The following is a 229,290-nucleotide window of genomic DNA, read 5'->3' on the forward strand; positions in this document are numbered from 1 at the left end:
TAGGCGGAAAAACCCGTAGGGTATCAAGCAATTTTTGTCGTGGGATTTTTCGGTTCGAAGCAACAGTTCCGTCTTCCATCCAGACACAAACTTGAAAGATATTTTTAGCGAGGTCAATACCCACTACTTTGATCGTACTCATGAGATGTTCTCCCGAAATTCAGTGCATCGGATAAAAGATGGCACTATTTTCCACTGAAAAAGGGGACGTCCATCACATCACCCCATTGAAGTTTTTCCGCGTTGAGCTACTCCCTGAAAGACCTTATGGCGGGGAATACGGATGTTATGGCAAACTTTCAAACTGGTGGAATCAATAAACGCAATGCCGGTGGGTTTTCCTTTTAATTGCGTCAGATAACGGCACAGTGGTACCAAAACGGAAGGTGCAACACTGACGAAACGGGTATAACTGAGCAAAGTGGGGAAATCACGATGGTGATATTTCCACAGGAATTCCAAGTAGAAGGCTTTAAAGTTACGGTAATGTGACATGTGAAAGAGGATCAAAATGGTCATGATTTCACTGGGATACATGTGCCCTTTTCTGCGACGTAGGCGATATCCTTTATTGAGACAAAATTGCTCCCATTGTGGAATGAAAAAACGGCAAAAGTCATCGACACCGCAGAAAATTTCAACTAAGTTGTCCATAGCCTGTTCCTCCCCAGAGCTGTTTCGGCGTGCACCAAAACATTGCTCCTGGAACAGGCCCCTCGTCAATTCCTTATCCAGAATTCGGGTTAATTAACAACGATAATTTAGACATGACTAAACTGAGTGTCGTTATTCGTGTGAGTTTTTCTGTGTTCATCATTTTTATCATCCATTGCCAGTATCGTTTGAATTATAGACGAAAATTAATGTAAAACGATAATTTTTTATCACAAAAGAAGAATGAAAAACAGACGTGTTATATTCACACACCAAAAAAAACATGGCTAATACCATGTTTTAAAAGATAATTCCGTATCTCATGGTTGACTTCCCATGACCAACGAATAAGTCACTTCAACACAAAATTGACAGAGCTGATTTGCCCACTCAAATCCAGCACACTAAGCTGATACTTTCCCGGTTGCGATAATGTCTTAACCCATGACTGATTATGTTCTGTCACAGCAACTTGTTCACCATCCAAAAACCACCATTGTTTACCACTGCCTCCTTGCGTTGTTATTCGTAAATCCAAATCCTTTTGACCCGGAATGCGTTTCAGTACATCTCCTTCACGCACCCCGATAATCAACAATGGCGATTCATCCACTTTCATGGGCGGGCATTGGTGATTAATGGGAGGAAGCCGATTTGCCCGCTGCTCTTTAACAGGCAGCCATGCTTCCAGTGTAATTGGCCATAAGACAACTGTCTCCGGCTTGGCATCAGGACAATCAGGGGCAACACGCAAGCCATTTTTATCCAGCCATACTCGTTCGTTGATCCCTGAAAGGCCTTCTTGTCCAACAGCAGGCAATGTGGGGGGAATGGTATTATCCAAAATCCAGCTCAGACGGCGCTGGCGACAATTGTTGTCTTCCCGGGAAACACTTTCCTGAGAAAAAGCCATGCCACTTGGCCAACAAATAGTCGCCTGACTGACACTGGCTGGTCTCGGATCAATAGGGGTACGCATTGAGCTATAGTGTAAATTTTCCATTAACAATCCGTTGATTTGATTCATGACAGGGATCGCAGTGGCATAACCAAATTGGCCAACAATAGGGGTTCCATCCGGCCTGCCAACCCAAACCCCTATGGTGTAACGGGCGTTCAGACCAATTGCCCAAGCATCACGATAACCGTAGCTTGTCCCTGTTTTCCATGCCAGTGGCACTTCGGCCGGTAAAACATTATCAGGTTGGGGACGTCCCTCTCCTGCCATAATCCTTCTGACTATCCAAGCCGCCCCGACAGAGAACAGTTGCCTATCCCGTATTTTCTGCTGTGGTGTAAAGCGCACTGGAGATGCTTTTCCCTGACGGGCAAAAGCACTGTAGGCTGCAACCAACTCATCCATACGAACAGAAGTTCCTCCCAGAATAAGAGCTAAGTTCGGTTCACTGCCCAATGGGAAACGCAACCTCATACCCACGTTACGTAAATTGGCGGTGAATCGTTTGGCACCATAAGCTTCAAGAAGCTGCACCGCAGGCAAATTCAATGATCTTATCAACGCTTCACTGGCACTCACTGGCCCATTAAAACCACTGTCAAAATTACCCGGACGATAATCATTAAAACGGCGAGGAACATCCTGTAATAAAGATTCACCATGAATCAGCCCATCATCCAACGCCATAGCATATAAGAATGGCTTGAGTGTGGAACCCGGTGAGCGCCATGAACTTATCATATCCACATGCCCAAAACGGCTGTCATCCTGAAAATCAACAGAGCCAATGTAAGCTTTGACAGACATGTCGGTGTGATCAACAACCAAGACACCCATTGATGTTTTTGCTGCCAATTGATATTTCCAGTGAAGTACTATATCTTCCAGTTGGCGTTGTAAACTGGTGTCAATCGTCGTTTGAATAACTTCCTGTTGGTTTTCATTAATCATTCGTCTTGCCAGTAATGGCGCAAGGTGAGGAACCTGACGCGGAGCCAGCCAGACATTTTCTTCCTTAATATCAGCCACTTTTTTCACTGACCAAACATTATATTGCGCCAATCGCTGTAATACTTTGTCACGAGCGGCTTGTGCCCGTTCCGGATAGCGATCTGGCCGTAATCGGCTGGGAGCTTGTGGCAATACAGCCAATAATGCCGCTTCACCGGATGAAAGCTCTGACGGCGATTTCCCCAAATAAGCCCAGCTAGCCGCCCCAACGCCCTGTAATGTGCCACCAAATGGCGCACGATTCAGATACATCTCCAAAATTTCATCTTTTGAATAATGCCATTCCAGTTGTAGCGTGCGCCAAATTTGCCTGAATTTTCCGGCAAAGGTACGTGGATGGGGATCAATCAGTCGGGCAACTTGCATTGAAATGGTACTTCCTCCCGACACAATTTTTCCTGCACGAATATCCTGCCATGCCGCTCTTAGTAAAGAGACAGGATTGATACCCGGATGTTTGTAAAACCAACGATCTTCATAGGTCAACAATGCCTGAAGATATTCAGGAGAAACTTGATCTAACTTGACGGGATAACGCCAAATCCCTTCGTTGTCAGCAAAGCGCCACAATGGTGAGCCGTCAGATCCCACCACTACTCGCGCCATTTTGACGTTATGTATTGGCAACGGCCAGGTTTTATCTGCTAACCACACTGCGGCAGAAAGTAGCAACAAGATAGACAGAATACCTACCAAAATAGGCAGATAAATGCGGGAAGACAATCTTCTCATTAAAACTGTATCCGAAAAACTGCACTCGAAAGAAAAGAGCCCCTATCCCAATAATAGGGGCTGATAATAATTAGCGGACAACTTCCAGTTTTGCGTTGGTTACACCCACTGCACGCCAATTAGGAACATACATGGATTCAACCTGCGGAGCAGGCACCTGATAAACTCCCGGTGCGACCGCACGAGCCAGATACAGTAATGTCACTGAGTTATAGGATGGCACAGCAACAGCGGCAACAAAGCGATCATCACGGTATTCAATGTGACGTATATCAGCTTCTTGCATTTCCTCAACAAGATCTTGCAAACCTGCCGCACTTTCACTCAGGCTGGCACTGCTGGTTGCCAGATTTTGGTTTTCAATTTCCAATCCTGCTGGCAGTAGATCAACCACCAAGGCGTCTGGCACTGATTGATTCGCACTCACTTCCAGCTTCACAATGACCATCTCTCCACTTTTCATGCGTTCGATGTAAACTGGATTTCCTGCCAAATCAAGGTAAGTACGCTTAATTTTCAGAACGTTTGAATAAGGGCTCGGAGTATTCAGTGGATAACCCACTACATTCAGGCGTGAATACAACGTGCTACCACCACGGTTACTGATATCTATACCTTTCGAGATCTGCTCCGCAGTTAACGACTCAGTCAATGCACTGTCACTGTTAAATGGTGGCATTTGCTGGTTAATCGCTGCCTTCCATGGTTGTTCAGTGGCGCCGATAAAGTAACGCCCTGCCAGATAAAGAGAATTACTTTCCTGTGTCGAGAAGTAGTGACGAGTTGTCAGTTCATTGGATAAATTGAGCAATTTATTATCCCGCTCTTTCTGCAACATGTTGTGCTCTGTCAGCAAGGCAACAATCAGTGCGTTATCACGGATAGTACTGCCGTAATCACCCAATCCATAGCCAGGTTCGCGTGATTTATCAACCCCTAACTGAACCGCTTCATTACCACGAGTATTATCCCCCATCATTTTCAGTGCAATACCCAACTGAACGAGAGACAAGCCACTTCCAGCCTGTGTCCGACGCTCATAAAGTTGTCTCAATCCACTCAGCGGTGCTTTTTGCTGATTTGCCAAAACTAACCCGGCATAAGCTTGTACAGAAAATTGTGTCGCAGACCGTAAGCTGCTGTAACGATCACTAATAATGGTTTTATCCTGTAGGTAGCGCAGTAAACGGTTATTGGCCGCTTTCAAGGCATCGACCGGCACGCTGTAGCCTTGCTGGCCTGCACGGAACAGAAAATCTGTCGCATAAGCAGTCAACCAGAACTCTTCATCGCCATTACGGTTCCACAATGAAAAGCCGCCATCATGGCGCTGCATACTTAGCAAATGTGTAATTCCTGCTTCAATTGCTGCCCGACGTTTTTCATCGCTTTGTGTCTTAATACCCAGTTTTTTCAATTCAGATTGATTGGAATAGAGTGATGGATAAAGCCCACTTACTGTTTGCTCCAGACAGCCATAAGGGTAAGCATACAATTCACGAATATAGCGTGCGATTTGCAATGGCGGTCTGCTGGTCAGCAATAACTGTCCTTCCAATGTATTGGGTTCCAAACCAGTAATAGCCGTCAGTGGTAACTGCCAATTCTGCCCTTGCTCGATCACATCAGCAAATTGAATAGTTTTAGCTGGATATGCAGGGCGAACGCCAATTTTCCAGCTATTTTTATACTGTTTCAGATTTTCGTCAGGTAAGTTCAGGCCATTCACCGTCAGGAACACTTCACCTTGCCCAAAACCGTAATCTGCTTTGACAGGAATTTGAATTGTTGTCCGCTTTCCTTTTTCCAGTAAAAGTTTTTTACTTGTCACGTCTTGTAATTTAACCAACCCCTCAGCCGCAAAGTTCAGCGTCAATACTTGTGGCTGTTCAGTCAAATTGGTGAGATCCAGCGACAATTGGGATTGATCGCCTCCCGCCATAAAGCGAGGCAATGACATCTGAGTAATGACTGGCGCGGCTACAACGATTTTACGTTCACTGTGACCAAATTCATCACCACTCCATGCCTGCGCCATCAGCCTGAGCTCCCCATTGAAATCAGGGATCGGCAGGGTAATTTCCCCCTCTCCATTAGCATTTAATGTAATTGGCTTGGCTTGTTCTGCGATGATTTTAACTTCTGTCAGTGGTTTTTTGCCGCCCCGATCAAGTGAGCTATCGCTACCGTCTCCCCCAAAGCGCAGGTTAGCCTGACGCCCTTCTGCTTCAATCAAATGACCATAAACATCATATTGGTCAACGCTGTAGCGCTTACGACCGAAGAAAGCATCATAAGGATCAGGGGTTTTAAAATCAGTAATGCTCAACACTCCTGTATCCACTGCTGAAAGCAAAACATAGACTTGTTTAGGAAGTTCTTGTCCCTGTTGAGGTGTGGCCTTGATTCTGACAGTAAGATCCTGATTTGGGCGCATCTTATCAGGTGCATTTAAGGTCAGATTTAACTTACGCCCTTCGTCCATCAGTGGCAGATGTAGTACGCCAATCGCTCGCTTAGGCGTTGCCTGACGAGATTTATCTCCCGGACGTACAATAACGGCTGTGATATATAAATCATGACGGGCCCACGCTTGATTAATCGGAACATCAATATCTAAACCTTTCTCCGGTACGTCTACTTCCTGCCACCACAATGGGCCATCGCTGGATTCTACCAACAAATAACCTTTACCTTCCTGCGGTGCAATCATATGCAGCTTCACTTTCTCACCCGGCTTATAAGCGGGTTTATCCAGTGACAATTTGACCTGATCCGGACGAACTGCGCCTGTACCCCCGGTATTATCCTGCCATGAATAACCGGCCCAGAAATTCAGGCTAGTGACAAGCTGATTCTGAGGGTTCACTACCTCAATGCGATAAGATCCCCAATCAACAGGAAAACTGACTTTAGCGATACCATTTTTCGCAATCTGGACAGGCTCATCAGCCATCACCAAATCTTTCTGGTCATAACCAAAGTCCCAACCTTTATCGTCTGACCAACGCCAATAATAATCACGCCGTTCATATATCAAACGTGCCCTTAATTCTGATATAGCATGTTTTTTGCCGTTTGCATCCGCATAAACGATTTCAAATTCCGCCAGCGAATTTTCATCCACGTTATAGCGGTTGTCATCACGACCAATGCGATAATTATAAATGGACTTCTTATTAAACAGTGGACGCACCCCAACTAGCTGTTCGGCCGGCCAAATAGCCTGCTCTGCGCGGCGTGTCACCGGACGCCCGCCTGATTCCAGCAAGCTGGCCTGTACTATGACTTTTACAGGTGATGTAACGGATTTCCAGTTACTATCACTGACAGAGAGATTTGCTTTTCCTTCACTATCTAAAGTGAAATCAAATTCATCCAATGTCCGTATCAAATCAGTTTCTTGTACAGAGCCGAATTCATACCCTGGTAATTGCGCCACTGCATTACGGGCTGGACGCAAGAACAATTGCCCTTGCAAACGATTAGCAGCAGCAGGTGCGCCGTACAGGTAACGGCCCGTTATAGCGAACTCAATATTTTGGTCTTTCAATATCGGCTGATTATTGACGTTTCCTTTAATTTCCAATGCCATACGTTCAGGCATGAAATCTTCAACATTAAATTTGTAATAACGTGGGATGTTATCACCTACATCAAATCGCAATGACCACATTCCCGTTTCAGCTTCGCGAGGTATCGGATAACGATATTGGTACAACCCGTTTTCAGCTTGCCAAACAAAACTACGAACAACCTGATTATCCGCTTTCAATACATCTACTTTAACTGGCTGTGATTTAAGTGGACGACCATCAGCGTCACGCAGTAAACCGTTAATGATCAGCGTTTCTCCCGGCCGATAAAGATCCCGTGGGCCAAAAACAAAAAACTGTTTGCTGTATCCCTGAGGGCCTCCGATATCAAATTCAGAAAGATCTAACGCCGGAGAATTCAAGTCGATAATGCTGGTATGCCCATCCTGAGTGGCCAGCAGCAACTTTGCTTTATCCGTTTTTTCGAGAGAGGCGTGACCATCACTGTCCGTTATTGCCTTTGTCAAAAGCTGCCCTTTTACATCCAACAGGCGAATCTCAACGTCTTTCAGGCTAGATCCTTGTGCCAGTGATTGGGTAAATACATCGATCCTGTTCAGGTAGCTGTGCATGGAAACGCCAATGTCACTTAATGTAAACAGAGTAATTGGATGGCTATAAGTGTATTTTCCCGCTTGTTGCATCACTGCCAGATAGACGCCATCTCTTTGTAATTCTTTGATGTTATTAATTGGCAGTAATAATTTTTCACGGGTATTGGCAGTAGGATTGAGATCAAAACGACCGGTGTAGACTAATTCCGTTTCTTGCAGTAATTCCTTGGATTCCCAGTAATTCATATTACTGCTGTATTGCCAGTTAACAATGAATGAGGGTAATGACGCATCTTTGATTCTAAAAAAATTGACATCTACGCTATTAACATTGAGCGCTAAAATCGGTAATCCTTCCGCAGCCTTACTGGGTAGCAACACCCCTTTGCTGGCAAAACCTACCGATGGCGTAATAGGTGCGGTATTAAATTTTTTTTCATAGGCAGTCACCAATCGACGCTCATTTATACCTTGGACACCTTCATCAACAGTCAACTGTAACTCACGTGCCGGTGGTAAATGACGTAACCTAAGCTCCATCTGGTTATTGGAAAGTTCCCATGCTCCATCCAATTTCCCCGATTTAATATCAACAAGATGCAATTTTTGTGAGAAATCTTGATTCGGATCTAAAGGAACGGAGAATGTCACGACCATCGCACTAGCACCGTCCAATTGCAGCTCAGAGGCATCTAAGATAGTGACATCTTTACCCGCATAACGTTGTTCTTTTTTAGTCACCTGCTTTTCAGGACTTTCTTTTTCAGTAACTGTTTTTTCTGTGGCTGATACGGTTAATTGAGCAGTCGAAGTTTCCGATTTTTCATTATCGGCCACCTGCTTATTCTGAGGTAATGAAATGTTCTGTTTTTCGATGTTTTCTGTTTTAGTTTTGTCTGTATTATCAGCCTGATCGCATCCTGACAGTACAAACAGTGCAAATAACGAAGCAATCATGACCGCAAGGTATCGTTTTCTCCTTGTAGTCTTTTGCCAAAATTGACTTTGATACATAACCATAACCCTTGTTGTTTACCGGATAATCCAGAATATTATTTTTTTGGATATTCATTATGGTACTTCCTATTTCACATAACTAATGCGCAGAAAAAATAGCGAATTCTCTGGCTGGAATAAAATTCTCCCTGCACTTTTACCCTATGTTTTTTCAGATTTTCGATGTCTCTCGCAATATTGGTTGAATAATTGCAATCAAATTACACTTAGTCATTATTGATTGATAACAGGGATAGTATCCCTCAACCAACTACCTAATTTCCGTTGGTAGAAGGGTTGAGTATGCTGAATCAGATAATGACTAATGCCCCTTTCTTTCTCATCAAGCAAGCAAAAATCGACCGATTCATCTTCATCAAGATATTCGCAAGCCAGTTCACCCGCTTCTTGAATCAACAAACTTATTTCATCGCCTGATAGTGTTCCGCTAAACTCTAAGCCAATTAATAGATTAGGTTTTTCATCTACATTTTTATCATGGGCCATAACCAGAAAAGCACGCCGAATGGGTTTATGTTGTTTGAATAAATTAATCAACGCCTCAATAAGCTGAGCCGGTTGTTCTTCTGGCTGACTCAGAGTGATACTGCTTCCGCTAGGAACTTTTATTTCGGTAGCGACAGGCCCATTTGATAAACTCATGAAAATCTCCGAACAATGCTGTTTGAATTACAGTTAAAGCTATTGAAAAGTTTAATCAAATAGCCCCCCATTAAGAGAGGCTATCAAGAAAGGTAATTTGAAAATGTGACTTTTTACTTCTTCGCTTTTTACTTCTTCGCTTTTATTTCGCTTTCGCTAACAGTAAATTAGCAATAGTACGCACGCCATATCCCGTTGCACCTGCTGCCCACTGCTCAACCGATGACTTACGGTAAGTTGCTGAGCAGTCGATATGTACCCAGCCTTTTTTGTAGTTTTCGACAAAGTGAGACAAGAACGCGGCTGCGGTGCTTGCTCCCGCGGAATGTGCAGGTGAGGCAATGTTGTTCAGATCGGCAAAATTGGATGGCAATTGGCTACGGTGGAATTCAGCCAGCGGTAAACGCCAGAACAGTTCATTTTCAGTATCAGCCGCTGATAACAAATCAGATGCCAATTGATCATCAAAGCTGAACACAGAGTGATAATCGCTTCCTACTGCCATTTTTGCGGCGCCCGTTAAAGTTGCAGCATCAACAATCAGTGGTGCTTTTTCTGCACTGGCATCAATCAAACCATCAGCCAGAACCAGACGCCCTTCCGCATCCGTGTTCATCACTTCAACCGTTTTGCCATTGCGATAACGAATAATATCGCCCAATTTGAAAGCATTGCTGCTCACCATATTGTCTGCAATGCACAGGAACAGTTTTACGCGATGCTTCAAGCCTCGACTAATGGCAAGAGCCAAGGCTCCCGCTAATGTTGCCGAACCGCCCATATCCGATTTCATGGAATCCATGGAGCTGGATGGTTTGATGCTATATCCGCCAGAGTCAAAGGTAATGCCTTTACCGACCAAGCAGGCAAAAACAGGGTTTTTTGCCTCTTTTGTCGGGTTGAAATCCAATGCCAGAAAAACAGGATCACGCGAAGATCCACGACCGACAGTATAGACTCCCATGTAACCCTGCTCACGCAGGTCATTTCCTTTGATAATCCGATAACTAACGGCATCACCTGCTACGCCAGTCAGCAAATCAATGGCTCTCTGAGCGAGCTGTTCTGGCCCTAATTCTTCTGCTGGAAGATTGATGGTATCGCGTACCCAATCAATGAATTTGATCCTTCTTTCCAGTTCTTGCTTTTCCGACACAGATAACTGCGGCCATTCAATCGTGCGCAGGCCCTTAGGTGAACGAAAGCCCAGCCAGAACGCCCAACTCCTTTCCAGATCCCAACCATCACCCACTAGAGCAATGTTGCGAATTCCCTGCCCGTCAACTTTACGCCCTGCGCGTTGAATTGCGCCTAATTTTCCATGACCTTCCAAGTGAATGGTGATCCCTTGCTCACTCGAACTAATTAGTGCTTTTTCACCCCAGCAAGCATTAGCTGGCTCATAAGACAGTGTTATCGGCATGATTTGTTTTGTCATTTTCTCTCACTTCTTATCTTATTATTCACTGTTTCACAGTAAGGGTTTATTAATGTAAAAAAACTGGCAATTGCCAGTTTTCCATTAAATGCAGACTATGCCAAGCTATTGAGCAAGAATCAGTGAGTTTGCGCTATTTTTGTCTTAAACAAATGTCGCGTTACTCATATTCATCCAGCCACACTAACAAGATAGCTTCCAATACTTTTTCATTGGATTTCTGTGGATCATCATCAAAACCATCCAGTTCACAAATCCATTCATGCATATCGGTGAAACGTACTGTTTTGGGATCGAGATCCGGAAATTTATCATACAGCGCTTCGCCAATATCACGACTGTCAGACCATTTCATTTTTCGTCCTCCTGTCAGTGCTCACGGGCATGGTTGATGGTGTATTTAGGGATTTCTACGACCAAATCCTCATCAGCGACTTTGGCCTGACAGCTCAACCGGCTTTCTGGCTCCAGCCCCCATGCTTTATCCAACATGTCATCTTCCAGTTCAGCACTTTCCTCCAGTGAGTCAAATCCTTCTCTGACGATGCAATGACAGGTGGTACATGCACAAGATTTTTCACAAGCGTGTTCAATTTCAATGCCATTACGCAGTGCAACATCCAGAATTGATTCGCCTTCCTTAGCGTCCAATACTGCACCTTCAGGGCAAAGTTCGTTATGAGGTAAAAATACAATTTTAGGCATAATTAAATCTCATCCACAGAATGACCCGCCAAAGCCCGGCGGATTGATGTGTCCATACGGCGCGCGGCAAATTCCTGCGTTTGTTTGTCCAATTCTTTAATTGCACTTTCAATCGCATCAGGGGAAGCTCCCTGAGCGCTTTCAATTAATACTTGTGCAGCTGCGTCAATGGCAGCATGTTCTTCCTGACTCAGTAAGTCAGCATCTTTTTCCAGTGCGCTGGTTAAACTTTCCAGAACCCGGGCGGCTTCTACTTTTTGTTCAGCCAATTTACGGGCCTGAATATCTTCCTGCGCATTAGTCATGGAGTCTTTCAGCATGCGTGCGATTTCTTCATCTGATAAACCATAGGAAGGTTTTACCTGAATAGAAGCTTCAACACCCGTAGATTTCTCCAATGCGCTGACGCTCAATAGACCATCAGCATCGACCTGAAAAGTCACGCGAATATGTGCACCACCAGCCGGTAATGGCGGAATGCCACGCAATGTGAACCGTGCCAGTGACCGGCAATCATTGACCAACTCCCTTTCACCTTGCACCACATGGATGCTCATCGCAGTTTGACCGTCTTTGAAAGTGGTAAACTCTTGCGCTCTTGCAACAGGAATAGTGGTATTACGTGGAATGACTTTTTCAATTAGCCCTCCCATCGTTTCTAAACCAAGTGACAGGGGGATGACATCCAACAATAGCATTTCGCTATCAGGCTTGTTACCCACCAAAATATCAGCCTGAATTGAAGCGCCGACAGCCACGACTTTATCTGGATCAATAGAGGTCAATGGCTCACGATCAAAGAATTCCCCTACCATACTGCGCACTAATGGCACTCGTGTTGAACCACCAACCATGACGACTTGCAATACTTCATCCGCGGTAACACCCGCATCTTTCAGTGCTCTGCGGCAGGAAAGTAATGTGCGTTTGACCAGAGAAGCAACCAATTCGTTAAATTCTGTTCGGCTAATTCTACCTTCCCAGTCAACAATCCGGATTTCCGCACTCTCCGCTTCACTCAAGGCAATTTTGGTTTGAGTGGCAATATCCAATAACTGACGCTGTAACCCATGATCGTGATTGCTAATTCCGGCCTGTTCACGGATCCAATTCGCTAATAATGCGTCAAAATCATCACCACCCAGTGCGGTATCGCCTCCCGTTGCCAAAACTTCAAATACGCCACGGCTAAGGCGGAGAATAGAAACATCGAATGTTCCGCCACCAAGATCGTAAATCGCGATCACACCTTCCTGACCTGAGTCAAGGCCATAAGCAATAGCAGCGGCTGTAGGCTCATTCAAAAGTCGGAGAACATGCAAACCGGCTAATCGCGCAGCATCTTTGGTGCCTTGACGTTGGGCATCATCAAAGTAGGCAGGAACCGTGATCACAACACCATCGAGTTTGCCATCCAAGGTTTCTTCTGCCCGTTGTGCCAACGATTTCAATATCTCAGAAGAAACCTGAATAGGATCTACCAAGCCCGCCACGGTGTTGATCAATGGCAGACCGTTTTCACTTGCCTGAAGTTGATATGGCAGGTTGGGATAACGTTGCTGAATGTCAGCCAAAGAGCGTCCCATCATACGTTTGACGGAACTCACGGTATTGGCGGGATCGGATGCTGCTTGCTGACGAGCCTGCCAACCAACTTGAATATCTTCTTTGCGATATTGTACAACGGAAGGCAGTAAGTGACGGTTTTCACTGTCTGCCAACGTTTCCGCCTGACCACTGCGGACAGTCGCAACCAGTGAGTGAGTCGTACCAAGATCAATCCCCACAGCCAGACGACGCTGGTGAGGTGCGGCAGATAGACCAGGTTCGCTGATTTGTAATAAAGCCATGTGTGCCCCTATAAATCTATTCAGCTAATTATCTCAGCTAAAAATCATCCAGCAACCGCTCTTCCAGTTGTTCAACCTGCTGTTGCAATTTATCCAAAAAGCGTAATTTACGAACCGTATCGGCTGCCGTTGACCATTCGCCAGCGTCTAACTGATGCTCCATCTGCTCACTACGAGTTTTAATCATTTTATTGAGGCGAGATGAAAAATGGGTCAGTGCTGTTTCTGGGTCCGTGCTATGTTCGATGTCATCAAGCTCTTCGCGTAACTCCAGCTGCTGCATCAGGAAAGCCGTATCCTGCATCGTGTGCTGTTCGTTGGATAGATCAAACCCTTGCTGAGAAAGCATATATTCTGCGCGTTTCAGGGGATGTTTTAGCGTCTGGTAACCTGCATTGATGGTAGCAGCTTGTTGGAGTGCCAGCGTTTTTTCACGTTCAGGTTGGTTGGCAAAACGATCTGGGTGAAACTGACGCTGCAATTCCTGATAACGGGTCGCCAACAACTCACGGTCAATCGCATAACGCGAAGGCAGCCCGAATAAAGTAAAGTAGTCCATAAGTTACTCTTAGTTTCGCAAAGTGCGGAGTCAAACAATGGGTTTAAACGTGGAAGCTTTCCCCACAACCGCATTCGCTGGAAACATTGGGGTTGTTGAATTTAAAGCCTTCATTCAGACCTTCTTTGACAAAATCCAACTCAGTGCCATCAAGGTAAAGGATGCTTTTACCGTCAATGATGACTTTCACGCCCTTATCTTCAAAAATCTGATCTTCTTCATTAACTGTATCAGCAAATTCAAGTACATATGCCATACCAGAGCAGCCGGAAGTTCTCACTCCCAAACGCAACCCGACACCTTTTCCTCGATTGTCAAGAAAGGCCAAAATACGCTGGGCTGCACTTTCTGTCAGGGAAATTGACATACAACACCTCACTTTTAAAACTAGTAAAGGTGGATATTGAACCAATATCCACCAGAATTATTTTCTATTTAAAAAATAGTTATTTTGCTTGGCGCTTACTCTTGTAATCAGCAATAGCAGCTTTGATTGCATCTTCTGCCAAAATAGAGCAGTGGATTTTCACTGGCGGTAGTTCCAGTTCGTCAGCAATCTGAGTATTTTTGATAGCCTCAGCCTGTTCCAGCGATTTTCCTTTCATCCACTCTGTTACCAGAGAGCTGGATGCAATCGCAGAGCCGCAGCCATAAGTTTTGAAACGTGCATCTTCGATGATGCCTTCATCGTTGACTTTAATTTGCAGCCGCATGACGTCACCACAAGCGGGTGCCCCTACCATACCACTACCCACTGAAGGATCTTCACTGTCGAATGAACCAACATTACGTGGGTTTTCATAGTGATCAATTACTTTGTCGCTGTAAGCCATGTCGTTACTCCTGAAACCGTCTGATTAATGATGAGACCATTCGATGGTGCTGAGATCCACACCCTGTTTGAACATTTCCCACAATGGAGAAAGATCGCGCAGGTGACCAATCGCGTTGAGAATCAACTTGATTGCATAGTCTATTTCTTCTTCTGTGGTAAAACGCCCCAAAGAGAAACGAATAGAACTGTGTGCCAGTTCATCATTCATACCCAGTGCCCGCAGGACATAGGAAGGTTCCAAACTCGCAGAAGTACATGCCGAGCCAGAAGAAACTGCCAGATCTTTCAATGACATCATCAACGACTCACCTTCAACATAGTTGAAGCTGACATTCAGAATGTGCGGCGCACCCAGTTCCAAATCACCGTTCAGGTAAACTTCTTCAATATCTTTAATACCGTTCCACAAACGCAGACGCAATCCACGCAGGCGTTCTGCTTCTGATTCCAGCTCTTCTTTTGCAATACGGTAAGCTTCACCCATACCAACAATCTGGTGAACAGGCAATGTACCTGAACGCATACCACGCTCATGACCACCACCGTGCTGCTGTGCCTCAATACGCACGCGAGGTTTACGGCGAACATACAGTGCACCGATACCCATAGGGCCATAAAGTTTATGAGCAGAGAAAGACATCAGATCAACTTTCAGTTTGCTGAGGTCGATAGGTAATTTGCCAACACTTTGAGTTGCATCAACATGGAAAATGATACCACGGCTACGACACATTTCACCGATGGTCATAATGTCTTGGACAATACCAATTTCATTATTGACGTGCATGATGGAAACCAGAATCGTATCTTCACGCATAGTGGCTTCCAGCTCTTTCAGATCAAGCATGCCATTGCTCATTGGTGCAAGGTAAGTGATCTCAAAACCTTCACGCTCCAGCTGGCGGCAAGTATCTAAAACCGCTTTGTGTTCCGTTTTGCTGGTAATAATGTGCTTGCCTTTTTTCTGATAAAATTTTGCAGCACCTTTAATCGCAAGGTTATCTGACTCTGTAGCGCCTGAAGTGAACACGATTTCACGCGGATCTGCGCCGATCAAATCAGCAATTTGATTACGCGCGATATCAACCGCTTCTTCAGCCTGCCAACCAAAACGGTGTGAACGGGAAGCTGGGTTACCAAAAATCCCGTCCATAGTTAGATAGTTCATCATCTTTTCAGCAACACGTGGATCGACTGGTGTTGTTGCTGAATAGTCCAAATAAATGGGTAATTTCATTGCTCACATGCTCCGTAAGACACTTTTAATACTTTTATTTGCCGCAAGGTTATGCGCGCAGGTTAACGTTAATCGTCTCTTGAGGCCTGCCGTTCGGTGTACGGCGCTTATCGCCGTCTTGACGATCAGCAACGTCTAACACTTCTTGGTTATTTACTAATTCTTCTAAACTGATGCTGCTCAGGAAACCTGTGATGCGATCACTCAGGTCACGCCACAATGTGTGCGTCAAACAACGATCACCGCCTTGACAGCCTTCTCTGCCCTGACAACGAGTTGCATCAACAGATTCATCAACAGCTGAAATCACTTCGGCAACGAAAATCTTACCGGCATCTCTGCCCAGTAAATAGCCGCCACCTGGACCACGGACGCTAGAAACCAGACCATTTTTACGCAGGCGGGAGAACAACTGCTCAAGATAGGAAAGGGAAATTCCCTGACGTTCAGAAATGTCGGCTAATGGCACCGGCCCTTCTTGTGAATGCAACGCCACATCTAGCATGGCAGTTACCGCATAACGTCCTTTTGATGTCAGTCTCATAACAAAAACTCCATGGTGAAATATAGATGAAATTGTGACATTCCTGAGTGTTTTAGTCAACTATTTAACCTACTAATTCACTCAACTATTATTTGACCGCCCTTTCACCTGTCTGCCTCAGATTTTTTGGTTGTTCCTGCTAGTTCTTCCCGCTGGATCTCGGTTATTTCCTGGCCCATTTTTCCATAGAAGTTAGTATACCTCGCAGAATATTCAGCTCCTGCGTTTCAGGCCGCGCACGAGTATAAAGCCGTCTTAACCTGTTCATTATTTGACCCGGATGCGCTTTGCGGATAAAGCCTGATTCGTTCAATACCTGTTCAAGATGTTGATAAAAACGCTCCATATCCTCAACAGCCGGATATTCTACCTCATGATCTGACGAAGAGGCTTTTTCTAGTTGCTCCTGAGCTGAAAGATGCGCCATGCGAATTTCATAGCTAACCAGTTGGACAGCCATCGCCAAATTCAATGAACCGTACTCCGGATTTGTCGGAATATAAAGATGGTAATTACATTTTTGCAGCTCTTCATTAGTCAACCCAACACGTTCACGACCAAATACAATCGCAACCGGAGAGTGGCTGGCCGTTTTGACACAACGTTCACCACATTCACGAGGTTCAACCATTGGCCAGGAAAGGGTACGGGAACGGGCACTGGTTCCGATGACCAATTCACACCCAGCTAATGCTTCATCCAACGTACTCACAATCGTCGCATTGCCGATAACGTCACTTGCACCGGCTGAAAGTGCGATAGCATGAGAATCAGGTTGAACTAACGGATTCACCAGATACAAATTGGTCAATCCCATTGTTTTCATGGCCCGAGCGGTTGATCCCATATTGCCCGTGTGGGAGGTTTCAACCAGAATAATGCGGATATTCTCTAACATGACGGCTTTTAAATTCAGTATAAGAGCCGAATATCTTAACACAGCATTAGTCATTTTGACGAACTACTGCTATACTGCGCGCCGATTTGTTTCCCGTTCTTTAAAATTCTGGTGGAAGATACCCCATGCATCCGATGCTAAACATCGCTATACGCGCTGCGCGTAAGGCCGGCAACTACATTGCCAAAAGCTACGAAACCCCTGATGCCATTGAAGCAAGCCAAAAAGGCAGTAATGATTTCGTCACCAATGTTGATCATGAAGCAGAACAGCTGATTATCGACATTATCCGTAAATCTTATCCTAAGCATACAATTATTACCGAAGAAAGCGGTGAGCACTTAGGTGAAGAAAACGATTTCCAATGGGTTATCGATCCACTGGATGGCACCACCAACTTTATTAAACGTCTCCCTCATTTTGCGGTTTCCATTGCAGTGCGTATTAAAGGCCGCACTGAAGTCTCCGTGGTTTACGATCCAATGCGCAATGAGCTGTTCAGCGCGACTCGTGGTCAAGGCGCACAATTAAACGGCTATCGTCTGCGTGGTACCAATGCCCGTGATCTGGATGGTACTATCCTTGCGACTGGTTTCCCATTCAAAGCCAAACAGCACTCTATCCCTTACATGAATGTACTGGGTAAATTATTTGATCGTTGCGCGGATTTCCGTCGCACGGGTTCCGCCGCACTGGATATGGCTTATGTCGCTGCCGGGCGCGTAGATGGTTTCTTCGAAATTGGCCTGAAACCCTGGGATTTCATGGGCGGTGAATTGCTGGTACGTGAATCCGGCTGCATCGTTACCGATTTCGTCGGTGGTCATAACTATATTAATTCCGGCAATATCGTTGCAGGTAGCCCACGTATCGTTAAAGACATTTTGTCTGAAATGCGTGAAGAATTAACGGAAGCACTGAAACGTTAATTCGTTAATAATTATATAAATATAATTTGAGCAATGTTATTTTCAGGGCACCTAATTGGTGCCCTTTTTTATCGCCAAACATTTTAATTAATGTGCTTGAGCTTCAACTTTTGGCCGCAGAAACAGCGCAGGTAATGCAACCAACGCCATCACCCAAAATATACCACTATCGATATGTTCATACATAAAACCAGCAATCACACTCATAACAGCAATCCCTCCACCCATTGCCAAAGCGGAGTAAGTCGCCTGCAATCGGATGATTTCATTTTCCTTTCTGGCTCCAATAAAACGCATCGCTGCTAAATGGCAAACGGTAAAAGTACCGCAATGCAGGATTTGAATAATAATCAGCACGGGTAATTCCGTTGACGTTCCCATTAATCCCCAACGAATCACACCACAGATGCTGGATAGCAATAACAGATTACGTGCACTCCAACGACGGAATAACTGTTTGCTGAAAGTAAAGACGAGGACTTCTGCCACAACGCCTAACGACCAGAGATAACCAATGGTTGATGGCGAGTAACCTGCATTCTCCCAATAAATAGTGCCAAAACTATAGTAACCCGCGTGTGCAGCCTGCAATAGCGTTACACACACTAAAAATTGCCACACAGATTTTTCAGACAAAAGTTCTTTAAAAGAGACGGCATTAGTATTCGTGGTCTTCTCTTGACCAACGGGCATAATGGCGGGTTTCAGCATCATTCCCAGCAGCATGACAGTAATACTGAAAATCAGGAAAGCGAGAATGATATGGTGTGTTCCAAACACATCTTTGCCAATCCAGCTATTCAGACTGTCAAATGACATACTCCAGCCAATGTCGAGGCTGCTGATTGAGAAATTTATTCCATTGGCAGACATTAATATACCAGTCAGCGCAGAGCTGATAATAAATGCAATCGAACCCCAGACTCTTACCTTGCCGTAATCAAAAGTAAATTGTTTTTGCCATGTTCCGGCCAAAGCATCCGATAAAGGCACGAGTGGCGAGAAAAATAAGTTAAAACCTATCATGACAAAGAAAAGCCATAGCCAATGGCTACCAAATACAAATCCAACCGCAAAAAGCAACGCCAGCAATGAAAGGAATCGCAACGCGTTAATTAATTTTGATGGATCTTTTACCGTGGGAGAAATAACCAGACTACCGATAAATCGGGCAACCAATCCAACACCCAGCAATATTCCTATCATTGAAGGCTCAATGCCTTCACCTTTTAACCAGGCAGCCCAAAAAGGTAGAAAGATACCGAAAGAGAAAAAATAAGTGAAATAACCTAATCCTAGCCAAAATGTTGATGGAATAACCATCCAAATACCCTCATTTTTCAAATACAAAAAAACCCGCTCAAAACTAACGTCATGAGTCGGGCTTATTACTAAACTACTCTTTATTTTTAATTATGCGTAAACCGGATATTTTGCGCAGATGTTCAAAACTTTCTGCTTAACGCTTTCAATGGTTGCTTCATCATTGATGTTATCCAGCACATCACACATCCAACCTGCCAGCTCACGGGTTTCTTCTTCTTTAAAGCCACGGCGGGTAATTGCAGGGGTCCCGATACGAATACCAGAAGTCACAAACGGGCTGCGCGGATCGTTAGGCACACTGTTTTTGTTAACAGTAATATTGGCACGCCCCAATGCAGCATCAGCATCTTTACCCGTAATATCTTTATCTACCAGATCCAACAAGAACAGGTGGTTTTCCGTTTCACCAGAAACAACTTTATAACCACGTTGCAGGAATACTTCGACCATGGTTTTCGCATTTTTAGCAACTTGCTGTTGATAGACCTTAAACTCAGGTTCCATTGCTTCTTTCAGTGCAACCGCTTTACCCGCGATGACGTGCATCAGTGGGCCACCCTGAGAACCTGGGAAAACAGAAGAATTCAGTTTCTTGTAAAATTCTTCATCGCCACCTTTCGCCAGAATCAGGCCACCACGCGGGCCAGCCAGAGTTTTGTGCGTTGTTGTTGTAACAACATGCGCATGAGGAACTGGGTTTGGATAAACACCAGCGGCAACCAAACCCGCTACGTGAGCCATATCAACGAACAGATAGGCACCGATTTCATCGGCGATTTCACGCATCTTCGCCCAATCAACAACACCGGAGTAAGCAGAGAAACCACCGATGATCATTTTTGGTTGGTGTTTTTGCGCTTGGGCACGGATATCGTCGTAATCTACTTTACCTTTTTCATCAATACCATAAGGTACGATGTTATAAAATTTGCCGGAGAAGTTAACTGGAGAACCATGGGTCAAATGACCGCCGTGTGCCAGATTCATCCCTAAAACCGTATCACCGGGTTTTAGCAGTGTCATATACACCGCGGCATTAGCCTGAGAACCTGAGTGTGGCTGGACGTTTGCATAATCTGCACCAAACAGCTCTTTTGCACGGTCAATCGCAAGTTGTTCAACCACATCAACATATTCACAGCCACCGTAATAACGTTTACCCGGATAACCTTCCGCATACTTGTTAGTGAGCTGAGATCCCTGAGCCTGCATAACTCTTGGGCTGGTATAGTTTTCAGAAGCAATCAATTCAATGTGTTCTTCCTGACGACAAACCTCCTGTTCCATCGCCTGCCACAGTTCGGGATCGTAATTCGCAATATTCATTTCACGCTTTAACATTTGGTTCTCCTGACTCAGCTACTTCTCTAAAAAATACCCCTGAGGGCCAGAATGCCACACAGTGTAAACTCTTTTTATCAAATGAGATAGTCTTGACAAGATAATTTACGCAAACGTTTGCATAATGGATTAACAGCGCATTGAAAGCTGAATAACTGACTATAGAATCAACAATTCTCATTTTATCAATGATATTTGTGATCTTAGTCAGGGTTTCTTGTAATACAAATTCTGAATTTTTGATTTAAATCAAGATGATCTTCTTTTCTCAATTGAATCTATTCCCAAACACTATAAGTTGCATTTAAAATGCAGCTTATAGACTTCAGCATCATTTGAGAAAAATTCAGGAGATCCCCATGCTAGATAGTCAGGTTATCGCAACCATAAAATCCACCATTCCATTAATCGTTTCTACAGGTCCCAAGCTGACTGCACATTTTTATGAACGTATGTTCAAGCATCACCCTGAATTAAAAGATATTTTTAACATGAGCCATCAGCTCAACGGTGATCAGCGGGAAGCGCTTTTCAATGCGCTTTGCGCTTACGCTGCTAATCTCGATAATCTGTCTGCTTTATTACCTGCGGTAGAAAAAATCGCTCATAAACACGCGAGCCTGAATATTAAGCCTGAACATTATCAGATTGTAGGTACGCACTTACTGGCAACAATTGATGAAATGTTCCATCCTGGTGATGAAGTTCTCAGTGCTTGGGGAAAAGCCTACAATGTGCTGGCCAATGTCTTTATCAATCGGGAAGAAGAAATTTACCAAAGTGGTGAATCTCTGGAAGGCGGTTGGCGTGAATTACGTCAATTCCGTGTCAGCCGGAAACAACCACAAAGTGACGTTATTACCAGCTTCGAGTTTGTTCCCGTTGATGGTGAAAAAGTCATGGATTACAAACCGGGGCAATATTTAGGGATTTATATAGAAGATCCTGCTTTTGAGAACCGTGAAATTCGCCAATATTCTCTGACCGCAGCACCAAACGGAAGTAATTACCAGATTGCGATTAAGCGTGAATCTCAGGGCAAGGTTTCAAACTTCATGCACGATAAAGTACAGGAAGGTGATCTCGTGATGCTGGCAGCGCCACGCGGTGATTTTTTCCTTGATGTCCAGCATGATACACCCGTTACGCTGATTTCAGCGGGTGTAGGTTTAACGCCAATGATGAGTATGCTACAACATCTGCATAATCAGCATCATACAGGAACAGTGAATTGGTTCCACGCCGCAGAGCATGGCGGCTATCATGCCTTCTCAAATAAGGTAAATGAAATTTCTCAATCCATGCCTAATTTGCATCCGCAGGTTTGGTATCGCGAACCACGAGATATAGATCAGAAAGGCATACATTATCAGCATACCGGGCTTATGGATCTTTCTCTCGTAAAAGAATTAATAGCAGCAGAAGGAATGCAATTCTATTTCTGTGGGCCCGTAGCGTTCATGCAATTTATTGCTAACCAACTTCTGGCAATGGGTGTTGATAAACAACATATCCACTATGAATGTTTTGGCCCACATAAAGTGATTTAATACAGCTAAATCAGGTCAAGTGATAACAATTACAAAATGGGAGATGTTACACATCATCTCCCATTTAGTTTTAAATTGCTTCTTCGTCCTGTTCACCAGTTCGGATACGTACCACACGGGCAACATCGAAAACAAAAATTTTGCCATCACCGATTTTACCGGTCTGTGCAATTTGCATGATTGTCTCGACACAGGTATCAACAATATCATCCGGTACGACAATTTCTATTTTGACTTTTGGCAGAAAATCCACCATATATTCTGCACCGCGATACAGTTCAGTGTGCCCTTTCTGGCGACCAAATCCTTTTACTTCCGTCACGGTCATACCAGTGATACCCACTTCAGCCAGAGCTTCACGCACATCATCCAGCTTGAAAGGTTTGATAATTGCATCAATCTTTTTCATGAAGTTTTCCTGTTATTACCAGTTCTTACGCCCGAAACCAGAAGTAATCGGGTAGCGCCGGTCTTTGCCAAAATCACGTTGTGTAATGCGTGGGCCGATAGGTGCCTGACGACGTTTATATTCATTGATATCCACCAGCCGGATCACCTTGCGGACAATGGCTTCGTTAAAACCTTCAGCAACCAAGTCAGCTACTGATTTGTCTTTTTCGACATACCCTTCAAGAATAGCATCCAGCATGTCATATGGAGGCAAGCTGTCCTGATCCAGTTGATCCGGTGCTAATTCCGCAGAAGGCGGGCGATCAATCACACGCTGAGGAATAGCCGGAGATACTGTATTACGGTATTTAGCCAATGCAAATACCATAGTCTTAGGGACATCTTTCAAAGCATTAAAGCCCCCTGCCATATCACCATACAGGGTTGAATAACCGACTGCTGATTCACTCTTGTTGCTGGTCGTCAGCACCAAGCGATGACGTTTGTTCGATATCGCCATCAAAATAACGGCACGGCAACGGGCCTGCAAATTTTCTTCTGTCGTATCTTTTTCAGTTCCGGCGAACATAGGTTCAAGCTGTGCCATGAAAGCATCAAACATGGGTTCTATGGATGCTATGTCGAATTCAACACCCAGTAATTCCGCCTGTTCTCTGGCATCATGAATGCTCATTTCTGAGGTATAACGGAATGGCATCATGACGGCCTGCACATGATCTTTACCCAAGGCATCCACAGCAATCGCCAAAGTCAGACCAGAATCAATCCCGCCAGATAAACCAAGCAACGCACCTTTGAAACCATTTTTCCGCACATAATCACGCACAGAGAGAACCAGTGCCTTATAGATTTGTGCAAGTGGCGGCAATTGAGGAATGGGGTTTGCCATGGGTTCAATTTTCATGTCATTGAAGCGGCACTGTTCGATCTGCTCTTCAAAGGCGGCCATACGATGCGTAATTTCACCATTTGCATCAAAGACCTTAGAACAACCATCAAAGATAAGCTGATCTTGCCCGCCTACCTGATTGAGATAAATGATAGGGAGTTGAATGCGCTGACAGTGGGTTCTAATTAATGTACTGCGAATATTGGGTTTTTCACGATTGTAAGGAGAGGCATTAATCGACAGGATCATTTCTGCACCGGCTTGTTTCAAAGCATTAATCGGCGCATCAAACCATAAGTCTTCACAAATCAATAAGCCCAGGTTATATCCCTTGAATGGTATAACACAGCTTTGGTCACCAGCCTTGAAATAACGCTCTTCATCAAAGACACCATAATTGGGCAGTAGCTGTTTGAAGTAACGAGCAATAATTTCCCCTTTCCAAAATAAGGAAAGCGCATTGTAGAGTTTTCCATCTTGTTGCCACGGATGCCCAACCAAAATACCAATCTGGGAACTCGCTTCCTGCAAACGTACCAACTGCTCACGACAACGCTGGTGTAAATCGGGACGGAACAGCAAATCTTCAGGAAAATAGCCAGACAACGCCAATTCAGAAAACATAACCAGATCAGCACCTTTTTCTTGCTGTTCTTGTACTGTCTGCAACATGCGCTCGCAGTTGCCTTCAATGTCTCCCACCAGCCAGTTTAACTGGGCAAGAGCAATATTAAGAGTACGACTCATAGAATGTGGCTCTCCTAGGCCATAATTCATCTTTCTGTCTTATTCATAATTAAAGACAGTCAATATAGATAATTTCTATTCAGTGTAAGAATTTCTGGAATAGCAGGAAAGTTATTCCTTAAAATCGTTAGCATCCAGCTCATGACGTGCCAGCAATTTATAAAATTCAGTCCGGTTACGCCCTGCCATGCGGGCAGCATGGGTCACATTGCCTTTGGTCATTTGCAACAATTTGCGCAGATAATTCAGTTCAAACTGCCCACGAGCTTCCACAAATGTCGGCAGCGCCGTATTTTCTCCTTCCAATGCCTGCATAACCAAAGCATCACTAATGACCGGAGCCATCGTCAACGCCACACATTGTTCTATGACGTTAACCAATTGACGAACATTGCCCGGCCAACTTGCTGCCACCAGACATTTCATGGCATTCGTGGAAAAACTACGCACAAAGGGTTTATGGCGCTTGGCTGATTCTCGTAACAGGTGATTGGCCAATAAAGGAATATCTTCCGCACGTTCATTCAATGCAGGAATTTTCAGGTTAACGACATTCAACCTGTAATAGAGATCTTCACGAAACTCATTACGCTGCATTGCTTTTGGTAAGTCACGGTGGGTGGCAGAAATAATTCTGACATCAATGTCTATATCCCGGTTGCTTCCTAATGGACGAACCTTCCGCTCCTGCAAGACTCTCAATAACTTAACTTGCAGCGCCATCGGCATATCACCGATCTCATCTAGGAATAAGGTTCCACCTTGAGCCGCTAAAAATAATCCTTCCCGGCTACTGACAGCACCAGTAAATGCCCCCTTGGCATGACCAAACAGTTCAGATTCAAGTAGCTGCTCAGGTAAGGCACCGCAGTTAATGGCAATAAAAGGTTTCTTCGCTCTGGGGCTTGCCCGATGGATGGCTTGAGCCAAGACTTCCTTACCGGTTCCGCTTTGCCCATTAATCAAAACGCTGACATCAGACAGAGCCACCATTTTTGCCTGTTCCAACAGACGCAACATTAATGGGCTGCGCGTGACAATCTGCTCACTCCATTGCCCATCTATAGCTGGCGTTGACAACTCCAGAGCGTCATCAATAGCTTTATAAAGTGCATCACGGTCAACGGGTTTGGTCAGGAAACTAAATACGCCTTGTTGGGTTGCTGCTACTGCATCAGGGATAGAACCGTGAGCGGTCAGAATAATGACAGGCATGCCAGGGTGCTGTTTCTGAATTTCGGCAAACAGTGCCATACCATCCATTTCATCCATTCGCAAGTCGCTGATAACAAGATCTATTTTATCTTTCACCAGAATACGCAACCCTTCATGGCCACTCTCTGCTGTCGTGACACGAAACCCTTCGCTAGTCAGACGCATTCCCAATAGTTTTAGTAAGCCGGGATCATCATCAACTAAAAGAAGATGGGCGGGATTGCGTACTGTCATTATTATTCGGCTCCTTTTTCTGCTGGGGGATTAGCTTCTGCTTTAGTTTCCGGTTTTTTCATTTCCTCGTCCGTTGCCGGTTTATCTTCCTGCTCTAATTTATTGGATGAAGTATCTGAGTCCTTCATTTGTCCTGTTCCACTTGGAGTGACAAGACTACTTTGGCCTTGTTTACGGGAGGAAAGCTGGCGTTCAATATCGGTCAGATTTTCTAGTTTGCGGGATATTGAGCGAAGTTCATATTCTAAACGTGCTCGTTCTTCTTTCAAGCGGTCAATTTTATTATCACTGTCAAACTGGAACCGCTGAAACTTAACCTTCTCTTCAGTGAGGTTGATTCTCAAATATTGCTGTTCACGCCATAATTGGAAGAGTGGCCGCAAGGCTACGGGAAACTGCGTACTATATCGATTAAGATTTTCTACAATTTTCCGGCGTTCAGCCACTGTAGAAACCGCTCTATTCATCAAGATACTCTGTTTGAATGTTTGATGCCAATCAGTTGTATTGAAGTTGTTCGCTATTTCACGCGCTTCAACTGAGGATAAGCGGTCCGCACAATCAATGACTCTAAGCCAATAAAGCCCGTTTTCCATTGCCGATGGTTTTGTTATATCCCAGATTGAATCACAATCCTTAAAACGGTAATCTGTGACATGTTGTTCAGGCAGGATAGACTGTGCAATTGATGCCAGATTGTCTGCTCCGGTGGTTTTCACGCATCCGGTCAGTAAATAGGGAATAAACAATAACAACATGGCACGGAAACGTAAGGTTGAAGTACGTGCCAGAATAGGCTGCATAACAGCAGTTTTTTTCATCGGCTGAGTCACAATATCTTGCTGTCCCGTCTTCGTCATAAGGCGGTAAGTAAACTGGTTATACATATTATTTAGCCGTTCTCTGCGGTTAATGGCAGTTCAATTCGAAAACATACGTCAGCAAATTCGGATTCTATCAGATGAAGCTCTCCCCTCATCTGTTTAATACAATCTTGCGCAATGCTCAAGCCAAGGCCGCTTCCTTTAACCGCCCCTTTTCTTTGCAGTTTCCCCTGATAAAATGGCTCAAAAATCATACTTTTTTCTAATTCAGGGATAGGCGTTCCTGTGTTGGCAATGTCAATTTGAAGATTTTCTCCCGTTTGCCGACTGGAAACCCAAATGTTACCGGATTCAGCACCATAGTGCACTGCATTGGAGTAGAGATTATCAATCACCTTTCTCAATAAATGAGGTTCCGCCCAACAATACTCCATATGCAATTGAATTTCTGTATTAATGTTTTTCGCACGGGCTGGCAGTTGATGTGACAACACAACACTATTCACAATCTCTTTTAAAGACACAACCTGATGCTCAGCAGGGCCATCTGCCAGTTTACGGTTATATTCGAGCAATTGCTCGATAAGCTGTTGCAAATGCCTGCTGCTGCTGTCCAGAATACTGACAACTTCTCTTTGATCTGCGGTCAGCGGCCCGGCAACTTCATCTGCCAATAACTCCGTCCCTTCACGCATACTGGCTAAAGGTGTTTTCAGTTCGTGGGAAATATGACGTAAAAATTCATGGCGCTGAGATTCAAGCCAGGATAACCGCTCACTTAACCAAATAATGCGCTGTGCCAGCGATCGCAATTCCCGTGGCCCTTTAAATGATTCAATCTCATTTTCTAATGATTGCCCTTTTCCTAACCGATTAATCATCCGCTCAATGCCTTTCACCGGCCCAATGATCATACGTGTAAATAGCGCGATCAAAAACGCACTTAACAGGAATAAGATAAGGCTCTGCCAACCAAAAAGTTGCCCTTTCTCTGCAATATCTTTTTGCAATTGCTCACCACGACTGAAAATGATATTTCGGGTTTCTTGTACCAAAAGATTATTAGCAGTAGAGAATTCTTCAAGTAATTTAGATACAGCAGGCTCCGGGACGCCGTTACTACAGGAAATTTTTGTCAGGCCTGATAATAGTTCATTAAACTTTTTCGTATATTCTGCATTAGCCAACATGGCTATCTGATCACCGAGCATATTTGTATATTGTCGGTATTGTCGTTGATAGAGCCTTTCCAGCCGCACATCCCCCAATACACAATATTGACGGTAACTACGCTCCATCTCAAGAGCAGAACCAATCATCGCTTCACTGCGACGCGCATCCGATAAAGTTGAACGACTAATTTCAGCAGCTTGAGTACTCAACTGGTCGAGGCTTTGGTAAGCCTGATAAGCCAGCACTAAGAGTGGTAATAACACCAGACAGAAAGCCATTACAACCAGTTGGCGTAATGAGCGTGGAAATAAACGCCATTTTTTCAAAGAAATCATCTCATAACCTGCAATTACATTGATGCTAACCGACATAAGGCGGAAGAGAAAGTCTGCCTGATGATAGATTATAAAGTTACTTTTTCTCTGCCTTTTTGAAACTAGTTGAAAATAATGGGTAACTGAGAACTATATGGCATATGGGTGCATACATGAACACGATGGACAGGATTCGCCTGTAATAATGACGGCGGGATAGTAACTTTAATTTACTATCCCGCCAGCGAGGAACCTTCATGCTACCTGATGAACATGATAGGTGGTGCCTCACTCCACGTGTCGCCCTGTGTTTGATAAAGCCCGAAAGCGAGTATCATGATGTTGGACGGTAGGCACCTTACTTCGGCATCATTCTGGGCTTATGTGGCATGTTTCCACCTATATTGCGGGCCGACATAAAAAGTTGAATGAGCAACTGCCAGTTATTATGCACATTGTGTGCCAACTTGCAAAATAATTTTTAATTTATTGATTTTATTAAAAATTTTAAAATAGATAAATTCTTTGGGTTTCTTTATCAATATCTTCTAGTGCTCGACATGTATTATTGTCGTCTATTTATGACACATAAGCACATGTAAATATTTTTGTTTTTATATCAACAAATTAAGTGTCACCTATTTGAGACACCGATAAAAGCCATTGTCGCCATTTAGAGACATTTCTCTTAAAACTCATTAATAACATCAAATCAGTGACAAAATACTTTTCATTTTTCAGGATGATTAAATAAAGGCTCTGATGAATTTTCAGAGCCTTTACAGAGAAAAATGAAATTGCCAGAGAAATTAGCCTAACTGTTTGCGTGCATTACGGAAAATACGCATCCATGGGCTATCTTCGCCCCATTCTTCAGGGTGCCAGGAATTACTGACCGTACGGAATACCCTTTCAGGATGAGGCATCATCACCGTGACTCGCCCATCAAGGTTAGTTACTGACGTGATCCCGTTCACAGAACCATTCGGGTTTGCAGGATAATTTTCTGTCACTGAACCGTAGTTATCAACAAAACGCAATGCCACTTGCTGCTGCTTTTCAAGTTCCACCAAACTCAGGCTGTTTCTGAACTCCACCTGACCTTCACCATGAGCAACCGCAATCGGCAAGCGAGAACCTGCCATATCTTTCAGGAACAACGAAGGGCTATCCATGACTTCCACTAAACTAAAACGCGCTTCATAGCGCTCTGAACGGTTACGAACAAAGCGCGGCCAGTGTTCTGTTCCCGGAATCAGTTCATGCAGATTAGACATCATCTGGCAACCGTTACACACGCCAAGTGCCAACGTATCCGGTCTTGCAAAGAAGTTCGCAAAATCATCACGCACTCGTGAATTAAACAGAATGGATTTTGCCCAACCTTCACCCGCACCAAGTACATCCCCATATGAGAAGCCACCACAAGCCACCAATGTCTGGAATTGATCCAACGTGATGCGTCCACTCAGCAAATCACTCATATGGACATCCACGGCCTCAAACCCTGCTCGATGGAATGCAGCCGCCATTTCGACCTGAGAGTTAACACCTTGTTCACGCAATATGGCAACACGCGGGCGTACTTTTTTCGAGATGTAACAAGCAGCAATATCTTCAGCAGGATCAAAAGACAATTTCACATTCAGACCAGGATCATTCTCATCCTGTTTTGCCCGATGTTCTTGATCAGCACATTCTGGGTTATCACGCAGGCGCTGCATTTGCCACGTCGTTTCCGCCCACCATAAGCGCAACGTACTGCGGTTTTGGCGATAAACCTCCATATTGTCACTGGAAATAATGAAATCATCGCCTGACTGAGCTTTACCCAAATAATGTACACAACCATTCAAGCCATAGTCAGCCAACAGATTCTCAACCTGCTCTCTGTCAGTTTCGCGAATTTGTATCACTGCACCCAATTCTTCGCTAAACAATGCCGCAAGGATATCTTCATCAAATGCACTGATATCGGCATGCAATCCACAATGGCCCGCAAAAGCCATTTCAGCCAATGTCACCAACAAGCCACCATCTGAACGATCATGATAGGCCAACAATTTTTGTTCTGAAATCAGTTGCTGAATTGCATTAAAGAAACCGCCCAGTTGTTCGACACTGCGAACATCCGCCGTTTTATCGCCAAGCTGACGATAAACCTGGGCCAGTGCGGTTCCTCCCAGCGCATTCTGTCCTTGTCCCAGATCGATTAACAAAAGTGCGTTGTCATCTTCAGTAGATAATTCTGGCGTTACTGTACGGCGAACATCTTCCACCCGGGCAAAGGCACTGATAACCAATGAAAGTGGTGAAGTTATTTCACGCTCTTCCCCGTTTTGATTCCAACGGGTTTTCATTGACATCGAATCCTTACCCACTGGAATGGTCAATCCCAGCGCCGGACACAACTCTTCCCCCACCGCTTTCACCGCAGCATATAAACCCGCATCTTCACCTGCATGGCCTGATGCCGACATCCAGTTAGCCGATAATTTCACTCGTTTCAGATCCTGCACATACGCAGAAGCGATATTGGTCAAGGCTTCCCCAACCGCCATACGTGCCGAAGCAGCAAAATCCAGTAATGCAATCGGTGCTCGCTCTCCCATTGACATAGCTTCACCGTAATAGCTGTCTAAACTGGCAGTGGTCACTGCGCAATCTGCCACAGGGATTTGCCATGGGCCAACCATTTGATCACGGGCAACCATACCTGTTATGGAGCGATCCCCAATCGTAATCAGGAATGTTTTCTCTGCAACGGCCGGTAAATGCAGAACACGTTTTACGGCTTCCGCAAGATCAATCCCTTTACGATCTAAATGTTGCCCTTGTGCTTTCAAGACCTGTACATTTTTTAGCATCTTGGGTGTCTTGCCGAGCAGCACATCCAAAGGCATATCGATTGGCTGATTATTGAAATGGTTGTCATTCAATACAAGGTGTCGTTCTTCTGTTGCTTCCCCAATCACAGCATAGGGAGCACGTTCACGGCGGCAAATTTCTTCAAACAGAGCAAGCTGCTCAGGGGCTACCGCCAGAACATAACGCTCTTGTGATTCATTGCACCATAACTGTAATGGACTCATTCCCGGTTCATCATTGAGAATGTTACGCAGTTCAAAGCGTCCGCCTCGGCCGCCATCACTGACTAATTCAGGCATAGCATTTGATAAGCCACCAGCCCCTACATCATGGATAAACAGAATGGGATTTTTCTCCCCCCGCTGCCAGCAATTATCAATCACTTCCTGACAACGGCGCTCCATCTCTGCATTATCACGCTGCACAGAGGCAAAATCTAAGTCCGCATCAGATTGACCCGATGTCATTGAGGACGCAGCACCGCCCCCCAAACCGATATTCATGCTTGGCCCACCTAGCACAATTAATTTTGCGCCAACTGGGATATCCCCTTTCTGGACGTGCTCTTCACAAATATTTCCAATTCCCCCTGCCAGCATGATGGGTTTGTGGTAACCACGTAGTTCTGTACCGTTATGGGAGTGCACTTTTTCTTCATAAGTTCTGAAATACCCCAACAATGCCGGACGACCAAACTCGTTGTTAAACGCAGCGCCGCCCAATGGCCCTTCCAGCATGATATCCAACGCACTGACTATACGTTCAGGCTTGCCGAAATCTTCTTCCCACGGCTGTTCAAAGCCAGGAATTTTCAAGTTTGAGACTGAGAACCCTACCAATCCAGCTTTAGGTTTGGCTCCTCGCCCTGTTGCGCCTTCATCACGAATTTCTCCACCAGAGCCGGTTGCAGCACCAGGCCAGGGCGAAATTGCCGTCGGATGGTTATGGGTTTCGACTTTCATCAAGATATGAGCGTGCTCTTGGTGGTAATCATAGATACCCGTTGCGGGATCAGGGAAAAAGCGACCAATATGGGAACCTTCCATCACAGCAGCGTTATCTTTATAAGCTGAGAGCACATGATCGGGTGTCTGTTCAAATGTATTTTTGATCATTTTGAACAGCGACTTGGGTTGAGCCTGACCATCAATAACCCAATCTGCATTGAAAATTTTGTGGCGGCAGTGTTCAGAATTCGCCTGAGCAAACATATAGAGTTCAACATCCGTCGGGTTACGTTCCAACATCTGGAACGCTCTCACCAGATAATCAATTTCATCCGCAGCCAGAGCCAATCCCAGTTCAATATTTGCTGATTCCAGTGCTGTCCGTCCCAATTGCAAGACATCAATCTGTTTCAATGGCGAAGGTTTTTGTTGGGAAAACAGAGCATCAGCCTGTTCAAACTCCGTGAACACACTTTCCATCATGCGATCATGCAATAATGCTGACAGCGCTTGCTCCTGCTCAGCATTCATACCAGCACCCTGAATATAATAGGCAATTCCCCTTTCTAAACGGACAATCTGGTTTAGACCACAATTGTGGACAATTTCTGTCGCTTTCGATGACCAAGGAGATATTGTTCCCGGCCTTGGTGTAACTAACAATAGTTGACCTTTCGGCTCATATTCAGCCAAAGAGGGACCATATTTTAATAGCCGATTTAATTTTTCCCGTTCATCTGCTGTGATTGGAGCGCTAACATCTGCAAAATGCACATATTCTGCATAAATGTCTGTAACAGGAAGCCGCTGATCTTGGCACTGGGAAAGGAGCTTAGTAATACGAAACGCTGATAAAGCGGGCGAGCCACGCAGAATTTCCATAATAATAGGTTCTCTCATCTTAGAAGCAAAGCCTGACTGATGCCTCAGGGGAAACGTGGGACATTATAGAGGAATGTTCGCTCTGACGAAACCGTTTGCGTGACCATTTATTAACCTAACAATACACTTAATAAAGCCTCTAAATTAATTTAATAAAGTTGCACATCCCAGTTTTGTTGCGCAAAATTCTCGATTACTGGGAATTTGACCATGCTATTATCTTACATTTCACACGGGGCCTAATCGCACTGGCGAGAGATAACTATTTGAGTAATATAAAGATTAATTATTTTGTTATCGTTATTATCGCGCTCCTCTCTGCTGCCATCATTGGCCTAAACATCAATTGGCCCAATAAACAGCAGGAGCAGATAAACAAAATTCTGGCACGGGGAGAGCTTCGGGTTAGTACCATCACCTCCCCTCTGATTTCTCTTAACAATAAAAATGAACCCACGGGATTCGACTATGAACTAGCCAAACGGTTTGCTGATTATCTGGGTGTTAAACTTGTCATTAAATTTCGTACCAACATTAACCAGCTTTTTGACGACTTAGAAAATGATAAAGCCGATTTTTTGGCTGCGGGTCTTATCTATAATAGAGATAGGCTGGATCAAACACGCACGGGCCCTGCCTACGCATCAGTCTTACAACAGCTGGTTTATCGTAAGGGAACAACGCGCCCACGCTCGTTTAATGATTTAAAAGGCACTCTCATCGTCACCGCTGGCTCAACCCATGTAAGCGAACTAAGAAAGTGGAAAGAGCAATCTTATCCTGATTTAACTTGGCAAGAGACGTCACACGAAAACACTCAGCAATTACTTGAACAAGTTTCCGAGGGGACAATCGACTATACCATCAGCGATTCAATCAGCTTAGCCCTGCAACAGCGTATTCATCCCAATTTAGCCGTTGCTTTTGATGTCAGTGAAGAACGTCCCCTGACTTGGTATTTAAAACGAAATGATGATTATAGTCTCTATTCAGCCATGCTTGATTTTTTCAGCATGTTGGCTGAAAACGGCATTATGTCGCGGCTGCAAGAAAAGTATTTCAGTCATGTCGGTTCGTTCGACTATTTCGATACCATTTCATTTATTCGCGCCATCAATACAACATTACCGACATATCAGCCGATTTTTGAAAGATATGCCGGTTCACTTGATTGGCAATTAGTGGCATCTATTGCATGGCAAGAATCGCATTGGGACCCTCAGGCAACATCGCCCACTGGCGTCCGTGGCCTGATGATGCTTACTCGCCCGACAGCGGAATGGGCTGGCGTTCACGATCGGCTAGATCCGGAAGATAGTGTGAAAGGTGGAATGTCTTATTTGCACTATTTGATGGATCGGTTGCCAACAACTATTGCGGAAGATGAACGTATCTGGTTCGCCCTCGCCGCTTATAATATGGGGTATGGGCATGTACTTGATGTCAGGAAATTAACTGCTGCACAAAAAGGTAATCCTGACAGTTGGTTGGATGTTAAAAAACGCCTGCCCCTGCTAAGCAAGAAAAAATACTATACCAATACAACGTATGGTTATGCTCGCGGCTATGAAGCTTATCGCTATGTGGAAAATATCCGGCGTTACTATTTGAGTCTGGAAGGGTATCTGCGGGCAAAAGCTAACCGTGAGAAAGCAGAGAGAGATGAAATTCCGGCGAATACAGCCACAATCAGCGAGCCTCAACCTGAAAATGGCAAAACCGACAGTAATGATGCAGAAATTATAAAAACAGATAATGATAAAGCGGAAAACACTAAAGCTGAATCTCATGAAAAAACGCCGGAGGAAAAAACTCCGGCGCAATCTGGGAAAGTAGTCCAGCCATAACAGCTCTTCAATCATCACTGACTATGGGATTTCTTGTTGTTGGGCTTTCAACTTCTTCAATGCCTTATGTTGTTCCCTACGTTGTTTGAAAAATGCACTCAACATCGTAGAGCACTCTTGCGCCAATACACCGCCAGTGATGTCAATCTGATGATTCATGCCCGGGTGACGCAATATATCAATCAATGATCCGGCAGCCCCCGTTTTCATATCGCTGGCACCATAAACCAACCGTTGTATCCGGCTGTGTACCATTGCACCCGCGCACATTACACAAGGTTCCAGAGTGACATACAGTGTCGTATTCAATAGACGATAGTTCTGCAATTGCATACCACCACGCCGCAGAGCTATGATTTCTGCATGTGCGGTAGGATCATGATCGGTAATCGGATGATTAAATCCTTCGGCAATAATTTCATTATCTGCTACCAATACAGCACCTACAGGAATCTCACCTTTTTCTTGTGCCTGCATTGCTAATTCTATTGCCCGACGCATCCAATATTCATCACTATAGTTTTCGGTTACCGTATATATTTCTGTCACTGCATGTTCTCTTACTTATGAAAATCCCGCTCATTATAGCGGGTCATCATCAATATTGTTTACTCATCTCAATTTGCTGATTCAATATGAATTTCATCCAGAAAAGCATCAAGAAATAGTTTCATGCGTGCTGTCCTTTCACTGCCCATTTTTCTGCCCGATGCAGTCTGAAATCCGGCCTCTATTTTAAGTAACTTGGTATAAAAATGATCGATAGTATAAGCCGTGTCATTATATTCCCGGTGCTTTGCCAAAGGATCATGGAAATCATACAGTGAAGATCCCATACGACCTGCAATATAAAAACAGCGCCCAATACCAACCATACCAACGGAATCCAGCCGATCCGCATCCTGCACAATTTTGGCTTCCAATGTTTTGGGCGTTAACCCTGCTGAATAACTATGTGCTTCAATAGCATGGCTGACGGCTGTAATATCCTCTTCATTCCACCCCAACTCTTTCAATATTAATGCTGCTTTTTCTGCTGCCATGCGTGAAGCAAGGTGTCGGTTTGGGGCATTTTTTTCAACATTCACACAATCGTGTAATAACACAGCAGCAAACACTAACCGCAAATCACCAGATTCCGCTTCACAAATTTGCTTCGCATTTCTCCATACCCGATAAAGATGGGCAACATCATGAGCACCATCATCACCTTCTATTGCTATAGGTAAAAGTTGCTGAGCTAAATTTTCAAATGGTGAAAAAAGTAACATGATCAAAACCTCTCAATGAATGGAAGTATCATTTAAGCAAAAGAAACAATAACATTTCATCTGTATTCAGTAGGCTCATCTATAAACAAAACTTGCTTATTAAACGAGCTTTTTTTAACATCCTGATATTGGTTATTAAGATCCATTATTTCCCCAAAGGATAAATATCCATGCTGACAGGATTTAATCACCTGACACTTGCCACATCAAACCTTGAACGCAGCCTGGATTTCTACATTAATCAGCTTGGTTTTACGCCACATGTACGTTGGCAAAATGGCGCTTACCTAATCCTTAAAGAACTGTGGCTCTGCCTTTCTTGTGATGAGGCCAAACCTGCAAGGGATTATACCCACATCGCCTTTAGCATTTCGGCTAGTGATTTTCCTGCTTTCAAAGAGAAAATACTGGCTGCGGGTATACAACAATGGAAAGAGAATCGCAGTGAAGGAGAATCCATTTATCTGCTTGATCCCGATGGGCATCAGCTTGAAATCCACGTTGGTTCACTTGCAAGCCGCCTTGATGCCTTAAGGAAAATGCCTTACAAGGGATTGGAGTGGTATTAATTAATACCCACTACTGGACTGTTGTCGCCATAAATGTGCACCTACCAGAGCCTTCCAAGGAGAAAAGCCTGCCAGCCATTCTTCTGCCTGAGCAGCGCCCACTTTATCTTCTTGCTTAAGCAAATATTGGAGATTACGCCTTACCGCAACATCACCATGCAGTGAACCATTCAGATAATTAAGTCCCCGCAGCAAAGCATAATTAACTGTCCACATGCCAATGCCTTTGATGGAAAGTAAATTATCCGTCAGACAGTTGATTGCATTTTCCCCCTCTGGAATATTCAACGCTAACGCGCCAGAATCGATAAGCCGACAAACATTCAGCAAGGCATTGGCTTTACCTACGGAAAAACCACATTGACGCAGATCCTGTTCAGAACACTGAATGACCTGTTTATGAGTCGGATGGCACAATAATCCTGAAGAATGCTGGATGCCGATTGCCTGAATAAAACGCCGCCGAATAGAAATTGCTGCACTTACGCTGATCTGTTGGCCAATGATTGCCCAACTTAGTGCTTCAAAAGGCGTGGCTGACTGATAAATGCGTAAACCTGTTTGTCTGGTAACCAAATCGCCAATAACAGGATGATCCTGATATAGGGATTCAAACAATTCGACCGGTTGCTTCAACCCTAACATGTGTGAAGCCAGCGCAGATAATGCTTCATCTGAACAAAGATCCTCACCACCATCAATATCAAGCTGTATACGTGCTTTATTCTTTTCAAGGGATATTGTCAGGAGAGCCGGGGTTTCCTGCCAGACCATTCCTTTTTTAATTTTATTCTGTTGCACGATTTCAGAAACTTCCATTTCATCTCTTTGATGAAAAGCCAAAAAATCCTTCGTGTGATAATTAGTTGGTAATACTATTTCTATAAAATCGTTTTCTATAAAACCGTTTTCTATAAAATCGCCTGCCTTCATTAAAAAAACTCCGGAACATACATGATTGAGATAATTATGTAACAGGCTTCAAGTTACAATGCAATGGCAAATTTACAAACCCAAACTACAAAATATCATCAATTTTATATTGAGTTAATTCATCATTAAGTTCTTTAATTTGATTTTTTGATGGACTTAATACCAACAGGTAAATACCAATACCCATAAATAAAATCATGCTTAAAATGACCAAGAGAAAATCGAAAACCCCTCCTATTGTATTAGTAAAAACATCAACCCTTAATAAAAACGCAATCAATACAACAAATGCCAATGTAAAAAAGTAAATAGAAAATATCTTTTCAAACCAATAAGTAACATAATAAAATGGCTTAACTTTCACTTGAACCACACCAGAATCTAACATAGCATATGCCTTCAGCTTTTTCAGGTTAGCTATACATTCAACACTTAACCCACCTTGTTTTAGCTTGATGAATATTTTTCTGAATCTGTCAGATTTAATTTTTGTAGTATCAAACATTATCTCAGATGCAATCGCATATTTAAGATAATTCTTGTCACCTTCATCCAAGTAATTATTATACTGATTCAAATATTTAATGTACTTTATCGCTTTCCGTTCTCTGAACACACATATGTCTGTATAAAGCTTCTTTAATACAGATAAAATAATACCAATAAAAGTACCAATAGATCCCAAGACCTTCACGATGTCATCACCGTGTTTTACGATGTATTCAATCATATTGTTACTCTAAATAATTTAAAACATACTTAAGTATATACCATGATAATTACACGGGATTGTTGGCAAAATTATCAATAAATATTTTCCATTACGCCGGCTGGAAGAACTTCGATGACTTTCCATTCCGCCATTATCTAAATGGAAGGTTTATTGAGTTAGAAATGTGTTTTATTTTCAATTCATCACACAGTTCATGAACCGCAACAAGAAGGGCACATTTCGCTTGTTAACATTTATTGGACAAAACACGTCTCAATAAATTTTGTGCTAACATAGTCTCCCTGAGCGTTTTTTGTAAAAATACACCGTATGGAATAACAAGGACGATCTAAAGTAACAAATCAGGAAAAAATTAAGTCTTTAATGAAAAGGCTTAATTTATGTAAGAGGTTGAAATGGCACTATTAATTACCAAACGCTGTATCAATTGTGATATGTGTGAACCTGAATGTCCTAATCAGGCTATCACAATGGGTGCGGAGATCTACGAAATTGAGCCTGAACGCTGTACTGAATGTGTCGGGCATTATGAAAAGCCAACTTGCCAGTCTGTCTGCCCGATCACTAATACTATTATTCTTGATCCTAACCATCAGGAAACCGAAGAGCAATTGTGGGATAAGTTTGTGCTCTTACATCATGCTGATAAGATCTGAATTTAACTTTCCAATATGACTGTCGCACAAGCATAACGACGTTCATCTGCTAGTGTGACATGAATAGATCTGACATTCAGTTTATTAGCCAGCACATTAGCCTCTCTATGAAGTTTTAATGTGGGTTTTCCCAGTGGATCATTGATAACTTCAAATTGATTAAAGGCCAAGCCATTGCGGATACCCGTTCCAAGTGCTTTGGCTGCCGCTTCCTTGACTGCAAACCGTTTTGCAAGGAAGCGGACAGGCTGATTATGCTGTTGATATTGTTGCCATTCCCCATCGCTCAGAATACGCCTTGCCAGACGTTCACCGGAACGCCCGATAATTTCCTCAATACGGGATATTTCAACAATATCTGTGCCTAATCCAATAATGCCCATTAACGACGTGCTTCTCTCAATAAAGTTTTCATATCCGCAACTGCAGCAGTCAGGCCACTAAATACAGCACGGCCAATAATGGCATGTCCGATATTCAGTTCATAAATTTCAGGCAGGGCAGCAATACGCTGTACATTATGATAGGTCAGACCGTGACCAGCATTGACTTTAATGCCTTTTCCAGCCGCGTAAGTTGCCGCTTCTTTGATACGCTGGAACTCTTTTTCCTGCTGTATCTCGTCTTCCGCATCTGCATACGCACCAGTGTGAATCTCAATAAATGGCGCTCCAACTTCAACAGCAGCATCAATTTGCTGGTGATCCGCATCGATAAACAGAGATACCAGAATACCCGCTTCCGATAGAGTCTTGACAGCCTCAGCAATATGTTCTTTTTGCCCACACACATCCAATCCCCCTTCTGTCGTGACTTCCTGACGCTTTTCAGGAACTAAACAACAGAAAGCAGGTTTGATGCGAGTGGCAATACCAACCATTTCATCCGTTACAGCCATCTCGAGATTCATGCGAGTTTGAATCGTGCTTTCTAATAGTTGAACATCTCTGTCAGTAATGTGGCGACGGTCTTCACGCAGATGAACCGTTATACCATCAGCTCCCGCCTGTTCCGCTACAAATGCAGCCTGAACGGGATCAGGATATTGTGTCCCACGGGCATTACGTAAGGTTGCAATATGATCAATGTTGATACCTAACAATACCTCAGCCATTTTTAGCTCCTGCAATAATATAAAATTCAGTAAAGTCTACACGTTTCATTATGAAGAAGTGACTTACCTCAATTTTCATTTTTCTTGTTGGGATTATCAGTTTTTTTACGTACAAATTGGCGAAACAATTCACGACTTTTTAGCGGTTTTCCACCCAAATAAGGCTTCAATGCAATGCGAGTGAAGCGCTTAGCAGCTTTCAACGTCGCACCATCAGGAAATTCACCCACTGCCAGTGCCTTTAGTTCATAACCAGTAAAACTGTAGTGATCAAGAACCAAACTGGCAATAAATCCTTTTTCTTCACGATAACGATAAGTCATTTCATCCGCGACAGGCTCACCACTGCCTGCACAGTGAAGATAATCTACGCCGTATCCCATATTGGTCAGTAACGCTAACTCAAAACGGCGCAAAGCATATTCCGGCGTGTATTCACTCGCCGCGAGCACTTGTAAGCATTGGAGATAATCGAAAAAAAGTGCGGGATATGCCATTCCTTGCTCAAGAACTCTGGATAAGAGTTCATTCACGTACAATCCACTGTAAAGTACGCTCCCCGTTAAGGGAAGAGCCAATGAGATAGGTTCGGCATCTCGTAATGTTTTGATTTCCCCCCGCCCGCTCCAGCGAATGAGCAGCGGGGTGAAAGGTTGCAAGCAACCTTTTAGATGAGAGCGACGGCTGCGGGCGCCTTTCGCTAAAACACGTACCCGCCCTTCATTTTCAGTAAAGAAATCCAGTAATAAACTGGTTTCACTGTAAGGGCGTCCATGAAGCACAAAAGCTCTCTGCCAGCCGTCCACAAATCAGCCTTATAAGTCGTCGATGTAACCGAGGCTACGCAGCGCTCGTTCATCATCAGCCCAACCCGCTTTTACTTTTACCCACAGTTCCAGATGGACTTTGACATCAAACAGCCTTTCCATATCTTGACGGGCTTCTGTACCAATCGTCTTGATTTTGCTGCCTTTATTACCAATCACCATTTTCTTCTGGCCGTCACGCTCTACCAGAATCAAACCGTGGATCGTATATCCTCCACGTTCATTGACAACAAATTGTTCAATTTCCACTGTCACGGAATACGGCAGCTCATCCCCCAAGAAACGCATCAGCTTTTCACGGATGATTTCTGAGGCCATAAAACGCTGTGAACGATCGGTAATATAATCTTCAGGAAAATGGTGCTCAGCCTGTGGTATATGATCGCGTACAATTTTGGCAATAGTATCAACATTCATGCCTTTTTCTGCGCTGATCGGCACAACATCAATGAAATTCATCTGTTGGCTAAGAAAACCGATATGTGGCAGGAGAATGGTTTTGTCTGTCACATTGTCCACTTTATTAATGGCAAGCAGGACAGGACAACGCAAGTGACGCAACTTATTCACCACCATTTCATCATCCGGTGTCCAGTGTGTACCTTCCACAACAAAGATAACCAGTTCTACATCACCAATAGAGCTGCTCGCCGCACGGTTCATCAAACGGTTGATCGCACGTTTTTCTTCAATATGAAGGCCCGGCGTATCAACATAGATGGTTTGGTAAGCCCCTTCCGTATGAATTCCCATGATGCGATGACGCGTCGTTTGGGGTTTACGAGAGGTAATGGATACTTTTTGACCCAATAACTGATTCAATAAAGTCGATTTACCGACGTTGGGTCGCCCGACTATTGCAACAAATCCGCAATAGTTTTTTTCTTCGCTCATTCAAGCTCCAGTTGTTTTAATGCTTGTTCCGCAGCCGCCTGTTCTGCCTTGCGACGACTGGAACCTACTCCTCTGACAGGTTGTTCAAATCCACTGACCTGACAGTGAATTGTAAATTCCTGATCGTGTGCTTCCCCACGAACTTGAACAACCAGATATGTAGGCAACGGCAAATGACGCCCTTGCAGATATTCCTGTAAACGTGTTTTAGGGTCTTTTTGCTTGTCGCCCGGGCTGATTTCATTCAAGCGAGCTTCATACCAACTCAAAATAATCTTTTCAATTGTCTGAATATCACTATCAAGAAAAATAGCCCCAATTAATGCTTCAATACTATCCGCTAAAATGGACTCGCGACGGTGTCCCCCGCTTTTTAACTCACCTGGCCCCAGACGTAGGCATTCACCTAATTCAAATTCTCTGGCCAGTTCTGCCAACGTATTGCCACGCACTAATGTTGCCCGCATACGACTCATGTCCCCTTCATCAACACGGGGAAAACGATGGTAAAGCGCATTAGCAATGACAAAACTCAGGATCGAGTCGCCAAGAAATTCCAGACGTTCATTATGCTTACTGCTGGCACTGCGGTGAGTCAAGGCTTGAAGCAACAAATCGTGCTGTGTAAAGTTATATCCTAGCTTACGTTGTAATCGGTTCGTTATTATGGAGTTCATGTGCTACCAATTCAGTTAGAATTCATCAAATAAAAGCACACGCAACAGACCTGTGCGGCCGATATCTCTAAAGATTAATATGGAGGCCTTACAAAACTGTTGCGTTTGCACTGGCTCCCTAAGATGTCCATCATCATAAGGAACCAGTCATCTCGTTTGAAAGAATATTCTACACTGTGAGATAAATTAATGCTGCGCTAATATATAAATATTAGTGAATTCCACCAATTCGGTTCAAACGTACACCCGTAGGCCACTCACCTTCCTGTTTTTCAAAACTCATCCAGATGGCGGTTGCACGGCCTACCAGATTTTTCTCCGGTACGAATCCCCACTCCCGGCTGTCTGCGCTATTGTCACGGTTATCACCCATCGCGAAATATTGGCCTTCAGGAACAATCCAAACACCAGGTGGCAAACCTGCCTGGCGATAATGAGGTATAGACTGCGCCGGAGGAATGGTCAAAATATGGTGTGACACATTACCTAAGCTTTCAATCCGTTCCCCTTGGCGGAGTGTATATGGCCCCAATACTTCATCAAGTGGTACTTGATAAACACCACTTACACGGACCCCTTCAGGGGTTACATCTTCTTTGATAGTCCATTCACTTGGAAACACGTCCCGGTAAGTGACAGGTAAAGTTCCCTTGCATACAGCATTCCAACCACAACCCGGATAAACCTGAAGCTCTTTTTTGACATAATCGTAAACAATCCGATCTCCGGGTAAGCCAACGATTCGTTTCACAAAATCAATGCTTGGATTAACTGGATATTTAAAAACAGCGATATCTCCACGCTTAGGCTCACCCGTTTTAATCAAGGTTGTTTGTGTAATCGGATCTTTCAGACCATAGGCAAATTTTTCAACCAGAATGAAATCCCCGATCAACAATGTTGGCATCATTGAACCAGAAGGGATTTGAAAAGGTTCATACACAAAAGAACGCAGCACCAAAACAATGGCTAACACCGGAAAGACAGATGCAAATGTATCAACCCATGAAGGTTTATTAATTTCCTTAGCCAAAGATTCCTGAGCTTCTGTACCTGCCGCCTGTTCCTGAATGAGAGCAAGTTTTTTCTTGCGTTCAGGAGCTAATTTAAACCGATCTATACACCAAAAAATACCGGTGATTAACGTTGCTAGCGTTAAGATCAAGGCAAAAGTGTTAGCCATTTAAACTCCTTACGACCTCGTTAATTATCTTTTCCAACATGCAGAATTGCTAAGAAGGCTTCCTGTGGCAGTTCAACATTTCCGACCTGCTTCATGCGTTTTTTACCTTCTTTTTGCTTCTGCAATAGTTTTTTCTTCCGGCTGACGTCACCGCCATAACATTTTGCCAGTACGTTTTTACGTAACTGTTTGACAGTAGAACGCGCAATAATGTGAGCGCCTATGGCAGCCTGAATTGCAATGTCAAATTGCTGACGTGGGATCAGTTCTTTCATTTTTTCCACTAACTCACGGCCACGATACTGCGAGTTGTCACGGTGAGTAATCAATGCCAGCGCATCAACACGTTCACCATTAATCAAAACATCCACACGCACCATGTCAGAATTCTGGAAACGGATAAAATTATAATCCAAAGATGCATAACCACGAGATGTTGATTTCAAACGGTCAAAGAAGTCCAGGACAACTTCAGCCATTGGGATTTCGTAAGTCAGTGCAACCTGGTTACCGTGATAAACCATATTAGTCTGTACACCACGTTTTTCTATACAGAGTGTAATGACGTTGCCAAGGTATTCTTTCGGCAACAACATGTGACATTCTGCGATCGGTTCACGCAGTTCATTAATATTATTTAAGGCTGGCAACTTAGATGGACTATCGACATAAATAATATCACCGCTATTTGTCTCAACTTCATAAACAACTGTTGGTGCAGTCGTAATTAAATCGAGATCATATTCACGTTCCAAACGTTCCTGAATGATTTCCATATGCAGCAAGCCAAGGAAACCACAACGGAAACCGAAGCCCAATGCAGTAGAGCTTTCTGGTTCATAGAATAATGAAGCGTCATTTAAGCTCAATTTACCCAACGCATCACGGAATGCTTCATAATCATCGGAACTTATAGGGAATAGTCCCGCATAGACTTGCGGTTTAACCTTTTTAAAACCTGGAAGTGCTTTTTCCGCAGGGTGACGTGCTGTCGTCAACGTATCACCAACCGGGGCTCCCAAAATATCTTTGATAGCGCAAACCAGCCAGCCCACTTCCCCACAATTCAGCACGTCACGATCGATACGCTTCGGCGTGAAAATACCCAGACGGTCGGCGTTATATACCTGACCTGTACTCATTACCTTAACTTTATCACCCTTACGCAATGTACCGTTTTTAATACGGACAAGTGAAACAACGCCAAGGTAATTGTCAAACCATGAGTCAATAATCAGAGCCTGCAATGGAGCATCAGGATCGCCTTCCGGTGCCGGAATTTCTTTCACCAGACGTTCAATAACATCCTGTACTCCGACCCCCGTTTTTGCAGAACAACGAACAGCGTCCGTTGCATCAATGCCAACGATGTCTTCAATTTCATCTGCAACACGCTCTGGCTCCGCGGCCGGGAGGTCAATTTTGTTCAGAACCGGAACCACTTCCAGATCCATTTCGATGGCGGTATAACAGTTAGCCAAGGTCTGAGCTTCAACACCCTGACCCGCATCAACCACCAGCAAAGCACCTTCACAAGCAGCCAGAGAACGGGAAACTTCATAAGAGAAGTCAACATGTCCGGGCGTATCGATAAAGTTTAATTGATAAACTTGCCCGTCATTTGCCTTGTAATCAAGCGTTACACTTTGCGCCTTGATAGTGATACCACGCTCACGTTCAAGATCCATTGAATCCAGTACTTGTGCTGCCATCTCACGATCTGACAGCCCCCCACAGATTTGAATAATCCGGTCAGATAGAGTGGACTTACCGTGGTCAATGTGGGCGATAATGGAGAAATTTCGTATTTGCTTCATTATTAAATCTTTTTTGCCTTAATATTTCTGAATCATTCGCCTATGGACACACTGATGGACATAAAGCGACAGTTTATTGGTTCGGCCACTGGCCTTGAGGAGCCGTATTCTACATGCCAAACCTGTGAAAACCTAGTCATGCCTGTGGTTTTCAGTATGACCTTGTGATTTCCGGTATGATAAAAAAGTTGAAGCTCACATGGTAAAACAGATTATTCTTGCTGTAGAACCTTAATCGTATCGGGAGGCAGACCAATTTGTAACACAACAGGCTGGTACGCTTGCAGATTATCCCAATACGCAGCAATCTTGCGGGCAATGAAGAAACCGGCAAATCCTCCCCCGATTCCCCCTAAACATATCCATAACTGGTCGTTCGTCCAAAACTGGAAAAGCGCCCCTCCCAAAAATAACCCCAGTAATGGCGTTAAATAAACTAACATTGCTGAACGCAACAAACTACTTTCAGGAATGCCCACTTCAACTTTCTGCCCCGGCTGAAGTGGCTGAGAGATTTCCAGCTCCAACTGATGAATATTTTCCGGCCCTATTTTTTCCAATAAATAAGAACCACAGCCCGTTCTGGACTGACAACTACCACAACCTGAAGATGAGCCATAGCGCAACAATGCGCGGCCTTTTTGCCAACGGACAACTGTCGCCCACTCTTTAATCATCAGTTTTCCTCTGTAAATGTCACGCTTGCCGCAATCCGCTCAGCGGTCGTGAAAGGCAGCTCCCCAATAACGGTAATGCTATTTTTACCGCGGGCCAAAGTATAAACCGTTCTCCTGCCTTGTCGAAATGGTTGTTCCCCAACGGCCTTTTTGTTTGCAGTCACAACATTTACGGAAAAATTAAACAATCCATCACCATACATGATGGATTCCAACCATTCTGTTTCTGACAGTTTACGGCTGGTACGGGAAATTTCATTGAAGCCTTCGGGTATTTTTCCAACTCGCCAATTGAACTTCAATTTTTCGGAAGGCGGAATGAGCAACATCGGCGGTAATTTCAGATCAGTAATCGCACTCAGCTCGTTTTTAATGTAGTCATTCACGGTTGATGACACAACCCGAAATTGTTCAATTACGGTTATATTATCCTTATCCAGCAAATCAATCAGCAAAGGAAGGTGATTTCTCTCATCAATCAGAAGGTTATAGCTATAACGGGATTCATCTTTCGATATGATGCGAACAAATCTCACTGGATTGTCACCAACATGCGTACTGCCGGAATCAATAAAACGATAGAACTTTTGTAATTGCGTAAAATCGGCAAAGATGATCGGTGGAAGATAATCAACAATATGGTTGCCATATAAGCTGAATGAATCCAGACCTGGCTCATAATAGCTGATTTGGTCACCACGCTGGATGATTTCCCGGCGGGAACCATCCATTTGTATGATTTGCGCAATGGGCTTACCGTCAATAATGGCATGACGATAACGCAACGGAATCAGGAATTGCTGGCCTATGTTGATAAAGCCAAGTTCATAATTCAGCGTTTGTACGGCATTATTCATATCCTGCAACAAAGCCTCGGTGCTGCTTTGCTGCGCCGAGGCTTTGAGAGGATTCAACAGGCTAACCGCCAATAAAAAAATGAAAACCCAAATACGTTTCATTACTGTTGCTGTGATTGTTGTTGTGCTCCAATAGGCTGATTAATCTGAGTAACACCGTAATTTTTTTCAGAATGGATGCGTCTGGTCAGTTCATATTGCTGCAACATCGCATCAATACGCTTATTACTTTCCCGAACTTGCATGCTCAGGTCACCACCGAAGGCTTCATCATCAACAGGAGTCGCCAAACCTACAGGGGAGGCTGACCCCATCACAGGCAATGTATTGAAAACTGGCGTATCAGATTGAATATCTGCGTCAACACTACTGCTGCTATTATATTGCTGAACGCCAATAATCACAGTCAAAGATACACATGCAGCAATACCAACTTGTGTAATCTGGCTCGCCCATGGACGAATTTTTCTCCAGAATGGCATTCTGCCCCATGTTTCAGGCTCTGGCTGAGATTCTAGAACAGCCGCTGGATTAATCTGGACGGGCTCTTTCTCAAGCGCCAGTGCCACTTGACTCGCGATATCCAAATGTAATACATCCCCCACGTCGCCACGCATGACATCACGGACAAGATGGTATCTTTCCCATTGCTTCTGCATGGCTGCATCTTCAGAAACCAAATGAACGACTTCACTATCAAGAGCTTCTCCATCCATTAAAGCGGAAAGTTTCTCTCTTTGCATGCCAAAGTACCTTTAAAATTGTTTTGTCCCACTACTGTTGGATTAGTGGTTGAACTTTATTATCAATGGCTTCCCTTGCCCGGAAAATTCGTGAACGTACAGTGCCTACGGGACATTCCATGATGTCGGCTATTTCTTCATAGCTCAACCCTTCCAACTCCCTCAACGTAATCGCTACCCGCAAATCTTCCGGAAGCGATTCAATAGTACGGAAAACCACTTCCTTTAACTCTTCAGACAACATTAAGTTCTCAGGGTTCGAAATTTCTTTCAATGAACTTGACGCATCATAATTTTCTGCATCGTTAGCATCCAAATCATTGGATGGAGGACGACGCCCCTGAGCAACCAAATAATTTTTAGCCGTGTTAACAGCTATACGGTACAGCCAAGTATAAAAAGCACTATCGCCCCGGAAAGAAGAAAGCGCCCGATAAGTCTTAATAAAAACCTCTTGAGCAACATCAGGAACGTCACTTTGAGGTACGTAACGAGCAATCAGGCTCGCTACTTTGTGCTGATATCTTATCACCAGCAAATTAAATGCTTTTTGATCACCTTTCTGGACCCGTTCAATCAGCATTTGATCCGTTAACTGCTCGCTCATCCGAGGTTCACTCTCCTGAGGTAAAACTCCACATGTTTGTACCAATTTAAACCAATATGATGTCCTGCTTTCCCGAACAAGCATGACTTTGAGTATCAATTTACTGTGAAGTTCAACTTTGGCCGTAATTTTATATTACAACCACCTGTCATTTCATATCTCACTTCTTTTATCTCGTTGATATTTTTATTTATAGTTTTATCTTATCACTACATAGCGACCAGAAATCTAGGCATATTAATTGCATCATACTTAAGTGCATATAGTACAAATCATAGTCTCTATTTCACAGGACACGTGATTTTAATGCGAGAAAAGGAAATATTGCTTTAATCGGTCTCATTACTCCAATATTGCTAACCTTATCAATAATAAATATAAAAATCTGTTACTAACTGACGAAATTCATCTGAATACGCGCCATCCAAGGCTCGGATCGTTAATTCACTTACCTGATTTTGCTGTTCATGCAGGGATAATCCCAGTAACAGGCGATGCAACGGCTTATCCCGTCTGTCACGAATGTTGACACGAAAATGAGTAAACCATCCTAACCCTACTGCCATCTTTTCAAATTGTTCACCAATATCATAAGGCAAAACCACGCAAAACAGCCCTGTAGGTGCTATCAATTCCCGTACACATGCCAATAACCCCGAATGTGTCAATGACTCCGTATAACGAGCCTGATTGCGAGCTTCATTTCGACATGCAATGGAAGGTTCAAAATAGGGAGGATTACTGACAATTAAATCATATTGGGTGCTGTCTTGCTGCAAACCGTGTTCTTGTGGCAATCCACGCTCCTGTAACCCATTTTGTTCCCTATGCTGCCGCACAAAGTCATGGATATCCTGCTGATGTACCGTAATACGGGAAAACCACGGCGATTGTTGTATATTGTCAATCGCCTGCATTGCAGCAGAAGTGTCCAGTTCTACCGCATCAATCACAGTCTGCTCTCCTGTGCGCTGAGCTAACATCAATGCAATCAGACCACTGCCACACCCAATATCCAGACACCTTTTCTTGTTATATACTGGTGCCCAGGCTCCCAACAGCACACCATCCGTTCCGACTTTCATCGCACACTTATCATGCCCAACAAAAAACTGTTTAAATGTAAAACCACCGCGGCGAAAAACGGGTTTATCTATCGATGCCATGAGTTATATCTGCTGAAATAAAAGTTTCTCATAGCATAAATCTTATGACTCGCGGATAAAAGCAACCTGCTTATGGATGTTTTTATAGGATGAAGAATGTGCCCAACCTGTTTATAATCGGCGGCCCAAACAGAGGTATATGATGACTGCGACAAACTTTTCTGAATTCCAACTTGATGAATCCCTGCTTGATGCACTGAATGATAAAGGCTACGAACGCCCGACAGCAATTCAAGCGGCAGCCATTCCTGCTGCCATGGATGGGCGGGATGTCCTTGGCTCAGCCCCAACCGGTACAGGTAAAACCGCCGCTTACCTGTTGCCAGCATTACAGCATTTACTCGATTTTCCCCGTAAAAAATCCGGGCCACCGCGTATCCTGATTTTGACTCCAACCCGTGAACTGGCAATGCAAGTTGCAGAACAAGCAAAAGAATTAGCGGCTCACACTCATTTAGATATCGCCACAATCACTGGTGGCGTTGCCTATATGAATCACGCAGAAGTATTCAGTGAGAATCAGGATATTGTTGTCGCAACGACAGGACGTCTGCTGCAATATATCAAAGAAGAAAACTTCGACTGCCGTGCTGTGGAAACGTTGATCCTTGATGAAGCTGATCGCATGCTGGATATGGGATTTGCCAATGATGTGGAAACCATTGCCGGTGAAACCCGCTGGCGTAAACAAACACTGTTATTTTCCGCCACACTGGAAGGCGAATCCATTCGTGATTTTGCCGAACGTCTGTTAACTGATCCTGTTGAGATTGACGCAGAACCTTCTCGCCGCGAGCGCAAGAAAATCCAGCAATTTTATTATCGTGCTGATACGTTAGAGCATAAGACAGCCCTGTTATGCAATCTTCTTCAACAGCCTGATGTTACAAAATCCATTGTTTTCGTACGCAAACGTGAACGTGTACGTGAACTGGTTGACTGGCTGAGTCAGGCGGGAATTCAAGCCTGTTTCCTTGAAGGTGAAATGGTACAGGCCAAGCGCACAGATGCCGTGAAACGACTGAATGATGGCAAAGTCAAGGTTCTGGTTGCAACAGACGTCGCTTCCCGTGGATTAGATATTGAAAACGTCAGCCACGTCTTTAACTTTGATTTACCTCGCACTGCGGATGTTTACCTGCATCGGATTGGCCGTACAGCCCGTGCCGGCCGCAAAGGGACTGCCATTGCTCTGGTTGAATCTCACGATCATCCTCTGCTGGGTAAAATTAGCCGTTATCTTCAAGAGCCTTTGAAAATACGGGTTGTCGATGAGCTTCGCCCGCAAACCAAAGCGCCAAGTGAGAAAAAGAGTTATAAACCTTCTAAAAAAGTGTTGGAAAAACGCAAAGAGAAGAAAAAGTCAGAAGACACGAAGAAAAAACGAGTCAAAGTTCGTCATCGTGACAGCAAAAACATCGGTAAACGCCGCGCCTCTTCTGGTAAACCCAGACCAGAAGTAATTGAGTCTGGCAACGATTAATTATCTCAATACAGGCGAAGTCATTGAATATGAATTGACTTCGCCTCTCTACTTACATCATTTGAGCATTATTCAAGCATTACATCACTTAATTTAAGCCACTTCTTTGTGATGTCATTTGCTGATAAGCTTCCTCAAATTGTTCTCGAATTGCAGGTTCATCCATGGTCATCGCCAATGCGTGCAAAGAAGGCATTTGTAAAGAAGGCATGTTCAATGCAAACATCCCTTCATCTGTCGCATCAGTTGACGCCAACATGGCATCGCCATTATTCAGCCAAGGCTTCTGTTCCGTCATTAATTCCAATACAGCCTCCAAAAAGTGTGCTTTAAATGAATGCAACCCATATCGATGAGGCAGAATGGAATCCCATATACTTCCTAATTCATATTTAAGTTCTATTGTATTACCCATAGGTTGAGGAACCGGCAATGCTTTTTGCAAATCCCCCAACCAATCGTATTGAACAGAGTAATGGCGTATCAAACCACTGTCGGCCAATTCACGAGCAACTTCAGGCGATACCCCCATACGTTTCAACGTGGGGTCTGAAACACCAGCAGCATTATAAATAACCGCGGGTTTTCCTGTTGCCAGTGCAGCCACTGTTGCCAATCCGCCCCCTAAAGAATGCCCCGTGAAAATGATATTTTCACCAAATACCTTTAATGACTTGTGCGCTAATTCCACCGCCTGATTATATTGTTTTTCATTGTAGCCAAGCCCCTGGCGAATACTTACCATGAAATCTTTCAACTCGTTCGAGCCCGTGAAAGAAACAATATATAGCCCCTGATGTTTGTATACCCCTGCTTGAAATCCTGTTGAATAATCATTCAACGTATCAGGATCAATGCCTGCTTGTGATAAATCATCATCAGACAAGCGTTCAAAACCAGGGATCCCTAAACTTTGCTCACGGTAAACATCACGGGTAACTAATGTCAGGTTATAGTCAATAAACTTAGACTGCTTTCCTGCAATATCATTGGCTGTCAATATGGGCGATCCCATCACACGAGCACTGATATCGTTGATCAATGATTGATAAAGTGCATTAGATTGCTTGGTATTTTCTGACAGCGAAATGGGTGATGCAGAAATGCGCTCAGCTTTATCTGGTAATGATTCAGCTGGAGAATTAGATTGAAGTTGCAGAGAATTTCCTTCTAATGAATAGCTCCCTAGTTCACTTAACAAACTGGTATTTACTGATAAAGTCATAAAATTCTCCTACAGATTGTTCAGATTAGAGGTAATCAAAACTCCAAACTCTCTATCGGCAGGATAATTAACGTCTTTATAACGAATTTAATCTTTGATTAACAATTTTGTTTGTAATGAATAAAAGAAATAAAATTACAAAGTCAGATAAAAAAAATGATTTTACGCGCAGAAATAACTCGCCGGATAGGTTTTGCATAATTGAAGAGCGGGTGGAAGTGGTCAATTATAAATAATCAGGCAGCCTTAGCTGCCTTGAATTTAGCAAAAAATCACAGACTTTCTGTAAAAGTACGGGCAATAACATCACGCTGCTGTTCTGGAGTCAGTGAATTAAAACGCACTGCATAACCAGAAACACGAATAGTGAGTTGAGGGTATTTTTCAGGATGCTTCACCGCATCTTCCAGTGTTTCACGACGAAGAACATTCACATTCAGATGCTGGCCCCCTTCTACACGCACAGTCGGTTTCACTTCCAGCGGAATTTCTCGATATTCAAATTGCCCCAATTCATCTTTGGCAACAATCTGGCCTTCATCGTAATCCGCTTTAGCGCAGATACAACGTGCTTCATTTTTTTCATCATCCAACAGCCAAAAAGAATTCATCAATGCAGCGTTGTCAGATTGGGTAATTTGAATCCCCGTAATCATTTATACCTCCAACATCATCTTGGTTATTTAGTCAAACCATTACTTAGAGCCTAATCGGATAGGCGCTTAATCAACCATCATTCTTGATTTCCTGTATACCAATACAAATGAGAAGATTCTTTGATTGAAATCAATTAATTTTATAAGGTTATTATCATAAAAGTCATAATCAATTGTTTTTAAATATCTTTTTTATATAAATTACATGAAATTATTTTTATAAATTTTCAAAATAATTTATAAAAACAGATTTTCATTCTATAAATTAAACTTGGATTAGAATCCTAGGGTTTCCCTATGCCAAGGGAATCGGTAAGCTTAAGTCCATCTGATAATCATATAAAGGGATTGGTTATGTCCGCACCTCTCACATGGCACGATGTCATCGGCAATGAAAAGAAACAGCCTTATTTCGTTGATACATTGGCTTATGTTGCCAACGAACGTCAGGCTGGAAAAACCATTTATCCACCGCAGCAGGATGTTTTCAACGCATTTCGCTATACCGAATTGGCTGATGTAAAAGTGGTAATTTTGGGACAAGATCCTTATCATGGCCCGAATCAAGCCCACGGACTGGCTTTCTCAGTACAACCCGGTATTCCGGCGCCACCTTCTCTTGTCAATATGTACAAAGAGCTCGAATCGGATATTGCGGGATTTACTCGCCCTAATCACGGTTGCTTGATCAGTTGGGCAAAACAAGGCGTGTTATTACTCAATACCGTGTTGACTGTTGAGCGCGGCAACGCACATTCCCATGCAAATTTGGGATGGGAAACTTTCACCGATAAAGTCATTGCGGCAATTAACGAACATCGTAGCGGGGTTGTTTTCCTGCTTTGGGGTTCTCATGCCCAGAAAAAAGGCCGTTTTATTAATACTCAACGCCATCATGTGCTGAAAGCACCCCATCCTTCACCCTTGTCAGCACATCGCGGTTTTTTAGGTTGCAGACATTTTTCACAAGCCAATAATTTGCTGGAAACACAAGGGTTGTCCCCAATCGATTGGACACCCCAATTACCTCAATAATCGCGCTCTGCCTACAAAAATGCCGCCTCTGGATGGCGGCATTACATCACGGAATACCGTAATTTATTTAGAAACTGCAACCATTGCAGGGCGCAGTAAACGACCATTCAAGGTATAACCTTTCTGCATCACCAACATAACGTGATTCGGTTCATGCTGTTCAGATTCCATCATGGTCATCGCCTGATGTACTTCAGGATTGAAAGGCACATTAGTGTCACCAACAACTTCAATACCAAATTTACCCACTGCATCAATAAAAGATTTCAGCGTCAGTTCAATACCTTCAATCATAGGTTGCAATGATTCATTGGCACGATCAGCAACATCTAACGCACGTTCCAGATTGTCGATTACAGGCAGGAGTTCATTAGCAAATTTTTCCAATGCGAACTTATGTGCTTTTTCTACATCCTGCTCGGTACGGCGGCGAATATTTTCCACTTCAGCACGAGCACGCAGCATAGCATCACGTTCGTTAACCTGAGCCTGTTTCAACTGTTCTTCCAGCTCGGCAACACGCGGGTCAACAACATTTTCAGTCTCTGGCGCGTCTGCCTGTGCTGTACTAATTTGTTCCTCTAATACATTTTCTGTATTTTCTGAGACTTGCTCGTCAGGTACTTTTTGGTCTTTACTACTCATGAATATCTCCGCGTATTTTGTATTATCTTCGCCATTCCAGCTTATTATGGGGATCAATACGCGGGATTCAAGGGAACACATCATATTGTGAGGGCAAAACCATATGCTGAAGGAAATAACAGCAATGAATAATGAATTCAAATGCATCGGTATTGTCGGTCGTCCACGTCATCCTGAAGCACTGGCCACCCATGAAATGCTTTACCATTGGCTAGTATCTAAAGGTTATTGCGTTATTGTGGACAGGCAGGTTGCAAAAGATATTGGCTTAAAGGGTGCTCAAACCGGAGGGTTGACAGAAATCGGCAAAATTGCCGATCTGGTGATTGTTGTCGGTGGAGATGGCAACATGCTTGGTGCTGCCAGAGTGCTATCACGCTATGATATCAAAGTCATTGGTATCAATCGGGGTAATTTAGGTTTTCTGACTGATTTAGATCCCGATAATGCTTTACAACAGCTTTCTGAAGTTTTGAACGGCGAGTATCGGGACGAAAAACGTTTTCTCCTTGAAGCCCAAGTCACGAAAAAAGGACAAAAGGCCCGGCGCAGCACAGCCCTGAACGAAGTGGTATTACATCCAGGTAAAGTTGCCCATATGATTGAGTTCGAAGTTTATATTGATGAGCGTTTTGCCTTCTCCCAACGTTCAGATGGCTTAATCATAGCAACCCCTACAGGTTCCACCGCCTACTCTTTATCTGCCGGTGGGCCAATATTAACATCAAACTTAAATGCCATCGTACTGGTGCCAATGTTTCCGCACACACTTTCAGCACGCCCTCTTGTGATCAGCAGCGAAAGTAGTATTCGATTGAAATTTTCTCAAAACAGTAATGATTACGAAGTAAGCTGTGACAGCCAAATCGTTCTGCCTATCCAAGACGGTGAAGAAGTCATTATCAAACGCAGCGAATATAATCTGCATTTAATTCACCCGAAAGATTACAACTACTTCAATACGCTGAGCACAAAACTGGGATGGTCAAAAAAAATGTTCTAAAAACATAGCTCCCTACTTTACTGTATAAAAGACCAGTTTATACTGTATGTAAGCACAGACATGTTTTTATGCACAGGAACGTGTTTTTATACACAGTAAGCACTAGGAGGAGCACAATGCTGACTCAGTTGACCATCAGTAATTTTGCCATCGTTCGCGAACTTGAAATTGATTTCCGCTCAGGAATGACGGCAATTACAGGAGAAACCGGCGCCGGTAAATCCATCGCGATCGATGCCTTGGGTTTATGTCTTGGCAATCGTGGCGAAGCCAATATGGTTCGCTCCGGTGCTCCCCGTACCGATCTTTGTGCCCGTTTTTCACTGACAGATGCCCCTTCTGCACGTAAGTGGCTCGAAGACCATCAGCTTGATGAAAGTTTTGATGACAATAATGAGTGCCTGCTGCGTCGCACGATTACTGCGGATGGGCGCTCTCGTGGTTTCATCAACGGTACTGCCGTGCCACTTTCCCAGTTACGTGAATTAGGTTCACATCTGATTCAAATTCACGGGCAACATGCTCATCAACTACTGTTAGAAAACCGTCATCAAAGACGTTTACTGGATATCTATACGGGCGACTTTGGTCTCCAGCATGAAATGAAACAGGCGTACCAACAATGGCGACAAAGTTGTCAGGCTCTCTCACAATTTCAACAACAAGCCCTTGAGCGCCGGTCACGCCAGCAATTGCTGGAGTACCATCTGAAAGAACTGAACGAACTGTCACCACAACAAGGGGATTATCAAGAACAAGACAGCGAATATAAACGGCTGGCAAACTGTGGGCAATTCCTGTCAGTCAGCCAGAACATTCTCCAGATCTTAAGCGATAATGATGAGCAAAACATTGTCAGCCTTCTCAGCTATGCACGAAGTGAACTTACAGAACTTGCGGGCATGGATCACAAGCTCAGTAATTTACTTAATATGCTGGAAGAAGCTGCTATCCAAATCAATGAAGTCAGTGATGAATTGCGTCATTACAGTGATCAATTGGAACTGGATCCTAACCGTTTATTCGAGCTGGAACAGAAAATTTCCCAGCAAATCAGCATGGCACGTAAACACCACGTTGCACCGGAAGAGCTGCCTGCCCTGCATCAGCAATTGCTGGAAGAACAGCATCAGTTATCCCAACAAGAAGATGATTGTGCTCATCTGAGCGAACTCGTCAGCCTGCACTACCAGCAGGCTCTGACCGTAGCAGAAAAACTGCACCAGGTTCGCCAGAAATACGCTGTAGAATTAAGCCATCTGATAACAAGTAGCATGCACCAACTTTCCATGCCTCATGGTCGTTTCACGATTGATATCACCTTTGAACCGGAGCATTTAAACATTGATGGTGCCAGCAAAGTTGAATTCAATGTCACAACCAACCCCGGCCAACCTCACCAATCACTGGCAAAAGTGGCATCGGGTGGTGAGCTATCCCGTATTGCATTGGCTATTCAGGTAATTACCGCGAAAAAAATGGAAACACCTGCACTTATCTTCGACGAAGTTGATGTTGGTATCAGTGGCCCAACGGCAACAATCGTCGGTCGTCTACTACGTGAATTGGGAGAATCAACCCAAGTTATGTGCGTTACCCATCTACCACAAGTGGCAGGATGTGGGCATCAACACTTTTACGTTAGCAAGCAGACTGATGGAGAAGAGACAGAAACCCAAATGCAACTATTGGATAAAAAAGCACGGCTCCAAGAACTGGCGCGGCTTTTGGCGGGGAGCGAAGTGACAAAAAATACACTGGCCAATGCAAAAGAGCTGTTAGCGGCATAAATTAATACAACTTTTTTGTATAATTGAAGTCATAGGTAAACGCGTAGAGGTTTTCAATCTCTTCAATGTTTATTATTATCGACGGCTTAACTCCTAAAGGAATGTAATCACTATGCGCTGTAAATTATTGACTGCCGCTACTGTATCACTTGTTATGCTGACTGCGGGTTGCTCTACGTTTGAGCGAATTGTTTATCATCCTGATATTAATCAAGGGAATTACCTGACGCCGGCTGCGGTATCAAAAATCCAGAAAGGGATGACTCAGCAGCAAGTCGCTTACACTTTGGGAACCCCAATGCTAACTGATCCGTTTGGAAGCCAGACTTGGTATTACATTTTCCGCCAGCAACCGGGCCATGAAAAAGCCACTCAGGAAACCTTAACACTGACCTTTGATAGCAAAGGTGTGCTGACCGATATCAAGAACGAAAAATCACTGCCCGAAAATAAATAAGATGTGGGCTTTATTTATTCGCCAGCACTATATTGGGCTGGCGAATAAATAGACTTTTGACGGGTATTATTGAGCATTATTTTTAGCGCGTTCTGCTCGTTTACGCCGCATTTCTTTGGGATCAGCAATGAGAGGGCGATAAATCTCTACACGGTCACCCTCTTCCAGCGTATCTGTCAGTTTGGCTGGTCGGCTATAGACGCCAACTTTATTCTTAGTCAAATCGATATCATTACGTAATGTCAAAAGACCAGATGCAACAATCGCTTGTTCAACCGTTGCTCCCTGCGGTACTTTCACATTACATAGATATTGCCGTTCAGGCAGAGCATAAACGACTTCGATATTGATCTCAGACACTATAAACCTCACGTGCGCGTTGGGTAAAAGCCTGAACCATATTACCAGCTAATTCCTTGAATACCTTACCAAAGGCTAATTCAATCAACTTATTGGTAAATTCAAAATCGAGGTGCAACTCAACCTTACAAGCATCCTCACTCAGCGGAGTAAAATGCCACCCTCCCATCAACTTACGGAAAGGTCCATCAACAAGCTGCATTTTAATACTTTCATTATCGAATAACGTATTACGCGTTACAAACGTCTTACTGATCCCTGCCTTAGAGACCTCAACCGAAGCCGTCATTTCATTATTACTGCTGCTTATTACACGGCTACCCACACACCCCGGTAAAAAATCCGGATAAGAAGTCACATCATTGACCAATTTATACATTTGTTCCACGCTGTAAGGCACTAGCGCAGAGCGACTAATCTGAGGCATATCATTTCCTGTAAAACGTAACAGCGCTGAATAATACCACTTAAATGTGATTAAATAAAAACCTGATGACATTTAGAACAATAAATATGCACTCATCGCTAAATATCATACAGAAGAGATTTCTTTCACTAACGCATACAGTATAATACAACGCATTATGACAAAGAAAAAAGCACACAAACCCGGTTCGGCAACAATTGCCATGAATAAGCGAGCCCGCCACGAATACTTCATCGAAGAAGAGTTCGAAGCAGGCTTATCCCTACAAGGTTGGGAAGTCAAATCACTGCGCGCTGGCAAGGCTAACATTAGTGAGAGTTACGTTTTGCTCAAAGATGGCGATGCTTATCTTTTTGGTGCCACAATAACACCACTGAATGTTGCTTCTTCCCATGTAGTTTGTGATCCGACACGGTCACGCAAACTACTACTTAACAAACGTGAACTTGATTCATTATATGGTCGAATCAATCGCGAAGGTTATACCATCGTCGCGCTTTCCATGTATTGGAAAAATGCTTGGTGCAAAATCAAAATTGGTGTTGCAAAAGGTAAAAAAGCGCACGATAAACGTTCAGACATTAAAGAGCGTGAGTGGAAATTAGACAAAGCGCGAATTATGAAGAATTCAGGGCGTTAATTACTGGCATTCTCGCTCAATATTCTGATATACTTGCGTTTAACACACTTTTGGGGCTGATTCTGGATTCGACGGGATTCGCGAAACCCAAGGTGCATGCCGAGGGGCGGTTGGCCTCGTAAAAAGCCGCAAAACAATAGTCGCAAACGACGAAAACTACGCACTGGCAGCTTAATAACCTGCGCAGAGCCCTCTCTCCCTAGCCTCCGCTCTTAGGACGGGGATCAAGAGAGGTCAAACCCAAAAGAGATCGCGTGGATGCCTTGCCTGGGGTTGAAGCGTTAAATCCAATCAGGCTAGTTTGTTAGTGGCGTGTCTGTCCGCAGCTGGCAAGCGAATGTAAAGACCAGACTAAGCATGTAGTACCGAGGATGTAGGAATTTCGGACGCGGGTTCAACTCCCGCCAGCTCCACCAAATTTGATAGGACAGTGTCAGGACAACAACTTGAAAAACAGTCAGTTAGAAAAGTTGATAGGTCACTGTCATGACAGTAAAAGGACTTAAAAAGATACGCAAAAGATACGCGGCTCTTTTTTTCTAAGCACCTCAGAATTCCCCCTCTGAGGTGTTTCTATTTGTAACAAAGTGTAATGAGGTGTAACAAAATACACACTTCTTTTGACCCCTTTCAGATCCGATTTACCCCTCGGTTCGTTCCCACCAATATGTATATCGAAGAACGGTCACCATAATTTTATTCGAAAAACTCACTGATAAAATTTTTTTCTGGATTAATGTATCTCTGTACACATAAACAGTATTTTTAATTATTCAAATTTTTTGATGATATTTGATGATCGGGTGGACTTTTGCCAAAATTGCATACGGGATAATCCCGCATATACAAAAGCAAAGGTGTGTGATTTCCTCCATACCCAAGATGGGATATCCCACCTTGCAGCAACTATAGTGATTTCCGCAACAGTTGGTTAACTCATTGATTCTTCTGAGGCCGTTACTTTGACCACGTAGAGGATTTTGCGCAGAAATAAGCAGCAAGTTAAAAGTGAGATATCTCACCTTTAGCTAACTGGTTGATTTTACGCAACTCTGCCAGAGAACCGGAGATTAGGAAAATCACAGGGCTGTGAAGATGGAAGATCCTAATTTTAATGCGAAAAACAATCCATCACCAGTCCTCACCATACAACCATTTAAAATCACGTCCATCTGTGGTTTGCTTTACAGCCTCTCCGTTTAAAAACACTATACAATGATAATGGTGTTTATCATTATTTTTAACTATTTTAAATTTCCTGCGTAAAAGATCTTCAACATAATCCTTTTCTTGTCTGTTACGAATAGCAAAAATAACTCTATTTCCACATGTTGAAGCAATACGTCCTGAATATGCCCTCACAAAAATACTGGGTAAAAAAGCTGATAACTGTGATGCAAAAGAAGTTGACCAAAGATGCTGTAGGGGATCACTGGGCTTTGTTCTTTCCCATTGTCTATATCCTTCAGAACTCGGATTTGCTGAATAGCAAGAAATAAGACGGACATTGTACAAATCTGGAATACTCGTCCACTGACCAATACATTCAGCGAGTTGGCTCGGATTATAGCGTTGATCATTTATACGGATAGTTCCGGGCATCCTCACGCTCCCTCCATGGCAGGCTATCGTCAATCGATTTTTTCCTTGTACCTTCCTGTGTGGCTCTTCAAATACATATGAGTCTGGATATACACTGATTAGTCTCATATTGATACCTCCTCCTCTCAGAACTCAGGAGTTTCTTTAAGTACTAATGTGAACCCTACTCCCCCTGCGCTGCTGTGTAAACCTTACCCTAACTTGAATCACCCACCCCCTGCCTCACATTCCACACCGAATCTTCCGGCATCTGGACACGGACAGAAACAGACCTGTCATGAGGGATATCAATCAAATCCCCGTCAGCGTAGCCCTCACGTACATTTCTGGCGAATACAGGAGCATTAGAGTGCTTGCGGTGGTAATTCATTAATTTAATGGAGCCATCAGGCAGCACTTTGTAATCCACCCAAATCAGCGGCAATTTATTTTTGCACAAGGGTATCTTAACCCCGCCATCAGTGCCGCCTCACGCTGAATCAGCATTGAATCCCAAAACATTTTTGATGAGGTAAACGCCCTCGGACACTGGCAGGCGACCCGCAAAGAGCAGGACGAAATCACGGGAAAGCGTAGAACGGGCGTAGTGCTCGTCGGGTACAATAGCTTCACGGCTGGGTGCTGCGTCTAAATCGGCACGTTTGATACTCAGTCAGAAACACGAATTTGAAGTAAGTTGGGGTAGGGATAGTCGCCATAGTTGCGATCTCCTTTAGTTTTTCAAAGGAAACACCACCTGAGTTCTCACGCTCGGAAAGGGTGGTGACACTAGCAGAGGTGAGAATACTGGTACTAAAGGAAACCAGCCTACCTTTCGGTAGCTCCGCTAGCATCACCATTGAATACATATAGGCGAATACCGCCTTAAATGAAAGGTGCTGCGATGCAGTGACACAAAAAAAGACGCTGGGCGCGTCATGTGTCGCCTTTAGTAAATTCAGGTTCTCACGCCTGACGCCAGATTTTGCTGGCGCAGGGTCAATATAGCCAAACTCCACCAGCAAAGGCAAACAAATTTTATTGAGTAGATAGATTAATGTGGCTGATTCTACAACTTCCTCGGTTATCAGCGGCTAGGCTAATTGTTCTGTTTCAGCACAATTAAGCCTAATCAAATGGTTATGAGGTTTTTTAATTTCCACCATTGGGGGAGTTGGACGGGTAAAAAGTATTGCCGAGGAGTATCTAACTCGTTGAATTTTTGTAATTCCGTTGGGTGGACGGAATCACTTTGCTGGTGGATTTACGGGCAAGGTGTAGATATGCAGTTTGGCGGCGATGTATGGTCATGGCTTGTAGGTTGCTACAATTGAATGCACAAAAATGTAATTACATGGCCTTGCAATCGCCCCTATTCCATCACGGTTAGGCCAATATCTTTCTTTAAACCATGCTCTAAGTTTATGGCATGTCGGGAAATGGACGCAACCAAAATTAGGATCAAAAAAGTCAACACCATAGAAAGTTACTGCTAGCCCAATAGCATGATCTCCATACGTCAAAGCTTCATAACCTTCATCTATAGTGGCTAAGTTTTCTACAATATCGTTGCCATCATAACAGCTTACATGCCTACGAGATAATCCGTTTTCATTAAGAAATTGCATGCCATCCATGCTTTTCGCTTTAAGATTTTCAACTATTTTTATATAACTAGGAAGTTTTATATTTCCTGGGAATAGGTGAGACTTTCCTGATTTGTGCATCTTCACCCAAGCCATTACTAAACTACTACAGGCTCCATTTTGCATAGTCGAAGAGAAATTAAGGGGGAAATTCAGAGTTTGATTGAAGCGAAATACCCAATTTCCTTCAAATTCATCAGCATCTAATAACGACATTTTTAAATATCCCCCATTCACTATGAGTTTGGTTTACGTCAAAAAGGTTAAGGGTAAAAATATATTAAAAACAGGATATATGGGTTTTGCCTAATGTAAAGGGTTTTAAAAAGAGTTTTAGTAAAGATTCTGAACAGGCTCTATATTCCAGTGAATTAGGTCGATTCCGGTAAGACTCCGGAATTAAACCTAACCATTTGATATCCTTAGAATCCTCAAATTGAGGAAGCCGGACGATGTGCTTTTCTGCATATCGGTTCAAACTCTGCGTTTCACCGTATTTGAGTTTTATCAACGGGTTATTAGGTCAGTGATGTGGCACCCTAATTTACGTAACCTTTTGATTTTTCTTATTTCCGGCACGGAGCGGGAATTCAATTAAATCAATAAGTTAAAATGGGATAATTCTCCCATTTAGCTAACCTGTTGATTTTACGCAATTCTGTCACAGAGACAAAAATTAAGGAAATCAGGGGGGTATAAGACGGAAAATCCCGCTTTTTGGTCTACTAAGTCTTATCAGTCGTCTGACAAATTCTATTAATTTCCTGCCTGTCATTTTATGTCATCCTGCCATCAAAACATGCTACCTATCAAATATTAGTCAAGCCATACTCTCCAGTATTGATGAACCGATTTTATTGATGTTCACCGGCGGAGAAGTCTCCCACCGCCTTCATGTTATTTAGCAATGTGCATTGTTGATGAAATGAGGGAATGAATATGCAAGATAAAAAATCTGATACACCTGTTCCAGAAGATGGCAATCTCGTGATCGTTACAACACCGGAATATGTCAAAGAAGCTATTGAAGAACACACCTTGAGTCGCAACCATCCAGACGCAACACTGCAAGATAAGGGATTTGTTGTCCTGAGCAATGATGTTGGTAGTGATAGTGAAACGATGGCTGCAACCCCCAAAGCAGTGAAAGCAGCATATGACCTAGCCGATGCCGCCAATCAAAACGCTCTCAACAATAATTCCAATCTCTATTTGGAGAAAAAGCAGAACGGGGCAGATATACCTGATAAACAAGTATTCGTGAACAACCTTGGTTTAGCAGAAACAGTGGCATTAGCAAAAAATTCAATACAAGGCAAACAATATCTTCACGATCTGACATATGGTACAAGTGCTTGGGTAAAAATTGCGGAAGTAACTATGGGCGTCGTAAGCACCATTAATATCAATCTAATCGGAGGTTCTGGATACAACGTTGGTGATTTTTGGCAATGCTCTATTGCTAATATAGTTTTAAGAACAGGAAATGATGATCCTCACGGTATCAATGCTGTGATGTACACAACCAATAGCGGTGCACCTACTGATTTAGCTACCGTCAATACATCTGGTTATGACTATGATATTTACATATCAATGGGAGCTTTTGGTCAAGGTATCATTCTAAATGGTTTTGCGTCAGGTAATGCAACGATTCGTCAATTATCTAATATGGCAAACTTACCAGCCGTTCCTGAAGGAGCAGTGAAAGGGGAAGTTTACGCTTATGCGCTAAATAGGCTAACCCCTAAACCCTAAATGATGAAATCAGGGGCACTTAGCCCCTGTTCTTACTCCACTCACTCAGCCAACTCACTCACCTCTCCCTGCCTCAAATTCCACATCGAATCCTCCGGCATCTGGACACGGACGGAAATCGACCTGCCTGTAGGAATATCAATCGGGTCACCATCCGAGTAGCCCTCTCATACATTTCTGACGAATACGGGCGCATCTGCGTGCTCGCGGTGATACGCCATGATTTTGATTGAATCATCGGGTAACACGCGATAATCGACTCAAATCAACGGCAATTTATTTTTGCACAGGGGTATTTCAACCCCGCCATCAGTGCCGCCCCATGCCGTATCGATATTGAATCCCAAAACATTTTTGATGAGATAAACGCCCTCAGATAGGCGTTCAACAGTAGCGCCCTTGGATTCGTCATTCTTCTCGAATTTCCCATCACTTCAGATTTGGATGATGGGGCTGGCTTTTTTCAGGAATCTATCAATAACAGTAGTATTTACTGTACCCCAAACAATATTCCATTGACTCCACCAATTACTCATTCGGTAACGACTCGCGATCCCTGCACCATCTACCTGAATTTGTGCGACCATTCCTGTGTTATCGGTACCGCCATTACGTGTCATCACCATGATGGGGGCGTAGGCGTTATAGTAATTTTTAGCGCCAGTGCCACCTCCGCCATACCAACCAGTAGCTGTCAACGAGTTTGCCTCGCTGATTGTTAAACCGATGAGGGGGCTCACCGGTATCCGAGACAGAATCAGGGATAGTAATCTGAATTTGGTAGGTGACGTTATTCAGGGTGGTTTTAACGGCATTGGCCAGTACCAGTTCTGTGTCTGAATTTACCGCCTGAATCATGTGCAGTAAATTACTGTTGCCGGGCTGGATGATGATGGCCTGCCCCGGTGCAACGCCGTTGAGATTCGATTTAAATTTCGTGCCCGTTCCGCGGACAATAGCGGGGGCCATCTTCACGGTATTACGTCATATCAAGTCGCGACTAATACATGTAATGATAAAGTTACAATGACCCAACAAGATTGTTTCAAACTAAAAAAACAATCCTAGGGACGACCTGTAGGGTGAGGTAGTTTACTTGATATAAATGTATATTTTCTTATATTAATTAATACAATGGGATTTATTGCAGGGAGTATAACAAGTAATGAAAAAATATAAATGTAAAAGCAAAAACTACCTGTTGTTATTACTCTATTGGTAACCATGTAATATAATGGTATTCCCCAAACGGCATAATTGATGCAACTGTATGCTACCGCATCGATCACCAGTTTTGATGATTTTTTTCTCACTGATGGCAGTAATACTTCATAAACTTTTAGACTTATGAATCCTAGTATCATGAATAGTATAAAAATTGTTATTTTATTGTGGTCTAATAGCTCTATGCTGTTGGCCTTGAGTTCATTTGCGTAACTTTCTGAATGTTAACACAAACACATTGCTTAGCATCCAAGCTGCATCACAAAACTCATTTGAATCAATAAGTAGTATCTCAGTCAACAATTTTCCTCACCATACATACTTATACTTCAAATAATTTCATATTGATATTATCTCCATGAATCTCCCCGCATCCCAGCAGGATTGAGGGGATTTTTAACATACGGGATAATCCCATATCTAAACCTGCACCATACAGGAGTTAAAGGTGAGATATCCCGCCTTTAGCTAGCTTGTTGATTTTACTAGTTTCCGGCATAGAGAGAAAATTAAATTAAACCAAGTGGTTACAAGGGAAGGATTGTCCCATTTAGATAACCAATTGATTTTATTTGATTGTGTCACAGGGACAGGGATTAAGGAAATTGAGGGTTATAACGCACCTATCTATTTATCCATTATATAAATAACGCATATAAACTATATTTAGAATGGTGTTATTATGAACTGCCATATAAAGCATGAATATTTTTGTGCGCCTGTTGTTACGTTTTTCTGTTACTGATAGGAGATCTTTGTCTCTGACCCAGTGCAACTCCTGCAAGACAAAAGCATACCAAAACTGTAAACTCACTTCAGGGAGTCCTTTATGAACGGTAGCGATGAAAATGATGAAATGACATTTGAAGAACTCATTGAGATTTTTCTATCAAATAAACATAGTATGACAAAGCCAGAAAAATTACTTCCAGTACAAAAAAATAAAGACTTACAACGTCCGGCTAAACCTGAAGCACTTTATTCTCTAGAAAAAACTGAACAATATTTTTTAAGAAATTATATAACTAAAAATGTAAAACTCGCCGATGGTAGATACATATTTATTATTTCTGCTAATGATCCATACACCATATGCTGTGCAAAAAGCGCGCGAGACACTAATTATCATTGGCATGATGCAGTTGATGGACATACCTCAATAGGTTACAGGAAGCCTGTTCGTTATGCAGGGACCTTACTGTTTCGTCAAGGCGAGCTATTAGTATGGTCAAATGCCAGTGGGCACTACAAGCCCCCAGGGGAATTACGGTACTTGATGCTTCCATACGTTAGACTCTTGCTACCTGATAGCAAATTTAGGCACATTAGTTTTAATAAATAGCAATTAACCTCATGGCTGTTCAAACCCGCAACTTCCTGCGGGTTGTTGTGCTTTAATAAATTCGGACACTTTGGTAAAAGAATAGAATGGCCTTCGTAAAAGTGGCGTACTCCACAAAACAGCTCCCTCAGATGGTGAATTAATCCTTTTATTTTTAGATAACTATTATAAAGATAACTACGGTGATTTTTATGTCAACGTCAAAATAGAATCATGTTATTCTCTTCTTGAGGAAATATAATAAAACCACTTAATTAGAATAGTTAACTTATTATTAAGGCAATACTCCATTATTATCTTATCCACCTCAAACTTATATTATTACACTCAGAATCCCCTGATAATTTCCCATAAAAAATGGAAGGATTATCTTGAGCAAAATAAAGGGAGGAACCCCTCCCTTTTGTATATAACAAAAAGAAATAGCTGAATTTAACTTGCCGAAATCTCTAACTTTATCTCAATCTTTGAGTCTCCTCCATAAACCTTCTTCTGATTGCAATCCTCTCCTTTGCAAATAGCCTTATCAATGATATTTTCACACCCTTTAATCTCTGTATACCAACCCTGATCATACCCATGTTCAAATATCAAATTACAACTTATAGGGCCACTGGAAATTTGCCATTCGACACTTTTTGTTTTAAATGCGCAGCCACTAAATAAATTATTATTATCTTCTAAATAGATGCTATGTTGCTTACCAATCGGAAGATTAAACTGATCATCACCACTCTCGTACATACACTGAGAGTCTGTTTTATCTACTACAAGATTCAATTGAGAGGAGGGAAGATGGATAAATTCCATATTATATTCAGCAGATAATTCTGAGTGTTCTTCGGCATTAACACTTTTTTCTTCCGCCAAAGCAGTAGAAATCCATAAACAAGATAAAACCGCTAAGATTGTGCCAGTTATCATATTCATCATTTTCATACTGTTCTCCTTATGATGAAATTATTAAAAATATCACTTAATAAATATTTTTGATAGGTTATTAATTCACCTTTAATGGAGCACTGAAATGATAGTTGCTAATAACAACAAGATATTGCACCGCTATCAATCTTAGATTATAAATAACCTCATTTTTTTATCCTCAACAAAAATAGTAAAGAATGAGAGGCATTTTAATATAAAAATAAAATTATAATACCAATAAGAAATAAGCAATTTACAATAAAGTTGCCAACCATCACAATTACGGAAAACAACTCTTTCAGATATATTTAAATCGTACTACTCTAAATAAGCCATTACTTTAATATCATTGATAATAAAATAATTTAATTGGAGAAGATATGGATGTATTTGTAGAAAATGGAATCTTGGCTTTAGCTAATGTGGTTGAAGTAGACCCAAGTGATTGGGGAGCAATCAGCTAGCGCATCATTACCCATTTATCCCCATCGGTTTTCAACTTGCAGCTTGGTTGATAGTATTTTGAAATCCATTTATTGGATATAGGTCTCCAATTATCAAAATAGTTCAGGAGTGAAAATGCTAAGAAAAGGTACTGTCATCCGTGATTATGTTAGTGCTTACCCGAATCCGATTAAATTACAGGTTGGGGATGTCGTTTCAGTTAGTTATAGTGACCTTGAATATCCTTACTGGGTTTGGACAATTAATGCTTCAAATATCAGTGGTTGGGTTCCGCAACAAATTTTACATTTTATTCCTCCTAATAAAGCAATATGTCGCGAGAATTATACGGCTCATGAGCTAACAGTTAAAATAGGAGAATGTCTCTATCTGGAAAGTACCTTAAACGGCTGGTATTGGGCGCATAAAGAATCAGGAGAAACTGGCTGGATACCACAAGAATATATTAATTATTAGGAAACATGACGAGTACAAATAAAAATGTATCACTGAGCGCAGGAGGCTCACATAATGAAGTTCATTCCTGATTACAATGCTATTTCTGAAGCCCATTCCAGGGTTAAGCAATATATCAACAAGACTCCCGTTTTCACTTCAACGACAGTCAACGAAATTTTTAACGCCCAGGTCTATTTCAAATGTGAAAATTACCAAAAAATGGGCGCATTCAAATTTCGTGGGGCCATGAATGCTCTATGCCAATTCAGTGGTGAGCAGAAAAAAGCGGGAGTGATTGCTTTTTCATCCGGCAATCATGCACAAGCAATCGCGTTAGCGGCCAAGTTACTGAATATTTCCGCTACTATTGTCATGCCTCAGGATGCACCACAAGCCAAAGTGACAGCGACCAGAGGTTATGGTGGTAAGGTTATTTTCTACGACAGATATACAGAAAATTGCGAAGAAATAGGCCGTCATTTGGCAGAAAAGCATGGCATGACTCTTATTCCCCCTTTCGATCACCCACATATCATTGCTGGTCAAGGGACTGTCGCTAAGGAATTGTTTGAAGAAGTCGGCGAGTTAGATGCCCTGTTTATTCCCCTCGGCGGCGGTGGTTTATTGTCTGGTTCGGCACTTTCTGCTGCTCATTTATCGCCAACATGTCGAATTTTCGGTGTCGAACCAGCAGCCGGCAATGATGGGCAGCAATCCTTTAAAAAAGGGGAAATTGTTCATATTGAAACCCCAAAGACGATTGCAGATGGCGCACAAACCCAACATTTAGGGCAACATACTTTTAATATCATCCGACATTTGGTTGAAGACATTCTGACAGCATCAGATGAAGAACTGATCGACACCATGTATTTTTTAGCAGAGCGAATGAAAATTGTTGTCGAACCTACCGGCTGTTTAGGTTTTGCTGCTGCAAAATCGATGCGTGAACAGTTAAAAGGGCAGCGGATTGGGATTATTTTGAGTGGCGGAAATATTGATATGAAACGATATGCAAGTTTACTGGCGAATAAGAACTAATTAACGGCGATTATTCATCTATTAGCATACCTAATTAGCATTAATAAAACAGGGAGTTTGTCATTATGATAATTGAGTTAACAAACTTAATGATAGCTCCTCATTGAATTATTAATAACGGTAATGGAAAGAAAGGATCTTAAAATACGTTGTTATCTACATGACTCTAAGGCATATATTCAGCTAACAAAACTACCGCTCGAAAATTTATAATTCATAAAGTTTATCGCATCTTTTTAATTATTTTCTCTCTCCTGCTTCAATCTCCGCCATAACGTCGTGCGGCTAATTCCCAAATATTCCGCAGCCGCCCGTCGATTACCTGAAAATCTTGCGATAATATCATGCACTGAAGAAACGCTTTCAATCAGAGGAAATGGCTCTGTCTGAACAAATTTCAGATTGCTGTTGGCAGAACGCATATCAATCTGGCGCTCTGGTGAAAGTGATAATATCAATGTTGGTGTCAAAGCTTGTTCAGGATGAGCGCTCAAATACAGTGCTATCCGTTCCATCAAATTACGCAGTTCGCGCACATTTCCCGGCCAGTCATAAGACTGCAATACTTCGTCACACGCAGCAAGTTCCCGGACTCTCGAAGATGAAACAGGTAAGTTAAGTGCAGCAAATGCCCGTTGTAAGTATTCCAGCGCCAACAAACTAATGTCTCTTCCCCTTTCCCGTAGAGCCGGTACGTTAATCCGCAATACACTCAAACGGTAGAACAAATCTGCCCGAAAACGCTCTTCTTTTACCCATGTATCCAAATCGCAATGCGTAGCACAAATGATGCGAACATCAACAGCAATTGGGCGATATCCCCCTACCCTGACAACAGATTTTTCTTCTAATACCCGCAATAGCCGGGTTTGCAACGGTAACGGCATTTCGCCAATTTCATCCAGAAATAACGTCCCCCTGTGCGCAACTTCAAACAATCCGGCCCGTCCGCCACGTCGGGAACCCGTAAAAGCACCTTCTTCATAGCCAAACAATTCAGCTTCCAACAAAGATTCTGTAATCGCCCCACAGTTAACAGCCACAAATGGCCGGGGATGTTTGCCAGCCAACTGACCATAACGCAAGGTATATTCATGGTGAATAGCCTGTGCCACCAGCTCTTTTCCTGTCCCGCTTTCTCCCTGAATCAAAACCGTAGCCGCCGAACGGGAATACAGCATGATGGTATTGCGCACATGTTCTACCGCAGCAGAATTTCCCCTGATATCACTGATTGTATGACGAGTACGTAGTTTATCCTCCGTAGGATAAGGTGAAATCACAGCCTGATTCAGCTTGGCCATTTTGGCCATTTCCAACGCGTCTTGAAATGCCAGCCGGATAGAATCGGCAGAATAGACAAAAATCCCCACCAGCTCCGCTTCATAAGCAAGATCAGTAATTAATCCTGCACCAACGATGACTTTGATACCCATCGCTTTCAAAGCATTTACCTGTGCTCTGGCGTCTTCTTCCGTCACATAACTGCGTTGTTCGATATTCAGGTTGAAACTCTGCTGAAATTCTTCCAACACAGGCTGGGGATTTTGGTAAGTAATGACGCCAATCCGGGAGCTAATTTGCCGGGCGCGAGCCAATGCCTGCATAAAATCAAACCCACTGGCTTTCGCGATAATCACAGGCACAGATAAACGGCTTTTCAAATATGCGCCATTAGAACCCGCACAAATAACAGCATCACAATGTTCTGTTTCCAAGCGCTTGCGAATATGTTGCACTGCTCGTTCAAAACCCAATTGAATCGGGGTGATATCAGCCTGATGATCAAATTCCGGCGTAATATCGCGAAAAAGATCAAAAAGTCTGGAAACGGAGACGGTCCAGATCACGGGTTTACTGTTATCACGTTCACCTGCATGCACTGACGCCATATTCCCCCCATTTCTCTTTCAATGAGTGCAATCCAATCATTAATTTCACCAAATGTTTCATCTATCAAGAATGAAACATATATGAAACATAAGAGATTCAAAATGAAACAAGTATATATTATAACCAATGGAAAACCAGTCACCATACCATTAAACAGGAACCATATACTCATTTGATTAAGAACAAGAAATAATACATCAATCATATTGCCTACTGATTTTTTCTCTTAATTTCTAATTGTTGGCATCAACCTTGCTTTAATAACAAAACAACACAAATTGGTTTCATTTTAGTAACAGTGGAGTTATGTATGGCATTTTCCTCTGCCGGTTTGGCTTTTCGTCAAGCAATAGAAGCCGAATCTCCGTTACAAGTGGTCGGAACCATCAATGCAAACCACGCATTACTTGCGAAAAGAGCAGGTTACAAGGCCATTTATCTTTCAGGTGGTGGTGTTTCAGCAGGCTCATTGGGGCTGCCGGATTTGGGCATTTCCACGCTGGATGATGTATTAACTGATATCCGCCGCATTACCGATGTCTGTGATTTACCGCTGCTCGTGGATGCAGATATCGGATTCGGTTCTTCTGCATTTAATGTCGCCCGCTCTGTTCGTTCTATTATTAAAGCAGGTGCTGCGGGAATTCATATTGAAGATCAGGTTGGTGCTAAACGTTGTGGTCATCGCCCAAATAAGGAAATTGTTTCTAAAGAGGAGATGGTAGACCGCATCAAGGCTGCCGTTGATGCCCGTACCGATGCGGATTTCGTCATTATGGCCCGCACCGATGCACTCGCAGTGGAAGGGCTGGATGCCGCCCTCGAAAGAGCGGCGGCTTATATTGAAGCAGGCGCGGATATGCTGTTCCCTGAAGCTATCACAGAACTGCCTATGTATAAGGAATTTTCATCCAGAACTCAGGTTCCCATTTTGGCGAATATTACCGAGTTCGGTGCAACGCCACTCTTTACCGTCGAAGAATTGAGAAGTGTCGGTGTCGCCATTGCCCTCTACCCACTCTCTGCATTCCGGGCGATGAATAAGGCGGCTGAGCAGGTCTATACCTCTTTGCGTCGCGATGGCACACAAAAGAACGTCATCGATATGATGCAAACCCGTAATGAACTTTATGAAAGCATCAACTACTACGCTTTTGAACGAAAACTGGACGCCCTGTTTTCTCAGAAAAAATAGCAAAGGTGATACTCATGAATCAACAGAATACAACAGCGGGATCTCCTGAAACAACGCCATTAAAACCGAAAAAATCCGTTGCCCTCTCCGGCATTACAGCAGGCAATACAGCGCTTTGCACAGTAGGGAAAAACGGTAGCGATTTACATTACCGTGGTTATGATATTCTCGATTTGGCTGCCCATTGTGAGTTTGAAGAAATAGCCTATCTGCTCATCCACGATAAACTCCCTTCCCGCGCAGAATTAGCCTCCTATAAAGCCAAATTAAAAGCACTGCGTGGCCTGCCCAGTAGCGTTAAAGCTGCATTGGAAGCCTTGCCGGCGGTAGCGCACCCGATGGATGTGATGCGTACGGGGGTCTCTGTTCTGGGTTGTACCCTGCCGGAAAAAGAAGATCATAACGTTACAGGCGCCCGTGATATCGCGGATCGCTTGCTGGCATCGCTCAGTTCGATACTACTTTATTGGTATCACTACAGCCACAATGGACGCCGCATTGAAGTTGAAACCAATGATGATTCGATTGGCGGGCATTTTCTCCATCTCCTGCATGGTCAAAAACCGCGTGCGTCATGGGAAAAGGCAATGCACACCTCTTTAATCTTGTATGCCGAGCATGAATTTAATGCTTCCACCTTTACCAGCCGTGTGATTGCCGGGACAGGATCAGATACTTACTCTGCCATTATCGGGGGCATTGGTGCCCTGCGCGGGCCAAAGCATGGTGGAGCCAATGAGGTTTCATTTGATATCCAGCAACGTTATGACACGCCAGATCAGGCTGAGGCCGATATTCTTACCCGTCTGGAGAGAAAAGAGGTCATCATCGGTTTTGGTCATCCGGTTTACACCGTTTCCGATCCTCGCCATAAGGTGATTAAAGAGATTTCCCTGAAGCTTTCTCAAGAAGCAGGTACAACTCAGATGTATGACATTGCAGACCGAATCGAGTCTGTCATGTGGGATAACAAAAAAATGTTCCCGAATCTCGATTGGTTTTCTGCGGTGTCCTATCACATGATGGGGGTTCCTACAGCCATGTTTACCCCACTGTTTGTCATTGCCCGTACTTCCGGTTGGGCCGCACACATTATTGAACAACGCATTGATAACAAAATTATTCGTCCTTCGGCTAACTATACCGGCCCTGAAAATTTGACATTTATACCGATTGATCAACGTAAATAGCTTAATTTACAAATAATGACTTAAGGATTAATTATGTCTACCTCTGTTGTTAACAACCGCCCTGATTACGATCAGGTGATTGTGGATATTGTGGATTATGTCATGGATTACGTCATCACATCCCAGATGGCTTACGCCACAGCCCATCATTGCCTTATAGATACCTTGGGCTGCGGATTGGAAGCGCTGGAATATCCCGCCTGTACAAAACTATTGGGGCCTATTGTGCCGGGAACGATTGTGCCGGATGGTGCCCGCGTACCGGGAACTCAATTTCAGCTCGATCCTGTTCAGGCTGCATTCAACATTGGTGCAATGATTCGCTGGCTGGATTTTAATGACACCTGGCTGGCGGCTGAGTGGGGACATCCTTCTGATAATCTTGGCGGCATCCTTGCCACTGCCGACTGGTTATCCAGAAATGCGGTTGCCCGAGGGGAAAAGCCACTCACTATGTGGGATGTGCTGACAGCCATGATTAAGGCACATGAAATTCAAGGCTGTCTGGCATTGGAAAATGCTTTCAATAAAGTCGGGCTGGATCACGTGGTTCTGGTAAAAATCGCCTCCACGGCAGTAGTCGCCCAAATGCTGGGTTTGACACGTGAGGAAATCTTAAATGCAGTTTCATTGGCTTGGGTTGACGGACAATCCCTGAGAACCTACCGCCATGCCCCCAATACCGGCTCCCGTAAATCCTGGGCGGCGGGAGATGCCACTTCCCGCGCGGTGCGTCTGGCGCTGATGGCGCAAAAGGGCGAAATGGGATACCCCTCTGTATTAACGGCAAAAACATGGGGATTTTATGATGTGTTGTTTAATGGTCAGCCATTCAAATTCCAGCGCCCCTATGGCTCTTATGTGATGGAAAATGTGCTGTTTAAAATCTCTTTCCCCGCAGAATTCCATTCACAAACCGCCGTAGAAGCAGCAATGAGTCTGCATCAACAACTGAAAGAACAGGGTAAATGTGTCGAAGACATCGCCAAAATCACTATCCGCACTCATGAAGCCTGTATTAGAATCATCGATAAACAAGGCCCATTGAACAATCCGGCAGACAGAGACCACTGCATTCAATATATGGTTGCCATCCCACTGATTTTTGGCCGCCTGACAGCAGCGGATTATGAGGATGATGTCGCCGTTGATCCTCGCATTGATGCCTTACGGGATAAAATAGTCTGCGTCGAAGATCCTGATTTTACCCGTGATTATCATGATCCAGAAAAACGCTCTATTGCCAATGCGTTGACTCTGGTATTTAACGATGGTATTCAGCTTGAGGAAGTGAAGGTCGAATTCCCGATTGGGCATGCTCGCCGGCGAAAAGATGGCATCCCGCTGTTAGAAGAAAAATTTAAAACCAATCTGGCGCGTCAATTCCCGAAAGAGCAACAACAAAAAATTCTGGCGGTATCTCTTGATGTCATGTCATTAAAAGATATCCCTGTGAACGAATACCTCGATTTGTACGTTATATAATCTATATATTACCCAATAGATTTCAAGATGCGTAACAACTAAAAACAGCAGCTTGAAAGATGAAGGATATGGTCATTGGCGGTTCTGGCTCCAGGAACCGCCTCTCATCTGCATAACGCGAGGAGAGATTATGTCATTCCAAGACTTCTATCAACATTCGATTGATGATCCCAATGCCTTTTGGGCTGAACAAGCCAAACGAATACATTGGCAACAGCCTTTTGAGCAAGCCCTCGATCACAGTCATCCTCCCTTTGCCCGTTGGTTCTGCGGGGGTAAAACTAATCTTTGCTATAACGCATTGGATCGCTGGCTGGAAAGCCAACCCGATGCTAAGGCGCTGATTGCCATTTCAACCGAGACTGGCAGTGAGCGCGTTTTCACCTATCAAGAGTTACATCAGGAAGTGAACCGAGCTGCCGCCATCATGCTGTCACTCGGTGTAAAAAAAGGCGATCGCGTCGTTGTTTATATGCCAATGGTGGCCGAAGCCCTATTTATTTTGCTGGCCTGCGCGCGCATTGGGGCGATTCATTCAGTGGTATTTGGCGGCTTTGCTTCCCATAGTCTCGCCACCCGGTTGGATAACGCTGAGCCCATTCTGGTTGTCTCTGCGGATGCCGGTTCACGCGGAGGTAAAATTATCCCTTACAAACCGTTACTGGACGAAGCGATTGAACTGGCTAATCACACACCACGTCACGTTCTGATGATAAATCGTGGTCTGGCTGATATAAATTGGGTGGAAGATAGAGATGTCGATTTCGCCACATTGCGGCAAGAACATCTGACGGCAAACATTCCCGTTACATGGCTTGAATCCAATGAAACATCTTGTGTGCTCTATACCTCAGGCACAACCGGTACTCCCAAAGGTGTACAGAGAGATGTTGGCGGTTATGCCGTGGCACTGGCGACATCAATGGATGTTATTTTTGGCGGTAAGGCCGGGGGCGTTTTCTTTTGTACATCTGATATCGGCTGGGTTGTCGGGCATTCCTATATTATCTACGCGCCTCTGATCGCGGGCATGGCAACTATCATGTATGAAGGGCTACCAATACGCCCGGATGCCAGTATTTGGTGGCAAATTGTCGAAAAATACCAAGTTACCAGAATGTTTTCTGCCCCAACTGCAATTCGCGTCCTTAAAAAATATCCTACGGATTACATTGCTAAATATGATATTTCATCACTGAAAACACTCTATTTGGCAGGGGAACCTCTGGATGAACATACTGCCCGCTGGATTACCGAAACCATTAATGTACCTGTGATCGATAATTACTGGCAAACCGAAACTGGCTGGCCGATTATGGCAATCGCACGAAGTTTGGACGACCGACCAAGCCGTTTTGGCAGTACAGGGTTCCCTATGTATGGTTTCAACGTCAAGCTGATCAACGAACTGACCGGTCAGGAGTGTGGCGCTAACGAAAAGGGAATGCTGGTTATCAAAGGCCCTCTTCCCCCCGGTTGTATCCAGACCATCTATAGAGATGATGCCCGTTTTATCAATACCTACTGGAAACATTTTGACCAACAAGTCTACTCAACATTTGACTGGGGGATTCGTGACAGCGACGGTTACTATTTTATTCTGGGGCGTTCTGATGATGTCATTAATGTTTCAGGTCATCGTCTGGGAACACGAGAAATTGAAGAGTGCGTCGCCAGCCATGAAGACGTGGCAGAAGTTGCGGTGATTGGCATCAAAGATGAAGTAAAAGGACAAACAGCGGTTGCTTTTGCTGTTCTCAAGGAAGGACGGGAAATTCAGAATGCAGACCATTTTGCTGTGTTGGAAAAAGCACTTATGGCATTGGTGGATAAAAAAATCGGCAGTGTCGGCCGCCCGGCACGTGTCTATTTTGTGACTCAATTACCAAAAACTCGTTCAGGGAAAATGCTTCGCCGAACGATGCAGGCTATTTGTGAAGGACGTGAACCAAGTGATATTGCCTTGGTTGAGAACCCTGCTTCGCTGGATGTCATTCGAGACGCGGTTTTCCATTAAAAAACCAGATGGAGGATATGCTCAATGACAACGACTAATATTTGGTATGGCCTGGGCTGATGGACAGATCATCCATGCGACATCGGCCATACCAAGTATTCTGACCGCTAATAATTTCCTTACCCGATAAAACCATTCCCCTCATATTTGTAAATATGATGCAGCGCTATACCCAGTGGATTTCAAGATGTCGCGCGATGGCAAAATGTCCCTTTTGTTTAGCTCATATTTAATGATGCAGGGTTAAGATACATCTGTACTACATTATTTCCCAGCTACTTTTACCCATTCCCGCTCCGTCCCTATACGGAGCTTTTTTTTATTCATTCATTGGGTACAGGCCCGAAAAATACCCTATGGGATTATTTTCGGATTTATAAGACAATGTGAGTTAATGCGTTATTTCAGGTTCTTTTATAGCAGCCTCTACCCACTCTACCATCACAGGATGTTTCAGTATGCGATCAATCCACTGCTGACTAATAACGGAAAATTTCAACCCATAAGTTCGGGCGCGTAAAGCCACTGGCGCATAAAACGCATCAACAGCAGTAAATTTATCCCCCGCCAGCCATTCACCGCCAAATTTAGCCACCCCTTCTGACCAGAGAGCATCAATTCGATCAATATCACATTGCAATTCAGGCGTGATTTCAGGCAACTCAGTTCGAACGGAACAATTCATTGAGCAAATTTGGCGTAATGTAGCAAATCCAGAGTGCATTTCTGCCGCAGCACTTCTCGCCCATGCCCTGGCTATTTTATCTGATGGCCAGACCCGAACGTGCTCCTCTGCAATATATTCCGCAATTGCTAACGAATCCCAAACCGTAATATTTTCATCAATCAGGCAAGGAACCAACCCTGTTGGTGAGAATGCCTTGAATTTTTCATGGCTGCTTTTACCATCTTCAAAATAACTAATCCGCTCATTAAAAGGAATATCCAACGCTTTGAGCAAAATCCACGGACGCAGTGACCAAGAAGAATAATTTTTATTGGCTATCCACAATGTATACATCGTCTCTCTCGCTTTGGTAGTAAAATGATGTGACTGTACAAAAAACATCACCATGCTGGGTCGTGACTCCAAAGCGTTATAGTGATGTTTTTCAATATATGTTCCAATGAGTTTTTCGTGAAACCATTGTTCATCCAGCTCACAAATGAGGGTGACATCATCATAAACAGCCTGCCTTGATGTTACCTGTTTTGGCGACAGTTTTTTAAAGTACGCATGACCGTATTGATACCGATACTTAAAACACGTCCCGTGTCTCTCACACCGGAGCCATTCATCGCCATATCGACAATTTTTTCTTTCATACCCGGCTTATGACCATTGTAACGATAGTTGAGTTGGAAGGTTTTTTGGCAATCCTTGCAATAATAACGAGGAAATCCGGCTTTACCTGCTCCGTGTTTGCGTACCGGTTCGGTTTGGTTACAATACCGGCAAACCACTTCTATCATCACCGTCATTTTGAGATCCCTTTAAAAAATCATAAGAACACCATGTTAACGCTTTGGAGTCATAACCTAATCATTTAATGGTCTTGAAGTGACTACACTTCACTTTATAGTATACAGATAAATTTCACTCCAAAAAAACGGGCGATTTATTTCTCAACCACTATTTATGGAAGGGACCAATGAATACCATGTCTGTTAATACCATGTCTGTTAATACCATGTCTGTTAATACTATGTCTGTTAAGAGTCTTCCACAGTGTCTTTCGTTTACGAAAGTCGATGTCAAGACTGCTCCTGCCAACATTCATTCGAGCCAACTTGACAGCGGCGACGTTAACTACGGTACCGGTTTAGTCAAAAATGGTTACGGGCAACTTCAGGAGCAAACCCATTGGTGTTGGGTTGCCTGCGCGGCAAGTGTTGGAAGCTATTATATGGGAGAAGCATTTGCACTTCGCCAAGAAGCGATTTACGAAATGGCAAAGGATCTTCCCTTGAACACTTGCAATGATCCCCCTCGTTCTTATCCAGAATCAGACGAGCGTTGCAACGGTACCGGGTGGCCCTCCAAGGCACTGAGTGTTATCAATATTTTTTCCAAAGAAATTTCAGGACAAGCGTCTAACATCGATATGTCAGTAGAGTTGATTGACGGTAGACCAATAGTGTTTGGCGTTAGATTCTCATATGGTCACCAGGTAGACGGAGCGTATGGTCATGCTATCGTGCTCTCTGATGGATTCAACACTGGAGAAAAACATTATTGGCAGCTTTTCGACCCTATGTATGGCGTCCAGGTTGTGAACCTCAGTGATTTTCCAGCAGGTTACCGAGGAGATCCCTTGGCATACTGGTGGTTCACTGACTACACCAAGAAACCACTCTAAAAAGGGCGTATACATTCTGATTTGGAGTACAAAGCGGACTTCAACTACATATTCTAGCAGCAATCAGGGTCTGACCTTGACAAGGATGGACTTGTCGTCAGCGATGAATGTGGCTGTAGTCTCTAATACGTGAACTATTCCAAAATAATCGAGGAGTAATATGTCTATTTTATTCTCAAACCATCCAGATGGCGTGACCGAAATAATCGCATCCACCCTGAAAAATATTTCAGCGGCAGGGTGGACGGATACAAGCCCTGGCCTGGATTTAAGCGATGTTTCAACATCTATGCCCATCGACGCATTCCACGTTGACGGTGATGTTTTTGCGAAAACGAAGTCGTTGACCGAAGCTGCGCAAAAGGTGGGATGGCGATACCTTCTTCTGTCCGGTGGTGCAGTTGTTGCCGACATTCATCTGAACCTAAAAGATGACAAGCTCAATTTCGTGTCGATGACCCTTGATGGCCCGACGCTGGCATCTACAATACAGGCACTCCATGCCGCAGAATCGGATGCCCGGGTGCAGCAACAGGAATTTCAACTACGAGAATTGAATTTGGCGTGGTGCGATTTTAAGGCTTTGTGGTTGCACAATCAAAGTCAGGATTTCATTATTCCGATTGACCCCACCTTCGGGCATGGGCTCACCAACCATCAGCTCTATGACTTGAACGAAGTTACGCAATCACTTTTAAGACATGCCGATTTCACCTAATTTGTACTGACTCAGACCTAACCTGATGAGATGGACGTCCCACATGGCGTCAATTGTACCAAAATGAAATAGCATACTCATTTTACGGGAACGTCCATCATGCGTAATAAAATTCTTGGTATTGATTTAGCAAAACCGGTCTTTCAGCTCTGTTTGCTCGACGGTAATCGCCTCTGCATTTGATGCAATGGGATGCCAGACCCAGATAGCCCGAGACATTGTTGAAGCCGGCGCTGATTATTTGCTCAGTGTGAAAGACAATCAACCGACACTCCATCGTGCCGTCAAGGACGCCTTGGCAAAACAACTTCCAGCGCCCTCCACAAGAGAAAAAATTCATATAAAGCAAGGGCATGGATGTATAGAAATCAAAGAAAGTCATCTCTTGAGTGCCCGATTATTGGCGGCCCATTTTCCCGAATGGCCGGAGTTAAAAACGCTTGGTGTTGTAGTGGGTTATCGACAAGAAAAAGGAAAATCCGCCCGTTTGGAGTATTGCTATTACATCAGTTCAGCGGAATTAACAGAAGGCACCTTTGCTCAAGCGGTACGCGGTCACTGGCAGATTGAAAACAATCTACACGGGGTACTTGATGTCTCCTTTCGGGAAGATAATTGCCAAATCTATCGTGAAAATGCGGCAGAAAATATCGCAATACTATGCAATACTATGGCGAATAGCTTTAAATATGCTAAAAAAAGAAGAAACTAAGAAAGGTGTAAGAAGCTAAATCTCAGAAAAAAACGTCAACGTGCTTGGATGAAATTTAAACATTCATGCGGTTGCCCTGGCTCCGATTATGTGTTATGATAGACCCCTTCTCTTCCTCAACATAAGAAGAGGTGTCAAATGCAACTATCGGTTCACACCTGGATGCAGGAATTACAGGTTTGTTCGACACCTTTGTCTCACCTTGGCAGTTCACACTAACATAGCCCGAATTATCTTCGGTGCTTACTTACTCAATTATATTGAACGTACAAAAGACGATAACGCCCGTATTTCACTTGCCACTTGTTACTTGCTCCGTTCCAGTTTTTACAAAGACCATGAGGTGAAGCCAACAACACAAATTTTTAATAAAATTAAAACGGAGACTTATTTATGAATATCATGTTTATGAATATCATGAAAAAAATACTGTCAGGAGTTTTTATTTTATTCACCCTAAGTTTTTTTTCAGCAGCATATACCCAAGTTTATAAAATAAAACCTAACGCCAACGAAAAATCGCCTCAACTTGTTGAACAAGGAAAAAAATGTACCGCTAAGTCTTCCTACCGCGGTTATGTTGTCTCTGTTGCTATTGGGTATGGAGGTTATAACAAAGGCCCGAAGATAAAAAATTATATCGCTATTACCGTGGTTGATAAAAATAGAGAAAACCCCGAATGGTACTGGTCACAGTATGATGCTAATACAGATGAAGGTAAATCCATACAAGCATTGGCGTTATATGCTGCCGCTAGTGGGCAAAAAACTCTTGCTGAGTGCGAGACGGTCGGAGATCACCGAAATATTAACTCTTTATGGGTTGGGCCAGATGCTTGGTAAAAGGATAATGGGAGCATATTATGAATTTAATAAAGAAAATATTTATTGCCATAATTGCAATGTTATCATTTTTACCATCTATTTTCATGGCATTTGGCCAGCCATTACCCGAAGATGATCCAAGACGTTCGGTTATCGGTTTCTTTTTTGATACAGAAGGTAATGTTTATAATCCCATAAGGGCTTACGGAGATACAATAAGATATAGACTGCCCGACCCAAATTTATCGATACAATATACATATGAAGATTTCCAAGCTGATATTCGGATCGCACCACTTATGCGCCGTGCTGCAGCATATTGGAATCATGTGCTGAATCCTTATTTTACTATCAGGGAATTTCAAGCGGGGGAACAACCTAATTTTATTCTACAAACTATGTTGCCTACTATGCTAGATAGAACCAGTTCTGATTACTATCTTGGACATATAGACGCAATAACTGCTATGCTTATGTACTATGAATATAAAGAAATGGAATTTAATTATGGCATTACGTCACCAGGAATATATTTTGTGCCTACCATTGCTGTATCTGACAGGCTTTACGAAGCTTGGGAAACCATAATGGGGAATTATCTTGATTTAAGTGGGTATGCAGAAATTTATACATATGCGCTTGTACTTCATGAGATGGGTCATGCTTTAGGGTTGGGTCATCCTGATGATGTACTCCAGGGGGTAAACCTTGAGAGTACAGATGTTCACCCGATGTTTATTAGTAGGTTAAATGATTTTGCTGTATACAGCGGTTTAGAGAGTAGCGTTCCACAAGCACCAGTAATGCTAAGATATCAAATTCATTTTTTACTAACTTTGCATCAACAGCTTAATAGGCCATTAAATATTAATAATATTAATATATCAGAGCATGAAAGAAGGTTGTTATTCAATCAGGTTTCTGGATTTTGTGAGCGTTCATATAATGCAGACTATGATTATAATAATAATGCAGACTGTGATTATAATATTGTTCACCCATTAGCAAAAACAATGGTGCCTATTATCAGTATATTGCTGAATAATTCCACGCCTAAGCCAAAACCAAAAGTTAAGATTTGTACAGTTGAACTTAAACCACAGATGAGATAGAGCTTATCTTTTATAGTCAGTGGCATACCACCTTTACCCGAAAGGGTGGATGTCAGGTTAATCTGAGTTTAAAATGCAATGGAAGTGAAAGCGCCTGTTCCAGCGGAGACTATTCATCACATAATAAATTCCAATTAATCATACATGATGACCAATCAATGACGAGAAGCTCACCATAAGTGCTTTAACTAAAACTGGCAAGAACATAATAATTATAGCTAGAAATTTTTATCGAAGTAAAAAATTTATGAATAAAGTTTTCAGGTTCCGAGAATACGTTGTATTAAGAGTTGGTTAGACGAAGCGACTGTTCTAAACAGCTTGTCATAATAGTGAGACTCTTATACTTCTTTCTCTGTATGTTAATACACATTAATTAAAAAGGAATGAATTGCTATGAAATCAATTTATTTGTTCATATTATTTTGTTTTCTTGCTTGCAGTGTGTCAGCGGAGGGGAATGGAGACAAGATAACTGGCAGCCAATTAAAGCCAAATATCTCCGTTTCTACAGGTAAGAATGATGCAATAAACTGCAAGGGATCCATTACAGGCTATATTATTTCCGTTTCCACAGGATATAAGGGATATAAAAATTGGTTGGCCTTTACAATTAAAAATGAAAGTGGTCATAACTGGTTCTGGGCAGCTCATCTAAACAATACTGATGCAGGAAAATCCCTGCTTTCAACGGCAATTTTTGCTGCTTCTAGTGGCCAAAAAATTTATGCCGAATGCGATAGTAATCAATATATTACATCTCTGTGGGTTGGGCCGCATCCGGTCCCATAGAAATCATGTGTACCAATGTGATTACCAACTAAGACTCGATCTGACACTATTGATGATCTGAGCGAAACCTAATCTGATGAGATGGACGTCCCACATAGCGTCAATTGTACCAAAATGAAATAGCATACTCATTTTACGGGAACGTCCATCATGGAGATTACAACGATTGGCATCGACCTGGCAAAAAATGTTTTTCAGGTTCACGGCATCGATGCACAGGGTAAAACTGTGCTTAAAAACGGTTGCAAAGGGCGTCCATGTATGCCTGACAAGATCATCGGTACGTTTATTGAACGTGAATATTATCTATATTGATAGGTCATCAACGCATTGAATACATGACCCTATGCTGAATAAAAGACTATACCAAATAAAAGACTATACCAAATAAAGGGCTATACCGGATAAAAGACTAAGCTGGATAAAATCCTATGCCGGCTAATCTAATAATAGAAAACAGACAAACAATAAAAATTATATTTCCCCAATAAAATAATAAGCCACCTTTCTATTTTCAATGATTATTAAATAGTTACAAATATAAAAACCTCAAAAAAACATAATTAACAATAATTAATTCTTAAATTAGATTAAACTCACCAAAAGCAAAAACAATCAGATATAAGAAATAACCAAAACAAATAGACAAAACAAAGAACTCATTCTAATCTCATCTAAAATAGTATAACTTCATTTTATCATTGATAAATTTTGACATTCTTAAACAAATTATTTGCTTAAAATTCACTAAAATAAAGTTTCATTTTTATCTACTATAATATAAAAACTTTTTAACTAAAAACCTGCTCCAGTAGGCATTTATTATGCTATTAAAAAATACTTTCACACGCTTTGGTCATATTTCTGTTTTAATCCATTGGCTAGCCGCCCTTGCTGTTTACGGGATGTTTGGCCTTGGATTATGGATGGTGACATTAAGTTATTACGACACTTGGTATCATCGCGCACCGGAACTTCATAAGAGTATCGGTATATTTCTTTTCATTGTCATGGTCATCCGGGTCATATGGCGATTTATCTCTCCCCCACCAAAACCACTGGCAAGTTATAGCCTCTTTACACGCATCAGCTCAATACTTGTTCATTTAACGCTCTATATTGTTCTGTTTGGCATTTTAATCAGCGGTTACCTGATTTCTACCGCAGATGGTGAAGCTATTAATGTTTTTGGGTGGTTTGAAGTCCCCGCCACTCTTACAGAGCAAGGAATACAAGCTGATACTGCCGGTGTTATCCATCTCTACTTTGCCTGGATTGTTGTAGTAATTTCGCTACTGCATGGGCTGGCGGCATTAAAACATCACTTTATTGACCGCGATATCACCTTAAAAAGAATGTTTGGTTGCAATCCCGATAAGAAATAATTTTTGGAGAATGATTATATGGTGAATAAGACTGTACTGAAAAAATCGCTAATCGGCCTGACAGCAGGCGTTTTATTGATGGGCACCAGCTCAGCAATGGCTGCTAACTATAAAATCGATATTGCCGGTCAACATGCCTTTATTGAATTTCGCATTCAACATTTGGGTATAAGCTGGCTTCACGGTGGCTTCAGGAAATTTGACGGCAAATTTACCTTTGATGCCCAAAATCCTGCCGCAGATAAAGTTAATGTCACTATTAAAACAAACAGCGTTGATACGAATCATGCTGAGCGTGATAAGCACTTACGCAGCCCTGATTTCCTGAACACGGCAAAATATCCAGAGGCTAAGTTCACGTCAACCGAAGTGAAAAAAACAGGGGAAAACTACACCATCATCGGTGATCTGACATTAAATGGCATCACCAAGCCAGTGACACTGAACGCCAAATTAACCGGGGAAGGCAATGACCCTTGGGGCGGATACCGTGCAGGCTTTGAAGCTAATGGAAAAATCAAATTGAAAGATTTTAATATTAAAGGCGATTTGGGGCCAAAAAGTCAGGAAGTCGAGTTAGTCATTTCTGTTGAAGGTGTGAGAGAAAAAGCTTAATCGTGAAAGAACGCGGTATGTTTAGGTTACCGCGTTCTTTTTTATGTTTTATGGCTTCATAACCGATGGAGATCGATTATCTACGTCATACTTTAGTGGCACGCCATGCTGATTGAGCAATCAATTCATCAACATGGCGTGTGATCGATTCCAAAGCATTATGAGCTGCATAATCTGCCTTAATAATCTGTGCCTGCTGATGCCATATAGGAGAGGATAATATCCTTGTCACTGCCTGATATAGCTGTTGCTCACTTGGTGTGTCAGTATGCAGGCTGATGCCACAACGTGACCAGATTACGCGAGCAACCGCTTCCAATTTACCATCTCCTGTTCCTGCAACCACCAGCGGAACACCATGACGAATAGCAGAATTCAGTGAACCATAACCCCCATTAGTAATGAAAACTGATGCACGGGGAAGCCAGTGTTCAAAATTGAGATATTCCACCACCCTGGCATTTTCTGGAATGTCTTCTCCCAGTTTGTCAAAAGAACGACCGCCTGTAATCGCCAAGACCCGAACTGGCAGGTTTGCCAGTGCCCGCAATGTGGGCAACAATAATTGGTTAAAATCAATATTTGCCAGTGTTCCCTGAGTCACCAGGATCAACGGCAGGCTTTCATCCGGCCAATTTATCTGAGTGTTATCATCCTCCACTTTCACACCCAATGATCCGATAAACTCCACCGTTTCAGGTAAATCATCACGGGAAAATTCAAATGACTCAGTTGCCAGTTGCAAGAAACGATCCACACTGCTCATCAGAACATCGTTGTGATCTCTGGTCAGAGGCGGACAATCTACAGCAGCCAGTGTCTGATTAAAGGCTTCCCGGACTTGTTTGATCAACTGTTGTGTTTCCTCATCCACCAATTGTTCACGAGTTAAATCGGCGGGTAACAATTCAGGCGGGATACGAGGCCCCCAGAATATCGTATCTCTTGATGACCACGGCAGTGGCGTAACACCAATGGCAATCACAGGAATACGTTCACCAGCCGATTTCTGCAATAATGGCAGTGCTGAATAAAATGTATTGTCGATAATCAAAAGGTCAGCTTGTTCTTCTTCAAGTACCTGCATTAATTGGCTGGACAACACAGGGATAGGAGCTGCAAAAAACTGCCTCACTGCCAGCGCCATTTGAGCATTTCCGGGAGCCAGCTCACCTCGTTCAGGGAAGTGTTTTTCCAGGCAACGATAGTCAACATCCACTTGTTTATCGAAAGAAACAAAACTGGCTCCCAACGCTTCGGCCTGCTCTTGAAAAAGAGAACCGCTGAATATCGTTACATCATGTCCTTGTGCTATTAAATGCGCCGAAATCGTAAATACAGGAAAAACATGACCCGGGGTTGCAACAGCAGCTAAAACAATACGAGACATCAATCAAAACTCCCTTAAAACAGTCGTTGCTTAATCCGGATTTGAAACTGAAATAGTGCGAAAACTGTGATTTTCACAAACAGGTTCGCCATGGATATGTACCCGCTGGATATGACGAGGAGAGCGGGAAATAAAAGCTTCACGTCCATGTAATAAAGTAAAATTATCGCTGATGGCAATATCGCCGGACTGCCATTGGTGAGAATATAAATAACGCGGATCATATAACCGCTCGTATAGCGCTTTCTCCAGTGTTTCCTGCTCTTCCTGTGATAATCCGTGCATAACTAAAGAGTGATGATCGGCATATTTCCCATCTTCTTTATTCATCGGCTCATTGTAACGAAGTACCCATCGCTTACCGTCAGGATGGGGACAAATCAGCGGTGAAACCACTTCTCCGCCATAATGTGTCACCTTACTTGTGCGATACGTAATCGTTATATCTTTCCATTTATTGCGCTCGTCATCGCTGGCATCAGCAATTAATTTCTCAGTATTGACGAACGTGGTTCGCCCTCCCTGAGCAGCCTCTGGTGCAGCCACGCAGTGAAATATCTGAAATTCAGGGATTGTCTCCCTGTACATTCCATCCCAATGTAACGGTAAATTACCGCTGTCCAAAACATGATCAGAAGGTTCAGGATGTTCCATCACATCCAATACCGCACCAAATGACCACATCATGATTTCACCCCAGCGGCTGGAATATTCTGTCAACTTCTCTTTATCCGTAAAACCAGACTGGAATCCGCGCAATACCACCAACAGATGAGTGCGGGCCAATTCACGCAAGGCATCAACCGGCAACGTAGTGATATCTTGATCAGGATAATTAGGTGTAATCAGCAGCCCAAACGGTTTTACCACTTCAATATTGCAATCAAGTTCATATGTATTCATGATTTTTTCTCTCAAAATTGGGTATATCACAGGGTTATTCTTCTGCCTGTGCTGCCTTTAGGGATTTTGTTTGTTGATTTTCTTCAGATACCCTATCAATCAAGTAATGGCTTGGCACACCACGAATTTCGATCAGTTGTCCCTGCATCTGTTTCACTTCATCACTTTTCATCAGAACGAACTGACCATTGATGTTGGCGGCCACACCGTGCCACGGTGTTAACCAATCATCCCGGGTCGGCATCATATGAATACCAATTTTGATGCTGTCTACAGGCTGTGGATGAATGGAGAGACGAATTGCCAATGGGAATTGTTCTGCAAGCAAGTTACCCCAAGCCCAACTACGCTGAATAACCCCAACAGATCGCTGACGTGCATCTTTCTGCAACGCATTTTTCGATCCTGTATATTCTGGCAATAAACTATCCTCATAAAGAAAACGCGTAATAGCCCGATATAATTGAATACCTTCTTCGTTTTCTTTGAGAGTTTCCTTAATTTCTTCTATTGAAGACGCATAACGACTCACCAATAATTCACGTAGTTGATCATAATCATTGGTATATTGCGTGAGTGATTCAACATTGCCGAGATTGAAAACTGAAAGATGAGTTGCACCTAATTCTTGCAGTAGCTTTTCAATTTCCAATTGGTAATGAGTAATGGTGTTATCATCAACCCGAATAAGATCACTGAATACATGTCCATCAGAACAAATAACAATATTTGCTCCAGGCGGATAATAAAGCTGAATGCGCTGGCAAAGAGAATTTAAAAAAATCAATGATAATTTTTCCGCCATATCAGGCAGCTTACCTAATACTTTGCGGGGGTTTGGTGATTTTGTCGGGAATGCTGGCAAAATGCACTCAATGGGCTTACCTTGCTCCACAAATGCACGAATACGTGGTAGCTGAACTTCTGAAACTCTCTTTTCTTCATATTGAAGCGAATGTTCAGACTCCGGGAAACGCCGCCTATACTGTAATAATTCATGCAGAATCTTATTCGACACTTTCTCTATGTCAAAATGTTCCATAACTCTTTCCTAATTGATTACATCTACACTATAGCCAACGAAAGTTACGTTGACAGAACGTAAATAATTATATTTATAAAATACCAACTCACTTGCTTCTTTATATAGACAAACAAAAAAATAAAAACATATAGAATAAAAATTCATAAGATATAACCAAAGCACAAATAAAAAACATTAGGGCTTTTATCTTATTTAATGGTGTTTATAGCATTCCCATAAAAATCACGGAGCTAAATATATATCATTATAATTTCACAAAACAATTAAATTTTTTAAAAAAATAATTCAATTTTTTTGACATTGGAACTTAATCTAAATAATTAGGATGTTTTCTGCAAAAATGATGTCCTTAAGCTATATTAATTAAACATCTAATATTATTTATTATAGGTACGAAAAAACGTAATTAGTGAATTTACCGGTCAATTTGAGTGAAGGATGAACACAATGCCATATGTTCATAATCAACTCATTAAATCTCGATCCGTTATCATTTCTGGAGAAATTACAATGAGAGCTGTTTTTCTGTCAGGCAACACAGGCGGTATTATCCAAAATCAATAATAACCGCCTGATTTCTTTATCATCTACCTAAGTTATTGGGCATTTTCGTTTTATCCAGCATCCATAAAAAATCCTTCTCTGTAACAGGCTCAAAACCAAATTTTCTATAAAGCCCTCCCGCATTAGAAGTGACCAATGCCACATTTTGTACTTGAGGAATGACCGGATGTTGCAAAATACATTCCACCAGCCAACGTCCTAATCCTTTTTTCTGGTATTCATCAATAATAAATACATCTGAGATATAAGATAATATGGCAAAGTCAGTTATTAATCTGGCGAATCCAATTTCTTTATCGCGATGAAACAGTCCAAAGCATAAACTATTCTCTATCGCAGTTTTGACTCTTTCAAACTCAATGCCGCGCGCCCAAAATAATTGCGATAATTCACTATGTACGAAATGAATATTAATTTTTCTCTTATCTGTTGTTATCCAATATTCACCTCGTTCCCATGTTATATTTTGCTCCATCATTTTTCCTTTTAAGAAAAGATTGAACGGTGAAGAAAATTTATCATAAAAATGAGAAAAAAAGCCACGCTATAGCATGGCTTTTCAAAATGAGAGGAATATTAATTAATAAATCAAGCTTCTTTCTGTAATAGTATCCGATATATCAATCCACCAATAGCACCACCAATTAATGGAATCAACCAAAATACCCAAAGTTGCTCCAAAGCCCAGGTTCCTTGAAAAAGAGCAACTGCTGTACTTCTTGCCGGGTTAACAGACGTATTGGTCACAGGAATACTGATTAAATGAATAAGGGTTAAAGACAGACCAATAGCTAATGGTGCGAAGCCTGCCGGCGCATTTTTATCTGTTGCCCCAAGAATGATCATTAAGAAAAATGCGGTTAATACTAATTCAATAATAATTGCAGCCTGTAATGAAAAACCACCTGGAGAATGTTCGCCGTAACCATTAGAGGCGAAACCACTTGCCGTTGCATCAAAACCACTTTTACCACTGGCGATAAGATAAAGCACTGCCGCCGCCGCAATCCCGCCAATCACTTGGGCAATGATATAAGGAATGACATCTTTTGCAGAAATACGCCCCCCTGCAAATAATCCCAATGTTACCGCAGGATTAAAATGCCCTCCTGAAATATGCCCCACGGCATAGGCCATTGTCACCACAGTTAAACCAAAAGCCAGAGATACCCCCACAAAACCAATCCCCAGCTGCGGAAATGCTGCCGCTAAAACAGCACTGCCACATCCACCAAACACCAACCAAAAAGTACCAAAGAATTCTGCTGATAATTTTTTAAACATTCTACGATTCCTCAATGATATTTGCATGAATGCAAAAGAATCCAAAAACAGTTTAGTTAGTATTTTTAAATATGGGCAAGGAATCACAGGCAGAAAAAAGGAGAAAAAAATATCATCAATGTAATCTTAAGATTCAGTTTATTACAGGATGCTCTACTGTTAACTTGGTGACAAATAATGTTGTAGAAACATCTTGTTTATTGAAAGTATTAATCATTTAAAAACAGAAAATAATGTTATAAATCGAACAACCTGAGTTTAATATAACGAAAACTCAGGTTGTTGATTTACCAAGTCAATAGATTATTTATGCACTGCTGTCTTGACTTCATCCGATGCCTGCCAAATACGATATTTGACTGCCATCGATTTTGGTGTATATACCACGATAGGTAATTTGCTGTTATAACGTATAGCCGCATCCTTACCTAAATTAACCTGAACAAAGCGTACAGTTTTTTCCTTGGTTGGACATGCCATTTTTGTTGAAGCGGGGCCAGAGACTTTATTTAGCTCATAATAATTGTATCCCCATCCTTCCAATACTTTTGTCTCCAACTTGCCACCAAACCAATGATGGTTACAATCTACTTTCATGTCCTTGCCAATCATCAACTCAACCATGTAGTTGTTTTCATGCTCTTGCTGAGGAAGTTCAATCACACTGCGTACCATTCCCTCAGGAGCAGCAGGATAAGGTGCTACATCTTCCAGTTTTTTGTCAGCGAAAACAGAAGTCGATACCATCAAAGCAGCTAAAGGAAATAGATATTTTTTCATATATCACCTCTGAATATATTTAAAAAGGAGATTGAATCATAACAACAAAAACACTGATGTGAATTATGTTTTTTTGGCAATGCACTGATTTTCAGGCTTATTCCATAAACTTGAAGTATATTCAATAAATTTTAATATTAATTTTTATTAACAATAAGTTAGACACACAAAGAGTACCCGATCTTTTTATGTGATATCTCTCAAATCTGAGATTACAATGGGCTGCTACACTCATATAGTGTGGTAGTAAATTTCGTATAGGAGGTCTCATGTTTCCAGAATATCGTGATTTAGTATCCAACCTGAAAGAATCTCATCCCCGCTTCCAATCCCTGTTTGAAAAACATAACCGACTTGACCACGAGATAACCCAGCTTGAAGGCCCAAATGGAACTGGCTACAGCGATAAAGTTATACGTCTGAAAAAAGAAAAATTACACATCAAAGATGAGATGCAAAGGATTTTGCAGGCAGAATCTCAGAAATAGTCCTGCCAATAATTTTAACGCCTGCTTTGTTAATAAGTAGGCGTCATATGATGTTCTCGATTAGAGAACCTCGCCAATTCCACATCCATAAAAAAGCCACCATAACGGTGGCAAAAACTGGAGCAATGATTTCTTCGTTATTTATTGTGCGGCAGCCGCTTTCTGGCGAGATTGTCTCTTAGCTTTTGCCTTTGGATGCGGCGTTACATTCTGGACTTCACCCGGCTTAGAAATGAAACGGACAAAGGTTTCATGGCTGACGAACGTTGCTCCACAATTGATGTTCTGACATTGGTTATAGCGCTCCTTTGTTTGGCTTGAATGCTCGAAGCTGCTACGAGTATGCGCTGACTGACCACACAGAGGACACTTAATCATATTGTTCACCTTTCTTGAAATAATATCTTCTCGTCTGGTGAACAATATACCAAAGATCTCATATTGAGATCAAGTATTTATTTCGGTACCCTCCGTTTTGATCTCAACATCATCAATTTTAATTTCGAGATCTAATGATGTCGTAAAACCACTGTCATTAAGGTTGTGAGTTACTTTCACCAACGTCCAATGAGTTCCATCAATTTCCTTCTTAAATCCTTTGAGCTGGATAGGCGTTTCAGGGTAGATATCTGCACGCCCTTTCGCCAATGTGATAGAGAATTGCGCTGCGCCTCGCTGCATTTTTTCCCAAGCAGCTTTGGCAGCTCGCTCCGCACTTTCCTTGTTAGAATAAACACGCGAAAGCGTCAGAACATTCTCCTGTGTTCCCACCAAATAATTTGCAGACTCTTGCTGTACCGTGGTTGTTTTATGATGCTCAATCGTTGATTCATGCTGCTCCTCATAGGATACACTTCCCTCAATCTTGATATTCCTTTCTCTATTGATACCTCCGCTATCCCTGTTTTTCCTTTTACGTCCGTCTTGTCCCTTTTGAATATAAGCAGGCTTATCCTTTCCTTTTGTTTTGTTGTTTTTCTTCGTTAAATTGACGCCACCTTTCTTATTCAGACTTACTCCGCCAGACTTAGCAGGCTCCACTCCACGAGAAGGTTCACTTTTACGACCTTTTTCTTTTTTAGAGATTGGAGATTCTTTTTTCTTGGCAGAATCTTTCTCTTTTTGGGAAGTCTTTTTGTCTTTTTGAGAAGAACTTTTGTCTGATGATTTGCTCTCGCTGCTTCCATATTCAAGGGTAATTTCAACTTTCCCGCTCTTTGATTCCGCCCGTCTCAGTTTAACTGTCTGCTTAGTGGCTACGCGTGTATCCTGCCATTGGGCAACGACACCGGTATAGGCTTCACGATCAGACAGAGAAAACCGGTGGCTATCCCCTGATTCACGAGTAATCATCACAAGTGGAATATCCTCACCACTCGCCGTTTTATTCTGCCCTTGTCGAACAAACAACAACTCACCATTTTTGACGGAAGCAATTGCCCCTTCTTGTTTTGCTATACGAGTCAAAAAGCTCACGTCAGACTCAGTAGTCTGATCGATATGCATGGAGATACCTTTCAACTCCTCACTGATTTTGAATGTCAGTTGGTTTCTCGTGGCAATCGCACTCACAATGTTTTCTAACGTATGCTTATGGTAAGACTTTTCGCGTTTGACATTCAGATCACCACGAAAATCCGCACTGCGAGCACGAATTGTCAGTCGATCAGGAGCACCAGAATGTTCGATTTCATCAACAACAAATTTTCCCTTTGGGGTTAAGGGGTGGCCATGCCACCCTAATTCCAGTATCAGAACATCACCCCGGGAAGGAAATATAAGTTTCCCATCCGCATCATCCAACTCAATATCTAGCTGATCTGATTCCAAGCCGCGGTTATCCGTCAATGTTAGCGACATTAAGCGTGATTGAATTTTGCCAGTGATATCCTTGTTATTGGTTTCCAATCGAAAAGCCGGTGCACCATCTTTGCCAGTAATCAAATCAAATTGTGGAACCCAATCTGTACTTGGTATCCACTGTTGAAAATCTATCATGAGAATGTTCCCTTAACTTTATCAATGGCTTGATCCTTTAGTTTATAAAGCTCATCCAATGAGTTAGGCAGTTTGTCCCGTATTTCAGATAGCTGATCTTGCAAATCTCCCAACATTTCAAGCAGATTGTTATCAACCCGCCGTAAGGTCAGTGTAAAACTGATTTTTCTGGCCGCACCGCCCGACATAAATTCCGTTTTTGTCTCATCAATGCTTTCGATAACGAACATGCCATAAATCACACCACTACCATCAATGAAAGACCATGCTTTGCCGCTGTCCGCCATTAATTTCAATGCGGTCAGAGAAAGAGAACCACCTGTCAGCTCAGGATAAAGTTCCCCTGATAGCGTGACCGTGTCATTATCCGGACCGATAAACTGCCAGGCAGGCCGTGCTCCCACACGGCTATTGAAGGCATGTCTCCAGCTTTGTTTATGTTGAAAACTCTGGTATGGCGTTGTTTTCAACATAAAAACAAATAAACCAAGTGCAGCCATCATGAGAATAATTCCTCCCTATCAGAATATGAGCTACGCATACGGGCTTGCTGTATACGTTCCCGTTGTTCCAGTTCCTGTCTGACCATGCGGGCAATATCCTGAGCGGATTGTCCCTGTGAGCCATAGACATAAATGTTATATTGTGGTGCTGCGCCACTATATTGCTGTGGCTGGCTCCGCTCTCTCTTCGCCTGAACTTCCTCATAAGCATGAGCTGGCAAACTTTGCACATGTAACGGTGCATCTTGTGCCGCTACAGGCAATGACATTGAGCTAACAGCAAGCCCCAAAGCAGCAAACTTCGCCGTATTTACCCGGCTGGTCACATTTGCTGAGCCGCTGACTAATTCAGGGCCACGTTCGCCGACAATGGCAATATCCCCAGCAGAGACATATCCACCTTTATCTCTTAACTTTGGCGTAATATTCTGCGCTTGTTGGACTGTTTCACTCTTGGTAATTTGCTCTGATTTCTTTAATTCAACTTCCTTTTTATCATCACCACCACCAAAGAATGATTTAACTGCATCACCAAAACTTTTGAATTTATCTTTCAGAGTGTTCCACTTTTCTTGAATACCTCCTAATAGGGCATCGATCATTTCCGAACCGGCAGCTTTTAATTTTTCTGGAATCGCCTGAACATCAGTAACAATTTCATTCCATTTATCTGAAATTGATTTTTTAACACTCTCCCAAATTTCTGATGTATTCTGTTTAACCGATTCCCAAACTCCACTTATTGTCGCTTTAACCGATTCCCAGGCTTCTGAAGCGCTTTGTTTAATGGTATCCCAGTTTTGGTAAATAATGCCGATGAGCCCCCCACTCATGAAATAGCTCTTAATACCTTCCCATGCAGTATTAACAAGGTTTTTAATTCCTTCCCAAGCACCGCTAAAGATATTTTTAACGCTTTCCCATAAAGCGGTAAATTTTGGCCCCAATGATTCCCAATTCTGCCAAATATAAATAGCAGCCATTGCAATAACACCAATAATGGCAAGAATTGGGTTTGCCATCATAGCCCGACCAATAAACAGTATTGCTTTACCTAATACACTGAAAGCATTACTTAAAAAAGATAAGCCTTTTACACCAACACTTGCCAGAATATTTATTCCGTTACCCAAAACACCAAAAACTTTTTGACCAATATTTCCTAATACACCCAATCCTCTACTTTGTTTGCCAAAAGTATCTTTATTTCCTTTATTAGATAGCAGATCAGCACCATCATTAAGTGAGCCAAAAACCTTATTCCCGGTTTTACCAAAAAAATCCATGGCGGCTCTTAGTGCTTCCAAAGCCTCAGTTCCGAATTGTGCAAATGCCTTCAAGCCATCTCTTAAATTCTCCATCGCCTGAATACCGACCTGCGCAAATCTATTCAAATTGGCTCTTAATTCTTCCAGTCCCTGAACCCCAATCTGAGTAAATATATCCAGACTGGATTTCAACTTATCCAGTGCCTGAACACCCAATTGGGCAAAGAAATTGAGGCTGGCTTTTAATTCTTCAAACGCTTTCAGCCCCAGCTGGGTAAAGACATCCAGCGGTGCCAGCAATCTGTCCAGCGCCTGCACGCCCAACTGGACAAACGAATCCAGTGTGGCTTTCAGCTTGTCCAGTGCCTGAACACCCAAGTCGGCAAAGAAGGCGAGGCTGGCTTTTAATTCTTCAAACGCTTTCAGCCCCAGCTGGGTAAAGACATCCAGCGGTGCCAGCAATCTGTCCAGCGCCTGCACGCCCAGCTGGACAAACGAATCCAGCGTGGCTTTCAGCTTGTCCAGTGCCTGAACGCCCAAATCAGCAAAGAAGGCCAGGCTGGCTTTTAATTCTTCAAACGCTTTCAACCCCAGCTGGGTAAAGACATCCAGCGGTGCCAACAATCTGTCCAGCGCCTGCACGCCCAGCTGGACAAACGAATCCAGCGTGGCTTTCAGCTTGTCCAGTGCCTGAACGCCCAAATCAGCAAAGAAGGCGAGGCTGGCTTTTAATTCTTCAAACGCTTTCAGCCCCAGCTGGGTAAAGACATCCAGCGGTGCCAGCAATCTGTCCAGCGCCTGCACGCCCAGCTGGACAAAAGAATCCAGCGTGGCTTTCAGTTTACCAAATGCCAGAATACCCAACTGCGCAAAGAAATTAAGACTGGCCTTTAATTCAATAAAAGCCTGAATCCCTATCTGGGCAAAGAGATCCAAACTGGTACTTAATTTATTCAACGCCTGAATACCAATTTGAACAAATACATTTAGGCTGGCTCTTAATTGCACAAAAATATTAAGCCCCAATTGGGCAAAAAAATTCAGTTTCGCACTGAAAGTTGCAAATGCCTGAATACCTAGTTGAGCAAATATTGCCAAACTGATTTTTAATGAACCAAATGCTTTTATGCCAATATTGCCGAATATTTGTATATGACTAATTAATGTTTGGAATGTTACCTTTACAAAACCAGTCGTTAAATTCAGAACCCCATTAATTTTATTCAGCATGCCAAATAAAATTGTTATCTTAGGATTAATATTAATGACCAGCTTATCTAACAATGAAAAATTGTTAGTCATATTCCCAGTCACACCAACATTAAGTTCACTTTTCTTACTGGACGAATTATTTTGTCTGACACTTTGGGTTATTTGGGTAACATTGACTGATTGACTGGCGGCACTCACCTGCATCATTTTTGAGGAATTCTGCCGCACAGATAAAGATTGTTTAACTGTTTGATTATAGGCTTTAAGATCGGCACGCATACGCGCAGTTTCCTGCGCATATCCGACTATAGGTTTTAAACTCTCAATGCTCTTATTGAGCTTTTTAAACTGGTTATGGATTTTATCTACTGTATCCGCCAGCTTTTTCTGATACCGTTGAAAAGGTTTAAAGGAACTGGTCAGCTTTCCAACGGCACTCAATACCTTGTCTAGCTGCGACTGTATATTACTCATGTTCTGCACCACTTCTTAAAATGGCCCGATGTCGCCAGTCCAACAGTTCCGGCAGTGACATTTCATCTGTCACTGCCGGTGTCCAGTGAAAAACGGTGGCAATATCTGCCACCAATTCATCAACCGTTAATCGTTCTGGGAATCGGACTTGACCGACTTCGGCAACAAAAAATTGACCACCTCCACACTGAGATTAATCAGATCACCAGGTGACATCATCATCAGGTCATTTTTGGTCAATGCAGGGGTGGTAACACGCGGCAGGACAAGCAGCATAGAATCCACATCCATTTCCAGCAGTGCCTGCAAACGTGCACCGCGCAACGCACCGCTGTTAGGTTTGCGTACCATCACTTCCGTGATTTCGCCGTTGCCTCGTGCCAGTGGTGCTTCCAATTCGATGGTGCGCAGATCGTCATTTTGAGTATTCAGTGTTTCTGTCATGGTTCAACCTTGTTTATCCGATTAAAAGCCTGTCTCAACAAGCACGATTAATGCAAAGAAGAGACAGGAAATAAGTTTTAAAAAAGCTAATTGCTAAAAGAAGCGATTAAAAAAGACCGATAGCGCGGCGATGCTGCTCCAGACGATCTTCCCCACCTACTTTTTCAACCATGTTGATGGTGTCGATTTCAATCAGTTCTTCACCATTCCATGTCAGTTTGAAATAAGTGTTTTTGGCGGTGATTTTGGTCTGAGTGTTATCACCTTGTTTATAAGTACCGTGATCGAACTCTTGGAAGCGACCACGCATCACAACTTCGACTGCAACTACTTCACCGTTATCTTCACGCTCAAAAGAGCCAGCAAAGCGCAGCATGACACCGTCGGCTTTCGCGATGCCCCACTGTTTGTACAGTTGAGCTTCAACTCCACCCAGAGTGAATTCAGCATCCAGTGCGCCTTCATCCAGACCCAGATCCACCATTGCGCTGCCGTTCATGCCAGCACCGCGATAAGCTTCCAGCTTGCGGCTTAACTTAGGAAGAGTCAGTTCTTCCACAATCCCCTGATAGTTGTTGCCATCATTGAACAAGTTCAGGTATTTAAGTTTGCGAGGTAATGCCATCAGTTAGCCCCTTATTTATTGATACTTTTCGCGAAATCCATCAGGTAACTATCTGTAATGCGCTGGCGCAACATCATGTTTTCCAGTGGCGGCACAGGGGTATAGTCATAATCGATGGTCAGTTTGCCGGTTTTCAGGGTGTCTTTATCGTTGATTTTGTCGTCATACCAGCAACGACCATCAATGATGTAACCACCTGCTTTCAGCTCGCGGAACTTGGCATTGATACCTTCGATAATGTCGCGAACTAGCGATGGAGTCAGCGGCTTGTCGATTGCCCACATATGCGCGTCAGCCATGGTGTCAGCCAGAACCTGAGCGGTACGGGTGTAGCTTTCGAATGGGAACAGTGAGTCCTCAGAATCAGAGCCAGCACAAGTGCGTGAACCCCAGAAACGAAAACCGTTTTTGCGGATCAGTGTTGTGATGTGATTCTGGTTCAGCAGATCAGCCTCAGTTCCAGTCGCTTGCAGATCCCAGAAGACATCGGCAGACAGACCCGTTACACCGTTAACACCTACGTTGGACAATGTTTTGTGCCAGCCGGTCTCTTCGTCGATTTTAGCGCGCAAGCCCAGTGCATAAGCCGTTGCAGGTGCGATAACTTCACCTTTATCCCATCTCAGGAAATCAGGCCAAATCAGCATTACCTCACGCTGACCGAAGTTTTCACGATATTTGATCGCTTCAATGTAGGTCTTGCAGCCATAAGCGCTGACATACGCCATTGCTTTCAGTTGCTTGGCAATAACGGCCAGTTCAGCGGCCACAGCTTTTGAATCCAGACCCGGAACACCCAGAATGCGAGGTTTAACACCGAGCTGGCTTTGCGCAGCGAGCAGTGCCTGCATACCCGTTTTCTTGCCTTCTGGAGTAACCCCACCGATGATATTGTTACTGGTTTTTTCTTCAGTTTCGCCCTCAGCCACACGAACCACGACAGTGACAGGTTGTGCCTGTGCTGCGATTGCTTTCAGTGATGCGGCCAAAGTGCCTTTTTCACCAGCTTTACCAATGGCGCTCATAACGTCAGTCAGTAATACCGGTGTGTCTAATGGAAATGTTTTTTCGTCTGCGTCAGGTGCAGTACAAACCATACCTACGATAGCGGTGCTAACGGTAGTGATGGTGCGCGTACCTTCTTTGATTTCCTGTACACGGACGCCGTGATGATAGTCTTGTGCCATGATTAGCGGTTCTCCTGTTAAGGTGTGCTGATATATTGGCGGATTAGGCGAGGGAAATCATTCGATTGGGGATGTGTGGTTGGAGGTACAAATGTGGCTTTATATTTTTATTAATAATCAATTAGTTAAATTAGTATTTAATTGATTTTTGGTTGTAGTTGGGGAAATTGATGGTTTGGTTGGGGTGAATTCTTTATTGGTTAAATAACCACCTTATATTGATTATTTATTGAGCGATAATTAGTTCAAAATTTATCCTTTTCGGTATTGTTCGGTGTAATTTTAACTTTTGGTTATTTTTTGACAGGCTAAAGTGACTTATTTTTGTCATTGAGTTTTGGTTTTCAGGGTATAAGAAGTGGGATCTTTGCTTGGATCGTAGGGATCCAGAGATTTTGAATAACCTCGGTTTAACGGAAACCCGAAACCAGGCCCAGAATGCGGTGCCGAGTTCACGGAAGGTGAATGGGAAAGCGTTAGCGGAGGATGTGACCCTGAATGCGGGAGATGTCCAGGGAGAACCCCGTTTTAACCAGACGATAGACTTAACCGGATTAAGCAGTGATCGCTATTACCCCGTATGGTGGCGGTTTCCATCCAATGACATTGGGGCTAATCCATGGTTAACCATACATCGTAATTATGCGGAAGATCGAGGAGATAAAAACCCGTTTGGGAAAGAAACACACCTTGCAGGTTTGTTATTACAAATAGAAGGTGGAGATAATCCATGGGGTGGTGATGCTCACTATCTGAATATAAAGAGAATTAGTCAAACTTATCGTAACACGGTCAAAAATATTCGTTATAAAATGATGAGTATTGCAAGACCTCTCGATGGTAAATTTCCTCTTTTACATAATCTGAAATCTGGTGATATCACTTATTGTGACGTATTGAGTGGTTGTTATTTACGTGGCGGTTTAACCTACCATGTGACAAGTAATTTTTCCGGTATCTATTCTTCCAATAAAGAAGGAGAGGTTGAAATAAGTAGTTGGTCAAATAATCAGGATAAGGAAATCAAATGGATGGTAAAATCCTATGCTATTGGTGATCTCCTGTTAGGAAAAGAATACGACGATACTGTTTTGCCTTATGCCCATGATTATGCAGAAACCATCAATTTGGCTAAGAATGCCTATCCAATCACAGGTGGAAAGCTAAATGGAGAATTAGCAGCTTCAAATGTAGTTATATCTCAAGGTGATGGAAGGCAACATTTTGCTCTTAGAGATAATGATGGAAAAACACGTGCTTATATATATAAGGATAAAGGTGGTGACGGAATACATGTTAATAATGGTTACGATGGTGGAGGAGAGTGGGTTTTTTCTAAAAGTGGGGAATTAATTTGCCCCGGTACAATAAATTCTTATTTAGCGCATACTATTAGACATACTGGTTATGGTAGAGTTAATTTTGTCCATCAAAACACCGGAGACTATATATACTTAGAAACTACTCAGGATGGAAAAGGTATATATTTTGTTCAGAGAAATCAAGGTAACCAAAATCAATGGGTATTGAATTTTCCTCAAAAGAATGGTGTTGTTGCTACAACTGATGATGTTGCTAATATTAGTAATATTCCTGTTGGTACTCCTTTACCATGGACACAAGCTAATCCGCCGTCTGGCTATTTGGTTTGTAATGGTCAGTCTTTTAATAAATCAACTTACCCTAAATTAGGCTTAGCCTATCCATCAGGAAAATTACCAGATTTGCGGGGGGAATTTATCCGTGGCTTGGACGCAGGGCGAAATATAGATTCAGGACGTAATATTTTGTCATGGCAAAATCAAATGGTACAAAAACATAGGCATGTTAATGGATATGGGGGGAGAGCTCATGCCTTTGGGTGGACAGATAATGCTGGTAAGGCAGGTTCTTATCATTCTGATTCTAAACAACGATTGGTATTTACCAATGATGGCTCAGATTTTGATGGTTTCAGTAATAATGGAATAGTTGGTAATGAAACTCGTCCTCGTAATATTGCATTTTTATATATAGTGAGAGCAGCATAATGAAATATACAACAGATATTAAAACACCAAAATTTGATGAAAATGGTTTTGCAACTTCTAATGGCTGGGTAATGGTTTATCGGGCTAATACTGAAACAAGAGAATATATTTTTGCTGATATGGAACGTATTGTCATTGGTGTCGGTTTATCTGCTGGCGCTTATTTAGACGCACCTGAAATACCAGATTCCACTGATATTGCTGTTTGTCGCAGTGAAGATGAAAAGTCATGGATTAATGAACCAGATTATCGTGGAAAAACTGCTTATCATATTAAAACCCAGCAATCCCATAAAATACAATCAATTGGAGAATTATCTTCTGAATTAACTCTATTAGAGCCTAAGACTTTATTTGATAAATGGGATGGAAAACAATGGATAACGGATTCTGATGAAAAACAAAAGCATGATTTACAGCAAATAGAAAATCAAAAACAATCACTGCTGCATGAAGCTGAACAAAGAATTATTCAGTTGGAGCGTAAAGTTCGACTTGATATGGCTTCAAAAGAGGAAATTTCACTATTACACAAGTGGGAAGTTTATAGTGTTAAATTGATTGATCTTGATATCTCTGATATCAAAGAACTTAACTGGCCTAAAAAACCAGAATAATAATCAGGGGCGTAATGCCCCTTTCTGCTCATTATTAACAAAAATTCATTGGATGTGTTTTTTATAAAAATAAAATTTAATCAGCTTTGACATCCCAGTGATTTTATTTGTCTTTCTTTCTTGATGAATTTTTTTTATTAAATTAATCCATTTATTTACCGTAGCTTGACGGTTATACTCTTCGAATCTATTTTTACCATTTAACACCATAGATAAATATAAATCAGGTTGATTGATTAAACTGTCTACTGCTTCTATAAACTGCTCTGGTGTTTTTGCGATTAAATAATCTAATTCATTTAATCTTATCGCTCGCATGGATGGTTCATCGTCACAAATTAAAGGGCAACCCGCGTTCCAAGCATTAATGAGCTTGCTTGCAGGTTTTCTTAAAAGATCTAAGCTACCATCATTTTTTCTAAAACTTATAACAATATCCATATCTGCATAATTACACCAATCTTTGTATGGGGTTATAAAATTAACTCCTCTTTTTTTTAATTCTATTTTCATATTCTCATCTGAAAAAAAATCAGGCAATGCATTTTTATGCCCGAAAAAACCTATATTTTTTATTTCATGCTTATTTTTAGCTCTAGGCTTTAATCCTGGTTGCGGCCAGTGAGGTATGAAAATTTTCCCATTTTGGGCTTGTAATGGGTTTTGGACAATAATGTAATTAGAACCAGAAACAGAAGGTCTATCCGCTTGACATATTATAGTCTTACCTCTCCATGGTTTTGTTTTAAAACTAAAATCGTCATAGTGTAATAGATTTATAGCATCTTCACGAACTTCATTGGTTAGTGTAATATACAAGCAATCAGCATAATAATATTTTAGGTTAATTAAAGTTTGAAGAACCCAGCACGCCTTTCCTTTGCGATAATACCTATCTTCAATTAAATCTGGATTTGTTTTTTTATTTATTATCTCTTCAAAATCATAAGCACACTCTGATATGAACTTATGATTCAAAACTCCATTAACAATAATTTTATCCATTGAAAAACCATTTTGTTAATTTAAATTTAAAATATATTATCATGTTATAAGCAAATAATCCATTCATATATTTTATGTAACCTAAAGACCTATAAATCAGCAATGACTTAAATGTTATACTAACCATCTATGTTCATAATCCTGGATAATTTACTTACCCAAGACTATCTTATAAAACATCAAGCAGCTTTAACGATATATAAAAATGCAATATTACGAGGACGGGTTTCATTTCCGCCAGTCGCTGCAGTATTTCCATTAGTATTTGTAGCACCCCAGCCACCTCGACCACCGGATTCTCTTTCAAATGCTCTAGTAAACACTCCAGAATGAGTATGGCTTTGTATACTACCCTCTTGATAAGACAGAACCTTTCTTCCCGGATCAACATTACGTCCCGTGTAGCGGTATAGTAGTTACGGACACACTCCGGTTGAATATGAACAGCGGTGGGAAGAGGCTAAAATAGTGTCCGGTATTTCTTGACCTCTACAGACTGTTTAACAGCACCAAAAATCAACTGGCCTGAAAAACCAGAGTAACAATCAAGGGGCGCGTAGCCCCTATTTCTATTTCGGCTGCTCCGGCCATTCAATATCGGGTGCAGTAGCGCAATCCACCCGATTGAGCAGTACTCGGTATTTACGCCATGCGATTAATGCGGATTTTTCTGTGTCGGTGGCGATATCCAGATCGACGGCGTCCTGACAGATATCAATGTGTTCGGCTGCCGTTCTCAGTAATTGCCGTTTCTCAGATTCTGCCTGTTGTCTCTCATGAGCCTGTTTTTTATCCGCATCGGTCACCCATCGTTTACCATCCCATTTATCAAATGCTGTAGTAGGTGCGGCTGGCGTTGTGTCCGACGGATAGTCACCGAGCACTGTAATCACCAGTGCGGCGCCCATTTTAGTGTTGTAGACCGTTTCCCCTCGATGATCAGCAACGTATTCCCACGCTGATAAATTCTGCGAGCGGCAAATAGCATAACCCTCTTTACTTTCACCCGGTGCATCAACACACGAGTGAGCAGGGATGCCGACACCTACGGGCAAGAACTCCACAGATGTAGAACTATATTCCCGTGTTTCGCTGTGATAGTTATAAACAGTAATATCACCCGCTACAGTGGCGATCATATTTTTGTTTAATTTTGCAGTCATTATGCGGCCCTTACAATATAGTTAAATGCGATGTTTCGCGGGCGTGTTTCGGCCGCAACAGAAAATCCACCATAAACGCTGGAGCTATATGTTCTGAAATAATTACCACTCCACAATCCAGCGTTATTTCCGACTGGACGTTGTGTATTTGTTAGATTCAACGCAAAATTTGACGATTTATTATCGTCAAAAACAGTTGTGATCCCGGTTTCCGCTATGCTGTTATCACCGTTACTGGTTGGTAATGCATGAGAATGGTTCTGAAATGCGTGATTTTGGAGGCTAAGGAGCACACGTCCAACATCAACCTTTCTGCCATCATCCCACCCACGAATAAATTCCCCTCTCAAATCCGGTAATCTTAATGAGGGATACACTCGCGCCAGTTCAGGATATTGTGTCGCGGTAAATGTAGCGCCGTTACATTTTATCCACCCAGCAGGAGGGGTTGCCAATGGCCACGGAATAGGCACACCAACAGGTAATGCTGAGCCTGCCGTTAAACCGAGGTTTTTCACAAACTCATTTTTGTTTGGAATATCTGCACCGTTCTTGTTTTTCTCCAAACGTGTATTGGCATTATTATTTGCATTAACCGCATTCTGATTTGCTGTGTTAGCTAAAGATTTAATGTCATTTACTTTAGTGTTAGTTTCGTCTTTGTTATAGGCACCAACATCTGCTGCGTTTAATGAAATATCAGCATTCAGCGCCTTACCGTTCACTTTACGTCCCAAAGGAACTCGACCATTGGCATTATCGTTTGCGGCTTTTGCCTGTGCCTTGGCTTCATTCACTCGCGCATCAGTTTCGGCTTTGTTATACGCCCCAACATCCGCAGAATTCAGCGAAATATCTGCCGACAGCGCCTTACCATTCACCTTACGACCAGCCGGAACTCGGCCATTAGCATTATCGTTTGCAGCCTTAGCCTGTGCCTTGGCTTCATTCACTCGCGTATCAGTTTCACCTTTGTTATACGCACCAACATCACCCGAATTCAGTGCAATATCCGCCGATAGCGCCTTACCATTCACCTTACGCCCAGCCGGAACGCGGCCATTAGCATTATTATTCGCCGCATTAGCAAAATCATACGCCGCCTTCACCGCTTTTGGCGTTGCTGCATGGGTTTCGCTATTACTATCCACCGCGCTGCTCAGGATGACAAATCCCTTCTCTTTCAGCGTTGCGTCAGGATGGTTACGGCTGTTCGCGTGTTTCTGAATGGAATCATCCACATATTCACGCGTAGCCAAAATCACAGCCGGGTCAACTTTCAATGTCACCGCATTAGCGCTGCTGACAATCAGAATCATGCGAATGGTCTGGGTACGACCAGAACCTTCCTGCAATTGGGGTTTGTAGGTTTCCGCGCAGTTACCCACCGCAATCAGAATGCCATCTTTGTCAAACAAGCCGATTTCACGGATCCACCAGCCACCTTCGTTTTCAGGAATAACCTGTTCTGCAATGATTTGGTTGGTGTTTTTCGGATCGATGCTCAACGTGTTAATTGCCGCACGACGTTTTTCATTAATCAGTTTAGTCTGTTTAGTGTCTGGTGTAGGCAAGCTGCCACCACCATCACCGACGGCCATATGGGTAATTTCAATTTTAGTACCCAATGCCGCAGCATTTGCCAACTTATCTGCGCCTAACTGTGTCAGCAACGCAAAATATTTGGTACTCATGGTCTAATCCTCATGTCATCAATAATATGTATGCCCGCGCCCACAAATTCTGAGCCGGATACGGTCACTTGTTCCGGGAAATAAGGGTAAACTGTCAGTTCGTCACCGCTGTATGTCGCCGCCGAGTAGTGATATTCACCGCGTGTATCCAGATTGATATCCAACCCAATCAAATGTCGGCTGACTGGCTTGGCATCAAAAATCAGGTTTTCCAGTTCCTCGAACATTTCATGGGTGATACCGCTATCCAGTACACCAATATCCAGTCGGAAGGTGCCCGGCGCATCGTTGGTCTGCCACCACTCTTTGACGCGGATAAGATAACCCAAAGGCTCAACAACCCGCCGGATCGCTCCGATCGTTCCTTTGTGTTTGTGCAGGAACAACGAGCTTTTGATCACCTCCCTCTTGGTGCTCTCAGACCAGCGTTCGTCCCAGCGATCAACTGACCATGCCCAGGCCAGATAAGGCAGAAGCGATGCCGGACAAGTGTCTGGGTTCCACAGCTCACGGAGCGGAACTTTAACTTTCTGCAACTCAGCGCAGGCTTTAGCCGCCGCAAGCTCTAGCTGAGTTGAACCCACCGGCAGAAGGCGATCACTCATCCGAGCCTCCCATCGTCAATGTGGTCTTGGTGCAGTAAGAAGCCTGAGTTTTATCCAACACCACGTCTTTCAAGGGGGCTTTCAGTTCCACTCGCTGGACGCCTTCCACATGCAGTGCGGCATAAATCGCCGACAAACGAATGTCACGTCCCAGACGATGCTGTGCTTCAACATAGCGTTTTAGTTTTTGTTCAGCCGCCTTGCGTATAGGTTCTGATTCCGGTGTCGGGAAAATGTACAGCACCGCATCAATTTCATATTCCACAATGTTGGCAGACTGAACTTTCAATCGATCCGCTACTGGACGCACGTTTTCGTCGTTCAGTGCTTTTTCGACTTTTTCCAGTAGCTCTTTGGAAGCGACGCCTTTGTCTTCACGGGACATAATGGTCACTGTGACGTTAGCCGGTGATGGGCTGATTGCTGAAGCATCCGCAACACGGCCATCCGCACTGCGGGCATGGTACTCATAAGCACCGACCGGACCGGCTACGCTCAAGCCTTCAAAGGCCTGCGGAATGCGTACGCGGTAATCATTGTCAGACTCCATTAACGCAGGTGTCGGTGGTACGGTGGAGTTATCCGCAGGACGCAGAATCATGCGGGATACATTGTTGTTTGCACCCAATTGATCCAAATCGCTGCCTGTTGAATAGGCTACCATCACTGCCCGAGCGGCTTCGTTAACTCTTTGACGCAAGAGCAATTCACGATAAACGTTCTCTTCCAGCAACTTGACCAAAGGTTCGGACTCCAGTTGCAAGGTACGAGCAATAGCCTCTTGCTGATCTTCCGGATAGAGCGAGATCAATCCTTTTTTGCGCTCTTCCAGCAGTTGTTCATAATCCAGTGGCTCAACCACATCCGGTGGTGGCAACTGGCTTAAATCGATTGTTGGCATTGCTTACCTCACCGGAATCGAAAGTGAAAATTCTTTGGCGGATTGGTGATAAGTACCTGTAATATCCACCACCATTCTGCCGTCCTGTAGGGTTTCCATCGTGATGGACGTCAGCGTCACACGTGGCTCCCAACGGCTGATTGCGGTATAGCTGGCCGCCATCACCTGAAGCCGGAGCGCCGGGTTCTGTGGCCAATCGATCAGTTCCGGCAGTAAAGAGCCGTAGGTGCGACGTGCAATACGACTGCCCACCGGGGTTAATAAAATATCGCTGACGGATTGCCGGACATGAGCCAGATCTGTCAACTCCCGGCCCGTCTGCCGGTTCATTCCCAGATACATCATACGGGGCCTCCTGATGTGTCACCGCCTGACCTGATGCCAGTGTGTTTATGGGAATCCACGACCACACCATTGGAACTGAATGTGCCTCCGGTGTGTTCAATATTGCCCGTCATTTTGCCGCCGTTGCGCACAATCAAGTTGCCTGTGCTCATTAGCTGCGTACAGATGACTTCCGGTGTATCCAGCGTAATTCGGGTGCTGGCGACACAAGTGATTTCCGGCGCGGTAATATGGACGGAATCCGATGCAGTCACTGTCGCGGTTTTAATGCCAGTCACAGTCAATGCGCCGGATTGCGGTTCATACTCCATCACGGCACCGTCCGGAAACTTGATATGCGTCGCTTCGGGTGATGTGGATGGAGCCGGAAACTCATCTGAAAAAATCGCTGGCAATACAAAGGCGGTGGTCAGTTCTCCGCCTATGGACAGTAATAAAACCTGTTCACCGACACTGGGCGCCCACCATGTGCGGGAGTTTCCCGCTCTGGATGTCAACCAGTGCAGCCAGTTGGTTTCAAGATTGCCTGTCGCGACACGGCACATTCCCTTTGTGGTGTCCACTTGGGTAATGACGCCGGTTCGGATCAGGTTGCGCAATAAGCGCATCAGTTCAGTGAGTTGTGTGTTCATGACGTAAGAATGCCATGAAAAAGCAGGCCAGACATTAAACCAGGCTTGTAAGAAACAACATACAAATCCAGAGATAAAATCGTTTTAAATCAATGAAATAAAAGCCTTGCTTCAGAATGAAAAAAGGCTTTTCGCTATCTTTTGAGTGGAACTGAAAGGCATTAAGACAACATGCGATCATTCTGGCTTGCACTGCCGGACAACATCACGCACATACTGTTGCAAATAGTCTAATTTGGCCTGGTCGCTGATGATTCCGGCTCGGACATCGTAAATAGTGCGTCCAGCTTTTGCAGTGAATTCGACTTGGGTTCCATCGCCCACGCTGCGGGCGCTGGTATCTCGGTTTTGGGTGAGCTGACAGGTAGCAAGGTTGGTGGCGGCGATTTGCACCCGCCGATGACCAGCAGCAATGTCAGCACGTAAAGCCGAATTTTCTTCGGTGACATGAGCTAATTTCCCTGAATAATATTCATCCAATTCTGCAACCCGATTTTGTGCAGTTTTCATTTGTTGGATGGCAGCCAGTGTTTCTGAACTCACTTTTTGGTTAATGGCAACAAGTTGTGCAGCATTTTTTTGTTTCAAAATGGTTATTTCATCCAGAAACAAGGAGCGATGCCCCCACCAACCAAGATTAATGCCAATTATCAAGCTCACAATTAAAGGCATTTTTTTCATCGCACCTATTCCCAACGTACCTATTCCCAACTTAATTCCCAACAAATTTGTTCAGCCTCCCGGTTACAAATCTTTCGGTGCTTGATTTATCAGCTCACTGACAATCTTGGCTGATTTTGACGCAGGTTCTAATTCCAGATTTTCCAGGATGTTTTTCAAGATCAGAGTTCGTTTCATCTGCTCCCGACGATTGAGACGATAGGTTAAGATGCCGAGGGAAATGCTGGCAAACGCGCCAAGCACAAAACTCCACTCATATAAAGAAAGGCCGGAAAAAATGGCAGTGGTACTGGCACAGGCATAGGTGGCGTGGCTGTATTTATCCATACATTCCCCTTAATCCCAAAGCTGGATCATGGGCTTGCTGGCAGCAGGCATAAATTCCGGCATTTCAACTTTCGTTCCATGAGGCAATACCGCGCCAAAATCAGCCAGCCCGGGATTTGCCTGTAATACACGTTCAGTCATTCCCAACGTGCGACCATAATGGCGCCAACAAATGGCATCAATCGTTTCATTTTGTTGTGCGATAACTTGCATACACTCTCCTTTTTCTTTGCAGAAAATAGTCAGTAAATCGGAGAGTTATGATCGAATAATCGGAAAAATGCCTCAATGAGATGAGATTGTTAGGGGAATAATACAAATGAATAGCAATTTTGTTGATTTCAGTAAGCACAAAAGGCAGGAAATAGCGCCTGCCTTTTGTGCTGTTTTTTTATCTTATCAAAATCTATTCGGAGGATATCTATGAACCGCCATATTTAATCCGGCAGCCAGCTATCATCCTCCCAGACGTTTTGAATAAGTTCCATGATGTGTTCTTGTTCGCTGCTTTTTTTTGTCCCTGTCACTCTTACGGAGGTACTACTACTGACTGCAATTCTAAAATGTGTATCAGGATAGTGTGGTAATACTCTTTTTCTTAATTCATTTTCAAGTGCAGACATAACTGCTTCAGAAACGTTAGCTCGTCTATCGAAAAGTATTTCTACGCGCATCCTTTTCTCCTGCTAAATCTATTCTTCTATCGAACCTGAATTCCTTAACATTTTGTTACTGGCCACCTCATTATCTAACAAGTCACCACTCAATTTACTTTGGTAACTATTAAACCTTTTTTCATAAGGTGCAGATAGCTCCGCTATCCAAACCAGTGCCAGCTCTTTGTCTTCCGCATGATTGCATTCGCAACTTGTTGCCATTCGAGCAATGAAATTGATACGTTGCGCTACCAATGATTCCATAAGAGATTCCACTGATCTATCTGCCTCCATATAAGAAACTGTATGTATATACAGTACACGTAATAAGATTAAATTTAAAGTAGTTTTTACCTTTTCTGGTGATTAAATTTGATAGTTAATAACTATTATCTGCTGTTTTAGCAGAAAAATTTGCCAATTTGGTGGATTTTTCCACTATATGAATTCTATGATCCCGATAACACTTTAACTGTTCATCCGTACAGTTATTGACAGAACTCCAAGATGAGAACTTTTTGCTTCTTTTATAAACAATCCGTTCTGGTGTAGAAGCTGTATTCGTTTTAGGAACGATGTTCCATTGATGAATACGTGTGCAAATAAATTCCATACCGGATAGAAATGGTGATGTCACACCTTGTATGGAATGAACATCTTCACCATAGGGACTGCCAAACGGGATATATTTGTAAGATAAGCGAATAACCAAATCGCGACGAGCAACCCACGGCCCACCCTGTGCTTGAGTATAAGCTGCCCAATTACCTTCATCGGCTGCCTGTAAAACCGCATTAATTTTGGTATCAGACAAATGTATTTCTCTGAGGCGACGTAATTCGCGCCAAACTGAAACCGGAGCACCGCCAATTTGTTGGAATTGCCGAATACGCCAACGACTCGCCCAGGCTGTCACTGATTTTGCCATATCGCGCAAGGATTCGCCGGTTTCATGGTCTTTTTCCTCTTCCAAAGCATAGCCATCAATATTTTTGGAAATGTACTTCGCTATGTAGCCTGTTGCACTGCCTTTATTAGGATCGATCGTCCGATAATCAAAACGTGCCTTTTTAGCTTGCTCATTCTGCAATTCCCCCTGCTCTTCTTGACAGGCGTAACGCTCAAGAATCTCTCTGGCTTGCTGCAAATACTCTGGCAACATGAACAGCACCATATGCCAATGAGGGGTGCCATCATGGTGTGGTTCTACCACACGGAAGCCAAATAGATTAATCCCTGCTCGTGCGAACGCAGCACGAGCTTTTGCCCAGACACTACATAAATAACGTTGAGTATCACGTGGAGTTGTGCCATCCCAAGATTTGACAAATCCTCCCTGACGCTGGACAGCGTGATATTTCGCAGGAGCTGTGATGGTATAAAATTCCCCAACGCAGTTCATTTTATCAGCGATATTTTCGAAACCGCGCATTCTGACCATCAACTCACAACGCCGAATCGCGGGATTGGCATTACTATGAATAACCGAATCTGCCAGAGAAATTCGTTCTCCTTCTTCATTTTCTAAATCAAAATGTTTGAAAAATTCACGATTACGCCGTTTTTGTTCCAGCCATTCCCGCAGTGCTTGCCGTGAAACATAAGGAGAAGCCGCTTGCTGTACCTGCCCGACTGCAATCGCCATATGCTCAGATTGAACATCACGCAGGCGCTTTAAGCGGAAATACCACCAGCGGGCTGACATCATGCGTAACATCCCCGAACAGAGCTGATCTATCGATGGTGCTTTACGCCCACGCTTGAAACGATACCAATAAGGTGGGTTCGTATTACATTGCAAAGTCAGCTTTGCCAACAATTCGTAGAATTTAGCGACACGGGAAAATATCTCATTATTCCCCTCAGAGGAGGTTGATGGATGCTTTTGGGAGTACGCTAAAGAATAATGCTCATAATTGCCGGAAATAAAAACGGCAACTTCATGAGCTAGTTTCAAAAGTTGTTTACGATCATATGTCGCCACCTTTTCCAGTTGCTCAATAAAAGGAAAAGGCGCTATACCAGAAACATAGTGGTTGAATTGGTATCTTTTCTTTACTAATTGTAATCGTGGCAAAACATTTTGCCCGACCGTTTTTCGCAGGAAGGAATTCGCATCACGGCGGCCTGAACGGTGAAAGATATCAACATAACGGCGGCTGAAATATTTCGCCAGAAAGTCCGGCATCTGCCCGATATACTGGTGACGCCATTGGTGATCATCTGCGTTGACTTCCCATAATAAACGTTCTGCCATTGAAACACCCTGCGGTATGCTCGGCTGGAACATAGCTGTTTGTTTGTGATTAGCAATAAAATAATCACCATTATGTTTATTAGCAGTAAGGTCACTATTCATCCATTTCACCCTATTGAAGGTATACGTGTGCCTGGCGTACTCATGCCATATGTCAGCAATGTGTCAAAAAAATGCGTTTAGAAAACCGTATTAATTAGAGCGTATCGGGAGATAGTGTCAGGTACTTTGGGAACTGACTAACAACAACCTTAATATGGTTCATCGCCTTGATCAGCGCTTTTTTTTCCTCTTGGGTAAAGTGGTTGAATTCACTGTCGTGGCGGGAGCGCGGGATATTCGCTAAATAGAGAATGGCGGATAACGCCCGCTTGTTCTCTTCGTAGTGGCTGTCCCTTTTATCACGCATATCAGCAAAAAAACGATTTAACTCCTTTTCATCGTCCCCCCAGTACGTCGCCCGAATTCTCGACAAATGATTCAATCCTTCCAGCCGCTGGCCGAGGTTTATTTGGGCAAACTTTTCTTTTTCAGTATTCGCCATGTTTTCCCTCAACATTTTCCTACAGAACCATTTCTGACCACTCTCAACGCCATTTCTGAAATATTTTTATATGGGGCATAAAGATTGAAATCTGGGCGTTCATGATGCAATATCTCTCATTGGTTTTCAGCTTAACCAATCTGGGCCCATCAAAGGTCTCAATTCAAGAACTTTAATGGGATACTAATAGCTCTTATCTGTACTGTCAATGAAAAATACCAATATTGAGATCAAAATGGGGGCCGATAGTGGAGGAAGACCTGCTATTGAACGTCTTGTCCGCGCATATGGATTTAAGTCACGCCAGGCCCTAAGTGACCATTTGGGAGTTTCCAAAAGCACGATGGCAAACCGCTACCTTCGTGATAGTTTTCCAGCGGATTGGATCATCCAGTGCAATCTCGAAACTGGAGCCTCACTGCTTTGGCTGAGCACGGGTCAGGGAGAAATATTTCCAGATGGAGAAAGTGAAAAGAAAACAGAGCGACTGGAAGATATCATTGCTCCGTCGATTTCTCGTGTAAAGCTGTCAGGAGGCAGGCTAAACGAAGCTCCCCCTGTGATTTTGGATAGCGAATTAATTTCCAAGGAACTCAAAAATCCACTGGTTGTTGATGATGGTTCTGCCTGGTATCTGCTGGATACTCAGGAAGATAATATCCAAGATGGCCTATGGCTGGTGGATATTGAGGGCATGCACAGCATCAAGAAGATTGCCAAAATCCCGATCAGTAAGATTCGTGTCAGTGACAATGATGTCACTTTTGATTGTGCAATCAGTGACATTCAATTTATCGGCCGCGTTGCTCTGGTCATTTCCAGACAATAACAATCCGGCATAAAACGGTTTCCATCAAGGTTATCTCTGTCCATCAGGATAACCTTGATGGCGTTTAATGGTGCTTAGCGCGTTTCACACGTCATGTGAACGCTGAATCCGATACAAGATATGCTCCTTTAATGGGTGATCTTCTGTTAATGCAGGATGGAAAAACGTTTTTTCATCCCTGATCATACCCAACTTTTTCATGACACTCTCAGAGCGATAATTAGAGATAGTCGTGAAAGCAACCACTTCTTCTAACCCAACTTCTGTAAAGGCGAAATCAAGAATTCTACGAGCCGCTTCACAGGCATAACCTTTTCCCCAGAATGGCTTATCCAACCGCCAGCCGATTTCAACAAATCTTCTTCCTTCCAAGCCCGGAGCCACAATCTTTCTGTATCCAATTCAACAATCATGATGCCTCTTGAAATTTAGGGAAAAATTAATCGGTAATAAAAATAAAACTGCCGGGAAATCATACATATTTCCCGGCAGTAAGGCATAACGTTTTATTTTACGAGCAATTATCAAGCGTTATTTTTAGCTTTTGGTTTATCTCCCTGACTATCCCTAATCGCAATAACGCGTTCAATTTCTGGTTTTTTCTTATTTTCAACCTGTTCAGACTGACCAACAAATAACCCACCACGGCGAATTGACATACTTCCGCAGCGGCTGATGCCTCTCAACTCGCCATGTTCCAGAATCTCCAACGTTTCCGCACAACACGTACCTTCAACATGACCATCAATGATGATTTCAGGGGCATTGAGCTCACCTTCAATTTTACCGGCATGCATAATACGAATGGCACCACCTTTCACGCGAATATTACCAATGACTTTACCCCAGATTTGGATATCCCCGTCCATTTCAATATCACCCTTGAATACTGAGTTTTTGGCAACAATGGTGTTGGGACGAATCTCAGCTTCAGGGAGCTTTTTCTCTTCAAACTGTATGCTCTTAACTGGTGTAGTAGAGCTGGCAACAGGTGTCTCAGTTTTTTTTCCAAACATAGCGTTTATTCTCAATTTCATATTTACAAAGTAAAACACTAAGGCTAAAAAAGATAAAATTGCTGTTATGGTACAACTAATATAAGCACCATACAGATAGAGTCCTAATGCGCTCCCCCAAAGGAGCCATAGACTGTATAAAAAAGCGTTATCTGAAAAACGATACTTTTCCATATGTTTCTCGTTTTTTTAGTTTTTTCTTATATTTCATCAGCAAATATATCTACGGATATGCCTTAGCAGGTATAGAAAAAGGGCTGTGAAAACACATCCTAGCATTGTACAAGTATAAAAAACAATCTACGAAGCTATAACAGAGGTATTTATAGCGTTATTACACGGATAAAGTTGCTATTTGAGTTTAACCCTCTGAATTGGAATTCATTTATTCTATATTTATAAAATAAAAAAAACCTAACACGATAAACTTGATCGATAACAACCACATTGGCCAATAAACACATAACAATAAAAAAACAAAATATTAATATATTCGTATCATGTTGAGCATATAGAAAAAACGCGTACTCAATGATTCATACTCATTCATACTTTCATCGTTACCAGTGATTGTTCTGCATCCGTTTCTTACCGCCTTTTTACGGTTAAATAATGGCCTAATTTTGTTAACTATCGTTTCTTCTTATCAAGATATGACTGAATTAACGAACCTGACATTCACATCCACAGAGAGCGAAATGAAATGCCTTAGTAGAAGTAGTAAATTTATGCTTTTGATATGAATGCCATTTTTTTCTTTGACAAGAAAATACAATTGATTTTTGAAATTTAGAAATGATGTCTTAATGTTAACTTGCAAAATGAAATTTACGTAATAATCAGGCCAAAATCCACTTTGTAATTAAAATTCCAGATAATCCATTTTGTTAACTTTCACCACTATAACTATTATAATTAATGCTCGAAAATGATATTAGGTTACGTTGAAAAATCATCTATAATCCATTGGATTTCAACAATTATTCATCTTATTAGCCATTAACCCATCATAGTGGTCATATACACATAAATAATATAATTATCAACGAATTAAAAAGCCAAAACCAAATAATTAATGATATTCATGGTGATAAAAGCCCGTTAAAATAATTAACTCAATAGAATACACTCATTAACATCTGTCACTGTTAACCATATCCTTTTCCCCTAAAAACAATTATATAAAAATCAAACAACACAAGATAAAAAATAAACATAATATGAAAAAGTTATTTTTAATCACAAAAAAAGTAGGCCAGATAAATTTATATCAAAAAAATGTCACTTAAACCTAACACAAATATTTATTTAGATATATAATACCCTAAGTAATTTAATTGATGTTACGCATGAACTTTTAAGATCTTTCAATCCAGATTAAACCTGCAATCTCTTTATCAATAAAGATAATCTGAATGCCATAGGGAAGTTTTTTCTACCATCCATTAATTAATATAATAAATACACCATGCACTCATCAAAAAAAATGATTACTCATGATAAGGAAAATTAGGAGTATTAAATGAAAAGGACGACGGGCTTAAATCAAAAAAGTATTTGTACTATCGAATTAACCATGCCGGATTTCAATATTCTGGAACATAAACAAAGAGGGCTGTACATTTTACTTGATGGAGAAATGGTATGGAAAGATTGCATCAATACTTATCACATCACATCGAATGAGATCCTTTTTACTCATCCGGGTAGCTATGCTGCCAGAACCAATACAGAAAGCTGTCAGGTATTATGGTTACCATTACATATGGAGTTCCTGCGCAGTTTTTTAAAACGTTTTGGTTCATTACTAAGCAAAATAGAGCGGCAAGATTCTCCTGCTTACAGGCTGATTCCTTTTAATCAGTTTCCCCTACTAACGGAAAGCATCCGCGGGCTCGCCAATTTACTGGCTCATGATTACCCGCCAGCCTTGATTCAATTAAGAGTTGAAGAACTGCTGCTGCTGCTTTCCTTGAGTGAACAGGGAGCATTGCTAATGTCTGTACTACGGAAGTTAAGCAATCGTCAGGTAGAACGTTTACAAACATTTATGGAGAACCATTATCTAAAAGAGTGGAGATTGAATGACTTTGCACGCGAGTTCGGCATGGGGCTGACTTCCTTTAAAGAACTTTTTAACAGTGTCTATGGAACTTCCCCCAGAGCTTGGATCAGCGAACAACGGATTCTGTATGCCCACCAATTATTGCTAAACAGTGAAATGAGTATTGCCGACATTTCATTAGAATCGGGCTTCTCCAGCCAGTCCTATTTTACCCAAAGTTATCGACGGCGTTTTGGTTGTACACCCAATCGCGCCAGATATGGCAAGGATTAGTGATCATTTTCTCTGTTTAATAGATCAATGAACGATCGTTTTTATCGATCAATCTTCCTTGATTGATCTGTGCAATCCATTGGACGGCAGTATCCCATCTCACATATAGTCATGGTGACTCATCACTATTCAGAGCCTAACTAGGTTCGCTCCAAGTCACCACCAGGGTTTTTATATTTGCCGTATCTTTGGCCTGCACTTGCCCGTGCAGGCTTTTTTTTAATTACCTCAAGAAAATCGATGCAATTAGCTATCTTTTTTCCCGCTATCTGCACTATAAAAGACCGTACCCAATTTTATCCTTTCACGCCCCGTTGCCAGACGATGCCGGTTAGTATCTCTGAGAGAATAAATACAGCCACAATATTCCTGCTGATAGAATTCTTCACGTTTGCTGATCTCTATCATGCGGGAAGAACCACCGCCTTTTCGCCAGTTATATTCCCAATACATGAGATCAGGATAATGAGAAGCGGCCCGAACACCACATTCATTAATTTGCTGCATATTCTTCCAACGAGAAATACCCAGCGAACTGGTAATCACAGAGAAACCATTTTCATGGGCATATAACGCGGTTCGCTCAAAACGCATATCAAAACACATTGTGCAACGAATACCACGTTCAGGTTCATTTTCCATTCCTTTTGCGCGTTCAAACCAATTATCACGGTCATAATCAGCGTCAATAAAGGGAATACCCATTTGCTCCGCAAAACGAATATTTTCATCTTTGCGCAGTTCATATTCTTTTAGAGGATGAATATTGGGATTATAGAAAAATATTGTGAAATCAATCCCTGAAGCCAGCATTGCTTCCATGACCTCCCCAGAACATGGCGCACAACATGAGTGAAGCAACACTTTATTGTGCCCATTTGGCAGTGGGAGCGGGTTACGTTCATAGTTCAATGACATAATATCCTTTACCTGATTCAGACAATAAAAATCAGGAAGAGAATACCATCCCCTTCCTGTGTTTATTGGGTAGCCATTTTACCCTTTTCTTCTGTATTACGACAATCATGTTACTACAATCCTTGTAAAGGCACTTTATAAAGGCAATCAGATTTCCTGTACTTCTGGCAGAACCTGTCCTCCATCAACAACAATTGTTTGCCCGGTAATATATTTCGCCTCATCAGATGCCAGAAAACAGGCCGCATAACCGATATCTTCCGGTATCCCCAATTCCCGCATTGGTGTGATATTTTTCGCATGATCGAGGAAATCATCACCAAATGACTGTAAACCTTCAGTCATGATCATGCCCGGCATAACAGCATTAATGGTAATACCCTGGCCTGCATACTCCAATGCAGCACTACGCATAAACCCTAACTGCCCCGCTTTACTTGCACCATAGTGGCTGTAGCCTGAAAGACCCGTGATTTCTCCGGTTATTGAAGAAGTGATCACAACACGTCCATAACGTTGCTTTTCCATAACATTCAATGCCGCTTGAACTAAGAAAAATGTCCCTTTGAGATTGACAGTATGAACTAAATCCCAATCTTCAGCGGTCATGTCTTTAAGATAATGTTGTGGAAAAATACCCGCATTAGAGCAAAGAATATCGAGCCTGCCATATTTTTTAACAATCTTATCAATTACACTTTTACATGCAGCCTGATCCGTGACATCAAGAGAAATAAAATCAACCCCTAGCTCTTTAGCGACTGATTCCCCTTTCACGCTATCAGTACCGGCAATAATGGTAATCGCACCAGCTTGCTTCAACACTTTTGCTATGCCCTTGCCAATACCTTTGGTTCCACCTGAGATAAAAGCAATTTTTCCTGCTAAATTAAACATAATTGTTTCCTTTTATATTAATAGATGGAGTTTTTTTATTAGTTTGAATGTAATTTTTTAATATATTTTTTAGTGATTAATTCATCAATATTAATAAATAAAAACAGTATAACAAAAAATATAATGTTTAAAAAAAGAGAGAATAACTCACATAAGATTTTAAATAAAAACAGCATCTATCCAATTTAGTCATGTATTACTGTAAAAATACCTTTATTATATTAACATAATGTTAATTATTTGAAGTCGGTCTGTTAATTTTAAAGGGTGTAACAAAATGAGGTAAAAATATGACTCTCGATAATTCATTCCTAGATAAATATGATGGCACAGCATTATCACCGATTTTATTTCTTAAAAGAGCCGTATTAAGTGGTGGTGGTGATATTGCCGTTATCGATGGAAAACATCGTTGGACATGGCGCCAATATGCCAATCGCTGCGAAAGAATGGCTATTTCACTTCAACAAATGGGAGTGAGTAAAGAGAGCGTAGTATCCGCTCTTTTACCCAATACCCACGAATTACTCGAATTACATTTTGCTGTTCCTCTGGCTGGTGGCATTCTTAATGCCCTGAGTACACGGACAGATGCCGCGACATTAAATTTTGTTTTTGAAAAACTCAGCCCCAAAATATTATTTATCGACAAGAGTTATATTTCGTTATTAGATAGTGTCACTTTCAATAGTAAAATCAGGTTAATTATTGTTGATACGAATAATTCAACCACCCCAATATCTACAACTGAATATGAATTTATTCCTTATGAATCATTGATAACCGAAAACATATCAAAAACTCTATCATTTACCCAGTTTGATGAACAAGAAGCCATCAGTATTAATTCGACTTCAGGAACCAGCGGGCAACCTAAGCTAGTCGTTTATTCTCATCGTGGTGCCTACCTTAATGCCATTTCCAATATCTTGGATTGGGATATGCCCAAGCGCCCTGCCTTTTTATGGACACTTCCTATGTTTCACTGTAATGGCTGGTGTTTTCCATGGGCAATTGCTGCACGGGCCGGCACTCATATCTGTATGAAAAAATTTGATGCAGAAGAAGCAGTAACGCTTATGCAGGAAAATAATGTCACACACTATTGTGGCGCCCCGATTGTTCACTACTCTTTGGGCAAAGCGGCACAAAAATTTGGGAAACATTTTGGTGGGCGCGTTTATGCACTTATTGCAGGAGCACCGCCAACAGAAATGGTATTTTCTCTATTAGATTCCATTGGCATTACGGCAACACATGTCTATGGTTTAACCGAGACTTACGGGCCTGTCGTTATCTGTGAAAATAAACCTGAGTGGGAAGATTTGCCAAGATCAGAAATGATCTTAAAGAAGATGCGCCAAGGGATCGTTTCCAACTTACAGGGGCAGGTTAGTGTTATTGACGAAAATAACGGGCTGGAAGTTCCTTTTGATGGCAAAAGCATTGGGGAAATTGCCATCCGTGGGAATATTGTCGCTTCTTACGACCCGGCACGTCATGTCACGCCAGCGATGAGCAGCCAATGGTTTTATACCGGTGATTTAGCCGTTGTTGACCCTGATGGCTATATCAAAATCATCGATAGAAAAAAAGATATCATTATTTCCGGTGGTGAAAACATTTCCAGCCTTGAATTAGAGAATGCCCTGTCCAGTTATCCCGGTGTTTCAGCCGCCGCCGTCGTCGCGAAACCTGATCCCTATTGGGGAGAAGTTCCTCATGCCTTCATTGAATTAGATGAAAATAGTTCAGTGATGGAACAAGCATTAAATGATTATATTTGTACAGTAGTCGCACGGTATAAACGGCCTAAAGGGTATACTTTTTTAACACTACCCCGAAATGCGAATGGTAAGATTATGAAAAATCTATTGAGGGAACGTGTTAAAAATTAAGCGATATAAGATAATGGTATAATTTTTGATATAACTTTAACCTGAGTTATATTTCCAGAGGTCGCGTTATGCGCGGCCTTTCTGGTATCGTATCGGCAAATTGGATCCCGCTACTTGCCAAATTCCCCATATGACAATACATCGCGCAAGCAGCATCAATCAAGGACATGGCAATAGCCGCCCCGCTGCCCTCTCCAAGACGCAAATCTAAATGCAGATAAGGTTGCAGATTCAAATGATATAATGCCAGCGCCGAGCCTTTTTCTGCCGACATATGGGAAGGGATGCAATAATCCCGCGCAATGGGTGAGATCTGACACGCTGCCAGCGCTGACGCATAAGATAAAAAACCATCAAGTACAACAGGCACTCCGAAAGCCGCGGCTCCCAGAATCACGCCCGTCATGCCAACAAGATCAAATCCCCCGACTTTTGCCAACACATCAAGGGCATTTTTGCTATCCGGCCGATTAACAGCAATGGCTTGCCGTACAATGGATTGCTTGTGCACCAACTGTTCAGGGGGAAAATTCGCCCCCAACCCGACCACATCACAGGGATCACTCTCTGTCAGGACACAGGTAACCGCTGCCGCCGAAGTCGTATTGGCAATGCCCAACTCCCCTACGCCAAACACCGTTATCCCTGCTGCAATACGCTGCTGCACCAGTTGTGCACTTGCCAGCAATAGCATTTCAGCCTGCTCATAATCCATCGCCGATCCTTGCGCGATATTACCGCTTCCCCGCGCAACTTTCAGAGACAACAAATGTTCAATCGGCTCACAATCAATGCCAATATCCACGGGCAAAACATGCGTTCCGCTGTTTTTCGCCAACACACAAACACCTGTTAATCCCTTCAACATATTGCATGCTTGTATAGCCGTGACATTTTTAGGCGAAATAGCCACGCCTTCATCATATACGCCGTGATCAGCGCACATCACAATGATCTCTTTTTGTAGATCTCTCAGATCACGAATGCCTGACATACCGGACAATTGTATCGCCAGCGTTTCCAGTCGTCCTAAGCTACCCAACGGCTTGACCAAACTGTCAATATGCTGTGCCGCTTTTTCCATATTCACCCGATTTAAGGGGCGAATTGCACTAATTAAAGATTCAAGAGTCATCTTTATCCTTCCGGCCAATATTCGGTCTGAACATTAAATGCACGCAAAATAATAAATCCCGCGTGATTATCGACAATACTGTAGGTGCCCTGTTGAAAGGGAAAAGACCACATGGCAGTTATCGGCAGTTTGAGTAATCCGGCAAGCAATAATCCCAAAACCCCCTGATGCGCAACAATCAGGCGATTTTCTGAAACCGTATCAGAACGTAATTCTTCGGTGTACTCTTTCACCCGCTCCGCAAAATGCCTGAATGATTCCCCCTCAGGTGGGCAGCCATGTTGCCAGTCCGCCAACCAGCGTGACCAAGCCTGTGGATCTTCTTTAGCGATATTTTCGTGATGGCGCAATTCCCATGCCCCAAAATCCAATTCATTGAGACGGCTGTCGTTCTGTATGCCTGATGGAGAAATGATTTGTGCTGTCCGGTGTGCCCGCTGCTTTTTACTACAGTGGACGGATTGAAAGGTAATATTTTTCAATGCAATGGCAAGTTGTTGCGCCTGCCTGACTCCCACTTCCGTCAAGGGTAAGTCAGTTTTGCCGCAAAAGACACTATCAATGTTGGCTTGTGTCTGCCCATGCCGCACGAGAAAAATCCGCATCTGATTATTCTCTCCCTATGTATTTTATTTATTGCCAAATCATCGCCACCAAGAAAATAACTTCCCCTGCTTCAATTGCAGCGCCCAACGTATCACCCGTTTGCCCGCCAAGGCGATAATTGAAATACAAAGCAAGCCCATAAATCACGAACAGTGTTATCATCATGGCCGTTAAGCCTTGCCAGTTCCCCAGCGCCATGACCAATACTGCTCCTCCTAACAAAGTCAACGCAGCAGAGTAAGAGGTAACCCGGCCAATATAACTACTTCCCATCCCCTCACCTTCACGGGCATAACGTTGCCCATACATTAAAAGCACTACGGCTGTACGCCCGACAATCGGCGCACATGTCAATACAGCAAGCAAGTCAAAAAAGGAGTAGTAATAGAGTTCGACGACAGCCAATGTCTTAATCAAGATACAAAAAATCAGCGCGATGCCGCCATAAGTCCCAAGCCGGCTATCACGCATGATATCCAGCATTTTTTCCCGCTGGCGGGCAGAAAAAATCCCATCACAGGTATCCGCCAATCCATCTAAATGTAGCCCGCCCGTCAGCAGGGCCAGTACCAGTACATAACTAATCGCACCAATATACATTCCTCCACCAGACTGGCTGATAGAGAGCGATACCAAACCAGCCAAGCCACCGACAATCAGGCCGACTAATGGAAAATAGGGAACACCACGCCAATATTGCTGGAAATGCCCCCCCGCTCCCCATCTTTCAGGAACAGGAAGCCGTGTCAAAAACTGTAAGGTGGCCCAAAAAAGGCTCAGTTTCATTTAATCTTTACCTCAATGCCTGAAACCAAAAACCAGACTTCTTTAGCCGCCCGTGCTAGCTTTTGGTTGACACGTCCAGCGATATCGACAAAATGGCGCGCCAATCTGTTTTCAGGTGTGATTCCCATTCCTAATTCATTGGTCACCAAACAGACTGGCATAGGACACATCACACTGGCATCAACCAGATCATCAATCTGATGATGGATAGACACCTCCAAGGATGCAAAATCCAGTTCATCAGGTGATCTTCCACCCGATAAATCAAATAATAAGTTAGCAATCAATGTGGTGACACATTCAAGTATAACGCCCTCTTGAGGTTGGCGGTGCTGGCGGATAACGGAACCTAAGTTTTGATGGCCTTCCCAAGTCCGCCAATGTACCGGGCGTTCCTGTTTATGTCGCTCAATGCGGGCCGCCATTTCGGCATCTGTCACCTGAGCTGTGGCAATATACAATACTTGTTCGCATTGTTCAGCAATCAGGCGTTCAGCATGGCTGCTTTTTCCACTGCGCGCCCCTCCTGTCACCAAAATCATGGCGTGACTCCATCACAGACTCCACTTCTTTCTCTCAACAATTTGTGCTCACGCATTAACTGGTAAATCCGCCGGATATCCAGATGTTCACGCATGCTGGCAGCCAATATGTTGAATTGTTTTTCTTTATGTTGGAAGTAATTGAAAACCATATTTTCCAATGGCGCGTAACCCTTACGTATACGAAGCTGATTTAATAGCGATCGGGTAAAAGCATTCTGGTCAAACAAACCATGCAGATAACTTCCCATCACTAAACCATCCTGAGCAACAGCGCCATCAAACCAAGTTTTTTCCTTACCATTGTGTAAATACATTTTGGCGAAAGGCGTTGCCTGCTGACCAAGCCGGGTTATTCCCATATGAATTTCATAACCCGTAATCGGCTGTTCACTGCATAAATTCAGCATCCCCGATAATGCCGGCATCACAACGCCCGTCACTTGTGCCGTCTGCTTTTCGTGAGAGAATTGTGTTTCAGTATCCAATAATCCCAAGCCTGCCATTTGGGTTAAGCCGGATTCCACTTCATCCACAATCTGCTTCCCTAACATTTGGTAGCCGCCACAGATCCCAATAATCGGCACTTGTTTCTGGTGAGCGTTTTTTTGGTGAACGTTTTTTTGGTGAATATCGATAATGGCCTGATCAAACCCTTGGATTTTTAGCCATGCCAAATCACCTAAAGTATTTTTACTGCCGGGAAGAATAATAAGATCAGCGCCCTGAAGCGCAGAAGGCTCAGAGACATAACGCAGATGCACATCCGGTTGAGCCGCCAGCGCGTTGAAATCCGTAAAATTGGCAATATGAGGGTATTGAATCACCGCTATATCGAGGTAATCTTCTGCTTCTTTCTCCGACTGCCCATATTTCCCCAACTGATCATATTTCCTCAACTGCAAAGCAACACTGTCTTCATCTTCCAGATCAAGATCCAGCCACGGCAAAACCCCCAAGATCGGGACTTGCGTCAAGGCTTCGATCTGATCAATACCCGATTTTAATAACGCCAGATCACCACGAAATTTGTTGATAATCACGCCCTTGACCCGTTCTTTTTCCTCTGGTTTGAGTAAGGCCAGCGTGCCGTAAATTGATGCAAACACCCCACCCCGATCGATATCCGCCACCAGGATCACAGGTGCATCCACTAATTCAGCCATGCCCATATTGACGATATCGCGATCACGCAGATTGATTTCTGCCGGGCTGCCCGCACCTTCTAACACCATGATATCCGTTTCTGCTGCCAGACCGTTATATGCCTCCAGAATTTGCTGGAGCAGTTGGGGCTTATATTCGTGATATTCCACCGCATTCATGCTGCACATGACTTTTCCCATGAAAACCACTTGCGCTTTGCGATCGCTGGTGGGTTTCAGCAACACAGGGTTCATGCGGACATCCGGTGCAATACCGGCTGCTTCTGCCTGAAATATCTGTGCTCGTCCCATCTCTTTGCCATCGGCAGTAATGCCAGAATTCAGTGCCATATTCTGTGACTTGAAAGGAGTACAGCAATAGCCATCCTGCGAGAATATTCGACAAAACCCCGCCACCAGCACACTTTTTCCTACATCAGACGCCGTTCCCTGAATCATCAGCGATAATGTCATTGTCTGTTCTCCCTTATTTAATTGGCTTCACGCAAAACCGCAAAAAGTTCCTGCTCACTCTTACACAAAGGTAAGCCGGCTTCGCAGTGGAGTTTCACTAACCACGGCTGTGTTAAGCCTGCCTGTTCAAGTTGTGTTTTTTGCCGCAGTACAATCTCCGGTTTACCGGCACTGATCATTTCACCATCCGCCAGTACATACAAACCATCACAGATCTGATAGATCAAATCGATATCATGGCTGGAAATGATGATCCGCTTCCCTTTGTCGGCAATCATGCCGATGATTTCCAACATTTGCCGGCGACCGGCGGGATCCAGCCCTGCGGTGGGTTCATCCAATAGCAAATAATCAAACTCCATCACCAATGCCCCCGCAATGGCGACACGTTTTTTCTGTCCGAAACTCAAATATTGAATGGGTTGGTTACGGAAAGTATGGGCATCCACCAAAGTCAGCGCCTGTTCGATCCTGCGCTGGATTTCTGTTTCATCAACCCCCAGATTACGTAAACTGAAAGCCAGATCATTTTCAATATCAGTATAAAAAATCTGCTGATCGGGATCTTGAAATACGGTAACAACATGCTGTCGCAACGTCATCAAGCCTTTTTTGCTGTAATCCAATGGCGCATTATTCCACCAGACCGCCCCTTGCTGTGGACGCAGAATTCCGGAAAGATTCATCAGTAACGTCGATTTACCACAACCATTCGCGCCGATAATCCCGGTAACTTGATGACGGCTGAAATCAAGGGTCAAATCTTTCAAGACAGGTTCATCCTGATAACCGAAATACAGTGCCCGTGTTTCTAACATAGTGTCCGCCTCCTCTGTTTTTACTATCTATTTCTTCCCCTATCCACATTCAACCGGCATCTCATAAATGAAAATCGCCCTGATACAACTTGAGTTCCAATGCGATACTCATTTGCTGGTAACGGCTCATCACCCGTGAAAACAACATACTGATCAGCATTGCCAGCGAACGGTATCCGGTTTTTAAGGATGAATAACCAAACCGTAATGACTGCGCATGATGGATTGCCACCGCTTCTTCCAAAAAGATAAAGATAAAACTCCACGTCAGCAGGATTTGTTCAATCAACAAGTGAGGAACACGACAAAACTTGAGCAGTTTAATCATCTGTTCGAATGGCATGTTCATCATGAACCAGAACGTTGCCGATAGCGCCGCCAGACTGCGCCAGAGAGCTTGATTAGCCATCACTACTCCCTGTGGGTCAAGGCCGAACCAATACCGTCCGATTTGAAATCCCCACAGCAGGCTGTCCGGCTGTGGGCTTGCTGACAATACGATGGCAATCAGGCCAAGCCCCAAAAAACCCACAGGGAGCAACAACCATTTCAGGTAACGCAGTAAGCTAATACGTAACAGATAGCAGCTAAACATGGCAAGTCCGACAACCAACACAGCTTGCCATACCGGAGAAAGCACCATTGCCGCCGCCATAAATAAGAGGTACAGGGCGAATTTCGCCCTGGGATCTTTGTCACGCCAACGGCTCTGATAACTGAGTTTATCGATTCCGATCATGATCTTTTCGACTCATGATCTTTTCGGGTACGGCGATAATAACCAAGAATGTAGAAAATCACGGCAGTACCCAGACATCCCTGCAAGGTGAACAGCAGGCTTTCTATTTCTCCACTGGCTGGTTTATACAAGGATTCAAACCACGGAGTATAATCCGGTGCAATTTCCATGATTTGTGCTTCTGCCTGACCATCTGCCCCACCAAATTCCCCACCGTGGTCAATGAAAAATGGAATGATGCACAATGCCGCAACGAGGGACAGTAATATCAATGTCTTTTTCATCTTCAACACTCCTTAAGCACTACGGGCCTGAATTAATTGTCTTTTAACGAGCTGGTCGTAAATCAATACCGTCAGTAATCCTTCAGCCACCGCAATAGGTAGTTGGGTCATGCAGAAAATACCCATAAACTTGAGAGTGGCGGCAGCCATACCCAGTTGCGGATCGGGGAAAGCAACACCTAACTGAACGGAAGTCACGGTGTAAGTGACAATATCGGCCACAAAGGCACACAAGAAGACGCTGACATCTTTGCGTATTCCCATTTTGCAGGAAAACCGCCATACCAGATAACCTACCAATGGGCCGATTACGGCCATCGACATTCCATTGGCTCCTAAAGTCGTGATACCGCCATGTGCGAGCAATAATGCCTGAAACAGCAGGACAATTGCGCCAAGTACCGCCACAACGGAGGGACCAAACAAAATCACGGCTAAGGCAACACCTGTCGGATGGGAACAACTGCCGGTGACAGAAGGAATTTTTAATGCCGAAAGGACGAAAATAAATGCCCCACACAGTGCCAACAACACCTTCTGATTACTGTCTTCCTGCACAATTTGGCGTAACCTGACTAATCCTGCCGCCAAACAAGGCAAAAAAGCCAGCCACCATGCCAATGCCCACATCGGTGGCAAAAATCCCTCCATCACATGCATAGCAAAGGCTTCTTGTGGTGCAAACGTCAAAGACAATGCTAAAAACAGTGCGATAGCCGCACCAGATAACGAAAACTTCGTTAGTTGCTGTTGCATAATTCACCTCGATAATTGCCAGTTTTTATTAATCAAAATCGTTGAGAAATATGATAAAGCCTGTTCGCGGTCTGCTGCGTTGGGAGAGACATCAGGAGACAGTGCCGCAAGATCACGCCAGCACTGTTCCGTCGGTAAAGTGGCATCTGCCATCATCAACGCATGTTCCAGTAAATTGTGCCGACGCAATAGTTCATGTATCAGCGCGAAACGCGAATAGACTTTCATCAGGACAATACAATCATGGTTAAGTAACGCCTGTTCCAGAACGGTTTCAGGCGCCATGCAGGAGATAACGGCCAGTGTTTGGTTTTCCATCGCCAATGGCATGACACCCGCCGCAGCAATGGCCGAAAATGAAGTAATCCCCGGTACAATTTCCAGCCAAGGCGGATTTTTCATCTGTTCCGCAGCGACTTGTCCTAAAGACGTTATTTGTCCTAAAGAAGTCATCCGTTCTAAAAGAAATACCCACGTACTGAACAGCATGGGATCACCCAAGGTGATAAAACCGACTTTCCTGCCGCTGGCAACCTCCTCTTTTAAGGCTTGCGCCACTTCATTCCATACCGCTTCTTTTGCTGTCCTCTCACCTTTCATTAAAAAATGGTAAGTACATACTTGAGTCATGGGTGAGAGGTATTCTTCAACAATAGAGTGGGCGAGGCTTTGAATGCCTTTTTTGCCCGTCGGGGTATAAATCACATCAAGTTCAGAGAGAATACGCGCCGCCCGCACGGTAATCAGATCACTGGCTCCCGGCCCAACGCCCATGACATACAGTTTTCCAGCCTTGATTTTTCCACTCATCAGACTTTCTCCTCATCATTAAGCGCGCAGGTAAGGTGATCCACAAACATCTGCCGAATCATTGGGTTTTCACCCAATCCCTGCAACCAAGGGACGGCGATAATCCCCGCTTTTTCCAACTGAGATTTCCAGGAATCTTCTTCATTTGAAGCCATATCATTGATGGCATGATCCCCTGCCACCAGCATCAGTGGCATCAGATAAGCTTTGCAGATCCCTTGTTCTTTTAATCCTTTTATGATCAGGGGAAGTTCGGGATAGCTTTCTATTGCGCCGACACGTGCCGGAAAGTGGTAATGGTTCATCAGATGATCCAGACAGGCATAAGCAGAGAAGGCATGATGCGTTGCGCCGTGCCCCATAAAAACGACACATTCGTTACCCGCCAATCGCGGAAGCTGGTGGCTCAATGCCCGCATCAATTGCACATAATCGTCAAAACGGGTGAGCAGCGGAGTACCCAGCACTAGCCGTTTAAAACGGGGGCGAAATTTCTCTACCTCATGAAGGACCTTTTCATACTCATCACCATTAATGATATGCAGGCACTGAACAGCGATATCGTTATAGCCGGCATGGTGTAATCTGGTCAGTGCATCATGGGGCGTATCAATATGAACGCCGTCACGCTGACGCAATTTGCGGATGATCATGCCGGAAGTAAACGCCCGAAATAATTCCCTGTCCGGGAAAACTGACGCCAGTTGCTGCTCACAGGCTTCGATATTGTTTTTTAGCGTTTCTGGATAACTGGTTCCAAAACTTATCACCAATAATGCTTTCTTCATTTTGCTCTCCCTTATTGGTTACCTATCTTGCTGGTTACCTATCTTGCTGGTTACCTACCTTGAAAAATCCGCCAAAAACTGCGCCATCTCTTCCATCCCATGGGCTTGCTTTATACTTTCTCCTGCCATGCCGTCTCCTGAAAACGGGTGACCCGGACGGCAAATCACGATGCAGGGCAAACCAAGGGAAAGGCACGGTTCAACTTTTTCTTTGAAACCGCCCTGTTCACCTGATTCTTTGGTGATCACAACTTCCGCCTGACAAAATTGGTAAAATGCCCGGTTAAAATCAGCACTGAACGGGCCTTTCAGGGCAAAAACCTGATCCACTGATAAACCACAGGATTCGCACATTGCCAAAACGTCCACTGTCGGCAACACACGGGCCAACACCGTTTTTCCTTTCAAGCGGGACACATAATCGGCTAATTGCTTGCTGCCAGTGGTCAGTAAAATCCGTGAACCCAGGCTGGCCGCCACTTCACACGCCTGTTCAACGTTGGCCACTTTATAAATGAGAGGATGTTTGATGGCGTCAATATCGCTGGGGCGAATATAACGAATGAGGGGAAGCCCCAATGTTTGACAGGCATTCACAATGTTGTGGCTCAACTGTTCGGCATAAGGATGAGAAGCATCAATCACCATTCTCGTCCCCCGCTTTCGCAGATATTCGACCATGCCTTCGGATTCCATCCGGCCAACGACAATTTCACCCCGGACCCCCATTGCCTGTTGTGCTCCCGTTGGCGTAGCCACTGACAGGCCATAATCTATGCCGGCAGTATCCATCATCACGCAAATCTGGCGGGCATCACTCGTGCCGCCAAAAATGTGAATCAGCGGCTGTTTCATAGTTTGTACCCTCTGGGAGTGATCATCAGCCCATCGCGTAAGTAAGTTGACTGGTTACCCACAATCACCAGACTGCGCATGTCCACGCGGGAAAAATCCATAGCACCAAACGTCGTCAGCCATTTTTCCTCATGTTTGCGTCCTGCCGCTTTCACCACACCGACGGGTGTTTCAGCCGATTTCCACGGGGCCATCAAATCAAATGCCCGTGCCAAATGTGCTTCCCGTCCCCGGCTGCGTGGGTTGTAGAAACAGACGACAAAATCCGCTTCTGCCGCAGCCTGTACCCGTTTTTCAATCACCTCCCACGGTGTGAGCAGATCACTCAGGCTGATATGACAAAAATCATTCATCAATGGCGCGCCAAGCAAGGCCGCACAGGCTGTACTCGCGGTAACGCCCGTAACCAGCCGAACCTCTACGTTGCGTTTTTGCTGGCTGACCAATTCCAGAATCAATCCCGCCATGCCATAAATACCCGCATCACCGCTACAAACCACCGCCACATTTTTGCCCTGTTCTGCCAGTTCGATTGCCGTCTGGCAACGTTCAATCTCTTTGCACATGCCGGTTTTGATGATCTCTTTATCGCCCACCAGCGGTTTCACCAAATGGGTATAGGTTTTGTAACCCACCACGATGTCAGCGGCTTTCAATGCAGCAACCGCTTCCTGCGTCATCATGGCTTCACTGCCCGGGCCAATGCCAATAACGGTTAACATGGATGCCGTACTCCTAATGTGATGGTAACGCCCTGCTCACGCAAGGTATGACCAACCAGATGCCCCTGGCTCATCAGCCAAGCCACTGGTTGGGAGACACAGCCTGTGCCCACGGTTTTGCGAACAAATTCAGAGGCCGGAAATGCCTGTTCTTGTTCACATTGGGCGAGCTGATTAACAGAGAAGATCTGAAACGGAATCTGGCGCTCTTCTGCCAATTGGATTAATGCGGGTTCTGCTTGTTTTAATTCCACACTGCCGATGGCTTTTAATGCCAGTGGATCAAGATCATGTCCTGCCAGATGATATTCCAGCAACTGTGTTATCCGGCGGGCTTCGACACCACGCCGGCAGCCTATTCCCGCAACAATACGGCGAGGAACCAATTTAAATGTCGGGATTGGCAACTCCAGCTTTGCGCTGCCATAACTGACATAAACCAACGCATCTAACTTAGGTAGCCGATTTAAATCGGTAACAGGAATAAATCCGCGCGTATCGTAGCAGCCTTGTTCGCCGTTCAAAGCAGGATGCCACCAAATCCCCACACGCTTACCATTGACCAGCATTTGATTGATGGTTTTAACGTTGGCACGAAAATTTTCCATCTTCCCGTCAATCTGTTGAGCCAATACATCCAGCGCAGCGATTTGGTTAACATCCGTCGCCGTGGTGATCACTGCCTGACCATCAAGAATATCCGCCACCTGCCGGGCCAGATCATTTGCACCGCCCATATGCCCTGACAGTAAGCTGATGGCGAATTGCCCTTTTTCATCCAACACCACAACGGCCGGATCAGTCATTTTATCCTTGAGCAGGGGGGCGATAACCCGAATGGCAATTCCCGTTGCCCCAATCATGATCAAAGCGCCATATTGAATGAACGCCTTGCGTACCGTATTGGCAAAAGTATCGTCAAACGCTGTGAACCCTGTTTCCACCCATTCAGGAGAAGTAAAACAGTCCATTGCCAAATGGGATTGCAAACGACGAGCCAGCGCCATACCGCCTGCGGTCAAACAAAACAGGGCAATGGCATTTTGAGATATAACGTTTTCAGGAATCGCTTGATCAAGCGCGACGGTATTCATGGCTGAACCCCGCGTCATATAATTTCGAGTAATGGTACTCTTCCCCAAGAAAAGCACCGACTAAGATCAACGCCGTTTTACGAATGCCAGCGCTGCGTACCTGCTCAGCAATGGTGAGCAAAGTACCACGCACAATCTGACAATCCGGCCATGTTGCTTTATAAACCACGGCAACCGGCGTCTCTTGCGCATAACCGCCCTGAATCAATCGGGCAACCACTCCCGCAATGTCCTGCACTGAAAGGAAAATCGCCATTGAAGTTTGGTGAGCGGCAAAAGCTTCCAGCGTTTCCCGTGGCGGCATGGGAGTCCGGCCTTCTATGCGGGTGATAATCAAACTTTGCGCGACTTCGGGAACGGTATACTCCACACCCAGTTGTGCAGCGGCGCCGAGAAATGAACTCACTCCCGGTACAGAGACAAATCCAATTCCCTGCTTTGCCAGCTCTTCGGCCTGTTCCCGGATAGAACCAAACAGCGATAAGTCTCCGGTTTGCAGACGAACCACCAATTTGCCCGCTTGTACGCCATTCACCATCAAGACAGTGATTTCCGGTAATGTCAGCACCGCACTGTCATGGCATTCAGCATCTTCACGGCAATATTCCAGCAGTTCCCGGTTAATCAGCGAACCGGCGTAAATGACGACCTCAGCCTGTTGCAACAATTGATAGCCTTTCAGGGTTATCAAGCTCTTGTCCCCTGGCCCGGCTCCGACAAACCAGACTTTTTCAGTATCAAAATCAGTTTTATCAATAGGTTCAGACATGATCCGGCTCCTTTTGCCAAGTTATCTCTTGGGCGGCCTCTTTCTGGCAAGAGATCAAATAGGTAGGGTTATTAGGCTTAAAATAGTGCCCCTGCCCCAATGCTGTCAGTTCTCCCACCTGAATTTCACGGCCATCAAGTGATGTCACCTGACAGGCTTGCAGGTGCAACAATGCCTGCGTGAAATTTTCCAGCAGAATAAAAGTCATCACCAAACGTCCACCTTGATTCAGGTGTGCCAACGCCCAATCGATCATCTCAATCAAATGCCCACCCGTTCCGCCAATAAAAATGGCATCTGCGCTATCTTCCAATGGCACAGGGGCAACACCTGACTGAATGCGAACCGTGTGACAGCCAAAATGCCGGATATTCTCAGCAATCAACACCAACGCTTCTTCCTTGCGTTCAATCGCGAGGATATCCAGCGTGGGATAACGCAACGCCGCTTCAATGCTGACACTGCCTGTACCGGCACCGACATCGATAAAACGCCTGGCTTTTTTCAGTTCCAACCGTTCTAATGCCAACGCCCTAATCGCTTCTTTGGTCATGGGGATGCGATGACCGCGCAAAAAAAGTTCATCTTTCATTCAGGATCACCACCACATTCAAGCCATAATTAATGTCGCCACGTTGTGCGACCTGCTCCGCGTTTAAACAAACAATCCGCTCATTTTCTTGTGACAGATTTTCACCAATCACCATGCAACGCTGCTGCCCGCGTGCCAGAATTTCTTGCGCGATTTGGTAAGGCCCTGTCACCTCATCCGTCACCATCGCAATTTTTTCGTGCCGGAGCAGCCAGTCAAAATCCGGTTTTCTTCCGTGGCTGCTGGTGAGATAAATGTCATTCATGTCCAGCAACGTACGGGCGCACAAATATTGAACCGAGCTGATACCAGAAATGATGCGGACGTTTTGTTCATCTATTTGTCCATCTATTTGTCCATCCGCATGTAACCCAACAAAATGTTCGGTGATCCGCTTGCCAATGCCATAAAAGAGGGGATCGCCCGAAGCCAATACCACAATGTGCCGATGTTGGTTCTGTTCAAGCCAGCGCATCAATCCATCCATATCGGCATTCAAGCGACGGGTTTCACCGCTGAAAGAGGGGAATTCGGCAAGGTGACGCTTGCCGCCGACCAGCACTTCCGCCTGTTTAATTGCCGCCAAGGCAGCCAAAGTTTGGTTTGCCGCCGCGCCGGGGCCAATGCCGACAACCGTGATCATCGTAAGCCCTCCACAAAATCTTCGGCGATTTCACTCACAGGCCGATTGCAGCCCAATACTTGGTTATCAAAAGAGAAAAGAATGGCATCACACTGTGGTTTGTTGCTGGCGAAACGCAGCATCTGCTCAATACGCCCGCAGATTTTCCGGGCAATTTGTGAAAAGACATCCTGCCAACCCTGTTCGGCGATCAACTCAATGGCAGCTTCAGTGGTATCACATTGATCCACCGCCTGAATCAGTTCGAAAGGTGCTCCCATCAAGGCCAGATTGGCAATCAGCGTCTCCATACGACCATCAGCAATGTGGCTATGGGTGTGGAAAATACCGGCGGCGATTTTCACCAACTTGCCAACATGCCCCACCAGCACCACATGACGAAATTCCAAACGTACTGCTTCTTGCAGCATATAGCCGACAAAATTACTCATTGTGACAACATAATTAGCATCAATGCCCAATTGCTGGCTGACAAAACGCTCACCGTGATTTCCCGGCACAAAAATAATGCGATCCAGCCCATTGGCACGTTTGGCTTCCAATTCAAGCGCCAATGAACGCTTCCAACTCTCTTCGGACATCGGTGTCACAATGCCCGTCGTGCCGATAATCGAAATTCCGCCCTTGATCCCCAATCTATCGTTATACGTTTTCTTCGCCCGCTCTTCGCCTTCTGGGGCGAAAATCACAATATCCGCCCCACGATGCGGGCCAATCACCTCCCGAACCGCCTCTTCAATGGTATGCCGTGGCGTTTTGTTGATAGCGGCCCAACCAACAGGCAAACCAACCCCTACGCGCGTTACCCGCCCAATACCTTCACCGCCATCCAGCGTAATCACGCCACTGTCATTCAGTGCAACACGGGCAAAAATCAACATGCCATGAGTCGCATCCACATCATCACCACCATCTTTACGGATAGCGGCAATCGCCTGCTGACCTTCAACCAAAGGTTGCTCGACATTCAAAGCCAAAGTGACACCAGAAGGTGTGACAATCGAAACCTGATGAATAACCTGCTGACGCAGGATCATCAACGCCGCCACCCGGGCAGCGGCCGTTGCACAAGATCCGGTGGTGTAACCTTTGCGGTACTGTTTCCCCCTATGCCAAACTGTTCCGGGGCTATTTATTGCAAATCCATGCACGCCAAAACCTTCTGCCCGGCTATCACGGATTTCATCCATGTGTCACCTCCGGCATCCGATAAAGGATGGCATTAACAATGGCCGCGGCGATATTGCTCCCCCCTTTACGCCCTTTTGCCGCTATGCAGCTCAGTCCACTGTTAATCAGGGCATTTTTGGATTCTTCCGCACCAACAAAACCAACAGGTACACCGACCACGGCAATCGGTGCTGACTGATGTTCCATCAGGCGAAATAGCGCAGTCGGTGCATTGCCAAAGACAAAAATCTTCTCCCCTGACTCTTGCAGGGCAAGATCAACGGCCGCCATTGAACGCGTGATTTGCCGGTCTTTTGCTATTTGAATGACTCTGGGATCGCTGACATAACAACGGCATTCACAGCCATACTGAGCCAGACGCGTTTTGTTGATCCCTGACAGGGCCATTGTGGTATCGGTATATAGCGTACAGCCGCGTGAAATACCGCCACGAATCAGGGACAAAACACCCGGGGAAAAATGGAGAATATCGAGCCAATCAAAATCGGCGGTAGTGTGAATAACCCGTTTGATCACCGCTTCCTGATCCGCATCCACAAAGTGATAATCAGGACGTAATTCATCGATAAGGCGAGTAATTATTTCGAAGCTATTCTGTTCAATCTGTTGGGGCTGTTGAATATAATCGTTCATGCTACTCCCTCCTTATATCATCACACTGAACAGGCTACGCAGCAGCGCAAATAACAGGAGTGCCATCACTGATGCGACTATCATCATCTGTACAGACTGCGGGATATCGTCAGGTGTGACTTCGCGCTTTGCATCACCAATCCACGGTTTTTCTACGCGCTGGTTAAAATAAACATTCGGCCCGCCAAGACAGATACCCAATGCCCCTGCGACAGTGGCTTCCGGCCAGCCGCTATTGGGGCTACTGTGTTGATAACGATCGCGCCAACCGATACGCAATGCCTGCCGGAAATCCAGCCCTTGCCATTTCGCAGCCAATGCCAGTAAAAGCCAGCCCAAACGGGCGGGCAGCCAATTCGCCACATCGTCCATACGTGCCGAAAACATTCCCAGCGCACGATAACGAGGCGTTTTATAACCCACCATTGAATCAAGGGTGTTCATCGCCTTATAAGCCATAGCAAGCGGAGCGCCGCCGAGCATTAAAAAGAACAACGGCGCAATTACGCCATCCACGCTGTTTTCTGCTACGGTTTCAATGGTTGCACGGCTGATTTGTGGCGCTTGCAGTTGAGATGTTTCCCGCCCGACGATGTTGGCGAGCTGTTCACGACTGGCATCCAAATCTCCCCGTTGCAACGCCTGATAAACCGCCTTCGCCGCATCGCTCAGACCACGCCCCGCCAACACGGTATAAATCATCCAAATCTCAACCAGACACCCCAGCCAAAACCCCACACCATAAGCCAGTTGCAATGCCCCATAACTCACCAGCCAGACACTCCCCACAACCACCAGCCATAACAGCACACCGCCCCATTTCAGATCGGTTTCAGTTCGGCTTACCCGGCGAATAAATCGCTCAGTCTGATTGATAAGTTGCCCCATCCAACGCACGGGATGGGGCCAGTGAGGAGGATCGCCCAATTTCATATCCAGGGTAAAAGCGGCAAACCACAATAAGAGTGTCATAACCGCCTCCGTGCCAACATCAGCCAGCGATGAAGCAAACCGGGGCACTGGGCGAAATGGATATGCAGATACCCCGCCAACGTATTGCCACTCTGGTATCCCCCCAACCAACTTTTTTGTATTCCTTCCTGTCGTAAACCATCACGCCATTTAACGCACTGAAAAACAGCAGGTTGAGTAGTGACAAAATCCGAGTAATGAAACTCATGCCCGCGCAGCGTTTCCCCTTTTGCGATTAGGGGTGTATCGTACATTGCAGTCGCTTCACAGTAGCCAAAACGTTGCAAGCTCTCTCTCATCCGGCTTTCACCTGCAATCAGCCCCACCATGTTATGCCGTACACCGTCCACATCAGTCAGGGCTTCGCCGAGATACATCAAGCCACCGCATTCCGCATAAATGGGAATACCCTTTTGATGCGCCTGCCGTAATGCGGCATACATGGTATGGTTGGCAGCCAGTGCCTGTGCGTAAATTTCAGGGTATCCCCCACCCAGATAAACCATCTGGCACTCAGGTAATTGATGATCATGCAAAGGACTAAAACGCGTGATGGTTACACCTGCTTTTTCCAGTAACCACAAGTTATCGGGGTAATAGAAATGAAATGCTTCATCTTCTGCCAGAGCCAGCGTCAGACCTTGCCCCATCGCCGGATCAACAAGGGAATCGGTATTTCCTTCCGGTAAGGTGGATAATTGAGTTAACGCCAGCAACTGCGCCAAATCCACTGAGGCTTCGATTTGCCCGGCCAGATGTGACCAGCATTCATCATATTGGCTGTCTCGCCCTTGTGCAGAGATCAACCCAAGATGACGGGAAGGAAGTGTAATATCCGGCATAACAGGGATGCGTCCCAAAACGGGAATACCGCAATAATGCTCAATCGCCTGTTTTAACAACTGAAAATGGCTCTCGCGATTTACGCGATTTATCAGCACACCCGCAATATTGACAGCAGGATCAAATTGCTGAAATCCCATGACGGTGGCAGCAATAGAGGTGGAAACCGCTTTACCATCCACTAATAAAATCACCGGACACCCAAGCTGTTTTGCCATCGCAGAGCTACTGCAATAGTCAGGATCAGTGCCATAGCCATCATATAGCCCCATCACCCCTTCAATAACTGCAACATCCTTATCGAGCATCGCTTGGTTAAACAGGCTATTAAGTATGGGAACAGGCAGCATAAACGCATCAAGGTTACGGGAAACAATACCCGTTACAGCATGATGCCAACCGCCATCCAGATAATCAGGCCCGATTTTGAACGGTTGTATCCGCAGTTGACGGTTCATTAATGCCCGCATGATGCCCAGCGCGACTGTCGTTTTGCCACATCCGCTGCCAGTACCGGCAATGACAAAAGCATATTTTTGTTGCATCTGCTTTCCTCAAAACAGTTATCCCAAAACAGCTATCCCAAAACTTTTGCCCCTAAACATTTACCTATAACCATTTACCTATAGCTATTTACCTATAACCACTTACCCAAAAATATTTTCCTGAAAACATCAAAACTATATATTTATGTTTAAATTCATGTTCATTCTGAATAAGTTATTCTCATTCATTGATATATATCAAACAAAAGACATTTTATTCTCAATAGGGGTAATTAATTCCCTCCAATCAGGCGATATCAGTCCAATGCCTTTATACCAATAGAGAAAAAGCCAGAGTTAACATTATTATTACAATTTTATTCTTGGTTAAAATAAATAATGGCGATAGATCAATTTTCAAAATACACAGTTTTTATTTTTAAAAAAACATCCTTTATTACTTTTGTGATCTTGTTCATAATCATTGCGACATGAAAAGCATTTTTATTCAGAAAGAAATAAAAATTAATACAAAAAACAATTTAACATCACATATCAATCAAGCCAACATATTGAATTATCTTGATTTATTAAATATAAGTCTGAAACAACAAAAATGGAGTTCATTAATATAATAATCTTACATTAAGATAGAAAAACATTTTCACCCGATAACAAAATTTATCCTGAAAATAATTCACATTTAAAATGACGAATATTGACATAAATCAATTTCATCTTATTCACATTAACGTAATAATTATCGACAAATTAGATTGGATATGAGCAGGCCTATAACAACAGAATACATCATTATAAACGAAGTGAAATAAAACCAAGAACAATAAACCCATTTTTATGAAAAACAACCTCTCATATAATATTCGATACAATGATATATATTGGTGACTTTTTGGTTATTTATATTTTAACTTCCCGGAGATAATTCAATGAATAAAGGCAATGTGTGGTTAGTTGGTGCAGGTCCCGGTAATGCTGGCTTAATTACGGTCAAAGGACTGCATTGTATTCAATCTGCTGATGTTATTGTTCATGATCGTCTCGTCAATCCTGAACTGATTGCACAAGTGCCAGAACATTGCGAAATCATCAACGTAGGGAAAGAGCATAATTACCATCCCATCCCGCAAGAAGCAATTAATCAGATTCTGGTGAAACATGCTCTGGCAGGAAAGCAGGTTGTTCGCCTGAAAGGTGGTGATCCCTATGTCTTTGGTCGTGGAGGGGAAGAAGCCGAAGTATTGGCTCAACATGGCATCCAATTTGAAATCGTTCCGGGTATCAGTTCCTCAATTGGCGGGCTTGCCTATGCAGGCATTCCCGTTACTCACCGCGATTACGCATCCGGTTTCCATGTCGTGACCGGCCACACGGCTCAGGGCAATGAACAACAAAACTGGAAAGTACTCGCGCAATTGGAAGGGACGCTGATTATTCTGATGGGAATGACGCGTCTGGCGGAAATCTGCCAACAATTAATACTGCATGGCAAATCGCCTGCAACGCCGGCGGCAGTGATTATGTATGCCAGTCACCCCAAACAAGATAGAGCCATAGGTACACTGAAAACTTTGGCGGCAAAAGTGGAAGAAAAAAATTTACATGCACCAGCGCTGATTGTGATCGGTGAAGTGGTTAATTTAAGTGCAATGCTCTCGTTTACCCCGGCTTCGCTCACATTCAGTGAAATCTCTTCCAAGCTGAAAAACGTCACTGATGGAGCAATGCCATGAGTGAACATGGCGGCAATGTGATAGAAGTGGCTGAGCTATTTGGTCTACCGGCCAATGAATTGATTGATTTTAGCGCTAATATCAATCCGCTGGGCGCCCCCGAACGGGTTAAGGAGCTGATTAAAAATCACCTTGCTTGTATTGAAAAATACCCTGATGTGGAATATCGCCATTTGCATCAGGCTATCGCAAAAGCCCATCAATGTGCTTATGCTTCGGTGATAGCGGGTAATGGTGCAACAGAGCTGATCTACGCCATTGTTCGTTACCTCAATCCTAAACGCGCCCTGCTTCTTATTCCTGGGTTCGCGGAATATCGGCGCGCTTTGCAGCAAACCGGGGCAGAGATCATCGACTATCCATTAACAGAAAACACCGGGTTTCAACCTGATCTACGCCTATTAGATACGCTATCCAATACCCATCCTGATTGTGTTTTTATCACCACCCCCAATAATCCTACCGGATTAATGCCTGACAGCCAGTTTATGCAATCGCTGGTGGAATATTGTGAAAAACATAAGATTGCCCTGATTGTTGATGAAGCTTTTATCGATTTTTTGCCTGATAACCGGGGACTCATCCCCCAGGTTGCAGCAGCTCAACATCTTTATATATTGCGTTCACTGACAAAATTTTTCGCTATTCCCGGGTTACGGTTAGGATATTTGATTAGTGGGGATATAACGGGGATCGCAGAAATGAAAAAGCGACGTGAACCGTGGTCGATCAACGCTCTTGCCGCTCTGGTGGGTGAGATTCTGCTTAATGAGCATGCTTATATGACAGCCACACATCAATGGCTGGAATCACAACAACATTATTTATGGACACACCTTTCAGCCTTCCCTGAACTGACCGTCTGGCCGCCATCCGCTAATTTCCTGTTCTTCCGCTGTAATAAACCCAACCTTCATTTATGGCATACCTTGCTTAAACAAAGGATACTCATCCGCCATTGCCAAAATTATGTGGGGTTAGACGATCGTTATTATCGCGTAGCCATACGCAGCGAATGGGAAAATCAACGTCTGATCGCCGCCATACAGCAGGTTTTACGTGGCTGAGGCTTACTGCCCCGCATCCTGTGGAGAACTTCTACAAGGATGGTTATTGGGAGGGGAAAAGCTAATTTCCTGCCCAATCAATTGGTTCAGTTATGTTTCCGTCAGTGAAGGCATTCCCATCGCGCATGAACGGCCACGTATGCGACAAATGGTCAATTTACTGCTGAATTACTGGCAAGAATCCCCCGAACTGACTTCCAACCTGCGCATTGAATATCAATCGACAATCCCGATTGCCAAAGGCATGGCCAGCAGCACAGCAGACATCGCCGCAACAGCACAAGCCACCGCCCGATTATTGGGGAAGTCACTTAACGACACGGAACTCGCGCAATTGTGCGTCAAACTGGAACCTACCGATAGCACAATATTCAAGCAATTAACGCTGTTCGATCATATTACTGCCCAGACTCAACTTCCCTTCAACTGGCAACCCGATGTCGATATTTTGCTGTTGGAAAACCAACAAACCATTTTGACGGGAGAGTACCATCAACAAGATCATCGCCGACAGTTGCAGGATACTGCTTCATTACTCCAACAGGCATGGCAACAATTCCGCATTGCAAATCAGCAACATGATCATTACCGTCTTGGGGAAGCCTGTACATTAAGCGCTCTCGCCAGACAATCAATACTACCTAAACCCTATTTTGAACAATTACGGCATTTAGTCGAGCATACAGGTATTTACGGGCTGAACGTCGCCCACAGCGGCAGTGTAATTGGTCTATTATTCAATTCACACCATCATGATGCTGATTACCTATGCTGGTGGCTGCATCAAAAAAAGGTGACTGATCATTACCCTGAAATCCATCTTGTTAAAATTATTGCGGGTGGTGTGCGATAGCAATGACTTTATCCTAGTTATCCTTTCACATTTCCATTATGCTAAATAATATAATTTAAACAATGAATTAAACCCTATGAAGCATGTAAATTCCGAACCTGCTACGATTGATGCTAAGAACAATTAGACTCTCAAGGAGCCGTCCTGATCCAACCAGAAAGAGATGTGAACTTAGGCACACGGATGCTGTAATTTTTATCAGTAACTATAGGAAGACTATGAGAACACAAAAAAGATGTATGGGTTACGTTGCCATTGTTGTCGATGATTACGATAGAGCTATTGACTATTACACCAATAAATTGGGATTTACGTTGGTGGAAGATACCCTACAACCGGGTAAAAGATGGGTGGTTGTTACACCAAATCCTGAAAGCGATTGTAATTTATTGCTGGCAAGAGCCTCTAACGAAAGACAAGAAACGTTTATTGGTAATCAATGCGGTGGCAGGGTATTCCTATTTCTGCAAACTGACAACTTTTGGCGCGATTATCATAAAATGAAAGAAAATGGCGTCCATTTTTGTGAAGAACCTCGTCAAGAAGAGTATGGTACGGTGGTTGTTTTTGAGGATATTTATGGTAATCGCTGGGATTTGTATCAAAATGCGGTTAAATAAAAAATAACTACGTTATACCAATATATTCTAAAGTAGCTAAATTTATTTTTGGCTACTTATATTTTATATTAATAACTTATTCTAACAGACAACTATAATTATAGGTAAATATTAAAATTCATATTTCCTAATAACGATCAAACAAATCCAATCACCAAAATTATTATTCCAATAAGTGATCTCATTTTTGAGCCTAACTATCATTTTATATATTTCATATTATCTTGCCAAAATGCTTAAAATACCCACTAAAATAAACCAAAACCCAATTTACCTAGCAATTAAATAGCTCTTTAACTGTAAGAATATATCTTTTATCAAGATATATTCTTAGGTAACAACTAATAGCCAAAAGCATAAAACAGAAAATATAAATCATTCAAATATTAATAACCAGAATGAAACTTATATTTAAAAACCTTTAAATTTAAACAGGATATTATATTATGATCACAATCAACATAAGTGGCAGTAGTAGCATTACAATTATAAATAACACTCAAACTGCGCCAATATCAAAAATTGATAATCAAAATACACCCGAATCAGAAACTCATATCATCAGTAATTATAGCGATATGACAATCGAGCCACATTCTTCTGTTCAGGCAACAAGAATAGACACACCTATTATTCCTGAAACACGCCCTAATTACTATGTGGCTAATTCCGGCCCTGCTCCAGAAGTTAGAGCTGTTTTTTATTGGTCTCATTCCTTCACATCACAATGGTTCGAACATTCATCTATCACGGTAAAAGCCGGTGAAGACGGAATATTAAAATCACCTGGCAATTCTTTATATTACAGTAAGGTTGTAATTTATAACGATACAGATAAACGAGCCTTTGTTACCGGGTATAATAAATAACGATATAAAAAAATTATTTATCACCAATAAAACTTAAATGACAGTACTAAGGTAAAGACAAAATTATGAACACCACTCCTATTATTGTATCTGAAAATAGAACACTGCCTTTATCAAATGAGATAATAATGTTAGATACTTATACAGTTTCCACACCTGATTATGAATGGGATATGTCATCAATAATAAAAGATGCTATTATTGGTGGCATAGGATTTATTCCCGGTGCGGGTCCTGCAATGTCTTTTCTCTTGGGGTTATTTTGGCCTCAACAAAAAGACAATACCTGGGAACAAATTCTCCAGAAAGTCGAACAGATGATAGAGGATGCTGCCCTAAAAACCATTCAGGGTATACTTAATGGAGATATACAAGAAATCAAAGGAAAAATGGAACATGTGGAATACATGTTAGAAACTTCGCCCGGTAGTCAGGAAAGCCATGACGCATATATGTTCCTGGCCAGATATCTGGTTAGTGTAGAGGAAAAGTTTAAGTCTTTTGATAATAAAATAAACTATCAAATTCTTCCAATGTATTCCAACACTCTTATGTTACAGGCTCCTTATTGGAAAATGGGAATAGAGAAGAAAGGCGAAATTGGTTTAACAGATATAGAAGTCAATGAATTAAATCAACTCATCAACAAATTAGTTATCAATGCGAATAACTATATTCATACAATGTATACTAACCAATACGATGATGCTATAAACAACTCAACAGCAGGAACTGTGACTAATAATTTATTCTCTGTAAGAGGATATTGTTTATTACACGGTTTAGAATGCCTTGAACTCATTGAGCATATACAAAACGATAGCCTTGAAAGTGGTTTTTATCCCAAGACTATCAGTTATTCAACTGTGTTTGATCGTCCTACAAACAAAACAAGAATTCAGGCTCTTACAGAAGACGATAAAACGCAGGAACCACTCAAGCCCTCTTTAGTCAATGGAAAGTATAATAAAATAAAATCACTAATTGGGTATGTACAAAGGATCGGCAATGCACCTAGAGTAGGGGGTATTAAGGTCATATTTGACAACAACTCATCTCATACACTCGGTACAGTGACCTCAGAAACAAGATCAATTGATCTCAATGGTAGTGTTATAAGCAGCCTGGAAGTATGGGGAAATGGTGCGGTTGATGAGGCACTATTTAGGCTAAGTGATGGGCGTCAATTTAGTTTCGGCCAGCGCTATGCCAGTAAATATAGAAAATTCGCGGTTGATGGTCACTATATTGCCGGGCTTTATCTGGCCAGTGATGAACCTTCACTGGCTGGTCAAACCGCAGGAATTGTCGTTTCATACCATATGTTAACCGATAAAAAATAATATGATATATATCCAATAAATTTCAAATTACAGAACAATTGTAAAAAAGTAAATCTCCAGTCACATAGCTTATTATGTGACTGGAATATGTAATCCCGACCAAGATCCCCCACTCCGATCTGCTTAGCAGACTATTTTATGGATAATTAAATTATTAAAAATCCATTAATAAATTAGATTAAGAAATTTTATTCTAAATACCACTAAAAACCATCTTGTAATAAAAAATGACTCATAAAAAAACAAACATTTGTTTGCAACTCTCCATCAATAACACAACAGGTTGTTTTAAAAGAAATTATTACAGACGAAAATATAGTTTACTGACTTGATGTATTTATCTATCTAATTTTTCATGATTTTACAGCATAATATTCAAGATACAGATCACGTTTTCCTGCAAAATACATGCCTTATAAAACTTACGATCACATTCTCATAATTGGAACTAAACATAAGAATAGCCTTTACTATCAGTCACACATGAAATAAAACATCAATACAAAAAAACAACTAGGGAAATAATATGTCAAAAAGGGAAAACCAGATATTGCAACTTCTAAAACGTGATCCTTTCATTCAACAGCAAGAACTTGCTGATATCCTTGGAATTAGTCGATCATGTGTTGCAGGACATATTATGAATCTCAGTAAAAAAGGTTATATCAAAGGCAAAGGTTATATTTTATCCAATGACGTTTATACTGTCACAATTGGCGCAGCCAATATGGATCTAACAAGTTATGCCTATGCCAAATTGATTTATGAAGATTCCAACCCAGGGAAAATTATTTCGACACCAGGCGGTGTTGGGAGAAACATTGCACAAAATATTGCATTATTAAAAAATGAAAGTTACCTAATATCTGTTGTTGGTAATGATTCACATGGGAACATACTGTTTGAGCAAACAAAATCAGCAGGTGTTAATGTTAAATACCTCTATAAATTAGATGGAGAAAAAACATCAATCTGTAATTCACTTATCGACGCAACTGGTAAATGTGTTGTGGCTGTTAATGACATGAGCATTTTGGAAAAACTAACTCCTACGTTATTATCCCAATCTAAATCTTTAATCCAACATGCCAGTGTCTTAGTCATTGACTGCAACTTAACAGAGGATGCCTTGAAATGGTTATTTAACCATGTCGGTAACGTTCCTATTTTTGTTGATACCGTTTCAGGATCTAAAGCGCCCAAAATTCGTCATTGGTTATCCCATATTCACACTTTAAAACCCAATCGTACTGAAGCTGAAATTCTGAGTGGCATCAAAATCGACACTCAAAAAAATGCCGCCAATGCAGCACTCTGGTTTCACCAGCGTGGTGTCCAACGCCTAATTTTAAGTATGGATGCAGAAGGAGTCTATTACAGTGAATTGGACAACACATCAGGATGGTCACATGCTATCAATACTAATGTTATTAATACCAATGGAGCTGGTGATGCAATGATGGCCGGTCTTGTGCATTGTTGGTTAGAAGGTATGGAACTGAAAGAAAGTATTCGCTTTGCACAACAGTGTTCAGCACTGACGCTATCCTCAGAGAATATTGAGATATTTCCTAAAAGTCGTCCATATATTTAAAGACACACAAACCTAATGAATTATTCAAGGGAATACGCACTTGTTTACTTCGTTGATTACGGTGTTGCGCTTAATATGTGAATCCAAGTTAATTTTACATTATTTATCTTTAGTAAAGTTTATTATTTTATCTATTTATCCTTATTATGTGGATGCAAGGACTCTGATTTACTAATAGCGGTGAATATTCAAATAATATCCGATGAATTTTTCATGTATTTCAATGAGTTCCAACATGATATAGCATATATCCTATTAGGTAACCGTTAACGGGAATATAGCCTATTCTATTAGTATCCTTATGTTAAGCTCGCATTCAAACCTAATTTAGGATAGCATCTGCGCCTTTTTAAAATTGTCAACGATTGAGAATAAGGAAAGCTATGTTCATCGGTTTTGACTATGGCACATCAAATTGCGCGGTAGCAGAGATGATCGGGGATACACCACGGCTGATTGCTATCGAAAATGATAACTTTTACATGCCTTCTGCTTTGGCGGCACCGACCCGGGAATCTGTTTCTGAGCACTTATTTCGTCACTGGAATATCAGCCCAAGCAATCAAGCGGGTGAACAGCTTCTTCGTAGTGCGATTGCGACAAACCATGAGGAAGGTATTGAGCTTTTGCCAGATGATATCGTATTTGGGCAAGCAGCACTGGCCCGATATTTGGAAGATCCACAGGATGTTTACTATGTAAAATCACCAAAATCCTTCTTGGGTGCAATGGGATTAAGGGATATCCAAATCAGCTTCTTTGAAGATCTGGTTTGCGCCATGATGGCGAATATCAAACAACAAGTAGAAATCAATAAACAACGAGCTATTGAAGAGGTTGTGATCGGCCGTCCGATTAATTTTCACGGACGGGGTGGCGATAAGTCTAACCAACAAGCTGAGAAGATTTTACTTGATGCAGCAAAACGAGCAGGGTTTCGCAATATTGAGTTCCAATTTGAGCCAGTTGCAGCAGGTTTGGAATATGAAGCCACTCTGACAGAAGATAAAACCGTATTAGTCGTTGATATTGGCGGTGGAACGACAGACTGTTCTCTTATCCGAATGGGGCCAAGCTGGCGAGGAAAATCTGAACGAAAGGATAGCTTACTGGCACACACTGGGCAGCGTATCGGTGGAAACGATTTGGATATTAATCTGACCTTTAAACAGCTGATGCACCCTTTTGGGTTAGGAAGCAAAGTTATCTCAGGCATTGATATGCCACTGACTCAGTTTTGGAATCCGATTGCCATTAATGATGTGCAGGCCCAGAAAGATTTCTATTCTCGCCAGAATTTGGCGGTATTAAAATCCTTACACAGAGATGCCCAAGAACCAGAAAAATTAGCTCGATTATTGAAAGTATATCAAGACACATTGGGATATAGCTTGGTTCGCAGTGCAGAGGAAACCAAAATTGCCCTTTCAGAGCAATCTGAACATCGAGTTAAGCTAAATTTATTATCAGAGATTATTGAGGTTAGCATCCAGCGCGATCAGATGATTGACGCAATCGAATCCACTAAAGCGAAAATGGCAAAATTGGTTAGCGAAGCGGTGGTACAAGGAGGTACCCAGCCTGATGTGATCTTTATGACGGGAGGTTCAGCAAGTTCACCGATCCTGCGTCAGGCAGTTGAACAAGAGTTGCCGGGTATTCCATTAGTTGGCGGTAATTACTTTGGTTCCGTGACTACAGGTCTGGCACGCTGGGCAAAAATTTGTTTCGCTTGATAGGCCACAAGCAGGCTCAATAACACTGAGTCTGCTTTTTATTGTTAATAATATTACTCATAGTGAGTACACACAACTTAACCACTTCTCCACTAGAGATATCACCTGATCACTCTCTTCACCATATTGCGCCATGACAATGGCTCCATCGATCAGCAATGTGATTTGCTTAGATAGCACGAGCTTTTCCGGTATATCAGGCAAGAATTCTGCGAGTGTTTCTGTCATTTCCTGTTTATGAGACAGCACGACAGGTTGTATTTCAGGTAATGCCTGAGAAAATTCAATCGAAGAATTTATAAAAGCACAACCGCGAAATTCGCTGCTCATAAACCATTTTTTCAGTACGGCAGGCATTGCTTTTATGAATGTTCCATAGACAGACATTTCAGCGGTTAGTGTCGTACGGAACCAATCTATCCAGCGCTGATGTCTGTATTCAAGAAATGCCATGATCAAATCATTCTTAGAGGGAAAGTGCCGATAAAAGGTGACTTTTGTGACACCGGCTTCTTTGATGATACGGTCTATTCCTGTCGCTCTGATCCCTTCTTGATAAAAGAGATTGTGGGCAACCTGAAGAATACGCTCACGTGCAATTGAGATGTTTTTTGACATAGTGACTCCTTTAATAGAATTATCGATTAAGTAGACAGAGTTGTCTACTTGTATTACGATGAAAAAAGTAGACAGAGTTGTCTACATAATTAACAAAGGAGTAATTTTATGCAAACCCGCCCCCCATTGCCTCCCTTTAACAAAAAGACAGCGATTGAAAAAGTACGTTTGGCTGAAGATGCCTGGAACAGTCGTGACCCTGAGAGGGTTTCAGGTGTGTATGCGCCGAATACTCACTGGCGCAATCGTGCAGAGTTTGTTGATGGGCGTGAGGCTGTCGTGGAATTTTTATGCCGAAAATGGTCAAAAGAACGAGAATATCGATTAATTAAAGAGTTATGGGCCTGTGATGAAAACCGCATTGCTGTCAGATTCGCCTATGAATGGCAAGATGATTCAGGAAACTGGTACCGCAGCTATGGTAATGAAAACTGGGAGTTTAACGAGCTAGGGCTTATGACCAACCGCTATGCCTGTATTAATGACGTACCGATCAAGGAAGAAGAACGCCTCTTTTTATGGCCGTTGGGGCGTCGGCCTGATGATCACCCTGAACTTTCAGAATATGGGCTTTAATAACCCGCTGACAGGTAAGCGTTAAGTCAGCAATTATCATCATGTCCTGCCACGGAAGGCTATATATCATGCGTTTTACCAGATAAGGCGGACATTATGACTATGATTAAACAGCGATTACATGCACTTCTTCGTTACATCGATGAACATATTGATACACAGATGGATGGAGAAAGTTTGAGCCATGTTGCAGCTTGTTCTAAGTATCACTTTCACAGACTGTTTTCAGCAAATTACGGCATCGGCGTTGCTGCCTATATCAGGCAACTGCGATTGAAAAAAGCCGTTTATGATCTCGCCTATAGCAATAACCCAGTTATAGACATTGCTTTTGCATGTGGATATGAAAGTCCCGAAGCATTCTCAAGAGCATTCAAAAGCGCTATTGGTCAAAGTCCCACTGAATTCAGGCAAAAGCCTGATTGGTCTGTCTGGTATAGCCAACACCAAATCATAAATGACATTAGGACTAAAGTGATGAATGAGAAATTACCTCATCTTGAAGTGAAAGTCATTGATTTTCCAGAAACTTTAATCGCAGTTATGGAACACAAAGGCTCTCCATCGAATATCGGCCATACAATCAGAGCATTCAAGGAGTGGAGAATAAACAATAAATTACCACTCGGGCGGTACAAAACGTTCAATCTTGCTTATGCAGATCCAACAAAAGTTGAGCCGGATGAATATAAATTTGATTTGTGCGTCGAAGTCTCCTCCATGTTTGAGATTAGCAACCCAATAATTATCAAAAAAACCATTCCATCAGGAAAATGTGCTTATATAAGACATATTGGTCCAGATGAAGAAATAACCACCTTAGTCAATTACTTGTATACACGCTGGCTGTCGGAAAACAACCAAGAAGTCCGGGATTTCCCACTATTTTTTGAACGAGTAAAGTTATTCCCTAACGTCCCAGAAACTGAGACTGTGACAGATATCTACCTGCCTCTGGTGTAAACAGTCACACATCTCTCTTTCAAGTTGCGGTTGTGTCGGTTATACCGCAATTTGAAACCCATTTAGTATATGATTGCCAGGTCTCTTAATCAGGAATGTCAACTAAGAGACCGGGCTTTCATAAGTACAAAAAACAAACTAATATTACCCTGGTGCCGGGCGAGTAAAAATTTTTATTCAAAATAATGAAGATATTTTACCGATACAGAAGGAAAGAAATGCCTCTTTCCTAACCTTTCAGATAAATATCAATTTTAACTTATGTTTTTATAGTAAAATAAATACACCAGACAAATACTAAAATCAACACATAAATCATCAAATGGTGATTTTAATGATGAATTTATACGTTATTTTTTGGTGCCACATGAACAAAATACCATCCAAAAACAACATATCCAATTGATAAATAACAATAAAATTTAAATCCCCCTAAAATTTTCTACGCCCCGATAAAAACGAAGTAAAACAGTAAATCCCCACATTGATAGTATGAATATAAACAGGGTTACTGCATAAATATGTGCAATATAATTACATGTAGTTATAAATGAATAAGTTTATTGGTTATGGAAAAATAAGGGCACTGGTTTTAAATAGGCATTGGTTCTAAATAGGTAATAGCATCATGGGGGGAATCCCCCATGTGGCTTACTAGTTTGCTGTTTTGACAACCCACCGATTAAATAAATAACGTGAGCCGTAAGCAGGAAATACATTAAACAATGCAAAGAAAATCTTAATTAGGATTTGCACGATCATCATTGCAACAATTTGATTTATAGGTAATTTTCCATAAAATGCCACAAAACAGAAAATAAAACTATCAATCACTGATGCAATGAATGTACTGAAAAATACTCTTAACGCCAAAAAACGGGAATTTGTCATATCTTTCAGCTTGCACAAAATATAAGAATTGACAAGCTCTGAAACTAAAAATGACAAAGAGGATGCAAAGATTGCCGACAATATATGACTCATCAGAGCATTATACTGATCATTTAAATCCCAATTTGCAATTGCCGGTAGACTTGTTGAAATGCTCAACAAGGATACGATAATCAGATTAGAAATTAATGACATGTATATTGCTTTTCTTGCTAATCTGAATCCATAAAATTCACTCAGCAAATCAATAACTAAAAATGAAAAAGGGTAAATAAACGTACCAGGAGTAACAATAATATCAAGGTATTCGATATAAACGGGTTTTGCTGCTGCTATGTTGCTGAATGTATAGAAAATTGTCAGTAATAATGCGAGAAATGAATAAATAACCCAGGATTTTTCATTACGCTCTTCAATTTCATAAACTGAGGGAGTATTTGGAAAACTAGAATACAACTTTCTATAAAGTGATTTTATCTCGTGATTGTCCAGGTCATCCGCTATTTCGCTCTTTTCAAGCTCCTTTGTGTTTATTTTCAACACCTTTCCGGTTGATAAAATTAATACATTCGCTGTATTATCCTGACTATTGAATCCCAGTAATTTATATTTTTTTCCCATATCCGAACCGTTCTTCCATTATATCCCCAATCACCATAAAACCATCCGAATTCTCTTGAGTAAACTCTTTTATATGAAACCTTCGCTTTTTTGGATCGAAACATAATTTTGGGTTATTGTTCTGATAGTTACCCCTCTTAATTATTAATAAATCACCTGCATTATATTTACCTAAAAAATCATTCTCAAGTAAAACGGCAACGATATTAGGCCCGGAACCAAAATAATAAGTCAGTGGCCTATCCACAATCAGAGACCCTATCTTACTGTCAGAAAAATCAGAAGTAACGCATTCAGACTGCATAAATAACGGAACAGCACTGGGGTTCATGTTTCCTTCATAAGAGACAACCGCGTCCAGACGTTCTTTTTCTGCAATATCCGTTGCCTCTATTTCACTATATGATACGCCAAAGAAATTGGAGACTTTTTGTATTGTAGAAGAGTGAACGTTTTGCACTCTGCCATCTAAAATATTGTAGATAGTTGTACGGTTAAGCCCTGTTCGATCACAGAGAGATACTCTTGTTTCCCCTCTGGAATCAAGTAGGTATTGTAAGTTTTTTTTCAGGTGTTCCATTTTTTGTTTCTTATACATACTAACGCCCAGAAAAATATATAACCAGCTAATTTATATGACCTTTTAGACTAACCATTTTTTCTTAGAGCAAGGAAAGGTAAAAAAACACTCTTGTCATTAAATAGCAAAAATGATAGCAATTTATTTTTAAATAAATTCATTTAATAATATACCAAAATCATCTTACATGAAAAATATTTAATTAAAAAATTATATTTTAATATAAATCAGAAAAATAGATAATAAAACACATAAGAACAGCTCAAAATATAGGAGATATGACTTATGTTGATTTTTTTAGTTTCAACTCTCCAATTTATACGGAAAATTATCGTTTATGGGAATGGTGTTAATGAAGACAGATATATAAATACACGTGTTATTATTTATTAGTTAAAATTTAACAAATATGAATTAAATGAGGTAGCGATAAGTTTATCCTATAAAAATAATGCACTCTATTTAAAGGGATTAATCGCCATGATGGAACATCTCAGCGATCCTTGGGGGCATTAAGGATTTAGCAAAATCCGCCGTAAACCCTCGCCCAATGCGGGCAGGGATATAAAGCGAAAAGCCCGCAGAGCTTTAAAACACGTTACTCCGGGGTATTTTGACTGGCAACGTACGCTTTAAGCGTTTCTACCGTTGCGCCCCCGGCACTACAGGCAAAGTACGATCTTGATTACAAATTGGTCTGAGAACAGATTGGGGTGTACCGGCAATTAATTCGTTATTGCTGGCAAGTGTTGCCTATGGAGTATTTAAGTTAATCTGTAAGCGCTTTTGACACGAAACATCCTTGATATTGCTCCCCTTCCGGGGGAGCAGTTTTTCATTTAACGGCTGGCATGTTTCGCTGCATATTCTTCGCTATTAACCCATTGATGATCTTTTTCCCACGTGAATAACCACTTACGGATCGGGCCAGCCATCACATTCAAGTAATAGCTATCATAGCCTGCAATGGTAGCCACGGGATGATACCCTTTTGGCACCATCACCACATCCTTGTTGTAAACTGCCATGGTTTCATCCAACGAGCGATCATCGGTATAGACCCGCTGCACACAAAAACCCTGCGATGGATTTAAGCGGTGATAATAGGTCTCTTCCAGATAAGTTTCTTGTGGTTCATTGTCGGTATCATGCTTGTGGCTAGGATAGGAGCTGGTGCATCCTTCATCAGTATAAACTTCAACAACCAGCAGGCTATCCGCAGGTTGATCGTCGGGCAAAATGTTGTGAACATAACGCCGATTATTGCCATTGCCGCGGTGTTCCGCACTCATATCCTGCGGTGCAATCAAGCGGGTAGGATACTCTCCTTTCCCCTTTGCCTGACATACCGCCAATTCGAGTTGAGTTTCAGCAATGATTACCATTAGTTCATTGGGTGCAACATAAACAGCATAAGGCTTTTTACGTTCAAATGGGCTGATGCGTTCCCCTATTTTCTCAAATCGTTGCTGAAGTGTAATCACCGAAGCTATTCCCGCAACCAACACCAGACAAGTTTCATTTTCCGATGCAGGTAAGGTAATGGATTCTCCCACATTCAGTTCATAAACAGAAAAGTGGACATGTTCCCAGTTTGCTGTTTCCGGCGTGATATGTTGTGTCCGATTATCCTGATCGGGTGCGTGGTATTTTGATAGTAATTTAGGCATTTGGCCCCCACTTTTCGTATTTAAATCAGTCGTATTTAAATCAGTCGCATTAAATCAATTCCGCTTCTTTGGCAAATCGATACAAATTGTTATATCCCATCGTGGCATAAGTCAGCGGATGGACAACTGCGGGATCTTGTTCTGCCTCAACGACCAACCAACCGTTATAGTGATTCGCTTTCAATACATCAAAAATGGCCGGATAATCGACGCAACCATCGCCGGGTACGGTAAAAACACCACTCAATACGGCATCAAGGAAACTGGTCTTCCGATTTTTGACATCCTTTAACACGTCAGGACGAATATCTTTGCAATGCACATGGTTAATGCGTTTGCACCAGCGTCTTGCCACTGCCAATGGATCATCGCCGGCAAAGGTCAGATGCCCGGTGTCCAATAACAAACCCACTTCTTCTCCTGTATTTTCCATCAGGTTATTGATGTCTTCTGCACTTTCAATCACCGTCCCCATATGGTGATGATAAGCAATCTGCACACCTTGTGATTGGGTATAACGGGCGAATTCTGTCAGTTTTTCGCCATATTCTTGCCAGCAACTTGCCGGAAACAGAGGTCGCAGATGCACTGGTTTACTCTGATTACCATGAATACAGTGTGTCACTTCAGCAAACACCATCACGGTAGCGCCTAATTCACGCAATAGAGTCAAATGCGGCTGAACCGCTGCGATTTCTTCCTCAACACTGCGCTTGAGTAGTTCTCCAGAATACCAACCGGACACCAGTTTCAAATCATGGGCAGCCAGAATAGACCCCAAAACCTGCGCCTGACGAGGAAATTTATTACCAAGTTCAAAACCTGAAAATCCCGCCTGCCGCCCTTCTGTCAGGCAAGTTTCCAGAGGTGTTTCTGCACCCAAAGAAGGCAAATCGTCATTAGTCCATGTCAGGGGATTGATGCCAAGTCGAACTGCCATAAGGGTTCTCCTGTTTTACGTAGTTATTCCGGCTTCGCTATCCGCGCTGGTGCCAATAGCTAATCAGATTGTGATAGTTGGTTTTTATTTGCAGAATAAGAGCCTCATCATCAATTTCTCCCGCCAGCCATTGTAATGAGGGTTGACCAAACAGCGTTCGTCCGACAGCGAAACCTTTAACTATCGATTTTCCGGCTGCCGCTTTGAAGCTGGCTTTCAGGATGGTTTCAGGGGCATCAAGGCCAAGGATCACAACGCCCCGGCAATAAGGATCACGCTGTTCAATCAATGCCGAAATTTGATCCCAGGTAGTGGATTGCATCGGTGGTAATTTCCACCAGTCAGGTTTAATGCCGAGATTGTAGAAACGCTGGAGTGCTCGCAGGTATAACTCATCAGAATGGGGCATCTCTACTGGCAAGATCACTTCCAACAATAATTCATGACCAGACTGACAACAGGCAGCATAGACTTCCTGCACAGTTTTTTCCTGTTCCAGACGTAATGGAGGGTTATCTTCTGGATGGAAGAACACCAAACATTTCACGATATGTTCGTGTGGCCAGCTAATAAGCTGAGAACCAATATCGCCATGTTCGAGGCAAAGTGGTCGGGAACCGGGCAGTTCTATTGGGCGACCAATCCATAACCCCTTTCCTGTTGCGGCATTCAGTACATCTTGACCGAAACGACTGTCACACAATATTCCCGCTTTTCCTTCCAAATGGGCTTCTGTGCAAACTTCTTGGCTGGCTCGGAACAGTAATTTTTTCAATTGTGGAATTCGATCGAGGCTGACATTCACCTTACGTGCCATTTCAACAAACTGGATACGATGGTCAAATGCCATCACATACAGTTCATCCCACTGTTTACGCCGGCTACCAATACGATGCAAGTGGTTGAGATGTGCATCTAAATCAGGACACGGCACTTCCGTTGCCCGCATCAGATAATTATCCAACTCAGTTTTATCCGGCATAGCTGGCGCACAGCCATGACGGGAAACGACCAAAGCTCCGCAAGCATTGGCATAAATGCAAGCCTGTTCCCAGCTTTCATTGTTGAGGTAACCACGTAATAATCCTGACATAAAAGCATCTCCTGCCCCCAGGACATTTAATACTTCCACTTTTACGCCTTGTATGGTGATCCCTTCATCTAAGGTGTCTGGAATACTGGCAGTAAATACAGAACATCCCAACGCCCCCCGCTTGCAAACCAATGTTGCAGTAGTCAGTGCTCGTACATTTCGCAAGGCTTCCAGCGTGTCCGTAGCACCACCAGCAATATGAAATTCTTCTTCGGTTCCTACAATCAGATCAAATTGGGAAAGCACTTCCTGTAATTGTGATGTCACCTGCTCTGAAGCGATATAACGAGTTTCACCATCACCCAGTGAGGTCAACCCCCACAATACCGGGCGATAATCAATATCAATGGCCGTCTTGACACTATTACGGCGGGCATATTGCAGTGCGGTCAGCACAGCATCACGAGTTTGTGGATGGGAAAGATGAGTTCCGGTGATCGCCAGACAATGGGCAGATGCAATATAGTCCTCACTGAAATCATCGCGGGTAATGGCCATATCAGCACAATTATCACGGTAAAAAATCAGCGGGAATGTTTCGTTATCTTTAATACCGAGCAAAACCAATGCTGTCAGCCGTTCTTTGTCAGTAATCAAATGACTGGTATCACAGCCAACCCGCATCAACTCCTCACGCAGAAAGCGCCCCATGTGTTCATCGCCAACTCTTGCCAGCATTGAGGATTTTAATCCCTGACGAGCTGTACCGTAGGCCACATTCCCCGAAGATCCACCCAGATATTTTGAAAAACTCCCCATGTCTTCCAGACGGGAGCCAATTTGCTGACCATACAGATCAACCGCGATACGTCCCATGCAGATAACATCAAATTTTCTATGCTGTCTATGCTGCTCCATTGATTCACCTCTTACCGAATCGCTTGATTTGGTTAAACCTCAAATGGTTTTGAACATCAACATTTAATTAATTTCAGCGACGTTAACCCAACGTTTCTCTTGGTATGCCCTTTATATTTCATTCCCTTATTTTTCAGCTAAATGGCGTAGGTTTTCTTTGCCAAAAAGATAATGCCTTGCCTATTTGATAGAAAACATAACTCAGAATGCTGGCCGCGAATATATAGTAGATTGCCATGACATAAGCCGACACATTATGAGCAAGGAAAACGTACATGGAGATAGCAGCCAGTGTAATTAACCACCCCATTGGTTTCACCATTGACCACGGTGTAATATCCACCTGCTCTGTATACACTTCCTGATAAGATTCAGCCGGGAAGAAATAACCAATCGTCAGCATGAAAACGATATTCAGAACAAACAGAATGCCTACCAGATGGAAAAAATGAATATTGATGTTCAGGACAAAATTACAAACGATGTAAGCTGACATACCAAACAGCAACCCCAATTTTGCTGCAATCGGGGGAACGCGTTTTGTCATTAACCCGACTAATACCACACTGAGGATGGGGGCATTAAAAATACCCTGTAATTGTTGGATCAGATAGAACAAACCATCAGGTGCATTAGCAACAAGTGGGGCAATGATCATTGTTGCCAGTGCAAGTACGATCCCCAAATATTTGCCTACCGCCACAGTTTGTGCTTCCGTAGCGTTCGGGTTAATCCTCGATTTATAGATATTGACGGTAAATAACGTCACGGAAGAATTCAGGCCACCACTGAATGTTGAGAATACAGCTCCCACGACAACGGCGGCAAAAAAGCCAACCAGAATTTTAGGTAATACCAACTGCACTAATGCAGGATAGGCATTATCTGGATTATCCATCTGACCACTGAAAATATGGAATGCAATTATCCCCGGCAAAATAATAATCGAAGGAATAATGAGCTTAAATAAAGCACATAGCATTACACCTTTTTGCCCTTCCGCGAGGTTCTTGGCACCTAATGATTTCTGCACAATAGATTGATTGGTACACCAGAAAAACATGTTAGAGACAATCAAGCCAGTAAATAGCGTCGAGAATGGAACAAGTGAATCTTCGCTACCTATGGAATTGAATTTATCAGGATGAGCCTGATAAACATCGGTCAGACCTTTCCAGGCGTTACCATCCCCGGCATATAACAAGGCAAAAATGGTTACCATCAATCCGCCGACAATCAGGCCGACACCATTCACGGTATCAGCCACTGCAATGGCTTTGATCCCGCCGAAAATAGCGTAAATCGCACCGAGTCCCCCGACACCCCAGACCATGATCCAAAGCGCCGTAGTTTTATCGACGTGAAAAACCTGCGAAACCTGAAAAAGACTTTCCAGCGCAATGGCTCCGGTATATAGCACAATGGGTAATAATGAAATGACATACATCGCCAGAAATAGAATTGATGTAATGAGTAAGGTATTTCTATCAAACCGACGCTCAAGATATTCGGGGATCGTTGAAATGCCTAATTTCAGATATTTTGGCAAGAAGTAAATAGCAAACAACACAATAGTTAATGCCGCAATCACTTCCCAAGCCATAACAATGAATCCAGTTCTGAAAGCTAATCCATTTAAGCCAACCAAATGTTCTGTAGACAGATTCATTAATAACATGGAACTGCCGATATATATTCCGGTCAGGGAACGTCCGCCAAGAAAATAACCTTCGGTTGAATCACTTAAATGTTTGTTTCGTGTTTTGTAATAAGCAATTCCTGCGACCAGTAACGTAAAACCGATAAAGGAAAGAAAAGCTGACATATGACCCTCCACCCTGATTAACCGTTTTCAGGCATTAAAAACCATCGTTCTGTTCTTAATTTGTTGAAATGACGATTTGTTGAAATAGCGAGACATTTATAAGAGCTGTCTGCCACAGTGATGGTTGCTGGAACAGGCATGGTTTTTTATGAAATAAATGTTCCAGCTATACGTTTTATAAGGCCCGGTTATAACTTGATTTCTTTACCAGATTGCAGGGATTCGAGTGCCTTATCTGCAAGGTACAGTGCCTGTTCACCATCAATACCGCTGGTTTCAGGAATTACTCTACCTGCCATAACATCAACAAAATGGCTCCATTCTGCGATATAGGCTGCACGGTAGCGTTGCAAGAAGAAATGCTCTGGTTTGGCTGCAATACAACCTTCTTCTCCCCAGAACTCGACACTGTTTTCCCTGATATTTCCTGCTGCCAACAAGCCTTTCTCACCGTGCAACTCAAGACGCTGATCATAGCCATAGCCTGAACGGCGGCTGTTAGTTATGGTCGCCATTACTCCCGATGGGAATTTCATAACAATAAATGCAGTGTCAATGTCTCCTGCTGCGCCAATGGCCGGATCAACAAGATTGCTGCCCTGAGCATAAATAGCACACGGTTCTTCACCGATGATAAAACGAGCCATGTCAAAGTCATGGATGGTCATGTCCCGGAACATGCCGCCAGATACGCGGACATATTCAGCGGGTGGTGGAGAGGGATCACGAGAGGTAATCAGCAAGGATTCCGCTTTGCCGACCTTACCGGCATCAAACAAGTTTTTTAGCCGACGGAACTGAGGATCGTAACGGCGATTAAACCCGATAACCAAAGGAACCTGACACGCTTTTACCGTAGCAAGACACTGACGAACCCGTTCTAGATCAAGATGAACCGGTTTTTCACAGAAAATCATTTTATTGTGTCGGGCTGCCAGTTCTATCAAATCGGCGTGGGTATCCGTTGCTGATGCGATAAGCACACCATGAACATCAGGATCGGCCATCGCTTCTTCTGTGGTCTGAATTTTGGTTTGATATTTTTGTACCAAGATTTCAGCACTTGCCAGGTGTGGATCTACCACAGAATAAAGGCAAGTTTCTTTATGATTAGCAATGTTAGCAGCGTGAACCTGCCCAATTCGCCCAGCGCCAAATAATGCAATATTGAACATGAATGCTCCTTGATATCTGCTTTTGGTGTGGATGAAAATATATCAAACAAAATATTTATTTCAATTTCGTTTTATTTGAATAAATTTATTTTTTAGAGCCAGCTCATAACTTTCACTTGGGGTGCATCTTGCTAACAATTTCCTCCATAGCCACTATGCCACTATGAGGAAAAGATGCTTCTTCAGCATATTTGCATTTTGAGATAAGGAAAAATGGACATTCTGTTGATCCGCACAATTTATTACCACCGGAACAGCAACAAGAGTGTGTCTAGATACTCAGTATCGGTTAATATTGGCGCACTTTATTTTTCACATATTCTCTGATTTTTTCCGCCGATGCGGTGATCGCTGGTTCCTCAGCAATCTGCGCGGTTCCTGTTCTCCACCAAGATTCATAATCATGCGTCATGGTTTTAGGCAGGACTTTAATATCAATCAAAGTCGCACGTGGCTGTTTTTGCGCATCCAGCAAAGCGGCAATTAATTGTTGCTCGTTATGCACCCGATAACTTTTGCAACCATAACTTTCCGCATTTTTGGCAAAATCCACGGGTATCAAAGCGCCGTCCAACTTGCCGTTTTGCTGATTGCGATAACGATTTTCCGTAGCAAAACTTCCCATGCCTTGACTCATCTGCAAATTATTGATGCAGCCAAACCCGGCATTATCAAACAACAGAACGGTGATCTTGATGTTTTCCTGAATGGCAGTTTGTAATTCGCTGTTCAGCATCAGATACGAACCATCACCGACCATGGCATAAACTGGCTGTTCCGGGCAGGCAAGTTTTGCCCCCAACGATGCCGCAATTTCATACCCCATACAGGAGTAGCCATATTCCAGATGATAAGTATCTGGTACTTTTGGCCGCCAAACCCGCTGCAAATCGCCCGGCAGTGAACCCGCAGCCCCAACAATGATGGCGTTTGGCTCCAAATACTGATCCATCAGGCCAAGAACACGAGTTTGAGTCAGGTTGGTTTGCAATGTTTCACTGTACTCACTTAATTTATTATCCAAATGCCCCGCGATTTCTGGCTTAAATCCGTCCTGATACTGAATAGAGAACAGCCGCTCTAATTCTTTCTGCCAAGCTGATTTGGCCTGTGCTATTTCCTGCTGCCACGCTGAACGCCATGTTGTTTCTGTCAGTTCCTGCGCAATTGCATTCAACCCTTCACGGGCATCCGCCAATACACCTACCGCATCCAGTTTGCACACATCAAACTCCGCCACGTTGATAGTGAGAAATTCCACATCTGGATGCTGGAATAATGACTTCGAGGCGGTCGTAAAATCAGTAAAACGTGTCCCAACACCAATAATCAAATCAGCTTCTTTGGCAAGCAGGTTTGCAGCCAAACAACCCGTCGTACCCACCCCGCCACAATTCAGGGGGTGATCTGCCACAACTGCACTTTTTCCTGCCTGTGTTTCAGCAAATGGAATATTGAATGTTTCAGCGAAATGGCGAAAAACATCATGGGCTGCGGAATAACGCACACCTCCCCCACAAATCAGCAGCGGCTTTTTCTTGCGCTGAATCAGTGCAGCAGCCTCTTGAATACGCACCTGAGAAGCAGGACGGCGTTCAATTTGGTGAACCCGTTTCTGGAAGAAGTCATTAGGGTAATCCCATACTTCTCCCTGAACATCTTGCGGAAGACAAATCGTGACAGCGCCGGTATCAGCCGGATCGGTCAATACCCGCATGGCGTGGATCATAGCTGTCATTAGTTGTTCTGGTCTGGAAATACGATCCCAATAGCGGGATACCGGACGGAAGCAATCATTGGTACTGGTGGTGCCATCACCATATTGTTCTATTTGTTGCAAAACCGGATCTGGCTGACGGCAGGCAAAGGTATCTCCCGGCAATAACAAGAGCGGGATGCGGTTTGCGGTTGCGGTTGCCGCAGCCGTGACCATATTGGCAGCGCCCGGCCCGATAGAAGAAGTTACGGCAAAAATCTGCCGACGCTTTTTTTGCTTGGCAAAACCCGTAGCAATATGTGCCATTCCCTGTTCATTACAACCTTGGTAAACGCGAAGATGTCCCGGCTCCTGCTCCAGTGCCTGACCTAATCCCACCACATTACCGTGCCCAAATATTGTGAATACACCTTGGATAAAAGGGTATTCTTCTCCATCAATACAGATATATTGCTGGTTGAGAAATTTGACCAAGGCTTGAGCCATCGTCATTTTCTTCGTATTCATCACTCTGTTTTTCATGAAATAGCTACTCCATTGTTGGCATCACAAAGCTGCTATCGTGATGATTAACCAAACTCAATGCCGTGTCATAATCCAGCTACCGGATTAAAAATAGATGTAATGCGACCACTTTGGCTATCAGTGAGTTGCCCGCCAATAAAATTTTTAACCTGTTCCATTCTGAGCCTCTCTAAAAATACAATGACGATTGAATCAATAGAAGTTAATCAATAGACGTTGAATCAAGATGCCACAGATATATGAAATAAACATTTCACTTTTAATGAGAATTGAAATGCGTTTTAATTAATGTGATCAACACGTTATTTTTATGCAATTATATTCATCATACAGTGGCAACTTGCGAATATCTTCGCCTGCATCAAGCATAATTGCCTGATGAATGAATTACCTATTTCATTAAAATTTCTTTATGGAGGCATTATGTCTGCTGCATCTAACCTGAATGAACTTCAAGAACAAGTACGCTCACGCTATGGTGAATTAAGTAAAAGATTACAGCAGGTTGCAAGATATGTATTGGATAATACGAACAGTGTTGCATTTGATACTGTTGCCGTTATCGCAAAAGAAGCTGACGTTCCGCCTTCCACTTTGATCCGCTTTGCCAATGCCTTTAATTTCAGTGGATTCAATGAAATGAAACAATTGTTTCGCATGAATCTGGTGGAAGAAACAGCCAGTTATACCGATCGGGCACGCCTGTTCAAAGAATTAGACGGTGCTCATCAAATACCGGAAGAACCCCAACATATTTTGCAGGAATTTGCCCATTCCAATGCTCAGGCCATGCAGCAACTCGCTGCCCGTACACCGGCAGAGGATTTAAATAAGGCAGTGAATTTGCTGGCAAATGCGCACAATATTTACATTATTGGGCTGCGCCGCTCTTTCAGTGTTGCATCATACCTTGCTTACGCCCTCAGTCATCTCGAATGCCACCCTATGTTGATCGATGGTTTAGGTGGTATGTTCCGCGAACAAATGAATATGATTGGCCCCAAAGACGTCGTGATATCCATCAGTTTTACACCGTATGCAGAAGAAACCGTAATGGTAAGCGAAAGAGCGGCAAAGGCAGGGGCAAAGCAAATTGTGATCACTGATAGCCAAATTAGCCCGCTGGCCAGTTTCAGTGATGTTTGCTTTGTGGTGAAGGAGGCACAGGTTGATGCGTTCCGCTCTCAGTCTGCAACCTTGTGTTTAGTGCAATCATTGGCAGTAGCGCTGGCGTACCGGCAGGGTAATGCAAGTTAACATGCTTGATCGTGCCTTTTAGTCGCCACTGGATCTTTTCCATTCGGGAGAAAATTCAGTGGCGGGTTCTTTATCTTAGTTCTATTTGGGAAGAGATGTCCGGCCATTATAAACATCTTTAACCGGACAATATCGTCGTCAATAATCGCTTGCTATTCCTGCAATATCACTGACATTACACCGCCTCCGCTTCACAATTCGTTGCCAACGCCATACTTAAGGTTTTAGCCAAAATGGTTTTATTTTCACTATCCTCCATCAGGCTAAAGTGGTCACCCGGTACAGATGTTAGCTGGAGCAAAGAGTCAGGCACGACCTGCTCCCAGCCTAACGACGGTTCCATACTCAAAGAGGGTAATGCGGATTCCGTCACGAAAGGGAGCTGCGGATAAGATTCTGTCGCATAGAACTGGTGGAGCGTTATCGTCAATGCTTGTGGTTCATATTCTTTGACCATTTGCACATAATTTTCCATCTGTTCCCAACGTCGCGCGATCAGATCAGGACGCAGGTTTGCCGGATAGAGTTCCAGTTCCTGCGCCGCAGCAATAAATTGCACCAAATTCAGTTTATCGATTCTCTGATGCAATACCGCAATCTCCCCTGCATGTTCCTCACCCGACTGTTTTGCCAGTTCAACAAGAAACTGGAGTTTTGGTTGAATGACCTGCTGCCTGAAACAGTGAGGGGCAGGCGTATCAATCAAACCCACAAAATCGACAGTCTCACCCGCGTTCAATAGTTGCTGGGCAATGGCATAAGCCAGTACACCACCAGAAGAGTAACCATAGATCCGGTATCGGCCTTCCGGTTGAACCGCCTTCATAAAGGTGATCATTTTGGCGGCCAACGCTTCAAGAGTCGATACCCGCTCTTCATTGACAGACGGCCAGGGCAGGGCATAAACCGGATAGTCTGACTGAATATGTTTAGCCAATCCAAAGACATAGGAGTAATCATACATGCCGCTGGGCACAAAGAATAACGGCGGTTCCGTTCCGAATGGCCGCACAGGTATCGCACTGCTTTGCGGCTGAGACAGTGGATCTAATGTGATTTTTGATACCAATTCGGCCAGCACAGGGAATTGGAATAGGTTATTCAATGTACACATCAAACCACGACCGGCGGCAAGGTTTATCATCCGTACAGCAAGCAAAGAATGTCCACCTAACGCAAAGAAATTGTCATAGCGGCCTATTTGCTCAACCCCCAGCAATTCACACCAAATGGCTGCCAATGCGATCTCAACCTCCCCCTGCGGAGCTTCATAGGATTGGTGAGCAAAGGCATTCTGATCAGGCTCCGGCAGTGCCCTGCGATCCAGCTTACCGTTAGGGGTCAGCGGAAATGCGTTCAGACAGACAAAAGCCACCGGTACCATATAATCAGGCAAAATAGCACTCAGATGTTCACGCAAACGGGCAGCCAATCCGTTATCTTCTTCCGCCACGACATAAGCGATCAGACGTTTATCCTGCCCATCCCCCAGAGCCAGTACGATAGCTTCACGCACCGCCGGATACTCCGTCAGCCGGGCTTCGATCTCACCCGGTTCAATACGGAATCCCCGGATTTTAACTTGCTGGTCGTTACGGCCAATAAATAACAGGTTACCATCCGGCAAATAGCGGACTAAATCTCCGGTTCGGTACATCCGTGCATCTGGTGTCTGACTAAACGGATCAGCCAGGAAACGTTCAGCAGTCAGATCAGGATGGTTGAGATAACCACGCGCGACACCATCACCACCAATATACAATTCCCCAACTGCTCCCAATGGAACCGGTTGGCCATAGGCATCCAGCAGATAAACACAGGTATTGGCTATTGGACGTCCGATGGGGATTAATGCATCTGTATAATCTGCCGGACAACGCCAGGTGGCGGCACATACCGTGATTTCTGTCGGGCCATAAGCATTAAACAGTGTGGCTCGGCCACGCAGTGCCTGAAATAACGCCGGATTGGACGCTTCTCCTGCAAATATTAATGCCGGTTTTATCGCTATCGCCGGTAAATCAGCCCCATCCCGCAACAAAGCCGGTGTCAGGCAAATATGCGTCACTGCATGTTGTTCCAGATAATACCAGAGGTGACGCGGGTCCTGACGGACTGCTTCAGTCGGAATAATCAGCGTGGCTCCACTGTTCAGCGCCATCATAATTTCCCAGACACTGGCATCAAAACCAAATGAGGCAAACTGCAACATCCGACTGGTTGCACAAACATCAAATTGGGTAATTTGTGCCAAAGTCAGGTTAACCACGCCACGATGTTCAACCATCACCCCTTTAGGCGCGCCCGTCGATCCAGAAGTGTAAATCACATACGCCAGATGCCGGGAGGTTAACGTAAATATTTGTGGGTTACTGTCCGGCTGATAAGGTAAAACATTCGGATCAAGCACAGTGAATTCTGCCAGTGCTTCTTCACCCAACGCAGTACGTCCTGTATTATCCGCCAGTACCACTGACGGGGCAGCATCATGCAACATATAAGCTAAACGATCACTTGGATAGCTTGGATCTAGCGGCACATAGGCTCCTCCCGCTTTCAGCACCGCCAGCAGAGCCACCACCATCACTGGCGAACGTGTCACACAAATCGCCACCCGCTGATCCGGTACTACACCCAGAGAGATAAGCTGATGAGCCAGCCGGTTAGCCTGAACATTCAGTTCTGCATAGCTGAAGAGCTGCTCCTGATATGTCACCGCTGTAGCATCTGGGGTTTTCTCCACTTGTTGTTCAAACAATTGATGAATACACACTTGTTCAGGATACGCTATTTCAGTTGTATTCCGTGTTTCCAACAACAGTCTGCGTTCCGCCGGTGACAAAATATCAATTTCCCTGACAGGTTGTTGTGGGTTAGCCACCATCATTTGCAATACAGTGTGCAGGTAACCCACATACCGCTCGATTGTCTGTTGATCAAACAAGGCCGTTGAATAATTCAGAGAACCGACAATTCTGCCTTCTTCCTCAAACAGGTTCAGTTCAAGATCAAACTTGACCACATCAAGACCCTGATCAACCGGTAAGATTTCCAGCGATGGCAATTTCCACTCTACTTTCTCATTGTTCTGCCAGGCAAACATTACCTGGAACAGCGGGGTATACGCCAAGCTGCGCGGGGGTTGCACAATTTCCAGCACCTGTTCAAACGGCAGATCTTGATTATCCTGTGCCGTCAACGTAGTTTGCCGCACGCGCGCGAGTAATTCCGCCACATCAGGGGGGCCCGACAAGTCAATGCGTAAAGCCAATACATTGACAAAGAAACCCATCAGGGATTCAATTTCCTGACGACCACGGCCGGCACAAGGTGTGCCGATAACCAGATCACTCTGACCTGACAGGCGTGACAGAACCATCGCCCAAGCTGACAGAATGGTTATGAATAACGTCGTACCCTGCTGTTCACTCAGGCGCTTGAGGGATTTAGTTAACACCTCATCCAGATTGATAGGCAATGAACTTCCTATAAACGACTGCTGAGGAGGACGTGGCCGATCGGTTGGTAAATCAAGCAGTACCGGTGTACCAGCCAACATAGTACGCCAACAGTCAGCTTGGGACTGTAAACGTTCAACCGAAAGCCACTGACGCTGCCATGCAGCATAATCAGGATACTGAATCAGCAACGGTGGTAGTGGATCAGGTTGACCTGTCACAAAAGCCATATAGAGGGCACTTAGCTCTGATTTCAGTATCCCTAAAGACCAGCCATCAAAAATAATATGATGCAAGGTCAGCATAAATACATAATCATCGTCTGCCAGCTGTATCAGGCTGGAGCGGATTAATGGCCCCTGTGCAAGATCAAACGATCGCCCAAACTCCTCCATACACAAACGCTTAAGTTGTCCATCCGCGTCAGGTATGCCTCGCAGATCATATCTCTTCATGGGTAAACCGGGTTCAGCCGGCAATAGCCTGACTTGGGGTTGACCGTCAACCGTCACAAAGACAGAACGCAAGGCTTCGTGGCGGGCAAACAGAGCATTAAGCGCCCGCTGCCAGGCACTGATATCAAACTGACCACGCAAATGCTGTATTACAGGAATATGGTAAGTATCACTTACTCCTTCAAAGTGCGCGAGGAACCACAGATGATGCTGGCTAAACGACAATGGCAGAGCACTATCGCGGGATACCGGAGTAATCTCAGGCAGCCTGTCACTATCCTCATGACATTCCTCATGACATTCCTCATGACATTGTGCGTAGATCTTCTCTGCAAAAGCAGCCAGGGATGGTGACATAAACAAGGTGACAAGCGGTAGCTCAACACCGAAAGCTGCCACACGGTTCATCACCCGCGCAGCCAGCAACGAATGGCCCCCCAACGCGAAGAAATTATCATGTCGACTAATCTGTTCAACCCCTAACACCTCACGCCAGATAGCCGCTAACGCCGTTTCTATCTCCCCTTGCGGCGCTTCATAAACCTGACGGGCAAAGTCTTCCTCTCCCGGCGCTGGCAATGCCCGGCGATCCAACTTGCCGTTAGCGGTTAGCGGGAATGCGGTCAAACAGACGAAGGCCGCAGGCACCATATAATCAGGTAACAGAGCACTCAAATGCTCACGCAGGCTCGCTGCCAATCCGTCATCTGATTCTGCTAACACATAAGCGACCAAACGTTTGTCCTGCCCATCACCCAGAGCTAATACCTGCGCTTCACGTACCGCGGAATGTTCTGTCAGACGAGCTTCAATTTCCCCCGGTTCAATCCGGAAACCACGGATTTTAATCTGCTGGTCATTACGGCCAACAAATACCAGATTGCCGTCCGGCAGATAGCGAACCAAATCCCCGGTGCGATACATCCGGGCATCAGTGCCATCACTAAACGGATCAGCCAAGAAACGTTCGCTGGTCAGTTCAGGACGATTGAGATAACCACGGGCAACACCGGCTCCCCCAATATACAGCTCACCCACCGCCCCTAAAGGCACTGGCTGGCTGAGGGCATCCAGCAGATAAATCCGGGTGTTGGCCGTCGGACGTCCAATCGGAATGAATCCCCCCTGATAGTCTGATGGACAACGCCAGGCGCTGGCGCAAACGGTGATTTCCGTCGGGCCATAAGCATTGAATACCGTTGCCCGATCACTCAGTGCCTGAAGCAAGGCTACACTAGGAGCCTCACCGCCCAGTATTAAAGTTGGTTTGATGGTTATCGCCGGTAAATCCGCACCATCCCGCAGCAGCGCAGGTGTCAAACAAGCGTGCGTCACCGACTGTTCTTCCAGATAATGCCAGAGACATCCCGGCTCCTGACGAATGGCATTGTCAGGAATAACCAGACTGGCGCCACTGCCTAATGCCATCATGATTTCCCAGACACTGGCATCGAAACCAAATGAAGCGAATTGCAACATCCGGCTATGGGAATGAACGGCGAACTGGGCGATTTTATCCTGGATGAGGTTGACCAACCCGCCATGTTCAACCATCACGCCTTTCGGCGTCCCCGTCGAGCCGGAGGTATAAATCACATAAGCCAGATGACCGGAAGTCAACGCCGCAACATGTGGGTTATTATCTGGTTGATCAGGCGATGAATTCGGATCAAGAACAACATGTTGCGAAAGCATTTGCTCATTTAATGCTGAACGTCCGGTATTATCTGCCAACAAAATAGTCGGTGCAGCATCGGTCAAAATATGAATCAGACGTTCACCCGGATAAGCAGGATCTAGTGGCACGTAGGCACCACCCGCTTTCAATATTGCCAACAGCCCCACTATCCGCGCCGGTGAACTTGCCACGCAAATCGCCACCCGCTGATCCGGCTCAATACCCAGTGCGATAAGCTGATGCGCCAGCCGGTTAGCACGGATATTCAATTCCGCATAGCTAATGGATTGGTTTTCATAGACCAACGCTGTGGCATCCGGGGCATTCTCCACCTGTTGTTCAAACAATTGATGAATGCACAGTTGGTCAGGATAGGTTGTTTCGGTCGTATTCCAGGTTTCCAACAACAATGTGCGCTCAGTTTCCGGCAGGATTTCCAACATCTGTACCGGCGTTTTCGACGCCTGTTCAAGCGCCTCTGCCAGACTCTCCAGAGCCTGTTGCATATAACCACATATCCTTTCCGGATCAAAAGGTTGTACTACCTGAGCAGTCAGCCCCAAATCGGAACCACCATCCTCTACCGACAACACAAACGGGTAGTTGGTCCGCTCCTGTGCCCCAAGGAATTCAATTCCGCTGATGATTTCATCCGATGTGACCGGCGGGGTATTATGTCGATAATTCAACAACGCATTGAACAGCGGTGTCCCACTGGCTACCCCACTGCAACGTTGAGCCAGCGCCAGTGAGGCATGTTCATGCGCTAATAACCCCGCCAATCGGCTATGGGCAACCTGTACACTCTCCTGCACCGGGGTTTCATCTATATCCAATCGTAACGGCAGGGTATTAATAAACAGCCCCATGCCATTGTCGGCGCCTTCGCCAGCCTGCATACGCCCAAACAGCACCGTGCCAAACACCACTTGCTTCTGACCACTGGTACGCGACAATACCTGCGCCCAAGCCAAATGGCACAGCGCCGCCACACTGACACCCAAATGCCGGGCCTGATTACGCAGGCGGTTATTCAGTGCAGGCGGCAGCATTCTGTGCGATTCCGTCACCTGCGAGCCGTCATGGTGTACTTCCGTCAATCCGAATGGCAGTGTCGGCTCATCCACCGCCGCCAGCATATCGGTAAAGAAACGGGTATGTTCTTCCTGACTGATCCCCAAGTGAGCCTGAGCGACCAAAGTACGAAAAGGTACTGGCGCAGGCAAGCGGTCTCCCCGTCCGGTAAGATACGCCTGCACTTCGCTGTTCATTACCTCCAGCGTGGTATGGTCACCAATCAGGTGATGTAACAGTTGCAGCAAGATCCAGCGGCCATCAGTATTCTGAGCAATAACAAAGCGCAACAACGGTGCCTGACTCAGATCAATACGATGCTGGCACGGATCAAAGCGTTGGGACAGTTGGTCACTGATCGACCCGTCAGCCGGATTGAGTGTCAATTCTGTGATGAATAAGGGAACTTGACGACAAACCACCTGAGCCGGAGCTGATAATCCCTCCCAGATAAAAGCGGTTCGCAGGATATCATGGCGATCAACCACCTGTTGAACCGCGGCCAGATAACGATCCAGCAAAGTCCGATCCGCAAAAGCCTGTTGGGTTAACAGAAGATAAGGATCACCTTCATTCGCCAGCAAATGGTGGAATAAAATGCCATCCTGTAACGGTGACAAAGCATAGATATCCTGAATGTTAGCTATCCCACCCGGGATTTGATCAACAATACAGTCAATTTCAAGCTGAGTGAGGTCAATCAGCGGCAACATCTCCGGTGTTAGCACAGACGTATCCGGTGTAATACCGTTATCAGGCACCTTGATCGCACAATGCTGAGATAAAGACTGAGCCAGCACGTTCAATGTCGGATGCTGGAATAGCGATTGTACCGAAATGCCCAATCCCATACACCGCAATCGCTCAATCATCTGTACCGCCAACAACGAGTGGCCCCCCAGAGCAAAGAAGCTGTCGTGCCGACTGATCTTCTCAACTCCCAGCAATTCACGCCAAATGGTCGCTAACGCCATTTCTATCTCCCCTTGCGGGGCTTCATAAATCTGGCGGGCAAAGGCGTCTTCTCCCGGTGCTGGCAGTGCCTGACGATCCAGTTTGCCGTTTGGCGTCAGCGGAAACGCATCCAGACGTACAAAAGCCGTCGGCACCATATAATCCGGCAGCCGCGCACTCAGGTGTTCACGCAGGTGGGCGGCCAATCCATCATCTGTTTGCGCCACCACATAGGCCACCAGACGTTTATTCTGTCCATCACCCAACGCCACTACCAATGCCTCACTCACCACCGGGTGTTCAATCAACCGAGTTTCAATCTCTCCCAGTTCAATTCGGAAACCACGGATTTTAACCTGTTGGTCATTACGCCCAACAAATACCAAATTGCCATCCGGCAGGTAACGGGCCAAATCCCCGGTTCGATACATCCGCGTATCCGGCTGATCACTAAACGGATCAGTCAGGAAACGTTCGGCAGTGAGTTCAGGGCGATTAAGATAGCCACGGGCCACACCCACACCGCCAATATATAACTCACCGACTACGCCCAACGGCACTGGCTGACCGTGTTTGTCCAACAAATAGACACGCTTGTTAACTGCCGCTCTACCGATGGGAATTAATTCCCCTGTATAATCTGACGGGCAATACCAAGTGGTAGCGCAAACGGTGATTTCTGTCGGGCCATAGGCATTGAACAGCGTGGCCTGACGGTTTAATGTCTGGATTAGCGCCGGACTGGGTGCTTCACCGCCCAGTATCACGGTCGGCTTTATCGCCAGCGCTGGTAAATCGGCACCATCCCGCAACAGGGCGGGTGTCAAACAAGCGTGCGTCACCGATTGCTCTTCCAGATAATGCCAGAGACGGTGCGGGTCTTGCCGGATTGTTTCAGTCGGAATAACCAGCATAGCCCCACTGCTCAACGCCATCATGATTTCCCAGACACTGGCATCGAAACCAAATGAGGCAAACTGCAACATCCGGCTGGTGACACCAACCTCAAACTGGGCAATGTGTTCCAGCGTCAGGTTAACCAGACTCTGATGTTCAATCATCACCCCTTTCGGTCTGCCAGTGGAGCCGGAAGTGTAGATCACATACGCCAGATGCCGTGAGGTGAGATCAGGAATCTGCGGATTATTATCTGGTTGATCGGTTTCCGGCTGATCCGACAGGGTATTTGGATCGAGTACAGTTACCGTCTTCAGTGCTTCTTCACCCAGTGCCGCCCGGCCAATATTATCCGCCAGCAAAATAGTTGGCGCAGCATCAGTGAGTAGATAAGCCAGACGTTCACCCGGATAAGCCGGATCCAATGGCACATAAGCCCCGCCTGCTTTCAATACCGCCAGCAATCCCACTATTCTCTCCAGTGATCGTGTCACACAAATGGCTACCGGTTGGTCTGGCATTACCCCTAATGCAATCAGTTGATGCGCTAATCGGTTGGCGCGGACATTCAATTCAGCATAGCTGAGCGTCTGGTTTTCATACCTTACCGCTATGGCGTCCGGGGTTCTCTCTACCTGTTGTTCAATCAATTGATGAATACACAACTGCTCAGGATATGGCGCTATGGTCGCGTTCCAGGTTTCCAGCAACAACTGGCGCTCTACTGGTGCCAGAATATTAATTTCCCCGATCGGCTGCTGAATGTCAGCGACCATCGCTTGCAGTATTGTGTGCAAATATCCAACGTGTCGTTCAATTGTCGATTGATCAAACAGGGCGGTTGAATAACCGAGATAACCGACAACCCTGCCCTCCTCCTCAAACAGGTTAAGTTCGAGATCAAACTTAACGACATCAAAGGGTTGATCGATCGGTGAAATTGTCAGCCCCGGTAATCTCCATTCCACAATTTCATTGCTCTGCCAGGCAAACATCACCTGAAACAACGGGGTGTGCGCCAGCCTACGCGGTGGTTGTACAATTTCTACCACTTGTTCAAACGGTAAATCTTGATGCTCCTGCGCCGCCAGAGCGGTTTGCCGCACACGCGCCAGCAACTCCGTCACCTTAGGCTCACCCGATAAGTCGATACGCAAGGCCAACGTATTAACAAAGAAACCAATCAGGGATTCCACTTCCTGACGACTGCGACCAGCACTTGGTGTACCGATAACCAAATCATCCTGACCTGACAGACGAGACAGGACTATTGACCATGCTGATAGCAAGGTCATAAATAACGTGACCCCCTGTTGTTCACTCAGACGCTTAAGGGATGCCGTTAACTCTGCGTCCAAATTGATAGTCCACAGGTTCCCTGTAAACAACTGTTCAGGCGGACGTGGTCGATCAGTTGGCAAATCCAGCAAGACTGGCGCGTCAGCCAACATCATTCGCCAATAATCGGATTGAACCTGAACCCTCTCAGCAGAAAGCCACTGACGCTGCCATGCAGCATAATCAGGGTATTGGATCACCAACGGTGGCAACGGATCAGGCTGTTGGTTCAGACAGGCCGAATAAAGTGCATTCAGTTCTGATGTCAATATCCCTAAAGACCAGCCATCGGACACAATATGGTGTTGTGTCAGCAGGAAGACATACTCATCGTCAGCCAGTTGTATCAGAACAGAACGAATTAAGGGATCGCAGGCAAGATTAAACGGCATCTTAGCTTCCTGCTCGCACAAACGCTCAAGCTGTTCATCCACCTCAGGAGCGTTACGCAGATCGTATTGTTTCACCGGCAGACCAAATTCCGGCGGCAGGAGTTCAACCTGAGGCTGCTCATTTACTGTGATAAAAACGGAACGTAATGCTTCATGGCGGGCAAACAGGTGATTCAGCGCCTGCTGCCAGGCATGAATATCAAGCTGACCCCGTAAACGCAGTGCCAACGGAATATGGTAGGTATCACTAACTCCCTCAAACTGCGCCAGGAACCACAGACGCTGTTGCGCAAATGACAGGGGTAGCGCTCCGTCATGGGGTGTCGGTGTGATGATGGGCAATGCCCCACCCTGTTCATTAAGACGCTCATCAACCGCCTTAGCAAAGGCCAGCAAAACAGGCGCTTTAAACAATGCGGTCAGCGGCAGTTCGGCACCGAAAGCCGCGACACGGTTCATTACCCTCATCGCTAACAACGAATGACCACCCAGAGCAAAGAAATTGTCATGCCGGCTGACTTGCTCAACATCCAACAACTCGCACCAGATAGCCGCCAAGGCCATTTCAGTGTCCCCTTGTGGCGCTTCATAGACCTGACGGGCAAAGTCTTCCTCTCCCGGCACCGGCAATGCCCGGCGATCCAGCTTGCCATTCGGCGTCAACGGGAATTCATCCAGACGCACAAAAGCCGCCGGCACCATATAATCAGGCAAGATTGCGCTTAAGTGGGCACGCAGGCTGTTGATTAATCCGTCATCTGCCTGCGCTACTATATAGGCGACCAGCCGTTTGTCCTGCCCGTCACCCAGCACCAGCACCACAGCTTCACGCACCGCAGAGTGCTCCTTCAACCGGGTTTCAATTTCCCCCGGTTCAATCCGGAAACCACGGATTTTGACCTGCTGATCATTACGGCCAAGGAATTCCAGATTGCCATCCGGCAGATAGCGGGCCAAATCCCCGGTTCGGTACATGCGCGCATCCGGTTGATCACTAAAGGGATCAACAAGGAAACGTTCAGCGGTCAGTTCAGGGCGATTAAGATAACCACAGGCAACACCATCGCCACCAATATAAATCTCACCGGTCGCCCCCAGTGGCACTGGTTGACCATAAGCGTTCAACAAATAGAGGCGTGTGTTAGAGATTGGCCGACCAATGGGAAGCGTTGTCGTCCCTGCCGGCAATTCAGTGATGCGGTATGTCGTGGTAAACGTCGTTCCCTCACTCGGCCCATAGCCATTCAATAGCTGCTGAGGCGGGTTATTACGCAGGACCTGAGCGATCACATTCGGATTAAGGACATCCCCTCCGACAATCAAGATATGGATCTGTGGAAGAACCGGAGACAACTCCGCTGCCAGCCGGTTAAACAATCCAACCGTCAGCCACAGGACAGTAACCCGATGAGTCTGCAAAACCTGTACAAACGCCTGTGGTGTCAACAAGGTAGCATGGTCGATGACCACCAGCGCGCCACCGTTGAGCAAAGGCGTCCAGACTTCGAAGGTACTGGCATCGAAAGCCGGGTTAGCGGTAAAGGCAACCCGATCATCCTGTCCGGTTTCAGCATAACCATTATTGATAACCAACCGAACCACCGCACGATGAGGCACTACCACACCTTTTGGGGTGCCGGTAGAGCCAGAGGTATACATGATATACGCTGATCCGGTACTGGAAGCGGGTAAGTCAAGATTAAGGCGATCTTCTTCCCTGATGGTGCTTATCTCACCAGAGAGACGAAATAACGGAACAGCCAGAAGGTCAGCCGGAATATCGGTCCACATATCGGTAAGCAGCAATTTGGCTGAACAATCTTTTATCAACCCGTTCTTCCGTTCGTCCGGTACTCTGGGATCAATCGGGACATAAGCAGCACCCACCTTGAGAATAGCCAACTGAGCCACCACCAGCTCAATGGATCGCTCCAGCAAGATCGCAACATGCTCACCCGGAGAAATCCCTTGCTCAATTAACTGACGGGCCAGCCAGTTAGCACGGATATTCAGCTCCATATAACTGAGGGTTTGCTCTCCCGCTATCAATGCTGTGGCGTCAGGCGTTTTCTCTGCTTGTTGTTCAAACAACTGATGAATACATAACTGCTCAGGATACGGTGTTTCGGTCGCGTTCCAGGTTTCCAGCAATAATGTACGTTCCGTTTCAGGCAAAATATTCAGTGCCCGTACCGGTGTTTCCGGGGCCTGCTCCAGCGCGTCTGCCAGACTTGTCAGTGCCTGCTGCATGTAATCACATACCCGATCCGGTTCAAACGGTTGCACTACCTGCGCAGTCAGTCCCAGAGTAGAGCCCCCATCCTCTACCGACAGCACAAACGGATAGTTAGTCCGCTCCTGTTCCCCCAGAAATTCGATACCCGGTACAGCCTCATGTGGGATCAGCGGCTGCTCATTATGCCGGTAGTTCAGCAAGGCACTAAACAGTGGCGTGCCGCCCGCTACCCCACTGCAACGCTGTGCCAGTGCCAGTGAAGCATGTTCATAATCCAGCAATCCGGCCAGCCGGGACTGTGCCAGCCGTACACTGTCATGTACCGGCGTGTCATCCATATCCAGCCGCAGCGGCAAGGTATTGATAAACAGCCCCATGCCGCTATCAGCCCCTTCCCCTGCCGCCATGCGCCCGAACAGCACCGTACCAAACACCACTTTATTCTGCCCGCTGGTTTGTGACAGCACCTGCGCCCAGGCCAGATGACACAATGTTGCTACACTGACGCCCAGACGCTTTGCTTGCTGACGAAGGCGGTCGTTTAACTCCGGCGATAACATCCGGTGCGATTGTGTGACCTGCGAACCATCACGATGTACCTCGGTTAGTCCAAATGGCAGCGTCGGCTCATCCACGTCAGCCAACATGTCGGTAAAGAAGCGGGTATGTTCTGCCTGATTGACATTCAACCGGGCCTGCGCCACCAGATTGCGGAAAAGCACTGGTACTGGCAAGTTGTCGTCCTGTCCGGCAAGACAGACCTGCACTTCGCGCTGCATCACTTCCATTGTTGTATGGTCGCCAATCAGGTGATGCTGCAATTGCAACACATGCCAGCGGCCATCAGTTTCCTGCGCCACTGTTTCTTGTGCTACTGTTTCTTGTGCTACTGTTTCTTGTGCTACTACAAAGCGCAACAACGGGGCCTGACTCAGATCAAAACGATATTGACGTGGGTCAAAACGGTGAGCCAATTGTTCACCCACTGGCCCGTCAGCCGGGTTCAAGGTCAGTTCAGTGACCGATAAAGGTGCTCGACGCCAGACTACCTGCGCCGGTACAGATAATCCCTGCCAGATAAATGCGGTTCGCAGGATATCATGGCGATCAACCACCTGTTGCACTGCTGCCAGATAGCGATCCAGCAGCGCCCGGTCAGCAAAAATCATCGGATAGGCCAGCAGATAGGGGTCAGCTTCCTTCGCCAGCAGATGATGGAATAAAATACCGTCCTGCAACGGCGACAGTTCATAGATATCCTGAACATTAGCGATCCCGCCCGGCACTTGTTCAACGATATGGTCAATCTCAGACTGGGTCAGATCAATCAGCGGTAACATTGCGGGTGTCAGCACGGTGGTCGTTGAGGTAATGACATTCGGCGGCACGACGACAGCCTGATGTTGATCCAATGTCTGAGCCAGTTCTGACAGCACCGGGGACTGGAACAGGTTACTGGCGGCCAGTGTCAATCCCTGATTGCGCAGACGTTCAATCATCCGTACACCAAGCAGAGAATGACCACCCAGCGCAAAGAAACTGTCATGTCGGCTAATTCGCTCAATACCCAATAATTCGCGCCAAAGAGTCGCCAGAATAATCTCCATCTCTCCTAGCGGTGCCTCATAAACCTGACGGGCGAAAGCGTCCTCCCCCGGAGCTGGCAACGCCCGGCGATCCAATTTACCATTCGGCGTCAATGGGAATTCATCCAGACGCACAAAGGCCACCGGCACCATATAATCCGGCAACCGCGCACTCAGGTATTCGCGCAAGCGGGCAGCCAATCCGTCATTCTCTTGGGTCAACACATAGGCAACCAGTTGTTTGTCCTGCCCCTCCCCTAACGCCAGCACCACAGCTTCACGTATCGCCGGATATTCCACCAGTCGAGCTTCAATTTCCCCCGGTTCAATCCGGAAACCACGGATTTTAACCTGCTGGTCGTTACGCCCTAAGAATTCCAGATTACCGTCCGGCAGATAGCGGGCCAAATCTCCGGTTCGGTACATATGCGCATTCGGTTTATCGCTAAATGGATCTGTGAGAAAGCGTTCAGCGGTCAGTTCAGGGCGATTGAGATAACCGCAGGCCACGCCGTCACCCCCGATATAAATCTCACCGGTCATGCCCAATGGCACTGGCTGACCATCAGTATCCAGCAAATAAATCCGGGTGTTGGCAATGGGTCGGCCAATAGGAATCGAAGCCGTCCCCGATGTTAACGCGTCAATACGGTAGGTCGTGGTAAACGTGGTTCCCTCACTCGGACCGTAGGCATTCAATAACTTTTGTGGTGGGTTCTTACACAGCACTTGAGCAATGACATGCGGATCGAGGACATCTCCCCCGACCAGCAGTATTTTAAGTTGGGGCAGCACCGGGGACAGCTCTGTTGCCAGCCGGTTAAACAACCCGACGCTCATCCACAAGACTGTAATGCGATGCACCTGTAACGCCTGGACAAAATCCCGCGGTGTCAGCAACGTGGTATGATCAATAACCACCAGCGCAGCACCGTTAAGCAAAGGCGCCCAAACTTCAAAGGTGCTGGCATCAAAAGCCGGATTAGCGGCGAAAGCAATCCGGTCATTGGGTTCGATGTCAGCATAGCCATTATTAATAACCAACCGAACGACAGCCCGGTGAGGCACAATGACCCCTTTTGGTATACCTGTCGAACCGGAGGTGTACATGATATACGCTGGCTCGGCACTGGCACCCAATAAATCAAGATTGTGATGCTCTTCTTCCCGGATCGATTCTGTCTCGTGGGTAAAACGGAGCCGCGGGACAACCAATTCAGCCGGGATTTCCGTCTGCATATCAGTCAGCAGTAATTTTGCAGCACAATCGTTTATCAGCCAGTTTTTCCGTTCATCCGGTACGTTGGGATCAACAGGAACATAAACCGCACCAGCCTTAAGGATAGCTAACTGAGCCACCACCAGTTCAATTGAGCGTTCTAACAGGATTGCGACATGGTCACCCAGACAAATCCCCTGTTCAATCAGTTGACAAGCCAGCCAGTTGGCCCGGGTGTTCAGTTCTGCATAGCTCAGTGCCTGATCCCCGGCGATTAACGCTACAGCATCCGGGGTTTTCTCTACCTGTTGTTCAAACAACTGATGAATACATACATGGTCAGGATATGGGGTTTCCGTGGCGTTCCAGGATTCCAGCAACAGAGTACGTTCAGCCTCAGATAATCCATTAAACTTTCCCGCAAATATGTCGTCACTCACCTTTTCTGACGACACATTCACTAACTCTGCTTCAAGGGTATTTTCCTTGCTGGTAATACTGTCTTTCATCTGCTTACTACCTCAACGAATCTATTGGATATTTGAAAATTGTTATTCCCAGAAACCATCACAAATGTTTTTCTTTTATTTTTAGGAGAAATAACAGCGGGCACGCCAAGCATCGAAAGATACTCAGTCAATACTTTCTCTCAGGCGCTGGATGTCATAGTCTGGTCAATAACCGCACAACCAAAAATTATGTGGCAATAATTTTCCAGACAGCGGAATAAAGGGTTCATTTGATGAACCGGAAGAAGTTATTCCATTTTTTTCCTGTTTTTTAGATAAGCGTCTTTGATTTACCGCAATTTTTTATTAATCGATGCTGAATCCCATAACAAAATAAAAATGGATCTATTGAATGTATCTATTGGCATGAGCGCTAAGTCCTTGCTGTATTTTGTCCATTCAGTATTAATATCTAATTGAAATTATTTCATATGAAATAAGGTGTTTATGAAAATATATAATCCCTAACAACCAAGGAACAAGGAAAACCAAATTAAGATATTATTTATCATCACCTTATAGTAAACACATGTATATTTACCCATATAAAAAATAAACTAACTTTACTACATATTATTTTATAATAATCAAATTGCATAACTAATGTAAATGTAAACGATAATTATATTTAATAACTAAATGAAACAATTTAGAATGAATACTAATTTTTGTACACATTCCTTTGCAATAATAGAAAAACATTATGAATATGAAAATTCATTGAATTTAATACCCTTGATAAATAATATCAAAATAAAAAAATAATATGGCTAATTATTTATTTAAATATATATTTCATTTCCATTGATAGCGAAACGAGTGACATGGAATCCCAACCTAAAGCCAATATTTATAAATAATCAGAATTTTAAACTGATGGGATTAATTTAATAAACAAAATGACCATAATATTAGAAATATACATTCATTAATTCTATTAATTCGATATAATTTCTGGGAGTGGATCGCTTTGAGACGTGGCAATAACTGGAATCCGAGCAATCCGCAGAAAGCAAAAGCTATTGTGCTCTGACCGAGTGGATCAACGTACTGTCGATCAATCTCCATCTCCGTGCAATGGTGGATCACACCCTCGATCATTGATGCTACTTCCGACGATGGGGGACTTGGTGAGCTTTCCCAACGCTTGCAATATAGCCAGGTCATCATGTTCAAAGCCACCCGACTGCCGAAATTCCATGCCCAATTCACTCAGCAGGAAATGATGGAAGAGGCTATGTATGCCAGTGATAACCATATAGGGCAAACCTGCCAACATTTGTCCATTATTCCTCTGCCTTGTGATCACTACGATATTATCGAACAGGAATCACAGATTAATGAAAGAATGCTCGAAATGGTTGATTAAACCGATTGTTGTCAAACAGGCGCAATTTTTAGATAGATTTTCCTTTGGTTTTTAAATTCTCGCTACCCCCGACAATAGGAACTCCCCCTCGCATTTGGGGCATTCGACTAAATCCGCCTCTCCAGTAACGGGAATACCTTTATAAGTATAACCACCCACAGCAGTAATCACTTTTCCACAGTGATCCATTGATTTTTTTTCAGGTGGTAAAAATGATTCAGACTTATCTTTATAAGTTTTCCAGTAACTTGAAATAGTATTGGATATGAATTCACATCCTGTTAAACATAGGGTAAGTGGTAATATTGTTAATAATCTGAATATTACTTTCATTATTAGCCTCTTATTATCGTTTCTCAGAGTAACGTTGTAAGACTATTTTTAGTTTCTTTTCTGGTTTTTTCATTTAATTTCGGAAGTAAATAAAGTTTTGACTCCGAATCAGGGAGAGCATAAAAGTAAACTAATTTACCGTGGTGTAAAAATGGGTCGTTATCACGGCTGAGTGACTTAACTCTTTTTGCAGTGAGAGCACCAGCTATACTTAATGATGTGCCCACAGCAATATCAAATAATTCGATTACGTAAGTGTTAAACGATAGTTATGAGCTAATTGTCTGGGTGTAGAAAATCTATCCACTGAATATTTAAAACAGAGGTAGTCAGAAGTATAAACGGGATGCTCGAAAGCCACCCTGTGCATATGACGTGAAATGAGATCAGGGCGTAGCTCAATCCAATTAGGAAAAAGACAAATGAAAATAGGGTTTGATGCTGATATGAAAAATAAGTGTGTGATTCAACGTTCATACACTCAAGTGACAATACAAAAACACCTTTCTGAGGTATTTCTTAGTTTAAGAGACCTTCATCGCCGAACAAACTAGGATTATTCATACTGGCGATACCTGCTTCCAAAGGTGCGCAAATGTACCACAATTCTTGCTCTCCCTTTCAGGCTGTGGGAGTTTTGTTTAGCCACCTGAAAGCGCTCTTTGCAAGTGGTAAGATCATTAAGGTATAAGAAAGATGTTAACGATTGAGTCGGATAAGGTCAAATGGTTGCTGAGCCTGTATTTTTAAATGTTGCTTAAATTGAGACAAAAAACCAAATTTATTAATTAAATTAACGTATAATTCCGCGCCATAAACAAAGAAACGATATTTTCTTTATTATTCATAAATATTTTCAATTAAATACCGATAAGTTAATAATTTAAATGCCTCTGTATGGAAGAGAAACATGAAAAATCGGAAGGAATCGCTATACCTACAAGAGCTGGCCTATCTGCGCGAAAAGATGAAGTTAGCCGCAGCCGAAAATCCGCATTTAGCCGAGTTTCTGGATCATCCCAATGACCCGGATATTCAGCGTTTACTGGAAGGTTTTTCGCTTCTGTCTTCAAACCTACTCAGCAAAATTGATGATACTTGTCCCGAAGTTTCCCATGAAATGCTCGGACGCATCTGGCCTCACACCTTACGCCCCGTACCACCGACAACGATCATTCAATTCACACCCCATCAGGGCATTCATCAAGGGGTGATAAATATTCCTCAGGGCACACCGATAACCGCAGCACAAGAGGAACAGAGTTTACCGTTTCACACTTGCCGCCCCTTGCATATCGAGCCGTTTGTATTGCTGGATAAACAGATCCAAAAAACACGCGAATACAGCGATATTGTGCTGACGCTGCACCGGACAGGAAATACACCGGCAGTCTGGTCAGGCGGAAAGCTGCACTTCTTTTTGGGTACCGATCCACACCGGGCAGCACAATTAAGTTTGTGGTTGGATATGCACATTGAGTACTGCTACTGGCACACAACAGAGGACGAAAAAAGACTCAAAGGCAGTGATTTTCTGGGCTGGAGTGAGAATCTTCAGCAAACCCTATTGCCTACTGAAGTATTACCTTTCGATCGCCTACAACAGATGACCGAATATTACTGCCTGCCTCATGTATTCAATTTCATGACATTAGATATTAATGAACAACGGGATTTAGCGTTAAACCCGGATGGCACCTGTGAGCTGGTTATCCGTCTGCGTGGGGAGCTGCCGATAGATAATTTGGGCGATGCCTTCCAGTTGGGTTGTGTCCCGGCGGTGCACCTGATGCCGATGATTAGCCAACCTATTTCACTCACTCCCGATAATTCGTGTTATCCGCTACCGCTGGCAGACACAGAGCGACTTTTCCGTATGCAAAGCATCCAAACCGCGAAGCAGCCCGGCGAGAAAGCCGCGAAGGGAAACGCCCCGCGGGGCAAACCGTGTCATTACCTACCAATTGATCGGTTTCACGCCAAAAGTGACTGGCTACTGGATGTCGGTGACCCCGATAACGTCTATTTTCAAGCGCTGATAACCGACGATTTACTGGGGCGTCTCCATAATCAGATACACTTTTTCGGGATGGATGGAAAAGCCGCGAATACCCTGCCACCTCAGGCGGTGCGTGCTCACTTTACTGGCTACCATGTGCAGGCCATGAAGCTGGCTATCGGTGACATTACGCTCACACAAGAATCGGTGCCCGCCCATTTATACGCAAGCAATATTACATCGGTTTCCCCCGATTTTCCGCCAATGGTAATGGGAAAATCGGATTGGTCGCTGATCAACCTCTTAAACTGTCCGCCATTTTTGCTTTTTCATGCCGAATCACTGAAAGATTTTCTGCGTTTGTATGATTGTTATGCCGGGCATGATCGCGCCCTCAGCCGCCGGATGCAGCAGCATATCAATGGAATTGTCCGTGTTGACGCTCAGCCGAAAAGCCGCCTTGACAACACCCCATCGGGTCAGGGACGAGTGATTAATGGCTACATCTTGCACATCTACCTTGATCCGGCGTGTTATGAAAATGACGGTATCATGTATCAATTCTGCCGGATGATTGACCAATTGCTGGCGTGCTTTGTCGTTCGGGATAATTACATCATGTTAGAAATTTATCGGCGGGATGAGAAGGCGATGTTATGGCCGTTTCGCCAAAGGCTTGGACTACGCAGTGAAATGTAATGCTATTAACGGAAACAGAAAAATCAGGAGAAATAATGCTAAAAAGTGGATTACGTTTTCTTTGCCGTATAGGGAGCTTACCCGAAAATACCTTTGCTGTGGCTGATTTTACCCTGCGGGAAGGGCTTTCTGACCTTTTTACCCTGAACCTGACGCTGGTTCAGTCCCTGCCTGACAACCCCTTCAAACCGAAGCCAGATATTGATTTAACCGCACTGTTGATGCAGGACGCCGTATTACAGGTCTTCCACGGTGAAACGGAGCAACGCAGAATCACCGGCATCATTTCCCATGCCGACTGGTGCGGCACCGATGGCAATAAAACTCGGTATACCTTCACCGTGCGCCCGCACCTCTGGCGGCTGACGCTCAATCAGGACAGTCATATTTATCACCGCCAGAGTGTGCCGGATATCATGAACTTGTTGCTGAAAAAACATAAAGTTCGCGCAGATTCCCAACTGGAAGATCCGCATCAGAACCGGGAATACACTACCCAGAAGCGAGAATCGGATTACGCTTTTTTCTGCCGTCTGGCAGCGGAAGAAGGCATCAGTTTCTGGTTTGAGGATGAGCAATTGTTTTTCAGTGACAGCCATCTCGGGATGACGGCCAACCTGCCTTTGCAATACCAGCCACAACCGGACACCGCCCACGGACAGGATGTGATTTATCAGGTACGCCTTGGCGTGGGGATGGCCCCAAAGCGCAGCATCCACCGGGATTACAACCCGGACAGGCCGCTTTCTCAGGTATATCAACTGGAGAGCAGCCCTGAATATCAGGCAATGGGCACGCTGACGCCATATACCATTTACGAGAGTTATGGCCGTTTTCAGCGGGAGGCCGAAGGCAAACCCTTCGTCAAATATCGGCACGAAGTGTTGAAAAACCAGACTCAAAGTGGAAGCGGAAACAGTAACTGCATCAAACTGATGCCGGGTAAAATCTTCGAAATCGAAAATCATCCCCATGCTCCGCTCAATACCCGTTGGCAGATTGTCGGGATCAGTCATCATGGCCGCTGCCCACAGGCACTGGGAGACAATGGCGGCGAAGGCACAACACTGAGTAACGATTTCAGCTTTATTGATGGTTATGCTGACTGGCGGCCTCCTTTTCATTACAAACCACAGGCAGACGGTGATGAAAGTGCGACCGTTGTCGGGCCGGAAGGGGAAGAAATTTTCGTCAACAAAGACGGCGCGATTAAAGTGCACTTTCATTGGAATCGCTATGATAAAGCCGATGACAGCGCCTCCTGTTGGGTTCGTGTTGCTCAGGGCTGGAACGGTAACGGTTTTGGTTTTATGGCGATACCGCGTATCGGGCAGGAAGTGATTGTTTCTTATCTCAACGGCGATATTGACCGCCCGATAGTCACCGGCTGCGTTTATAACGGCCTGAACCGTCCCCCACTGGATTTACCGGCCGCCAAGACCCGCACCACATTTAAGACCAAAACCCATAAAGGGGAAGGCTTTAATGAATTGCGCTTTGAGGATGCCAAAGGCAGTGAGGAAGTGTTTATTCATGCGCAAAAAGATATGAAAAGCCAAGTACTCAATGACGAAACCAGCAATATTGGCCATAACCGCACACATCATATTAAAAATGATGCGCATTTACGCGTTGATAATGAATACCGTGTACAGGCAAACAATGACATTTCTCTGTCAACCGGGCAAAAACTCCATATCAAGGCAGACGATGCTCTGCTTACACAAAGTGGCAATGAAATTCATCTGAGTTCCGGCGCTAAAGTTGTGATTGATGCGGGGTCTGAACTGACCATTCAGGCAGCAGGACATTTTCTGAAAATTGATGCTGGCGGGATCACTAGCAGCGCGGCTATTAACTTTGGCAGTGGCGCACCGGGCAATGGCTCAGGCTGGGGCGGCAAGTTGCCGGATATACTGGATAAACTGTCACCCATTAATGTGGCTCAGGCAGAAAAAATGGTTACCCCACCACCGGAAAAAATTTGCCTGTCCTGCTTAATGGAAGCGGCATCAACGGGGTCAGTGATGGTCATGAGGGGAGAATAATGATGACCACCTTAAAGGAAAAATGGGCAAAATACCGGGAAACCTACCCGGAAATGAAGTTATATGCGTTGGTAGACGGTTTACAGTACGAGCGGTGCTTTGATGACGAATTGACTTATCTTGAGGGGACGAATAATCCGCTGTTCCGGCAATTCCCGGATGCGGAAATCGCCTTTGCTGGGCCGTGGTTGTTTGATATGTGCCACGCCCCAGAATGGGAAGAAAAATTCTTACGGCTGGAAAGCGCAGCTCCTGCTGTTTCATGGTTGTATTCAACACTGTCATTGGACAAACTGACCCGCCATCTTGAAGCATATTTAAATATCCGATTAAAGACAGGTAAAACGGCGTTATTACGTTTTTACGATCCCCGCGTTCTGCATCAAATTCCAGATATTTTTACGCCAGAACAGTTGACTGAATTCACAAAAGATATCGAAGAGTGGGGATATCAACTTGATAACAATCATCACGTTGTGAAAGGAAAATAATAGCTATGGACAAAAACAGTATCGCTTCAGTCTTCTCAGATTTGAAAAACAAAGCCTCCAAAAGTATTGAGAAGGAAAAAAGTAAAGTTACCCATCCCACTAGCGTTCCTAACTGTTCGGGAAAAGTCGGTGATCCGGGCGTGAAATGTAATCAAAAATTCAGCCATCAGCTAAAATTACTGCCAATTGATAATCAGGTTAACGTGAGTAATGTGCCTTATGCCTATATCTCCATCCCCGCCAGAGGGTTCGGAAAGACAAATGGAGCAGGAGAAACCGACCGTATCATGACCCGGCAGCCCGAAGAAATCACCGTACTGGTCGGCAAGCTGGCTAAAAGTTATGAAAGAAGGAAGGGGAACTTTGGCTCACTGAAAGAACTTGAAGAAAGAAAAATTAGCCTGATTACGAATACCAATGACCCAACCACCGAGAAACCGTATATCAGCGGTTATGATTATATTACCGTGGCGGGCGCTAGAACAGCGCCTTGGGAAGCAAGTCTGGGATCAGTTAAGAGAACAGCTCAGCTAGAGTCATTTTTCAAAGAGTCACTGGGAAATCAATACCGTTTTATTAATTGTGGGTTACATCAGTTGCAGCTTTTTCCTAAAGCAAGTCAAGGCGACCTTTCTGTGCAACGTATTATGGTGGTCTTTCAGCAGGGATATACGCAAAAGGATATTGATATAATTAATCAATATACTAAAGCGTTAGGAAGTCGCATTGTCTATGTGAAAAATAAACAAGGGCTTATCGATTTTTTGAATCAAAGGAAGGAAAAGAAAAGACTTATTAAAGAGATGGTGTTTTTTTGTCATGGCATTATTAATTATGCCACTTTTCATTATCAGGGAGAGGATGTCGAGGAAGGGCTTTTTGGACCAGAGGAGATTAAAAAGGTCTATGAATCAATATTTGATTTTGACGCTAAAATAACAACCTACGCTTGCCGTGCGGGAATTTCAGAGTCTGGAGGGGATTTTACAGGAAAGGATGCGGGGCAGGATAAAAGCCCGGCACAACAAATGGCGAATACCTGGGATGTTGAAGTCAAAGCATTTGAGAAGCGATCTATTTATACCATAGCCTATGGGACGGGAAAGGAAATTAAAGATGCGGAAAATTATGGGAAAGTGATAAGTAAATATTTAGCTGATATTGAAGTTTATAAAAAAGAGAAAGCAAAAGGCAATAAAAATTCAAAACCGCCAGAGAAACCTAAAGATTATGACATAATGCAAAACCGTAATCGAGATTTGAAAGAAAGAGGGGATAATGAAAATAATGGTGGCGGACCTATTGCTCCAAATGGTTCTTGGCACTTACCTGGCACAGCAAAAACTCCAGAAGGATTGAAAGTTGGTCTGCAAAATTATAAACCTATGGAGTGGAACACATGAGGTTATGTAAACGAAAATTACTCATAGTAATATTTATTTTAATAGTTTTAATTTCAGTTTTATCTGGAGCTTATTATATGAATACGCAAAAATATCAGATGGCAGTTAATGTTTCAGTGTATGATGAAAACTCTATAGACTTTCCGTCTAAAAAAACATGGTTTGATGCTAGTATGTGGTTGACAACATCTCAATATATTAAAGTCAATGATTTCTTCCTGATTAATAAAAAATTCCCTCCTATTGAAAATTTAAATACTGTATATGTAACGACAGAATTACAGTTTGCAATTGACAAGTCATCAAATAGCTTCCCTGAATTACAGGAGTTAAAAAATATGGATGTTTTGAAATTTTCTGATTTAATGGAAAATAAAACGAGCTATGAATACATATATAGTCAGTTTAATCAGAAATCATTGAAACCAGAACAGGATATATTCCTTATTTCATTTTTGTATAATAGCAATAAATATGAAGTTAAAATGATAAGAGAAATATGTAATGGAAGTTATTTGTATAGTTCACTTGGTGGGATTTACAAAGAAGGTGGATGGCATAAAGCTAATAGGGATTTTTTGACATACAGAGATTACCTCGCAGGAAAGATTGATTCATATAAATAATAAATTTTAAAAACTATAGTTGCTGGATTTTCAATACAATGAAAAATATATTTCACCAGCAGCTATAGTGCTAACTATTATGATCGGAGATATCATAAATATGACGATAGAACTTAATGAAGATCAATGGAATATACTAAAAAAACATTCATTCAATGCTTATATTGATGAATTAGCAGCACATTGCAATGAATCTTATCACTATCTTGAAATAAAATTAGGTAAAGATGGCTTAAGAACCGCGCTGGAAAACGCAGTAGAAAAAGCAAAAAGCGACGGATTTGATCAACGCGGTGCTGTTCAGCTTTATATTGATATGTTTATTTTATTTGGTACGGAATTTCAGACTGACCCGCAATACACATGGATAAAAACAATCCTTGATAATCATTCCCATCTTGGGCAATTAGAAAAAACAAGTCTGCTTTATCATAAAGTAACTCGATATTTGAATGAAGTACATGGCGAACAAGATGAGCACCTTAAAACCAGCATGCGTAAATTTCAAAATATCAATATTGAACGCTTAAATGTTCAATGGAATACCTATGAAAGCAATATGGATGAATTATTGAATTCCCTGTATCCACAAAAATATAAATATATAAAACAGGATGACATCAAGAAATCCATCCAGTTTGGTGTTGAAAAATCGAATCAGTATGGCATAGAAAATGCCAATAATTCGGCATTTTTAACACTAACAATGTTTTTATTAGGGTATGAATTCGATCAGGATATTTTCTTGCCTCATTTAAATAAGAAATTGTTCAAACAATATTATTTCGACACTGATTCACTAATCATAGAAATGGAAAAACAAGTCAAAGATTATTTGAAAACATTTCTTCAATAACATAGAGATATTGTAACTGATTACGAGGAGATAAATATGTCAAATAAAGCCGTTATCCGCTTAAACGATACGACTGATCACGGTGGGAAAGTGATCACCGCTATTGATGGTTATGTTTATCAGGGAGTCCCTATTGCTGGCAAAGGTGATTTAGTTGCTTGCCCAAAATGTGAAGATACATTTCCGATAGTGGAAGGAAGTGAGACTTTAAAGTATCAGGGCAAACAGATTGCCTTGGAAGGTATGAGCACAGCTTGCGGGGCAACACTGATTGCCAGCCAGAAAAAGTTTCTCGCTTAATGAGGAGCCAATTATTCCAGTCTATTTAAGACGATGCTGACGCGTTACGCTTGTCTTCTCCGTTCTAGCAGGCTAATACATTAACCTGCTAGAACGGAGAGCCGAAAGAACACTTGCCAAAAAATCCATTTTTATATCGCTATATAAATATTTCACGGGATAACGGGATAAGTGATTTATTTATTATATATTTCATATTGTTACCCTATTCCACGTTATCCCAGCCTATCCCGTGATATGACGTCACTATTTTTAATTCTTTTAAATTCAATTAATTATTACCTGCCAGAGAAAAATATTTTTCGGGATAACCTACACTGTCACAATATCACTTTATTTTTTTAATCACTGTCCCGTCCTAAATAAAGTTGACATTTTCCTTCAAATATACTGGGAATAATGAGGTATTCCACCTGTCCATCATCAGGCGGTTATGCACCAGATACCCGGCAAGATCATTAATTCTCATGACGTGTGCTTTATCGATATCGCAGTTGGGTCTGCCGTAGGTGTAAGGCTGAAAGCGTGAAAGCCCGTATTTCTGGATAAAATCACGGGTACGGGTGACAACCTGATACTTTTCCCGGTTCCCGATACCAAAATCAGCTAACCAGTCATTGAAACTTTGCTTTATCGCAGCATGACACGCTTCTTTATCCCCGCCCGTGATATGAGTCGCCAGCTCTCCGATGGTGAACGAAACCGCCCGTAGCCTGTAAGGAAGAGCAAGATTGCGGTAAATCCGAGCACTTTTGGAAGCAGATATCGTCGGACACATGACTCACCATCTACAGCTATAAGACTTAATCACTTTAATCGTGTTTTTTATTAAATCCTGTTTTCACTATTAATACCTTACATCTTATCCACCAAATTATTTTTAATACATAGCCATTATTATTCGGCCGTAACTGACAAATTTATTTTTATTACAGAAAAATGAAATTGCATAAAAAGCAATTTGCATTATTGGCAATGTACTGATTATCGTTTTTTCGGCACGATGATTCTTGATGTACGTATGATATAGCCGCATAAAAATATTTTCAGAATGATATACCTGTCATTTTGTGGCGGTAGCTTTGTCCAAATATATTGTCCTGCATCTTATTTTAATTGAAATCAATCATAACCATTTTCATTTTAAAAGAGGCTATTATGTCTACAAGCACATCTCAAATCGCTGCTGAATATCCTATTCCTTCTTATCGTTTCGTTGTTTCTGTCGGAGATGAACACATTCCATTTAATAGTGTTTCAGGACTCGATATTAATTATGAAACCATTGAATATCGTGATGGTGTCGGTAATTGGTTCAAAATGCCGGGGCAGCGCCAGCCAATTAATATTACCCTGCGTAAAGGTGTTTTTCCCGGCAAAACTGAATTGTTTGATTGGATTAATTCTATCCAGCTTAATCAAGTAGAGAAAAAAGATATTACCATTAGCTTAACCAATGACGCAGGCACCGAATTATTGATGACCTGGAATGTCGCTAATGCGTTCCCTACTTCATTGACTTCACCTTCCTTTGATGCCACCAGCAATGATATTGCCGTTCAAGAAATTACCCTGACAGCTGATCGCGTGACCATGCAGGCTATTTGAAGCATTGATAGTTAATCATTTCATATAAGGAAATTTCTTATGACAACCATGACCAGTTATCCTGGCGTTTATATTGAAGAATTAAACAGCCTGGCGTTATCCGTATCAAATAGTGCCACCGCTGTTCCTGTTTTTGCAGTGAATAAAGAAAATAAATATATTGATGAAAATACGGCCCATCGAATTAATTCCTGGATGGATTATCTGAATCTGGTGGGCGATTTTAACAATAAAGATAAATTGTCAGTTTCTCTTCGGGCTTATTTTACCAATGGCGGGGGTTATTGTTATCTCATCCAAACCCCAAGTTTAGAAAAACTCATTCCAACCTTAGATGATGTCACTTTATTGGTTGCTGCGGGCGAAGATATCAAAACAGCAGCGGCAACTTTGTGTCAGCCGGGAAAAGGATTATTTGCCATTTTTGATGGCCCGGAAGAAGCGTTGACTATCACGAATGCAGAAACAATCAAGGGCCAGTATGACGCTACAGCGTTCGCCGCAGTTTACTACCCGTGGCTGAAAGCGGATTGGGCAAAAATCACCATCCCACCGAGCGCGGTTATCGCAGGGGTTTATGCTTCCGTCGATCTCTCCCGTGGCGTGTGGAAAGCTCCTGCCAATATCGCATTAAAAGGCGGACTGGAACCTGCATTTTTGGTTACGGATGAATTGCAGAGCGCATATAACTCCGATCATGCCATCAATATGATTCGGAATTTCAGCAATACTGGTGCCACCGTTTGGGGAGCAAGAACACTGGAAAATAGTGACAACTGGCGCTATGTCCCCGTGCGTCGCCTGTTTAATACCGTCGAGCGGGATGTTAAGCGCGCCATGAGCTTTGCCATGTTTGAACCTAACAGCCAGCCAACTTGGGAACGTGTCAGAGCGGCAATCAGCAATTACCTTCATAGCCTGTGGCAACAAGGAGGATTGGCCGGCAGCAAAGAAGAAGAAGCCTATTTTGTGCAGATCGGCAAGGGGATTACGATGACACCGGAACAGATTAATCAAGGACAGATGATAGTAAAAATCGGTCTGGCAGCGGTTCGACCGGCGGAATTTATCATCCTCCAATTTACGCAAGATGTAGAACAGCGTTAATCACATTGATTGATAAGGAATTATCATGCCAGCTAATCTAAAAACGCCCGGCGTTTATATTGAAGAAGATGCGTCCCTTGCATTGTCTGTCAGCAACAGTCCCACCGCCGTGCCTGTTTTTATCGGTAAGTTCACCCCAAAAACTGCGGAACCAACCCAAGCCTGTATTCGTATCAGCAACTGGCTTGAATTTACTTCCACTTTTTCTTTGGTGCCAATGACAGAAATTGTCATCAAATCGAGTCCTGAACCCTCTTCTAGTGGTGAGTCAAAAGAGGCCGAAAAAGAAAAAGTAGAAAAGAAAGAGAGTGAAGCCAAAGAAACGCCCAAAGTTCAGGCTTTATCTGCTGCTAAAGAAGAGCCAAAAAAATGGATTCACACGATTGAGAAAATCAATCAGTCTCTAGCCGTAGAAGCCTTGAAACTCTATTTTCAAAATGGGGGCGGATCTTGTTATATCTACCCATTAAATGATGTCACTAACGAGAAAACTCTGGCAGCCATTCCTGAATTAATCGAACAAAAAGGGGATATCACTCTGCTGGTTTGCCCGGAAGCAGATTGGGATTACAAAAACAGAGTTTATGATGCAGTCAGCTCACTGCTGAATGATAACAAAGTGGGCTATTTTATGATTGCAGATAGCCACGATGGTGAATCGATACCTAGTTCGGGAACTCGCACCAAGATTGCCGCCTATTATCCTCAGTTGGAAACCAACCTGACACTGTCTGCCTTACCCGACGATCAGGACATTATTATCAGTGGATATGAGGATGAATCAGGCAAGAATAAACTGAAAAATCTGGATGAGCTCAGGAAAAAAAATGAAACGCTGGCGCAGAATATTGATGCCAGATTGCAGCAGGAGCAACAACGTCAAATCACTCTTCCACCCAGTACCGCCATTGCCGGAATTTATTGCCAAACAGATAACCAGCGTGGTGTCTGGAAAGCCCCCGCTAACATTGCACTTACCGGCATCAAAGGACTGACTGATAAAGTCGATGATGATCGACAAGGTGTCATGAATGACAAGGGCATCAATGTCATCCGTTCATTTACAGGCCGTGGTTTGATGGTTTGGGGAGCCCGTACTTGTACAGATGTCAACGATACCCACTGGCGCTACATTCCTGTCCGTCGTCTGTTCAATTCCGTTGAACGCGATATCCGCCAGGCACTGCGTGCCGTGTTATTTGAAACTAATAATCAACCGACCTGGATGCGCGCCAAAGCCGCCGTTGACCAATATCTTTATGCTCTTTGGCAAAAAAATGCCCTGATGGGGAACAGCCCGGAAGAGGCTTATTTTGTCCATATTGGTCAGGATATCACCATGTCTGATGCGGATATCAAACAAGGCAAAATGATCATGAAAATCGGTCTGGCCGCAGTGCGACCGGCTGAATTTATCGTTCTGCAATTTACGCAGGATGTCGCTCAGTAATCTCCGTGATTAAACACCAGGCACTGTGATTAACAGTGCCTATCTCACCAAAATAAAGGAGATGATGATGGAAAGAATTCAACCGGGTGTCACCTTAACAGAACATATCACCGCTATGGGCCAGCAAGAGATAGCCAGCGCAGTGCCCGTATTTATTGGCTATACCATCAAACAGCAAACAGAAACCGCGGTTCCTATCAACAATCTGGCGGAATATACCCGGCTATTTGGCGACCATCATTTGATGGCATTGGCAATCAGGCACTATTTCGATAATGGCGGGCAACAGGCTTTTGTTTTACCACTGCAAGGCAATATGCCCTCAGCAAGTATCACCCAAGCGGAAGCCGAAACGCTGATGGCAAAATTAAGCTCTGATGCAGTGAAAGAAGCCATTAGTGGGGAAACACAGATTACCCTGATTTTGGCACCGGATATTGCCCGACTGAATGACAGTGTCATCGATGATCAACACACCTTAGTCAATTTATGGTCTGAAAGCTGGGAGACATTACTGCAACTGAGCCAGCTCCGTCCTAATCTCTTTGTACTGCTGGATGCACCAGATGAAGTTGAACAGGCTCAGCAATGTTTGAAGGATCTCTCATCAAAATATCGCCAATGGGGAGCGGCCTATTGGCCCCGTCTAGAAACCACTTATCAGGATGTATCCAGCAAAAAAGATATCGTGCTCTCCCCCACTGCCGCCATCGCAGCAGTCATCCAGCGCACAGATAGCGAAATCGGGATGTGGAAAGCGCCAGCCAATATTGCCCTGTCTCAGGTTATCCGGCCGGTTAAGTCGTATCTTCAAGGAAGTGCATTGTTTAACACCAATGGGACTTCCCTCAATGTGATCCGCACTTTCCCCGGCAAAGGCATACGCGTATGGGGATGCCGCACGCTGGAAGACACAGATGATACATCATGGCGTTACCTGCAAACGCGACGCTTGGTTTCTTATGTCACCGTTCATTTGGCGCAATTGGCGCGTATGTACCTCTTTGAACCTAATAACGAACTGACGTGGATGAAATGCAAGGGACAAAGTTACAACTGGCTGCGACAGCTCTGGTTACAGGGTGGCTTGTACGGCTCACGGGAAGATGAAGCGTTTACTGTGCTGTTAGGGGTAAATGAAACGATGACCGAAGAGGATATCCGTGCCGGGAAAATGATCATGAAAGTCGCCTTGGCCGTATTGTCTCCCGCTGAGTTTATCGAGATCAGTTTGGTATTTGATACCCAAACGGGAACGCTTCTGTCTTAAAAAGGAAAGAGCACAATGAACGATTATTATACTCCCGTGGTCTCCCACCGTTTTATGGCGAGTTTTATTTTTAATGGCATTCCTAATCCACTGGATATCCGTTTTCAGCGCATTTCCGGCCTAAGCCGGGAACTTCAGGTCACCCAGCACAGTCAAGGCGGTGAAAATGCCCGCAATAACTATCTGGCTGAAAAGATCCAACACGGCACATTAACGCTGGAGCGCGGCGTAATGACGGTTTCTCCTTTGACCTTAATGTTTGACCGTGTATTGCGTGGAGAAAAAATCGCCTATGCGGATGTGGTGATTATGCTGTTAAACGAAAACTCACTGCCCTTGTCCAGTTGGACACTGAGCAATGCCTTACTGGTACGCTGGCAAACCAGCGACTTTGATGCGAACAGTAACGCCATTTTGGTGAATACCCTTGAACTGCGCTATCAGGATATGTGCTGGCTGGGAGTCAAAGTATGACCGTCGAAATCAGAGAATTAATCATTCAGGCAAAAGTGGTTTCACCAACATCAGTTTCACAAACACTAGTTTCACCAACACAAACGACCGGCTCAGATCAGCAAGGCCATTCTTTGATTCAGGAAAGTCTGGATGAGGCTATTTGGGTTGAGAAAATTAAACGCGAAGTGCTGGCGGCATTACGCGATGAGGAAGGGTGGCGTCCATGAGTTTGATTGAACGTGGTTTAGCAAAGCTGACCATTAATGCCTATAAAGACAGGGAAGGAAAAATACGGGCAGGCACTGTTCAGGCCATGTATAACCCTGATTCCCTGCAACTGGATTACCAAACGGATTACCAACAATCCCAAGCTATTAATAGCGAAAAACAAAGCAGCATTTATGTACAGGCCAAGCCGGCTGGGTTATCCCTTGAGTTGATTTTTGATGCCACAATGCCGGGCAACAAAACCCCCATTGAAGCTCAGCTCATGCAACTCAAACAATTGTGCAGCGTGGATGCCACCAGTAATGAAACGCGATTCCTGCAAATTAAATGGGGAAAAATGCGTTGGGAAAGCCGCGGCTATTTTGCCGGCAGAACGAAAGGCCTGTCTGTGAATTACACCTTGTTTGATCGTGATGCCACGCCTTTGCGGGCGCGGGTCATTCTGACATTGGTAGCAGATGAAAGTCTGGTCTTGCAGGAGACAGAGCAAAACCTGAAATCCCCGGCAAAAATTGCATTACGGGTACAGGATGGTGTTTCACTGGCCCTGATGGCGGCCAGCACAGCATCAACGCTGTCTGGTGGCGTCGATTACCTGACGCTGGCCTGGCAAAACGGGCTGGATAATCTCAACGGATTTGTACCGGGTGAAATATTGCAGGCCACCCGAGGAGACAACTCATGAGCCGCCAACTGAAAATCATTGCAGATGGTAAAGCGCTGTCCCTGTTGGCCGCTGTCGATGTGGACACCTATTACCGCGTTAACAGTATTCCTTCTGCGACGCTGAAACTCAGCCTGCCAGACAGGCCACTTTCCTCATTCAGCCAAACAGATGTACAGGCTGAACTGGCCCATTGTCAGGCAGGAAAAACCCTGCGTCTGGAATTGACCGATGACGGCAAAAAATCAGTGCTGTTTAACGGCCTGATTACCCGTAATTCATTGAAGATCAAAAACAAGCAATTATTGCTCACCTTGGTCGTCAAGCATCGGTTGCAATTGATGGCAGATACTCAGCATTCACAACTGTTTAAGGCCAGTAACGAAAAAACCATCTTAAATACCTTGTTGAATCAAGCCGGTATCAAGGCTCGCTTTGAACGGATAGCCGCATTAGATCAAAAACATGAGCAGATGGTGCAGTTTCGCTGTTCAGACTGGCGTTTTTTGTTGTGTCGGCTATCAGCAACTGGCATATGGCTGTTACCCACGACAGAAGGCGTTCACCTTGTCCAGCCTGACGCCCTGAAATCCAACCCAACCCATACTCTGAAAAGCCGTGGGGACGAGAAAAAAGATATCATCGTCAAAGATGCCAGTTGGCAGTTTGATAACCATCTTAATCCTGCCTCGCTGGAAGTCAGTGGCTGGGATATCAGTAAGCAGCAGGAATTATCCGGCGGTCGCTACGGCAGTGTTGCCGTGGGCAAAGCCGCCCTCTCCCCTGACAGACTGGCATCTTTAAATAAAACGAGTTGGGACATTCGCTACAGCAGCCCGTTAACCACCCAAGAGAGTGGCTATCTGGCACAAGGGCTATTGCTGAATCAGCGCATCTCTGGTGTCACAGGTGAGTTCCTGCTTAAAGGTAATGGACGTTATCAGTTAGGGGACAACATTCAACTGACGGGATTCGCTTCCCAATTGGATGGAACGGCAAGCATTACTGCGGTTCGCCATCGTTTTAACCGACGAATTGATTGGGAAACCACGTTGGGCATTGGTTTACAACAGGACTCCCTGCCAATGTTACCTGATGCCACCGAACTCCATATTGCAACAGTCGCGAAGTATCAGCAGGACAAAGCCGCCCTGAACCGCATTCCGATTATTCTGCCGGTATTGAATCGTCCGAATGAATTCTTGTGGGCCCGATTGGGGAAACCTTACGCCAGCCACGAAAGCGGTTTCTGTTTTTATCCAGAACCCGGTGACGAAGTGATTGTCGGCTTTTTTGAAAATGACCCACGTTATCCGGTGATTCTGGGTGCCATGCACAACCCGAAAAATAAAGCGCCTTTGGAACCTACCCAAGATAATCAAGAAAAAGTTCTGGTGGTGAAAAAAGGAGAAACTCAACAACAAATCATGATTAATCGCAAAGAGAAAATCATTCAAATAAGTGCGGGAGAAAACCAAATAACGCTCCAGCAGGATAAAGATATTTCACTGTCAACGAAAAAAGAATTCACACTGAAAGCACAAACAATAAATGCCCAAATGGAGCAGGATATTTCTCTATCAGCGAAAAAAGATTTGACACTGAAAGCGCAGACAATGAATGCCGAAATGGATAAATCACTTAATATTTCTGGCAAGAACAGTGTTGAGATCAAAGGCAGCAAAATTAATCTTACCCAGTGAAAGGTGAACAATGGAAAACCAAATACTGACACAATTCTATGGTCGTGGCTGGGCTTTTCCTCCCGCCTTTTCCCTTGAAAAGGGGGTGGAAATGGCGGAAGGGGCGGAAGATGTACGCCAAAGTTTGCACATTCTGTTCAGCACTGAGCCGGGGGAACGCCTGATGCGTGAAAATTATGGCTGCGGATTACATGATTTTATGTTTGAAAATATCCGCAATGAACTGTTTGCTGAAATTGAATCCCATATTCATGACAGTGTATTACGCTATGAATCACGGGCAGATATTACCGATATCCAGGTTCGTCAGGCGCCAAATAATAAGAGTACCTTGCAAGTGCAGGTTATGTATCGCCTGCGGGGAAGTGATATCAATCAGCAAATTCAGGGAACACTGGCGCTGAGTGAAGGCCGGGGAATGGAGGTGGTATGAGTGAAGCCATTGTGGTAGATGGAGATGCTTTACTGTTTGATCCCAGCTTTGGAAATCGGCAGGTAACACCTTCCAGCCCAGCTAAAATCAGTGGCACAGGACATGCACAAGTGAGCGGAAAGAAAGTTTGCATTCTGGGGAATGAAAAACAGGTCAGGATTCCAGCCACCTATTTCACCGCAACACACGCTACGCCGGGAACAGGAACCATTACCATCAGTGCGTTGGATACCAGCCAGCAGGCACTTCAGTGTACCAGTGGAGCGGCTTTAATTATCAAGGGGCAGAAATTCACGGCGCTGTTTACGCCTGAATCACCCGCCATGAATAATACGGTGACTCCCCCTCAACCGGATGTGATGACACCTTCATCGGGAAAGGGGAGTTTTATTACCCAACAAAACTTTGCCACCGTAAATTAAGGTATTGGCTGAATTAAGCGGCATTAAATAGAAATTAAATGGTGTGAATAATCATTTATTCACAGAGTAATCACTGTGCCACACAGGTGATATTATGGAATTAACTGAGTTAAATAATAAATTGTCAAACTTGGTGCCGATGAGCGATTTTAAATTAGATAATCGCACCAGTTTGCAATTACTCCAATATATTGAGACGTACACCCAAATAATTCCCTTCAATCAGGAAAATAATCATTGGAATGATTTTTTCTTTATGGCGAATAATACGCCAGAAAAACTTGCCGAATTATATCAAGGGGAAATTGAAGCCAATGGGGAATTATTACCTCATCAGGCTTTTCTATTGGCAGTATTGCGATTATTGGAAACCCCAATATCTTTATTGAATACCTTACCAGCAGCTCATCGCGATCTCTATTATCGGGCGCTTTTGGGATTATCTCCTCATTCAGCCCAACCCGATCAAGTTGCTTTATCTGTAGAACTGAATACCACAGTCACAGAGCAATTGCTCACTAAAGGCACCTTATTTGAAGCCGGGCAAGATGAACAAGGAAATGCTTTGCAATATGCGCTGGACGCCAGTTTATTGGCGAACCGTGGTTATATCAGTGATTTGCGCTGGCTACGTAAAAAAGAAAACCAACAATGGGTTACCGCGACACCGTGGGATTCTCAGGCACAGTTATCATTGCCATCTGATGGAATACGGTTATTCAGTGAAACTGATTTAGATAAACCTGTACTGGGCGGACTGTTGATCACCTCTGCACAACTGGCAATGGAAGAAGGGACAAGAAAGATAACAGTTACCTTTGATAAAGACATGAGTAGCCAAAATCTGGTGGCTCAGATCAGCAGCGGTAATCAGTGGCTAACCTTGACACTCAAAGTGAATACAAAAGAAATCACACTAGAACTTTCAGATAAAGAACCAGCAATCAGTGCCCCGGAGGATTTGGATAATCTGGCTTTCAGCCAGCCAGTCCTCAGGCTACAGGGCAAAGACAGCCAGCCACTGCCTACGGTAACAGAGCTCAAGGTACAAGAAAAAACAGTAGATAAAGCCTCATACGAGACATATCACCTAACCCCCTTTGGTTATAGCCCTGAGATTGAGCCATTGGAAGAAGATCCCGCTTTATATCTTGGTATCACTGACGTCGAGCCGGGACAAACCTTATCGCTATATTGGAAATTAAAATCGCCACAGCAACCCGAAAACGTTTTCTGGTATTACCTGAAAGAAAAGAATCAATGGGCTGCATTGGATGCGTGGGTCAATGATAAAACCGAACATCTGTATCAAGATGGCACTTGGCAGGTTGTCCTGCCTGCGGATGCTGTCAATCAAGCAACACAGATGCCAACGGAGCGCTATTGGTTAAAGGCCGTCGTGGTTATCCCCACATACGCAGGCTCATGGGGGAAAACCCCTTGGTTATGCGGACTGATCTATAACGCCATAACAGCAACATTGGTCAATGCCAACAGCATCAGCAACAGCCATTTTTTGACACCTTTACCGACAGGCACTATTCAACGCCCAGTGGAACCTATCATGGTGGTGGCTTCAATCAACCAGCCTTGGCCATCATGGAATGGACGTGTAGCGGAATCCAACAGCGCCTTTTTTGAACGGGGAGCACAGCATCTTTCCCACCGTAACCGAGCCTTAACCTGGGGCAATATGGCGACACTGTTAAAAGAGCGTTATGTCAGCATCTTTGATGTTAAGTATCCCGGCAATGATGAACTTACCCGAGTACCTGCATTGGAGAAACAACAACTGACGATCATTCCGGCTAACCGATACAACGACAGCGATGATCCTTTGCGTCCGGTGCTGAATCCGGCACGCTTGCAAGAGATGGCTGACTGGTTAAAGCAAAAAGGTTCTCCCTGGGCTGAGATTAAGATCAAAAACCCAACATATGTTTGTGTGAAAATCAATTACAAGGTGATTTTTAAGCCTGACGTTAACGAAGATTTTGGTTATCGCCAGCTACGGCAGCAACTCAGTAAGACATATATGCCCTGGAGCGTCGATGAGCAGCGCCCCGTTATGCTGAATAACAGCATTAATTATTACCAGTTTCTGGCGACCATTCAGCAGCAACCGCTGGTTGAGCGGGTCACCTGTCTGACACTGCGTCGATCAGATGCAGCTAAAGGCAGTGATATCACTGCATCGGTGGAAGCCAAAGATAATGAGGTGCTTATTTTAGTCTGGGAGGCAGACGATATGCTGCAATGCCAAGGGGATAACCATGAATAATCAAGATGCACTGTTTCACAGCGTGAAAGACGATATTCACTTTGATACCTTGCTGGAGCAGGCTCATCAGGTGGTTGAGCAACAAGCAGGAAAACTTTGGAGTGACACGGCAGAACACGATCCCGGAATCACTTTTCTGGAAGGGCTCAGCTATGGCGTGTCAGATTTGGCTTACCGTCATACCCTTCCCTTAACAGACTTATTGACTCCTGCGCCCAATCAGCAGAAACAGCAAGACGGAATTTTTCCCGCTGAATTTGGCCCCCACAATACACTGACTTGTGGGCCAATCACCACCGATGATTATCGGAAGGCATTGTTGGATCTGCATAGCAGTGACTGGGCAGAAGAGGCATCAGAATCAGAACAGGATAAAGGGGATTTTCTGTTCCGTAACGTGCAACTGGTACGTGAACCGGAAACGCAACGCTATGCCTATTGGTATGATGCCACCAAAAGGGAATATAGCTTTGTCGAGCGTAAAGAGGCAAAAAAGTTTACGCTACGGGGAAATTACTGGCTCTATCTGGAACCAACCCGTCGTACACAGGAGAATCTGACGACTGCCGATCAACAACTGAAAGATTTTTTGACGCAGAACCGCAATATTGGTGAATCGGTCAGCCAGATTATCTGGTCAGAACCGGTTGATTTTCCGCTATTACTGGATATTGAACTGGATGACGATGTACAAGATATCGCGGGTATTTTTGCTGCCGTCTATAGCACAGCAGAACAGTATCTGATGCCTGAGGCACAGCGTTACCATACTGAAACGCTGCAAGATGCAGGAATGCGCAATGATGAAATCTTTGAAGGACCACAATTAAAACATGGCTGGATCCCTGAATTGCAGACAGCCCGTGATTATACCAAGCCGATCATCCTCAACCTTAGCCGGCTGGTTAATAAACTGCTTGAGATTAAGGGCATTCAGAATGTCAATCGCCTGCGTCTGGATGACAGCTTTGACAAGACTTTGATTGAACCGATTAAAGAGGATAGTTGGTCATGGTCAATTAAAGAAGGCTACTACCCTCGCCTGTGGGGTAAAGATCCGCTCCATCAATTGGCACAACACGATGGCCCACTGCGGGTGATCGCCAAAGGTGGGATCAGCGTCACAGTGAGTGAACAACAAATTCGGGACAGTTTACCCAATTCTCCCCTGATTCAGAATAAACCCGTGGTATTGGCTTATGGTCAGCATCGCAATGTGGGTCGTTACTATCCCGTCAGCAATACCTTGCCCGCGTGCTATGAGTTACAGCAGCCCTTATCTGAAAGTGAACATGCCCAACGTCTGCGGTCACTCCATCAGTTTATGCTGCCTTTTGAACAACTGTTAGCTTGCGGTTGTCAGCAAATTGCCATGCTGCCGAAATTATTGGCTTTTAAGCGTGAGGGATATGAAGTCTGGGGCGATCAATGGCCGTTTAAGCCGGATTCTGTCAATGATGACGCCCACCAAAATTATGCTTCGGCACTAAAGGAGCTACTAAAAGAGATTGCACTCGACAGCGATCACGAATTGGATATCGTCAATTATCTGCTCGGATACTTTGGCACCCAGCGAGCGCCGCGTACCTTTACCACCCCCATTGATGATTTTCGCGCCGTGCAACAAGGCTATCTGGCTCAACAACCGACATTAACTTATCACCGTGCCAATATTCGGATTGATCAAGTCTCGTCACTACAAAAGCGCATTGCTGCCCGCATGGGGTTAGGCAATGAGCTATTCAAACCGGAACCTGACCTGAGCCAACTGCCTTTTTATCTGGTGGAACACCGGGCATTGCTGCCCATCAAGCCCAACAGCCAGTTTGATAAAGAGCAACAGCCTGATTCAGTGACAGAAGAGAAAGACGCCCAAACGGGTCAACATTATGTGGTGATTAAGCAAGCCGGTATTGATGGCAAACTGACACAGGGGCAGGTGATCAATTTAGTTCTCTATGAAGGCGAACAGGGCAAGACCCGATTTACAGTACGTGGTCAAATGATAGTCAAAGCTGAGGGGGATCAGTTTTGGCTGGATGTGGGTAATAGCTCTCAACTGGAATACAATCTGGAACGAGTGATGGCAGCAGCCAAAGCAAAAAAATTGCGCTGGCAAAATAGCGTAGTCTGGATGGAAGATATGAATTACCGTCTGGCCTACGACAGCGATCAATCCCAAAATGACAGCCCATTGCCTGACAACCAGCGGCGCCTGACCCGCACAGCACAAACTCCTTTCCCGTCCCTGATTGCGGTAGGCAATGAAATTACCCTGACCAAGAATTTAGGGCTAGTCGGAGTAACACAGGAATATGCTGATGAATCAGAAAAACTGTATGCAAAAGTTGTCAGCTTTGATCGCATTAAGGGCACTTTGATTATTGAACGTCAGGGTAATTCGACATTGACGTTCCCTGCCCCAGAAGAAGCATGGCGGTATAGTTGGCATTTTTCCGGTGAGGAATATGAAAAAACAGATCGTTTCTCATTTGTTATTAGCGTAGTGGTAAACAGTGATTTAATTAAAGTACCTGGTGTTGATCCCTATAAATTAGAAGAGTGGGTTAAAGAAACAATTCTTACTGAATTCCCTGCTCATATTTCCATGATTATTCATTGGATGGATCGGGAACCCTTTTTAAATTTCGGCAATACTTATCAGCGTTGGCAGAATAATGGTACCCCATTAGGAGATGCCGCTTATTCTATTCTGGAAAACCTGACATTGGGTAAATTACCTTCTTCTCTAAAAGGCATAGGAACAATGCGGATTGCTACACCAAACCAAAGAGAGGAAGTTGTTGGTAAAAATAATGACCAATGGAATACCAATAAAATAATCCAGAACGAATTATTCTATGTTCCGAAAGAGAACGAATAAAAAAACAAGCAACTACCCATCACAATTTTATATTAAATCTATTTAATGGAGTTAACCATGAAAGAAGTTCGTTATTCTGCAAAAATAAAAGAGCAACAAACATTATCTAATGCAAAAGGTGTTGGCCCTAAAACCGATGAATTAAAAAATAAATTTAAAGAGGGAAGCATTCCTTTACAAATTGATTTCAATCAATTAATTGATATTGCCGATGTTGGGCGTAAAGCTTGTGGTCAGGCACCAGAACAAAATGGCCCCGGAGAAGGATTAAAACTGGACGATAGTGGTACGCTTAGTTTAAAAATAGGCACTCTTTCCAGTAAAGACTTTTCTCCATTAACATTAAAAGATGATGTTTTATCTGTAGATCTTGGTAGTGGTCTGACTAATGAAACCAATGGGATATGTGTCGGTCAGGGTAATGGTATTACAGTTAATACTAGCAATGTAGCTGTAAAACAAGGTAACGGAATTAGCGTTACTGGTAGTGGTGTTGCGGTTACAGCTAATGCTAGTAAGGGAATTAGCGTTGATAGTAGTGGTGTTGCAGTTAAAGTTTATGCTAATAATGGAATTAGCGTTGATGGTAATGGGGTTGCTGTTAAAGTTAATGGTAATAAGGGAATTAGCGTTGATAGTAGTGGTGTTGCAGTTAAAGTTAAAGCTAATGGTGGGATTAAAGTAGATGCTAATGGTGTTGCAATTGATCCTAATAAAGTATTGCCAGCAGGTATGATTGTGATGTTTTCTGGCAGGACCGCACCAGAGGGTTGGGCTTTTTGTGATGGTAGTAACAGTACGCCTGATTTAAGAAGCCGTTTTGTAATGTGCGGTGAAACTATTTCTGAAGCAGGGAAAAGTAGTAGTAAAGCCAGTGGGAGTGGTAGTACAAAAAGCTTCTCCAGAAATACAACATCAACTCAAGTTTCTGTCACTGTTAATGTACAAAACACGACATTAACAGCATCACAAATACCTAGTCATAAACATATTGGAGGTATGTCTTACTATAATTTTTATGGAATGAAATATAGTTATTCATCTGATACCCAAACCGACTATCAAATAAACAATAAACCTGGTAGTGTAATATGGTTGAATCCTTCAAACGGGAACAATTTTTATCCATATACATCAAACACAGGCGGAGGACAAGGACATAATCATCAGGCAACAGCATCCTCCTCCTCACATAATCATAATATTGATGTAGTTCCTCCTTATTACCTTTTGGCTTTTATTATGAAACTGTAGTTAAATTAGCTTGATTTATATTAATAGCAATGGGTTCCAATGAATATTCATTGCTATTTTTCATAATTTATTAATTTTATGAAATGAGATTAACCGATGTCTTTATCTGATTCTGTATCCGATCGCATTGTATACAAGACAGTTTTTGCCTTTGAAATCTCAGGTTATAATGGTGAAAAAATAATGGATAGATGCTCATTTGTTTTTAATAAAAAACTAAAGGGAATCATAACGGAAAATATTATTAGTTTATCATTAAATAGCAAGGGAAAATTATCTTTAGAAAAGGTAATAGTGGATTTGGGAAATATTGATCTTGATTTTCTTGAAACAGAAATTCCCAAAAAGCTGGCGACTGGATTAAGAAAAGCATTGAGTCAATATTATCACTCTTCTGAATATATTCCGTGGACAGAAAGGGTATCTTACCCGCAATCGATATGGAAAGAGGCATATCCACATATAGACAACATTAAGGGTGAAAAAAAACTATTAGAAGATATTTTAAACCAGCAATCTGCAATGGTTACCACCCACAACGCCTTTGCTGGAACACAATTGATAGAAAAAGTGGATTATTATTTACGTAAGGGGTATTGGTCATCTGAGGACAGAACAAATACTGTGTATATTTATAGTTATTTGTGGCAACAAATCAACCACCAGCCACAACAATGGCTACCTATGTTAGCTAAACACTGTTTACAACCTGCGGGGCTAAGCCGTTTAATTCAGATCTTCCAGCCAGACGTTCTTAATATGCTTTTCCAGTTATTTACTGAAACAACAAAATCTGAATTTTTTAATTCACAAGGACAGAAAACCACAGATACAAAAGTGACACCAGAAAAATTAAGTTTGGCGGCTAAATATTATCTTCAACGTCAGATTAAATATGCATATGACTCACAAAAAGCACTTGGATTACAAACTCAAAGTGAACTGACATCGGAGAAATATATTATTGAGAATAATTTTAATCCATTGAGGCAGGATAATGATAATAATGAAACCAATACGCTAACAGAAGATAGCAATCTATTAAAACAGATCCACAATAAACCTGATATGCAAATGGATGCAGTACCGCCATTTGCATTCCAACCCATGCAAACACACTATCAACCAGCAACTACACAACGGCATTATGGCCTGATAAAACAAGCCGCAGGAGAAAATCTACCAACTTTACACAACAGAGAGCAACACAAGGAATTACTGAAATCGGCTTTATCAGCATCAGCGCAAGTATCATCTATACAACCTGACAATAAAATTCAAGCCCCATCAGTACAGTCAGTTCTACCCATCAGCAATGCTGGTTGCATAATTTTATGGCCGCTGTTGCCAACATTTTTCCGTACCTTTGATTTATTGGATAAAAACCGATTTATCAGCCTCGAAGTGCAAAGAGAGGCCGTCTGTTTACTTGATTGGCTGATTTGGGCGGAAGAAGAAATACCCGCATGGCGGTTGACGCTCAATAAGGTGCTTTGTGGATTACCCATTCATGATAACGCGCTATGGCATACCCCAAATCCAGAACAGCAAATTACCATCAACCAATGGCTGGAAAAAACTATCGAACAACTTCCGGCGTTGAAAAAAATGGGAATCAACGATGTGCGCCACTTATTTTTGCAACGTTCCGGGGAATTAAGTGAGTTAAACGGCATGACAAATATCCATATTAAACCCGAAGTTTACGATGCACTAATAAGCGAATGGCCGTGGCCAATAAATATAGCGAGCCTTAGCTGGTTGAAACACCCCATCACCATAACGTGGTTATAACCACCGACCTAAATAGTTTAGTCTGAGTAAAAATTTATGAATACAGTGCCTGTTTTCTCTGATTTATTTCAGCAAAATAATGACTCTAATTTAGCGTTTTTATATAGCCAACTGGAACGCATCGATCTCGTTCTTCAATACCATGTTCATTGCATATCAGCTCAGAGAGGTGACCTCCTTGATGAGTTTCTGTTAAGTGAAGAAGATGTAATAGCCAGACTGGATAACCCAGTGGGTAAACCCCATTGGCTCAATGAGGATTGTCTGGCAATACCGCAGACAATCACTCCCGTGGCATCCCGGTTAACTGAATTGGTTGCACGTTTTGAACTGACTGATTTTGAAAGAGATGTGTTGCTGTTAGGTTTACTGCCTCATTTTGATAACCGCTACTATCAACTGATTGCGCTGATTCAGGGAGAACCACAATCCCGGTTTCCCTCTTTTGCACTGGCGCTGGAACTGTTTTGCCGCTCAGAGCTGGAGAAACAGGCACAACAAGCCAGCTTTCTACATCGGGCTCCCCTGATTGGCTGCCAGCTATTATCCATTGATAGCCGTCAGAAAACGTCATCCTGGATTCAGACACCTTTTATCACTGACAACAGCGTGTACCATTTTTTACTTGGGCACCACTATATTACGCCTGATTTGGAACATTGTTCTGAATGGTTAGTTCCCGCAGAAAATGGCTATTACCCAACCAAATTAAAACAATTGCTCAGTAACGCATTGTTATCTGACCATGATGATATTCGCCCCATTATTTTACTAAAGGGCATTATCGGCAGTGCCAGAACACATGCGGTTGCCAATATCATGGCGTCAGAAGAGCGGCAAACGCTAATGGTGGATATCGCCAAATTGGCTGACAATAATGATAAGGCCTTGCTTTCCCAAATAAAGCCTATTTTGCGGGAAATTCGTATGCGGGGTGCCTGCTTATTACTGCAAAACTTTTGCTTATTCGCCGAACAGAATCAACAGTTACTGGAACCTCTGTCAGCTTTATTGCATCAACCTGAATTAAGGATTATTTGTTTAATTGAACCCTCTTCCCCACTAGTCTGGTTGAAAAAATTATCGATATTATTGGTAGAAATGCCTGTTTTGACCTCAAAAGAAAAAGCCAATCTATTAACTGCTCAATTACCCAATCATTGTGCAAATAATATTGACGCAATAGCCTTAAGCCAGCGTTACACCTTTAATCCCGAAACCCTGCCATTGATTTTGCAGGAAGCTCTGCTTTACCAACAACAGAGAAATCCTTTGGATATTTTGCAACAATGCGATATCCATAAGGCACTCAACTTACGCGCCCAGCAAAATTTTAGGCAATTGGCGCAACGTATTACTCCTAAACGTTCATTAAAAGATTTATTGGTATCCGATGATATTACTCAACAGATACAAGAAATACTCACGTCAATTAAGTATCGTGAACAAGTTCTGGCGGAAGGTTTTAAAGATAAGATTGGTTATGGTACCGGTATCAGTGCCCTGTTTTATGGTGATTCCGGTACGGGGAAAACCATGGCGGCAGAAGTGATTGCCAATTGCATTGGCGTTGACTTAATCAAAGTGGATTTATCCACCGTCGTGAATAAGTACATCGGTGAAACCGAGAAAAACTTATCCCGTATCTTCTATTTGGCAGAACAGGATGCTGGTGTTTTATTTTTTGATGAGGCAGATGCTTTGTTTGGTAAACGCAGTGAAACCAAAGATGCGCAAGACAGACATGCCAATATTGAAGTCTCTTATCTATTGCAGCGACTAGAGAATTATCCGGGATTGGTGATTTTATCCACCAATAACCGCAGTCATTTGGACAATGCGTTTAATCGCCGTTTTACTTTTATTACTCGCTTTACTTATCCGGATGAAACTATCCGCAAGAAAATGTGGCAGGCAATCTGGCCTGAAAATATCAAAGTTGCTCAGGATGTAGATTTCGATAAATTAGCCCAACGAGCAAGCATAACAGGGGCAAATATTCGCAATATTGCTTTATTGTCTTCACTTTTTGCCGCAGAGAATAACCATAACGAAGTCAGTAATGAAGATATCGAAATAGCATTATCACGGGAGCTTGCTAAAGTGGGTCGATTAATTTTTTAAAATTCATAACAATAAAATTAGCCAAATATTAAATATATAGATGAATTAATGGTTATCACAATAATAAATTAAGAGGATTTTTTTATGTTAAAAATGCAAACCGTTATTGATGTCAATAAAGCAATGAAAGAGGTTCTGGAAAAATATCTTGATAACAAAGTTGCGATTCGTTTTGATTTGCCTGAATTGGATACTGTGCAATCTGATGCGATGGTTAGTGTCTTTCTTTATGATATCTATGAAGATTTGCAGCTTAGAACAACAGAATCCAGAGTGTTTAATGCCGCTTCTGGAAGGTTATTACCAGGCTGGGTCAATATTAAATGTAATTATCTGATTACCTATTGGGAATCGAGCAAACCCGCAATAGATGCCAGCAGCCCTGATAGCCAACCTGATAATCAGGCAATACAAGTTATGTCGCAAGTCTTGAATGCTTTGATTAATAACCGCCAATTGGCAGGAATTCCCGGCGCTTATACTCAGGTTGTACCACCGAAAGAAAGTTTAAATAGCTTAGGAAACTTTTGGCAATCACTGGGAAATCGCCCACGGCTTTCTTTAAATTACTCAGTGACAATACCGATTAGCCTCACCGATAAGCAGGATGAGGCGATTCCGGTAAGCACCATTTCTTCTACAGTGGAACAAATTGCATCACTCAGTCAGGAAAAGATTAGCCATGCTTTGCGAGAATTACTTATTATGGCACTACAGATACAACCTGTTGCAGAATCAGAAAGTGAAGAAAATATTAGGCTAGCGCTGAGCAAAGTTGAACTATTAACAACGAAAGAGGCTATGACTCCAGACAATTCAGCAGAAATTTCTATATCCCTGTCTGTATCAGGTATTACCCACCAAAAATATCTAGAGGACATCAATAAAATTTTTCATCGCTGGTTAAATGGTAACAAATTTGTTACCACGGTCGATGATTATGGAATCAGGATTAAGGATATAGAAAAAAACCATCTTTTCGGCATTTAATTTATTATTGTTTACATAATTCATTAAATAAAATTTTATTTTAACTGTTGTACTATTATGTTTAGTTTAAGACATAAGAAAAAATGGAAAATCAATTCTGTTTTCCTACTCAAGATTCAGTCAATGGTAGTCAGGAAATAACTTCAAGAATAAAAAAGAAATTAGCCAAGCAAGAATAATTTACTTTTTTAACATAATGATATCGTTCATCAGCCAAACCCGGCCTAATGACATAAATTAACCTTATTAATAATAAGGTTAATTTATCATATATCTTAAACATTCCATTGTTTTTCAATAAGGTTTATTTATTTTAAAATAATATTTATGAATGCACTGACTTGTATATTAAATTGTTGACAAATCATAATGTGCATATATGATTATTGCATAATTAATGATTTTCACTGTGATGAATAATTCATCAAATCATGTCATTAAAATAACAATGTAACTAATTTATTAATAATTTTATAACACCAGGAACAAACCCTATTGCATTTAAAAAGGAGTTGAGGTGTTTATTTCAAAAGACTTAGCAAATTTTATTGTTGTAGCCAAAAACAAATCAATAAATAAGGCAACAAAGGAGCTTTTTATCACACAGTCTCCAATTAGCCGAAGCTTAAAAAAACTGGAGTTCTCATTAGGTGTAAAACTTTTTGTCAGAAAAAACCAAGGATTAGTTTTAACAGAAGAAGGAGAGTGTCTATATAATAAAGTGTTATCAATTTATGAACAACTTAAAAATATCGAAAATGATTACAAAAATCATAAACAACCCTATTATGACATTTATAAAAAACAACATAATGACTTAACATAAAAAATAATCAGATAGATAAAAAGTCTTTCAAATAACCATTGAATCATATTCAATAAATTTCAATATAAACACAAATTAAAAAGTAAATTTAATATGCCTAACTATCTTAGAGAAGCAGAAAAAAATACTTCTGCACAAAAACATTCTACCGATAGCAACCTGGATAGCTTTACACCGGGAAATGATTCCATTACTTTAGATCAGATTCGAAATTATAAATTTTGGAAAGAAAACATTTCTCAATATTACAAATTTATGGTTGTTACCAAGGAGCATTTAAAGAGATTAGATCTCACTTTAAAATCAATGGATTCCGCTGAGTCTTCAAAAATTAACCTGGCAAAAAATATAGGAACCACTGCACTAGGATCTATATTAAGCACAGCGGGAACGGCTGCCAGTGGTGCTATTGGGGGAGCAATAGGAACCGCCATAGCTGGTCCAGTAGGAACTATTGTTGGTACAGGGATAGGTATGGCATCAAGTACCGGATTAAATTATCTTAGCAAGAAAGCTGTCGGAAAATTAAATGATCAGCTTGGAATTGTACATCCTTATCCTAAAACAAGAAATATGATATTAGATATCAATAATTATGATAAGAACTTGATAACTAAAACAATTAAAACTGAAACTAACAAAGATAATTTGAAAGTCACCGCAGCTAACCTGTTAACATCACAACTTGTGGGTAAATTATCTCCGGTTAAAATCCCCGTATATCAACTTGCTGATTTGGCTGTATCACATCATAAAGCATCAGGAAAACTCAGAAAGGACAAGGCTGAACATATATTAGATTTCACTAAAAAAATTAATGAAGTGTTAGATGAAAGTCATTCTGATGCAGTCAAATTTATGCGTAGAGCATATGGCGATCATAAAATGAGCCTTACTGGATTTTCCTCTAGAATAAAGAGAGAAAAATTAACTTTAGACACTATGGTGAGAACAAAAAATAAAATAGAAATAAGAATCAACAGCATTAATAGACAAGTATTAAAACTTTCATCAGAAAATAAAGGCGAATAATTAATTCATAGTAAACATCAACTAATCTTACTTAATAATTCAGAGGTAACAAATGACCTACAGTTATGACAACAAGATGATTTATAAAAAAAAGTCCGGACAAAATAAGACCCTGGAGGCTTTGCATCTCGATACACCAGATACAGAAGAAGTTTCTGCTGCTTATCAGCATCAATTAGCTTCTACCATGGAGAAATTTAAAAGTAAAACGGACTCAATTCTTGAAGAATCTGAACGCCCTACTCCCGCTAAGAAAAAACCAACAGAGATAAAAAAATATACCAAAAAAGCATTACAAAATTTTGCTGCCCATGCTGGCTACTTGCATAACAAAACTTATCAAGATGAGTTTGTTAACTTTAAGGATAATAATAAAAACCTGGCGCCCGGAAAATTATTCCCTGGTGTGGAATTAGTTTTTCCAACTCCCATTGAAATAAACAGACCGATAGGGCCATGGAGAAATAAACATTCCTATGTTATTGAAGATGGGTTTAGAAATAACATGGCAATTGAATATCGGGTAACAAATACTTCCGCCTTTATCGAAGGATTACAGGATATGTATAAAAAAAATGGGCAAACATTACATCCGATGACACAACTTCTGGTTGAAGAGCATATCTCACATAACAAGAACATGTTACCAACGATGGCGGGTATTGCCGGGCTTCATGCCGAAGTACAAGCGTTGAACCAGGTATTTATGGAAGCAGGTAAACCTTCCGATCCCCTCAATCCGGCTCGTTATGCCAAAGCAATGCTTCAATCATCCATTTTCACCAAACGGCTGACCACAAAGAAGGCCGGGCAAGATTTCCCTGCTTGCCATAACTGCTCAGGTATTATTCAATCACCGGCCAATGTGATTACAGGAACGGTTGACAGTGCAGGTAGTAACTTTTCTGCTCAGGTTGCAAAACGCCATCGTTCCCAGTCACTGAGTCAATAAATAACTCTCTTTGTGAACTTGAACAAAGTTTCATAGAAAGCTTTATTTTGCAGCCTAATCATAGAATTAATTACAATCATTATTGCCAATTTATTTTTACTACCGATTATTAACAAATAATCACTTAAGCCACGCATTACCCATATAAATCGCCATATCCTCATTGAGTATGGAAAGATGTAAAAAGATTGAAGCCTTATAAGAACCAGAAAAATAACAGATCATTCCCATTGAAATATTAAGGAATAGTTATGCCAACATATGACACTAAAGAAAAAAGAAAATATTCAAAAAATCCTTCACGTAATACTTCGCCTAATAATCAACTTATTGCTCAAAGTCTGGAACCTACCTCACAGCAAGAAACAGCAACACCGTTTCTCATCAATGAATTTAAACAAGGTGATATTCTATATGGTCTAAATACACCAAGGGATAGTGCTTTATCAAAGCTAGACAAAATGGGATTTAAACGTAAAGGCCCAGCGCCAGATTATTCAAAAACATTATTTTCCAAATTCGGTCAACTTCTTGGAAAAAAGAAAAAAATAAAAACCAATATACTGATACAAAATGACATAACCAATGCTGTCTGGAACCCCAGTAAACCAACAGAATATGCTGACGATAAAAGTATTAAAAAAGAGTTACATGATTATAATCGTGCGATGGGATTTAGGGAGTTTCTATCTGCACACCCTAAATACAATGTTAAAAATGATGAAGCACTTATAACAGCATTAATGAGCAATCCGTCACAAAGCGCAGCAGTACCGCTTTGGAAAAAAACAAGTAAAGCTGGATTGGAATATCAGTTAATGCACAGAAAATCACCAGTTCATTTTTTAGCTGATATTATTGGAGATGATATTGATACCGTGATATCAAAAAAGGATCATGGTGCAAGTATAACTTCCAGTGAATTACGTTGGCTATATCGCCATAAAGATATCGAAGAAGTTAAGCAGAATTTAAAATTTTGGCGAGATGGGAAAGCAGTCCCTCACAGTGAAGTGTTTGCTGATGAAAAGTGGAATAGTTATCACCCTAAAAACAGGTATCCCAAAATCGCTAATCAATAAATAAGTGAGTATTACTGGATAGCTGGCTAACTCAAAAAGAACTTAGCCAGCTTTACACTATTCAAAATCCTTAAAAGTCGGTCCCTGAAAGTAAACGGCTTTAATGTGGCAACTGCGGGGTTGGGTGATCACAAACCGTAGCGTTTCCCATACGGAACGGCCGTTCAGCATTTTCTCTCCCATGGTTTTATGGTCATCCAATACTTCATCAAAGCCATTAAGTTCAAAGTCTGGTGGATAAAGCCCCGTCACGCGAATATTTTCTTTGCTTAAGTGATGGGCTAAATTCTGGCTAAAGCCACTCATGGCATGTTTGGCGGCAAAAAATGCAGGATGAGCAACGGATTCGGTAAATTGAGGAATACCACACACCGATACCATAGCAACGATATCTGCACCTTGTGACTGACGCAAACTCGGCAATAATGCTTTGGTCAGCAGGATAGAACCCGTTATACCGGAATTCACAGTGCTAACGATATCAGCATCGCTGTCCCCTTCTCCCAAATGCCCTTCCAGCCATTGGGCGGCACTTAAAATCAGGATATCGATAGGTTGCTTGTCTTGCAGTAACTGACTGGCAAAGTCGCGAACAGAGTCGGCATCACTCAAATCACACTGATAACCCCTGGCAGTACCACCTTCACGACGAATAATCTCACAGGTTGCTTCCGCGCTGGCTAATTGGCGGGCACAGAGATCAACATACACCCCTTCACGCGCTAACCAAACAGAAACTGCTTGCCCAAAATCGCGGCCACCGCCTGTGATTACAACTCGTTTACCTTTTAGCTTACTTGTTCCGCTGGCTTCATTAAACATCATGTGGCTATCCTTATATCAGTTATAAAGCGGGATGAGGAACCATCAGATTTATTGGTAATTCACTGTTTAGAAAGCCAACCTTACTTGAGAATTTCCACCAGCGCCCTACTATTTTGTGCTATTTTTGTGCTACCTGAAAAAACTTTAATCACATTTAATACGAACTTTTTCCTGAACATATTTGTCATATTTTATTTCACGACTAAATCAGAGAGCATTCTGAAGATCGGAAACGTTGACATCTGCTAAACTTCAGGCAGCAGATAACGTAAATCGTGTGCTGGATTACTGTAGTTTTTAACACCATAAAACCACAACCATCACCTGTGAAGGGGGTTATATGAAAGCACTTGTTTATCACGGAGCCGGAAAAAAACGCTGGGAAGAAAAAGCACCACCTCAACTCATTGAACCAACAGATGCTATCGTCCGCATCGTCAAAACTACCATCTGTGGCACAGACCTGCATATCCTCAAGGGAGATGTTCCCACTGTCGGGCAAGGCCGGACATTGGGCCATGAAGGTATTGGGATCGTTGAATCAATTGGGGAGTCGGTCCGCAATATCAAAGTCGGTGACAAGGTGATTATTTCCTGTATCACCGTCTGCGGTAGTTGTACCTATTGTAAACGCCAGCTTTATGCACACTGTAAAGATGGTGGCTGGATCCTGGGGCATAAAATTGATGGTACACAGGCAGAAAAAGTACGGGTTCCCCATGCTGATAATAGCCTGCATCGTCTGCCGGGAGGTGTCGATGAAGAAGCGGCATTAATGCTCAGCGACATCCTGCCAACAGGCCTTGAAATTGGTGTTATCAATGGCAGGGTCCAACCGGGACAGACTATCGCCTTAATTGGCGCGGGGCCAGTCGGGTTATCAGCATTACTGGCATCACAATTTTACTCCCCGGCACATATCATCATGATCGATACTGATGATAACCGCCTTAGCGTCGCCCGGCAGTTTGGTGCTAACACGGTTATCAACCCGACAAAACAAAACGTAGTAGAAACCATCAACAAACTGACTGACGGTATTGGTGTAGACGTCGCTATTGAGTGTGTGGGGATCCCCGCAACTTTCAAAATATGTCAGGATATCATCGCAGCAGGGGGATTCATTGCTAATGTTGGTGTCCACGGCAAATCCGTTGATCTGCATCTGGAAAATCTCTGGATCAAAAACATTACCATTACCACCGGACTGGTAAATACGAGCAGTACTCCCATGCTGCTGAAAAGCGTCCAGTCCGGCAAAATTGCACCTGAAAAGCTGGTCACCCATCATTATCCATTGAGTGAAATAGAAACTGCTTATGAAGTATTTAGTAATGCAGCCCAAGAGAAGGCATTGAAAATTGTCTTGTCAGCATAATGGATATAGCAGGAAGGGTAGCCGGATTGCTCTCTTCCTGCTAAAACTAATACAAAACAGAAAAGCCGCCGCAATATACTGCATCAATGCTCCTATGCAATTCATTACGGCGGCCTTTATACTATATTTGATTACTATATTTGATTACTATATTTGATATTACGTTTGATTTGATATTACACTTAATGTATTAATTAATTATCTTATTAATACATTAATAAACCATCAATCTATAGTTCGCTTTCTTCATCCAAATCTTCTTGAGAGAGATTCCCGATAGCAATAAATTCATCCAATAACCCTAAAAGTTGGGCCAATTTTTCTGGAGAAAAAGCGTTTTCAATCGCCATATAACCCTCAGCAACCTGCCCTTTTGCCTGCTCATAGAGTTCCTGCCCAGCCGGAGTCAAAGAAACATACAGCTTACGCTGATCATTCATAGGCTTCAGGCGGAAGATAAGCCCATCACGCTCCATACGTGTCAAAATGCCTGTCAGGCTTGGACGAAGGATACAAGTGAGACAAGCTAAATCATGAAAATCAATAGAACGGCTACTTGCCAGTACACGAATAATACGCCACTGCTGTTCAGTTAAATTATAGCTCTTCAAAATAGGCCGAAAAAAACCCATCGCGGTTTCTCTCGCTTGAAGCAATGCAATTGTTAAGGATTCATGCATAAGTAAAAGTGACTCTTTAGTTAATCGCTAGTCATTCTATAAGTTTAACGCCCACGCTATTTATTATAGACAACATGAACACCAAAAAGACTAACACGCTCATAATCATCCACAAAGGAGAAAGACTTCAACATTAACAAATAAATAAAATCATCCCACCCCTAAAAAGTTAACAATAAGTTAAATACAATCCCAAATGACCTTGGTTAAAAATATAACAGGCTGATCTTTATGTAGTAAAAATGATCAGCAATAAAGTGTTGTTACATAGATCACAATTAAAATTAACAATCAAATTAACATATTGAAGATTGCCCGGACATGATTTATTAATATATTAATAACATTCTCTCTCTAAGCCGCTTAGGTTACAAGGAGTTGTCAATGAAAGGCACCATCTTTGCCGTCGCCCTAAACCATCGTAGCCAGATCGATGTCTGGAATGGGGCATTTCACGAAGCACCTTATAAAACACCCCCAAAAACGCCAATTTGGTTTATCAAACCCCGCAATACTGTCATTGGCTCAGGGGATGTGATTCCTCATCCTGTCGGAGAAACGGTACAAAGCGGCGCAACTCTGGCAATGTTGATTGGAAAAACCGCCCGTAAAGTCTCGATTCAGGATGCAGACCAGTACATTGCCGGATATGCCTTAGCAAATGAAGTCAGCCTACCAGAAACATCGTTTTACCGTCCCGCGATTAAAGCGAAATGTCGGGATGGTTTTTGCCCGATAGGTCAAATGAGCAAGATAAGATCCGTGGAATTGCTCGATATAGTGACTGAAATCAATGGGCAGGAAGTTGATCGCTGGTCAACCAAAGATCTTATCCGTTCAGCGCAGGAATTGCTGGTGGCATTAAGTGAATTCGCCACATTGAAAGAAGGCGATGTCATCCTGCTGGGAACACCCCATCAACGCGCCACTCTCCGTTCCGGCGATCAAATCACGATCAAGGCTGAAGGCTTCCCCAATCTGGAAAATAGGATCGTACTCGCAGGAGGTCAGGCATGAAACACGCCAAAATTTATTATCAGGGTCAGGAACTGAATGTCACCGTAGATGAGCAGGAAAATATTCTCCTGCCCAATGGCAGTACGGTAAACAGTGAGGATGTTATATGGCTTCCTCCCGCCAACGGAACCCTGTTTGCGTTGGGGCTGAATTATGCCGATCACGCAACAGAACTGGAGTTTAAGCCACCGGAAGAACCGCTTGTATTTATCAAGGCTGCCAATAGCTTAACAGGCCACCGTCAGGTTTCTGTCCGCCCCGACAATGTGGAGTACATGCATTATGAAGCAGAACTCGTTGTCGTGATTGGCAAACCCGCACATAAAGTTTCCAGAGAAAATGCGATGAATTACGTTGCGGGATATACCGTTTGTAATGATTACGCCATCCGTGACTATCTGGAAAATTATTATCGTCCCAATTTGCGTGTAAAAAGCCGGGATACGCTCACGCCAATCGGCCCTTGGATCGTGGATAAAAATGAGATCGCCGATCCCCATAATCTGACCCTGAGAACCTGGGTCAATGGTGAGTTACGTCAACAGGGCACAACCGCCGATTTGATCTTCGACATTCCTTTCCTGATCACCTACCTCAGCGATTTCATGACATTGCAACCGGGCGACATGATTGCCACCGGAACCCCAAAAGGGCTGTCCAATGTTGTTCCCGGGGATGAAGTTATCGTGGAAGTTGAAGATGTTGGTCGTCTGGTGAATCACATTGTCAGCCAGCAAGAATATGAGGAGAGTTTGTCATGACCATTATTAATCATTGGATCAACGGCAAGAACGTTGATAGCAAAACCTATTTCGAAACAACAAATCCCGCTACCGGTGAGGTGCTGGCTGAAGTGGCTTCTGGCGGCCAAGCAGAGATTGATCAGGCGGTTGCTGCTGCCAAAGAAGTTTTCCCGAAATGGGCCAATACCCCAATGAAGGAGCGGGCTCGCCTGATGCGCCGTTTGGGAGAACTCATTGATCAAAATGTTCCTGAAATTTCGGCAATGGAAACGAAGGATACCGGTCTGCCCATCCACCAGACACAAAATGTGTTGATCCCACGGGCTTCCCAGAATTTCAATTTCTTCGCTGAAATTTGCCAGCAAATGAACGGACGCACTTACCCCGTTGATGATAAAATGCTCAATTATACCTTGATTCAGCCTGTCGGGGTTTGTGCATTGATCTCCCCATGGAATGTGCCTTTCATGACGGCAACATGGAAAGTCGCCCCTTGTCTGGCTCTGGGAAATACCGCTGTTTTAAAGATGTCCGAACTTTCACCACTCACGGCTAATCGTCTGGGAGAGCTGGCGCTGGAAGCCGGTATTCCGGCGGGCGTATTGAATGTGGTACAGGGTTACGGTAACACCGCAGGTGATGCGCTGGTAAAACATCACGATGTGCGCGCTATTTCTTTCACGGGCGGAACAGCTACCGGTCGCGTGATCATGCAGAATGCCGGGCTGAAAAAATATTCCATGGAGTTGGGTGGAAAATCCCCCGTTCTGATCTTTGAAGATGCCGATATTGAACGTGCGCTGGATGCCGCGCTATTCACCATTTTCTCCCTCAATGGCGAGCGTTGTACGGCAGGTTCCCGTATTTTCATTCAAGAAAGTATTTACCCCGAATTTGTTAAGCGCTTTGCTGAACGAGCCAACCGACTTCGCGTCGGCGATCCCAACGATCTCAATACTCAGGTTGGCAGCTTGATCAGCCAACAACACTGGGAAAAAGTCTCCAACTATATCCGCTTGGGGATCGAAGAAGGTGCAACATTGTTAGCAGGTGGCCCCGATAAACCCACTGGTTTACCTGCCCATCTGAAAGATGGCAATTTCCTGCGCCCCACTGTCTTGGCTGATGTGGATAACAGTATGCGTGTAGCACAGGAAGAGATCTTCGGCCCCGTTGCTTGCCTGCTACCGTTCAAGAGCGAAGAGGATGGGCTGCGCATGGCTAATGACGTGGAATATGGCCTTGCATCCTATATCTGGACACAGGATGTCAGCAAAGTTTTGCGTCTGGCACGTGGCATTGAAGCGGGTATGGTGTTCGTCAATTCACAAAATGTCCGTGACCTGCGCCAGCCATTTGGTGGAATCAAAGCCTCCGGTGTAGGGCGTGAAGGCGGGGAATACAGCTTCGAAGTCTTTGCCGAAGTGAAGAACGTTTGTATCTCTATGGGCGATCATCCGATTCCCCGTTGGGGCGTTTGATCAATCAGGAATGAAATCAATTCCAGCGTTAACCACAGTTGGCCATCCTAATATCAAGTGAGGGTTTATGGGAAAGTTAGCGTTAGCTGCGAAAATTACACACGTGCCTTCTATGTACCTGTCTGAACTGCCGGGCAAGCATCACGGCTGCCGACAAAGTGCCATTGACGGACATAAAGAGATCAGCCGTCGTTGTCGTGAAATGGGTGTCGATACCATTATCGTTTTCGATACGCATTGGCTGGTTAACAGTGCCTATCATATTAACTGTACTGACCATTTTTCTGGCATCTATACCAGCAATGAGCTACCACATTTTATCCGTGACATGACCTATGAATACGACGGTAATCCTGAATTGGGGCGGATGATTGCGGAAGAGGCGCGTCAGATGGGAGTTCGTGCTCAATCACACGAGATCCTGAGCCTGAAGCTGGAATACGGCACGCTGGTGCCGATGCGCTATATGAACAGTGACCGCCGTTTCAAGGTGATTTCAATTTCTGCTTTTTGTACTGTCCACGCTTTTGAAGATAGCCGCAAATTGGGAGAAGCCATTTTACGGGCCATTGAGAAATACGATGGCACGGTTGCAGTGCTGGCCAGCGGCTCGTTGTCGCACAGCTTTATTGATGATCAACGCGCCGAAGAAGGCATGAACAGTTATACCCGCGAGTTTGATGAGCAAATGGATCGCCGCGTCGTACAGCTTTGGAAAGAGGGTAAGTTCAAGGAATTCTGCAAGATGCTGCCGGAATATGCACAGTATTGCCGGGGAGAAGGCAATATGCACGATACCGTAATGCTGCTTGGTCTGCTCGGTTGGGATAAATATGACGGCAAAGTGGAATTTCTGACGGAACTGTTCGCAAGTTCAGGGACAGGGCAGGTTAACGCCGTTTTCCCATTACCGGACGCTATTAATAAGTAGCAGACTATTAATGAAAAGGCCGTCGATAAAATTGAGGCCAACAGGAGTAAACCGTGCCACATTTTTATGCAGAGTGTACTGAAAATATCCGCAAAGAAGCCAATTTGCCGGAATTATTTGCCAAAGTGAACCAAGCGCTGGCAGAAACGGGCATCTTCCCTCTGGGCGGTATTCGCAGCCGTGCCATTTGGTTGGATACCTGGCAAATGGCGGATGGAAAACAAGATTACGCGTTTGTTCATATGACATTGAAAATTGGTGCCGGACGCAGCCTTGAAGATCGGCAGAAAGTCGGAGAGATGTTATTTGCCTTAATCAAAACGCATTTCACCGATTTAATGGCGCAGCGTTACCTTGGCCTCTCTTTCACTATGGAAGAGCTCGATCCTGTGCTGAATTATAAATCCAATAACGTTCATAGCCTGTTTAAAGCAAAAGAGTAACGACGATAGGTGGCATAATTAAGATCACTCGCGTCTGTTTTTTTAAATTAAAGAGGAAACTATGACAAGTCATTTGGATACATCATTGCTGCGTCAACAGGCTTATATCAATGGTCAATGGGTTGATGCAGAAAATAAAGCGACCTTTGAAGTGACTAACCCTGCCAATGGTGAAATCATTGCCAATGTCAGTAATCTGGGAGCAACAGAGACACAATCTGCCATTGAAGCCGCTAACCATGCGCTTCCTGCATGGCGGGCATTAACCGCCAAACAGCGCAGCCAAAAGCTCAAGCAATGGTTCCATTTGATTATGGAAAATCAAATCGCTCTGGCTGAAATAATGAGTGCGGAACAGGGTAAATCCCACGCGGAGGCAATGGGAGAAATTGCTTACGGTGCCAGTTTCATCGAATGGTTTGCAGAAGAAGGCAAACGCATTTACGGTGAAACCATCCCTTCCCCAATGCCGGGCCGACGTCTTGCCACCATTAAGCAGCCCATCGGCGTTGTTGCTGCCATTACACCGTGGAATTTCCCCAATGCGATGATCACCCGTAAAGTCGGGCCTGCTCTGGCGGCGGGGTGTACGGTGGTTCTGAAACCGGCGGCTGAAACGCCACTCTCTGCGCTGGCACTGGCGGTATTGGCAGAGAAAGCAGGAATTCCGGCTGGTGTCCTGAATATCGTCACCGGAATAGATGCCAAAGCGATCGGAGAAGTACTGACTTCAAGTCCTATCGTACGCAAACTGTCGTTTACCGGTTCTACACGTGTTGGCAAGTTATTGATGGCACAAAGTGCTGATACCGTGAAAAAACTCTCCCTCGAACTGGGTGGCAACGCGCCTTTCATCGTGTTTGATGATGCTGATCTTGATGCTGCTGTAGAAGGTGCAATGGCAGCAAAATTCCGTAACAGCGGGCAAACTTGTGTTTGCGCCAACCGAATTCTGGTACAGGAAGGCATCTATGATGCGTTTGCGGAACGTTTGGCACAAGCAGTAAAACAGCTCCGTGTCGGGCCGGCCACTGACACCGGGTCACAACAAGGGCCACTGATTAATCAGGCCGCAGTGGAGAAAGTACAGGCTCATATCAGCGATGCGATTTCCAACGGCGCACGTATTCTGGTGGGGGGTAAATCCCATGCTCTGGGGGGATTGTTCTTTGAACCAACAGTTCTGGCCGATGTTACGGAATCCATGCAGGTTGCCCACGAAGAAACATTCGGCCCATTGGCTCCCCTGTTCAAATTCCGTGATGAAGACGAAGCCATCCGCATTGCCAACGACACGGAATTTGGCTTGGCTGCCTATTTCTATTCCCGCGACATCGGCCGGATTTATCGCGTGGCAGAAGCGTTGGAAAGCGGTATGGTAGGTATCAATGAGGGACTGATTTCCAACGAAATCGCACCATTTGGTGGTATCAAACAGTCGGGACTGGGACGTGAAGGTTCACGTTACGGTATCGAAGATTATCTGGAAGTAAAATACCTCTGTTTTGGAGGGTTAGAAGCTAAAGGAGCTTAATCCCCTATGCTACAGCAAGAAGTCGTATCACAGGTTGCACGCCGTTTACATCAGGCAGAAAAAAATCGTGAGCAGATCCGCCAGCTCTCATTGGATTATCCAGAAATGACGATTGAGGATGCTTACGCCATTCAACGCGAATGGGTAAATTTGAAAATTACGGAGGGCCGGGTTCTCAAAGGCCATAAGATCGGCCTGACGTCCAAAGCCATGCAAGCCAGTTCACAAATTGATGAACCCGATTATGGTGCCCTGCTGGACGATATGTTTTTTCAGGACGGCGGTGATATCCCTTGCGAACGCTTTATTGTGCCGCGCATTGAGGTCGAACTGGCTTTCGTGCTGGCAAAACCCCTGCGTGGCCCAAACTGTACGCTGTTTGATGTTTATAACGCGACAGATTACGTTATTCCGGCGCTGGAACTTATCGATGCCCGCTGCCACAACATCGATCCTGATACTCGGCGCCCGCGTAAAGTGTTCGATACGATTTCTGACAATGCCGCCAATGGCGGTGTCATCATGGGAGGTCGTCCGATCAAGCCAGATGAATTCGATCTGCGATGGATCAGCGCCCTGCTTTACCGCAATGGCGTGATTGAAGAATCCGGCGTGGCAGCCGCTGTTCTCAATCATCCGGCCAATGGTGTGGCGTGGCTTGCCAATAAACTGGCACCACATGATGTTCAACTTGAAGCGGGCCAGATCATTTTGTCTGGCTCCTTTACCCGGCCTGTCCCTGCACGCAAAGGTGATACCTTTCATGTGGATTATGGTGTTTTAGGCTCTATTGGCTGTCACTTTGTTTAAAATCTCTAAGGTATGATCATGGATCAATTAACAAATAGGTTTAAACAAGCTCTAAAATCAGGACAGCCACAAATCGGACTCTGGCTCGGGCTATGCAGTGGCTACAGCGCAGAAATTCTGGCAGGAACAGGATTTGATTGGTTGTTGATTGACGGCGAACACGCTCCCAACGATATTTCCACCATCCTTGCCCAATTGCAGGGCATCGCCCCTTATCCAAGCCAGCCTGTCGTTCGCCCCCCGTGGAACGATCCGGTGATCATCAAACAGTTGTTGGATATTGGCGCTCAAACATTGTTACTCCCAATGATTCAAAACGCAGAACAGGCCCGTCAAGCGGTTCGATCCACTCACTACCCGCCTGCGGGTATTCGTGGGGTAGGCAGTGCGCTGGCACGGGCTTCCCGCTGGAATCGCATTCCTGACTATCTATCCCGTGCCAATGACGAAATGTGTGTGTTGGTACAGGTAGAAACGCGTGAGGCCCTGCAAAATCTGCCAGAAATCGTGGCAGTCGAGGGGGTTGATGGCGTGTTTATCGGCCCTGCGGATCTCAGTGCGGATATGGGATACATCGGCAATCCTCAGCATTCAGAGGTTAAGACAGCGATTGAACAAGCGATAGGTCAAATCAAGGCTTCTGGTAAAGCAGCAGGCATTTTGATGACCAATGTTGATGAGGCTAAGCATTACCTCAATATGGGCGCCCTGTTTGTTGCCGTAGGTGTTGATACAAGCTTACTGACAGGGGCTGCTAACGCACTGGCTGCACGTTTTGGCAACATTCGGGAAGAACTCAACACACCATTATCCAGCAGTTATTAAGTTCTCATTACCGACAATAACACAATTCATTACCCTACACCGCAGATGTTGATCGCGACATCTGCCATTGCAGTTTGAATTTTCTGATAACTCAACTTCCTGATAACTCAATTTCCTAATAACAATAAAAAGGAAACGACAATGAGCACCTCACCTGACGCTATACCCAAATCATCTAAATCAAATAATCCGGCTTATTCACACCAAAAACTCACCTCCCAACAGCAAAATATCATCAATAAGTTATTCCGGCGTCTGATTTTCTTTCTCTTTATCCTGTTTGTTTTCTCTTTTTTGGATCGCATCAATATTGGTTTTGCTGGTTTAACGATGGGAAAAGATCTTGGCTTGACGTCCACCATGTTCGGGCTGGCAGCCACGCTGTTTTACGCCACTTACGTGATTTTTGGCATTCCCAGCAATGTCATGCTGAGTATTGTGGGAGCCCGCCGCTGGATTGCCACCATTATGGTGTTATGGGGAATTGCTTCTACGGCGACGATGTTTGCGACCGGCCCTACCAGCCTGTATATCCTGCGCATGTTGGTGGGCATTGCAGAAGCGGGGTTCTTACCCGGTATTCTGGTCTACCTGACTTATTGGTTTCCGGCCTATTATCGTGCCCGTGCCAATGCGCTGTTTATGATAGCCATGCCCGTAACGATGGCATTTGGTTCACTCATCTCCGGTTATATTCTGGAAATGGACGGTATCTGGGATCTGCGTGGCTGGCAATGGCTATTTTTGCTGGAAGGCTTCCCTTCTGTTTTGCTTGGTTTTGTTGTCTGGTTTTATCTGGATGATTCACCGGAAAAGGCCAAGTGGCTGACCCGTGAAGATAAGCAATGCCTTCAGGAAATGCTAGAAAACGAGAAACTTTCACAGGAACACACCAACGCGCCTGTTCTGCAAAAAACCAGCTTATGGCGGGAGGTTTTTACCCCGATTGTATTGATGTATACCTTCGCTTATTTCTGCCTGACCAATACCCTGAGCGCCATTAATATCTGGACGCCGCAGATTATGCAGAGTTTCAATCAGAACAGTAGCCACGTCATTATCGGCATTCTGACTGCCATTCCGCAATTCTGCACAATTTTGGGCATGATTTACTGGAGCCGCCGCTCAGACCGCCTGCAAGAACGCAAGATGCACACCGCCCTGCCTTATCTGTTTGCCGCCGCAGGCTGGGTCTTAACTTCACTTACCGACCACAGCCTGATACAGCTACTGGGGATCATCATGGCTTCCACTGGATCGTTCACTGCCATGGCGATATTCTGGACGACACCGGATCAGTCGATCAGTCTGCGTGCCAGAGCGGTGGGGATCGCCGTAATCAACGCCACGGGCAATGTGGGATCTGCCGTCAGCCCGCTTTTGATCGGCTGGTTGAAAGATCAAACCGGCAGTTTCAACGCAGGACTCTATTTTGTCGCAGGGTTATTGGTTATCGGAGCATTGATGGTTTTGTTTATCCCAATGCAACATGCCAGATCACGGACAACATCGTAAATAACGGGCAAAATATCTTGGCCAGCAACAAGGCACGGGAGGAAAAAATCGATGTCTGTATCCAACATCACAAAACCTATCATCACCAATATCGATATCAGCAAGGATTATGATGAAACTCAGGGATCGGATGATGTGCATTACCAAACTTTTGGTCGCATGGCGGCATTTTTTGGTCGTGATATGCAGGCGCATCGCCATGATGGTTTTTTCCAACTGCATTATCTGGTGACAGGACGAATTGAACTGCAACTGGATGAACAGCACTATTCCGTACAAGCCCCGCTATTTATCCTGACTCCCCCTTCTGTTCCCCATGCTTTTTTTACGCAGGAAGACACGGACGGTTATGTCCTGACCGTCCGTCAGGCATTGATTACACCGTTGCTTAATTCACTTTATCCTACTCATCGGGAACTGGTTGATATTCCTGCTATCTGCCTTTCTGTGGCGGATAAACCTGGTGAACTGGAAACATTCAACCACTATTGGGCCTTAATCAAGCGTGAATCTGCCAACCAATTTGTTGGGCGCGAACAATCACTGGCATTTCTGGCTCAGTCGCTGTTTACCTTTCTGTTGCGCAGTATTCCCCTTGATGATCATCATTCCGGTGGTGTTCGGGGAGAGTTAAAACTATTTCAACGCTTCAACCAGTTGATTGATCAACATTATCACCAACATCTTGCCGTACCGGAATACGCGGAAAAATTGGGAATTACGGAATCTCGCCTAAAAGATATGTGCCGACGCTTTGCCAACCGGCCCCCGAAGCGATTGATTTTTGACAAACAATTGCGGGAAGCAAAGCGGTTATTACTGTTTAGTGACAGTCCGGTATTTGAAATAGCCTATCAGCTTGGGTTTAAAGATCCGGCTTATTTTGCCCGGTTTTTTAATCGGCTGGTGGGGTGTTCACCAAGTCTTTGGAGGGAGAGGAATTTAGTTGGAAGATAAAAAGATATCTTCAACTAAGAGTTTATTCCCATTAGGCTCTAAATTTAAGTGAAAAAATTATTTGTTTTTATCATTTTTGGATTCATATATAAATAATTCAATATCACCGATAAAAATTAGATGAACTTATGATGGTATTATGTCCATATTTAGATCAGAATTACACAGAAAAATAAAATATGAACGAATAAGAAGGGTATTCTTATGTATACTAAGAAAAGAAAAAACTTCAAATCGATTATAATACAGCTTACTCGCTCAGTTAGTTTTGATATTGATTACCTTTCATCTTAAAAAAAATAACCAAAACAAGAGAGCGCTATATCCAGGATATTTCTTCAAAAGCACTATCATATGTTAATGATTAATAAGATTGCCTAATATTTTAGTGTCCTTTAATTACAATATGTATCCTGATAAGGAGGGAATTTGCAATGCCAATGCGCCTTCGTCAGTCAGGAGAGTTTTAGAAGAGTAGCCATGACGGGTATTAGGGCCTGATTTTGGCTGGTGTTTTTCATGCCCCAACTGCGTCGCTAATTCAGCGTTAAGTGCGGTTTCGACAGTCAATTTTTTAAGGAAACGGGAGAGCTGGCTGAGATCTTCCGGGGTTTTGAGATTTTTAGCCAGCTCAGTAGCCAGAACTTGCAACTGTTTTTCGTCCATTTTATCACCTGTTTTAGTTGATTAACCCGAATTCTGGATAAGAAGTTGACGAGAAGCCTGTTCCAGGAGCAAAGTTTTGGTGCACACCCAAAAACAGCTCCGAGGTGGAACAGGCTATGGACAAGTTAGTCGAAATTTTCTGTGATGTCGATGATTTTTGCCGTTTTTTCATCCCTCAATGGGAACAATTTTGTCTCGATAGCGGGCATCGTTTACGCCGCCGACAAGGCCACATGTATCCCAGTGAAATCATGACCATTTTGATCCTTTTTCATCTGTCACATTACCGTGATTTTAAAAATTTTTATTTAGAACATATTTGGAAATATCACCACAATGATTTTCCCACCTTACTCAGCTATTCTCGTTTTGTCAGTATGGCTCCTTCCGTTTTGGTGCCACTATGCAGCTATCTGACTCAATTAAAAGGAAAACCCACCGGCATTGCGTTTATTGATTCCACCAGTTTGAGTGTCTGCCATAACATTCGCATTCCGCGACATAAGGTCTTTGCCGGGATAGCAAAGCGCGGAAAAAATTCAATGGGATGATGTGATGGACGTCCCCTTTTTCAGTGGAAAATAGTGCCATCTTTTATCCGATGCACTGAATTTCGGGAGAACATCTCATGAGTACGATCAAAGTAGTGGGTATTGACCTCGCTAAAAATATCTTTCAAGTTTGTGTCTGGATGGAAGACGGAACTGTTGCTTCGAACCGAAAAATCCCACGACAAAAATTGCTTGATACCCTACGGGTTTTTCCGCCTA

General features: G+C 43.6%; 202 protein-coding genes, 1 other RNA gene and 12 pseudogenes. 89 read left to right on the plus strand and 126 right to left on the minus strand.

Annotated features, from left to right (window positions below; all coding sequences use genetic code 11):
- From Xmir_RS28085 to trmJ, 15 genes and pseudogenes are all read right to left on the minus strand, one after another.
- Positions 1-142: pseudogene (locus tag Xmir_RS28085) on the minus strand (IS110 family transposase); the annotation flags it as partial.
- 80 nt (positions 143-222) lie between these two features.
- Positions 223-654 (minus strand): annotated as a pseudogene (locus Xmir_RS07350) (transposase); the annotation flags it as partial.
- A gap of 352 nt (positions 655-1,006) precedes the next feature.
- Positions 1,007-3,355, minus strand: coding sequence for a peptidoglycan glycosyltransferase PbpC (gene pbpC / locus Xmir_RS07355; protein WP_099113755.1), 2,349 nt, complete (start codon positions 3,353-3,355; stop codon positions 1,007-1,009).
- A 70-nt stretch (positions 3,356-3,425) separates the two neighbouring features.
- Entirely contained in the window at positions 3,426-8,519 is a 5,094-nt protein-coding gene (locus Xmir_RS07360; RefSeq protein WP_099113756.1) for an alpha-2-macroglobulin family protein, read from the minus strand.
- A gap of 216 nt (positions 8,520-8,735) precedes the next feature.
- A complete protein-coding gene (locus tag Xmir_RS07365) occupies positions 8,736-9,164 on the minus strand; it encodes an enhanced serine sensitivity protein SseB C-terminal domain-containing protein (protein WP_099113757.1) in 429 nt (142 codons plus the stop codon).
- A gap of 142 nt (positions 9,165-9,306) precedes the next feature.
- Positions 9,307-10,602 (minus strand): aminopeptidase PepB, encoded by a 1,296-nt coding sequence (gene pepB / locus Xmir_RS07370; protein WP_099113758.1) that lies wholly within the window; start codon positions 10,600-10,602, stop codon positions 9,307-9,309.
- 160 nt (positions 10,603-10,762) lie between these two features.
- Complete coding sequence (gene iscX / locus Xmir_RS07375; protein ID WP_099113759.1) at positions 10,763-10,957, minus strand: Fe-S cluster assembly protein IscX; 195 nt, start codon at positions 10,955-10,957, stop codon at positions 10,763-10,765.
- 14 nt (positions 10,958-10,971) lie between these two features.
- Positions 10,972-11,307, minus strand: coding sequence for an ISC system 2Fe-2S type ferredoxin (fdx, locus tag Xmir_RS07380; protein WP_086956079.1), 336 nt, complete (start codon positions 11,305-11,307; stop codon positions 10,972-10,974).
- A 2-nt stretch (positions 11,308-11,309) separates the two neighbouring features.
- Positions 11,310-13,157, minus strand: a complete 1,848-nt coding sequence (hscA, locus tag Xmir_RS07385; RefSeq protein WP_099113760.1) for a Fe-S protein assembly chaperone HscA — start codon at positions 13,155-13,157, stop codon at positions 11,310-11,312.
- Positions 13,158-13,194: 37 nt separating this feature from the next.
- A complete protein-coding gene (gene hscB, locus Xmir_RS07390; RefSeq protein WP_099113761.1) occupies positions 13,195-13,716 on the minus strand; it encodes a co-chaperone HscB in 522 nt (173 codons plus the stop codon).
- Between the two features lie 43 nt (positions 13,717-13,759).
- Positions 13,760-14,083, minus strand: a complete 324-nt coding sequence (iscA, locus tag Xmir_RS07395; RefSeq protein WP_099113762.1) for an iron-sulfur cluster assembly protein IscA — start codon at positions 14,081-14,083, stop codon at positions 13,760-13,762.
- A gap of 79 nt (positions 14,084-14,162) precedes the next feature.
- Positions 14,163-14,549 carry a Fe-S cluster assembly scaffold IscU gene (gene iscU, locus Xmir_RS07400; RefSeq protein WP_099113763.1) on the minus strand — a complete coding sequence of 129 codons (387 nt, stop codon included), beginning with the start codon at positions 14,547-14,549 and terminating at the stop codon, positions 14,163-14,165.
- Between the two features lie 24 nt (positions 14,550-14,573).
- Positions 14,574-15,788: an IscS subfamily cysteine desulfurase gene (locus Xmir_RS07405; protein ID WP_099113764.1), complete on the minus strand. Its 1,215-nt coding sequence runs from the start codon at positions 15,786-15,788 to the stop codon at positions 14,574-14,576.
- A gap of 49 nt (positions 15,789-15,837) precedes the next feature.
- Positions 15,838-16,332, minus strand: a complete 495-nt coding sequence (iscR, locus tag Xmir_RS07410; protein WP_099113765.1) for a Fe-S cluster assembly transcriptional regulator IscR — start codon at positions 16,330-16,332, stop codon at positions 15,838-15,840.
- A gap of 163 nt (positions 16,333-16,495) precedes the next feature.
- Entirely contained in the window at positions 16,496-17,230 is a 735-nt protein-coding gene (gene trmJ, locus Xmir_RS07415) for a tRNA (cytosine(32)/uridine(32)-2'-O)-methyltransferase TrmJ (protein ID WP_099113941.1), read from the minus strand.
- Positions 17,231-17,355: 125 nt separating this feature from the next.
- On the opposite strand from trmJ, the gene suhB reads away from it, so the two are divergent.
- Positions 17,356-18,159 carry an inositol-1-monophosphatase gene (suhB, locus tag Xmir_RS07420; protein WP_099113766.1) on the plus strand — a complete coding sequence of 268 codons (804 nt, stop codon included), beginning with the start codon at positions 17,356-17,358 and terminating at the stop codon, positions 18,157-18,159.
- 87 nt (positions 18,160-18,246) lie between these two features.
- Here the strand turns inward: suhB and Xmir_RS07425 are convergent, their stop codons facing one another.
- Together Xmir_RS07425 and glyA are read right to left on the minus strand one after the other, a co-directional pair.
- Complete coding sequence (locus Xmir_RS07425; protein WP_099113767.1) at positions 18,247-19,482, minus strand: 3-phenylpropionate MFS transporter; 1,236 nt, start codon at positions 19,480-19,482, stop codon at positions 18,247-18,249.
- Positions 19,483-19,572: 90 nt separating this feature from the next.
- A complete protein-coding gene (gene glyA, locus Xmir_RS07430; protein WP_099113768.1) occupies positions 19,573-20,826 on the minus strand; it encodes a serine hydroxymethyltransferase in 1,254 nt (417 codons plus the stop codon).
- Between the two features lie 344 nt (positions 20,827-21,170).
- On the opposite strand from glyA, the gene hmpA reads away from it, so the two are divergent.
- On the plus strand, positions 21,171-22,376 hold the full coding sequence (gene hmpA, locus Xmir_RS07435) for an NO-inducible flavohemoprotein (RefSeq protein WP_279627211.1): 1,206 nt from the start codon (positions 21,171-21,173) through the stop codon (positions 22,374-22,376).
- Between the two features lie 70 nt (positions 22,377-22,446).
- Here hmpA and glnB read toward each other — a convergent pair whose 3' ends face one another.
- The 6 genes from glnB to purL form a co-directional block, all read right to left on the minus strand.
- Positions 22,447-22,785, minus strand: a complete 339-nt coding sequence (gene glnB, locus Xmir_RS07440; RefSeq protein ID WP_045958055.1) for a nitrogen regulatory protein P-II — start codon at positions 22,783-22,785, stop codon at positions 22,447-22,449.
- A 15-nt stretch (positions 22,786-22,800) separates the two neighbouring features.
- On the minus strand, positions 22,801-24,423 hold the full coding sequence (locus tag Xmir_RS07445; protein WP_099113770.1) for an NAD+ synthase: 1,623 nt from the start codon (positions 24,421-24,423) through the stop codon (positions 22,801-22,803).
- Positions 24,424-24,534: 111 nt separating this feature from the next.
- Entirely contained in the window at positions 24,535-25,872 is a 1,338-nt protein-coding gene (gene glrR, locus Xmir_RS07450) for a two-component system response regulator GlrR (RefSeq protein WP_099113771.1), read from the minus strand.
- Positions 25,873-25,874: 2 nt separating this feature from the next.
- Entirely contained in the window at positions 25,875-26,759 is an 885-nt protein-coding gene (qseG, locus tag Xmir_RS07455; protein ID WP_244170885.1) for a two-component system QseEF-associated lipoprotein QseG, read from the minus strand.
- A 5-nt stretch (positions 26,760-26,764) separates the two neighbouring features.
- A complete protein-coding gene (locus tag Xmir_RS07460; protein ID WP_099113943.1) occupies positions 26,765-28,204 on the minus strand; it encodes a sensor histidine kinase in 1,440 nt (479 codons plus the stop codon).
- Positions 28,205-28,992: 788 nt separating this feature from the next.
- A complete protein-coding gene (purL, locus tag Xmir_RS07465; protein WP_099113944.1) occupies positions 28,993-32,880 on the minus strand; it encodes a phosphoribosylformylglycinamidine synthase in 3,888 nt (1,295 codons plus the stop codon).
- Positions 32,881-33,146: 266 nt separating this feature from the next.
- Here purL and mltF point away from each other — a divergent pair, with 266 nt between their 5' ends.
- Positions 33,147-34,727: a membrane-bound lytic murein transglycosylase MltF gene (mltF, locus tag Xmir_RS07470; RefSeq protein ID WP_099113772.1), complete on the plus strand. Its 1,581-nt coding sequence runs from the start codon at positions 33,147-33,149 to the stop codon at positions 34,725-34,727.
- A gap of 21 nt (positions 34,728-34,748) precedes the next feature.
- On the opposite strand, the gene tadA is transcribed toward mltF, so the two are convergent.
- Positions 34,749-35,276, minus strand: coding sequence for a tRNA adenosine(34) deaminase TadA (gene tadA, locus Xmir_RS07475; RefSeq protein ID WP_099113773.1), 528 nt, complete (start codon positions 35,274-35,276; stop codon positions 34,749-34,751).
- 68 nt (positions 35,277-35,344) lie between these two features.
- Positions 35,345-35,998 (minus strand): HD domain-containing protein, encoded by a 654-nt coding sequence (locus tag Xmir_RS07480; protein WP_099113774.1) that lies wholly within the window; start codon positions 35,996-35,998, stop codon positions 35,345-35,347.
- A gap of 170 nt (positions 35,999-36,168) precedes the next feature.
- Here Xmir_RS07480 and fos point away from each other — a divergent pair, with 170 nt between their 5' ends.
- Positions 36,169-36,567 carry a fosfomycin resistance glutathione transferase gene (fos, locus tag Xmir_RS07485; RefSeq protein ID WP_099113775.1) on the plus strand — a complete coding sequence of 133 codons (399 nt, stop codon included), beginning with the start codon at positions 36,169-36,171 and terminating at the stop codon, positions 36,565-36,567.
- Here fos and Xmir_RS07490 read toward each other — a convergent pair whose 3' ends face one another.
- Both Xmir_RS07490 and Xmir_RS07495 read right to left on the minus strand, forming a co-directional pair.
- A complete protein-coding gene (locus tag Xmir_RS07490) occupies positions 36,568-37,386 on the minus strand; it encodes a DNA-3-methyladenine glycosylase family protein (protein ID WP_244170886.1) in 819 nt (272 codons plus the stop codon).
- A 199-nt stretch (positions 37,387-37,585) separates the two neighbouring features.
- Positions 37,586-38,230: a hypothetical protein gene (locus Xmir_RS07495; RefSeq protein WP_099113777.1), complete on the minus strand. Its 645-nt coding sequence runs from the start codon at positions 38,228-38,230 to the stop codon at positions 37,586-37,588.
- 398 nt (positions 38,231-38,628) lie between these two features.
- Here Xmir_RS07495 and Xmir_RS07500 point away from each other — a divergent pair, with 398 nt between their 5' ends.
- Complete coding sequence (locus tag Xmir_RS07500) at positions 38,629-38,889, plus strand: YfhL family 4Fe-4S dicluster ferredoxin (protein WP_045973590.1); 261 nt, start codon at positions 38,629-38,631, stop codon at positions 38,887-38,889.
- 2 nt (positions 38,890-38,891) lie between these two features.
- Here Xmir_RS07500 and acpS read toward each other — a convergent pair whose 3' ends face one another.
- From acpS to Xmir_RS07560, 12 genes are all read right to left on the minus strand, one after another.
- Positions 38,892-39,272, minus strand: a complete 381-nt coding sequence (acpS, locus tag Xmir_RS07505; RefSeq protein WP_099113778.1) for a holo-ACP synthase — start codon at positions 39,270-39,272, stop codon at positions 38,892-38,894.
- Positions 39,272-40,003 carry a pyridoxine 5'-phosphate synthase gene (gene pdxJ, locus Xmir_RS07510; protein ID WP_099113779.1) on the minus strand — a complete coding sequence of 244 codons (732 nt, stop codon included), beginning with the start codon at positions 40,001-40,003 and terminating at the stop codon, positions 39,272-39,274. The genes acpS and pdxJ overlap by 1 nt, the downstream gene beginning before the upstream one ends.
- Before the next feature lie 68 nt (positions 40,004-40,071).
- The gene (gene recO / locus Xmir_RS07515) at positions 40,072-40,809 is read right to left on the minus strand and encodes a DNA repair protein RecO (RefSeq protein ID WP_099113780.1); all 738 of its coding nucleotides are present in this window, start codon (positions 40,807-40,809) and stop codon (positions 40,072-40,074) included.
- 9 nt (positions 40,810-40,818) lie between these two features.
- Positions 40,819-41,724, minus strand: coding sequence for a GTPase Era (gene era / locus Xmir_RS07520; protein ID WP_099113781.1), 906 nt, complete (start codon positions 41,722-41,724; stop codon positions 40,819-40,821).
- Positions 41,721-42,401, minus strand: coding sequence for a ribonuclease III (gene rnc / locus Xmir_RS07525; protein WP_099113782.1), 681 nt, complete (start codon positions 42,399-42,401; stop codon positions 41,721-41,723). The genes era and rnc overlap by 4 nt, the downstream gene beginning before the upstream one ends.
- Positions 42,402-42,612: 211 nt before the next feature.
- Entirely contained in the window at positions 42,613-43,584 is a 972-nt protein-coding gene (gene lepB / locus Xmir_RS07530; protein WP_099113783.1) for a signal peptidase I, read from the minus strand.
- Between the two features lie 20 nt (positions 43,585-43,604).
- A complete protein-coding gene (gene lepA / locus Xmir_RS07535; protein ID WP_099113784.1) occupies positions 43,605-45,401 on the minus strand; it encodes a translation elongation factor 4 in 1,797 nt (598 codons plus the stop codon).
- A 212-nt stretch (positions 45,402-45,613) separates the two neighbouring features.
- Positions 45,614-46,078, minus strand: a complete 465-nt coding sequence (gene rseC, locus Xmir_RS07540; protein ID WP_099113785.1) for a SoxR-reducing system protein RseC — start codon at positions 46,076-46,078, stop codon at positions 45,614-45,616.
- Complete coding sequence (gene rseB / locus Xmir_RS07545; protein ID WP_099113786.1) at positions 46,078-47,037, minus strand: sigma-E factor regulatory protein RseB; 960 nt, start codon at positions 47,035-47,037, stop codon at positions 46,078-46,080. Before rseB ends, rseC begins: the two co-directional genes overlap by 1 nt.
- Positions 47,037-47,678 carry an anti-sigma-E factor RseA gene (gene rseA, locus Xmir_RS07550; protein WP_099113787.1) on the minus strand — a complete coding sequence of 214 codons (642 nt, stop codon included), beginning with the start codon at positions 47,676-47,678 and terminating at the stop codon, positions 47,037-47,039. Before rseA ends, rseB begins: the two co-directional genes overlap by 1 nt.
- Before the next feature lie 31 nt (positions 47,679-47,709).
- Positions 47,710-48,285, minus strand: coding sequence for an RNA polymerase sigma factor RpoE (gene rpoE, locus Xmir_RS07555; protein ID WP_099113788.1), 576 nt, complete (start codon positions 48,283-48,285; stop codon positions 47,710-47,712).
- 365 nt (positions 48,286-48,650) lie between these two features.
- The gene (locus tag Xmir_RS07560) at positions 48,651-49,451 is read right to left on the minus strand and encodes a tRNA1(Val) (adenine(37)-N6)-methyltransferase (protein WP_099113789.1); all 801 of its coding nucleotides are present in this window, start codon (positions 49,449-49,451) and stop codon (positions 48,651-48,653) included.
- 142 nt (positions 49,452-49,593) lie between these two features.
- Between Xmir_RS07560 and srmB the strand changes: the two genes are divergently transcribed.
- Entirely contained in the window at positions 49,594-50,934 is a 1,341-nt protein-coding gene (srmB, locus tag Xmir_RS07565; RefSeq protein ID WP_099113790.1) for an ATP-dependent RNA helicase SrmB, read from the plus strand.
- A gap of 88 nt (positions 50,935-51,022) precedes the next feature.
- On the opposite strand, the gene Xmir_RS07570 is transcribed toward srmB, so the two are convergent.
- Both Xmir_RS07570 and grcA read right to left on the minus strand, forming a co-directional pair.
- Positions 51,023-52,159 carry a Tle-like phospholipase domain-containing protein gene (locus tag Xmir_RS07570; RefSeq protein ID WP_099113791.1) on the minus strand — a complete coding sequence of 379 codons (1,137 nt, stop codon included), beginning with the start codon at positions 52,157-52,159 and terminating at the stop codon, positions 51,023-51,025.
- Between the two features lie 272 nt (positions 52,160-52,431).
- Complete coding sequence (grcA, locus tag Xmir_RS07575; RefSeq protein WP_047962917.1) at positions 52,432-52,815, minus strand: autonomous glycyl radical cofactor GrcA; 384 nt, start codon at positions 52,813-52,815, stop codon at positions 52,432-52,434.
- Positions 52,816-53,169: 354 nt separating this feature from the next.
- Here grcA and ung point away from each other — a divergent pair, with 354 nt between their 5' ends.
- The gene (ung, locus tag Xmir_RS07580) at positions 53,170-53,850 is read left to right on the plus strand and encodes a uracil-DNA glycosylase (RefSeq protein WP_099113792.1); all 681 of its coding nucleotides are present in this window, start codon (positions 53,170-53,172) and stop codon (positions 53,848-53,850) included.
- 63 nt (positions 53,851-53,913) lie between these two features.
- Here the strand turns inward: ung and grpE are convergent, their stop codons facing one another.
- Entirely contained in the window at positions 53,914-54,495 is a 582-nt protein-coding gene (gene grpE, locus Xmir_RS07585) for a nucleotide exchange factor GrpE (RefSeq protein WP_099113793.1), read from the minus strand.
- Positions 54,496-54,619: 124 nt separating this feature from the next.
- Here grpE and nadK point away from each other — a divergent pair, with 124 nt between their 5' ends.
- The 3 genes from nadK to bamE all read left to right on the plus strand — a co-directional run bounded on the left by nadK (position 54,620) and on the right by bamE (position 57,745).
- Positions 54,620-55,498, plus strand: coding sequence for an NAD(+) kinase (gene nadK, locus Xmir_RS07590; protein WP_099113794.1), 879 nt, complete (start codon positions 54,620-54,622; stop codon positions 55,496-55,498).
- 116 nt (positions 55,499-55,614) lie between these two features.
- A complete protein-coding gene (gene recN / locus Xmir_RS07595) occupies positions 55,615-57,288 on the plus strand; it encodes a DNA repair protein RecN (protein ID WP_099113795.1) in 1,674 nt (557 codons plus the stop codon).
- 112 nt (positions 57,289-57,400) lie between these two features.
- Positions 57,401-57,745, plus strand: coding sequence for an outer membrane protein assembly factor BamE (gene bamE, locus Xmir_RS07600; RefSeq protein WP_099113796.1), 345 nt, complete (start codon positions 57,401-57,403; stop codon positions 57,743-57,745).
- Between the two features lie 66 nt (positions 57,746-57,811).
- Here the strand turns inward: bamE and Xmir_RS07605 are convergent, their stop codons facing one another.
- Together Xmir_RS07605 and Xmir_RS07610 are read right to left on the minus strand one after the other, a co-directional pair.
- Entirely contained in the window at positions 57,812-58,105 is a 294-nt protein-coding gene (locus tag Xmir_RS07605; protein ID WP_099113797.1) for an RnfH family protein, read from the minus strand.
- The gene (locus Xmir_RS07610; protein WP_099113798.1) at positions 58,098-58,532 is read right to left on the minus strand and encodes a type II toxin-antitoxin system RatA family toxin; all 435 of its coding nucleotides are present in this window, start codon (positions 58,530-58,532) and stop codon (positions 58,098-58,100) included. Before Xmir_RS07610 ends, Xmir_RS07605 begins: the two co-directional genes overlap by 8 nt.
- 157 nt (positions 58,533-58,689) lie before the next feature.
- Between Xmir_RS07610 and smpB the strand changes: the two genes are divergently transcribed.
- Positions 58,690-59,172, plus strand: a complete 483-nt coding sequence (gene smpB, locus Xmir_RS07615) for an SsrA-binding protein SmpB (RefSeq protein WP_045960435.1) — start codon at positions 58,690-58,692, stop codon at positions 59,170-59,172.
- Between the two features lie 52 nt (positions 59,173-59,224).
- Positions 59,225-59,588, plus strand: a transfer-messenger RNA (tmRNA) gene (gene ssrA, locus Xmir_RS07620).
- A 715-nt stretch (positions 59,589-60,303) separates the two neighbouring features.
- On the opposite strand, the gene Xmir_RS07625 is transcribed toward ssrA, so the two are convergent.
- The 5 genes and pseudogenes from Xmir_RS07625 to Xmir_RS07640 all read right to left on the minus strand — a co-directional run bounded on the left by Xmir_RS07625 (position 60,304) and on the right by Xmir_RS07640 (position 62,615).
- The gene (locus Xmir_RS07625; protein WP_167385954.1) at positions 60,304-60,882 is read right to left on the minus strand and encodes a hypothetical protein; all 579 of its coding nucleotides are present in this window, start codon (positions 60,880-60,882) and stop codon (positions 60,304-60,306) included.
- Between the two features lie 88 nt (positions 60,883-60,970).
- Positions 60,971-61,225 (minus strand): annotated as a pseudogene (locus tag Xmir_RS26340) (phage tail fiber protein); the annotation flags it as partial.
- Positions 61,226-61,243: 18 nt separating this feature from the next.
- Positions 61,244-61,426, minus strand: a complete 183-nt coding sequence (locus Xmir_RS28090) for a host cell division inhibitor Icd-like protein (RefSeq protein WP_339373877.1) — start codon at positions 61,424-61,426, stop codon at positions 61,244-61,246.
- A complete protein-coding gene (locus Xmir_RS07635; RefSeq protein ID WP_244170887.1) occupies positions 61,383-61,772 on the minus strand; it encodes an ash family protein in 390 nt (129 codons plus the stop codon). Before Xmir_RS07635 ends, Xmir_RS28090 begins: the two co-directional genes overlap by 44 nt.
- A 288-nt stretch (positions 61,773-62,060) precedes the next feature.
- A complete protein-coding gene (locus Xmir_RS07640; protein ID WP_099113801.1) occupies positions 62,061-62,615 on the minus strand; it encodes a YopT-type cysteine protease domain-containing protein in 555 nt (184 codons plus the stop codon).
- 723 nt (positions 62,616-63,338) lie between these two features.
- Between Xmir_RS07640 and Xmir_RS07645 the strand changes: the two genes are divergently transcribed.
- Entirely contained in the window at positions 63,339-64,157 is an 819-nt protein-coding gene (locus Xmir_RS07645) for a tail fiber protein (RefSeq protein ID WP_244170888.1), read from the plus strand.
- Positions 64,158-64,198: 41 nt separating this feature from the next.
- On the opposite strand, the pseudogene Xmir_RS35010 reads toward Xmir_RS07645, so the two are convergent.
- The 3 genes and pseudogenes from Xmir_RS35010 to Xmir_RS07655 form a co-directional block, all read right to left on the minus strand.
- A pseudogene (locus Xmir_RS35010) lies at positions 64,199-64,531 on the minus strand (phage tail fiber protein); the annotation flags it as partial.
- Between the two features lie 60 nt (positions 64,532-64,591).
- Positions 64,592-64,855 (minus strand): hypothetical protein, encoded by a 264-nt coding sequence (locus Xmir_RS28095; protein WP_244170889.1) that lies wholly within the window; start codon positions 64,853-64,855, stop codon positions 64,592-64,594.
- The gene (locus Xmir_RS07655) at positions 64,812-65,132 is read right to left on the minus strand and encodes a hypothetical protein (protein WP_145956877.1); all 321 of its coding nucleotides are present in this window, start codon (positions 65,130-65,132) and stop codon (positions 64,812-64,814) included. Before Xmir_RS07655 ends, Xmir_RS28095 begins: the two co-directional genes overlap by 44 nt.
- A 1,078-nt stretch (positions 65,133-66,210) precedes the next feature.
- Here Xmir_RS07655 and Xmir_RS07660 point away from each other — a divergent pair.
- Together Xmir_RS07660 and Xmir_RS28100 are read left to right on the plus strand one after the other, a co-directional pair.
- The gene (locus Xmir_RS07660; protein ID WP_099113804.1) at positions 66,211-66,723 is read left to right on the plus strand and encodes a hypothetical protein; all 513 of its coding nucleotides are present in this window, start codon (positions 66,211-66,213) and stop codon (positions 66,721-66,723) included.
- A gap of 112 nt (positions 66,724-66,835) precedes the next feature.
- Positions 66,836-66,964, plus strand: a pseudogene (locus Xmir_RS28100) (LecA/PA-IL family lectin); the annotation flags it as partial.
- Positions 66,965-67,155: 191 nt separating this feature from the next.
- Here the strand turns inward: Xmir_RS28100 and Xmir_RS07670 are convergent.
- Positions 67,156-67,662: a hypothetical protein gene (locus tag Xmir_RS07670; protein WP_099113805.1), complete on the minus strand. Its 507-nt coding sequence runs from the start codon at positions 67,660-67,662 to the stop codon at positions 67,156-67,158.
- Positions 67,663-68,226: 564 nt separating this feature from the next.
- Between Xmir_RS07670 and Xmir_RS07675 the strand changes: the two genes are divergently transcribed.
- Positions 68,227-68,568: an SH3 domain-containing protein gene (locus Xmir_RS07675; protein WP_099113806.1), complete on the plus strand. Its 342-nt coding sequence runs from the start codon at positions 68,227-68,229 to the stop codon at positions 68,566-68,568.
- Between the two features lie 54 nt (positions 68,569-68,622).
- Entirely contained in the window at positions 68,623-69,591 is a 969-nt protein-coding gene (locus Xmir_RS07680; protein ID WP_099113807.1) for a threo-3-hydroxy-L-aspartate ammonia-lyase, read from the plus strand.
- Positions 69,592-69,827: 236 nt separating this feature from the next.
- Here Xmir_RS07680 and prpR read toward each other — a convergent pair whose 3' ends face one another.
- Positions 69,828-71,483, minus strand: coding sequence for a propionate catabolism operon regulatory protein PrpR (gene prpR / locus Xmir_RS07685; protein ID WP_099113808.1), 1,656 nt, complete (start codon positions 71,481-71,483; stop codon positions 69,828-69,830).
- A 311-nt stretch (positions 71,484-71,794) separates the two neighbouring features.
- Between prpR and prpB the strand changes: the two genes are divergently transcribed.
- The 4 genes from prpB (at position 71,795) to Xmir_RS07705 (ending at position 77,371) form a co-directional block, all read left to right on the plus strand.
- Positions 71,795-72,679, plus strand: a complete 885-nt coding sequence (gene prpB, locus Xmir_RS07690) for a methylisocitrate lyase (protein ID WP_099113809.1) — start codon at positions 71,795-71,797, stop codon at positions 72,677-72,679.
- 14 nt (positions 72,680-72,693) lie between these two features.
- On the plus strand, positions 72,694-73,869 hold the full coding sequence (gene prpC, locus Xmir_RS07695) for a bifunctional 2-methylcitrate synthase/citrate synthase (RefSeq protein ID WP_099113810.1): 1,176 nt from the start codon (positions 72,694-72,696) through the stop codon (positions 73,867-73,869).
- Positions 73,870-73,902: 33 nt separating this feature from the next.
- On the plus strand, positions 73,903-75,354 hold the full coding sequence (locus Xmir_RS07700; RefSeq protein ID WP_099113811.1) for a bifunctional 2-methylcitrate dehydratase/aconitate hydratase: 1,452 nt from the start codon (positions 73,903-73,905) through the stop codon (positions 75,352-75,354).
- A gap of 130 nt (positions 75,355-75,484) precedes the next feature.
- Positions 75,485-77,371 (plus strand): propionate--CoA ligase, encoded by a 1,887-nt coding sequence (locus Xmir_RS07705; RefSeq protein WP_099113812.1) that lies wholly within the window; start codon positions 75,485-75,487, stop codon positions 77,369-77,371.
- 391 nt (positions 77,372-77,762) lie between these two features.
- Here Xmir_RS07705 and Xmir_RS07710 read toward each other — a convergent pair whose 3' ends face one another.
- Both Xmir_RS07710 and Xmir_RS07715 read right to left on the minus strand, forming a co-directional pair.
- Positions 77,763-78,392, minus strand: coding sequence for a glutathione S-transferase family protein (locus tag Xmir_RS07710; RefSeq protein ID WP_099113813.1), 630 nt, complete (start codon positions 78,390-78,392; stop codon positions 77,763-77,765).
- A gap of 123 nt (positions 78,393-78,515) precedes the next feature.
- Positions 78,516-78,853 (minus strand): annotated as a pseudogene (locus tag Xmir_RS07715) (IS1 family transposase); the annotation flags it as partial.
- Positions 78,854-79,023: 170 nt separating this feature from the next.
- On the opposite strand from Xmir_RS07715, the gene Xmir_RS07720 reads away from it, so the two are divergent.
- From Xmir_RS07720 to Xmir_RS07765, 9 genes are all read left to right on the plus strand, one after another.
- Positions 79,024-79,731 (plus strand): hypothetical protein, encoded by a 708-nt coding sequence (locus tag Xmir_RS07720; protein WP_099113815.1) that lies wholly within the window; start codon positions 79,024-79,026, stop codon positions 79,729-79,731.
- Between the two features lie 160 nt (positions 79,732-79,891).
- On the plus strand, positions 79,892-80,449 hold the full coding sequence (locus Xmir_RS07730; protein WP_145956878.1) for a hypothetical protein: 558 nt from the start codon (positions 79,892-79,894) through the stop codon (positions 80,447-80,449).
- Positions 80,450-80,636: 187 nt separating this feature from the next.
- Entirely contained in the window at positions 80,637-81,161 is a 525-nt protein-coding gene (locus Xmir_RS07735) for an ISAs1 family transposase (protein ID WP_099113818.1), read from the plus strand.
- Between the two features lie 393 nt (positions 81,162-81,554).
- Positions 81,555-82,004: a hypothetical protein gene (locus Xmir_RS07745; protein ID WP_099113820.1), complete on the plus strand. Its 450-nt coding sequence runs from the start codon at positions 81,555-81,557 to the stop codon at positions 82,002-82,004.
- A gap of 20 nt (positions 82,005-82,024) precedes the next feature.
- Positions 82,025-83,098 carry a hypothetical protein gene (locus tag Xmir_RS07750; RefSeq protein WP_099113821.1) on the plus strand — a complete coding sequence of 358 codons (1,074 nt, stop codon included), beginning with the start codon at positions 82,025-82,027 and terminating at the stop codon, positions 83,096-83,098.
- A 396-nt stretch (positions 83,099-83,494) separates the two neighbouring features.
- Entirely contained in the window at positions 83,495-83,890 is a 396-nt protein-coding gene (locus tag Xmir_RS07755) for a hypothetical protein (protein WP_099113822.1), read from the plus strand.
- A 150-nt stretch (positions 83,891-84,040) separates the two neighbouring features.
- On the plus strand, positions 84,041-84,205 hold the full coding sequence (locus tag Xmir_RS24490) for a hypothetical protein (RefSeq protein WP_167385952.1): 165 nt from the start codon (positions 84,041-84,043) through the stop codon (positions 84,203-84,205).
- Positions 84,206-84,714: 509 nt separating this feature from the next.
- Positions 84,715-85,275 (plus strand): cytochrome b, encoded by a 561-nt coding sequence (locus Xmir_RS07760; RefSeq protein WP_099113823.1) that lies wholly within the window; start codon positions 84,715-84,717, stop codon positions 85,273-85,275.
- 18 nt (positions 85,276-85,293) lie between these two features.
- Complete coding sequence (locus Xmir_RS07765; RefSeq protein ID WP_099113824.1) at positions 85,294-85,890, plus strand: YceI family protein; 597 nt, start codon at positions 85,294-85,296, stop codon at positions 85,888-85,890.
- An 85-nt stretch (positions 85,891-85,975) separates the two neighbouring features.
- On the opposite strand, the gene Xmir_RS07770 is transcribed toward Xmir_RS07765, so the two are convergent.
- From Xmir_RS07770 to eco, 6 genes are all read right to left on the minus strand, one after another.
- Positions 85,976-87,280, minus strand: a complete 1,305-nt coding sequence (locus tag Xmir_RS07770; RefSeq protein ID WP_099113825.1) for a rhabduscin glycosyltransferase — start codon at positions 87,278-87,280, stop codon at positions 85,976-85,978.
- A gap of 30 nt (positions 87,281-87,310) precedes the next feature.
- Entirely contained in the window at positions 87,311-88,183 is an 873-nt protein-coding gene (pvcB, locus tag Xmir_RS07775; RefSeq protein WP_099113826.1) for a tyrosine isonitrile desaturase/decarboxylase, read from the minus strand.
- A 34-nt stretch (positions 88,184-88,217) separates the two neighbouring features.
- On the minus strand, positions 88,218-89,225 hold the full coding sequence (pvcA, locus tag Xmir_RS07780) for an L-tyrosine isonitrile synthase (protein ID WP_099113827.1): 1,008 nt from the start codon (positions 89,223-89,225) through the stop codon (positions 88,218-88,220).
- A gap of 586 nt (positions 89,226-89,811) precedes the next feature.
- Positions 89,812-90,267 (minus strand): GNAT family N-acetyltransferase, encoded by a 456-nt coding sequence (locus tag Xmir_RS07785; protein ID WP_099113828.1) that lies wholly within the window; start codon positions 90,265-90,267, stop codon positions 89,812-89,814.
- A gap of 113 nt (positions 90,268-90,380) precedes the next feature.
- On the minus strand, positions 90,381-91,076 hold the full coding sequence (gene aqpZ / locus Xmir_RS07790) for an aquaporin Z (RefSeq protein ID WP_099113829.1): 696 nt from the start codon (positions 91,074-91,076) through the stop codon (positions 90,381-90,383).
- A 303-nt stretch (positions 91,077-91,379) separates the two neighbouring features.
- Positions 91,380-91,856, minus strand: coding sequence for a serine protease inhibitor ecotin (gene eco, locus Xmir_RS07795; RefSeq protein ID WP_099113830.1), 477 nt, complete (start codon positions 91,854-91,856; stop codon positions 91,380-91,382).
- Between the two features lie 269 nt (positions 91,857-92,125).
- Between eco and Xmir_RS07800 the strand changes: the two genes are divergently transcribed.
- Positions 92,126-92,344: an HP1242/YdcH family protein gene (locus Xmir_RS07800; protein ID WP_099113831.1), complete on the plus strand. Its 219-nt coding sequence runs from the start codon at positions 92,126-92,128 to the stop codon at positions 92,342-92,344.
- A 141-nt stretch (positions 92,345-92,485) separates the two neighbouring features.
- Here the strand turns inward: Xmir_RS07800 and Xmir_RS07805 are convergent, their stop codons facing one another.
- From Xmir_RS07805 to Xmir_RS07840, 8 genes are all read right to left on the minus strand, one after another.
- Complete coding sequence (locus Xmir_RS07805; protein WP_099113832.1) at positions 92,486-92,722, minus strand: ogr/Delta-like zinc finger family protein; 237 nt, start codon at positions 92,720-92,722, stop codon at positions 92,486-92,488.
- Positions 92,723-92,791: 69 nt separating this feature from the next.
- Positions 92,792-94,342: a phage late control D family protein gene (locus Xmir_RS35015; protein WP_099113833.1), complete on the minus strand. Its 1,551-nt coding sequence runs from the start codon at positions 94,340-94,342 to the stop codon at positions 92,792-92,794.
- Positions 94,339-94,845 carry a phage tail protein gene (locus tag Xmir_RS07815; protein WP_099113834.1) on the minus strand — a complete coding sequence of 169 codons (507 nt, stop codon included), beginning with the start codon at positions 94,843-94,845 and terminating at the stop codon, positions 94,339-94,341. The genes Xmir_RS35015 and Xmir_RS07815 overlap by 4 nt, the downstream gene beginning before the upstream one ends.
- A complete protein-coding gene (locus Xmir_RS07820) occupies positions 94,842-97,799 on the minus strand; it encodes a phage tail tape measure protein (protein ID WP_099113835.1) in 2,958 nt (985 codons plus the stop codon). The genes Xmir_RS07815 and Xmir_RS07820 overlap by 4 nt, the downstream gene beginning before the upstream one ends.
- Entirely contained in the window at positions 97,792-97,911 is a 120-nt protein-coding gene (locus Xmir_RS07825) for a GpE family phage tail protein (RefSeq protein WP_208620403.1), read from the minus strand. The genes Xmir_RS07820 and Xmir_RS07825 overlap by 8 nt, the downstream gene beginning before the upstream one ends.
- Before the next feature lie 14 nt (positions 97,912-97,925).
- Positions 97,926-98,243: a phage tail assembly protein gene (locus Xmir_RS07830; protein WP_074020973.1), complete on the minus strand. Its 318-nt coding sequence runs from the start codon at positions 98,241-98,243 to the stop codon at positions 97,926-97,928.
- 106 nt (positions 98,244-98,349) lie between these two features.
- On the minus strand, positions 98,350-98,868 hold the full coding sequence (locus Xmir_RS07835; RefSeq protein ID WP_099113837.1) for a phage major tail tube protein: 519 nt from the start codon (positions 98,866-98,868) through the stop codon (positions 98,350-98,352).
- Between the two features lie 11 nt (positions 98,869-98,879).
- Entirely contained in the window at positions 98,880-100,055 is a 1,176-nt protein-coding gene (locus tag Xmir_RS07840; RefSeq protein WP_099113838.1) for a phage tail sheath protein, read from the minus strand.
- Positions 100,056-100,543: 488 nt separating this feature from the next.
- Here Xmir_RS07840 and Xmir_RS28105 point away from each other — a divergent pair, with 488 nt between their 5' ends.
- Entirely contained in the window at positions 100,544-102,085 is a 1,542-nt protein-coding gene (locus tag Xmir_RS28105; RefSeq protein ID WP_244170890.1) for a tail fiber protein, read from the plus strand.
- Positions 102,085-102,702, plus strand: coding sequence for a tail fiber assembly protein (locus Xmir_RS07850; RefSeq protein ID WP_244170891.1), 618 nt, complete (start codon positions 102,085-102,087; stop codon positions 102,700-102,702). The genes Xmir_RS28105 and Xmir_RS07850 overlap by 1 nt, the downstream gene beginning before the upstream one ends.
- A 45-nt stretch (positions 102,703-102,747) precedes the next feature.
- Here the strand turns inward: Xmir_RS07850 and Xmir_RS07855 are convergent, their stop codons facing one another.
- The 14 genes from Xmir_RS07855 to Xmir_RS07925 all read right to left on the minus strand — a co-directional run bounded on the left by Xmir_RS07855 (position 102,748) and on the right by Xmir_RS07925 (position 113,512).
- Positions 102,748-103,707 (minus strand): glycosyltransferase, encoded by a 960-nt coding sequence (locus Xmir_RS07855; RefSeq protein WP_099113840.1) that lies wholly within the window; start codon positions 103,705-103,707, stop codon positions 102,748-102,750.
- Between the two features lie 569 nt (positions 103,708-104,276).
- Positions 104,277-104,873 carry a tail fiber assembly protein gene (locus tag Xmir_RS07865; RefSeq protein WP_208620406.1) on the minus strand — a complete coding sequence of 199 codons (597 nt, stop codon included), beginning with the start codon at positions 104,871-104,873 and terminating at the stop codon, positions 104,277-104,279.
- Entirely contained in the window at positions 104,870-106,564 is a 1,695-nt protein-coding gene (locus Xmir_RS07870; RefSeq protein WP_099113842.1) for a phage tail-collar fiber domain-containing protein, read from the minus strand. The genes Xmir_RS07865 and Xmir_RS07870 overlap by 4 nt, the downstream gene beginning before the upstream one ends.
- Positions 106,561-107,169 (minus strand): phage tail protein I, encoded by a 609-nt coding sequence (locus Xmir_RS07875; RefSeq protein ID WP_099113843.1) that lies wholly within the window; start codon positions 107,167-107,169, stop codon positions 106,561-106,563. The genes Xmir_RS07870 and Xmir_RS07875 overlap by 4 nt, the downstream gene beginning before the upstream one ends.
- Positions 107,162-108,070, minus strand: coding sequence for a baseplate assembly protein (locus Xmir_RS07880; RefSeq protein WP_099113844.1), 909 nt, complete (start codon positions 108,068-108,070; stop codon positions 107,162-107,164). Before Xmir_RS07880 ends, Xmir_RS07875 begins: the two co-directional genes overlap by 8 nt.
- A 3-nt stretch (positions 108,071-108,073) precedes the next feature.
- Entirely contained in the window at positions 108,074-108,415 is a 342-nt protein-coding gene (locus Xmir_RS07885; RefSeq protein WP_099113845.1) for a GPW/gp25 family protein, read from the minus strand.
- Entirely contained in the window at positions 108,412-109,047 is a 636-nt protein-coding gene (locus Xmir_RS07890; RefSeq protein WP_099113846.1) for a phage baseplate assembly protein V, read from the minus strand. The genes Xmir_RS07885 and Xmir_RS07890 overlap by 4 nt, the downstream gene beginning before the upstream one ends.
- Before the next feature lie 177 nt (positions 109,048-109,224).
- On the minus strand, positions 109,225-109,728 hold the full coding sequence (locus tag Xmir_RS07895) for a lysis system i-spanin subunit Rz (RefSeq protein WP_099113847.1): 504 nt from the start codon (positions 109,726-109,728) through the stop codon (positions 109,225-109,227).
- A 63-nt stretch (positions 109,729-109,791) separates the two neighbouring features.
- The gene (locus tag Xmir_RS07900) at positions 109,792-110,055 is read right to left on the minus strand and encodes a hypothetical protein (protein ID WP_099113848.1); all 264 of its coding nucleotides are present in this window, start codon (positions 110,053-110,055) and stop codon (positions 109,792-109,794) included.
- A gap of 9 nt (positions 110,056-110,064) precedes the next feature.
- On the minus strand, positions 110,065-110,268 hold the full coding sequence (locus tag Xmir_RS07905) for a tail protein X (RefSeq protein ID WP_099113849.1): 204 nt from the start codon (positions 110,266-110,268) through the stop codon (positions 110,065-110,067).
- A gap of 224 nt (positions 110,269-110,492) precedes the next feature.
- A complete protein-coding gene (locus tag Xmir_RS07910; RefSeq protein WP_099113850.1) occupies positions 110,493-110,729 on the minus strand; it encodes a DinI-like family protein in 237 nt (78 codons plus the stop codon).
- 18 nt (positions 110,730-110,747) lie between these two features.
- Positions 110,748-110,975, minus strand: a complete 228-nt coding sequence (locus Xmir_RS07915) for a hypothetical protein (RefSeq protein WP_099113851.1) — start codon at positions 110,973-110,975, stop codon at positions 110,748-110,750.
- A 115-nt stretch (positions 110,976-111,090) separates the two neighbouring features.
- Positions 111,091-113,070 (minus strand): replication endonuclease, encoded by a 1,980-nt coding sequence (locus tag Xmir_RS07920; RefSeq protein ID WP_099113852.1) that lies wholly within the window; start codon positions 113,068-113,070, stop codon positions 111,091-111,093.
- A 94-nt stretch (positions 113,071-113,164) separates the two neighbouring features.
- Complete coding sequence (locus Xmir_RS07925; RefSeq protein WP_099113853.1) at positions 113,165-113,512, minus strand: DUF5347 domain-containing protein; 348 nt, start codon at positions 113,510-113,512, stop codon at positions 113,165-113,167.
- A gap of 208 nt (positions 113,513-113,720) precedes the next feature.
- Here Xmir_RS07925 and Xmir_RS07930 point away from each other — a divergent pair, with 208 nt between their 5' ends.
- Entirely contained in the window at positions 113,721-114,341 is a 621-nt protein-coding gene (locus Xmir_RS07930) for a phage repressor protein CI (protein ID WP_099113854.1), read from the plus strand.
- Between the two features lie 84 nt (positions 114,342-114,425).
- Here the strand turns inward: Xmir_RS07930 and Xmir_RS07935 are convergent, their stop codons facing one another.
- Entirely contained in the window at positions 114,426-114,725 is a 300-nt protein-coding gene (locus tag Xmir_RS07935; RefSeq protein ID WP_244170892.1) for a GNAT family N-acetyltransferase, read from the minus strand.
- A 140-nt stretch (positions 114,726-114,865) separates the two neighbouring features.
- Positions 114,866-115,531 (minus strand): bactofilin family protein, encoded by a 666-nt coding sequence (locus Xmir_RS07940; protein ID WP_244170893.1) that lies wholly within the window; start codon positions 115,529-115,531, stop codon positions 114,866-114,868.
- A gap of 1,348 nt (positions 115,532-116,879) precedes the next feature.
- On the opposite strand from Xmir_RS07940, the gene Xmir_RS07945 reads away from it, so the two are divergent.
- On the plus strand, positions 116,880-117,695 hold the full coding sequence (locus Xmir_RS07945; protein ID WP_099113856.1) for a helix-turn-helix transcriptional regulator: 816 nt from the start codon (positions 116,880-116,882) through the stop codon (positions 117,693-117,695).
- Between the two features lie 246 nt (positions 117,696-117,941).
- Here the strand turns inward: Xmir_RS07945 and Xmir_RS07950 are convergent, their stop codons facing one another.
- Both Xmir_RS07950 and Xmir_RS07955 read right to left on the minus strand, forming a co-directional pair.
- Positions 117,942-118,613, minus strand: coding sequence for an epoxyqueuosine reductase QueH (locus Xmir_RS07950; protein ID WP_099113857.1), 672 nt, complete (start codon positions 118,611-118,613; stop codon positions 117,942-117,944).
- Between the two features lie 147 nt (positions 118,614-118,760).
- On the minus strand, positions 118,761-119,510 hold the full coding sequence (locus tag Xmir_RS07955; RefSeq protein WP_099113858.1) for an SDR family oxidoreductase: 750 nt from the start codon (positions 119,508-119,510) through the stop codon (positions 118,761-118,763).
- Positions 119,511-119,800: 290 nt separating this feature from the next.
- On the opposite strand from Xmir_RS07955, the gene Xmir_RS07960 reads away from it, so the two are divergent.
- Entirely contained in the window at positions 119,801-121,408 is a 1,608-nt protein-coding gene (locus Xmir_RS07960) for an AMP-binding protein (protein ID WP_099113859.1), read from the plus strand.
- Positions 121,409-121,454: 46 nt separating this feature from the next.
- Here Xmir_RS07960 and cobT read toward each other — a convergent pair whose 3' ends face one another.
- The 21 genes from cobT to Xmir_RS08065 form a co-directional block, all read right to left on the minus strand.
- A complete protein-coding gene (gene cobT, locus Xmir_RS07965; RefSeq protein WP_099113860.1) occupies positions 121,455-122,543 on the minus strand; it encodes a nicotinate-nucleotide--dimethylbenzimidazole phosphoribosyltransferase in 1,089 nt (362 codons plus the stop codon).
- 2 nt (positions 122,544-122,545) lie between these two features.
- A complete protein-coding gene (locus Xmir_RS07970) occupies positions 122,546-123,148 on the minus strand; it encodes an adenosylcobalamin/alpha-ribazole phosphatase (protein ID WP_099113861.1) in 603 nt (200 codons plus the stop codon).
- Between the two features lie 28 nt (positions 123,149-123,176).
- The gene (gene cobS, locus Xmir_RS07975) at positions 123,177-123,935 is read right to left on the minus strand and encodes an adenosylcobinamide-GDP ribazoletransferase (protein ID WP_099113862.1); all 759 of its coding nucleotides are present in this window, start codon (positions 123,933-123,935) and stop codon (positions 123,177-123,179) included.
- Entirely contained in the window at positions 123,932-124,477 is a 546-nt protein-coding gene (cobU, locus tag Xmir_RS07980; RefSeq protein WP_099113863.1) for a bifunctional adenosylcobinamide kinase/adenosylcobinamide-phosphate guanylyltransferase, read from the minus strand. Before cobU ends, cobS begins: the two co-directional genes overlap by 4 nt.
- Positions 124,474-126,096 carry a cobyric acid synthase gene (locus Xmir_RS07985; protein WP_099113864.1) on the minus strand — a complete coding sequence of 541 codons (1,623 nt, stop codon included), beginning with the start codon at positions 126,094-126,096 and terminating at the stop codon, positions 124,474-124,476. The genes cobU and Xmir_RS07985 overlap by 4 nt, the downstream gene beginning before the upstream one ends.
- Positions 126,097-126,113: 17 nt before the next feature.
- Positions 126,114-126,914 carry an ATP-binding cassette domain-containing protein gene (locus Xmir_RS07990; protein ID WP_099113865.1) on the minus strand — a complete coding sequence of 267 codons (801 nt, stop codon included), beginning with the start codon at positions 126,912-126,914 and terminating at the stop codon, positions 126,114-126,116.
- Positions 126,915-126,975: 61 nt separating this feature from the next.
- Complete coding sequence (locus Xmir_RS07995; RefSeq protein WP_099113866.1) at positions 126,976-127,653, minus strand: energy-coupling factor ABC transporter transmembrane protein; 678 nt, start codon at positions 127,651-127,653, stop codon at positions 126,976-126,978.
- A complete protein-coding gene (locus Xmir_RS08000) occupies positions 127,650-127,937 on the minus strand; it encodes an energy-coupling factor ABC transporter substrate-binding protein (protein WP_099113867.1) in 288 nt (95 codons plus the stop codon). The genes Xmir_RS07995 and Xmir_RS08000 overlap by 4 nt, the downstream gene beginning before the upstream one ends.
- A gap of 12 nt (positions 127,938-127,949) precedes the next feature.
- The gene (gene cbiM, locus Xmir_RS08005; protein ID WP_099113868.1) at positions 127,950-128,693 is read right to left on the minus strand and encodes a cobalt ECF transporter S component CbiM; all 744 of its coding nucleotides are present in this window, start codon (positions 128,691-128,693) and stop codon (positions 127,950-127,952) included.
- Positions 128,694-128,696: 3 nt separating this feature from the next.
- On the minus strand, positions 128,697-129,503 hold the full coding sequence (locus Xmir_RS08010; RefSeq protein ID WP_099113869.1) for a cobalt-factor II C(20)-methyltransferase: 807 nt from the start codon (positions 129,501-129,503) through the stop codon (positions 128,697-128,699).
- Entirely contained in the window at positions 129,503-130,291 is a 789-nt protein-coding gene (gene cbiK, locus Xmir_RS08015) for a sirohydrochlorin cobaltochelatase (RefSeq protein WP_099113870.1), read from the minus strand. The genes Xmir_RS08010 and cbiK overlap by 1 nt, the downstream gene beginning before the upstream one ends.
- A 54-nt stretch (positions 130,292-130,345) precedes the next feature.
- Positions 130,346-131,146, minus strand: a complete 801-nt coding sequence (locus Xmir_RS08020; RefSeq protein WP_099113871.1) for a cobalt-precorrin-6A reductase — start codon at positions 131,144-131,146, stop codon at positions 130,346-130,348.
- The gene (locus Xmir_RS08025) at positions 131,143-131,868 is read right to left on the minus strand and encodes a precorrin-3B C(17)-methyltransferase (RefSeq protein ID WP_099113872.1); all 726 of its coding nucleotides are present in this window, start codon (positions 131,866-131,868) and stop codon (positions 131,143-131,145) included. The genes Xmir_RS08020 and Xmir_RS08025 overlap by 4 nt, the downstream gene beginning before the upstream one ends.
- Positions 131,862-132,962, minus strand: a complete 1,101-nt coding sequence (cbiG, locus tag Xmir_RS08030) for a cobalt-precorrin 5A hydrolase (RefSeq protein ID WP_099113873.1) — start codon at positions 132,960-132,962, stop codon at positions 131,862-131,864. Before cbiG ends, Xmir_RS08025 begins: the two co-directional genes overlap by 7 nt.
- Complete coding sequence (locus tag Xmir_RS08035) at positions 132,943-133,731, minus strand: cobalt-precorrin-4 methyltransferase (protein WP_099113874.1); 789 nt, start codon at positions 133,729-133,731, stop codon at positions 132,943-132,945. The genes cbiG and Xmir_RS08035 overlap by 20 nt, the downstream gene beginning before the upstream one ends.
- Entirely contained in the window at positions 133,724-134,323 is a 600-nt protein-coding gene (locus tag Xmir_RS08040) for a decarboxylating cobalt-precorrin-6B (C(15))-methyltransferase (protein WP_099113875.1), read from the minus strand. Before Xmir_RS08040 ends, Xmir_RS08035 begins: the two co-directional genes overlap by 8 nt.
- Positions 134,313-134,966: a cobalt-precorrin-7 (C(5))-methyltransferase gene (locus Xmir_RS08045; RefSeq protein ID WP_099113876.1), complete on the minus strand. Its 654-nt coding sequence runs from the start codon at positions 134,964-134,966 to the stop codon at positions 134,313-134,315. Before Xmir_RS08045 ends, Xmir_RS08040 begins: the two co-directional genes overlap by 11 nt.
- A complete protein-coding gene (gene cbiD / locus Xmir_RS08050; RefSeq protein ID WP_244170894.1) occupies positions 134,963-136,156 on the minus strand; it encodes a cobalt-precorrin-5B (C(1))-methyltransferase CbiD in 1,194 nt (397 codons plus the stop codon). The genes Xmir_RS08045 and cbiD overlap by 4 nt, the downstream gene beginning before the upstream one ends.
- Positions 136,149-136,790: a cobalt-precorrin-8 methylmutase gene (locus Xmir_RS08055; RefSeq protein ID WP_099113877.1), complete on the minus strand. Its 642-nt coding sequence runs from the start codon at positions 136,788-136,790 to the stop codon at positions 136,149-136,151. The genes cbiD and Xmir_RS08055 overlap by 8 nt, the downstream gene beginning before the upstream one ends.
- A gap of 12 nt (positions 136,791-136,802) precedes the next feature.
- Positions 136,803-137,762 (minus strand): adenosylcobinamide-phosphate synthase CbiB, encoded by a 960-nt coding sequence (gene cbiB, locus Xmir_RS08060; RefSeq protein ID WP_099113878.1) that lies wholly within the window; start codon positions 137,760-137,762, stop codon positions 136,803-136,805.
- Positions 137,759-139,150 (minus strand): cobyrinic acid a,c-diamide synthase CobB, encoded by a 1,392-nt coding sequence (locus Xmir_RS08065; protein ID WP_099113879.1) that lies wholly within the window; start codon positions 139,148-139,150, stop codon positions 137,759-137,761. The genes cbiB and Xmir_RS08065 overlap by 4 nt, the downstream gene beginning before the upstream one ends.
- Positions 139,151-140,040: 890 nt before the next feature.
- Between Xmir_RS08065 and cobA the strand changes: the two genes are divergently transcribed.
- From cobA to yegD, 8 genes are all read left to right on the plus strand, one after another.
- The gene (cobA, locus tag Xmir_RS08070; protein ID WP_099113880.1) at positions 140,041-140,844 is read left to right on the plus strand and encodes a uroporphyrinogen-III C-methyltransferase; all 804 of its coding nucleotides are present in this window, start codon (positions 140,041-140,043) and stop codon (positions 140,842-140,844) included.
- Positions 140,841-141,911 (plus strand): threonine-phosphate decarboxylase CobD, encoded by a 1,071-nt coding sequence (cobD, locus tag Xmir_RS08075; RefSeq protein ID WP_099113881.1) that lies wholly within the window; start codon positions 140,841-140,843, stop codon positions 141,909-141,911. The genes cobA and cobD overlap by 4 nt, the downstream gene beginning before the upstream one ends.
- Positions 141,904-142,764, plus strand: coding sequence for a GHMP family kinase ATP-binding protein (locus tag Xmir_RS08080; protein ID WP_099113882.1), 861 nt, complete (start codon positions 141,904-141,906; stop codon positions 142,762-142,764). Before cobD ends, Xmir_RS08080 begins: the two co-directional genes overlap by 8 nt.
- Positions 142,765-142,982: 218 nt before the next feature.
- Complete coding sequence (locus Xmir_RS08085) at positions 142,983-143,384, plus strand: VOC family protein (RefSeq protein ID WP_099113883.1); 402 nt, start codon at positions 142,983-142,985, stop codon at positions 143,382-143,384.
- A gap of 446 nt (positions 143,385-143,830) precedes the next feature.
- A complete protein-coding gene (locus Xmir_RS08090) occupies positions 143,831-144,253 on the plus strand; it encodes a JHE-like toxin PirA (protein WP_099113884.1) in 423 nt (140 codons plus the stop codon).
- Positions 144,254-144,318: 65 nt separating this feature from the next.
- Entirely contained in the window at positions 144,319-145,596 is a 1,278-nt protein-coding gene (locus tag Xmir_RS08095) for a jacalin family lectin (protein ID WP_099113885.1), read from the plus strand.
- A 526-nt stretch (positions 145,597-146,122) separates the two neighbouring features.
- Positions 146,123-147,190 carry a PfkB family carbohydrate kinase gene (locus Xmir_RS08100; RefSeq protein WP_099113886.1) on the plus strand — a complete coding sequence of 356 codons (1,068 nt, stop codon included), beginning with the start codon at positions 146,123-146,125 and terminating at the stop codon, positions 147,188-147,190.
- Between the two features lie 383 nt (positions 147,191-147,573).
- Positions 147,574-148,926, plus strand: a complete 1,353-nt coding sequence (gene yegD / locus Xmir_RS08105) for a molecular chaperone (protein WP_099113887.1) — start codon at positions 147,574-147,576, stop codon at positions 148,924-148,926.
- Between the two features lie 57 nt (positions 148,927-148,983).
- Here yegD and Xmir_RS08110 read toward each other — a convergent pair whose 3' ends face one another.
- Positions 148,984-149,544, minus strand: a complete 561-nt coding sequence (locus Xmir_RS08110) for a TetR/AcrR family transcriptional regulator (protein ID WP_099113888.1) — start codon at positions 149,542-149,544, stop codon at positions 148,984-148,986.
- Between the two features lie 108 nt (positions 149,545-149,652).
- On the opposite strand from Xmir_RS08110, the gene Xmir_RS08115 reads away from it, so the two are divergent.
- Together Xmir_RS08115 and Xmir_RS08120 are read left to right on the plus strand one after the other, a co-directional pair.
- Complete coding sequence (locus tag Xmir_RS08115; protein WP_099113889.1) at positions 149,653-150,120, plus strand: nuclear transport factor 2 family protein; 468 nt, start codon at positions 149,653-149,655, stop codon at positions 150,118-150,120.
- Positions 150,121-150,216: 96 nt separating this feature from the next.
- Positions 150,217-151,083: an AraC family transcriptional regulator gene (locus Xmir_RS08120; protein ID WP_099113890.1), complete on the plus strand. Its 867-nt coding sequence runs from the start codon at positions 150,217-150,219 to the stop codon at positions 151,081-151,083.
- 654 nt (positions 151,084-151,737) lie between these two features.
- Here the strand turns inward: Xmir_RS08120 and Xmir_RS08125 are convergent.
- Both Xmir_RS08125 and Xmir_RS08130 read right to left on the minus strand, forming a co-directional pair.
- Entirely contained in the window at positions 151,738-152,595 is an 858-nt protein-coding gene (locus Xmir_RS08125) for a queuosine precursor transporter (protein WP_099113891.1), read from the minus strand.
- Positions 152,579-153,193 (minus strand): helix-turn-helix domain-containing protein, encoded by a 615-nt coding sequence (locus Xmir_RS08130; RefSeq protein ID WP_099113892.1) that lies wholly within the window; start codon positions 153,191-153,193, stop codon positions 152,579-152,581. The genes Xmir_RS08125 and Xmir_RS08130 overlap by 17 nt, the downstream gene beginning before the upstream one ends.
- Positions 153,194-153,604: 411 nt before the next feature.
- Between Xmir_RS08130 and Xmir_RS28110 the strand changes: the two are divergent.
- Positions 153,605-153,685 (plus strand): annotated as a pseudogene (locus tag Xmir_RS28110) (helix-turn-helix transcriptional regulator); the annotation flags it as partial.
- An 88-nt stretch (positions 153,686-153,773) separates the two neighbouring features.
- Here Xmir_RS28110 and Xmir_RS08140 read toward each other — a convergent pair.
- The 7 genes and pseudogenes from Xmir_RS08140 to iolD form a co-directional block, all read right to left on the minus strand.
- A pseudogene (locus tag Xmir_RS08140) lies at positions 153,774-153,860 on the minus strand (IS200/IS605 family transposase); the annotation flags it as partial.
- Between the two features lie 154 nt (positions 153,861-154,014).
- Positions 154,015-154,845 (minus strand): 5-deoxy-glucuronate isomerase, encoded by an 831-nt coding sequence (iolB, locus tag Xmir_RS08145; RefSeq protein ID WP_099113893.1) that lies wholly within the window; start codon positions 154,843-154,845, stop codon positions 154,015-154,017.
- Positions 154,846-154,894: 49 nt separating this feature from the next.
- The gene (iolE, locus tag Xmir_RS08150; RefSeq protein WP_099113894.1) at positions 154,895-155,785 is read right to left on the minus strand and encodes a myo-inosose-2 dehydratase; all 891 of its coding nucleotides are present in this window, start codon (positions 155,783-155,785) and stop codon (positions 154,895-154,897) included.
- Between the two features lie 37 nt (positions 155,786-155,822).
- Positions 155,823-157,736, minus strand: a complete 1,914-nt coding sequence (locus Xmir_RS08155; RefSeq protein ID WP_099113895.1) for a bifunctional 5-dehydro-2-deoxygluconokinase/5-dehydro-2-deoxyphosphogluconate aldolase — start codon at positions 157,734-157,736, stop codon at positions 155,823-155,825.
- Between the two features lie 133 nt (positions 157,737-157,869).
- Positions 157,870-159,561, minus strand: coding sequence for a solute:sodium symporter family transporter (locus tag Xmir_RS08160; RefSeq protein WP_099113896.1), 1,692 nt, complete (start codon positions 159,559-159,561; stop codon positions 157,870-157,872).
- Positions 159,562-159,749: 188 nt separating this feature from the next.
- Positions 159,750-160,736, minus strand: coding sequence for an inositol 2-dehydrogenase (gene iolG, locus Xmir_RS08165; RefSeq protein WP_099113897.1), 987 nt, complete (start codon positions 160,734-160,736; stop codon positions 159,750-159,752).
- Between the two features lie 289 nt (positions 160,737-161,025).
- Positions 161,026-162,960: a 3D-(3,5/4)-trihydroxycyclohexane-1,2-dione acylhydrolase (decyclizing) gene (iolD, locus tag Xmir_RS08170; RefSeq protein WP_099113947.1), complete on the minus strand. Its 1,935-nt coding sequence runs from the start codon at positions 162,958-162,960 to the stop codon at positions 161,026-161,028.
- A 441-nt stretch (positions 162,961-163,401) separates the two neighbouring features.
- Here iolD and Xmir_RS08175 point away from each other — a divergent pair, with 441 nt between their 5' ends.
- On the plus strand, positions 163,402-164,235 hold the full coding sequence (locus tag Xmir_RS08175; RefSeq protein WP_099113898.1) for a MurR/RpiR family transcriptional regulator: 834 nt from the start codon (positions 163,402-163,404) through the stop codon (positions 164,233-164,235).
- Between the two features lie 175 nt (positions 164,236-164,410).
- Here the strand turns inward: Xmir_RS08175 and Xmir_RS08180 are convergent, their stop codons facing one another.
- Positions 164,411-180,031, minus strand: a complete 15,621-nt coding sequence (locus Xmir_RS08180; RefSeq protein ID WP_099113899.1) for a non-ribosomal peptide synthetase — start codon at positions 180,029-180,031, stop codon at positions 164,411-164,413.
- 942 nt (positions 180,032-180,973) lie between these two features.
- Positions 180,974-181,150, minus strand: a pseudogene (locus Xmir_RS08185) (Tn3 family transposase); the annotation flags it as partial.
- Between Xmir_RS08185 and Xmir_RS08190 the strand changes: the two are divergent.
- Complete coding sequence (locus tag Xmir_RS08190; RefSeq protein WP_167385953.1) at positions 181,104-181,400, plus strand: hypothetical protein; 297 nt, start codon at positions 181,104-181,106, stop codon at positions 181,398-181,400. The pseudogene Xmir_RS08185 and the gene Xmir_RS08190 sit on opposite strands and share 47 nt — an antisense overlap.
- A 51-nt stretch (positions 181,401-181,451) precedes the next feature.
- Here the strand turns inward: Xmir_RS08190 and Xmir_RS28115 are convergent, their stop codons facing one another.
- The gene (locus Xmir_RS28115) at positions 181,452-181,733 is read right to left on the minus strand and encodes a PAAR domain-containing protein (protein WP_099113901.1); all 282 of its coding nucleotides are present in this window, start codon (positions 181,731-181,733) and stop codon (positions 181,452-181,454) included.
- Between the two features lie 910 nt (positions 181,734-182,643).
- On the opposite strand from Xmir_RS28115, the gene Xmir_RS08200 reads away from it, so the two are divergent.
- The 7 genes from Xmir_RS08200 to Xmir_RS08240 all read left to right on the plus strand — a co-directional run bounded on the left by Xmir_RS08200 (position 182,644) and on the right by Xmir_RS08240 (position 190,155).
- Positions 182,644-184,431 carry a type VI secretion system baseplate subunit TssF gene (locus Xmir_RS08200; protein WP_099113902.1) on the plus strand — a complete coding sequence of 596 codons (1,788 nt, stop codon included), beginning with the start codon at positions 182,644-182,646 and terminating at the stop codon, positions 184,429-184,431.
- A 35-nt stretch (positions 184,432-184,466) separates the two neighbouring features.
- Positions 184,467-186,479 carry a type VI secretion system tip protein TssI/VgrG gene (gene tssI / locus Xmir_RS08205; RefSeq protein ID WP_099113903.1) on the plus strand — a complete coding sequence of 671 codons (2,013 nt, stop codon included), beginning with the start codon at positions 184,467-184,469 and terminating at the stop codon, positions 186,477-186,479.
- Complete coding sequence (locus Xmir_RS08210; protein ID WP_099113904.1) at positions 186,479-186,970, plus strand: DUF4123 domain-containing protein; 492 nt, start codon at positions 186,479-186,481, stop codon at positions 186,968-186,970. The genes tssI and Xmir_RS08210 overlap by 1 nt, the downstream gene beginning before the upstream one ends.
- Positions 186,971-186,975: 5 nt before the next feature.
- The gene (locus tag Xmir_RS28120) at positions 186,976-188,373 is read left to right on the plus strand and encodes a hypothetical protein (RefSeq protein ID WP_244170895.1); all 1,398 of its coding nucleotides are present in this window, start codon (positions 186,976-186,978) and stop codon (positions 188,371-188,373) included.
- Positions 188,374-188,450: 77 nt separating this feature from the next.
- Positions 188,451-188,999, plus strand: coding sequence for a hypothetical protein (locus Xmir_RS08225; RefSeq protein WP_099113906.1), 549 nt, complete (start codon positions 188,451-188,453; stop codon positions 188,997-188,999).
- 100 nt (positions 189,000-189,099) lie between these two features.
- Entirely contained in the window at positions 189,100-189,855 is a 756-nt protein-coding gene (locus tag Xmir_RS28125; protein ID WP_244170896.1) for a hypothetical protein, read from the plus strand.
- A 36-nt stretch (positions 189,856-189,891) separates the two neighbouring features.
- Positions 189,892-190,155 carry a PAAR domain-containing protein gene (locus Xmir_RS08240; protein ID WP_099113908.1) on the plus strand — a complete coding sequence of 88 codons (264 nt, stop codon included), beginning with the start codon at positions 189,892-189,894 and terminating at the stop codon, positions 190,153-190,155.
- Between the two features lie 358 nt (positions 190,156-190,513).
- On the opposite strand, the gene Xmir_RS08245 is transcribed toward Xmir_RS08240, so the two are convergent.
- A complete protein-coding gene (locus Xmir_RS08245) occupies positions 190,514-190,933 on the minus strand; it encodes a hypothetical protein (RefSeq protein ID WP_208620404.1) in 420 nt (139 codons plus the stop codon).
- 380 nt (positions 190,934-191,313) lie between these two features.
- Here Xmir_RS08245 and Xmir_RS08250 point away from each other — a divergent pair, with 380 nt between their 5' ends.
- From Xmir_RS08250 to Xmir_RS08345, 20 genes are all read left to right on the plus strand, one after another.
- A complete protein-coding gene (locus Xmir_RS08250; protein ID WP_099113909.1) occupies positions 191,314-191,763 on the plus strand; it encodes a phage tail protein in 450 nt (149 codons plus the stop codon).
- 39 nt (positions 191,764-191,802) lie between these two features.
- Positions 191,803-192,870, plus strand: coding sequence for a phage tail sheath family protein (locus Xmir_RS08255; RefSeq protein ID WP_099113910.1), 1,068 nt, complete (start codon positions 191,803-191,805; stop codon positions 192,868-192,870).
- A 25-nt stretch (positions 192,871-192,895) separates the two neighbouring features.
- Positions 192,896-194,320, plus strand: coding sequence for a phage tail sheath family protein (locus Xmir_RS08260; protein WP_099113911.1), 1,425 nt, complete (start codon positions 192,896-192,898; stop codon positions 194,318-194,320).
- 67 nt (positions 194,321-194,387) lie between these two features.
- Positions 194,388-195,590, plus strand: coding sequence for a phage tail sheath family protein (locus tag Xmir_RS08265; RefSeq protein ID WP_167385956.1), 1,203 nt, complete (start codon positions 194,388-194,390; stop codon positions 195,588-195,590).
- Between the two features lie 15 nt (positions 195,591-195,605).
- The gene (locus Xmir_RS08270) at positions 195,606-196,064 is read left to right on the plus strand and encodes a phage tail protein (RefSeq protein ID WP_099113913.1); all 459 of its coding nucleotides are present in this window, start codon (positions 195,606-195,608) and stop codon (positions 196,062-196,064) included.
- Complete coding sequence (locus Xmir_RS08275; protein WP_099113914.1) at positions 196,061-196,273, plus strand: DUF5908 family protein; 213 nt, start codon at positions 196,061-196,063, stop codon at positions 196,271-196,273. The genes Xmir_RS08270 and Xmir_RS08275 overlap by 4 nt, the downstream gene beginning before the upstream one ends.
- Positions 196,270-196,959, plus strand: a complete 690-nt coding sequence (locus tag Xmir_RS08280) for a CIS tube protein (protein ID WP_099113915.1) — start codon at positions 196,270-196,272, stop codon at positions 196,957-196,959. The genes Xmir_RS08275 and Xmir_RS08280 overlap by 4 nt, the downstream gene beginning before the upstream one ends.
- Positions 196,956-198,641 carry a phage baseplate assembly protein V gene (locus tag Xmir_RS08285; protein ID WP_099113916.1) on the plus strand — a complete coding sequence of 562 codons (1,686 nt, stop codon included), beginning with the start codon at positions 196,956-196,958 and terminating at the stop codon, positions 198,639-198,641. Before Xmir_RS08280 ends, Xmir_RS08285 begins: the two co-directional genes overlap by 4 nt.
- Before the next feature lie 10 nt (positions 198,642-198,651).
- Positions 198,652-199,074: a GPW/gp25 family protein gene (locus tag Xmir_RS08290; RefSeq protein ID WP_099113917.1), complete on the plus strand. Its 423-nt coding sequence runs from the start codon at positions 198,652-198,654 to the stop codon at positions 199,072-199,074.
- Positions 199,071-199,496, plus strand: coding sequence for a hypothetical protein (locus tag Xmir_RS08295; protein ID WP_099113918.1), 426 nt, complete (start codon positions 199,071-199,073; stop codon positions 199,494-199,496). The genes Xmir_RS08290 and Xmir_RS08295 overlap by 4 nt, the downstream gene beginning before the upstream one ends.
- A 94-nt stretch (positions 199,497-199,590) precedes the next feature.
- Entirely contained in the window at positions 199,591-201,777 is a 2,187-nt protein-coding gene (locus tag Xmir_RS08300) for a baseplate J/gp47 family protein (protein WP_099113919.1), read from the plus strand.
- Positions 201,770-204,661, plus strand: a complete 2,892-nt coding sequence (locus Xmir_RS08305; RefSeq protein ID WP_099113920.1) for a hypothetical protein — start codon at positions 201,770-201,772, stop codon at positions 204,659-204,661. The genes Xmir_RS08300 and Xmir_RS08305 overlap by 8 nt, the downstream gene beginning before the upstream one ends.
- 57 nt (positions 204,662-204,718) lie before the next feature.
- Positions 204,719-205,915 (plus strand): tail fiber protein, encoded by a 1,197-nt coding sequence (locus tag Xmir_RS08310; RefSeq protein WP_099113921.1) that lies wholly within the window; start codon positions 204,719-204,721, stop codon positions 205,913-205,915.
- 96 nt (positions 205,916-206,011) lie between these two features.
- Positions 206,012-207,709 carry a contractile injection system tape measure protein gene (locus Xmir_RS08315; protein WP_099113922.1) on the plus strand — a complete coding sequence of 566 codons (1,698 nt, stop codon included), beginning with the start codon at positions 206,012-206,014 and terminating at the stop codon, positions 207,707-207,709.
- Between the two features lie 36 nt (positions 207,710-207,745).
- The gene (locus Xmir_RS08320) at positions 207,746-209,833 is read left to right on the plus strand and encodes an ATP-binding protein (protein WP_099113923.1); all 2,088 of its coding nucleotides are present in this window, start codon (positions 207,746-207,748) and stop codon (positions 209,831-209,833) included.
- Positions 209,834-209,917: 84 nt separating this feature from the next.
- Positions 209,918-210,823, plus strand: coding sequence for a Pvc16 family protein (locus Xmir_RS08325; RefSeq protein ID WP_099113924.1), 906 nt, complete (start codon positions 209,918-209,920; stop codon positions 210,821-210,823).
- Between the two features lie 517 nt (positions 210,824-211,340).
- Positions 211,341-211,649: a helix-turn-helix domain-containing protein gene (locus Xmir_RS08330; protein WP_099113925.1), complete on the plus strand. Its 309-nt coding sequence runs from the start codon at positions 211,341-211,343 to the stop codon at positions 211,647-211,649.
- A gap of 93 nt (positions 211,650-211,742) precedes the next feature.
- Entirely contained in the window at positions 211,743-212,681 is a 939-nt protein-coding gene (locus Xmir_RS08335) for a hypothetical protein (protein WP_099113926.1), read from the plus strand.
- A gap of 52 nt (positions 212,682-212,733) precedes the next feature.
- Entirely contained in the window at positions 212,734-213,633 is a 900-nt protein-coding gene (locus Xmir_RS08340) for a YwqJ-related putative deaminase (RefSeq protein ID WP_099113927.1), read from the plus strand.
- A gap of 251 nt (positions 213,634-213,884) precedes the next feature.
- Positions 213,885-214,715, plus strand: coding sequence for a hypothetical protein (locus Xmir_RS08345; RefSeq protein ID WP_099113928.1), 831 nt, complete (start codon positions 213,885-213,887; stop codon positions 214,713-214,715).
- 57 nt (positions 214,716-214,772) lie between these two features.
- On the opposite strand, the gene Xmir_RS08350 is transcribed toward Xmir_RS08345, so the two are convergent.
- The gene (locus Xmir_RS08350; RefSeq protein WP_244170897.1) at positions 214,773-215,540 is read right to left on the minus strand and encodes an SDR family oxidoreductase; all 768 of its coding nucleotides are present in this window, start codon (positions 215,538-215,540) and stop codon (positions 214,773-214,775) included.
- A 340-nt stretch (positions 215,541-215,880) separates the two neighbouring features.
- On the opposite strand from Xmir_RS08350, the gene Xmir_RS08355 reads away from it, so the two are divergent.
- Positions 215,881-216,918: a zinc-dependent alcohol dehydrogenase family protein gene (locus Xmir_RS08355; RefSeq protein WP_099113929.1), complete on the plus strand. Its 1,038-nt coding sequence runs from the start codon at positions 215,881-215,883 to the stop codon at positions 216,916-216,918.
- 230 nt (positions 216,919-217,148) lie between these two features.
- On the opposite strand, the gene hpaR is transcribed toward Xmir_RS08355, so the two are convergent.
- The gene (hpaR, locus tag Xmir_RS08360) at positions 217,149-217,598 is read right to left on the minus strand and encodes a homoprotocatechuate degradation operon regulator HpaR (protein ID WP_099113930.1); all 450 of its coding nucleotides are present in this window, start codon (positions 217,596-217,598) and stop codon (positions 217,149-217,151) included.
- Between the two features lie 384 nt (positions 217,599-217,982).
- Between hpaR and Xmir_RS08365 the strand changes: the two genes are divergently transcribed.
- The 10 genes from Xmir_RS08365 (at position 217,983) to hpaA (ending at position 227,854) form a co-directional block, all read left to right on the plus strand.
- Complete coding sequence (locus Xmir_RS08365) at positions 217,983-218,615, plus strand: fumarylacetoacetate hydrolase family protein (protein WP_099113931.1); 633 nt, start codon at positions 217,983-217,985, stop codon at positions 218,613-218,615.
- Positions 218,612-219,376 (plus strand): fumarylacetoacetate hydrolase family protein, encoded by a 765-nt coding sequence (locus Xmir_RS08370; protein WP_099113932.1) that lies wholly within the window; start codon positions 218,612-218,614, stop codon positions 219,374-219,376. The genes Xmir_RS08365 and Xmir_RS08370 overlap by 4 nt, the downstream gene beginning before the upstream one ends.
- Positions 219,373-220,839, plus strand: coding sequence for a 5-carboxymethyl-2-hydroxymuconate semialdehyde dehydrogenase (hpaE, locus tag Xmir_RS08375; protein ID WP_099113933.1), 1,467 nt, complete (start codon positions 219,373-219,375; stop codon positions 220,837-220,839). The genes Xmir_RS08370 and hpaE overlap by 4 nt, the downstream gene beginning before the upstream one ends.
- A 67-nt stretch (positions 220,840-220,906) precedes the next feature.
- Positions 220,907-221,770 carry a 3,4-dihydroxyphenylacetate 2,3-dioxygenase gene (gene hpaD, locus Xmir_RS08380; RefSeq protein WP_099113934.1) on the plus strand — a complete coding sequence of 288 codons (864 nt, stop codon included), beginning with the start codon at positions 220,907-220,909 and terminating at the stop codon, positions 221,768-221,770.
- Positions 221,771-221,823: 53 nt separating this feature from the next.
- The gene (locus Xmir_RS08385) at positions 221,824-222,213 is read left to right on the plus strand and encodes a 5-carboxymethyl-2-hydroxymuconate Delta-isomerase (protein ID WP_099113935.1); all 390 of its coding nucleotides are present in this window, start codon (positions 221,824-221,826) and stop codon (positions 222,211-222,213) included.
- Positions 222,214-222,274: 61 nt separating this feature from the next.
- A complete protein-coding gene (locus Xmir_RS08390) occupies positions 222,275-223,747 on the plus strand; it encodes an NAD-dependent succinate-semialdehyde dehydrogenase (protein ID WP_099113936.1) in 1,473 nt (490 codons plus the stop codon).
- Positions 223,748-223,753: 6 nt separating this feature from the next.
- Positions 223,754-224,557 carry a 2-oxo-hept-4-ene-1,7-dioate hydratase gene (gene hpaH / locus Xmir_RS08395; protein WP_099113937.1) on the plus strand — a complete coding sequence of 268 codons (804 nt, stop codon included), beginning with the start codon at positions 223,754-223,756 and terminating at the stop codon, positions 224,555-224,557.
- Between the two features lie 18 nt (positions 224,558-224,575).
- On the plus strand, positions 224,576-225,382 hold the full coding sequence (hpaI, locus tag Xmir_RS08400; RefSeq protein WP_099113938.1) for a 4-hydroxy-2-oxoheptanedioate aldolase: 807 nt from the start codon (positions 224,576-224,578) through the stop codon (positions 225,380-225,382).
- A gap of 141 nt (positions 225,383-225,523) precedes the next feature.
- The gene (hpaX, locus tag Xmir_RS08405; RefSeq protein WP_099113939.1) at positions 225,524-226,897 is read left to right on the plus strand and encodes a 4-hydroxyphenylacetate permease; all 1,374 of its coding nucleotides are present in this window, start codon (positions 225,524-225,526) and stop codon (positions 226,895-226,897) included.
- 51 nt (positions 226,898-226,948) lie between these two features.
- Positions 226,949-227,854 (plus strand): 4-hydroxyphenylacetate catabolism regulatory protein HpaA, encoded by a 906-nt coding sequence (hpaA, locus tag Xmir_RS08410; protein WP_099113940.1) that lies wholly within the window; start codon positions 226,949-226,951, stop codon positions 227,852-227,854.
- 423 nt (positions 227,855-228,277) lie between these two features.
- Here hpaA and Xmir_RS08415 read toward each other — a convergent pair.
- Positions 228,278-228,520, minus strand: a pseudogene (locus Xmir_RS08415) (transposase); the annotation flags it as partial.
- A 116-nt stretch (positions 228,521-228,636) separates the two neighbouring features.
- Here Xmir_RS08415 and Xmir_RS08420 point away from each other — a divergent pair.
- Positions 228,637-229,068, plus strand: a pseudogene (locus Xmir_RS08420) (transposase); the annotation flags it as partial.
- Positions 229,069-229,148: 80 nt separating this feature from the next.
- Positions 229,149-229,290, plus strand: a pseudogene (locus Xmir_RS28130) (IS110 family transposase); the annotation flags it as partial.

This window comes from Xenorhabdus miraniensis (assembly GCF_002632615.1).

Bases quoted from the DNA above. Each gene is read 5' to 3' on its own strand.
- pbpC (WP_099113755.1), bottom strand. From the start codon at position 3,355: ATGAGAAGATTGTCTTCCCGCATTTATCTGCCTATTTTGGTAGGTATT.
- Xmir_RS07360 (WP_099113756.1), bottom strand. From the start codon at position 8,519: ATGTATCAAAGTCAATTTTGGCAAAAGACTACAAGGAGAAAACGATAC.
- Xmir_RS07365 (WP_099113757.1), bottom strand. From the start codon at position 9,164: ATGAGTTTATCAAATGGGCCTGTCGCTACCGAAATAAAAGTTCCTAGC.
- pepB (WP_099113758.1), bottom strand. From the start codon at position 10,602: ATGACAAAACAAATCATGCCGATAACACTGTCTTATGAGCCAGCTAAT.
- iscX (WP_099113759.1), bottom strand. From the start codon at position 10,957: ATGAAATGGTCTGACAGTCGTGATATTGGCGAAGCGCTGTATGATAAA.
- fdx (WP_086956079.1), bottom strand. From the start codon at position 11,307: ATGCCTAAAATTGTATTTTTACCTCATAACGAACTTTGCCCTGAAGGT.
- hscA (WP_099113760.1), bottom strand. From the start codon at position 13,157: ATGGCTTTATTACAAATCAGCGAACCTGGTCTATCTGCCGCACCTCAC.
- hscB (WP_099113761.1), bottom strand. From the start codon at position 13,716: ATGGACTACTTTACTTTATTCGGGCTGCCTTCGCGTTATGCGATTGAC.
- iscA (WP_099113762.1), bottom strand. From the start codon at position 14,083: ATGTCAATTTCCCTGACAGAAAGTGCAGCCCAGCGTATTTTGGCCTTT.
- iscU (WP_099113763.1), bottom strand. From the start codon at position 14,549: ATGGCTTACAGCGACAAAGTAATTGATCACTATGAAAACCCACGTAAT.
- Xmir_RS07405 (WP_099113764.1), bottom strand. From the start codon at position 15,788: ATGAAATTACCCATTTATTTGGACTATTCAGCAACAACACCAGTCGAT.
- iscR (WP_099113765.1), bottom strand. From the start codon at position 16,332: ATGAGACTGACATCAAAAGGACGTTATGCGGTAACTGCCATGCTAGAT.
- trmJ (WP_099113941.1), bottom strand. From the start codon at position 17,230: ATGTTAGAGAATATCCGCATTATTCTGGTTGAAACCTCCCACACGGGC.
- suhB (WP_099113766.1), top strand. From the start codon at position 17,356: ATGCATCCGATGCTAAACATCGCTATACGCGCTGCGCGTAAGGCCGGC.
- Xmir_RS07425 (WP_099113767.1), bottom strand. From the start codon at position 19,482: ATGGTTATTCCATCAACATTTTGGCTAGGATTAGGTTATTTCACTTAT.
- glyA (WP_099113768.1), bottom strand. From the start codon at position 20,826: ATGTTAAAGCGTGAAATGAATATTGCGAATTACGATCCCGAACTGTGG.
- glnB (WP_045958055.1), bottom strand. From the start codon at position 22,785: ATGAAAAAGATTGATGCAATTATCAAACCTTTCAAGCTGGATGATGTG.
- Xmir_RS07445 (WP_099113770.1), bottom strand. From the start codon at position 24,423: ATGAGTCGTACTCTTAATATTGCTCTTGCCCAGTTAAACTGGCTGGTG.
- glrR (WP_099113771.1), bottom strand. From the start codon at position 25,872: ATGACAGTACGCAATCCCGCCCATCTTCTTTTAGTTGATGATGATCCC.
- qseG (WP_244170885.1), bottom strand. From the start codon at position 26,759: ATGTATAACCAGTTTACTTACCGCCTTATGACGAAGACGGGACAGCAA.
- Xmir_RS07460 (WP_099113943.1), bottom strand. From the start codon at position 28,204: ATGATTTCTTTGAAAAAATGGCGTTTATTTCCACGCTCATTACGCCAA.
- purL (WP_099113944.1), bottom strand. From the start codon at position 32,880: ATGGAAATTCTGCGTGGCTCGCCCGCTTTATCAGCGTTTCGTATTACT.
- Xmir_RS07480 (WP_099113774.1), bottom strand. From the start codon at position 35,998: ATGTTACTTTTTTCACCATTTGAAAATTTAGCTCAGCAACTTTTACCT.
- fos (WP_099113775.1), top strand. From the start codon at position 36,169: ATGCTGACAGGATTTAATCACCTGACACTTGCCACATCAAACCTTGAA.
- Xmir_RS07490 (WP_244170886.1), bottom strand. From the start codon at position 37,386: ATGGAAGTTTCTGAAATCGTGCAACAGAATAAAATTAAAAAAGGAATG.
- Xmir_RS07495 (WP_099113777.1), bottom strand. From the start codon at position 38,230: ATGATTGAATACATCGTAAAACACGGTGATGACATCGTGAAGGTCTTG.
- Xmir_RS07500 (WP_045973590.1), top strand. From the start codon at position 38,629: ATGGCACTATTAATTACCAAACGCTGTATCAATTGTGATATGTGTGAA.
- acpS (WP_099113778.1), bottom strand. From the start codon at position 39,272: ATGGGCATTATTGGATTAGGCACAGATATTGTTGAAATATCCCGTATT.
- pdxJ (WP_099113779.1), bottom strand. From the start codon at position 40,003: ATGGCTGAGGTATTGTTAGGTATCAACATTGATCATATTGCAACCTTA.
- era (WP_099113781.1), bottom strand. From the start codon at position 41,724: ATGAGCGAAGAAAAAAACTATTGCGGATTTGTTGCAATAGTCGGGCGA.
- rnc (WP_099113782.1), bottom strand. From the start codon at position 42,401: ATGAACTCCATAATAACGAACCGATTACAACGTAAGCTAGGATATAAC.
- lepB (WP_099113783.1), bottom strand. From the start codon at position 43,584: ATGGCTAACACTTTTGCCTTGATCTTAACGCTAGCAACGTTAATCACC.
- lepA (WP_099113784.1), bottom strand. From the start codon at position 45,401: ATGAAGCAAATACGAAATTTCTCCATTATCGCCCACATTGACCACGGT.
- rseC (WP_099113785.1), bottom strand. From the start codon at position 46,078: ATGATTAAAGAGTGGGCGACAGTTGTCCGTTGGCAAAAAGGCCGCGCA.
- rseB (WP_099113786.1), bottom strand. From the start codon at position 47,037: ATGAAACGTATTTGGGTTTTCATTTTTTTATTGGCGGTTAGCCTGTTG.
- rseA (WP_099113787.1), bottom strand. From the start codon at position 47,678: ATGCAAAGAGAGAAACTTTCCGCTTTAATGGATGGAGAAGCTCTTGAT.
- rpoE (WP_099113788.1), bottom strand. From the start codon at position 48,285: ATGAGCGAGCAGTTAACGGATCAAATGCTGATTGAACGGGTCCAGAAA.
- Xmir_RS07560 (WP_099113789.1), bottom strand. From the start codon at position 49,451: ATGGCATCGATAGATAAACCCGTTTTTCGCCGCGGTGGTTTTACATTT.
- srmB (WP_099113790.1), top strand. From the start codon at position 49,594: ATGACTGCGACAAACTTTTCTGAATTCCAACTTGATGAATCCCTGCTT.
- Xmir_RS07570 (WP_099113791.1), bottom strand. From the start codon at position 52,159: ATGACTTTATCAGTAAATACCAGTTTGTTAAGTGAACTAGGGAGCTAT.
- grcA (WP_047962917.1), bottom strand. From the start codon at position 52,815: ATGATTACGGGGATTCAAATTACCCAATCTGACAACGCTGCATTGATG.
- ung (WP_099113792.1), top strand. From the start codon at position 53,170: ATGTCCGCACCTCTCACATGGCACGATGTCATCGGCAATGAAAAGAAA.
- grpE (WP_099113793.1), bottom strand. From the start codon at position 54,495: ATGAGTAGTAAAGACCAAAAAGTACCTGACGAGCAAGTCTCAGAAAAT.
- nadK (WP_099113794.1), top strand. From the start codon at position 54,620: ATGAATAATGAATTCAAATGCATCGGTATTGTCGGTCGTCCACGTCAT.
- recN (WP_099113795.1), top strand. From the start codon at position 55,615: ATGCTGACTCAGTTGACCATCAGTAATTTTGCCATCGTTCGCGAACTT.
- bamE (WP_099113796.1), top strand. From the start codon at position 57,401: ATGCGCTGTAAATTATTGACTGCCGCTACTGTATCACTTGTTATGCTG.
- Xmir_RS07610 (WP_099113798.1), bottom strand. From the start codon at position 58,532: ATGCCTCAGATTAGTCGCTCTGCGCTAGTGCCTTACAGCGTGGAACAA.
- smpB (WP_045960435.1), top strand. From the start codon at position 58,690: ATGACAAAGAAAAAAGCACACAAACCCGGTTCGGCAACAATTGCCATG.
- Xmir_RS07625 (WP_167385954.1), bottom strand. From the start codon at position 60,882: ATGAGACTAATCAGTGTATATCCAGACTCATATGTATTTGAAGAGCCA.
- Xmir_RS07640 (WP_099113801.1), bottom strand. From the start codon at position 62,615: ATGTCGTTATTAGATGCTGATGAATTTGAAGGAAATTGGGTATTTCGC.
- Xmir_RS07645 (WP_244170888.1), top strand. From the start codon at position 63,339: ATGCAAGATAAAAAATCTGATACACCTGTTCCAGAAGATGGCAATCTC.
- Xmir_RS07660 (WP_099113804.1), top strand. From the start codon at position 66,211: ATGAACGGTAGCGATGAAAATGATGAAATGACATTTGAAGAACTCATT.
- Xmir_RS07670 (WP_099113805.1), bottom strand. From the start codon at position 67,662: ATGAAAATGATGAATATGATAACTGGCACAATCTTAGCGGTTTTATCT.
- Xmir_RS07675 (WP_099113806.1), top strand. From the start codon at position 68,227: ATGCTAAGAAAAGGTACTGTCATCCGTGATTATGTTAGTGCTTACCCG.
- Xmir_RS07680 (WP_099113807.1), top strand. From the start codon at position 68,623: ATGAAGTTCATTCCTGATTACAATGCTATTTCTGAAGCCCATTCCAGG.
- prpR (WP_099113808.1), bottom strand. From the start codon at position 71,483: ATGGCGTCAGTGCATGCAGGTGAACGTGATAACAGTAAACCCGTGATC.
- prpB (WP_099113809.1), top strand. From the start codon at position 71,795: ATGGCATTTTCCTCTGCCGGTTTGGCTTTTCGTCAAGCAATAGAAGCC.
- prpC (WP_099113810.1), top strand. From the start codon at position 72,694: ATGAATCAACAGAATACAACAGCGGGATCTCCTGAAACAACGCCATTA.
- Xmir_RS07700 (WP_099113811.1), top strand. From the start codon at position 73,903: ATGTCTACCTCTGTTGTTAACAACCGCCCTGATTACGATCAGGTGATT.
- Xmir_RS07705 (WP_099113812.1), top strand. From the start codon at position 75,485: ATGTCATTCCAAGACTTCTATCAACATTCGATTGATGATCCCAATGCC.
- Xmir_RS07710 (WP_099113813.1), bottom strand. From the start codon at position 78,392: ATGTATACATTGTGGATAGCCAATAAAAATTATTCTTCTTGGTCACTG.
- Xmir_RS07720 (WP_099113815.1), top strand. From the start codon at position 79,024: ATGAATACCATGTCTGTTAATACCATGTCTGTTAATACCATGTCTGTT.
- Xmir_RS07730 (WP_145956878.1), top strand. From the start codon at position 79,892: ATGTCTATTTTATTCTCAAACCATCCAGATGGCGTGACCGAAATAATC.
- Xmir_RS07735 (WP_099113818.1), top strand. From the start codon at position 80,637: ATGGGATGCCAGACCCAGATAGCCCGAGACATTGTTGAAGCCGGCGCT.
- Xmir_RS07745 (WP_099113820.1), top strand. From the start codon at position 81,555: ATGAATATCATGTTTATGAATATCATGAAAAAAATACTGTCAGGAGTT.
- Xmir_RS07750 (WP_099113821.1), top strand. From the start codon at position 82,025: ATGAATTTAATAAAGAAAATATTTATTGCCATAATTGCAATGTTATCA.
- Xmir_RS07755 (WP_099113822.1), top strand. From the start codon at position 83,495: ATGAAATCAATTTATTTGTTCATATTATTTTGTTTTCTTGCTTGCAGT.
- Xmir_RS24490 (WP_167385952.1), top strand. From the start codon at position 84,041: ATGGAGATTACAACGATTGGCATCGACCTGGCAAAAAATGTTTTTCAG.
- Xmir_RS07760 (WP_099113823.1), top strand. From the start codon at position 84,715: ATGCTATTAAAAAATACTTTCACACGCTTTGGTCATATTTCTGTTTTA.
- Xmir_RS07765 (WP_099113824.1), top strand. From the start codon at position 85,294: ATGGTGAATAAGACTGTACTGAAAAAATCGCTAATCGGCCTGACAGCA.
- Xmir_RS07770 (WP_099113825.1), bottom strand. From the start codon at position 87,280: ATGTCTCGTATTGTTTTAGCTGCTGTTGCAACCCCGGGTCATGTTTTT.
- pvcB (WP_099113826.1), bottom strand. From the start codon at position 88,183: ATGAATACATATGAACTTGATTGCAATATTGAAGTGGTAAAACCGTTT.
- pvcA (WP_099113827.1), bottom strand. From the start codon at position 89,225: ATGGAACATTTTGACATAGAGAAAGTGTCGAATAAGATTCTGCATGAA.
- Xmir_RS07785 (WP_099113828.1), bottom strand. From the start codon at position 90,267: ATGGAGCAAAATATAACATGGGAACGAGGTGAATATTGGATAACAACA.
- aqpZ (WP_099113829.1), bottom strand. From the start codon at position 91,076: ATGTTTAAAAAATTATCAGCAGAATTCTTTGGTACTTTTTGGTTGGTG.
- eco (WP_099113830.1), bottom strand. From the start codon at position 91,856: ATGAAAAAATATCTATTTCCTTTAGCTGCTTTGATGGTATCGACTTCT.
- Xmir_RS07800 (WP_099113831.1), top strand. From the start codon at position 92,126: ATGTTTCCAGAATATCGTGATTTAGTATCCAACCTGAAAGAATCTCAT.
- Xmir_RS07805 (WP_099113832.1), bottom strand. From the start codon at position 92,722: ATGATTAAGTGTCCTCTGTGTGGTCAGTCAGCGCATACTCGTAGCAGC.
- Xmir_RS35015 (WP_099113833.1), bottom strand. From the start codon at position 94,342: ATGATAGATTTTCAACAGTGGATACCAAGTACAGATTGGGTTCCACAA.
- Xmir_RS07815 (WP_099113834.1), bottom strand. From the start codon at position 94,845: ATGATGGCTGCACTTGGTTTATTTGTTTTTATGTTGAAAACAACGCCA.
- Xmir_RS07820 (WP_099113835.1), bottom strand. From the start codon at position 97,799: ATGAGTAATATACAGTCGCAGCTAGACAAGGTATTGAGTGCCGTTGGA.
- Xmir_RS07830 (WP_074020973.1), bottom strand. From the start codon at position 98,243: ATGACAGAAACACTGAATACTCAAAATGACGATCTGCGCACCATCGAA.
- Xmir_RS07835 (WP_099113837.1), bottom strand. From the start codon at position 98,868: ATGGCATTACCTCGCAAACTTAAATACCTGAACTTGTTCAATGATGGC.
- Xmir_RS07840 (WP_099113838.1), bottom strand. From the start codon at position 100,055: ATGGCACAAGACTATCATCACGGCGTCCGTGTACAGGAAATCAAAGAA.
- Xmir_RS07850 (WP_244170891.1), top strand. From the start codon at position 102,085: ATGAAATATACAACAGATATTAAAACACCAAAATTTGATGAAAATGGT.
- Xmir_RS07855 (WP_099113840.1), bottom strand. From the start codon at position 103,707: ATGGATAAAATTATTGTTAATGGAGTTTTGAATCATAAGTTCATATCA.
- Xmir_RS07870 (WP_099113842.1), bottom strand. From the start codon at position 106,564: ATGAGTACCAAATATTTTGCGTTGCTGACACAGTTAGGCGCAGATAAG.
- Xmir_RS07875 (WP_099113843.1), bottom strand. From the start codon at position 107,169: ATGAGTGATCGCCTTCTGCCGGTGGGTTCAACTCAGCTAGAGCTTGCG.
- Xmir_RS07880 (WP_099113844.1), bottom strand. From the start codon at position 108,070: ATGCCAACAATCGATTTAAGCCAGTTGCCACCACCGGATGTGGTTGAG.
- Xmir_RS07885 (WP_099113845.1), bottom strand. From the start codon at position 108,415: ATGATGTATCTGGGAATGAACCGGCAGACGGGCCGGGAGTTGACAGAT.
- Xmir_RS07890 (WP_099113846.1), bottom strand. From the start codon at position 109,047: ATGAACACACAACTCACTGAACTGATGCGCTTATTGCGCAACCTGATC.
- Xmir_RS07895 (WP_099113847.1), bottom strand. From the start codon at position 109,728: ATGAAAAAAATGCCTTTAATTGTGAGCTTGATAATTGGCATTAATCTT.
- Xmir_RS07900 (WP_099113848.1), bottom strand. From the start codon at position 110,055: ATGGATAAATACAGCCACGCCACCTATGCCTGTGCCAGTACCACTGCC.
- Xmir_RS07905 (WP_099113849.1), bottom strand. From the start codon at position 110,268: ATGCAAGTTATCGCACAACAAAATGAAACGATTGATGCCATTTGTTGG.
- Xmir_RS07910 (WP_099113850.1), bottom strand. From the start codon at position 110,729: ATGCGCGTAGAAATACTTTTCGATAGACGAGCTAACGTTTCTGAAGCA.
- Xmir_RS07915 (WP_099113851.1), bottom strand. From the start codon at position 110,975: ATGGAATCATTGGTAGCGCAACGTATCAATTTCATTGCTCGAATGGCA.
- Xmir_RS07920 (WP_099113852.1), bottom strand. From the start codon at position 113,070: ATGAATAGTGACCTTACTGCTAATAAACATAATGGTGATTATTTTATT.
- Xmir_RS07925 (WP_099113853.1), bottom strand. From the start codon at position 113,512: ATGGCGAATACTGAAAAAGAAAAGTTTGCCCAAATAAACCTCGGCCAG.
- Xmir_RS07930 (WP_099113854.1), top strand. From the start codon at position 113,721: ATGAAAAATACCAATATTGAGATCAAAATGGGGGCCGATAGTGGAGGA.
- Xmir_RS07940 (WP_244170893.1), bottom strand. From the start codon at position 115,531: ATGGAAAAGTATCGTTTTTCAGATAACGCTTTTTTATACAGTCTATGG.
- Xmir_RS07945 (WP_099113856.1), top strand. From the start codon at position 116,880: ATGAAAAGGACGACGGGCTTAAATCAAAAAAGTATTTGTACTATCGAA.
- Xmir_RS07950 (WP_099113857.1), bottom strand. From the start codon at position 118,613: ATGTCATTGAACTATGAACGTAACCCGCTCCCACTGCCAAATGGGCAC.
- Xmir_RS07955 (WP_099113858.1), bottom strand. From the start codon at position 119,510: ATGTTTAATTTAGCAGGAAAAATTGCTTTTATCTCAGGTGGAACCAAA.
- Xmir_RS07960 (WP_099113859.1), top strand. From the start codon at position 119,801: ATGACTCTCGATAATTCATTCCTAGATAAATATGATGGCACAGCATTA.
- cobT (WP_099113860.1), bottom strand. From the start codon at position 122,543: ATGACTCTTGAATCTTTAATTAGTGCAATTCGCCCCTTAAATCGGGTG.
- Xmir_RS07970 (WP_099113861.1), bottom strand. From the start codon at position 123,148: ATGCGGATTTTTCTCGTGCGGCATGGGCAGACACAAGCCAACATTGAT.
- cobS (WP_099113862.1), bottom strand. From the start codon at position 123,935: ATGAAACTGAGCCTTTTTTGGGCCACCTTACAGTTTTTGACACGGCTT.
- cobU (WP_099113863.1), bottom strand. From the start codon at position 124,477: ATGATTTTGGTGACAGGAGGGGCGCGCAGTGGAAAAAGCAGCCATGCT.
- Xmir_RS07985 (WP_099113864.1), bottom strand. From the start codon at position 126,096: ATGACATTATCGCTGATGATTCAGGGAACGGCGTCTGATGTAGGAAAA.
- Xmir_RS07990 (WP_099113865.1), bottom strand. From the start codon at position 126,914: ATGTTAGAAACACGGGCACTGTATTTCGGTTATCAGGATGAACCTGTC.
- Xmir_RS07995 (WP_099113866.1), bottom strand. From the start codon at position 127,653: ATGATCGGAATCGATAAACTCAGTTATCAGAGCCGTTGGCGTGACAAA.
- Xmir_RS08000 (WP_099113867.1), bottom strand. From the start codon at position 127,937: ATGAAAAAGACATTGATATTACTGTCCCTCGTTGCGGCATTGTGCATC.
- cbiM (WP_099113868.1), bottom strand. From the start codon at position 128,693: ATGCAACAGCAACTAACGAAGTTTTCGTTATCTGGTGCGGCTATCGCA.
- Xmir_RS08010 (WP_099113869.1), bottom strand. From the start codon at position 129,503: ATGAGTGGAAAAATCAAGGCTGGAAAACTGTATGTCATGGGCGTTGGG.
- cbiK (WP_099113870.1), bottom strand. From the start codon at position 130,291: ATGAAGAAAGCATTATTGGTGATAAGTTTTGGAACCAGTTATCCAGAA.
- Xmir_RS08020 (WP_099113871.1), bottom strand. From the start codon at position 131,146: ATGAAACAGCCGCTGATTCACATTTTTGGCGGCACGAGTGATGCCCGC.
- Xmir_RS08025 (WP_099113872.1), bottom strand. From the start codon at position 131,868: ATGTTAACCGTTATTGGCATTGGCCCGGGCAGTGAAGCCATGATGACG.
- cbiG (WP_099113873.1), bottom strand. From the start codon at position 132,962: ATGAATACCGTCGCGCTTGATCAAGCGATTCCTGAAAACGTTATATCT.
- Xmir_RS08035 (WP_099113874.1), bottom strand. From the start codon at position 133,731: ATGTCTGAACCTATTGATAAAACTGATTTTGATACTGAAAAAGTCTGG.
- Xmir_RS08040 (WP_099113875.1), bottom strand. From the start codon at position 134,323: ATGAAAGATGAACTTTTTTTGCGCGGTCATCGCATCCCCATGACCAAA.
- Xmir_RS08045 (WP_099113876.1), bottom strand. From the start codon at position 134,966: ATGATCACGGTTGTCGGCATTGGCCCCGGCGCGGCGGCAAACCAAACT.
- cbiD (WP_244170894.1), bottom strand. From the start codon at position 136,156: ATGGATGAAATCCGTGATAGCCGGGCAGAAGGTTTTGGCGTGCATGGA.
- Xmir_RS08055 (WP_099113877.1), bottom strand. From the start codon at position 136,790: ATGAACGATTATATTCAACAGCCCCAACAGATTGAACAGAATAGCTTC.
- cbiB (WP_099113878.1), bottom strand. From the start codon at position 137,762: ATGACACTCTTATTGTGGTTTGCCGCTTTTACCCTGGATATGAAATTG.
- Xmir_RS08065 (WP_099113879.1), bottom strand. From the start codon at position 139,150: ATGCAACAAAAATATGCTTTTGTCATTGCCGGTACTGGCAGCGGATGT.
- cobA (WP_099113880.1), top strand. From the start codon at position 140,041: ATGAATAAAGGCAATGTGTGGTTAGTTGGTGCAGGTCCCGGTAATGCT.
- cobD (WP_099113881.1), top strand. From the start codon at position 140,841: ATGAGTGAACATGGCGGCAATGTGATAGAAGTGGCTGAGCTATTTGGT.
- Xmir_RS08085 (WP_099113883.1), top strand. From the start codon at position 142,983: ATGAGAACACAAAAAAGATGTATGGGTTACGTTGCCATTGTTGTCGAT.
- Xmir_RS08090 (WP_099113884.1), top strand. From the start codon at position 143,831: ATGATCACAATCAACATAAGTGGCAGTAGTAGCATTACAATTATAAAT.
- Xmir_RS08095 (WP_099113885.1), top strand. From the start codon at position 144,319: ATGAACACCACTCCTATTATTGTATCTGAAAATAGAACACTGCCTTTA.
- Xmir_RS08100 (WP_099113886.1), top strand. From the start codon at position 146,123: ATGTCAAAAAGGGAAAACCAGATATTGCAACTTCTAAAACGTGATCCT.
- yegD (WP_099113887.1), top strand. From the start codon at position 147,574: ATGTTCATCGGTTTTGACTATGGCACATCAAATTGCGCGGTAGCAGAG.
- Xmir_RS08110 (WP_099113888.1), bottom strand. From the start codon at position 149,544: ATGTCAAAAAACATCTCAATTGCACGTGAGCGTATTCTTCAGGTTGCC.
- Xmir_RS08115 (WP_099113889.1), top strand. From the start codon at position 149,653: ATGCAAACCCGCCCCCCATTGCCTCCCTTTAACAAAAAGACAGCGATT.
- Xmir_RS08120 (WP_099113890.1), top strand. From the start codon at position 150,217: ATGACTATGATTAAACAGCGATTACATGCACTTCTTCGTTACATCGAT.
- Xmir_RS08125 (WP_099113891.1), bottom strand. From the start codon at position 152,595: ATGGGAAAAAAATATAAATTACTGGGATTCAATAGTCAGGATAATACA.
- Xmir_RS08130 (WP_099113892.1), bottom strand. From the start codon at position 153,193: ATGTATAAGAAACAAAAAATGGAACACCTGAAAAAAAACTTACAATAC.
- iolB (WP_099113893.1), bottom strand. From the start codon at position 154,845: ATGCCTAAATTACTATCAAAATACCACGCACCCGATCAGGATAATCGG.
- iolE (WP_099113894.1), bottom strand. From the start codon at position 155,785: ATGGCAGTTCGACTTGGCATCAATCCCCTGACATGGACTAATGACGAT.
- Xmir_RS08155 (WP_099113895.1), bottom strand. From the start codon at position 157,736: ATGGAGCAGCATAGACAGCATAGAAAATTTGATGTTATCTGCATGGGA.
- Xmir_RS08160 (WP_099113896.1), bottom strand. From the start codon at position 159,561: ATGTCAGCTTTTCTTTCCTTTATCGGTTTTACGTTACTGGTCGCAGGA.
- iolG (WP_099113897.1), bottom strand. From the start codon at position 160,736: ATGTTCAATATTGCATTATTTGGCGCTGGGCGAATTGGGCAGGTTCAC.
- iolD (WP_099113947.1), bottom strand. From the start codon at position 162,960: ATGAATACGAAGAAAATGACGATGGCTCAAGCCTTGGTCAAATTTCTC.
- Xmir_RS08175 (WP_099113898.1), top strand. From the start codon at position 163,402: ATGTCTGCTGCATCTAACCTGAATGAACTTCAAGAACAAGTACGCTCA.
- Xmir_RS08180 (WP_099113899.1), bottom strand. From the start codon at position 180,031: ATGAAAGACAGTATTACCAGCAAGGAAAATACCCTTGAAGCAGAGTTA.
- Xmir_RS28115 (WP_099113901.1), bottom strand. From the start codon at position 181,733: ATGAAAGTAATATTCAGATTATTAACAATATTACCACTTACCCTATGT.
- Xmir_RS08200 (WP_099113902.1), top strand. From the start codon at position 182,644: ATGAAAAATCGGAAGGAATCGCTATACCTACAAGAGCTGGCCTATCTG.
- tssI (WP_099113903.1), top strand. From the start codon at position 184,467: ATGCTAAAAAGTGGATTACGTTTTCTTTGCCGTATAGGGAGCTTACCC.
- Xmir_RS08210 (WP_099113904.1), top strand. From the start codon at position 186,479: ATGATGACCACCTTAAAGGAAAAATGGGCAAAATACCGGGAAACCTAC.
- Xmir_RS28120 (WP_244170895.1), top strand. From the start codon at position 186,976: ATGGACAAAAACAGTATCGCTTCAGTCTTCTCAGATTTGAAAAACAAA.
- Xmir_RS08225 (WP_099113906.1), top strand. From the start codon at position 188,451: ATGAATACGCAAAAATATCAGATGGCAGTTAATGTTTCAGTGTATGAT.
- Xmir_RS28125 (WP_244170896.1), top strand. From the start codon at position 189,100: ATGACGATAGAACTTAATGAAGATCAATGGAATATACTAAAAAAACAT.
- Xmir_RS08240 (WP_099113908.1), top strand. From the start codon at position 189,892: ATGTCAAATAAAGCCGTTATCCGCTTAAACGATACGACTGATCACGGT.
- Xmir_RS08245 (WP_208620404.1), bottom strand. From the start codon at position 190,933: ATGTGTCCGACGATATCTGCTTCCAAAAGTGCTCGGATTTACCGCAAT.
- Xmir_RS08250 (WP_099113909.1), top strand. From the start codon at position 191,314: ATGTCTACAAGCACATCTCAAATCGCTGCTGAATATCCTATTCCTTCT.
- Xmir_RS08255 (WP_099113910.1), top strand. From the start codon at position 191,803: ATGACAACCATGACCAGTTATCCTGGCGTTTATATTGAAGAATTAAAC.
- Xmir_RS08260 (WP_099113911.1), top strand. From the start codon at position 192,896: ATGCCAGCTAATCTAAAAACGCCCGGCGTTTATATTGAAGAAGATGCG.
- Xmir_RS08265 (WP_167385956.1), top strand. From the start codon at position 194,388: ATGGAAAGAATTCAACCGGGTGTCACCTTAACAGAACATATCACCGCT.
- Xmir_RS08270 (WP_099113913.1), top strand. From the start codon at position 195,606: ATGAACGATTATTATACTCCCGTGGTCTCCCACCGTTTTATGGCGAGT.
- Xmir_RS08275 (WP_099113914.1), top strand. From the start codon at position 196,061: ATGACCGTCGAAATCAGAGAATTAATCATTCAGGCAAAAGTGGTTTCA.
- Xmir_RS08280 (WP_099113915.1), top strand. From the start codon at position 196,270: ATGAGTTTGATTGAACGTGGTTTAGCAAAGCTGACCATTAATGCCTAT.
- Xmir_RS08285 (WP_099113916.1), top strand. From the start codon at position 196,956: ATGAGCCGCCAACTGAAAATCATTGCAGATGGTAAAGCGCTGTCCCTG.
- Xmir_RS08290 (WP_099113917.1), top strand. From the start codon at position 198,652: ATGGAAAACCAAATACTGACACAATTCTATGGTCGTGGCTGGGCTTTT.
- Xmir_RS08295 (WP_099113918.1), top strand. From the start codon at position 199,071: ATGAGTGAAGCCATTGTGGTAGATGGAGATGCTTTACTGTTTGATCCC.
- Xmir_RS08300 (WP_099113919.1), top strand. From the start codon at position 199,591: ATGGAATTAACTGAGTTAAATAATAAATTGTCAAACTTGGTGCCGATG.
- Xmir_RS08305 (WP_099113920.1), top strand. From the start codon at position 201,770: ATGAATAATCAAGATGCACTGTTTCACAGCGTGAAAGACGATATTCAC.
- Xmir_RS08310 (WP_099113921.1), top strand. From the start codon at position 204,719: ATGAAAGAAGTTCGTTATTCTGCAAAAATAAAAGAGCAACAAACATTA.
- Xmir_RS08315 (WP_099113922.1), top strand. From the start codon at position 206,012: ATGTCTTTATCTGATTCTGTATCCGATCGCATTGTATACAAGACAGTT.
- Xmir_RS08320 (WP_099113923.1), top strand. From the start codon at position 207,746: ATGAATACAGTGCCTGTTTTCTCTGATTTATTTCAGCAAAATAATGAC.
- Xmir_RS08325 (WP_099113924.1), top strand. From the start codon at position 209,918: ATGTTAAAAATGCAAACCGTTATTGATGTCAATAAAGCAATGAAAGAG.
- Xmir_RS08335 (WP_099113926.1), top strand. From the start codon at position 211,743: ATGCCTAACTATCTTAGAGAAGCAGAAAAAAATACTTCTGCACAAAAA.
- Xmir_RS08340 (WP_099113927.1), top strand. From the start codon at position 212,734: ATGACCTACAGTTATGACAACAAGATGATTTATAAAAAAAAGTCCGGA.
- Xmir_RS08345 (WP_099113928.1), top strand. From the start codon at position 213,885: ATGCCAACATATGACACTAAAGAAAAAAGAAAATATTCAAAAAATCCT.
- Xmir_RS08350 (WP_244170897.1), bottom strand. From the start codon at position 215,540: ATGATGTTTAATGAAGCCAGCGGAACAAGTAAGCTAAAAGGTAAACGA.
- Xmir_RS08355 (WP_099113929.1), top strand. From the start codon at position 215,881: ATGAAAGCACTTGTTTATCACGGAGCCGGAAAAAAACGCTGGGAAGAA.
- hpaR (WP_099113930.1), bottom strand. From the start codon at position 217,598: ATGCATGAATCCTTAACAATTGCATTGCTTCAAGCGAGAGAAACCGCG.
- Xmir_RS08365 (WP_099113931.1), top strand. From the start codon at position 217,983: ATGAAAGGCACCATCTTTGCCGTCGCCCTAAACCATCGTAGCCAGATC.
- Xmir_RS08370 (WP_099113932.1), top strand. From the start codon at position 218,612: ATGAAACACGCCAAAATTTATTATCAGGGTCAGGAACTGAATGTCACC.
- hpaE (WP_099113933.1), top strand. From the start codon at position 219,373: ATGACCATTATTAATCATTGGATCAACGGCAAGAACGTTGATAGCAAA.
- hpaD (WP_099113934.1), top strand. From the start codon at position 220,907: ATGGGAAAGTTAGCGTTAGCTGCGAAAATTACACACGTGCCTTCTATG.
- Xmir_RS08390 (WP_099113936.1), top strand. From the start codon at position 222,275: ATGACAAGTCATTTGGATACATCATTGCTGCGTCAACAGGCTTATATC.
- hpaH (WP_099113937.1), top strand. From the start codon at position 223,754: ATGCTACAGCAAGAAGTCGTATCACAGGTTGCACGCCGTTTACATCAG.
- hpaI (WP_099113938.1), top strand. From the start codon at position 224,576: ATGGATCAATTAACAAATAGGTTTAAACAAGCTCTAAAATCAGGACAG.
- hpaX (WP_099113939.1), top strand. From the start codon at position 225,524: ATGAGCACCTCACCTGACGCTATACCCAAATCATCTAAATCAAATAAT.
- hpaA (WP_099113940.1), top strand. From the start codon at position 226,949: ATGTCTGTATCCAACATCACAAAACCTATCATCACCAATATCGATATC.